Source organism: Streptomyces sp. NPDC050085, from assembly GCF_044460595.1.
Classification (GTDB): Bacteria; Actinomycetota; Actinomycetes; order Streptomycetales; family Streptomycetaceae; genus Streptomyces.
Map to the genome: position 1 here is coordinate 283132 of NZ_JBITJZ010000004.1, position 224711 is coordinate 507842.

A 224711-nucleotide genomic window follows, 5' to 3' on the forward strand; every position below is an offset into this window, starting at 1 on the left:
CGGTTCGCGCTGCTCGGGGTGACCGCCGCGGACGGGCGGCACCCCGGGGCGCGCGGACGTGTGCCCGGGCGCGGCCGCGGCCGTGCGGCGCCTGCGTCCCGTCCCCGGGCCCGGGTGCGCGGGTCCGGCGGCGACGGGTGCTACGGGTATGTCGGCGGTATCGCCGTTGTCTGCCGGTCCTCGGCGGCTGTGCCGTCCCACTGGCCGCCTCAGCTCCCCAGCTCGGTACTGCTCGGGGCACTCGCGTGCGTCGCCCCGAGATCGTTCTGTCCCTTCAACGTCGCGGTGTCGGCGAGGAGTTCCCGCACCGCCGTCGCGACCGTCTCCGGGTACTCCATCATCGCCACGTGCCCCGCGTCGGGCAGCGTGAGCAGGCGCGAGTCACGGAAGGTGCGCGCCGCACGCGCCGCCATCCGGTACGAGACCAGCAGATCGCGCCCTCCGTAGACGAGCAGCGTCGGCGCGAGCACCCGCTCGGCCTGCCGCCACAGTCCGTGCTGGCCGCCCAGCGTGTACGCGTTCACGACACCGCGCGCGGAGCGGGCCATCGCGTCCCAGAAGTACGGCAGCTGGAGGCGGCGCTCCATCTCCTCCACGGCCGCACCGAAGCCCTCGGGCGTGACCCGGCGCGGGTCCCCGTAGCAAAGGGCCGTGACGCCGCGCACCCGCTGTTCCGCCGTCCACTCCTTCGTCAGCCGCGTGAAGAGCGCGGCGACGCCGGGCACGGCGAGCAGTCCGGTGGGCAGTGCGGTGCGCTGCACCCGGATCTCGGGCAGCGCGGGCGAGACCAGCGTGAGCGTCCGGACGAGGTCGGGGCGCACGGCGGCGACGCGGGTGGTGACGGCACCGCCCAGCGAGTTCCCGACGAGATGGACGGGGCCGCGGCGCTGGGCGTCGAGGTAGCGGATGACGGCGCGGGCGTGGCCCGTCACCGAGTAGTCGCCGTCGTCCGGTGGCGGCGAGTCGCCGAAGCCGGGCAGGTCTAGGGCCTCGCCGTCCACACTGTCCTCGAGCAGCGGCATCAGCGCCGACCAGTTCTGCGAGGAGCCGCCGAGCCCGTGGACGTACAGGGCGGGCGGCAGCCCTTCGCGCGTGCCGGGGCGCGACCGGATCGTCAGGGTGAGGCCGGGCAGACCGACCGATCGCAGCCGCTCGCCCTCCGCGACCCGGACCGTCCCGGGCTTGGGCACCACGGAGGCAACGGCGGCGGGCACGCGCGGCGACTCGGTCGAAGACATGCCGCATATGTTACGAGACGATCACGCAGGGGATCGTGTGTTCGCCATCACAGACAGCACATAGCTCTACCCAAAGCTCGGCGGTCCCTACCGTCGGCCGCCGGATCCGCGACCGTCAGTGCCCGCATCGCGACCGTCGGTCCGTCCATCACGACCGTAGGTCCCCACATCACGCGTCCACATCACGCGTCTACAAAGAGATCGCATAGCGCCCCGATCGGGTGTCTCCTACGCTCGATATCAGGGCACCCGTGCTATCAGGGCGCCCGCCCCGCAGGAACAGGTGAGGAAGGGAGCCGTCGATGTCGGTCGACCCGAGCGACCCCGAGACCTTCACGGACCGCAGCACTCCGGAGTTCGACGTGGAAGCCCCGGAGGCGGACACCGCCGAGCAGCTCACGGAACTCGCCCCGGCACAGGACGACGTACCGGAGGAGTCCGCCGATCCGGACGGCGCGAACGAGGCGGACCGTGCCGAACAGGCACGCGTGGTCGCGCTCGACGAGGACGACTATCGGTGAGGACTTCGCAGAACGGCACGACAGTATGCGCCGCTTTGCGAGCGTAGGGGCGCTACGTGCGGCTTTCACAGCCGTCCGGTACGTGAAATTCTGCGCTCGCACCGCGCACATCCCGGTTACCCAAAAGTACGATGACGGCGCGGCGCACACCGCAGCACACGGACGATCTTGGGAGGCGGCGTGACAGCCATCGAGCAGACGGAGGCAGCGCGCCCCAAGGGCACGCGCCTGCCGCGCCGGGCCCGACGCAATCAACTCCTGGGCGCCGCCCAGGAAGTGTTTGTCGCGCAGGGGTACCACGCGGCCGCGATGGACGACATCGCCGAGCGCGCCGGCGTCAGCAAGCCGGTGCTCTACCAGCACTTCCCGGGCAAGCTCGAGCTCTACCTGGCCCTGCTCGACCAGCACTGCGAGTCCCTGCTCCAGTCGGTCCGCACGGCGCTCGCCTCCACGTCGGACAACAAGCAGCGCGTGCAGGCGACCATGGACGCCTACTTCGCGTACGTGCAGGACGAGGGCGGCGCGTTCCGCCTGGTCTTCGAGTCGGACCTGACGAACGAGCCGGCGGTGCGCGAGCGCGTCGACCGGGTCAGCCTGCAGTGCGCCGAGGCGATCTCGGACGTGATCGCCGAGGACACCGGGCTGTCCAAGGACGAGTCGATGCTGCTGGCCGTCGCCCTCGGCGGCGTCTCGCAGGTCGTGGCGCGCTACTGGCTGTCCAGCGAGAGCCCCGTACCCCGCGACAAGGCGGTACAGCTGCTCACCTCGCTGGCCTGGCGGGGCATCGCCGGATTCCCGCTGCACGGCGCGGACCAGCACTGAGTTGCACTGACCCCCTGCTGAGCCCCCTGCTGAGTCCACTGTTTTCACTTTGTTCCCGGCCGTTGTTCGCTCTTGGCGTGCAGCCGGGACGCCGGGAGCCTCGTCTCACCGGGCTAATCTGTGCTGCGTACGGCGCGCGGTCGTCCGCGCACATCACGGATCGTCGGAGGGACAAGGCCGTGGAGGTCAAGATCGGCGTGCTGCACACGCCCCGCGAGATCGTTCTGGAGAGCGGCCAGTCCGCCGAGGAGGTCGAGAGCGCGGTGTCCGAGGCGCTGTCCGGCAAGTCGCAGCTGCTCTCCCTGACGGACGAGAAGGGCCGCAAGGTCCTGGTCCCGGCCGAGCGCCTCGCTTACGTGGAGATCGGTGAGCCTGCGGTGCGCAAGGTGGGCTTCGGCCCGCTGTAGCAGCGCGCGAGCACCGCGAGAGAGAACGACGAGGACCTGACGGCACACTGCCGTCAGGTCCTCGTCGCTTTTCACAGCGCGAACACAGCCCACACCTACGAGGAGGGTTGCGTTCCGGGTGCCACGGGTAGACCGGCTACGACCGATTTGCCCCACTGGCCGCGCGGGAGGGACCCACACCATGCTTCTTGAAGCGCTCGGATCCGCACTGCTCGGTCTGGCCCTGGCGCTGGCCGCGGGCCACCGCCTGCCGCACCGTCTGCCGTCGCGCACGCTCGTGCTGCCGACCGGGATCGCGGGCGGCCTGTTCGGAGCGTTCGTCACGCACAGCGCGCTCGGACCCGGCCATGTGCTCGCCACCCTCGCGGGAGCGCTCGTGATGGCCGTGGCCCTGCTGTCGCTGCTGCTGCGCCCCACCCGGGGCAGAGCCCGTCAGCTGAGCCCCTACGCGTAGCGGCGGGGTCAGGCCGCGAGGCCCAGCGCCGCCATCCGCTTGGTGTGCGCCTCGGTGATCCGCGAGAACATCCGGCCGACCTCGGCCAGGTCGAAGCCGTCGGCGACGCCGCCGACCAGCATCGTGGAGAGCGCATCGCGGTCCGCGACCACCCGCTGCGACTGGGACAGGGCCTCGCCCATCAGGCGTCGCGCCCACAGCGCGAGCCGGCCGCCCACGCGCGGGTCGGCCTCGATGGCGGCCCGCACCTTCTCCACGGCGAACGACGCGTGGCCCGTGTCGTCGAGCACGCCGAGCACGAGGGACCGGGTGTCCGAGTCGAGCCGGGCCGCGACCTCGCGGTAGAAGTCGGACGCGATCGAGTCGCCGACGTACGCCTTGACCAGGCCCTCCAGCCAGTCCGACGGCGCGGTCTGCTTGTGGAAGCCGTCGAGGGCGGCGACGAAGGGGTCCATCGCATCGGTCGGCTCCGCACCGACCGCCGAGAGCCGGTCGCGCAGCTGCTCGAAGTGGTGGAACTCGGCGGAGGCCATCTTCGCCAGCTCCGCCTTGTCGGCCAGCGTCGGCGCCAGCTTGGCGTCCTCCGCGAGCCGTTCGAACGCCGCCAGCTCCCCGTACGCGAGCGCGCCGAGCAGGTCGACGACCGCGGCACGGTAGTTCGGGTCCTCGGACGCGGTGGCCCAGTCCTGGGCGGCGATTCCGGTCGCGGCGGGGGTCTCTTCGGCGGACGGCGTGGCGTTGTCAGGCGTCTCCATGAAGCGCACAATAGCCCGCTGGCCGCCGCCCGGAAGTCCCTGGTCAAGGAGTGTGACGACGGCTACGTGACCAATTCGGCCATCGCACATGCACGTTTCCGGGGTATGGTGGTAAAGAGCCCGCCGAGTGCAAGCCTGATTACTGGTGCTTGCGCGTACTAGCGACGGGCCTCACGAATGAGGATGCCCGGTCGGTGGCCCGATCGGCTCCGACCCGACAGCCCTCCGGCTCGTACGTCAGGCGACGTACGCACGAGGAGGGGCCCCCTCAGCGGCACGAGCGCTCGAGCGTCGGCAGTGGTCCCGCGCCACCCGGTCCCCCCGCAGCAGCGGATCGAGACCGGCGTACCAAAGGCACGGCACTGGCACGGTCAAGACCCCCGCGTTCGCCTCGCACCGCACCTCACAGAAGAGGCAACACCCTGACTACGCAACAGACTTCGACGTTCCGTCAGCTCGGGATCCTCCCCGAGACCGCCGAAGCCCTCGAGGCCGTCGGCATCATCACCCCCTTCCCGATCCAGGAGATGACCCTCCCCGTCGCCCTCTCCGGCACGGACGTCATCGGCCAGGCGAAGACCGGCACGGGCAAGACCCTCGGTTTCGGCCTGCCGCTCCTGGAGCGCGTCACCGTCCCCGCGGACGTCGAGGCGGGCCGGGCCAAGCCCGAGCAGCTGACCGACGCCCCGCAGGCCCTCGTCGTCGTCCCGACGCGCGAGCTGTGCCAGCAGGTGACCAATGACCTCCTGACCGCCGGCAAGGTGCGCAATGTGCGCGTCCTCGCCATATATGGCGGTCGCGCCTACGAGCCGCAGGTCGAGGCCCTCAAGAAGGGCGTCGACGTCATCGTCGGCACCCCGGGCCGCCTGCTCGACCTGGCCGGTCAGAAGAAGCTCAACCTCTCGCACGTGAAGGCGCTCGTCCTCGACGAGGCCGACGAGATGCTCGACCTGGGCTTCCTGCCCGACGTCGAGAAGATCATCAACATGCTTCCGGCGAAGCGCCAGACGATGCTGTTCTCGGCGACCATGCCGGGCGCCGTCATCGGCCTCGCCCGTCGCTACATGTCGCAGCCCACGCACATCCGCGCCACCGCGCCGGACGACGAGGGCGCGACCGTGGCGAACATCGCGCAGCACGTGTACCGCGCGCACAACATGGACAAGCCCGAGATGGTCTCGCGCATCCTGCAGGCCGACGGCCGCGGGCTCGCGATGATCTTCTGCCGCACCAAGCGCACGGCCGCGGACATCGCCGAGCAGCTGCACAAGCGCGGCTTCGCGTCCGGCGCGGTCCACGGCGACCTCGGCCAGGGTGCGCGCGAGCAGGCGCTGCGCGCGTTCCGCAACGGCAAGGTCGACGTGCTGGTGTGCACCGACGTCGCCGCGCGCGGCATCGACGTCGAGGGCGTCACGCACGTCATCAACTACCAGTCCCCCGAGGACGAGAAGACCTACCTGCACCGCATCGGCCGCACCGGCCGCGCGGGCAAGAAGGGCATCGCGATCACGCTGGTCGACTGGGACGACATCCCGCGCTGGCAGCTGATCAACAAGGCCCTCGAGCTGAACTTCAACGACCCGGTCGAGACGTACTCGTCCTCGCCGCACCTCTACGAAGAGCTCAGCATCCCGGCCGGCACCAAGGGTGTGCTGCCGCGTTCGGAGCGTACGCGCGCCGGGCTCGAGGCCGAGGAGATCGAGGACCTGGGCGAGACCGGTGGCCGTGGCGGCCGTTCCGAGCGCGGTGGCCGTGGCGGCCGCCCCTCGCACGACCGCGACCGCGGTCACGGTCGTGACCGTGACCGTGACAGCGAGCGTGGCCGTGACAGCGAGCGTGACAGCGAGCGGTCCGCTCGGACGCCGCGCCGCCGTCGCCGCACGCGCAACGGCGAGCCGGTGGCCGCCGCCCCGGAGGCGACCGCCACCCAGGCCGCTCCCGTCACGCCGGTCGCCGAGGACGCCTCGGAGCCGCGGACGCCGCGCCGTCGTCGCCGTACGCGCAATGGCGCGCAGGCCGCTCCCGCCGCCGAGGCCGTGGCCGTCGTCGAGACGGCCGAGACCGTGGTCGCGCCCGTCGTCGTCGAGACGGTCGAGGCCGAGGCCCCGGCCAAGCCCCGTCGTCGTACGCGCAAGAAGGCCGAGGCCGCCGTCGACACGGTCGAGGTCGTCGAGGCCGAGGTGCCCGCGCCCCGCCGTCGTACGCGCAAGAAGGCGGAGGCCGTCGTCGAGACGGTCGAGGCCGTCGCGCCCGTGGCGGAGGCCGTCGAGGCCGAGGCCCCGGTCGTCAAGCCGCGTCGTACGCGCAAGAAGGCGGAGCCGGTCGTCGAGGCCGCTGCCGAGGTCGTCGTCGAGGCGGCGCCGAAGAAGCGTGCCCCGCGCAAGAAGGCCGCCGAGGCCGTCGTCGACACGGTGGAGGCCGTCGAGGCGAAGCCGAAGCGGACCCGCAAGAAGGCGGAGCCGGTCGTGGACGCCGCTGCCGAGGTCGTCGTCGAGGCGGCGCCGAAGAAGCGTGCCCCGCGCAAGAAGGCCGCCGAGGCCGTCGTCGACACCGCCGAGGCCGTCGAGGCCGCGCCGAAGAAGCGCGCCCCGCGCAAGAAGGCCGCCGCCGCTCCGGTCGAGGCGCCCGCCGCCGAGGCCAAGCCGAAGCGGACGCGCAAGAAGGCCGTGGCCCCCGAGGCCTGACGGACGGCATCGAGAGCACTGCATGACGAAGGCCCGGGTCCCCGCCCCTGAGCGCGGGGCCCGGGCCTTCGTCATGGCCCGCTCGAGGCGCACGTCACCCGGGGCACGTAATCTCGCGGCATGAGCAGGCCGCCGACCTTCGTACCGCCGCCCCCCACCCGCGCGCACCTCCTGCGCACCGCCAGGGGCGACTTCGCCACGCTCGTCGGGGAGCCCGCGTCCGGGCCCGTACGGGGGACGGCGCTGCTGCTGCCGGGGTTCACCGGCAGCAAGGAGGACTTCATCGCGCTGCACGTCCCGCTCGGCGCGGCCGGTTATCGCACGGTCAGTGTCGACGGCCGCGGCCAGTACGAGTCGACGGGCCCCAAGGACGACGAACTCCCCTACGCTCAGGCCGAGTTGGCGCAGGACGTGCTCGCCCAGGCCGCCGCGCTCGAGACCCCGAAGGTGCATCTGCTGGGGCATTCGCTCGGCGGTCTCGTCGCCCGCGCCGCGGTGCTCGCCGACCCGGCGCCGTTCGCCTCGCTGACCCTGATGGCGTCCGGACCCGCCGCGGTCAGCGAGCCCCAGCAGCAGCGCGCGAAGCTGCTCGGGGACGCGCTCGCCGCGCTCGACATGGCGCAGGTCTGGGAGGCCATCCAGGCGCTGGAACCGCCCGAGGACCTCGCCGACGGACGCGACGACGGGGAGGACCTGCGGCGCCGCTGGATGAGCAACAGCCCGGCCCAACTCATCGCCACCGGACGGCAGTTGTGCTCCGAGCCGGACCGGGTCGACGAGCTGGCCGCGCTCGCGCTGCCGATGCACGTGCTGTCCGGGGAGCGGGACGAGGCCTGGCCGGTGCCGTGGCTCGACGAGATGGCGCTGCGCCTGAAGGCCGAGCGGACGGTGATCGCCGGGGCGGAGCACTCCCCCAACACCGACCGCCCGGTCGAGACGGCGGCCGCCCTGACCGCGTTCTGGGACCGCCACCCGGCCTGAGGCACGAGCCCCGGACGCCCTGGATCCCGTGGACCCTGCAGATCCTGTGGACCCTGCAGATCCCGTGGACCCTAGATCTGGAACTGCGTCTGCAGGTGCCCCCAGAACCCGTCCCGCAGCGCCCGCCGCAGATCCGACTGGCCGCGCAGCGAGTACTGGAGCATGCGCTCGGCCTCGACCAGCAGGTCCTGGTCGACCGGGCCCGGCAGGTAGGGGTGGCCGGGCAGCACCTCGGCGAGCGACTCGCGGCCGCGCTCCCCGAGCCACTGCGCCGCGATCCGCGCCCCGACGAAGCGGACCTGCTCGCGGGTGGGGCGCGGCGCGTCCGTGGTCTCGTACGACGACGCGACGGCGCTGCGGGACACGTACGGCTTGAAGAAGTCGAGGTCGAGGGTGCGCTGGCTGTCGACCTCCCACAGGAGCGGCTCGGCCTGGTTGCGGCCCTCGGGGGCCTCGATGCCCCACAGGTGGACGCGGGCGCCGTAGCCCTGGGCCGCCTCGACGGCGGAGACCAGGTCCTCGTCGCCGCCGAGCAGGGCCGCGTCGCTGATGGCGCGGTGCCGGGCGAGGGACTCCAGGTCGGTCCTGATCAGGGAGTCGACACCCTTCTGCTGGTTGTTGGCGTTGAGGTTGCCGAGGCGGACCTTGACGTCGGGCAGTTCGGCGATGGACTGCTGCTCGGTGGTGTGGATGCGACGGCGCGCACCGTCGTACCAGTAGACGCGCAGCAGCCGGCTGTCCGCGAAGATCGTGCGGGCCTTGTCGATCAGCGCGTCGATGAGTCCTTCGGCGTCCAGGTCGAAGGCGCGCCGGTCCTCGGTCCCCGCGACCAGGCGGCCCGCCGCCGCGTACAGATACCCCGCGTCCACGAAGATCGCGTGCGTCGACGGGGTCTTGGCGACCTCCGCGAGCATCCGTCTGAGCAGGTCGTTCGTGAGGTCGAGGCGGGTGGTGATGGCGTCCGGAGGGCTGTCGTCGTTCATTGCCGCCCATTGTCCCGGGCGTCACGCCACGTGCACAACCGATCGCGCTACTCGCGAGTAATTAGGTTCTCGAAAAATTTCTTTAGCGTAGGGAATGTTTGCCGGGGTCAACCCGTTGACCCATACAGAACGCGGGGCACTTTAGTCACGCAATCCACTCTTAACGGTCAGGCAACCGCCTGGTCGTACGGCGGGAGCAGACTCTGTATCCCGCACCAGTAGTTCTCCTTCAGGAGGATCACCAGACGAAGGGAGAAGCCCATGCGCTTCGAAATCATGCGACTCGACGACGTCGACGGCACCGCCGTGGACACCACCGTCGTGGACGCCGCCTCCGTCAACCGGATCGTTCAGCAGGCCGCCGCCATCGGGCAGCGCCTCTACATCCGCCCGGCAGAGTCGTCCGCCTCGTAACGGCGTCGTCGACTACACACTTCGAAGCCCCCGTACGCACACTGCGTACGGGGGCTTCGCGTGTCTGAGCGTGTCTGAGCGTGTCTGCGAGAAGCGATCTCAGTTGCTCTGGATCACCTGGGTCACGCCGTTGATGATCTGCTGCACGGCGATCGCCGAGAGCATCATGCCCGCGAGCCGGGTCACCAGGACCACACCGCCGTCCTTGATGATGCGGATGATCACCAGCGAGTAGCGCATCACCAGCCACAGGACCACGTGGATCGCGATGATCGCCGACCAGACCGAGACCTGCGTCGCGAACGAGTCCGCCTTCTGGACGGCGAGGATGACCGAGACGATCGCGCCGGGCCCGGCGAGCAGCGGCATGCCGAGCGGTACGAGGGCGACGTTCACGTCCTTCGTCTGCTTGGGCTCGTCGGTCTTGCCGGTGAGCAGGTCCAGCGCGATCAGCAGGAGCAGCAGACCGCCCGCGATCATCAGGGCGGGCACGGAGACGTGCAGGTAGTCGAGGATCTGGTGGCCCAGCAGACCGAAGACGGCGATGACACCGAAGGCGACGCAGACGGCCTGGAAGGCCATGCGCTTCTGGACCTTGGCGGGGCGGCCCGCGGTGAGGGCGAGGAAGATCGGGGTGATTCCGGGGGGATCCATAATCACAAAAAGCGTGAGAAAAAGGGATCCGAAGACGGCGACGTCGAACACAGTGGGGGCTTGCCTTGCAGAAGAGGGTGAGCGGAGAAGGGCGTACGGGTGTCAGGCGCGGTGTCCGCCGGCGCCCGGCACGGGGAAGGCTCCCGTGGCGCGGCGCGTGATCTCCCCGTAGACCTCGGGGTCGGTCGTGTACTCGCCGAGCACACAGGTCTTGCGGCTGCCGTGGTAGTCCGAGGAGCCGGTGGTGAGCAGGCCGACGTCGGCGGCGAGGCCGCGCAGGCGGTCCCGGGTCGCCGGGTCGTGGTCCATGTGGTCGACCTCGATGCCGTCGAGACCGGCCGCGGCCAGTTCGGCGATGGCCGACTCGGGGATGGTGCGGCCGCGCTTGGCGGCGGCCGGGTGTGCGAAGACGGTGACCCCGCCCGCGGCCTTGACCAGGCGGATCGCCTCGAAGGGGTCGGTCTCGTGCTTGGGGACGTACGCGCGGGCGCCGTCCGCCAGCCACTCCTGCGTGAAGGCGTCGGAGACCGTGGGCACGACGCCGAGCTCGACGAGCGCGGAGGCGATGTGCGGGCGGCCCACCGAGCCGTCACCGGCGATCCGGGCGACCTGGTCCCAGGTGACGGGGACCCCGAGGCCGTTCAGCCGGGCGATCATGCCCTTGGCGCGCGGGACCCGGTCGTCACGGACGAGCTCGCGCTCGGCGAGCAGGTCCGGCTCCTCCGGGTCGAAGAGGTAGGCCAGCAGGTGCATGCTGACGCCGTCGAGGCGGCAGGAGAGTTCGGCGCCGGTGACGAGGGTCAGGCCTTCGGGAAGCGCGGCGATCGCCTGGGCGTGCCCGCGCGTGGAGTCGTGGTCGGTGAGGGCCACGACGTCCAGACCGGCAGCGGCGGCATTGCGCACCAGCTCGGCCGGGCTGTCCGTGCCGTCGGAAGCGGTGGAGTGGGTGTGCAGGTCGATGCGCACGGCTGCGTACTCCAGGCTCGGACGGGCTGCCGACGGGTGGAAGCGGACCACCGACGGGCAGCTGCGGACTGCCGACGGGCAGCAGGGGACGCTCCAGGATAACGGGGATTCCGCGCGCCCCCGTCACCGGTGAACCGCTCCACGACCCCTTACCGTGACGCCGCCTACTGCAGGATCCGCGGCGACAGCGCCCCGCACGGCAGCAGATCGACCTCCGCGCCCGCGTCCCGCAGGTCGGTGAGCACCAGCTCGTCGTACATCAGCAGCCCGGACTGCTCCGGCCACACGATGGCCCAGAGCCACAGGCCGCGCGCCTCCCCCGCGAAGACGGCACGGTCGTCGGGGGCACCCGAGACGTGCCACAGCGGGGTGGGCCGCCCGGCCGCGAGCACCTTGGCATGGGGCGGGCCCGCGACGTCCATGTACGGGCCCGGGTCGGGTCCGTCGATGCCCGCGTAGCGCGCACCGAGTCCGACACCCAACTCCTCGGCGACGAGCACCAGTTCACCGATGCCGCCGAGCGGTCCCGGGCCCGAGCAGGCGACGGCGGTGGCGCGGCCGCCGTGCCGGTCGTCCCCGGCGTTGGCCACGCCCGTGAACAGCCAGCCGACGGGCAGCGGCCACGGCATCCACACGGGCACGTGCGCGCGGTGCACCACGACGCTGAGAGCCTCGACGCTGGGCGGGATCACGGGTTGCAGCGGATGCACGGTCCCGTGCACATCGCACTGCCAGGAGTCGGCAAAGAGGCCGGGAGCCCTGACCCGGCCACCACACTTCGGGCAACTGGGTTCGCCCCTCATAGGGCCCCACGGTCCTCCCCGTCCCGCGCCCCGTCAAGGACGATCACCCGTCCGGAGTGCGCCGCGCCCCGCGTCCGCCCCGGACCCGGCCCGGGTCCGACCTGGGAAAATAGATGTAGCTTGCATTATTTAGCCCAGCTAACTTAATATGTGCATACGCCAACGATCCAGCTCGACCAAGGAGCGCCCGGTATGAGCCACAGCAGTACAGGAGGTCCCGCCGAGGGAACCGCGGAAGGGGACACGTTCGACGCAGGTGCCGGCAGCATCCTGCGTCAGCCGAAGGCGGTCTGGGCGACCGCCGGGGCATCCGTCGTCGCCTTCATGGGCATCGGGCTCGTCGACCCGATCCTGCCCTCGATCGCCAAGGGCCTCGAGGCGACGCCCAGCCAGGTCTCCCTGCTCTTCACCTCGTACTTCCTGATCACCGCGATCGCGATGCTGGTGACCGGGTTCGTCTCCAGCCGCATCGGCGGCAAGAAGACGCTCCTCGTCGGGCTCGCGCTCGTCGTGGTCTTCGCCGCGCTCGCCGGCACCTCCGGGTCCGTCGGTGAGCTGGTCGGCTTCCGCGCGGGCTGGGGCCTCGGCAACGCGCTGTTCGTGTCGACCGCCCTCGCCGTCATCGTCGGCGCCGCGGCCGGTGGCAGCGCCGCCGCGATCCTGCTGTACGAGTCCGCGCTCGGCCTCGGCATGGCGTGCGGGCCGCTGGTCGGCGCCCTGCTCGGCAACGCCAGCTGGCGCTACCCGTTCTTCGGCACCGCGGCCCTGATGGCCATCGGGTTCCTCTGCATCACGGTGTTCCTGAAGGAGCAGCCGAAGCCCGCGCGGAAGACGTCGGTCCTCGACCCGATCAAGGCACTTGGGCACGGTGGGCTCGCGTCCGCCGCCGTCTCCGCCTTCTTCTACAACTACACGTTCTTCACGATCCTGGCCTTCACCCCGTTCGTGCTGAACATGACCCCGTACAAGTCGGGCGCCGTCTTCTTCGCCTGGGGTGTGCTGCTCGCGCTGTTCTCGGTGGTCGTGGCGCCGCGGATGCAGGCGCGGTTCGGCTCGCTGAAGGTGCTCGGCGGCTCGCTGGTCCTGCTCGCCGCGGACGTCCTCGTCCTCGGGTACGGCAGCCACACCGCGGCCATCGTCTGCACGATCCTGTCCGGCGCCTTCATCGGCGTGAACAACACGGTGTACACGGAGCTGGCGCTCGGCGTCTCCGACGCACCGCGGCCGGTGGCGAGCGCCGGGTACAACTTCGTGCGGTGGTTCGCCGCCGCGGCCGCCCCCTACTTCGCGCCGAAGATCGAGGAGTGGAGCAACATCCACATCCCGTTCGTGGTCGCCGCGGTGACGGCCGTGCTCGGCGCGGTCGTGGTGTGGGTCCGCAGGAACGCGCTCACCCACGAGGCCGAAGAGCTTCAGCCGCAGCACGCCACCGAGGACGGCGTCACCGTCTTCGCCAACTGAGAGCGACTGGAGCAACCGGAACTACTGCAGCCACCTGAGCCCCGGGCTCAGTCCAGGGACACGGACCTGCGCAGCGGATCGCGCAGGTCCGTTCCGCTGCCCAGCCACTTCTCCTGCAGCGCGGCCGCGCCGTGCACCCGCTTCCACGCCGCCTCGTTCTGCGTCATCGGCAGCAGCGGCAGGAAACGTACGGGGTCATAGGGCTCGTCGAGCTCCAGGTCCGCCACGAGCCCGCCCGGCTCCGCCACCAGTACGGAGGTGAACGGGGCGCCCGGCCACAGCACTTCACCGACGTCCAGCGAGGCACCGGGCGCGACGACGACGCCCTCGACCTGGGGGGACGCGGCCAGTACGGCCAGCGGGCGCAGCACCTTGTCGGTGTCGGCGAGGCCGGTGCGGACCGTCAGGACCAGCTCGGCGCGCGGGCCCTTGACCGGGTCGGCGAGCGCCGCGGTGGGGTCGGACATCGGGGACGCGGACATGCCGAGGGTCGCGTAACGGACCACTCCTTGGGAGGCGTCGCTGAAGCGCAGCACCTCGATGCGGTCCGTACCCAGGAACGTGACCGCCGCGCGCGCGTCCGGTTCACCGAGCGCCGTACGCAGTCGGGCCTCGACCAACGCTAGAACTTCTGCCATCCCGCGAGCATAGAACTCGCATGCAACGGGTAAAGACGGGGCTTGCCTCTTCAGTCGGCTGATAGTCTTGGCCGCTGGTCGGGATGGTACGCAGTGCGTATCCACCGAAGGCCCTCGAAGAGCCTTCGAAGAACCGACCCACTCACGTCCCCCACGGGGGACCGGCCGGAGGAGGTGGGGCTCATGGATCGAAGTCGACCGTGCAGTACCACCCGTTCTTCCGGCCTCTAGGCCCGCACTCCCTCAAGCAGTCAGCAGTCGTCTGCTTCTCGGGCTGCCCGCGTAATACCGGAAGAGCGCTTCGTTTCCGCCTGATCTTTCCGATCGTCCAGATCTGAATCAGCAAGCGAAGCCGCCCTCAGCGTCGGTGCGGTGCTCTCCGCTTTGTGGACGTGCAGCATGTCCCGGTTTCCGGTTGGCCAGGACGTCCTCATTCCGGGTAGTTCCGAAGTTCCGTTCGCCGCGGCGCGGCTCCCGCCCGCGAAGGAGCCTGCCCATGTCGATGATTCGCGACCTGCGAGCCGCCGTCCGTCCCTCCCTGCGCAAGAGCGTGGCCCCGTACGAGAACGAGGCCCGGGCGTCGTACGACGCGACCCGCGACCCCTCGGCCTGCTCGGCCGTCGTGGACTGCGCCGTCTACCGCGACGGAGCCCGCGCCGACTCCTCCGAGTGCCTCACGCCGCGCGAGGCGCGCCTCCAGGTGCGCCGCGACGGGGGGTTCGCCTGGATCGGCCTGCACGAGCCGACCGAGGCCGAATTCGCCGTGATCGCCGCCGAGTTCGGGCTGCACCCGCTCGCCGTCGAGGACGCGGTGCACGCGCACCAGCGGCCCAAGCTGGAGCGCTACGACGACACGCTGTTCACCGTCTTCAAGACCATCCACTACGTCGAGCACGCCGAACTCACCGCCACCAGCGAGGTCGTGGAGACCGGCGAGGTGATGTGCTTCACCGGGCGGGACTTCTTCATCACCGTCCGGCACGGCGGCCAGGGCTCGCTGCGGGCCCTCCGCCACCGCCTGCAGGACGACCCGGAGCTGCTCGCCAAGGGGCCCAGCGCCGTGCTGCACGCCATCGCGGACCACGTCGTCGACGGCTACCTGGCCGTGGCCGACGCGATGCAGGACGACATCGACGAGGTCGAGACCGATGTCTTCTCGCAGACCGGCAAGGGCGCCCCGCGCGGCTCCGACGCCGGCCGCATCTACCAACTCAAGCGCGAGGTCCTGGAGTTCAAGCGCGCCGTCGCCCCGCTGCGCCGCCCGCTGCAGCTGCTGAGCGAGCGGCCGATGCGGCTGATCGACCCGGACATCCAGAAGTACTTCCGTGACGTCGCCGACCACCTGGAGCGCGTCCAGGAGCAGGTCATCGGCTTCGACGAGCTCCTCAACTCGATCCTCCAGGCCAATCTCGCGCAGGCGTCCGTCGCCCAGAACGAGGACATGCGCAAGATCACCTCGTGGGCCGCGATCGTCGCCGTCCCGACCATGGTGTGCGGCGTCTACGGCATGAACTTCGACCACATGCCGGAGCTGCACTGGCGGTTCGGCTACCCGTTCGTCCTCGGCGTCACCGTCGTCGCCTGTTTCGCCATCCACCGCACCCTCAAGCGCAACGGATGGCTGTAGCTACGCTTGCCGCATGACGACTGCTGAACTGCTCGACGGCGCCCTCGTCGAGGAGGCCACGAAGAAGTCCGGGCTGATCTGGGTGCGGGGCGCCTGTGGCGTGGAGCGGGCCCTGTGGCACGTATGGCACGAGGGCGCCGCGCACGTGCTCGGCGACGGGCCCGGCGAGCAGCCCCTGCCGGGTCTCTCCGAGGGGGACACGGCCGTGGTCACCGTCCGCAGCAAGGACAAGGGCGGGCGGCTCGTCGGCTGGCAGGCGAAGGTCGTGGAGCTCGGCGCCGGTACGCAGGCCTGGGAGGCGGCGGTCGGCGAGCTGAAGGGGAAGCGGCTGAACGCGCCCGATGCGGAGAGCATGACGGAGCGGTGGGCCCGCGAGTGCCGGGTGCTCCGCCTGGAGCCGGTTCAGGGGCCGGGGCTCGTTGCCGCTTCGGGTGGGTCACTGGCCGCCGCGCCTGTGGCATCGCCGGCCACCACGCGCGGAGAGATTCCTGCGGGGCTGCCCCGTCTCTTGGCTCGGCGGAAGAAGCGCTGACGCCACGGGGCTTTGCCCCGGTACCCCAGTCCTCAATCGCCGGACGGGCTTGATCTGGCCGAAACGGGCTTGATTTGTTACGACGCCGGTAGTGCCTTGCCGTAGTCGACCGTGTCGTCCACGTCCGGCTCCTGCAAGGTGAACGTACGCCCCCAGTCCGTCAGTTGGAGCGTTCCCGCGCCGCCCGCGCGTTCCAGACGCATGGGGTACGGGGTGCCCTCCAGGGAGACGTCGAGCGTGCCGCCCGCCCCGTCGTCGCCGGTGAGGCCGATCGTGCGAACGCCGCCGGACGAGCCGTGGTCGCCCTTGTCGAGGCTGCCGTGCAGCGTGAGCAGGCCGTCGAGCAGGACGTCCTTGTCGGTGAACGTGCTGAGCCGCTGGTACGCCGGATCACCCGTCGGCACCTTCACGTACTTGCCGTCGAGCTTGTCCGCGGCCGCGCCGTCCCCGTGACCGCTCCCGCTCTTGGCCTCGTCCGAGTGCGTCCAGAAGTCGGCGTCCGCCTTGAGGTACAGGTGCGTGCCGACCCGCAGCAGCCGGAACGTGCTGCTGCCCGAGGTCACCGAGCCCGAGCCACCCTCGTCCTTGAGCCGCATGTCGAGCTTGTACGTCTTGCCGCCGCTGACCACGGTGCCCGCGACGTGCACCGCGTCCGCGCCCTGCGCCGCCTTGACCGTACGGCTCTGGATCCCCGCGGGGTCGAGCTTGCCGACCCCGTTCGTGCCCGCGTCCGGGTCGTCCGTGCCGCATCCCGCGAGCCCGGCCGCGAGCCCCGTGCACAGGGCGCCGGTCATGAGCGTGCGGCGGGTACGGCGGTCCAGGGGAAGTGCAGGCACCGGGGGGACTACCTCTCGTACGGCAGCTACGTCTACGTCGTCAGCAGTAGGGCAGCGTACCGCTGTCATCTGCGGGGACCCGTCCCCGGTCCCGGTGGCCGCAGCGCAAAGGCGTGTTCGACGGGGAACGGATAGCCTGATCCCCGGATTGCTCGTATTTCCGGATGGATCCGGACCAAAGGGAGACGGGAGAGGGCATGGCTGCAGTCGCACCGCGGGTCTTCGTCTCCCACCTCGCCGGTGTCGCGGTCTTCGATCCGAACGGGGACCAGGTCGGGCGCGTCCGCGACCTCGTCGCCATGCTGCGCGTGGGCCGGCGCCCGCCGCGGCTGCTCGGGCTCGTCGTCGAGCTGTCCACGCGCCGCCGCATCTTCCTGCCGATGACCCGGGTCACCGGCATCGAGTCGGGCCAGGTCATCACGACGGGCGTGCTCAACGTCCGGCGTTTCGAGCAGCGCCCCACCGAGCGCCTCGTCATCGGCGAGATGCTCGACCGGCGCGTGCGGCTCGTGGACGGCGGCGAGGAGGTCACCGTGCTCGACGTCTCCGTCCAGCAGCTGCCCGCCCGCCGCGACTGGGAGATCGACCGCGTCTTCGTACGGAAGGGCAAGGGCGGAGCCTTCCGGCGGAACAAGGGGGAGACGCTCACCGTCGACTGGTCGGCCGTCGACGGGTTCTCGCTCGAGGAACACGGGCAGGGCGCCGAGAACCTGCTCGCCACGTTCGAGCAGCTGCGCCCGGCCGACCTCGCGAACGTGCTGCACCACCTCTCCGCCAAGCGGCGGGCCGAGGTCGCGGCGGCCCTGACGAACGAGCGGCTCGCCGACGTCCTCGAGGAGCTGCCCGAGGACGACCAGATCGAGATCCTCGGCAAGCTGCAGGAGGAGCGCGCCGCCGACGTCCTGGAGGAGATGGACCCGGACGACGCCGCCGACCTGCTCAGCGAGCTGCCGGAGGAGGACAAGGAGCGCCTCCTCGCGCTGATGCAGCCGAGCGACGCGGCCGACGTGCGGCGCCTGATGGCGTACGAGGAGAAGACCGCGGGCGGGCTCATGACGACCGAGCCGATCGTGCTGCGGCCCGACGCGACGGTCGCCGACGCCCTGGCCCGCGTACGCAATCCCGACCTGTCGCCCGCGCTCGCCGCGCAGGTGTACGTGTGCCGGCCGCCGGACGAGACGCCGACCGGCAAGTACCTGGGCACCATCCACTTCCAGCGGCTGCTGCGCGATCCGCCGTACACGATGGTCAGCTCGATCCTCGACGAGGACCTGCAGGCGCTCGCCCCGGACGCCCAACTCCCGGAGATCGCCGGGTTCTTCGCGACGTACGACATGGTGGCCGCGCCCGTCGTCGACGAGTCCGGCTCGCTGCTCGGCGCCGTGACCGTGGACGACGTACTGGACCACATGCTCCCCGACGACTGGCGCGAGCAGGAGTTCCATCTGGGCGAGGCGGTGGGCCGTGCCGACTGACGAGACCCCGAGCCGGCCCCGCATCCGGCTCGACCAGCCGCGCGCGCCCCGCCGCAAGTTCCTGCCGGACTACGACCCCGAGGCGTTCGGACGGATGTCGGAGCGCATCGCGCGCTTCCTGGGCACCGGCCGGTTCATCGTCTGGATGACGGTGATCATCATCGCGTGGGTCGCCTGGAACGTGGCCGCGCCCGATCACCTGCGCTTCGACAACTACCCGTTCATCTTCCTGACCCTGATGCTGTCGCTGCAGGCGTCCTACGCCGCTCCGCTGATCCTGCTCGCGCAGAACCGGCAGGACGACCGCGACCGCGTCAACCTCGAGCAGGACCGCAAGCAGAACGAGCGGTCGATCGCCGACACCGAGTATCTGAGCCGGGAGGTGGCCGCCCTGCGGATCGGTCTCGGCGAGGTCGCCACCCGCGACTGGATCCGGTCCGAACTGCAGGACCTCCTCAAAGAGCTGGAGGAACAACAGCGGTCGGGCGGGTCCGGCGTATTCCCGGCCGAGCGCGAGCGCGGACGTGATGTAGACGACCGGTGACGGGGCTTTCCGAGCCCCGGTTACCGCGCCGTACTATCGGACCTATGGCTACGGAAGACGCGGTGCGCGAGGCGCTCGCGACAGTGAACGACCCCGAGATCCAGCGGCCCATCACCGAACTGGGGATGGTCAAATCGGTGGACATCGGTGCGGACGGCACCGTCGCGGTCACCGTGTACCTGACCGTCTCGGGCTGCCCGATGCGCTCGACGATCGAGAACAACGTGCGGGACGCGGTCCTGCGCGTCGACGGCGTGACCGACGTCCAGGTCACCCTCGACGTGATGAGCGACGAGCAGCGCAAGGAGCTGGCCGCGGCGCTGCGCGGTGGCACCGCCGAGCGCGAGGTCCCGTTCGCCAAGCCCGGCTCGCTGACCCGCGTGTACGCGGTCGCGTCCGGCAAGGGCGGCGTCGGCAAGTCCTCCGTGACCGTGAACCTGGCGGCGGCGCTCGCCGCCGACGGCCTGAAGGTCGGCGTCGTCGACGCGGACATCTACGGCCACTCGGTGCCGCGCATGCTGGGCGCCGACGGCAAGCCCACCCAGGTCGAGAACATGATCATGCCGCCGTCCGCGAACGGCGTGAAGGTCATCTCCATCGGCATGTTCACACCGGGCAACGCTCCGGTGGTGTGGCGCGGCCCGATGCTGCACCGCGCGCTGCAGCAGTTCCTGGCCGATGTCTTCTGGGGCGACCTCGACGTCCTGCTGCTCGACCTGCCGCCGGGGACCGGCGACATCGCCATCTCCGTCGCACAGCTCGTGCCGAACGCCGAGATCCTCGTCGTCACCACGCCGCAGCAGGCCGCGGCCGAGGTCGCCGAGCGGGCCGGTTCGATCGCCGTCCAGACCCACCAGAAGATCGTGGGCGTCGTCGAGAACATGTCCGGTCTGCCCTGCCCGCACTGCGGCGAGATGGTCGACGTGTTCGGCACCGGTGGCGGTCGGATGGTGGCCGAGGGGCTGACGAAGACGACGGGTGCGAACGTGCCGGTCCTCGGCTCGATCCCGATCGACGTCCGGCTGCGCGAGGGCGGCGACGAGGGCAAGCCGGTGGTGCTCACCGACCCCGACTCCCCCGCGGGCTCGGCCCTGCGCGCGATCGCGGGCAAGCTGGGCGGGCGCCAGCGCGGACTTTCGGGCATGTCGCTCGGCATCACCCCGCGCAACAAGTTCTGAGCACACGGAAGCGGGCCGCCCCGAAGGAGGGACGGCCCGCTTCGTCGTGCTTCAGGTGTACGCGGCTCAGGCGTACTCGGCTCAGGCGTACTCGGCGATGTCCTTCACCACGGAGAAGCCGAGCCCGTACGCGCTCATGCCCCGGCCGTACGCGCCCAGGTGCATCCCGGCCTGCGTGGACCCGGCGAGCACCCAGCCGAACTCGGACTCCCGGTAGTGGAACGGCGTCGGCACCCCGTCCACCGGCAGCGTCAGCGCCGCCCAGTCCGCGGAACCCAGGTCGTCCGCGAGGACCCACGCCGTCTCGGTCTGCTGGTCCAGCCAGTCGTCGCGCAGGGTGTGGTCCATCTGCCCGGGCCACGTGTACGAGAGCAGCCCGACCCCGGCGAGCCAGGCCGCCGAGGAGACGGACGTGGCGTCCAGGACGCCCGTGCCGTCCGCGCTGCGTCGTACGGGATTCGCGGCGACGGTCACCACGACCGCGAACCGCTCGGTGTCCTCGGTGCCTTCGCTGCGCACGGACGGCTCGTCACCGTGCCCGATCGAACCGTGCTCGACGGATCCGTCCGCCGTGGTGCCGACCTGCATCAGCCAACGCGGTCCCGTGAAGGCCTCGTCCAGGCCGTACCAGGGGAAGGGCGCCAGCAGGTAGCCGTCGACCGTGCGCCGGGCCGTGGGAACCTGACCGGCCCCCTCGGTGACCGGCGCCTGCGCGCCCACCCGACTCGTCGTCTCCATGTACCCGGCCGCCTCCTCGCTCAGTTACGAACCGGAGCGGCCCGCCCCCCTCGGGCGTTCTCGACGTCCGGTCCGCGCAACAACAAGGCAGGATGCCACACCGGGTCCACGGGGCCCGGTTTCGAGAGCGTCGGGTTCAGGTCGCGTCGGCGTCGAAGGGCGGCGGGTTGTCCCCGTCGGGCTTCTTCTCGAGCGAGGGCTTCTCGGGGCGCTTCTCCATGTCGACGCGGTTGCCGCCCGCGTCCGCGGAGGAGGCTGCCGAAGAGGAGTCGTCCAGCTCACCGACGGTGTGCGCCGCCTCGGTGACCTCGGCCATCTCCTTCTTCAGGTCGAAGCCGTTGCGGATCTCCTTGAGCCCCAGCTCGTCGCTGTCCAGCTGCTTGCGGATGAACGTCTTGGGGTTCAGGTCCTCGAACTCGAAGTCCTTGAACTCCGGGCCCAGTTCATTGCGGATGTCCTGCTTGGCACTGTCCGAGAACTCACGGATCTTGCGTATGGTGCGCGAGACGTCCTGGATGAGCTTCGGGAGCTTGTCGGGGCCGAAGACGAGTACGGCCAGCACGACGAGCGTCACGACCTCCAGTGGGCCAATGTCGTTGAACACCTTGCACTCCTAGCGTGTCCTCGGCCCGCGGCGGTCTTCAGTAGCAGGTCTTCGGCAGGGTCCGGCATCGGACCGGGTCCACGGTACCCGGCGATCCTGTCCGTTCGGTAGCCACTGGGCCACGTCCAGGATCACGGACGCCGGACTCTTACCTGCGGGGCGGGTCGGTGGCGGGGTCAGCTGCCGTCCGCCGAACCGAGGACCAGGGTCATCCTGCGTTCCTTTCCTCCCCGTTCGACCGTGAGGGCCAGTTCGTCCTGGGGGCGGTGGGCGCGGATCTTGACGATCAGCTCCTCGCCGGAGTGGACGCGCACGCCGTCGACCTCGGTGATGACGTCGCCCGGCTGGATCCCGGCCTTGGCACCGGCGCCGCCGGGGCTGACGGAGGAACCGCCGCTGTTGCCCTTCGTGCCCACGCGGGCGCCGTCGCCGCTGTAGTCCATGTCGAGGGTGACGCCGATCACCGGGTGGGTCGCCTTGCCGGTGTTGATCAGCTCCTCGGCGACGCGCTTGGCCTGGTTGATCGGGATCGCGAAGCCCAGGCCGATGGAGCCGGCCTGGCCGCCGTCGAGCTCGGAGCCGCTGTCGGCGGAGCGGATGGCGCTGTTGATGCCGATGACGCGGGCCTTGGAGTCGACGAGGGGGCCGCCGGAGTTGCCGGGGTTTATGGGTGCGTCGGTCTGCAGCGCGTCCACGTAGCTCACATCGCTGCCGTCGCCCTTCTCGCCGCCCGCCGTGATGGGCCGCTCCTTGGCGCTGATGATGCCGGAGGTGACCGTGTTGGCCAGGTCGAAGGGGGCACCGATGGCCACGACGGGGTCGCCGACCTGCACGTTCTCGGAGTTGCCCAGGGGCAGCGGCTTGAGTCCGCGCACGCCGGAGACCTTGATGACGGCCAGGTCGTACCCGCTGTCGTGGCCGACGACCTCGGCGTCGGCGCTCTCGCCGCCCGCGAACGTGACCGATATCGAACCGCCGGAGCCCGCCGGTTCGACCACGTGGTTGTTGGTGAGGATGTGGCCGCGCTTGTCGAGGACGAAGCCGGTGCCGGTGCCCTGCTCCGACGAGCCCTTGGTGTGGATGGTGACGACGCCGGGCAGCGCGCTGGCGGCGATGCCCGCGACGCTGCCGGGGGCGCGATGCGTGGACTCGGCCCCGGCCTGCGGGAGTTCGACGTCCGTCCCGCCGTTCCGCTCCAGGTACGAGCCGATGGCGCCGCCCACGACGCCGGAGACGAGGGCGATCAGCACGGCGCCGAGCGCCAGCGCCTTCCGCCCGCGCCGCGGCCTGCCTCCCACGGGCCCGACGCTCTGCGAGAGCGACACGGGCCCGGCCCAGGGGTCGTACTGCTGCCAGGGCCCACCAGGGGCGGGAGCGGGTGCGGGATACGACTGGGCCGGGGCAGGCGTGGGGGCGGGCTGCGGATAGGGCTGAGGCTCCGGCTGGGGCTGGGGCTGGGGCTGAGCGGGGGCGGGATGGGGCTGGGCCTGCGGCTGAGGTTGGGCCTGCGGCTGCGGCTCGTGCTGGACGGCCTGCGGGGTCGCCGTGCCGTGGGCCGGCGTCGTCGCCGGGTGCTGCACGGGCGGCGCGAGCGCCCACGGCCCGGGCTCACCGTACGGCGGTGTGCTGTACGGGTCGGGGTCGTGCAGCGGCCGGGGCGCATCCTCGACCGCGGCCGAACGGTACGCGTCCGGCAACACATCGACCGGCTCCGCGTCCACGCGCTCCCCACTGCCCGCAGCGGCGGCCACGGGGGCGGAGCCGACATCGGACCCGGCGTTCGCGGAAGGAGCGGCCACAGCCGGAACGGCCCGGACGTCACTGGCCGCGGCGTCAGCCGCAGGAGCTCCAGCGGCATCGGCGTCGGCGTCGGCGGCATGGGCATCGGCACCGGTGTCAGCCGCAGAGGCACCGGCGTCAGCGTCGGCCGCACCCTCCGGGCTCACCGTGGATTCGGCCCCGGCTCCCACCGCCGCCGGGCGCTCCCGATCCGCGTCCGACACATCTGGTACATCTGGCACATCTGACACAGATGGCATGTCCGACACACTCGCGACCCCGGGTGCACCCTCCACCGCTCCACCGCCGGAGGCAGGCGCGGGCAGGTGCCAGTCGCCGTCGTCCTCCGCGGAGGGCCCCGTGTTCGGTCGGGGGCGGCTCCACCACTTGGCCTTTGTGGGCTTGCCCTCGTCCATGTCCCGCCGCTCTCCCCACACCTGGCCCCCGGCACCACGCCACGGGCTCCCTACGCGCGTCCCGGGTCACCACCCGATGCCGCGGCCTCACCTGGATTCAACCAGGTTCGGTCGCCGGGGCGCAGGGAGAGTCAGCGCAGCGAGGACGACCGGGAGGACAGCATCGGTGCGGACGCGGGGGCAGCGGCGACCTCCGGTGATGCCGTGTCGAGCTCGGTCGCCTCGGGCGTCGTGTGCGGTTCGAGGGCCACTTCGACCAGGGGGGTCGCCGCGGCCGGACGTATCAGTGGCGACATCCGCGCGGCCGCCGACAGCATCGGGGTCGAGAACGGATAGGCCGCACTGTCCGCGTGGCCGCCACCGGGCAGCAGCGGCGCACTCGACCGGGTCGGCGAGACCGGCGCCGACAGCGCACCGCCGCCCTGGCCGAGCAGCGGGGTCAGCGACCTGCGCCGCTGACCGTCGGGCGTCGACGCGGCACCGGCCGCCTGGCTGCGCAGCGGTGTGGCATTGCTGCCGGAACCGCCAGCGCGCGCGTCCGAGCTGGTGTCGACCGGGGCGCCGGCGGTGACGCCGCCGAGTGCGATCGCGGCCAGCGAGACCGCACCGGCCGCGGCGAACGCGAATCGGCGTCCGCGCGAGGCCCGGTCGCTGTCGTGCCGCTCGGGCCGGCCCACTTCGTGGATGCGGAAACCGCGCTGGGCACTGGGGAGGACGGCGGCGTGCGCACCCGAGGGCGCGTAGCCGAACGGCTCGGGGTCTACCTCGAAGACCCCGCGTCCGAATCCGACTCCGGCTCCGCTGCCGAAGGCACGGCCGGTGCCGAAGCCTCCTCCCCCGAACGGTGGTGAGCCACCGTCGTCGGAACCACCCCCGGGCAACCCCTGGAGGCGGGCGAGGAAGCTCTCGGAGGGCGGCGGCGGGGCCGCCTCGGCGAAGACGCTCTTGAGGCGGCGCTGCGCGTCGGCCTCGGCCTTGCATTTGGCACAGGTCGCCAGGTGCGCGAGAACGCGCTCACGGGCATCGTGGTCAAGTTCGCCGTCGACCAGGGCGGCCAGCCGGTCCCCCAAGTGCTGCTCGGCCGCGGTCTGTTGGCGCTCGGCAGGATTGAGACGTGATCCACTCACGCGGTCGCGCCCCCTCCTCCAAGGACGGGGATCCCCCCCGTGGTCGCAAGCGTACGGCGCTCGGCGCGGGCCTCGGGCGAGCGGTGCTGCAGCGCCTTGCGCAGCTGCGAGCGGCCGCGGTGGATACGGCTGCGGACCGTGCCCAGCTTCACGCCCAGGGTCGCGGCGATCTCCTCGTACGAGAGCCCCTCGATGTCGCACAGGACGACGGCGGCGCGGAACTCGGGCGCGAGGGTGTCGAGCGCCTGCTGCACGTCGGCGTCGAAGTGCGCGTCGTTGAACACCTGCTGCGGTGACGGGTCACGGCTGGGCAGGCGCTCGGCCGCGTCGTCCCCGAGGGAGTCGAAGCGGATGCGCTGCTTGCGGCGGACCATGTCCAGGAACAGGTTCGTCGTGATGCGGTGCAGCCAACCCTCGAAGGTGCCCGGCGTGTACGTCGACAGCGAGCGGAAGACGCGGACGAAGACCTCCTGCGTGAGGTCCTCGGCGTCGTGCTGGTTGCCCGTCAGGCGGTAGGCGAGCCGGTAGACCCGGCCGCTGTGCGTGCTGACGATCTCCTCCCAGGTGGGCGGAGTCCACGCCTGCGAATCCGCGTCAGCGGCAAAGGTCGCGGTCTGCTGCGCGGAGTCAACGGTGCGGAATCGGTCAGCGGTGTTGGTCACGGATTTCGGCTCACCCGCCGACCTGAGAAAGCGCCGCAGCACTCCTCCCCGATCCACAGGCGCAGCCGCACCTCCCCTGTCGGCTCTGGTGGTGTCCAGTGGAGTCCCTACCATAGCCACCTCGCCCGTTAGCTCCGGATAAGCGTTTTTACTCAGATTTGCCGGTCGGTCCTTCGTCGCCGTCCCGGCCACCCGATTCGGCGCCGCTCTCGTCGCTGTCTCCATCGCGCTGTCCCCCGCTTCAGCCCGCTCTTTTCCCCTGCCCCTTCAAACGCCCGGTCCCATCTGCGAGTTCCCACCGCCAACGGATAAAGTCACGCGCAGGCAACCACGGGGACAGGAGAGGGCCATTACCGGCAACCGGCAGACGAGCTGGGCGTTCGCCGACGCCTTTGTCGCCGAGGACGACGCTGTGCGCTGGGCCCGCGACAGGGCCCGGGAGGCGGGGCTGCGCTCGGTGTCCCCCGGCGCGGGCGCCGCGCTGCGGATGCTCGCTGCCACGGTGGGGGCGAAGGCCGTCGCCGAGATCGGGACGGGCACCGGGGTGTCCGGAATCCATCTCCTCTACGGAATGCGGCCCGACGGCGTCCTCACGACGGTCGATCCCGAGCCGGAGCGGCAGCAGTTCGCACGGCAGGCGTTCCGCGCGGCCGGCTTCGCGAGCAACCGGGCCCGGTTCATCCCCGGGCGCGCCCTCGACGTACTGCCGCGCCTCGCGGACAGCGGCTACGACCTGGTCTTCTGCGACGGCGACCGGATGGAGTCGCTCGACTATCTCGCTGAATCGTTGCGGCTGCTGCGGCCCGGCGGCCTGGTGTGTTTCGAGGGTGTCTTCGCGGACGGGCGGACCGTGGACTCGGGTCCGCAGCCGGTGGAAGTGGTGCGCCTGCGCGAGTTGCTGCGGGCCGTCCGGGAGTCTCCCGAGCTCGTGACCTCGCTGCTGCCGGTCGGCGACGGACTGCTCTGCGCCGTGAAGCGGTAGAGAAGCGCCGGCCCCCACCAGAAACGCGGAAGAGCCGGCCCGCGAAGGGGCCGAACCCTAGGACGTACGACTGCCCCGGCACAAATGTGTGCCGGGGCAGTCGAAAAGGTATGGTCGCTTCCGCGTCAGCCGACGACCTTCTTCAGGGCGTCGCCGAGGGCATCGGCCTCGTCGGGCGTCAGCTCTACCACGAGCCGACCGCCGCCTTCGAGCGGAACGCGCATGACGATGCCCCGCCCCTCCTTGGTCACCTCGAGCGGGCCGTCACCCGTTCGCGGCTTCATGGCCGCCATGCTCGTTCCCCTTCCTGAAACCAGCTCATCGTCTAGCGCCGACGGCCCTCTGGACGGGCACTCATCACCGGCATCGAACACATTGCTTCCAGGCCATTATCCCGCATCGCAGGACCCGATGACCAACATCAGTCGGCATCGCTTGCGCAACGCGCTCGAGCAAAACCACTCAATTCGGCGATGTGACTGCGATACTGCGCCGCCCGGGCGCCTCCGGCGCACCCGAATTGTTTGACGCAGGTCACATGCCGAGGGTGCTCCACGGGGCGTGATCTCCGTCATGCTGAGCACGGACGACTAAGCAACCGCATAGTAGGAGGAGTGTCATGGCCGACACCGTGCTCTACGAGGTGAGCGACGGGCTCGCGACGATCACGCTGAACCGCCCCGAGGCGATGAACGCGATGAACACCGAGGCCAAGGTCGCCCTCCGCGACGCGGTGCAGGCGGCCGCGGCCGACGAGGCGGTGCGGGCCGTGCTGCTGACGGCGGCCGGTGACCGCGCCTTCTGTGTGGGACAGGACCTCAAGGAGCACGTCGGGCTGCTCATGGCCGACCGGGAGACCGGCTCGGGGCACACCATGAACACGGTGCGCGAGCACTACAACCCGATCGTGCGGGCGCTGACGCAGATGCCGAAGCCGGTCGTGGCCGCGGTGAACGGCGTGGCGGCCGGCGCCGGCTTCGGGTTCGCCCTGTGCGCGGACTACCGGATCGTGGCGGACACCGCGTCGTTCAACACGTCGTTCGCCGGTGTCGCGCTCACCGCGGACTCCGGTGTCTCGTGGACGCTGCCGCGGCTCGTCGGGCCGGGCCGGGCCACCGATCTGCTGCTGTTCCCGCGCAGCATCACGGCGCAGGAGGCCTTCGAGATCGGGGCCGTGAACAAGATCGTGCCCGCGGCCGAACTGGCCGACACCGCGCGCAAGTTGGCCCTCATGCTCGCCGCCGGGCCGACCGTCGCGTACGCCGCGCTCAAGGAGTCGGTCGCGTTCGCCGCGGACCACTCGCTGAGCGAGGCCCTCGACAAGGAGGACGAGCTGCAGACCCGGGCCGGCGCCTCCCAGGACCACACCATCGCCGTCCAGGCCTTCATCGCCAAGGAGAAGCCGGCGTACCTCGGCCGCTAACGCCCGGACCTCACGCGCGCGTGCGGGCCGTGCAGTCGGCCAAGTGGTCGTTCACGAGCCCGCACGCCTGCATCAGCGCGTACGCCGTCGTCGGTCCGACGAAGCGCAGGCCGCGCTTCTTGAGGTCCTTGGACAGGGCCTTCGACTCGTCCGTGATCGCCGGTACGTCGCTCAGCACCTTCGGGGCGGGGCGGCCCGCGGCGTCGGGCGCGAACGACCAGATCAGCTCGTCGAGTTCACCCGGCGCCCAGTCCGCGAGCACGCGCGCGTTGGCCAGTGTCGCGTCGACCTTCGCCCTGTTGCGGATGATGCCCGGGTCGGCGAGCAGGCGCTCGCGGTCGGCGTCCGTGAACGACGCCACCTCCGCGATCTTGAATCCGGCGAACGCCGACCTGAAGGTCTCGCGGCGGCGCAGGATCGTGATCCAGGAAAGACCCGACTGGAAGGCCTCCAGGGACACGCGCTCGAACAGTGCGTCGTCGCCGTGGACCGGGCGGCCCCACTCCTCGTCGTGGTACGCGACGTAGTCCGGGGTCAACAGGCCCCAGGGGCAGCGCAGCTTCCCGTCGGGACCCGCCACGGCAGCGCCGGTCGGCTCGCTCACTGGAAGCCCTCCCCCGCCTCGCCCTGATAGCCGCCGGGCGGCGCGAATCCGCCCGTGTCCCGGCCGCGGTCGACGGGCTGCCCGGCCTGCGCGTGAGCGGTGGCGAGGGCGGACTCCAGCTCGCTGATGCGCGCGTCGCGCTCGGCGAGCTCGGCGCCCAGCCGGTTCAGCGCGTCGTCGACCTCCGCCATGCGGTAGCCGCGCACGGCGGTGGGCAGGCGCAGCGCGTCCACGTCGGCGGGGCCGAGCGGACGGTCGGGCGGCAGCGGGTCCGCGTAGAACTGGGACGGCTCGTCGCGCAGCGTGCCGCCGTCGCCCCCGCCGAGGACCGCGAGCGTCACCGCCGCGACCACCACGACGAGCGCGGCGACCAGAAACAAGAACATGACCATCTCTGCTGCCCTCTGCTGTCCCCTGGCTCGACCGGGCTGGCCATCAACGCAGCCCGAAACCGTCAGGGTCCGATCGTGCCATGCCGCACTGACAGTTAAGGTCGCAGGCGACCGTTGATACGTGATTGCAGTGGGATCCAGAGGAGAGTCACAGGGATGCTCAGGCTCGGCCGGCACGAGTTCGACGCGCACGAGCCGGTGATCATGGCGATCGTGAACCGGACCCCGGACTCCTTCTACGACCAGGGCGCCACGTTCCAGGACGAGCCCGCGCTCGCACGCGTCGAGCAGGCGGTCGCCGAGGGCGCCGCGATCGTCGACATCGGCGGCGTGAAGGCCGGCCCCGGCGAGGAGGTCGACGCCGAGGAGGAGGCGCGGCGCACCGTCGGATTCGTCGCGGAGGTGCGGCGGCGTTTCCCCGACGTGGTCATCAGCGTCGACACCTGGCGGCACGAGGTCGGCGAGGCCGTGTGCGAGGCGGGGGCCGACGTGCTGAACGACGCGTGGGGCGGCGTCGACCCGAAGCTCGCGGAGGTGGCAGCCCGCTACGGGGTGGGCCTCGTGTGCACGCACGCCGGGGGCGCCGAGCCCCGTACGCGGCCGCATCGGGTCACCTACGACGACGTGATGGCGGACATCCTCGACGTGACGGTCGGTTACGCGGAGCGGGCCGTCGCGCTCGGCGTGCCGCGCGAGTCCGTGCTGATCGATCCCGGGCACGACTTCGGGAAGAACACGCGGCATTCTTTGGAGGCGACGCGACGGCTTCCGGAGATGGTCGCCACCGGCTGGCCGGTGCTCGTCTCGCTGTCCAACAAGGACTTCGTCGGGGAGACGCTCGACAAGCCCGTCAAGGAGCGGGTCGTCGGGACGCTGGCGACGACCGCGGTCTCGGCGTGGCTGGGTGCGCAGGTCTACCGGGTGCACGAGGTCGCGGAGACGCGGCAGGTGCTCGACATGGTGGCGTCGATCGCGGGCCACCGGCCCCCGGCGGTCGCCCGCCGGGGACTCGCGTAGCTACCGGGTCTCCTTGGTGACCAGCGCGATCGCCTCGTCCACGTCGTCCGTGACGTGGAACAGGAGCAGGTCCTTCTCGCTGGCCTTGCCCTGGGCGATCACGGTGTCCCGCAGCCAGTCGATCAGGCCGCTCCAGTACTGCGTACCGAAGAGGACGATCGGGAACCGGGTCACCTTCGTGGTCTGCACGAGCGTGAGCGCCTCGAAGAGCTCGTCCAGGGTGCCGAGGCCGCCGGGGAGCACGACGAACCCCTGTGCGTACTTCACGAACATCGTCTTCCGTACGAAGAAGTAGCGGAAGTTCAGGCCCAGGTCGACGTACTGGTTGAGGCCCTGCTCGAAGGGCAGCTCGATACCGAGGCCGACCGAGATGCCCTTGGCCTCCACGGCGCCCTGGTTCGCGGCCTGCATGGCGCCGGGGCCGCCGCCGGTGATGACGGCGAAACCGGCCTCCACCAGGGCCTTGCCGATGGCGACGCCCGCCGCGTACTCCGGTGAGTCCTCCGGGGTGCGGGCCGAGCCGAACACGCTGATCGCGGGCGGCAGTTCGGCCAGGGTGCCGAAGCCCTCGATGAACTCCGACTGGATGCGCAGGACCCGCCAGGGATCGGTGTGCACCCACTCGGAGGGGCCCTCGGTGTCGAGCAGACGCTGGTCGGTCGTGCCGGCCTGTACCTGGTCGCGGCGGCGGATCACCGGACCCGTCCGCTGCTCCTTGGGACGCCCCTTGCCCTCCGGGTTGCTCATGGTCCGCTCCCTTCCTGCGCAGTTGTCACGCCCTTACGTAGAGCAAGGGTAGGTCTACGCGGGTTACATGCGAGGGACCTCGGCGTATCAGGAAGCGGTGAGCCAGGAGGCGAGGACCTTCTCCGCCTCCAGGATGAGGGCGGTGTCGACCCTCTCGTCGATCTTGTGGGCGAAGATCGGGTTGCCGGGTCCGTAGTTGACCGCGGGCACGCCGAGGGCGCTGAAGCGGGAGACGTCGGTCCAGCCGAACTTGGGGCGCGGCTCGCCGCCCACGGCGGCCAGGAAGGCGGCGGCAGCGGGGTGGGTGAGGCCGGGCCTGGCGCCGCCCGTGTGGTCGTCGACGATGAATTCCTCGATCGGGCAGTCCGCGAAGAAGTCACGGACGAACTGCTCGGCGTCGGCCATGGAACGGTCGGGCGCGTAGCGGAAGTTGACGGTGACGGCGCACGCGTCGGGGATGACGTTCGTGGCGACGAAGCCCTCGATGCGGACCGCGTTCAGGCCCTCGTGGAACTCCAGGCCGTCGACGACCGGCTTGCGCGGCTCGTAGGCGGCGAGCTTCTCCAGGATCGGGGACGCCGCGTGAATGGCGTTGTTTCCCATCCACGCGCGCGCGGAGTGGGCACGTTCGCCCTTCACCTTCAGGATGACGCGCAGCGTGCCCTGGCAGCCGCCCTCGACCAGGCCCTCGGTGCCCTCCAGGAGGATCGCGAAATCGCCCTCCAGCCAGTCGGGGTGGGCATCGGCCACATGGCCGAGCCCGTTGAGGTGGGCGGCGACCTCTTCGTTGTCGTAGAAGACGAAGGTGAGGTCGCGGTTGGGCTCGGTGACCGTCTGGGCGATCCGCAGCTGGACGGCGACGCCCGACTTCATGTCGGTCGTGCCGCAGCCCCACAGGATGCCGTTCTCGTCGAGGCGCGAGGGCACGTTGTCCGCGATGGGGACCGTGTCGATGTGGCCCGCCAGGATGACGCGCTCGCCGCGGCCCAGGTTCGTGCGCGCCACCACGTTGTTCCCGTACCGGTCGACGGTCAGGTGCGGCAGGGCGCGCAGGGCCTCCTCCACGGCGTCGGCCAGCTCTTTCTCGCTGCCGCTCGGCGACGGGAAGTCGACCAGCTGGGCGGTGAGGAGGGCGGCGTCCTGGGTGAGGTCGAGCGAGGTGCGGTCCATGGCGTCGACCCTAACGCGCGCGGTGTGCGGCCCCGTCACCGCGCACAGCGGGCTCCAGTACCTTGGACGCGTGTCTGAGCCCCCCGTCCTCTTCCGGCGCGGCCGCCCCTTGCGTATCGGTGCGGCCGTCGTCGTACTGCTCGCCGTGGCCACCTATGTAGCCGTGCAGTACGCCACCGGGGGCCGCTCCACGCCGAGATGCGTCGTCGTCTCGGCGAACTCCGCGAAGGGCGCCGGTGCGCGGTACGAGTTCACGGCCGAGCAGGCGGTGAACGCGGCGTCGATCTCCGCGGTCGGCACCTCCCGCGGGATGCCCGAGCGGGCCGTCACGATCGCCCTCGCCACGGCGCTGCAGGAGTCGGGGCTGCGCAACATCGGCCACGGTGACCGGGACTCCCTCGGCCTGTTCCAGCAGCGCCCGTCGTCGGGCTGGGGCACCGAGCAGCAGATCATGGACCCGGTGTACGCGGCCGGGCGGTTCTACGAGTACCTGGACAAGATCCCCGGCTACTCGCGGCTGCCGCTGACCGTGGCCGCGCAGCGCGTGCAGCGCAGTGGCTATCCGCAGGCGTACGCGAAGCACGAGCCGGACGCCACGCTCCTCGCCGCCGCGCTGACCGGGCGGGCCGCGGCTTCGCTGACCTGTGAGGGCCGGCCGAGCGGTGCCGACAGTGCGCGGCCCGGCGATCCCGCGCGCGTGAAGGCCGCGCTCGTACGGGACTTCGGCAAGGACGTCGCACCCGCGGCCGGTGGCGACAAGCGCTCCGTGCAGGTGCCGGTGCCCGCGACGGTCGACTCCGCCGAGGGCGGGGAGCGGCAGCGCGGCTGGGAGCTGGCGCAGTGGGCCGTGGCCAACTCGTCCGCGTTGCGCATCGAACGCGTCTCCTACGCGGGCCGCGAGTGGGTTGCCGGGGATTCGGGGAATGAGTGGCACAAGGCGTCGGCGACGCGCGACGCGAAGGCCGCTTCGGGTGCCTCCTCGTCGGTCGGCGAGGTTCGAATCGTCACTGGGCAGTAGTGCGGACGATCACTCGATAGGTGCACGCGGACGCCTCGCGGTGGACGTGCGGCACGCCTTCTCGGGCGCACTGCCGCCCTGTGCCCAAATCCCTTGCCAGTAAAGGGATGCAAGGGTTCTTCGGCGCTACGGGACTGATGGCGTTTGCCCGTTTTTATCCGCAGCCGATAATGCGACGCATTGCCAACCCTTTACGTTGCCGACCCGCAACCTTCCTGGGCCTTGGGGCTGTTGTCACGGCGTCCGACCGCTGAACGGCAGCCGGACGACAAACGTTCTCTCCCGTCTAAGGAGCATCATGTCCCTCCCCCTGACCCGCCGGATCGCCCGTGTCGCGCTGCTCGTCGCGGCGGGAGCGGCGCCCGTGGTCGGTGCGGCCGGCTCCGCGAGTGCCGTCGACCTTCCGGCCGCCCCCGACCTGGGCGGTCTGACCGCCCTGGACGGTGCGGGCCTGGGTAACACCGTCGACGGTGCGGCGCAGAAGGTGAGCGGCGTCGCGGGCGACACCGGCAGCAAGGCCGTCAAGAAGGCCGTGCCCACCGCGGGCAAGGCCGTCGGCAAGGGCGCCAGCACCGCCACCCCGGCGGCGCAGAAGGCCGCGGGCGACCTGGCCGGCAGCGCCGGTGACGTGCTCGGTGAGACGGCCGGGGCCGCGACGGAGGGCGGCCTGCCCGTCGCCGGTGGCGGTCTGCCCACCGACTCGCTCACCAAGGGCGGTCTGCCGGTCGCGGGCGGCGGTCTGCCGACCGACTCGCTGCCGGTGAAGGGTCTGCCGCTCGGCTGATGTCCGCCGGACAGAAGAGAGGTGCGGGGAGCCGATCCGGCTCCCCGCACCTCTTTCTCGTATCTGGACCGGCGCTCGTACCAGGACGGGTCAGGACAGGCGGGAGACCGCTGCCGCGATGCGCTCGTCCGAAGCCGTCAGGGCCACGCGTACGAACTGGTCGCCCGCCTCTCCGTAGAAGTCGCCGGGGGCGACCAGGATGCCCAGTTCGGCCAGGTGCGCGACCGTGTCCCAGCAGGACTCGTCGCGGGTCGCCCACAGGTACAGGCTGGCCTCGCTGTGCTCGATGCGGAAGCCGTGGGCGAGCAGGGCGGCGCGCAGCTGCTCGCGGCGGGCCGCGTAGCGGGCGCGCTGCTCGCGGACGTGCTCGTCGTCGCCGAGAGCCGCGACGACCGCCGCCTGCGTCGGGGCCGAGGTCATCATGCCGCCGTGCTTGCGGAGCTGGAGCAGCGGGCCGAGGACCGCCGCGTCGCCCGCGATGAACGCCGCGCGGTAGCCCGCCAGGTTCGAGCGCTTGGACAGGGAGTGGACCGCGACCAGGCCCTCGTACGAGCCGCCGTTGACGTCCGGGTGCAGCACCGAGACCGGGTCGGCCTCCCAGCCCAGTTCGAGGTAGCACTCGTCGGAGAAGACCAGGATGTGGTGCGAGCGGGCCCACGCGACGATGCGGGTCAGGTCCTCCTTGGACAGGACCTTGCCCGTGGGGTTCGACGGGGAGTTCAGCCACAGGAGCCTGATGCCGGTGGGGTCGAGCTCCGTCGGATCGTCGTACGTGACGTAGTCGGCGCGGGCCAGGCGGGCACCGACCTCGTACGTGGGGTACGCGAGGCGCGGGTAGGCCACCTTGTCACCGGGGCCGAGGCCCAGCTGCGTCGGGAGCCAGGCCACCAGTTCCTTGGAGCCGACCACCGGCAGGACGTTCGCGTGGCCGAAGTCGCGGGCGCCGAGGCGGCGTTCGCACCAGGAGACCAGGGCGTCCCGCAGCTCGGGGGTGCCCCACACCGTCGGATAGCCCGGCGAGTCCGCGGCGTCGACCAGCGCCTTCTGGATCAGCTCGGGGACCGGGTCGACGGGCGTACCGACCGAGAGGTCGACGATGCCGTCCGGATGCGCCGCGGCCGTCTTCTTGTACGGCTCCAGCTTGTCCCAGGGGAACGTGGGGAGGCGGTCGATGGGGGCGGGACCTGCGGACACCCGGCTGCTCTTTTCTCTGGGTTCTCTGGGTTCTCTGGGGACGGACAAATGCCTCGGTCCCGTACGGCAGTTGAAGCCGTACGGGACCGGGGCAGCGCCTGTGCGTACCGCTGAAGCAGTTACTGGTTCTGCGGCGGAAGGGCGGCGATGAACGCGTGGTCCTTCTCGATCAGGCCCATCTTCGAGGCACCACCGGGCGAACCGAGCTCGTCGAAGAACTCGACGTTCGCCTTGTAGTAGTCCTTCCACTCCTCAGGAGTGTCGTCCTCGTAGAAGATCGCCTCGACCGGGCAGACCGGCTCGCAGGCACCACAGTCGACGCATTCGTCCGGGTGGATGTACAAGGACCTGGAGCCCTCGTAGATGCAGTCGACCGGACACTCCTCGATGCACGCCTTGTCCTTGACGTCGACACAAGGCTGCGCGATGACGTAGGTCACGCTGTCGTTCCTCCTCGATAGGGCGCTGGCGGGCCTCCACAGGCTCCGCCGCCTGGCGCGCGGGAGCGCGGCGTCGTCGATGCCCGCCCCTAGTATCTCCGTTCCTGGCCATGATCCGAACAGGAGGGGTGGACCGAGCTGTGGAATTCACTGCGGGCGGACGGCTCGAACTTCGCTTGACCCGCGCTGACGTGGGAAAACGCGTGTCAGTGCGACGGGTGAGCGAGGAGGGGACCGCGGGTCGGAAGTTCACCGACACCGTAGGAGTTCTCACATCGTGGAACGACGGTGTGCTGCTCATCACACGACGGAGTGGTGAGCGGGTCGCGATCGAGGAGTCGTCGCTGGTCGCGGGGAAGGTCGTCCCGGCGGAACCGGCGCGGCGCCGGGGGCCCTCCGCCACGTATCCCGAACTCGCCCGCGCCTCCTCGCGGGCCTGGCAGCCGCTGGAGAGCGAGCGGCTCGGCGACTGGCAACTGAGGGCGGCCGACGGCTTCACCCGGCGGGCCAATTCCGTGCTGCCCGTGGGTGATCCGGGCGTTCCGCTCGACGACGCGCTGCGCCACGTCCAGGACTGGTACGCCGCTCGTGACCTGCCCGCGTACGCGCAGACCGCGACCGGGGCCGAGGGGACGCAGGAGCTGCTGTGTGCCGAGTTGGAGGCGCGCGGGTGGGTGCGTGAGGTGAGTGCCGAGCTGCGGATCGCGGCGCTCGCGCCGATCGGGGACGCGCCGGACGACGCCCGGGTGGTGCTCGGCCGCGAACCCGGGGAGGCGTGGCTCGCGCGGTACCAGCGCAAGGGAGCGAGCGAGGTCGCGTCGAAGGTGCTGTGCGCCGGGCCCTCCGTGTGGTTCGCGACGGTGCCCGGCGAGGGCGACGTGCCCGCGGCGATCGGGCGGTGCGTGGTCGACGGGCGGTGGGCCGGATTCGCAGCCGTCGAGGTCGACCCCGCGTTCCGGCGGCAGGGGCTCGCCACGACCGTCATGACGGCGCTCGCCCGCCGGGCGCTCGACGAGGGCGCGTCGGCGGCCTGGCTCCAGGTCGAGGCGGACAACGACGGGGCGCGCGCGCTGTACGACCGCATGGGTTTCGCCACGCATCACGCCTACCACCACTACCGTGCTCCGGAGCGGAGCACCCGGTGACCCGCGTTCGATCGCTGTACCGATCGGCCTGAGAGGGCACGAGGCACGTATGTCCCCCCACTTGTCCCCCCGTTCCACGGAGCTCCGGCGCCGGTTCGCCGAGCAGGCGCGGGCCGAGCGGCCCGATCTGGCGCAGTTGTGTCTGCTGCTCGCCGCGCAGGCGGACGGCGCGCTCGACGAGGCCGGCATGGACGCCGTACAGATCGAACTCGACGATCTGGCCGGGCAGTTGCCGTTCCGGCCCGGCGGGCCCCGGTCCTGGGCGACGGCGCTCGCCGAGCTGCTCGGCACCCGGCTCGGCTTCCACGGGGTGCCGGGCGACTACCAGCGTCTGGAGTCGTCGCTGCTGCACGAGGTGCTGCGGCGGCGGCGCGGCCTGCCGATCCTGCTGTCGGTGGTGTGGATGGAGGTGGCGCGGCGGGCCGGGGCCCCGGTGTACGGGGTCGCGCTGCCCGGGCACTTCGTGGTCGGGTTCGGCGCACCGGAGGAGCAGGTGCTCGCCGATCCCTTCAACGGCGGGCGGGTGCTGACCGGGCCCGACGCGGAGCTGCTGGTGGCGGGGGCGACGGGGGCGCCGCTCGATCCGTCGATGCTGCGGCCGGCCGATCCGCTGGAGGTCGTGCTGCGGATCCTCAACAACATCCGGGCGTGGGCGGCGACGCGGCCCGAGCGCTCCGACGTGTCGCTGTGGGCCGTGGAGCTGTCGCTGCTGCTGCCGTCGCATCCGGCGCGGCTGCGCTACGAGCGGGCCCAACTCCTTGTACAGCGGGGGGACTTCGTCACCGGGGCCGTGGAGCTCGAGGCGTACGCGGAGGTGGTCGGGGCGGTGGACGCGGCCGCCGCGGAACAGGTGCTGGGGCAGGCGAGGGCGGCCCGGGCCATGCTGAACTGAAGCCCGGAAGCCCCTTGAAGCCCTGAACCCGGGAGCCCTTGAAGCCGGGGGCTACAGCCAGCCCTTCTCCCGCGCCCTGCTCACCGCCTCCGCCCGATTGCGTACGGCCAGCTTCTGGATCGCGACCGACAGGTAGTTGCGGACCGTGCCCTGGGACAGGTTCAGGGCGGCGGCCAGTTCCGCGTTGGTGCGGCCGTCGGCCGCCGCGCGGAGCACCTCGCGTTCGCGGTCGGTGAGCGGGTTCGCCCCCTCCGCGAGCGCGGCCGCGGCCAGCGTCGGGTCGATGACGCGATCGCCCCCGAGGACCTTGCGGACCGCAGCGGCGAGCTCGGCCGCGGGGGCGTCCTTGACCAGGAACGCGTGGGCGCCCGCCTCCATGGCGCTGCGCAGATAGCCCGGGCGGCCGAACGTCGTGAGCACGACGACCTTCAACTCGGGTAGTTCGGCGTGCAGTTGGGCCGCCGCCTCGATCCCCGTACAGCCGGGCATCTCGATGTCGAGCAGCGCCACGTCCACGGGGTGCGCACGGGCCGCCGCGAGGACCTCGTCGCCGCGGGCCACCTGGGCGACGACCTCGATGTCCGGCTCCAGGCCGAGCAGCGCCGCGAGCGCCTCCCGGACCATCGACTGGTCCTCGGCCAACAACAACCTGATCGTCATGCGGCGGATCCTACGGAGGAGGCCGGGACCCGGGCCACCAGGCGGAAGCCGCGCCGGTGCGCGGGCCCGGTCTCCAGGGCGCCGCCGACCACGGCCAGGCGTTCGGCGAGGCCGGTCAGTCCGTTGCCGGGCGGTGCGCCCGAGGGGCCCGTGCCGTCGTCCTCGACGGTCAGCTCGACGACCGGCCCGTCGAGGGTCTCGCGGCGGGCGACGGCGACCGTGCAGTGCCGGGCGCCGCTGTGCCGTACGACGTTGGTGACGGCCTCGCGCAGCGTCCAGGCGAGCGCCGCCTCCCGCACCTCGGACAGCTCGGGGGCCTCGGCGGGCACCTGGGCGGTGATGCCCGCGGCGGTCAACGCGACCTGGGCTCCGGCCAGTTCGGCGGCCAGGCGCGGGCGGCGGTAGCCGGTGACGGCCTCGCGCACGTCGACCAGCGCCTGGCGGCTGACCTTCTCGATGTCGGCGACCTGGTCGGCGGCCTTGCCGGGGTGGTCGGGGAGCATCCGGCCCGCCAGTTCGCTCTTGAGCGTGATCAGCGAGAGGGAGTGGCCGAGCAGGTCGTGCAGGTCGCGGGCGAGCCGCAACCGCTCCTCGTTCGCGGCCAGTTGGGCGACCTGTGCGCGAGCCTCCCGCAACTCCCTTGTCGTACGCACCAGTTCCCGTACGCCGATCATGGAGAAGCCGCCGAGGAGCGTGGGGACGAGGAGCCAGTACTCCGGGCTCGTGTCGACCAGCAGGCCGATCACGACCAGCCCCGCCGTCGAGCCGAGGATCGCGAGGCGGGTCCAGCGCAGCGGCAGGACCGCCCCGCAGGCCACGGAGACGTACACGAACAGGACCAGCCACTGGTCGCCCATCGTGAGGGAGAGCACGACCGCGAAGACGGGCAGCGCCACCAGCGAGCCGTGGGCCACCGTCCGCCCCAGCGGCCTGCCGGTCTGGCGCAGGACGAGGCCCACGTAGCAGCCGGCGAACGCCACGAGGCCGAGCCAGCCGAGGACCGTGGCCACCGGTGTGTGGTTGCCCGCCAGCAGGTCGGCGACCGGACTGCCGAGGAAGGCCAGCCACATGCCGATCCACAGCAGCTTGACGAAGAACTCCCGGCGGTTCTCCGGCGGTTGGCCGATCCGCGGGGTCGTGTCGACGCCGTCCGTCTGCGTGCTCATCCCCGTACTCACGCCTTCAACGTGTCCTTCCGGTACAGCCAGGCCGCACCGCCCGCGAAGAGGAGGAAGTAGGCCACGATCAGGGTGACGTCCTTGGCGTGCGGGGCGTTGCCCAGCTCGATGGCCTGGCCGAGGGCCGCGTAGGCGTGCGTGGGCAGCCACTTGGCGATCGACTGCAGCCAGTCGGGGAACGTCGTCGTCGGCATCCACAGTCCGCCCAGGATGGACAGGCCGAAGTAGACGATCATCACGATCGGGCGGACCGCGTCGCCGGAGGCGAGGTAGCCGATGGCCACCCCGAGCGCGGCGAAGCAGAGGCTGCCCGCCCAGATCGCGACGGTCAGCGCGAGCCACTGCCAGGCGTCGTAGCGGACGTCCTTGAAGACGGCGGCCACGACGAACACGATCACGATGGAGGGCAGGGAGACGACGGCGGCGCTCGCGGTCTTCGCGAGGACGTAGCCGCGCCCGGGCAGCGTGGTGAGCCTCAACTGCCGTACCCAGCCGCTCTCCCGCTCCTTGGCGATGCGCTCGCTGTTGCCCATGAGGACGGCGGTGAGCGCACCGAAGGAGGCCATGGAGACCATCATGAACGAGGCCAGGTTCAGGCCCGTGCCGTCGACCATGGTGGAGGTGTCGGACTGGCCCGCGATCAGCAGGAACAGGATCGACGGGTAAAGGACGGAGAAGAACAGGAACTTCTTGTTGCGCAGGGCGCGGGTGATCTCGAGCTTGATCAGGCTGTTCATGACGCCTTCGCCTCCTGGGCGGCTTCCTGGGCGGCTTCTTCAGCGGCTTCTTCGGCCGCGGTGATGGCGACGAAGGCCTGCTCCAGACCGAGGCCGGCGACTTCGAGGTTGCGGGGGTAGACGCCGAGCCCGTACAGCGCGTGCACGGTCGCGTCGGCGTCGGTGGACTGGATGCGGACGGTCTGACCGGACACGTCGACGGAGGTGAGGAACGGCAGGGCACGGACGGCCGCCTCGTCGATCTCGCCCTCCAGGTCGAAGGAGACCTTGCGGGCGCCCGCCTTCGCCTTGATCTCGGCGGCGGTGCCGTCGGCGAGGAGGCGGCCGCGGTGCAGCACGAGGACGCGGTCGGCGATCGCGTCCGCCTCCTCCAGGTAGTGCGTGGCGAACAGCACGGTGCGGCCCTGGTCGGCCTGCTCGCGCATGGTCGCCCAGAACGCCTGGCGCGCGGAGACGTCCATGCCGGTCGTCGGCTCGTCGAGGACGATCAGATCGCTGTCGCCGGCCGTGGCGAGCGCGAAGCGGACGCGCTGCTCCTGGCCGCCGGAGAGCTTGTTGACCTTGCGGTCGGCGATCTGGGTGATGCCGGCGCGGGTCAGCACGTCGTCGGTCTTGTACGGCTTGGGGTGCAGGGCCACGGCCAGCTGCACCAGCTCGCGCACGGTCACCTCGTCCATCAGGCCGCCGCTCTGCAGCATGGCGCCGACCCGGCCCTGCACGATCGCGTCGCGCGGGGCCCGGCCGAAGACCCGGACCTCGCCGGTGTCCGCGGGGCGCAGGCCGAGCAGCAGGTCGAGGGTGGTGGACTTGCCCGCGCCGTTCGGGCCGAGCAGGGCGACGGTCTCCCCCGGGTACAGGGTGAGGCTGAGGCCGTCGACGGCCTTGACGGCGCCGTAGGACTTCGTCACCCCGGTGAAGGTGACCGCTGCTTCTGTGTTCATGCGAGACATCGTCGCCGGTCGGCGGGTGCGTGCGGCAGTGTCACGCGTAGCGAGTCCCGCATGACATCTGTCATGCGGGACTCGGCTGCGGGGCGCTCTAGCTCGGGTTCGTGGGGATGTCCACGGTGCGCTCGGCCTTGGTCTTGCCGAGCAGCGCCTTCGCCATCGCCTGGGCCACGTCCGTCGGCTGGACCGGCGTCTTCTTGCCGGTGCCGCGGGTGATCAGGACGCCGTCGAAGGTGTTGCCGTAGAGCTTCTTGAGCGCTTCGAGGTCGTACGTCTCGACGAGCTTGCCGTTGACCGCCTTCATCCCGAGCACCTTCGGCAGCGAGATGTTCGGGCCGAAGTCGATCGGCTTGCCGCCCGCCGTGATCGTGATGTTGGCGGACATGGCGGGCTTGGCGAACTGCTGCATCTTCCGGTCGACCTCGGCGTCCGAGATCGACGGCTGCCGCTGCGTCGTCGCGACCTGGACCGGCGTGGGCGAGCCGGTCTCGACCTGCTGCTTGTACGCGGCCACGACGGCGGCGGCCGACTTGTCGACGTCGATGCCCTTGCCGGCCTTGCCGTAGACGGCGACGGCCTTGCCGGGGACGAACTTGATCGTGCCGTCACCGGAGGCGGACGCGCCGCCCGCCGCCTGCTCGAGGGCCGCGTGCAGCTTCTCCTCGTCGACGGGCATGTCGGGCTCCACGACCCGCTCGTTGCCGAACAGCGAGCCGATCACGGAGACCGGGTTGTAGTCGCTGCCCGCGGCGGCGGAGACCGTGGCGGCGCTGTCCAAGGACAGGCCCGCCTGCTCCGGCTTCAGCTCGACCGTCTTGCCGTCGACCTGGAGCTTGAGGGGCTCGGTGGTGCGCTTGCCGAGGGCGTCGTCGAGCTTGGTGGCCGCCTGGTCGCGGGTGCCGCCGCCGATGTCGACGCCGAGGACGGTGGTGCCCTTGGGCACGTCCGAGTGGTTCATCAACAGGCCCGCGCCGTACGCGACTCCGGCCACGCCGACGACGCCCGCACCGAGCAGGACCAGCTTGTTGCGGCCCTTCTTCTTCTTTGCGGGGGCCGCGGCCGGGGCGGTCTGCGCCGGTACCGGGTCGGGCAGCTTCGGCGGGGTGTGCGCGGTCGGCCCCTGGTTCTGCGGGGCGGGTGCGAACGGGGAGCCGGGGCCGCCCTGGCCGGACTGCGGGACGACCGGGATGCCGCTGGTGAGGGTGTCCCCCGAGACGTTCCCCACCGGGGCGCCGGGCTCCGGTGCGGGCTTCTGCGGGGTCAGGATCGCGGTGTCGTCGCTCATCCGGGGCGGGACGCGGCCGCCCGTCGCGGGCGGGACCGGCGGGTTCGGCGCGATCGGCGGGACCATCGGGCCGTCGCCGGTGACGGGGCCCGTCGTGGGGCCGGTGGGGCCGGGGTTGCCGCCCGGGGCACCCTGGCCGGGCTGGCCGGACTGGCCGGGCTGACTGGGCTGGGCGAAGTACGGCAGGTTGTCGCGGTCGCTCTGCGCGCGGGGCGCGGGACCGTTGCCATTGCCATTGCCGTTGCTGTTGCCGTTGCTGTTGCCGAGCGGCCCCGCGGCCACGGCGCCGCTGACGTCGAAGCCGCCGGAGGAGGCACCGGACGGCGGCGGGCCGGAGGGCGCGCCCGCGGACGGACCGGCACCCGACGGAACACCAGCACCGGCGCCGGATTCGGCGGCAGCCGTACCCCGACCGTTCGTGGCGCCCTTGCGCGGCGCGAACCAGTCGCTGGTCTTCTCCTCGCGGGACTCGCGAGGCTCGCGGGACTCACGGGGCGCTCCGGACTCGGCGGCCGGACCGCCCCGACCGGGCTCCGTCGCGTCGGCGGCGTACCCGGCGAGCGCCGAGGTGCGGCCCGCGCCGGTGTCCGGCTCGGCGGCCGCGGCCCCGGCCCCGGCGTCGGCGCCGTCCTGCGGTCCGCCGTCGGCGTCGCTCATCGGCGTACGCATCACGACCGGCGGGATCGGACGCGAGCCCGGAATGTTGATCCGGATCCGCGTCGTCAGCGTGGTCTCGGTCTTGGGCGCGTCCGGGTCGGCCGGGGGCGTCTGGCCCACGGGGACGGCATCGCCGGAGGCCGCGCCCTGCGCGGACGTCCCGTACGGAGGCGTGCCCGACGGGTACGCGGCGCCGCCGCGCCCCTGGGGCCCGGAGGACGAACTGTCAGTTTCACGACTCAAAGCAGGTTCTCCCGGTTGGCTCCGCCGCCCGTCTCGACCTCACGCGGGCTGCTCGGCGGCGCGCACCACCATACTGGCCGCGGCCGCACGTCACCGTGTGACGGATGGTGAATCCCCTACGGGGCACGGCGCGTGGTGGTAATAAGTGCGACGTCACTTCCCAAGTCGGGCGGCGGACGCGGGTGGTTGCTGCGAAATGCCAAGGGTGGCGCACATCACAGCCACAGCCATTCCTCCGAGGAGGAAGAGGTAGGAGCCGAGTCCCGCGCCGAACAGGAAGTCGCCCTCGGGCCGGCTCGCGGTGAGCAGGATGACCGCGACGAGCCAGCCCGCCGCGGGCGCCACGGCCCCGGATCTGCCGCGGGTCAGCCGGACCCCGCCGTGGAAGAGCCCGGCGGCGGCGAGGAGCGCGAGCAGCAAACCGCCCGGGAACCAGCCCCCTTGGACCAGTGCGCCCGCGGCGCCGGTGAGCGCGCCGAGCACGAAGAGGACGAGGAGCGCGGCAGCCCGTCCCGCCGAGAATCCACCGAAGGAGAACGGCAGGTCGACCTGTTGAGCAGGGGCCTTGCCGCCGCTCTTGTTGTTGCCCGTCACGCCTCGACTCCCTCGAACAGGTCTTCCTCGTACGCCGATCCGGGCTCGCCCCGCACCAACTCGTAGGCCTCGACCGGCAGCACCGGTTGCGCGAGCCCGTTCGAGAGCGCGAACACGTCGCCCCCTTCGGGGATGTCGATCTGGGTGGCGTGCGCGCGCATCGCCGCTTCCTTGCGCACCAGGTACGCCTTGGCGTCGATCGCGGCGGTGACGCGCTCGTCGTCGACGACGCCCGGCACGTCGGCGACCGTGGCGAGGGCGTCGAAGGGCGTGCGGTCGAGTGCGGATTCCAGGCGGCGGAAGAACTCCTCGACGACCGTACGGGGCACACGGTTCCAGTAGATCTTGGAGATCGTGTGCGGATCCCCGAGGTCGCGCCGGAAGGCCGGTTCGGCGGCGAGATCGGCGGCGCGCATGGCGACGCGGTGCGCCTTGATGTGGTCGGGGTGGCCGTAGCCGCCGTCCGGGTCGTACGTGATCAGGACCTGCGGGCGGATCTCGCGGACGACGGCGACGAGGTGGGCCGCGGCCTCGTCGAGGTCGGCGGACCAGAAGCTGCCGGGCCGCTCGTTCTGCTCGGCGCCCATCATTCCGGAGTCGCGGTAGCGGCCGGGGCCGCCGAGGAAGCGGTGGTCGTCGACGCCGATCTCCTTCATGGCGGCGGCCAGCTCGCCGATGCGGTGCGGCCCGAGGAGGTCCTCGCGATCCGGGGCGAGATGGGCGAGTTCGTCCGGAATGACCTCGCCCTCTTCGCCGAGGGTGCAGGTCACGAGCGTGACGTGGGCGCCCTCGGCCGCGTACTTGGCCATGGTGGCGCCGTTGTTGATCGACTCGTCGTCGGGGTGCGCGTGCACGAGGAGCAGACGCCGACCGGGCATTTCCGTCATGCCCACAGCCTAGAACGCCGACGACGGGCGGCCGGAACGCGAGACCGCTAGAACTTGATGCCGCCGATCATGCCCGCCACGTTCGTCGTCAGCTCCTTGATCGTGGGGGCCACGGAGGAGCTGGCCAGATAGAAGCCGAGGAGCATGCAGACCACGGCGTGCCCGGCCTTGAGGCCCGACTTCTTGATCAGGATGAAGACGATGATCGCGAACAGCACCACGGCCGAGATCGAGAGTGCCACAGCGGTCCCTCCTCCAAAGTGATCCGGTCGCCGACGAGTTCCTACCCACGCAGCGCGTACGAATGATAACTATCCGTGGCCGCGCATGAATCGCGACGAGGGGGCACGGGGGCGACGGGGAGCGCGCGGGGGCGCATGCCGAAGGCAAGTCACGGCCGCAACAGGGCAGTTCAGGCCTGGCAAGAGCCCCCACGCACCACGGTCAGTCCCGTCGGGTGACCTCGGTCAGCGCCGCGCACAGTGACGCCGACGCCGCGAGCCACTCGGGGCTCACCCCGGCGCACGCGAGCACGAGCACGAGCACGGCGATCGTCACGGTGATCACGAGCACGCGCCCCTCACGCCCGGCAGGCGCCGCGGCGGGCGGGTTCACGCACGGATTCACCGACAGGTACACAGACGGATTCGCACAAGGGCATACGTTCATCGGGCTCACCTTCCAGTTCCTCCGGGTGCACCGGCCTTCGGCGCGACGGCACCGACCGGTCGCCGAGCATCATCTCCGCCCGTCCGCCCGCATCAGCCGGAGCAAAGCAGCACAGGGGGGCGCACCACCCGCTTCCCGCCTAGGCTGCGGGGATGACCATCGAGACCGGAACCGGGGCGCACTCGCCCGAGCCGTCCTTTCCCCGCCAGCACGCGCGCACGCAGCGGTTCACGCTCGGCGCGCCCCGTGCCTTCACCGTGGCGCCCGACGGGGAGCGGGTCGCGTTCCTGCGGTCCTCCTCCGGTACCGATCGCGCGAACGCCCTGTGGGTCCTCGATGTGACGAGTGGTCAGGAGCGGCCGGCCGCCGACCCCGCGGTGCTGCTCGGCGGCGTCTCCGAGAAGCTGTCGGCCGAGGAGCGGGCCCGGCGCGAGCGCAGTCGTGAGGGCGGCGCCGGCATCGTGGGCTACGCGACGGACGCGCAGGCCGAGTTGGCGGTGTTCGCGCTCTCGGGCCGGCTGTTCGCGGCGGAGCTGCGCGCGGGCACCGCACGTGAACTGCCCGTCCCCGGCCCGGTGTTGGACCCGCGCCCGTCACCCGACGGGCGCCACGTCGCGTACGTGACGCAGGGCGCGCTCCGCGTCGTCGGTGCGCAGGGCGAGGACGACCGGGTGCTGGCCGCCCCCGAGTCGGACACGGTCACGTACGGGCTCGCGGAGTTCATCGCGGCCGAGGAGATGTCCCGGTACCGCGGTTTTTGGTGGTCGCCCGACTCGGACCGGTTGCTCGTGGCCCGGGCCGACGACGCGGACGTGCGGCGCTGGTGGATCGCGGACCCGGCCCACCCGGACCGCGAGCCGGCCCGCGTCGCCTACCCGGCGGCGGGGACGTCCAACGCGGAGGTGCGCCTGTTCGCGTACGGCCTCGACGGCACCCGCACCGAGATCAACTGGAACCGGACGGCGTACCCGTACCTGGCCCGCGTGCACTGGTCCGCCGACGGCGCCCCGCTGATCCTCGTGCAGGCCCGCGACCAGCTCAGCGCGCTGTACCTGGCGGTGGACCCGGCCGACGGCTCGACGCGGATGGTGCACGCCGACGAGGACGACCAGTGGCTCGAGCTGTTCCCCGGGGCGCCGTGCTGGTCGCCGAGCGGACAGCTCGTGCGGATCGCCGACGAGGGTGGCGCGCGGGTCCTCGCGGTGGGCGAACGGCCGCTGACAGGACCGCAGTTGCACGTACGGGCCGTGCTCGACGTCGGTGCGAGCGACGTGCTGGTCTCGGCCTCGGCGGGGGCCGACGCGGACTCCCCCGAGACCGGCGAGGTGCACGTCTACCGCGTCAACGAGCTGGGCGTACAGCGCGTCTCCGACACACCCGGCGTGCACTCGGCGGTCCGCTCCGGCGACGTCACCGTGCTCGTGTCATCCACCCTCTCCGAGCCCGGCGCGCGGGTCCGCGTGGAGCGCGACGGCAAGCACGTCGCCGAGATCGCCTCGCACGCCGAGCGCCCGCGGCTCACCCCGCGCGTGACGCTCACCGAGGCCGACGGCATCCCCTGCGCGGTGCTTCTCCCCTCGTCGTATGAGGAGGGGGACGGGCCGCTGCCGGTGCTGATGGACCCCTACGGCGGGCCGCACGGCCAGCGCGTGATGGCCGCGCACAACCCGTACCTCACCTCGCAGTGGTTCGCCGACCAGGGCTTCGCGGTGATCGTCGCCGACGGCCGTGGCACGCCCGGCATCTCACCGGGCCGCGAGAAGGCGGTCCGCGGCGACTTCACGCTGACCCTCGACGACCAGGTCACCGCGGTGCGGGCCCTCGCCGACCGGTTCCCGCTCGATCTGTCCAAGGTGGCGATGCGCGGCTGGAGTTACGGCGGCTACCTCTCCGCGCTCGCCGTGCTGAAGCGGCCCGACGTCTTCCACGCGGGGATCGCGGGCGCACCGGTGACGGACTGGCGGCTGTACGACACGCACTACACGGAGCGGTACCTGGGCGACCCGGCCGCGTCCCCCGACACGTACGCGAAGAGCTCGCTGGTGACGGACGACGGCCTTTCGGGGGCGGCGGAGCAGCACCGGCCGATGATGATCGTGCACGGGCTCGCCGACGACAACGTGGTGGTCGCGCACGCCCTGCGCCTCAGCTCCGCCCTGCTGGCGGACGGCCGGCCGCACGAGGTGCTGCCGCTGTCCGGGGTCACGCACATGACGCCGCAGGAACAGGTCGCCGAGAACCTTCTCCTGCTCCAAGTCGACTTCCTGAAGCGGTCGTTGGGCCTGTAGCAAGGCGACCGGGCCGGAGCGACATGGCGCGCTCCGGCCCGGTCTACGGCACCCGCACGGCCGTACGTCGTTCACCTTGACCCGTCCGTATATCGGAGCCGGGTCGGTCGAGTTGCCTGTGTGTAACGGGGGTTACTCCGACGGTACGACCTGCTTCTCTTCGGCGAAGTGGCAGGCCGACGGGTGTGCGGCCGGGGTCCCGACACCGCGGAAGGCCTCCGGCACGGCGAGCAGCGGCACCTCATCCGCGCACCGCTGCTGCGCCTTCCAGCAGCGGGTGCGGAAGCGGCAGCCCGAGGGCGGGTTCGCGGGCGAGGGCACGTCTCCGGAGAGGATGATGCGCTCGCGGTGCTCGCGCGCGTCCGGGTCGGGCACCGGCACGGCCGACAGCAGCGCCTGCGTGTAGGGGTGCGTCGGATGGTCGTAGATCTCGGCGTCGGAGCCGACCTCCACGATGCGGCCGAGGTACATGACGCCGACCCGGTCGGAGATGTGCCGCACGATCGACAGGTCGTGGGCGATGAAGACGTACGAGAGATTGAACTCGCTCTGGAGCCTGTCGAGCAGGTTCACCACCTGTGCCTGCACCGACACGTCGAGCGCGGAGACCGGCTCGTCGGCGACGATGATCTCGGGGCGCAGCGCCAACCCCCGGGCGATGCCGATGCGTTGGCGCTGGCCGCCGGAGAACTGGTGCGGGTAGCGGTTGATGTACTCCGGGTTTAGCCCGACCACGTCGAGGAGGTCCTGGACCTTCTTGCGCCGGTCGCCCTTCGGGGCCACCTCGGGGTGGATCTCGTACGGCTCCCCGATGATGTCGCCGACCGTCATGCGCGGGTTGAGCGAGGTGTACGGGTCCTGGAACACCATCTGGATGTTGCGGCGCACGGCCTTCAGGGCCCGGCCGGACAGCTGGGTGATGTCCTCGCCCTTGTACTTGATCACGCCCTCGGTGGGGCGCTCCAGGTTCACCAGCATCTTGGCGACGGTCGACTTGCCGCAGCCGGACTCGCCCACGATGCCGAGGGTCTCGCCCTGCGCGAGGTCGAAGTCCACGCCGTCGACGGCCTTGACCGCGCCGACCTGCTTCCTGAAGACGATGCCCTGGGTGAGGGGGTAGTGCTTGACCAGCCCCCGTACCTCCAGCAGCGGTTCACCGGACTGCGGCATCGAGCGTCTCCTTCCAGAAGTGGCAGGCGCTGCGGCGCTCCGGCGAGACCTCGGCGAGCGGCGGGACATCCGTGCGGCACACGTCCTGGGCCATCGGGCAGCGCGGGTTGAAGGCGCAGCCCGGCGGGATGTTCATCAGGTTCGGCGGCAGGCCCTTGATCGCGTACAGCTCCTGCCCCTTCTGGTCCAGGCGCGGGATCGACTCGAGCAGGCCCTTGGTGTACGGGTGGGCGGGTGCCTTGTAGATCTCGTGGACGGGGGCTTGTTCGACGATGCGGCCCGCGTACATGACGGCGATCTTGTCGGCGACGTCGGCGACGACGCCGAGGTCGTGGGTGATGAGGATGAGCCCCATGTTGAGCTCGCGCTGCAACTCGGCGAGCAGGTCCATGACCTGGGCCTGGACGGTGACGTCGAGGGCGGTGGTCGGCTCGTCCGCGATGATGAGCGACGGCTCGAGGGCGAGCGCCATCGCGATCATGATGCGCTGGCGCATGCCGCCGGAGAACTGGTGCGGGTACTGGCCGACGCGCTCCTTGGCGGCCGGGATGCGCACCCGGTCCATCAGCTCGACGGCCTTCGCCTTCGCGTCCTTCTTGCTCATCCCCTTGTGGACGACGAACATCTCGCCGAGCTGCTCCCCCACGCTGAGCACCGGGTTGAGGGAGCTCAGCGCGTCCTGGAAGATCATCGCCATCTCGGCGCCGCGGACCGTGCGCCGCTCGTCCTCCTTGAGCTTCAGCAGGTCGCGGCCCTTGAAGAGGATCTCGCCGCCCGCGATGCGGCCCGGCGGCATGTCGAGGATGCCCATGACGGCCTGGGCGGTGACGGACTTGCCGGAGCCGGACTCGCCGAGCACGGCGAGCGTCTCGCCCTCGTCGACGGTGTAGTTGACGCCGTTCACGGCCTTGGCGACGCCGTCCCGGGTCCTGAACTCGACGTGCAGATCACGTACTTCGAGCAAAGCCATGGGCGGGCCTACCTCAGCTTCGGGTCGAGGGCGTCGCGCACCGCGTCGCCGAGCATGATGAACGCGAGCACCGTGAGGGCCAGCGCCCCGGCCGGGTAAAGCAGCATGTGCGGGGCGTTGCGGATGTAGGGGGCCGCGTTGGAGATGTCGATGCCCCAGGACACCGCGGGCGGCTTGAGTCCGACGCCGAGGAAGGAGAGCGTGGCCTCCAGCGCGATGTACGTACCGAGCGCGATGGTCGCCACGACGATCACCGGGGCGACCGCGTTCGGCAGGATGTGCCGCAGCATGATGCGGGAGTTGGAGGCGCCCAGGGTGCGGGCGGCCTGCACGTAGTCGTTCTGTTTGACGGTAATCACCGAGCCGCGGGCGATGCGGGAGATCTGCGGCCAGCCGAGCAGCACGATGAAGCCGACGACGGGCCATACGGTCGTCGACGTCACCACCGAGAGCAGCACCAGACCGCCGAGGACGACGGGGATGCCGAAGAAGATGTCGGCGATGCGGGAGAGGACGGCGTCGCCCCAGCGCCCGTAGAAGCCGGCGAGTCCGCCGAGGATCCCGCCGAGCAGCGCCACTCCGGCCGTGGCGCAGACGCCGACGGTGACGGAGGCGCGGGCGCCGTGCACGACCCGCGTGTACACGTCGCAGCCCTGGGCGTCGTAGCCGAAGGGGTGTCCCGAGGTGGCGCTCTGCTGGCCGTGCGCGAGGTCGCAGTCGTTCGGGTCGCCGCTGGAGATGAGGCCCGGCCAGATCGCGATGAGGACGAGGAAGAGGATCACCAGCGCCGAGACGATGAAGACGGGGTTGCGGCGCAGGTCCTGCCACGCGTCCGACCACAGGGAGCGGGCGCCGTCGGCGTGGACCGCACCGCCCTCGGGGGGCGGGGTCTGGGCCTCGACGGTGAGCGGGGTGACGGGCTCAGGCATAGCGGATCCTCGGGTCAAGGACGGCGTAGAGCAGGTCGACGAGGAGGTTGGCGACCAGGAAGACGATGACGAGGACGGTCACGAACCCGACGACCGTCGGCGTCGACTGGCGCAGGATGCCCTGGTAGAGCTGGTAGCCGACGCCGCGGATGTTGAAGATGCGCTCCGTGACGATCGCGCCGCCCATCAGGGCGCCGATGTCGGTGCCGATGAACGTGACGACCGGGATCAGCGAGTTGCGCAGCAGGTGCCGCCAGACGATGCGGCGCCGCGGCAGGCCCTTGGCGACGGCGGTGCGGACGTAGTCGGCGCGCGCGTTCTCCGCGACCGAGGTGCGGGTCAGCCGGGTCACGTAGGCGAGCGAGACGGAGGCGAGGACGAGGCCCGGCAGGATCAGCTCGTTGATCGGGGCCTCGTACGCCACCGACGGTTTGACGATGCCCCACTCCATGCCGAACAGGAGCTGGGCGACCAGACCCGTCACGAACGTCGGTACGGAGATGACGACCAGCGTGAGGATGAGGACGCCGGTGTCGATGGGGCGGCCGCGGCGCAGACCCGTGATCACGCCGAGGCCGATGCCGATGATGATCTCGAAGACGATCGCCACGAAGGTGAGCTTGATGGTGACGGGGAAGGCCCGGCCCATCAGGGAAGTCACCGAGTCGCCGTTGAAGGCGGTGCCGAAGTCGCCCTGGAAGATGTTGCCGAGGTAGATCAGGTACTGCTGCCACAGCGGCTTGTCCAGGTTGAAGTCGGCGCGCAGCTGCGCCTGGGTCGCCGGGTCACAGGCCTTGTCGCCGCACAGGGCGGCGGTCGGGTCGCCCATGACGTTGACCATGAGGAAGATCAGCAGGGTGGTGCCGATGAACACCGGGATCATCTGCAGCAGCCGCCGGATCACATAGCGCCCCATGGCACCTCCCTCACGTAGCAGCGGACGGTCTTCTCAGTCATCGACGGTCATCTCCTCGAAGACCGGCACGCTGAAGGGGTTGAGCTTCACGTCGTGCACGCGGGTGCCGTAGACGGCGGTGCCGTTCTGGTACCAGAGCGGGACGGCGGGGAGTTGCTGGGCGAGGATCTTCTCGGCGCTCTGGAAGTCACCGATGGCGGTCTCCGGATCGGCCTCGGCGTTCGCCTTGTCGATCAGCGCGTCGAACTGCTTGTCGCTCCACTTGCCGTCGTTGGAGGGAGCGTTGGTGTAGTAGACCGGCTGCAGGAAGTTCTGGATCAGCGGGTAGTCCATCTGCCAGCCGCTACGGAAGGGCCCGTCGAACTTCTGGCTCTGGATCTGCGTCCGGAAGTCGGCGAACGTGCCGACCGGGTTGCCCACGCAGGCCCCGGACTTGCCGAGCGCCCGGTTCACGCTGTTGCAGATCGCGTCGACCCACTGCTTGTGGTTGCCGGTGTCGGCGTTGTAGCTGATCTTGAGCTTGCCGCCGGGGAAGCCGCCGCCCTCCTCGATCAGCTGCTTCGCCCTCACCGGGTCGTACGCGCAGCGCTCCCCGCAGATCGTGGGGTCGAAGCCGCCCTTCTCGCCGAGCACGGGCGAGGTCCAGTCCTTGGCGGGCTGGCGGGTGCCCTGGAAGATCTTGTCGGTGATCTGCTCGCGGTTGATGGCGAGCGAGATGCCCTGGCGGACCTTGAGCCCGTTCGCGTTGTTCCAGCCCTTGTCGTACATCGGGAACATCAGGGTCTGGATGATTCCGGCCGCGGTGTTGATGAAGCGGTTGCCGACGTCGGCGTGCAGGTTGCTGAGCTGCTCCGCGGGGACGGCGTCACTGACGTCGAGCTGGCCGGCCACCACGTCGGTGTACGCGGTGTTGTCGTCGGTGTAGACGATCAGGTCGACGCCCTTGTTCCTGGGCTTGGTGCCCTTGTACCGGTCGTTGACGCGCAGCTGCATGCGGCCGCCGCGGTCGTAGTTGGTGACCTGGTAGGGGCCGTTGCCGAAGGGCTTGGCGAGCCAGCCGTCGTGGTCGGTGTAGAACTTCTTCGGCAGCGGCGAGAAGGCGGCGTAGCCGAGCAGGTCCGCGAAGAGCGAGAACTTCTGGTTGAGCTTGATCGTGAAGTTCAGGTCGTCCTGCACCTGGAGCCCGGAGAGCGTCTTGGCCCGGGGTGCGCCCTCCGTCGGATGCACCTTCTCGTAGCCGTCGATGTAGTGGAAGAAGTCGGCGCTGATCTGCGCGTTCGGCAGGTACGAGGCGTAGTTCCAGGCGTCGACGAAGGAGTGCGCGGTGACCTTCTCGCCGTCCGCGAAGGTCCAGCCGTCCTTGAGCTTCACCTTGAAGTTCTGGGCGTCGTCGCTGGTGATGGACTCGGCGACGGCGTACTCGGGGACGGCGGTCTCGGGGTTGTAGACCTTGAGCCCCCGGAAGATCATGTCGAGGACCTTGCCGCCGTTGACCTCGTTGGTGTTGGCCGGCTCCAGCGGGTTCTGCGGGTCTCCCCACTTGGCCCGCACGACGCCCGGATCGGTGGCACTCGCCCCGCAGGAGGCGAGCCACGGCACGGCCAGGATCAGGGCGGTGACCGCGGCGCCGGTGCGCAGGGCATGGCGCATGGAGGTGCCTCCTCTAACCGATCTCTCGCTGCTCACGTGACATGGGTACGCCTAAATATCGACCCAAGTCGGGCAAAACGCTCGCTGTGATCGGCCATAGGAGACGTGTGTCGCGGCGGAGGCGGCGACGGGGGCCTGTTTTGTGTGCCGGTTCTAGGGGCCGGTTCTATGGGCCGGTTCTATGGGCCGGTTCTATGGGCCGGTTCTATGGGCCGGTTCTATGGGCCGGGCGGTGCCAGGAACTCCGTGACGTGGTGCAGGAACTGCTGCGGCGCCGCGCGGTGGATCAGATGGCCCACCGGGATCGTGATCGCGCGCCCCGACGGGAGGCGTTCGGCGAACTCCGCGATGCCCTCCTGGTCGACGTGGCTCGTGGGGCCTCCCGCCAGCAGCAGGGTCTCGGCCTCGATGAGCGGCAGGCGCTCCAGCCAGCGGGGGTCGGGGGTGTCGAGCTGGTGGCGGACCGCCAGGACCATCCCCCAGTCGAAGGGGAGCTCACCGGGTGGGCGGACCGGCGGGACAGGGTCGCGCGGGCGGGGCACGGGCACGTCCTCCAGGACCAGGCGGGCCACCCGGCCGGGGTGCTCCTGGGCCAGCAGATGGGCCACGACCCCGCCCATCGAGTGCCCGACGACGTCCGCGCGGTCCAGGGCCAGGTCGTCCATCAGGCCCGCCACGTCGGCGGCCATGGATTCCAGGGCGTAGTCGCCGGGCCAGGGGCTGCGGCCGTGGCCGCGCAGGTCGGGTGCGAGGACCCGGCGGTCCGCGGCGAGGGCGGGGGCGATGTCCGCCCAGTCGTCGGCGCTCTCGCCCAGGGCGTGCAGCAGCACCAGCGGCCGGCCCCCCTCGGGCCCCCACTCCTGGCGCGCGAGCCGGTGGCGGGTCATTCGGGCAGGGGGGCCGCGAGGGCCGGGTCCTGGCCGGACCGGCGCAGCGACTGGGCCACGAAGCCGGAAGCGATCAGCTCGGCCACCGTCGCCCGCAGGAACCGCACCGTCGACGCCCCGCGCCCCTTCGTCGTGCCCACGGCCTGCCGGATGGTCATGAACGCGGGCTCCACCAGGCGCAGTTCGGGATGCGCCGCGACGTGCGCGGTCAGCGGCTGGCGGATACCGGCCGCCACGTCGAGGCCCTCGGCGTGGAACGCGTCGGTGCCGTCGCTGCCGCGTACCACCGTGGCGCGGGCGAGGGTGCGGGTCAGGTAGAGGTCGTACGCGGAGCCCTTCTTCACCCCGATGCGGATCCCGTCAGCGTCCACGTCCTGCGGGGAGCGCAGCGCCGAATCGGCGGGCACCGCGTACACGCCCTCGATGTGGACGTACGGCGCGCTGAAGGCGACCTCCGCCTCGCGGGCCGGCTCGATCGCGAGGAAGCAGACGTCGGCACGGCCCTCGGCCATCGCAGCGTAGGACTTGCGGGCCGCGTCGAAGCAGACGAACTCGACGGGCAGGCCCAGGCGTTGGGCGATCTCGCGGGCCAGGTCGACGGTGATTCCGGTGGGGGCTTCGGGGGTGCCCTGGGCGAGGACCGGGTTGCCGAGGTTGATGGAGGCGCGCAGTACGCCCGTGGGGGCGAGGTCGCGGGCGAGGTCGGAGCCGGGGTGTGTCATGGGCCGAGTCTAGGAAGGACGCAAAGGGCGTACGCGCAGGCGTGGGCGGGGCGTTGTCAGTGGTGGCTGCGAGACTCATGCCCATGACGACCGATGCCGGTACGGATACCGAGGCCCATACCGAAGCCGAAGCCGACGCCGAGGCCGGCACCGAGGCTGGTGCCACTACCGATGCCGCCGCGGCCGGTACCGCTCAACTGCCCATCCGTCCCTGGGACCTTCGCGAGATCGACGCCGCTCTGCGTGCCTCCTGGGCCGCCGACACCACCGAGCCCGTCGGCGGGCACCGGTGGTCCCCCGGCAATCCCGCCTGGGGGCACTGCGACATCACGGCGCTGGTCGTGCACGACCTGTTCGGCGGGGAGTTGATCTGCGGCGAGGTGTACCTGACGGACGGCTCCCAGGAGGGCTTCCACTGGTGGAACCGGCTGCCGAGCGGGGTCGAACTGGACCTGACGCGCGAGCAGTTCGTCCTCGGCGAGACCATCACGGCGGCCCGCGTCGTGGAGCGCCCACCGGGTCCGCTCAAGCGGCGCTGGGCCGAGTACCTGGTGCTGCGCGAGCGGGTCGAGGGGCGGTTGGGCTCGGCCCTTCCCGAGCCGGTGTGACGCAAGAAGGGCCGGTTCGGAGAAACCCCCGCGCGGGAGTTTCTCCGAACCGGCCCTTCACCGGGAGCGACCACTCAGGCCGCGTGCACCACGTCCTTCTCCTCGGCGAAGTGGCACGCCGACTCGTGTGCGGCCGGGGTGTCCGCGCCCTTGAAACGCTCGGGGATCGCGAGAAGCGGAATCTCCTCGGCGCACTTGTCCTGCGCCTTCCAGCAGCGCGTGCGGAACCGGCAGCCCGAGGGCGGGTTGGCCGGGGAGGGCACGTCGCCGGAGAGGATGATCCGCTCGCGGCCCTCACGGGCGGACGGGTCCGGCACCGGGACGGCCGACAGCAGCGCCTGCGTGTAGGGGTGCGTCGGGTGGTCGTAGATCTGCGTGTCCGTGCCGATCTCGGCCATCTTGCCGAGGTACATGACCCCGACCCGGTCCGAGATGTGCCGGACGATCGACAGGTCGTGCGCGATGAAGAGGTAGGAGAGGTTGAACTCGTCCTGCAGCTTCTCCATCAGGTTGATGACCTGCGCCTGGACGGACACGTCCAGGGCCGACACCGGCTCGTCGCAGATGATGATCTCGGGGTTGAGGGCCAACCCCCGCGCGATGCCGATGCGCTGACGCTGACCGCCGGAGAACTGGTGCGGGTAGCGGTTGATGTACTCCGGGTTGAGACCGACGACGTCGAGCAGGTCCTGGACCTTGCGGCGACGGTCGCCCTTCGGGGCCACCTCGGGGTGGATCTCGAAGGGCTCCCCGATGATGTCGCCGACCGTCATGCGCGGGTTGAGCGACGTGTACGGGTCCTGGAACACCATCTGGATGTTCCGGCGCACGGCCTTCAGCGCACGGCCGGACAGCTTGGTGATGTCCTGGCCCTTGTAGAAGACCTCGCCGGCGGTGGCACTCTCCAGGGTCATCAGGAGCTTGGCGACCGTGGACTTGCCACAGCCGGACTCGCCCACGATGCCCAGCGTCTCGCCCTGGTACAGGTCGAAGGAGATCCCGTCGACCGCCTTGACGGCGCCGACCTGGCGCTTGATGACGACGCCCTGGGTCAGCGGGAAGTGCTTCACCAGGTTGCGGACCTGGAGGATGGGCTCGCCGCGGTCGACGGGCGCCTCGATGGCGGCGACGGCCGCGTCCTCCGTGGGGGCGTCGACGATCTCGACCTCCGCCACGTTCGGAGTGGCGTCCACAGCGTCCTTCGGGTTCTCAGCCATGGATCGTCTCCTTCCAGAAGTGGCACGCGCTGCCGCGGCCGGCCAGTGCGGTGCCGTCCTGCTCGGTCACCTCGGCCAGCAGCGGAACGTCCGTGCGGCAGATGTCCTGAGCCTTCGGGCAGCGCGGGTTGAAGGCGCAACCGCTCGGGATCTTCAGGAGGTTGGGCGGCAGACCCTTGATCGCGTAGAGGTCCTGGCCCTTCTGGTCCAGGCGCGGGATCGAGTCGAGCAGGCCACGGGTGTACGGGTGCGCCGGGCGCTTGTACAGCTCGTGGACCGGGGCCGTCTCGACGATCCGGCCCGCGTACATGACCGCGATCTTGTCCGCGACGTCGGCGACGACGCCGAGGTCGTGGGTGATCAGGATCAGGCCCATGTTGTACTCCTGCTGAAGCTCAGCGAGGAGGTCCATCACCTGGGCCTGCACGGTCACGTCGAGGGCCGTGGTCGGCTCGTCCGCGATGATCAGGTCGGGCTCGAGGGCGAGCGCCATCGCGATCATGATGCGCTGGCGCATACCGCCCGAGAACTGGTGGGGGTAGTCGTTGACCCGGGCCGCGGAGCCCGGGATCTTGACCTTGTCCATCAGCTCGATGGCCTTGGCCTTGGCCTGCTTGCGGCTGAGGCCCTCGTGCACCCGGAACATCTCGCCGAGCTGGTAGCCCACCGAGAGCACGGGGTTGAGGGACGACAGCGCGTCCTGGAAGATCATCGCGATCTTGCGGCCGCGGATCTTCCGGCGCTCCTCGTTGGACATCTTGAGCATGTCCTGGCCCTTGAAGAGGATCTCGCCCTGCGGGATCTTTCCAGGCGGCATGTCGAGGATGCCCATGATGGCCTGCGCCGTCACGGACTTGCCGGAGCCGGACTCGCCGAGCACGGCGAGGGTCTCGCCGGAGTCGACCGAGTAGTTGACGCCGTTGACGGCCTTGGCGATGCCGTCACGGGTGTGGAACTCGACGTGCAGGTCGCGCACTTCGAGCAGCTTTCCGCCTTCGTCCTCGCCCGAGCGGGGAACGGGGACGTTCGCGGGCACTTCGATGGTGGTCACGTACGCCTCCCTCAGCGCAGCTTCGGGTCGAGGGCTTCGCGCACGGCGTCACCCATCATGATGAACGCCAGAACGGTGATGCTCAGGGCGCCGGCCGGGAACAGCAGCACGTGCGGGAAGTTCCGGATGAACTGCGTGCCGTCCGAGATGTCGCCACCCCAGGAGACGGCGTTGTCGCCGAGGCCGAGGCCCAGGTACGACAGCGTCGACTCGGCCACGATGTACGAGCCGAGCGAGATGGTCGCCACGACGATCACCGGGGCGATCGCGTTCGGCAGGATGTGCTTGAACAGGATCCGCTTGGTGTCCGCGCCCAGGGCGCGGGCCGCCACCACGTAGTCCGCGTGCTTGGTCGTGATGACCGCGCCGCGCATGACGCGGGCGATCTGCGTCCAGCCCAGGAAGGCCAGGGCACCCATCACGACCCAGACGGTGCGGTCGGTGAACGAGTTGAGCACCACCATCGCGCCGAGCATGAACGGGATGCCGAAGAACACGTCGGTGAGACGCGAGATCAGGCTGTCCCAGAAGCCGCCGAAGTAGCCGGCGAGCATGCCCATCAGACCGCCGAAGACGGTGACGAGCACCGTCACGCCGATGCCGACGATGATCGAGTTCCGGGCGCCGTACAGGACACGCGCGTAGAGGCTGCGGCCCGTCCCGTCGTAGCCGAACCAGTCGTCCTGGAAGAAGTGCGTGAGGTTCGGCTTGCCCAGGAAGTGCTTGGCCGGGTCGCCGAGGGTCGGGCTGGCGCCGGTGAACAGGCCGGGGAAGGCCGACACGAACAGCAGCAGCAGGATCAGCAGCGCCGAGACCAGGAACAGCGGGTTGCGGCGCAGGTCCCGCCAGGCGTCGGCGCCGAGGCTGCGCGGCTTCTCGGGGGCCGGACCGGCCTCCAGGGTGACCGGGGTCCCCGCGACGACGGTGGCTGCTTCGTCGGCAGCCGAGGTCTTGGTGAGGTCAGGCATAACGGATCCTCGGGTCCAGGACCGCGTAAAGCAGGTCGACGAGCAGGCTGGCGAGGAGGTACACGAGCACCAGGACGGTCACGATGCCGACGATGACCGCGCCCTCACGACGCGCCAGCGCCTGGAAGAGCAGGTTGCCGACGCCCGTCACGTTGAAGATGCCCTCGGTGATGACCGCGCCGCCCATCAGGGAGCCGATGTCGGTGCCGAGGTAAGTGACCACCGGGATCAGCGAGTTGCGCAGCAGGTGCACCGTGACGATGCGCTTGCGGGGCAGGCCCTTGGCGACGGCGGTGCGCATGTAGTCGGCGGACCGGTTCTCCGCGATGGAGGTACGGGTCAGCCGGGCCACGTACGCGAGGCCGACCATGCCGAGCACGAACGCCGGAACCACCAACTGGCTCAGGTTCGTGGAGTCCTGGACGGTGGGTGTGATCCACCCCAGGCTGTTGCCGAAGTACAGCTGGAATCCGAGGCCGATCACGAAGATGGGGACGGAGATGACCAGCAGCGTGAACAGGGTCACGGCGGTGTCGACCACCTTGCCGCGCCTGATTCCCGCGATGACCCCGAGGGTGATTCCCACGACGAGCTCGAAGATCCACGCCATGGCGGCGAGGCGCATCGAGACGGGGAAGGCCTGCTTGATCTGGTCAAGCACCGGCCTGTTGCCGGCGATCGTGTTCCCGAAGTCGCCCTGGAGCAGGTTCCACATGTAGTGGAGGTACTGCTGCCACAGCGGCAGGTCGAGTCCACGGTCGTGCCGGATCTGCGCAACCTGCGCGGGGTCCGGCGGCTTGTCCCCCCACAGCGCCCGTACGGGGTCGCCGGGGAGCACGTTGACCATGAGAAAGATCAGCAGGGTTGTCCCGATGAAGACCGGGATCATCTGGAGCAGTCGCCTCGCGACGTAGCGCCCCATAGGTGCCTCCGTCCATTGCGGAGTCGCCCCCCAGCGGCGCCCGGGATCGCCGGGCGCCGCTGGGGGGACGGAAACTCCGTCAGCGACTTACTTCTTGTAGACCTCGACGTTCCACAGGATCGGGTCACCGGCCTGGTCGAACTCGATCTTCTTCACGTTGTTCGAGTAGGCCGAGTTGATCTTGTTGTAGAACGTGGGGATGCCGGGCATCGTGTTCTGCAGTTCCTTCTCGGCGTCCTGGTACAGCTTCGCCGACTCGTCGACCGTCTTGGCCTGGTCGGCCTTCTTGACGAGCGCGTCGAACTTCGGGTCCGAGAAGTCGCCCTTGTTGCCGTCGACTCCGGTGCCGTACAGGTCGGCGAGGAAGTTGCCGTTGAAGGGGTAGTCGAGGACCCAGCCGGAGCGGTAGATCGACTTGACCTTCTTCTGGTCACGGATCTCGGTGTCGGCCTGGAAGTCCGTCACCGGGTCGCCGACGCACTGCACGCCGGTCGACTTGGTGATGCTGTTGCAGACCGCGGTGACCCAACCCTTGTGCGGCTGGTCGGCGTTGTACTGGATCGAGATCTTGTTGCCCGGAACGCCGCCGCCGTCCTTGATGAACTGCTTGGCCTTGGTCGGGTTGAACTTGCAGTACTCACCGCACGCGTCGGCCTGGTAGCCCTTCACGCCCTTGGCGACCCAGCCGGTGGCCGGCTCACGGTTGCCGAAGAAGGTGGTCTTCGCGATGGTCGGACGGTCGATCGCCATCGACAGGCCCTGGATGACCTTGACGTCGATGTTCTTCCACTGCTTCGTGTAGAAGGCAGGGTTGATCGTGTTCAGCGCCGAGAACTCGGAGTTGATGACGCGGTCGCCGAAGTCCTGCTTGTAGTTGGCGAGCTCGCTGTCCGGCACCAGCGGCATGGTGTCGACGTTGTCGGAGCGCAGGTCGTTGTACGCGGCCTGCGGCGACGTGTACGCCTTGAAGTTGATGCCGCCGTTCTTGGCCTTGTTCGCACCCTTGTAGTCGGCCCAGGCGGAGACCTGGATCGACTTCTTGTGCTCCCAGCTCTTGAACGTGTACGGGCCGTTGCCGACCGGGTTCTCGCCGAACTTCTTCGGGTCCTTCAGCGCGCCCGAGGGCAGCGGGTAGAAGGACGAGTAGGCGAGCTTGTACGCGAAGTACGGGATCGGGTTCGACAGCTTGATCGTGAAGGTGGTGTCGTCGACGACCTTCAGACCCGACATGGTCTCGGCCTTGGCCTTCCCCTTCTCGGGGTGGACCTTGTCGTAGCCCTCGATGTCGCGGTACCAGGCGCTGTTCTGCTGGCCGTTGGCCGGGTTCGCGTCCCAGTTCCAGGTGTCGACGTACGACTTGGCGGTGACCTTCTCGCCGTTGTGGAACGTCCAGCCGTCCTTCAGCTTGACGGTCCACACGCTGTTGTCGGCGTTGGGCTTGACCGACTCGGCGTTCTCGTACGTGATGTTGCCCTGCTTGTCGTAGCCGACAAGGCCCGTGAAGAGGGAGTCGATGACGACGCTGCCGTACGCCTCCATGGTGTTGGCCGGCATCAGCGAGTTCTGCGGCTCACCGTTGGCGTAGCTCACGATCCCCTTGGGATCGATCTTCTTGTTGGCATTGTCGCTGCCGCTGTTACCGCCACCACCGCAGGCGGTGGCCGCCAGCGAAACGACGCCGGCTATGGCAACCCACTTGGCGCTCTTGGCACCACGCATGGGGCTCCTCCTCATGAGTCCACTTGTTCACTGCGAAAGGGCCCGCACCAATGTTGGCCGTCACCCCGACGGCGAAACAGGCGGTGCCCCAGTGTGCTCGTGAGTCGGCGCTCCCCACAGCGCGTGACCCATTGACCCGAGCTCTATGCGGTCAACTATCAGCCATGGGATACGGGGCGACCACACTCTTCGGGTCTCGGTTCGATCACAGCTGGTCCACACATCTTCCAAAATACGGACAAAACGATCCGAGATAGATGGCCGCGAAACGGACGCGTTACATACCTAACGGTCATCACGGTCCGACTATCGAACGCTCGTGAAGGGAAAATGAGTTGCGCGCCACGCGCTGTGGACAGAGTGTGGACCGGCCTCCGCCCCCCCCTTGTGTCACCCGTCACTTCTACTGCATCGCAAAGGACCCGGCACCCCTTTCGGGATACCGGGCCCTTCCGCGTCAGACGGTGTCGCGTCAGTTGTGCTTGGCGCGCGAGGCCGAGCGGCCGCGCTCCTTCTGGTCCAGGACGACCTTGCGGATGCGCACGGCCTCCGGGGTCACCTCGACGCACTCGTCGTCGCGGCAGAACTCCAGGGACTGCTCCAGGGACAGCTTGCGCGGCGGGACGATCGCCTCGAAGGAGTCGGCGGAGGCGGAGCGCATGTTGGTGAGCTTCTTCTCCTTGGTGATGTTCACGTCCATGTCGTCGGCGCGCGAGTTCTCGCCGACGATCATGCCCTCGTACACCTCGGTGCCGGGCTCGGTGAACAGCACGCCGCGCTCCTGGAGGTTCGTCATCGCGAACCCGGTGACGGCGCCGGCGCGGTCGGCGACCAGCGAGCCGTTGTTACGGGTCGTCAGCGTGCCGAACCACGGCTCGTGGCCCTCGTGGATGGAGTGGGCGATACCCGTGCCGCGGGTGTTCGTCAGGAACTCCGTACGGAAGCCGATGAGGCCGCGGGACGGGACGACGAACTCCATGCGGACCCAGCCGGAGCCGTGGTTCGACATGTTGTCCATACGGCCCTTGCGGACGCCCATGAGCTGCGTGACGGCGCCCATGTGCTCCTCGGGGACGTCGACCGTGAGGCGCTCGACGGGCTCGTGGACCTTGCCGTCGACCTCCTTGGTGACGACCTGCGGCTTGCCGATGGTCAGCTCGAAGCCCTCGCGGCGCATCTGCTCGACCAGGATGGCGAGCGCGAGCTCACCGCGGCCCTGGACCTCCCAGGCGTCGGGACGCTCGGTGTCGAGGACACGGAGGCTGACGTTACCGATCAGCTCGCGGTCCAGACGGTCCTTGACCTGGCGGGCGGTGACCTTGCGGTCCTTGACCGCGGACTTCGCCTGCGCACCCTTGCCAGTGCCACCGCGGCCGACGAGCGGCGAGGTGTTGGTACCGATGGTCATGGAGATGGCCGGCTGGTCGACCGTGATCAGCGGCAGCGCGATCGGGTTCTCCGGGTCGGCCAGCGTCTCGCCGATCATGATGTCGGGGATACCGGCGACGGCGCAGATGTCACCGGGGCCTGCGACCTCGGCGGGCTTGCGGGTGAGCGCCTCGGTCATGAGGAGCTCGGTGATGCGCACGTTCGAGATCGTGCCGTCCCGCTTGATCCAGGCGACCGTCTGGCCCTTGCGCAGCTCGCCCTGCTCGACGCGGAGCAGCGCGATGCGGCCGAGGAAGTTGTCGGCGTCCAGGTTGGTGACGTGCGCCTGGAGCGGGGCCGACTCGTCGAACGTCGGGGCCGGGACGTGCTCCAGGATCGTGGAGAAGAACGGCTCCAGGTTGTCGGAGTCCGCCGGGACCGTGCCGTCGGCCGGCTTGGTCAGCGACGCGACGCCGTCACGGCCGCACGCGTAGACGATCGGGAACTCGATCTGCTCCTCGTCGGCGTCCAGGTCGAGGAAGAGGTCGTACGTCTCGTTGACGACCTCGTCGATCCGGGAGTCCGGGCGGTCCGTCTTGTTGATGCACAGGATGACGGGCAGGCGCTGCTGGAGCGCCTTGCGCAGCACGAAGCGGGTCTGCGGAAGGGGACCCTCGGAGGCGTCCACGAGCAGGACCACCGCGTCGACCATCGACAGACCGCGCTCGACCTCGCCACCGAAGTCGGCGTGGCCCGGGGTGTCGATGATGTTGATCGTGATGACGTCGCCGCCATCCTTCGGGTGGTACTTGACCGCCGTGTTCTTGGCGAGGATCGTGATGCCCTTCTCACGCTCCAGGTCATTCGAGTCCATCATGCGATCGTCGAGGGACTCGGCAGCGTGAGCGGCGAACGAGCCGGCCTGCTTGAGCATGGCGTCGACGATGGTCGTCTTGCCGTGGTCGACGTGGGCGACGATGGCGACGTTTCGGATGTCGTGGCGCGTGGCCATATTGCGGCGTACTCCCGGAGTGAGTGGACGGCTGCGCGTACGTCATAGATACGCGCGCCCTGCCGGGCTGGACACGCCACGGCCTCACCCCATCGTACGTGGCTTGACGGGTGACGGCTCAGCCGGGCCTGTTGGGGAGGCCGCACGGCGCCGATCAGCTCAAGAAAAGTGCAGGTCAATGGGTACAACGAACCTTGCCCGCCGGGTGGACCGGCGGGCAAGGGAGTTGAGCTGGATCTGAGCTAAAGAATCTTGACCGCTGCTTTACGAACTCTTCGAGGGCGAGGCCGAGGGCTTGGCGCCCGCCTTCAGGTAGCCGATGTCCTCGTACTCCGGCTCCTGGAAGCCGAAGGCGCCGGCATTGGCCAGATTCGGTCGGGCCGCGACCAGCTCGGGGCGCTGGTAGAGCGGGATCGAGCCGGCCGCCGCCCAGATCTGGGCGTCCGCCTTCTTCACCAGGGCGCGCTCCTCGTCCTGGTCGAGCTCGCCGATGGCCTGGTCGAAGAGCTGGTCGATGTGGTCGGTGCCGACCCGGGTGTAGTTCTGTTCGACGGTGAGCGATCCGTCGGCGGCCGGGACCGGCTTGGCGTAGATGGGGCGGGCGTCGGTGGCCGGGTAGGCCGATGCGGGCCACGAGTAGAGCGCGAGGTCGTACTGGCCGGACGCGATGTGGTCCTTGAAGTAGCTCTCGTCGTCGACCTTCATGACGTCCGTGCGCACGCCGATCTTCTGCAGCATCTGCGTGATCTTGTCGGCGACCGCGCGCAGCTGCTCGGAGCCCGGGCCCGCGGGGAGCACGAAGCGCAGCGTGAGCGGCTTGCCGTCCTTGGCGAGGGGGCCCGCGACGGCGGCGGCCGGGGCGGCGGTGCCCTTGGGGGCGTAGGCGCCGGGGGCACCGCCCTGCTTGGCGAGGCGCTTGGCGTCGTTGTGCTTGTCGGCGTGGGCCGCGCTCTTGTGGGTCTTCTTGTGCGGGTGCTTCTTCTTCTCCTTGTCGGCCTCGCGCAGCTTGAGCGCGTCGGCCTGGTGCAGGAGCGCGGCGTACTGGGCGGCGGCGACGGGGGCCGGCAGGAGCAGCGGCGGCGCGTTGTCGGCCGGCTTGTTGTCCTCGCCGACGATGTACGTGTCCTCGCTGTCGTCCGCGGCGTCGCTGCCGGAGTCGGCCTTGCTGCCCGCCGTCTTCGGCTTGTCCTTCTTCTCCTTGAGCGGGCCGCCCGGCACCCAGCCCGCCTCGGCGAGCAGGGCCTGCGCCTCGGCCGTGTCCTGGCCGCCGAGCGCGTCGCTGTTGTCGGCGTACGCCCACTGGCCGGCCAGCGCCAGGTGGTTGTCGACGGTGACGGCCGGCAGGCCGAGCGGCTTGAGGGCGACCTCGGCGAGCTGGGTGCGGTCGAGGGCACGGGCCACGGCACGGCGCACGCGCTCGTCGGCGAGCGGCCCTTCGGCGCCGTTCAGGGCGAGCTGGGTGTAGGCCGGCTCGAGGGACCTGCGGACCTGGAAGCCGTGCAGGTTCGCCTGTTCCTTCGCGTACTTCTTGATGGCCTTGCGGGTCTTCTTGCGGGCGGCGATCTCCTCGTCCGCGGCCTCTTCGTCGTCGCCGTGCACGATCGCCCAGGAGCGCAGCGCCTTGCCCGGCGTGAGGGCGGCGCCCGGGCCGTGGGCGAGCGGGCCCGCGGTGCCCTTGTCACGGGCGGCGAACGCGATGCGGTCGGCGCCGCCGGTGTCGAGGTCGGCCAGGTCGAGCTTGTCGGCGGCGAGGGCCGCGGCCCGCTCGGAGCGCGGCACGGCGGCGAGCACCAGCTTGTCGAGCTTGGCGGGGCGGCCCCACCAGCGCGGGTTGCGCTTGAGGGCGACCTGCTTGGCGTCGCGGTCGATCTCGTCGATGGCGAACGGACCCGCGGTGACCTTGAGCTTGCGGCGCGCGCCCTCGTTGAAGTTGTCCGGGGTCCCCATGACGTCCTTGGGGTACAGCGGCGAGAACAGGGCCTGCCAGTCCGCGTACGGCTTGGAGAACGTGACCCGGACCTCCAGGTCGTTCGCCCCGCGCTCGATCTTCTCGATGCGGTCGTAGCCGGCGTTGTGGGCGGTCCAGTACGCGGAGTCCTTGCCGGACAGGGCGCGCCACTGGGCGGCGAAGTCGGGGGCGCCGATCTCACGGCCGTCGCTCCACACCGCCTGCTGGTTCAGCTTGTACAGGACGACCTGCTTCGGCTCGGTCTCGATGACCTCGGCCTTCTCCAGGTAGTCGGCGTCGCGCTGCGGGCGGCCCTGCGCGTCGATCCGGAACATCGACGGCAGGACGGCGCCGGCGATCCGGCTCGTGCCCGCGTCGGCGTCCGCCTGGAAGGAGTTGAGGGTCTGCGGCACGGCGTCGATCGCCCAGCGCAGGGTGCCGCCGTCCTTGATCTGGTCGCGGGCGGCAGGGGCGATGTCCTGCCCTGCGGACGGCGTGCCCGCCTCGTCGTCGGAGCCGCAGCCCGCGAGAGCGGTCACGGCGAGCGCGCCGCTCACGAGGAACGCGGCCGAGCGGGCGGCTGCGCCTGGGCGCCTAGGGGTTCGGTGCATCTCGGCGTGTACCTCCGGTGCGGGCCGGGTCTGTCTCGTTCGGCGGTATATGTCGCTGATCACATCTATCGGGTCACTGAACGGGACTCGGTGGCGCCGGGGGCGGCGACACGGCGGCGAGCCCCGGGAACCCCACTCGTGCGGCCCAATCGGCCCGCCGTCGCGCCGTGGCTCCGCCGGTTCACGGGCGGGTGCGGCCCGGTGGGGGCTGGTCGCCTTCGGGGGCGCGGGGAACTGCGCGAGAAGCCCCCACCGGCCGGCAGCCGGAAACGAAACCGAACCTCCAACGGCGATCAGCCAACCGAAAACCCCCGGGCGCACACCCACCCGCCCCCGACAATCCGTGCCGGTCCCTTCACAAACCGCAATGTGACGCGCGACACTCGCAGGCGCATGAGCATCTCCGCCGCACCAGCGGAAGTGAGGCCAAGTCATGTCCGTGCACGACGACTTGACGGTGATTCAGCGCTGCGTCGACGATCTCGCGCGCGCCGTGGGCCGCATCGGCCCCCGGCTCGACGGGCCCGATCTGCGACGCGTCTGCGCCGACACCGACCACCTGCGCGAAAGCGTGGCCCTGCTGCGCGCATCGGCCACCGCCCGGGCGCAGGACCGCCCGCTCCGCCCGGAGGGGCTCGACGGCATCGTCACGGTCCCCGACACCCCGTACGACAGCACCCTGTGGAGGGGCGCCGACGGCCTCGACGACGAGGGGCTCGGCGCCCGGCACAGGCACGCCCCCTGACCCTTCGAGCGGAGGCTTCGTTGGCCACCGGCACGGAACCCACCAGTACCGACACCGAACCCCATAGCAAGGGCGGCACCGGCGTCCGCGGCCGGACGCGTGCCGCGATCGCCGCGCCGCACCTGCGCACGGACCGCTGGTGGCTGGCCCCGGCCGCGACCGCCGCGGGCCTGTTCGCCTTCGTCGTCTACTCGACGTGGCGGGCCTTCGCGAACGCGGACTACTACGCGGCGCCGTACGTGTCGCCGTTCTACTCGCCGTGTCTGGCCGACAACTGCGCGCCGATGCGGCACGGCCCCAACTGGGAGCTCTTCGGGGGCTGGTGGGGCCTGTCCCCCGCCCTGCTCATCCTGATCTTCCCGCTGGGCTTCCGGTTGACCTGCTACTACTACCGCAAGGCCTACTATCGCGGCTTCTGGGCGTCGCCGCCGGCCTGCGCGGTGGCCGAGCCGCACAAGAAGTACTCCGGTGAGACGCGGTTCCCGCTGATCCTGCAGAACATCCACCGGTACTTCTTCTACGCGGCCGTGCTCGTCGCCTGCATCCTCACGTACGACACCGTGCTGTCCTTCCGCGACGAGCACTACCAGTGGGGCCACATGGGGCTCGGCACGCTCGTGTTCCTGCTCAACATCACGCTCATCTGGGCGTACACGATCTCCTGCCACTCGTGCCGGCACATCATCGGTGGCCGGCTCAAGCACTTCTCGAAGCATCCCGTGCGCTATCGCCTCTGGGGCTGGGTAGGGAAACTGAATGCCCGTCACATGCTCCTTGCCTGGGCCTCGTTGGTGAGTGTGGCGCTCGCCGACTTCTACGTGTACCTGGTCGCGTCCGGCGCCTTCGACGATCCGAGGTTGTTCTGATGTCTGTAGTGGAGCGGCAGCAGTGGGATGTTGTCGTGGTCGGTGCCGGTGGCGCCGGACTGAGGGCGGCGATCGAGGCCCGCGAGCGGGGTGCGCGTACCGCGGTGATCTGCAAGTCCCTGTTCGGCAAGGCCCATACGGTGATGGCCGAGGGCGGCATCGCGGCCGCCATGGGCAATGTGAACTCCGGGGACAACTGGCAGGTCCACTTCCGCGACACCATGCGTGGCGGCAAGTTCCTCAACCAGTGGCGGATGGCGGAGCTGCACGCGAAGGAAGCGCCCGACCGCGTATGGGAGTTGGAGACGTGGGGTGCCCTGTTCGACCGTACGAAGGACGGGCGGATCTCGCAGCGCAACTTCGGCGGGCACGAGTATCCGCGGCTCGCGCACGTCGGTGACCGTACGGGGCTCGAGCTCATCCGCACGCTGCAGCAGAAGATCGTCTCGCTGCAGCAGGAGGACTTCAGGGAGTCCGGGGACTACGAGTCGCGCCTGAAGGTCTTTCAGGAGTGCACCGTCACACGGGTGTTGAAGGACGACGAGGGCCGCGTCAGCGGGACCTTCTGCTACGAGCGCGAGAGCGGACGCTTCTTCGTCATCGAGGCGCCGAGCGTCGTCCTCGCGACGGGCGGCATCGGCAAGTCCTTCAAGGTGACGTCGAACTCGTGGGAGTACACGGGCGACGGGCACGCGCTGGCTCTGCTCGCCGGTGCGCCCCTGCTGAACATGGAGTTCGTGCAGTTCCACCCGACGGGGATGGTCTGGCCCCCGTCCGTGAAGGGGATCCTGGTCACGGAGTCGGTCCGCGGCGACGGCGGGGTGCTCAAGAACTCCGAGGGCAAGCGGTTCATGTTCGACTACATCCCCGACGTCTTCAAGGAGAAGTACGCGGAGTCGGAGGCCGAGGGCGACCGCTGGTACGAGGACCCGGACCACAACCGGCGTCCTCCCGAGCTCCTCCCCCGCGACGAGGTGGCGCGCGCCATCAACTCCGAGGTGAAGGCCGGGCGCGGATCGCCGCACGGCGGCGTCTTCCTCGACGTGTCGAGCCGGATGCCGGCGGAGGTGATCAGGCGCCGACTGCCGTCCATGTACCACCAGTTCAAGGAGCTGGCCGACGTCGACATCACCGCCGAGGCGATGGAGGTCGGGCCGACCTGTCACTACGTGATGGGCGGCATCGCCGTCGACTCGGACACGGCGGCCGCGCGCGGCGTGCCGGGGCTCTACGCGGCCGGTGAGGTGGCGGGCGGCATGCACGGCTCGAACCGGCTCGGCGGCAACTCGCTCTCCGACCTGCTGGTGTTCGGGCGGCGCGCGGGCCTGCACGCGGCCGAGTACGCGGCCGGTCTCGCCCGGCGGCCCGCGGTCGCGGACCTCCAGATCGACACGGCGGCCGCCGAGGCGCTGCGCCCCTTCTCGGCCGAGGGCCAGGAGGAGGGCACCGTCCCGGAGAACCCGTACACCCTGCACCAGGAACTCCAGCAGACGATGAACGACCTCGTCGGCATCATCCGCCGCGAGGGCGAGATGGCCCAGGCGCTGCGCAAGCTCGCCGATCTGCGGGTGCGGGCGCGGCGGGCCGGGGTCGAGGGCCACCGGCAGTTCAACCCCGGCTGGCACCTCTCGCTGGACCTGCGCAACATGCTGCTGGTCAGCGAGTGCATCGCACGGGCCGCCCTGGAGCGCACGGAGTCGCGCGGCGGCCACACCCGCGAGGACCACCCCACGATGGACCGGCAGTGGCGCCGGGCGAACCTGCTGTGCCAACTCCGCGATCCCACCGGTGGGTTGGCGGCCACCGATCCGGTGCGCGGCCAGATCAATCTCGTACGGGAAACCACCGAACCCATCCGCCCCGACCTGCTCGCCCTCTTCGAGAAGGAGGAGCTGGTCAAGTACCTGGCCGAAGAGGAGCTGTTCGAGTGAGCGCGACGACTTCCAGTGCGGACGCGTACGAGGCGCACTTCAGGGTGTGGCGGGGTGACGTCGACGGCGGCGGTCTCGAGGACTTCGAGATCGAGGTGAACGACGGCGAGGTCGTCCTCGACATCATCCACAGGCTGCAGGCAACTCAGGCGCCGGACCTGGCAGTTCGCTGGAACTGCAAGGCGGGCAAATGCGGTTCGTGCTCCGCCGAGGTCAATGGCCGGCCGCGGCTCATGTGCATGACGCGGATGTCGGTGTTCGGCCGGGACGACGTCATCACCGTGACACCGCTGCGCGCCTTCCCCGTCGTACGGGATCTCGTCACCGACGTCGGATTCAACTACGCGAAGGCGCGCGAGGTCCCGGCGTTCGTGCCGCCGCAGGACCTCGGCCCGGGCGAGTACCGGATGATGCAGGAGGACGTGGACCGCTCGCAGGAGTTCCGCAAGTGCATCGAGTGCTTCCTGTGCCAGGACACCTGCCACGTGGTGCGCGACCACGAGGAGAACAAGACCGCCTTCGCGGGCCCGCGCTTCCTGATGCGGGTCGCGGAACTCGACATGCACCCGCTCGACGCGGCGTCCGACTCCGGCCTGGACCGCAAGAGGACCGCCCAGGACGAACACGGCCTCGGCTACTGCAACATCACCAAGTGCTGCACGGAGGTCTGCCCCGAGGGCATCAAGATCACGGACAATGCGCTGATTCCCTTGAAGGAAAGGGCAGTTGACCGCAAGTACGATCCGGTGGTGTGGCTGGGGAACAAGATCCGGCGGAGGTCTTCGTCCTGACCCATATGCTGTGACCATGCCAGGAAGTCATGGCGGCCGGTTGACCCCGCGCGAGCTGCTCGGCACCGGCCGCACCGCCGACGTCTACGCCCTCGACGACGCCTGGGTGCTGCGGCGCTACCGCGACGGGCTCGACGCGCGGGCCGAGGGTGCGGTCATGACGTACGTACGCGATCACGGTTATCCGGCGCCGCGGGTGCGGCCGGATGCGACTCTGGCCGCGAGCGACCTGGTTCTGGAGCGGCTCGACGGGCCCACGCAGGCGGACGCCTGGCGGCGGGGCGAGGTCGATCCCGTGGACATAGGCCGTGAACTCGCCCATCTGCTGCGGGAGTTGCACGCCCTTCCGGCCCGGGCGGGCGGTCACGTCATCCACCTCGACCTGCACCCGGAGAACGTCATCCGCACCGCCCGCGGCCCCGTCGTCATCGACTGGGCGACCGCCGAGGAGGGCGCGCCCGCGCTCGACTGGGCGATGTCGGCGCTGATCCTGGCCGAGACCGCGGTCGCCCCGGAGTGGGCCGCGCACGCGGAGCTGCTGCGGGTGACGCTGGCCGCCCTGCTCGCCGACCCCGCGCCGAGGGTGACCGATGCGCTGGCGGAGGCCCGGGCTCGGCGTACAGGGAATCCGACGCTCGACAGGGCGGAGAAGCAACGACTGGGCGCGGCAGTGGAGTTGGTGCGGCGGGTGCTCGTCGAGACCCGCGGCTAGCCACCCTTGACGTACAGGGCGAGGAGTCGGTGGAACGCGAGCGCCGCCTCCGGGTCCGCGGGGACTGCGGCCCGCCTCAGCAGCCCCGTTCGGCCCAGGGAGACGCCCTCCCGGGCCAGGACGAAGACCAGCGCGAGGAACGCGGCACGGGCGTTGCCGTCGTCGAACGGGTGGAAGAAGCAAACGTCGAGGTGGGCGGTGAGCCCGGGCCGCGCGGACGGTCAGCGGCAGGCCGTCCGCGCTCTCGGCCAGGCAGGCGTCGAAGCGGGCCCGGGTGGTGGCGTCGATGCCGTAGCGCTCCCGACCCTCCTTGGCGAAGGCGGGCCGGGTGCGGAAGGGCGGTGGTCCGGAGGTGCCCAGCACGTGCTGCTGCCAGCCGCTCAGGAGGCCGAGGTCGAGTGCGGCGCCGCGGGCGGCGTCCGCGCGGACCCGCTCCAGGGCGGCGAGCAGTCCGGCGGCGCGGGCGGGGTCGACGGCGGCGTCGAAGGCGCGGAAGTCGTCCGCCGCGCCGTCGCGGGCCGGCGTCACCGGGGCCACCGGTTCCCGGGGCCAGGGCAGCGTCTCCCGTATCTCGAGCCAGCGTCGCAGGTGGTCGGGGACGGATGCCGGGGGTCGCGCCTCGTCGTCCGGGCCCAGCGTGCGAACGAGCCGCTCCGCCACCTCGTCCGCGACCACGATGTCCGGGCCGGTCCAGCTGTGGAAGCGGCCGCCGACCGCCTGCTCGACCAGTGCGACCGCGGTGTCCGGGGCGACACCCCAGCGGCTCAGGAACCAGCCGAGCACCTGCTTGCAGTGGCCGTACCAGGCGCTGCCGCCGCCCGTGCGGTCGGCGACCTGGAAGATCAGGTTGCGGGCCGAGCTCTCCCAGAGGGCCCGCTGGTCCGCCGCGTCAGCGAGGTCGAGAGGGTACGCCTCGAACCGGTCGGCGAGGCTCTCCAGCCAGTCGCGCCATTCGCACAGCCCGTCCACGACACGGGGCAGCGTCTCCTCCGGTGTGGTGACCGAGTCCCTCGCACAGCACCAGCTCCCGACCGGTCCCCCGTCGAAGTCACCCTCGTCGGTCGCCCAGCGCCAGCCCGCCGGGCAGGACCGAGCGCGTGTACCTCGCGAGCCGCCGCCGCACGGTCGAAGGGGTGTCGGGCAGGATCCACGTCGTCCCAGGTCAGATGGCGAGGGTTCAGCTCCAGTGCGAAGTCCACCGGGCAAATCTGCCCAGCGGGGCCGTCCCGCTTCAACCCGATTACGGAGGGGGCGCCCCCGGTCGCGGCACCTCGCATCCGGACATACGCTCCGAAATGTGCCCCCGTCCGAGAGCCGCCCTCGACCGATAGCCGCGCGGACGGCAGCGGCCGCGCTTCTCGCGCTGATCTGGCTGCTGCTGCCCGCCGCCTCCGCCCGCGCCGACGACCCCGTCACGCTGTCCCGCACCGGGCAGATCACCGACAAGGTGGACGCCCTCGGGGACCGCGAGGACGTCACCGCGAACGCGCTCACCAAGCTCGACGACCAGCGGGGCATCCAGCTGTTCGTGACGTACGTACGCGACTTCTCCGGGCGCTCGGCGCAGGACTGGGCCAACGCCACCGCCGACAGGAACGGGCTCGGGCTCAACGACGTACTCCTTGCCGTGGCCACGCACGACCGGCAGTACGCGTTCTCCGTCGACCAGGACTCGCGGATCAGCGACGCGCAGATCCAGGAGATCGCGGCCACCGCCGTCGAGCCCGCGCTGCGGCAGAACGACTGGGCCGGGGCCGGCATCGGCGCCGCCAACGGGATCAACGCCGTCGTGGCCGGGCAGCCCGTGCCCGCGCCCACCATCACGCCGGGCGCCGCCGACCCGGGCGCGAGCAGCGACAGCGGCGGGACCGGCACCGGCGACCTGGTGCTGCCCGTCATCGCCGTCGGCGGGGCGGGCGCCCTGGCCGCGTACTCGTACACCCGGCGCAAGAAGCGCATGGACACCCGCACCACCCCCGGCGGCGGCACCGGTCAGGGCGGCTGGGGCAAGCAGCAGCTCACTCCGCTGCCGGAACTCGACAAGCAGGCCCGGCACCTGCTCGTGGAGACCGATGACGCGGTACGCACCAGCACCGAGGAACTCGGCTTCGCCACCGCGCAGTTCGGCGAGGACGCGGTCAAGCCGTTCAACGAGGCGCTGGCGTACGCGCAGACGGAGCTGACGGCGGCGTTCAAGCTGCGCCAGCAGCTCGACGACGCGTTCCCCGAGGACGACGCGACGAAGCGGCGGATGCTCGACGAGATCATCAGCCGGTGCAGCGAGGCGGGGCGCAGGCTCGACACGGTGTCCGGGGACTTCGACCGGCTGCGGGCCCTGGAGCAGTCGGCGCCCGAGGCGCTCGCGACCGCCGAGCGGACCTTCCGCGAGCTGACCGCACACACCAGCCGCGTGCAGGAGACGCTGACGGCGCTCGGTACGCAGTACGCGCCGAGCGCGCTGCTGCCCGTTGCGGGCCACATCGAACAGGCCAAGGACCGGCTCGTGTTCGCCACCACCAACCTCAACCAGGCCCGCCAGTGCGTCGACGCGGGCGACAACGGCAAGGCCGCCGTCTTCCTGCGGGCGGCCGAGGGCGCCGTCGACCAGGCCGGCACGTTCACCGCCGCGATCGAGCGGCTCGCGGGTGAACTCGCCGAGGCCAAGGACAAGTTGCCCGCCGCGCTCACCGAGTCCGAGACCGACCTCGCCGACGCGCGCGGCCTCCTCGAAGGCACCGGGACGGGTGTGTCCACCGCCGATCTGCGCGGCCGCATCGCCCGCGCCGAGTCCGTGCTCGGTGACGTACGACGGGAGATGGGCGCGGGCCCCTACGACCCGATCGACGCGCTGCGGCGGGTGGAGGAGGCCGACACGGCGCTCGACGAGGCGCTCGCGGCGGCCCGGGAGCGCGAGGCCGGAACCACCCGGGCCCGCTCGCTCCTCGGGCAGGCCCTGCTCACGGCACGCAGCAGCACGGCCGCGGCCGCCGACTTCATCACGACGCACCGCGGCGCGGTCGGCAGCGAGGCCCGCACCCGGCTCGCGGAGGCACAGCGGCACCTGGCGAACGCGCAGGCGGGCGAGAACACCCGGGACGGCGAGAACACAGACCCGGCGGCCGCGCTCACCGAGGCGCAGCAGGCCGACGCGCTGGCCCGGCAGGCGCAGTCGCTCGCGGAACGGGACGTACGCGGATACGGCAATCCGTACGGGGGCGGCGGGCGCAGCAGCGGCGGCATGGGCGGCGCCGTGCTCGGCGGGATCATCCTGGGCGAGCTCCTCGGCGGCGTCGGCCGCGGCATGGGCGGCGGCGGACGCGGCGCATACGGCGGTGGGGGCGGCTTCGGCGGGGGCGGGCCCGGCAGCTTCGGCGGAGGGGGGACCCGCGGCCGCAGGGGCGGCGGCGGACGCTTCTGACCCACCCGTAGTCGCGCATTCCCCCACTCCCGCATTCCCTACGTGAACCCCCTTATCGCGCAAAGGACTTGACCATGACGAAGCAGACGATCTTCAGCCGGGTCGCCACCCTCGCGAAGGCGAACATCAACGCGCTCCTCGACAGCGCCGAGGATCCGCAGAAGATGCTCGACCAGCTGATCCGCGACTACACGAACAACATCCGCGAGGCCGAGGAGGCCGTGTCGACGACGATCGGCAATCTGCGTCTCCTTGAGCAGGACCACAAGGAGGACGTGGACGCGGCCGCCGAGTGGGGCGGCAAGGCGCTCGCCAGCAGCAAGAAGGCGGACGAGCTGCGCGGCGGCGGGAACACGGCGGAGGCCGACAAGTTCGACAACCTCGCCAAGGTCGCGCTCGGGCGGCAGCTGCAGTCCGAGAAGGAGGCCAAGGACGCCGAGCCGACGATCGCCGCGCAGACCGAGGTCGTCGACAAGCTGAAGTCCGGGCTCGACCAGATGAAGACGAAGCTGGTCGAACTGCAGTCGAAGCGGGACCAGTTGGTGGCCCGCGCGAAGACGGCGCAGGCGCAGAACCAGATGATGGACGCCGCCAAGAACATCAACGTCCTCGACCCGACGAGCGAGCTGAACCGCTTCGAGGAGAAGGTGCGCCGCGAGGAGGCCAAGGCGATGGGCAAGCAGGAGCTGGCCGACTCCTCGCTGGACGCGCAGTTCGAGCAGCTGGACTCGATGGGCGACGCGGCCGAGATCGAGGCGCGGCTTGCCGCCCTGAAGGGGGCCTGAGGCATCAGAACAGGCTGAGCAGCGCCTCCGTCGGGTCCACGAGGCCCGACTCGCCGTCGGGCAGCGGCAGTTCGAACCAGACCGTCTTGCCGCGCGGCGTACGGCGCGAGCCCCAGGCGGCGCTGAGCAGTCCGACGAGCTGGAGGCCGCGGCCGCCCTCGTCGGTGTCGCGGGCGCGGCGGCGGCGCGGCTGGACGAGGCCCGCGTCCCAGACCTCGCACACCAGGGTGCGGTCGAGGAGGAGGCGGAGTCTGATGTCGCCCTCGCCATAGCGCAGCGCGTTCGTCACGAGCTCGCTGACGAGCAACTCCGTGGTGTCGACGAGGGGTTCGAGGTCCCATGCGACCAGCTGGGCCCGGGCGAGTTCGCGGGCGCGGCCGACGGACTTGGGCTCGCGCGGCAGCGTCCAGTCGCCGACGTGCTCGCTCGGCAGGCCCTGGATGCGGGCCATGAGCAGGGCGATGTCGTCCTCGCCGTGGTGCGTGTCGAGGGTGTTGAGGACGTGGTCGCAGACGTCCTCGAGGGCCGGTGAGGGATCGTCGAGTGCGGCGCGGAACGCGGACAGGCCCTCGTCCAGGGGGTGGTCGCGGGACTCGACCAGGCCGTCCGTGTAGAGGGCGAGCAGGGAGCCCTCCGGGAGTTCGACCTCGACCTCCTCGAACGGTTCGCCGCCGACGCCGAGCGGCATCCCCGGCGGCACGTCGAGCATGAGCGCGCCCTCGCCGGGTTCGACGAGGACGGGCGGCAGGTGCCCGGCGTTGGCGAAGGTGCAGCGCCGGGTCACGGCGTCGTAGACCGCGTACACACAGGTGGCGAGGTAGACCTCGGACAGGTCGGCGTCGGACGGCTTGCTGCGGGCCGCGCGGGTGGCCTGCTGGACGCCGCCGGGGGTGCCGAGGCCGCGGGCGATCTCGTCCAACGCGCTGAGCACTTCGGCCGGTTCGAGATCGAGCAGGGCCAAGGTGCGTACGGCCGTACGGAGTTCACCCATGGCGACGGCGGCGCGCAGGCCGCGGCCCATGACGTCGCCGACGACCAACGCGGTTCGGTGGCCCGGGAGTTCGATGACGTCGAACCAGTCGCCGCCGACCTCCGTCGCCGCGTTGCCCGGCAGGTAGCGGCAGGCGATGTCGAGCCCCGACGCCTCGGGGTTGTCGGGCGGCAGCAGGGAGCGCTGCAGTATCAACGCGCGCTCGTGCTCGCGGCGGTACAGGCGCGCGTTGTCGATGCAGACCGCGGCGCGCGCGGCCAGCTCCACGGCGAGCGAGCGGTCCCGGTCGTTGAACGGCTCGCTGCCCTTCGTACGGGAGAACTGCACGAGCCCGACGACCGTGTCGTGCGCGACCATCGGCACCGCGAGCGTGGACTGGACGAGGTTGCCGGGCTCGGCGGGCAGCAACTGCGGGCGTGCGGTGCGCAGGGCGTCGGCCGATGCCGAGTTGAACGCGAAGCGGTGCACCGCCCCCACGCTGACCGGCTCTTCGCCGCCGAGGTCGAGGAACGGCACGTCGGCGACGGCGCTCGCGGCGGCGACCCGGCGCAGCTCGGCGCTGCCGTCGGCGAGGCGGTGGCGGGTGAGTGCCGTCTCGTCGCCCGCGAGGAGCCCCTGGTAGAGGTCGACGGAGGCGAGGTCGCAGAAGCCGGGGACGACGACGTCGAGGAGTTCGCGGGCGGTGGTCTCCAGGTCGAGCGAGTTGCCGATCCGCGCGCCCGCGTCGTTCAGGAGGGCCAGGTTGCGGCGGGCGTGTGCGGCCTCGCGGGCGGCGGCGTGCCGCCGGGTGACGTCGGTGGCGAGGCCCGCGATGCCGATGGGCCGGCCCGAACCGCTGTGCACGCGGTAGAGGTTGACCGCCCAGTGGCGCCGCTCCCCCGAGTCGGGGGCGGGCCCCACGAGCTGCATGTCGGTGACGGCCTCGCCGGACTCCAGGACGCGGCGCAGCGCGCCCTGCACCCGGTCGGCCTCGTGCCGCGGAAGGTAGTCGTGGACGGTGCGGCCGCGGTGGTCGTCGACCATGCCGCCGAAGACCGAGGTGAACGTGCGGTTGGCCCGCTGGACCTTCAGCTCGGTGTCGAACAGCAGGAAGCCGAAGGGAGATTGGCCGAAAATCGCCTGCGAGGCGGCGAGGTCGGTCTCGATGCGCCGCAGCGTCCGTACGTCGACGACGATGCAGACCGCGGCGTGCTCGCCGGACTCCGTGGCCGTCGGCATCACATAGACCTCGGCGAGCCCCTCTTCCGGCTCGGCGGACGGCTCGGCGGACCCCTGCGCCGACGCACCGGGCGGCACCCGGAAGGGCACGATGCCCGTCCATTCGCGGCCGTCCAGGATCTCCGCCATCTTGCGGTGCCCGCGCTCGCGCAGGTCGGCCGGGACGAACGCCTCGATCGGGTCCTTGCCCACGGCGTCCTCGGGCGCGATCCCGAAGATGCGCGCGGCCCGCCGGCTCCACTGGTCGATCAGCCCGTCGGGCCCGATCGAGAAGGAGGCGACCTTGATGTAGTCGTAGATCGAGCCGGGCGGGTTCGACTGCCAGAGGCCGGGGCCACTCGGCCCGTTACCGTCTTGCGGCGTCCGGTCCGCATCCCGCGCCGACACCGCGTCCGAGGAGGCAGTACTGCCCCCGGACACCTGGGCCTTCGCTGGTATCTCGCTCACGCGAACCGTCCCCTCCAGCTCACCACGTCCGGCACCGGTCACCGGGGCGGCTGCCCGCAGTATCCAGCACTACGGAGCCGCGCAACACGGTGTTCACGATCACACCACGCTCCCGACGCTTTTTGGCCCGTCGGACCGACTGTTTCCGTACCCACGGTGGAGGTGCGTCCACACACTGCGGGTCACATCCGACGCATGCTCATCCCTCGTCTAACCAGGCAGAGCCAGCTCGAACCACACTGTTTTGCCGCCGCTGGCGCCGCCGCCGGGTTTGGTGCCCCAGCGGCGGGAGGCGCAGGCGACCAGTTGCAGACCGCGGCCGCCCTCGTCGTCGGGGGCCGCGGCACGCGCGCGGGGCGGGTCGGGCAGCGGGTCGGAGACCTCCACGCGCAGGGCGTCGCGCTGCCCGGCCGTCCGGCACAGTCGAACGCCGATGGGTCCTGACGCGTACCGCATCGCATTGGTGACCAGCTCGCTGACCAGCAGCGTCGTGACGTCCCCGAGTTCTTCGAGCCCCCACTCGGCGAGCTGGGCGCGGACCGCCGCGCGGGCTTTGCGGACCGCTGTCGGGTCGGCGGGGAAGGCCCACTCGGCGTAGTCGCCTTCGGTGTGGAGCACGCCGATCACTTCCCTGGCCGCGCGAGGAACCCTGTCCGGTTTCAGAGGGTTAAACGGGATATACCCGGACAGGGTGGGGTGCTATCGCGTTGATGGGTGTGTGGTGGCACGGACGGCGTAGGGGCGCACCCCACCGGGGGCAGGATTACGCCGTTGCGCCGCCGCCCAGCACCTCTTTCACCGCGGGCACGTCCTGGTCCAGCCAGTCCACGTCCCAGATCTCCGCCGGCGTCAGCCAGCGCAGGGCGTCGTGGTCCTCCAGCGGCTCCGGGGTCCCGGCGACCAGGCGCGTGCGCCATACGCGCAGGACATAACCCGGTCTGGCGAGCGGCCATTCGCCGGGCACGCGCTCGACCGGTTCGGCCGTGACCCCCAGTTCCTCGCTCAGCTCCCGGGTCAGGGCGTGCTCCGGGGTCTCGCCCGGCTCGACCTTTCCGCCGGGGAGTTCCCAGCGACCGGCCAGCTCGGGGGGCGCGCTCCGGCGTGCGGCCAGGAGGCGGCCCGCTTCGTCGTACAGGGCGGCCGCGACCACGACCACGAGGGGTTCTGTCATGGGGCGGAGCCTACGGGTGGCGCCTACGCCTGCCTCAGCGCGGTGATCCGTTCTGCTGCCCCGGGCCCGGGCCCGGGGTCAGGCGCTCGACCCAGTAGAGCTGCTTGTGGCCGCGGTCATCGAGGCTGTCGGCGATGCGCTGGGCCTCAGCCCTGGTCGCGTACCTGCCGACGCGGTAGCGGTTGCCGTTGTCGTCCTGGCGTATGACGAGCCACGAGAGCGTGGTCGTGCCGTCGTTCATCGCACCCCGCCCCTCCCTGGCTCCCCCGATTCCGACTCCGACTCGCATCGCGTCCCGCCCCTTAATCCTGAGGAAACCGCAATCCGCATATGCCCGAGCCTACGCCTGACCTTTACGGAGCGGATACGCATTGGCACAAAGAGATACGTCAACCAGCCACGCGCGGAACGCGGTGAGGGGGCGCATCCGCATAGATGCGCCCCCTGTCCCCCGGTGGTGATGGTTCAGCTCGTGCGCACCGTCGGCATCGGCATCAGGACCGGCTCGCCCGTCGGCGCCTTGGTGCAGACGTCGCCGCACTCCGCGTCGAGCGAGCAGCACAGCGAGCAGATCGGTCCGGCCTGGACGGGGCAGTCGGCGACGTCGGGGAGTTCGTACGCCGTCTCGCAGACGCTGCAGGTGTGGGTGGCGGTGATGTCCTCCACCTCGACGTCCGGGCCGTTCACCGGATTGGGCCGGGCCAGGTAGTACTTGCCCTTGGTCGCCCAGGCGATGAGCGGGCACAGGACCAGCGCGAGGCCCGCGGCGATGAAGGTGGAGAAGGCCTCCGCGTACTCACCGAAGAGACCGAAGAAGGCCAGGATGGAGACGGTCGAGGCGATCACCATCGAGCCGAAGCCGGCCGGGTTCACCGCGTACAGGTACGCCCGCTTGAACTCGATGTACTTGGGGCTCCAGCCCACCCGCTTGTTGATGACGAGGTCGGCGGCGACGGCCGCGATCCACGCGATGCCCACGTTCGAGTAGAAGCCGAGCAGCTTGTTGAGCGCGGCGAACATGTTCATCTCCATCAGCGTCAGCGCGATGGCGAGGTTGAGGAAGATGTACCAGACGCGGCCCGGGTGGCGGTGGGTCACGCGGGAGAAGAAGTTCGACCAGGACAGCGAGCCGCTGTACGCGTTGGTGACGTTGATCTTGATCTGGGAGACGACGACGAACAGCGCGGCCGCGGGCAGCGCCACCGAGCCGAGCCACGGCTTGAGGGCCTCGACCTGAGGGGCGATGGGCTCGAGCGCGTGCGTCTTGCCGACCGCTTCGAGGGCCACGAAGGCGAGGAGCGCACCGCCGAGCTGCTTCGCGGCGCCGATGATCACCCAGCCGGGGCCCGCCGCGAGAACGGCCAGATTCCATCGCTTCCTGTTGGCTTCCGTCTTGGCCGGCATGAAGCGCAGATAGTCCGCCTGCTCACCGATCTGCGCGATGAGGGAGAGGGCGACGCCGGTGCCGAGCCCGAAGCCGAGCCAGTCGAAGCCGCTGCCCGCGCCCTCGGTGCCGCCGAAGTGCGTGAAGTCGCCGAAGGAGCCGGGCGAGTGGAAGGCCAGGACGACGAAGGGCAGGACCAGGCCGATCAGCCAGACCGGCTGCGTCCACGCCTGGACCTTGGCGAGCGCGCCCATGCCGCGGAAGACGATCGGGATGACGATGAGCGTCGTCAGCAAGTAGCCGACGGGCAGCGGCAGTCCGGTCAGCTCGTGCATGGCCTGCGCCATGATCGAGCCTTCGAGCGCGAAGAAGATGAAGGTGAACGAGGCGTAGATGAGCGACGTGAGCGTCGAGCCGAAGTAGCCGAAGCCCGCGCCGCGCGTGATGAGGTCCATGTCCAGGCCGTACTTGGCACAGGCCCGGGCGATCGGTATGCCCGTCAGGAAGATGATCGTCGCCGCGCACAGGATCGAGGCGAGACCGCTGGTGAATCCGTACGTGAAGACGATCGAGGCGCCGATCGCGAAGTCCGCGAGGTAGGCGATGCCGCCGAGCGCGGTGGAGGCGACCATCGTCGGCGACCAGCGGCGGTAGGAGTGCGGGGCGTAGCGCAGCGAGAAGTCCTCGCGGGACTCGTCGGCGGCCAGCTTGGCGTAACTGCGCTTGGGGAGCGCCCCGTTGGGCGGTTCGGGGGCCGCCGGATCGGCGGTGGGCAGAGCGGTCTCGGTCATCGTCGGCTTCCCGTTCGTCCATCAGTCAGCGGTATACCGGTACGGCCGGTACGCAGATGGAAGGTAGGAGCCGCGCATGACGGTTTGTTGCAGCGGCGGATTGCCTGTCTGTTACGGGAGTTCGGTCCGCGTTAACTCGCGATCACATGGTCCGGACGGGGCACCCCGGGTATCGGGCGGTGCCCTGCGCCCCGGGGGTCACTTCACCGGCAGGTGGTATGCGATGCGGTACCGGTCGGCCGGGACCACGACATCGGCCGTCTCCACGGGTCTGCCCGAGGCGAAGAAGGTGCGGTGGATGACCAGCACGACGTGTCCCGGCACACCGCCGAGCGCGCTCAACTCCTCGGCGAGGCCGGGGCGGGCGGCCACTTCCTCCGTCACGTTGTCCACGATCACGTCGATCGCCGCCATGCGCTCCACGACGCCGCAGCCGCCCAGCGGGCCCTCCTCGGGGAGCATCACCGGCGTGCGCCCCGTGACGGCGAGCGGCTCCCAGGACGTGGCCAGCATCACCGTCTCGCCCGCGTCCCGGTACACGTATCTCGTACACATCACGCGGTCGCCCGCACGGACGCCGAGCCGCTCCGCGACGCCGCCGTCGGCCTCGGTCTGCTCGCTGCGCGACTCCCAGGTGCCGCGCGCGGCCGGGTCGGACTGCTCCTGGCGGAACGGGGTGGAGCCGCCGCCCGAGCGGTATCCGGAGCGGGCGACGCGGCGGGGCACGGGGCGCTCGCGCACATAGGTGCCGGAGCCGGAGCGGCCCTCGACGAGCCCTTCCGCCATCAGCACCTTGCGGGCCTCCAGGGCGACCGTGTCCGAAACCCCGTACTCCTCGCGGATCTTGGCCTGGGAGGGGAGGCGGGTGTGCGGCGGCAGCGAGCCATTGACGATCTTCCTGCGCAGATCGCCCGCGACGCGCAGGTATGCCGGCTGCTCACCGAATGTCACTTGGCCGTTCCCCTCAGATCCCCGTTGAACCCCACAGAACCCCATGGGGTCCCCATGGATTGACAGACAGCAACAGCGTGGCAACCGTGGGTTGAGCCATGCAAGCAAAGGCCAAGGAATCACTCGAAGTGATGACATGCAGGCCCCGAGGGCTTTACGCAGCGACTCCTTCCAGGTAGAGGGCAGTTGCGGATGGCGTGATCACGAACCGGGCGGACACGGTGTGTGCCGTGAACCGGCCCGGCGCGCGATCGGCCTCCCGGCCCCGGGGCTCGTACGGGCGGCGGACCGGGCCGTGGAGCCGGAGCCGATTCGATGAACCGCGCGCCTACGCTGCCCTCATGACCGCCCTTCCCGACTGCTACTGCCCCCTCGACGGCACCCGCGTCCCCGCCGGATCGCTCACCTGGTGCTGTCCGGTCTGCCGAGGCCCGCTCGACCTCGACCTCTCCCCCACGCCCGCACCTCTCAAGTCCCTTGCCGGACGCGTCAGTTCGCTGTGGCGCTACGCCGAGTGCCTGCCGCTTCCGGTTCCCGACTGCACACTCGGCGAGGGCCGCACCCCGCTCGTCCCGCTCGCGGGCACCGTCTCGGCGAAGCTGGACTTCCTGATGCCGACGCTGTCGTTCAAGGACCGCGGCGCCGTCATGCTCGCCGCGCTCGCGACCCGCCTCGGCCCGGACCGCGTCATCGCCGACAGCAGCGGCAACGCCGGGACCGCCGTGGCCGCGTACTGCGCCCGCGCCGCCCTGCCGTGCACCGTGTACGTCCCCGACGGCACGTCCCCCAAGAAGCTGGAGCAGATCGGGGCGCACGGCGCGAAGCTCGAAGTGGTCCCCGGGGACCGGGAGGCGACGGCGCGGGCGGCCCGTGCGGTGGCCGACGAGGACGGTGTCTTCTACGCCAGCCACGTCCACAACCCCTACTTCCTGCACGGCACGAAGACGTACGTCCACGAGCTCTGGGAGGACCTGGGCGGCCGCCTCCCCGACGTGCTCGTCGTGCCCGTCGGCAACGGCACGCTGCTGCTCGGCGCCGCCCTCGCCGTCGCCGAGCTGCACACCGCGGGCCTGATCGACCGCCGTCCCGCGCTGCACGCCGTCCAGGCCGCGGCGGTCGCCCCGCTGGCCGAGGCGTGGCGGGCCGGAGCCGACGAGCTGGTGGGCACGACCCCGATGGCGCCGACGCTCGCCGAGGGCATCGCGATCACCGCCCCGCCGCGCGCCCGGCAGATCCTGCGGGCCGTGCGCGAATCGGGCGGCGCGTTCCACACGGTGACGGAGGATCAGATCCGGCACGCGCAGCTGGATCTGGCCTCGCGGGGCCTGTACGTCGAGTCGACGGGGGTGGCGTGCTGGGCGGCGACCCGGGACGGCGGGTCCCTCGGGCAGGTCCTGAACGGGCGCAGCGCGGTCGTGCCGCTGTGCGGGGCGGGTCTCAAGACGGGGCTCGCGGCGCCGCCCGCCTGACCCCGCCCGACCCCGCCTGATCGGCGGGGCTTGGTCCGCCCCGGCGGCGCGCATACCGCACCGTGAGCCCTTCGCGTCGCACCCTCGGATCCGTGACCACCAGGAACCGCCTCCTCGGCGCCCTCGCCCTCGCCCTCCCCTCCCTCGTCGGACCACTGCCCCCCGCCCCGGCCCAGGCCGCCGCTCCCCTCTGCGGGAACCCCGCCTGGACCCTGGCCACCCGCACCCCGGCCAAGCCCGACGACCCGTTCCACGCCTACGCCGGCAACGGCTACCTCGGGGTGCGCGTGCCGCCCCCGGGCGCCGGGTACGCCGCGCCCGGCGCCCCCGACGCGAAGACCGGCTGGCCGCTGTACACGCACCCGTACGACGGCTCCTTCGTCTCCGGCCTCTACGCGCGCGGGCCCGCCCACACCGCCCATCGCCAGGCCGTCGCCGCCCTGCCCTCGTGGACGGGTCTCGACGTGCGCGTCGGCGGCGAGACGTACGGGCCCGGCAGCCGCACCACGGGCTACCGGCAGAGCCTCGACCTGCGCTGCGGCATCGTGCGTACGTCCGTCACGTGGCTGCACGAGGACGGGCGGCGCACCGATCTGACGTACGAGGTGGTCGCGGACCGGGCGCGGGCGCACGTCGGCGCGGTGCGGCTGCGCGTCGTCCCGCACTGGAGCGGCGCCGTCACCGTCACCGACCGGATCGACGGCGCCGGCGCCCGCCGCATCGCCCCGACCGGCGCGGGCCCGCACGGCAAGCGCACCGCGGCCGTCGGCTTCCGGACGGACGGGACCGGGACGGACGGGGCCGTCGCGTCGACCCTGCGCGCGCCGGGGCGCACTCAATCCGCCCGCAGGTCAAGGGACTTGAGCGTGAGCCAGCGCGCGGACTTCGACGTCAGCAGCGGGTCGCGGTACGACGTCACCAAGTACGTCGGCGTGGACACGGCCCTCACCTCGCGCTCGCCCCGGGCCGCCGCGGCCTCCGCGTCGCAGCGCGCCGCCGCGGCCGGGTGGGACGCGCTGCTGCGTGAACACACCGCGGCCTGGCGGACGTTGTGGACCTCCGACATCGAGGTGCCCGGGCGGCCCGAGCTGCAGGCGCAGGTGCGCGCGGCCCAGTACGGGCTGCTCTCCTCGCTGCGGCCCGGCGCACGGAACAGCATCGCGCCGACCGGCCTGAGCAGCGACAACTATGCGGGCATGGTGTTCTGGGACGCGGAGACGTGGATGTTCCCCCCGCTGCTCGCGACCCGGCCCGAGCTGGCGGAGCCCGTGCTCGCCTACCGGTACCGGACCCGGGCGGCGGCCGCGGACAACGCGCGCAAGACGTCCGTCGGCGGGCTCATGTACCCCTGGACGAGCGCGGGTTCGGGCTCGTTGTGGGGCGAGTGCCAGAGCTGGTACCCGCCGCACTGCGTGATCCAGAACCACCTCCAGGGCGACATCGCGCTCGCGGCCTGGCAGTACTACCAGGCGACCGGCGACGAGAAGTGGCTGCGCGCGCAGGGCTGGCCGCTGCTCAAGGGCCTTGCCCAGTACTGGACTTCGCGGGTGACGAAGAACGAGGCGGACGGCTCCTACTCCGTCAAGGACGTCGCCGGGCCCGACGAGTACAGCAACGGCGTCGACGACGGCGTCTACACGAACGCGGTCGCCGCGACGTCCCTGCGCGCCGCGGCGAAGGCGGCACGGATCGTCGGGCAGCGCCCCGGCGCCGACTGGACGCGCATCGCCGACCGGCTCCGCATCCCGTACGACACCAGGCGCAAGGTCTTCCTCCAGTACGCCGGGTACGACATCGGGCACGCGTCGCCGATCAAGCAGGCCGACGCGGTGCTGCTGCTGTATCCGCTGGACTGGCGGCCCATGCCGAAGGGGGCGGCGGCCGCGACGCTCGACTACTACGCGGCGCACACCGATCGCGACGGCCCGGCGATGACGGACTCGGTGCACGCCGTCGCGGCGGCGGCGATCGGCGAGCCGGGCTGTTCGACGTACACCTTCCTGGAGCGGGCGTCGCGGCCGTTCTTCCGGGGGCCGTTCGGGACGTTCTCGGAGTCGCGCGGGTCGAAGGCCGGGGCCGGGGACGCGCTCGCGGGAGAGCCGGCGCAGGACTTCCTCACCGGCAAGGGCGGCTTCCTGCAGGTGTTCACGCACGGTCTGACGGGGCTCAGGCTGCGCGACGACGACGCCGTGCACCTGGACCCGATGCTGCCGCCGCAGTTGTCAACGGGCGTCACGGTCAAGGGACTTCAGTGGCGCGGCCGGACCTATGACGTGGCGATCGGGGCCGAGCGGACGACGGTCCGGCTGACGGCGGGGCGGCCGTTCACCGTGGACACCCCGGCCGGGCGGAAGACGGTGACCGCGGGCGGGCTCACGCTCCCGACGCGGCGTCCCGACCGCACGCCCACCTCCGACCTGGCCCGCTGCCGCCCGGCGACGGCGACGTCCGAGGACCCGGGGCAGTACGCGGGCGCGGCGGTGGACGGCAACCCGGCCACGACGTGGCTGCCCGCGCGTCCCGGCGGGGCGCTCACCGTGGACCTGGGCGCCGAGCGGGCCGTGCGCCGGGTGACGGTGGCGGGAGCGCGGGCCCGGCGGGTCGAGACGTCGGCGGACGGGCGGCGCTGGGTGCCGTTCGCGCCGGGCGGCGCGGCCCGGTTCGTACGCGTCACACAGACCGGTGAAGTCGCCGAGCCCGTCGGGGAGTTGACCGTCACGTGAGCGCGCCTGTCAGTTGAGCTTGGTGTCGCCCTGGGCCTCCAGCACCTTGCGCAGGCCCGAGGCGACCTGCTCGCACTCCTCGGGGGCCAGCGGGGCGAGGATCTCCTCGTAGTCCCGCAGATGGGCCGCCATCACCTCGTCGGTGAGGGCGCTGCCGCGCTCGGTGAGCCGGATCCGCACGGTGCGCCGGTCGGCGCCGTCCCGCACCCGCTCGACCAGGCCCTTGGCCTCCATGCGGTCGATCCGGTTGGTGATGGCGCCCGAGGTCACCATGGCGGCGCCGAGGAACGCGCCGGCGGTCAGCGTGTAGGGCGGGCCCGAGCGGCGCAGCGTGGTGAGCACGTCGAACTCGCCCACGCCCAGCCCGAATTGGGCGTGCAGCGTCTTGAAGTGGCGGTCCAGCACGCGCTGCATGCGCTGGATGCGCCCGAGGATCTCCACGGCCTTCAGGGCGTCGCCCAGTTCGGGCCGCTCCTTGCGCCACTGCTCGACGATCAGGTCCAGGGCGTCGGCCATGCCCGTCCTCCACTCTCGCGTGCGCTCCCGCGCTCCCACCATTTCTCTCAATCTTAAGAGGCTTGACGTTGAACAACCAAGCCTGCTTTTATCTCAACGTTAAGAGAGTCAACCTTAAGACGAACTCGGAGCCAGCCGCATGTCCCTGCCCCTGCACCTCGACCCCGCCGCCCAGGACCTCCTCTTCCGCGAGGCCCGCACCGCGAACACGTTCACCGCGGAGCCGGTCACCGACGGACAGCTGCAGGCGGTGTACGACCTGGTGAAGTTCGGCCCGACCGCCTACAACCAGTCGCCGCTGCGGGTCGTCCTGGTCCGCACGCCCGAGGCGCGCGAGCGGCTGCTGCCGCACCTGGCCGAGGGCAACCGGGCCAAGACCGCCACGGCCCCGCTGGTCGCGATCCTCGCCACGGACTACGAGTTCCACGAGGAACTGCCGCGGCTGCTGCCGTTCGCGCCCGGCGTGAAGGACTCGGTGTTCGGCGAGCGCCCGCTGCGCGAGCGGGACGCCGCGCTCAACGGGGCGTTGCAGGCCGCCTACTTCCTCATCGGCATCCGCGCCGCCGGGCTCGCCGCAGGACCGATGACCGGATACGACGCGGAGGGCCTGCGCAAGGAGTTCCTCGACGCCGACCACGCCCCGCTGATGGTGGTCAACATCGGCCGCCCGGGCCCCGACGCCTGGTTCCCGCGGCTGCCGCGCCTCGCGTACGACGAGGTCGTCACGGCGGTCTGAGCCGTACGCCCCGCCCTGCCCGTCCCTTTCTCGCACCGCAGTCCCCAGGGGGAGCCATGTCCGTCCTGCCCAAGACCGCCGCACCCGCCGCCGCCCGCAGCACGGCCCGCGCGGGCGGCGAAACGCGTCAAGTCCCTGTCCTGTGGCTGGCGTTGCTCGCCACACCGGTCGCCGCCGGGGCCAACGCGCCCGTGCTGATCCTCGGCGACATGGGCCGCTCACTCGGCGTTGCCACGACCGGCGCCGCCTGGCTCGTCACCACGTTCGCCTGGGCCATGTCCGTCGGGATGCCGCTCATGGCGACGCTGCTGCGGCGTCGCGGGACGCGGGCCGCGCTGTGGACCGGCGCCGCGCTCACCCTGGCCGGCACCGTCCTGGTCGCCGCCGCGCCGTGGCTGCCGCTCGCGCTGGTCGGGCGTGCGGGGCAGGCGGTGGGCGGCGCGGGCCTGATCGCGGTCGCGATGAGCCTCGCGGGCAACGCGCGGCGGATGGGCGTGATCAGCGCCGGGTTCGGCATGCTCGGCGCGGCCGGGCCGCTGCTCGGCGAGCGGCTCACGGGCGCGGTGTCCTGGCGGGCGGCGCTCGCCGTGTCGGTGGTCGCGCTGCTCGCGGTGCCCGCGGTGGGGCGGCACGCCAAGGAGGCCCCGCCCGCCGAGGGCCGCTTCGACCTCAGGGGCGCACTGGCCCTGACCGCCCTCGCCACCGGCCTGATCCTGCTGCCGACGTACCCGCTGCCCGCGGTCGCCGCGGCGCTGGTCGCGGCCGCGCTGCTCGCCGCGCACATCCGCCGCCGCCCCGAGGGCTTCGTCCCGGCGGGCGTGCTGCGCACCCCGGTGTTCCGTACGGCCACGCTGCTCGCGCTCGCGCTCTCCACCTCGTACTTCGTCCTGCTGTTCGCGGTGCCGCGGCTGATCGCCGACCGCACCGACTGGTCGAAGGGCTCGGTGGCGACGGGCCAGCTGATCGCCCTGCTCACGGGCTCGGCCCTGGCGCTCGGCTTCGCCGCGGTGTCGGCGCGGCTCGGCCGGACCCGGGTGCGCACGGCGCTGATCGCGGCCGGGGGCGCGGCCGCGGTGACGGCGGTGTTCGCCCAGTCGGCACCGGTGCTGCTGGCGGCGGCGGGCGCGGCGGTGTTCGGCGCGGCCGGTGCGAACGCCACCCAGTCGATGGACGCGGCCTCCGCCGTCCCGACCGCCCAACGCCCCACGGCCATCGGCCTGTTCACGCTCGGCTACCAGCTGGGCGGGGCGCTCGGCCCGGCGCTCGCGACGCTGCTGGTGCTCCGCTAGCCGTTCCCGGTCAGTCGCGGGTCGAGTCGAGAAGGGCGACGCAGCGGTCCAACAGGGCCGCGAGCGTCGCCCTTTCGTCGTCCGTGAACTCCTCGGCGAGCGCCCGCTCCACGCGCACGGCCCGGAGGTCCGCCGCCGCGGTCAGCGCCCGGCCCTCCTCGGTGAACGTGATCTCCAGGACGTTCTTGTGCCACTCGTGCGGGGTGCGCTCGACGAGGCCGCGCTCCTGGAGGTTCTTCAGGACGGTGTTCATGGTCGGCGGGGTGACCCCGCACAGCCGGGCGAGGGCCGCGGCCGAGATGCCGGGGTTCTCGTCGAGATAGAGGAGCGCCGCGTACTGGGCGACGGTCAGACCGGCCGGCTTCACGGCGGCGAGCTTGGCCGCGTTCAGCGCCTGTTCGGCGCGCTTGATGTGGGAGCCGAGGCGCTCCGAGACCGGCAGGGACGTCATGCCCGCATGCTACCGCGCACGTCATTAGCCCCTTGACGACCATTAGTCATCAGACGGCCGTGAGTCCACTGGCATCAATTAGCTTCTTGACGAGCATTAGAGTTCTAATCTACGTTCGTGAGCTAACAGCTAGCGACCAACAGCCAACGACTGACAGCGGCCGGGGCGCCCGAAGCGCCCGGCCCGATGGGGGTTCCTTCATGCGTCGCACCTTCGCCGCCGCCACCGCGCTCGCCGCCCTGGCCGTCGCGGCACCGCTCACCAGCACCGCGTACGCCCAGGACGGCGCGGGGCCGCACCGCACCCGGGTGACCACCGCCTTCACGCTCCCCGGCGAGCGCGTCTATCCCGAGGGCATCGCCACCGACCCGCGCGACGGCACGGCGTACGTCGGGTCGTTCGAGACGGGGGCCGTGTACCGCGCGACCCCCGGGCAGCGCACCGCCGAGGAGTTCCTGCCCGCGGGCGCCGACGGGCGGCACACCGCGAACGGCCTGCGGGTCGACCGGGCCGGACACCTCTGGGTGATCGACTCGTCCACCGGCGTCATGGTCTACGACCTGCACAGCCGCGAGCTGCTCGCCCGGTTCGACGCACCCGGCGACGGGCCGCGCCTGGTCAACGACCTGACCGTCACCCCGGACGGCACCGCCTATCTCACCGACTCCCTGCGCACCACCGTCTACCGCGTGACCCCCGAGCAGGTGGCGCGCGGCGGGCACGCCGACCTCACCCCGTGGGCGGACCTGAGCGGCCTGATCAACTCCGACTCGTACACCCTGAACGGCATCGTCGCCGACGCCTCCGGCCGCCACCTGTACGTCGTCGACATGGGCGCCGGTGACCTGTACCGGGTCAGTACGAAGGACGCCTCCGTACGCCACGTCGCCCTGCACGGGCCGCAGTTGACCAACGGGGACGGGCTCGAACTGCGCGGCGACACCCTGTGGGCCGCCCAGAACCTGGACAACACGATCACCCGCTGGCACCTGGACGGCGGCGGCGCGGCGGCCCACGTGGAGCGCTCGGTCACCGACCCCGCGCTCCAGGTCCCGACGACGCTGACGCACGACCGGGGGCGGCTGCTCGTCGTGCGCTCCCAGTTCGACCACGGCGGTCCGCTGGGCGGGGGCACGCCGCAGGGACCGTTCACGGTGGCGGCCGTCGACGGGATCTGACCAGCGACGACGCCGCCGGTCCCACCCCTTGGATCTTGTCTTACGGGCAGGGCGGCGGAATGTTAGCTTGCCCCCGGCCATTTCCAGGGGGGACTTCAGTGAGTCGTGAAGCCGCTGCTCAGCAGCTCCGTACCGCCACTGCGGCGATCATCGAGGCGTACCGTGCGGGCCTCGGACGGCTCGGCAGCCCGCTGGTGTCCCGCGAGGACATCTGGCGGCAGTGCCGGCACCAGGCGCAGAACATCGTGGCCGAGTGCGCACAGGCGCTGGAGGCCGGGAAGTACGCGGAGCCCCCGGGCGTCGGCGAGTACACGCGGCTGCTCGGGGCGCACCGCGTCGTCCAGCAGGTACCGGTCTCGGAGTCGGTGCGTGCCGTGGAGGTGCTCTGGCAGGCCATGCAGGGCGCGATCGGGCAGGCCGTCGCCGCCGTGCGGCCCGAGGAGCGGCTCGCGGCGACGCAGACGGTGGGCGCCGCGTTCCGGGCCTCGACGGGGAGCCGCCTGTACCAGGGGATACGTGGCTACGAGGAGGCCAGGCAGCCGCTCGGGCAGCCACTCGGGCAGCCACTCGCCGCCGAGACGGCGGAGCGCAGCGCCGAGGCGCCCGCGCACGAACAGGTCCTGGACCTGCTGACCCTGCGGGAGCGGCAGATCCTGGAGGCGGTGCGCGACGGGCTGACCAACCGGCTGATAGGGCGTCGGCTCGAGATCAGCGAGGCGACGGTGAAGCGGCATCTGCACAACGCGTACCGCAAGCTGGGGGCGAGTTCACGGGTGCAGGCGCTCAACAAGGCGTTTCCCGCCGGAATTTGAGCCTGGCGCCGCCCGCCGGGCTCACACGACGGCGAGCACCGCCACCAGCAGCAGGTTGGCCGCGTACTGCGTGACCATGAACGCCCGGTACGCGCCCCGCCGTTGCTGCCGGTCGGCGTTCGACCGGCGTGCGTCGCGCAGTACTTGGGCGACGACCCAGGCCGCCCCGGCCGCCACCGGCACCGTGCCCACCAGGGCGAGCGGGGCCCACCGGGCCGCCGCCACCGGACCGGCCACGCCCACCAGGACCGCGCCCAGCACCGCGAGGGCCCGCGCCGCCGCCATGCCGCGGACGACCGCGACCGTGCGCCGGCCGCCCGCCGCGTCACCGCCCGCGTCCCCCAAGTCCTTGACCAGGGCGCCGACCAGCGCCATCCAGGCCGACATCACGAGGCCGAAGACGACACCGGTGGCGGTCCAGCCCGACCCGGCCGCCGCGACACCGGCCGCGTACGAGGCCGCGCCCATGCCGAACACCACCAGTGCGCACCGCACGCTCGAGTCCTTGGCCCGCACCGGGCCGACCGAGTAGGCCCAGCCGAGCAGCAGGAATCCCACGACCCAGGCGAGCACTTCGCCGCCCGCGAGCGCGCCGAGCACCAGGGCGGCCGCGGCGAGCAGCGCCGTGACGACCGCCGCCGTACGGACCGGGAGGGCTCCCCTGGCGATGGGCCGCCGGGAGCCGTTGGCGCGGTCCTCGCGGACGTCCGTCACACCGTTGAGCAGGTACGCGCAGGACACCGCACACCACCAGGCCGCCATGCCGAGCACGGTGCGCGACAGGGCGCCCGGCGCCTGCACGGCGGACACCGCGCCCACCGCGAAGCGCAGCACGAACATCGTCTGCACCAGCGGACGCGCCTCTGACCAGCACAGACGCGCCGTCTCAGGCACGCTGCGCCACTGGACGTCCAGCGCGCGAGCCGGCCTTGAAACTCTCGGAATGACCCCGGAATCGCTCACGGCCGCAGCCTAAAAGCGGGCTCGGGTGCACCTCCATACAACCATCGGCGTACGGGGTGTACACCGGCGTACACCCTCCCTGGCCCGTTGGTCGCAAGGCACTGTGAGGCCCCGAATTCGTGGTGCACGATGAGTTCCGCCGCGGCCCGGAGAGGCGAACTCCCGGGCCGCACAGGCGAATTCGATGCACTCAGTCAGAGGGGCTTTTCACAGATGCGTACGCGGGTTTTCACATGACGGCTGACACACGGGCTGATGTACGGGCCGCCACCCGGTCCGAAGCCGCGAGGAGCATGGCGGCGATCGGCTGCAGCGGGCACTACGACGGAAAACTCGCCCTGTACGACATCACCGTCTCGCAGGCACACGTCGCGATGCTGCAGAAGCAGGACATCGTGCCGCCGGACGCGGCCGTCGAACTGCAGCGCGCCCTGGAGGAGTTGAAGCAGCGCATCCGGTCCGGGGACAGCGTGCTCGACCCCGAGGCCGAGGACGTGCACACCGCGATCGAGCAGTACCTGGAGACGCGGATCGGCGCGGACGCGGGCTGGCTCGGCACCGCCCGGGCCCGCAACGACCTCGCGGTGACCGCGCTGCGGCTGTGGATCCGCGACCAGGTGATCGCGCTGCGGTCGAAGATCCTGGCGCTGACGCAGGCGCTGCTCGAGCAGGGCGAGAGGCACGCGGCGACCGTCATGCCGGGTTTCTCGCACCTGCAGATCGCCCAGCCGATGACGTTCGGCCATGTCTGTCTCGCGTATGCCGAGACATTCCTCCGTGACGCCGAGCGGATTTCCTTCGTCCTCTCCCTGCAGGACGAATGCCCGATGGGCGCGGCGGCGCTGGCCGGCACCGGATTCCCGATCGACCGGCAGTCCGTCGCGGAAACGCTCGGATTCCGCCAGCCGACGGCGAATTCCCTCGACAGCGTCGGCGACCGGGGATTCGCGCTCGACTTCCTGAACGCCGGTGCGTCGGTGGCCCTGAACCTTTCGCGGTTCAGCGCGGAGCTCGTCTTCTGGTCGTCGCAGCCCGTCGGCCTCATCACGCTGCCCGACGAACTGATCAGCGCCTCCTCGGCCATGCCGCACAAGCGCAACCCCGACGCGGCGGAGCTGATCCGCGCCAAGAGCGGCCGGGTCCTCGGCAACCTCCACGCGCTGCAGACCGTGGTCAAGGGCCTGCCCCTGAGCTACTTCCGGGACCTGCAGGAGGACAAGGAGCCGCTGTTCGACACGGCGCAGACCCTGACCCTCTCCCTGGACGCCGCCGTCACGATCGCGACCCTGATGGAGCCGAACGCGGACGCGATGCGGGCGGCCCTCGACATCAACTTCGTCACCTCCGGCGACCTCGCCGACTGGCTGACCCGGGAGCGCGGCATCCCGTTCCGCACGGCCCATCACCTCGTCACGGACCTGGTGCGCCTGGCACAGCAACAGGGTTGCTCCCTGGGCGAGTTGTCCCAGGAGGACCGGCGCGGCGTCGACGAGCGCCTGGCCTTCGAGCCGTGGCCCGACCTCACCGTCGAGGCCTCGGTCGCCTCCCGTGCCAGCAGCGGCGGCACGGCCCCCGAGCGCGTCAGGGAGGCCGCCGCCCAACTCCGGGCCAGGCTCAACGAGTTCATCGAGTTCGAGAACGACTTTTCCGACCAGGAAATCATCACCCGCAGTACCACGCACGAAGGAGCGACCACGTCATGACCGCCACCCTGCTCGAGACGCCGGCACAGCAGCTGTCCGCCGACGCCCTGGACACGTACAAGAAGCAGTACTGGCAGGACGGTTACACCATTCTCCGCGGGCTCTACACGCCCGCCGAGATCCAGGCGTACCGCGACGAGGTCGAGCGGCTCTTCCACCTCGACGGCCTGGACGACGACCTCAACCTGCGCACCGAGTTCCGCCGCGGGCCCGACGGCCGCTACGCCTTCGACCGTCTCGACCCGGTCCTGGACATCTCGCCCGGGATGACGGACGCCGCCAAGCACCCGGCGCTGCTCGGCGCGCTGCGCACGATCCTCGACGGCTCGCCCGAGGTCCTCAAGTGCAAGCTGATCCGCAAGGAGCCGGGCACCAACGGCTACATCCCGCACCAGGACTTCCTGTACTGGCAGTGGCTGAACGAGAACCCGGACAAGCTGTGCACGGCGGTGATCAACCTGTACCCGAGCGACGCCCTCAACGGCGGACTCGGCTTCTACCGCGGCACGCACCACGAGCTGCTGCCGGGACCGGCGAGCGACCCGGGCGCGGACTGCGACCCGACCGCGCTGAACGCGTCGACCATCGACGTGCCCTCCCTGGAGGCCGGTGACGTCCTGGTCTTCCACTCGCTCGCCGTGCACTTCAGCGGCCGCAACGCGGGCTCGGTCCCGCGCACCGTGCTGCTGCCGTCGTACTGCGCGACCGAGGACACCGGCCTGTACCGCAAGTACTACCGACGCGAAGTCGTGCGCCGCTGCAAGGAGATGGTCGGCTTCGAGCGCTACTTCGAGCGCAACGCCGCCATCTGATCCCCCTCACATCCAAAGGTGCCTGACATGCAGCATGTCCTTCTGCTCCACCCGGTCTCCTCGTGGTCGCTGAACCGTGTCGCCGCGGTCTGCGACCGCGAGAAGTGGCGGCTGACGATCGTCACGATCGACAGCTCGACGGTCGGGGACGGGACCCCCGGCCTGCACGAGTGGATCAGAGTGCCGGAGCTGACGAACTCCCCGCAGGACCTGCTGGCGCAGATCGGGGCCCGCCGCTTCGACGCGGTGGTGGCGGGCAACGAGTTCGCGGTCATCGCGGCGGACGTGCTCGCACGGGAGCTGGGCCTGTACCACAACGACGTCACCGCGATCCGGGCCTCGCGGGACAAGGCGCTGATGCGGGAGGCCTTCGGGCAGTACGGCGTCCCGCAGCCGCAGGTGATCACCCGGCTCAACTCCCTGGAGGAGAGCCGGGAGTTCGACTGGCAGAGCGTCACGTTCCCGGTGATCGTGAAGCCGATCGACATGGCGATGAGCCTGTTCGTGCGCAAGTGCCACACGCAGGCCGAGGTCGAGGAGACCCTCGCGAAGATGCTGGACTTCAAGAAGTCGCGGCTGACCAACCTCGCCTACACGCAGGGCGCGCTCGTCGAGGAGTACGCGGACGGACCGGAGTTCAGCCTCGAGTGCGTCGTGCAGGACGAGAAGGTCGTCGCCCACGCACTGACGCAGAAGTTCCTGTCGGCGCCGCCGATCTGCCACGAGATCGGCCACATCTCGGGCAGCGACATCCCCGACCAGCACCGGGAGACGCTGCTCGGCGCCGCCGAACGCATCGCGAAGAGCTGGGGCATGCCGCAGGGCGTGATGCACATCGAGTTCAAGATGGACGACGAGCGGATCAGCGTGATCGAGGCCGCGGCCCGTCCCGTCGGCGGCCACGTACCGGAGATCGTCGAGCTGCAGCACGGACTGCACCTCGAAGAGGCCTTCCTGTACGCCCGGTTGGGCCTCGACTGGAAGGCGCCCGAGCCCGGCCCGCGCGGGACCTGGCACGGCATCCGCTTCCACTTCGCCGAACGCGCGGAGACGGCACGGCCGCAGAGCGTCGAGGTGGTGTACGACGTCCGCGACGACGGCAACACCGTGCCGGGCGCGGAGCACTTCTCCGTGAACCGGCGGCTCGGCCACGCGGTGCTGCGCGGCGACGCGCTGAGCGACCTCGACACGTACATCCGCACGCACTGATGAACCGGAACCGGAACTGGAACTGGAACTAGCCATGGAACCAAGGGACTTGAACGGGCCGAAGCAGGTCGTCGTGGTGGGCGGCGGCCCCGGCCTCTGCGACCGGCTGCGCGCGTCCGGCGCGGAGATCACGCTGGTCGACACACCGGCACGGTACGAGCAGGCGCTGGTCCGCACCGCGAAGCGCACGGTGCTGACCGAGTACGACGACCCGTCGCTGCTCCCGGCACTGCGGGCGATGCACGCCGAGGCCCCGTTCACCGCGGTGCTCTCTCTCACGGAGCAGGGCCTGCTCCCCGCGGCCCGCATCGCCGAGGCGCTCGGCGTGCCCGGCGTACCGCCGGCCGTCGTCGAACGGACGCGGGACAAGGCCGCCATGCGCACCTGGCTGCGGGACAAGGGCTTCTCCGCCGTCGCCTCCGCCGCCGTACAACACGCGGACGACATACGGGAGTTCGCGGCCGAGCACGGCTATCCGGTGATCGTGAAGCCCCGGCACGGCCAGGGCAGCGAGCACGTCGCCTGCTTCCGCCGGGCCGAGGACGTGGTCCTGCCGCCGGCGGGCGGGGACACGTACGTCGCCGAGCCGTTCCTGTCCGGCGCGGAGTACTCGGTGGAGGCGTTCAGCCGCGCCGGCGAACACCAAGTGGTCGCCATCACCGGCAAGTTCACGCACGACGAGGACCCGGCGAACCCGTTCGTGGAGGTCGGCCACGTCGTCCCGGCGCAGATCGACTCCGCCGCCGAGACGACGATCAAGGGGTACGTCGCCGAGTTCCTGGACGTCATGGGCATCACCGACGGCGTCAGCCACACCGAGCTGCGCCTGACGCCGACGGGCCCCGAGGTCATCGAGACGCACACCCGGGTCGGCGGCGACTCCATCGCCACGCTCGTCCGGCAGGCCACCGGGCACGACCTGCTCGACATGACCGTCCAATGGGCCCTCGACCGGACCACGCCGGCCCCGGCCACGACCGCGGTTCCTGGCGCGGCCGCCGTCCGGTTCTTCACTCCCCCGCCGGGCAGGGTCACCGCGGTCACCGGCGTCCAGCGGTGGCAGGGCCTGCCCGGCGTGCTCAAGCTGCACCTGCCCCTGAAGTCGGGCGACACCGTGCAGCCGGTCCGCAGCTCCGGCACCCGCTCCGGCTACGTACTCGCCGCGGCACCGACCGCCGCGCAGGCGATCGGCATCTGCCGCGACGTCACCGACGGCGTACGCATCGACATCACTCCCCCGGCGCGCACAGCATGACGACACCACAGGCACCGACGGCGCGCCTGACGACGTACCGCGAGATCTTCGCGATCCGGGAGTTCCGCGTCCTCTTCCTGGTCCGGCTGTTCACGATGACGGGCGTCGTCGTCTCCGGCCTCGCGCTCGGCACGGTGATGTACGACCAGACGGGCTCGCCGTTCCTCACCGCGCTCTCCCTCTTCGGCGGGCCCCTGGTCCAACTCCTCACCGCCCGCTACCTGTTGGCGACCTCCGACCTGCTGCGCCCGCGCACCGCCATGGTCCTCATGGCGGTCATCGCGACCCTGACCGCCACTCTTCAGTCACTGCCGGGCCTCGCCTGGTGGGCGCGGTTCCTGATCCTGGCCGGCGGATACGTGGCGATGGCCGCGACGTCGGGCACCGTCCTCGCCCTGCTGTCGGAGATCGTGCCGAAGGACGCGTACGTCCTCGCGCGGGCCACCATGAACATCACCGTCGGAGGCATGCAGGTCATCGGCAACGCCGTCGGCGCCCTGCTGCTCGCCCTGATGTCGCCGTCCTGGCTGTTCGCGCTCGCCGCGCTGGCCGGCGTCACCGCGGGCATCACCGCGCGCTGCGGCCTGACCGACCGCCCGCCGCGGGCGAAGGGAAAGGTGGTCGAGCGCAGCCGCCGCATCAACCGCGAACTGTTCACCTCGCCCACCGTCCGCCCCCTCCTGCTGATGATGTGGGTGCCCAACGGCCTGGTCGTCGGCTGCGAGGCCCTCTTCATCCCGTACGCCACCGGGCACGCGGGCTATCTCCTCGCGGCGGGCGCGATCGGCATGCTCCTCGGCGACATCGTCGTGGGCCGCTTCGTCCCGGAATCCGTGCGCGACCGCCTGGTCCTGCCGCTGCGGCTGCTGCTCGCGGCACCGTTCCTGGTGTTCCCCCTCTCCCTGCCGATCCCCATGGCGGCGACCCTCGTCGGCCTCTCCGCCTTCGGCTTCTCCGCGTCGCTCCCGCTGCAGGAACGGCTGGTGCGGCTGACCCGCGAGGACATCCGCGGCCAGGCGTTCGGCCTGTCGGGAACGGGCCTGATGGTGGGCCAGGCAGCAGGCGCCCTCCTGGCCGGCACCACCGCCCAACTCCTCGGCCCCGCACGGTCGGTGGGCTGGGCGATGGCCCTGATGGCGGTGCTGTCGCTGCTGGTCACGGGGGCACTGCGCAAGGGCTTGCGCGCCGGGCCGACAGAGGCCTAGCCGGTCATTGCATCCCGCCCCCCGGACCGGCCCCCAGGAACATCATCGTCGCCAACGCCTGGAGCACGGCGAGGAGTTGGGTCGCGTCCTCGCACACCACGGGACCCGCGAACGTCCGGAGCGTGATCGGCTGCTGCCCGAAGGGCCCCGCTCCGGGCGGCGGCGCGTCACCCGGAGTCGGTTCGGCGCCGAAGGCCCGGGGTCCCAGCAGGCCCGTACCGGTCGCGACCGGGACGGCCACGCGGGCGGCGGCCGCGGCCAGCGCGGCGACGGCGGCCGGGCCCGCGGCGGCCACGGCTCCGACGAGGACCACCGCGGCGATGATCGTGAAGACCGTCGCCGCCGAGAGCCCGATCTCTCCCGACGCCGGGGCCTGTGTGCCGCGCAGCCTGCGCAGTTCCTTGGCCAGTCGGCGCATCATCTCCAGGATCGCGACGGTCTGCATGTCCTTGACCGAGGGGAAGACGATGATGACGTAGCCGACGAGACCGGGCAGCTCCTTGATCTCGAAGGGGAACGCGAATCGCATCCGGCCGCCGCTGGACTGGGCGAGCCGGATGGGCCTAGTGACTGTCGGCGCCAGCGGCAGCGGCGCGGGGATGAGTCGTTCGGGCGCCCCCTGGGCCGCGGCCAGGCAGTTGTACGCGCACGAGTAGTAGAAGATCTGCACCACGCCCTGGGCAAGGCCCGGCATCGGTTTGACCTCCCACAGGTGCATGGCGCCGAGGTCGGCGAGGTCGAGGCGGAGCGAACCGCGGGTGAAGCGCGGGCTGCGCATCGCCAGCCACAGGCGGCGGTAGCGGGCGTTCTCGCCACGCGCCTTGGACAGGGTGATGGTCCCGGCGGCACGGTGGATGGTGCGCTCGATGAGGATCTCGCTGGGGTTCACCGCGGAGGGGCCGTAGTGCGTACGGAAGCGCGACTGGATGGCGTTGTGCACGCGGTTGCCGTCGCTGGTGGAGGCCTCGTCCACCATGGGGAGGACCTCCGCGGCCAGGGACGCGGCGCTGAACGCGGTGGCCCAGGCGAAGCGTTTGCGCCACGGCTCGATGTCGGCCTCACCGAGGCAGGCGTCGAGCCACTTGATCGCGTTGGCGAGGGTCCACGAGGCCCCCGGGACGGCGACCGGTGCGGCGATGCCCGCCTGCTGGAGGGCGGCACGGTCGTCCTTGTCGAGCGCCGCCTCGCCCGGGTCGCCGCCCTCCAGATCCTCCTCGGCGATCTCCACCAGCGTGCCCGCGTTCTCCCGTACCGCGAGCGCGAGGACCGCTCCCGCCGCCGACGCGAGGTCGGCGGCGGTCGGGAACTCCTGGGCAGAGAGGCCGAGGACGAGGCGGAGCGTCTCCTCGGGGGTCGCGCCGACCTTCGCCTGCACCATCAAGTCGACGACCAGGCCCAGGGATTGACCGAAGTAGTGGCCCAGGTCGCGGGTGAGGGTCTGGTCGGGGCCGTCGCCGGCGCCCGGGCTGAGCAGCGCGAACACCAGGGTGCGGCCGATGGCGTCGAAGTCGACGTCGCCTTCGGCGGGCGTACCGCCTGAGCCTGCGTCACTCATGGGACACCTCGGGCACCTCGGGCACCTCGGGCAGTTGGCCGAGCGCCAGGTGCGGGGTGGGCAGCCTGAACCGCCAGGTCTCCAGGAGCGTGCCCGTGCGCGGGCGGCCGATCTGCTCGCTGATCTCCAGGGCGATCGACACGTACAGCGGATCGTGGAAGTCCATCGGCGGGCGGGTGCCGTTCCAGACCTCGCCCTTCTGCAGATAATGCAGGGCGGCCAGGTCGAACTTCTCGCGCACCGGCACCATCACCCGTACCGCACCGGCCCGTTCGAACTCGGCGAGCATCGCGTCGGGCCCGTCCTCGAGCGCAAGGCGCTGCCACTCCTGCTGCCGCCCCCAGTAGTAGGGGTAGGGCACGTACTGGATGAGGCGCCAGTCGAAGGCCTGCTCCAGGAAGAGGATCCGCTCGCGCTCGGCGGCGTTGGTGGCGAGGCTCGGGGTGAGGAAGTCGCCGGTGAGGAGCTCCGTGCCGGTGGCGCGCGGGAAGTCCTTGCCGCCCGCGAGCATGTACAGGCAGATGCGCCGCAGCTCCGCCTCGACGATCCGGCGGGCCTCGCTGGAGCGCAGCCCCGCGGGCGGCGGGCCCGCCAGCGCCTCGGCCTCCTCGACCCGGGCGTCGTACTGCTCCTTGGCCAGGCGGTACGCGGCCCAGATGCGGGCGTGCACCGCGGCCCGCCAGCGGTCCATGGCCTCGGCGGTCGGTGTGCACACGATGCTGGCGAGGCCCACGAACCCGTACCCGGAGATCTGTTCCACGGCGACGGGCACCACGTCGGTGACGTTCTCCAGGGCCAGCGTCGCCACCGTGTTGAAGAACTCCTTGCCGCCCGTGAGCTTCTCCGTGGGATCGGAGTTGCCGACCGCGATGACGAGACGGGGCACCTCGTCGTTGCCGAACATGTTCCCGAACACGCCCATGACGACGACCTTGCACTCGATCGCCTCGTACCCCTCGGGCACGGCGAGCGTGTCGCTGGAGTCGAAGCGCGCCTCGTCGATCTCCCACTTGTCGGCGGGGGTCCGGGCGGACTTGACGGTCCGCGAGACGACCACGCGGGCGGCGGGCGGGGCGGGGACACCCGTCGTACGGTAAGTGCCCGCCAGCGCCGACCAGTTGTCGCGGGTGATGTCGGCCGGGGCCAGCGGCCTGCTGTCCGCGCCGATCAACGGCTCGGCCGGTTCGTCGACCTCGACGGTGACCGCGGGCCGGTCGGCGAGCACCTTCTTGATCCAGGCGGCGGGCTCGGGAACGACGAACTCGCAGAGCAGCCGCGGCGGATCGTGGCGGACACTGCGCGCCGTCCACACGGCGTCCAGGAAGCGGTAGACGCCGACGACGTTCTCGTCCGTCGCCTCGAAGCGGTGCCTGAAGCGCCGTTCGCGCTCCCTCCTCGTCATCGAGGAACGGCTCGACAGGGTGCGGTCCGTCACCGACTTGACCGTCCTGGTGGCGACCTCGTGGGCGATCTCCGACGTCGTACGATCCGTCTGCGACCGGCTGGAGTTGAGCTGAAGCCCGGTGTCCGCCGTCAGTTTCACGTACGGCGGGTACTGCGCCTCCAGGTTGAGGGACAGCTCGAAGCGGGAGTCGCTGCTGATGACCTGCTCGGCCTCGGAGCGCATCCGCGACTCCTCACGGGACTCGAACGAGTCGAGCTTCGTGGTCGTCCGCTCGCTCTCCTCCGTCTCGGTCTGCTCCGACAACTCCAGGTCCCGGTCGTCGTGCACCTTGGACTCACCCGCGAGCACGTTCTCGACGTCGGCCACTTCACCCGGCTCGTAGCCGGTCAACTCCCGCTCCACGACGACGACTTCACCAACAGCGGGCGGCCGGGCAAGAGCCATGTACGGCAGCCACTCACCCTCGCCCTCGCCCTCACCCTCGCCCTCACCACCGTCCCTGTCCGCGTCCCGGAGACTCCGACCGAGCGCGAAACGGGCCTCGTCGCCGCGGGGTTCCTCGGCGGCGGCCACGGGCGGCCCGTCCACGGTGACGAGGGCCGTCGCCAGCCAGTCGGCGACGGCCTGCGCATCGGGCAGCGCGGCCCGCTCCTGCGGTACGGCGAGCCGCTCGAACAGCCCGCAGACGAGCAGCAGCCGCACGGCCGCCTCGTCCGTCGTCACCCCGTCGACGAGGCGCTGCGCGATCGAAGCGCGGGCCGTACGGTACGACGGACTCGCCACCAGCGACCGCACCCCGCGAGCCTTCTTGGGATCGCCCAGCCTGAGCCGCTTCACCAGCCACTGGTCGATCTCCTCGAAGGCCCGCCGGTCCCCCGCCCCGGCCAGCCAGCGGTCGGCCTCCGCCAGCACCTCGACGGGCTCGACGATGTCGACAGGCGGCTCGTCGACCTTGGCATCGGGCCGGCTCGTCCGCACCTGAAGCCAGAGATCACGGGCCAACGGCAACGGGGCCCGAACCGCCAGAAAACGAAAGATCTCCTGTTCCATGACCTCTCACCCCCCATATCCCCTATGGGGAGAGTAGGGCTCGGCGAGAGAAAGACCAGGGGCCGGACCCGAAGGTCCGGCCCCTGCCTTGAAGTTGAGGTACTACACGTCGGGTTCAGGCACTACACGTTGAAGCGGAACTCCACCACAAGGCTGTGACCTGCGGAAATGCGGGCGCATCCCAGCACCGTCCCAGCACGGGATTCCCGGCAAAGTACAAGAGGGTTCAGGACCGCCAACGGTATACAGCAGATCCGGGTCAGCCGAACTGCACGGACCTCTTGGCGAGCCCCAGCCAGAATCCGTCGATCGCGGAGCGCTGGGTGTCCAGTTCGCCGGAGGCGTCGGCTGCGCCCAGCGTGACGAACAGCGGCGCGAAGTGCTCGGTTCGCGGGTGCGCGAGGGTTCCGGCCGGGGACTTGTGGGTGAAGTCGAGCAGGGCGTCCACGTCGCCGGCGTCCAGGGCCCGGTGCCCCCAGTCGTCGAACTCCGCCGACCAGGAGGGGATGCCGCCCTGGCGTAGCGCGGCGAGGTTGTGTGTGAAGAAGCCGGAGCCGACGATCAGGACGCCTTCGTCGCGCAGCGGTGCGAGCTTGCGGCCGATGTCCATGAGCCTCTGCGGGTCGAGCGTCGGCATGGAGACCTGGAGGACGGGGATGTCGGCGTCCGGGTACATCTCGACGAGCGGGACGTATGCGCCGTGGTCGAGGCCGCGGTCGGGGACGTCCTGCACCGGGATGCCGGGAGCTCGCAGCAACTTGCGTACGGAGTCGGCGAGTTCGGGTGCGCCGGGGGCTGCGTACGTCACCTGGTAGTAGTGCTCGGGGAAGCCCCAGAAGTCGTAGACGAGGGGCACGGTCCGGGTGGCACCGAGGGCGAGCGGGGCCTCTTCCCAGTGCGCGGAGACCATGAGGATCGCCTTGGGGCGGGGCAGGTCTGCGGACCAGGCGGCGAGCTGGCCGGGCCACAGGGCGTCGTCGGCCAGCGGCGGGGCGCCGTGGGAGAGGTAGAGCGCGGGCATGCGCTCAGGGGTGGGGGTGGAGGTGTTCACGACGGGTGCCTTTTCGTGCTGGTGGGCAAAGTGGTGAGGGCACCGAGGAGTTGACCGGCTCCGGCCGGGACGGGCAGTGCGCGCTCGGAGAGGTCCGCCGGGACCTCGGGGTGGGTGGGGTTGACGCGGATGAGGCGGGCGTGGGGAAAGGCGCGGGTGAGATGTTCTCCGGGCCACCGGATGACGCCGGGAGTGTTGAAGCCGGCGCCGAGCTCGAGGACCAGGAGCCGGGTGTCGGCGGGGGCGGTGTTCAGCCATTCCTGGAGGCGGTGGCCTGCGGGGAGGTAAGGGGTGTCGATGAACTCGGGGCCGATGCGGACGTTGATCTCCACGTTGCCGCCGCAGTTCGGGCAGGTGGGCAGGGTGACGGGGTCGGTGATCGCACCGCTGGCCGGATCGTACGAGGTAAGCAGCCGGTCGACGAGGGGCTTGCTGTCCCAGATGGTGGGGGTGCAGGGGGTGGTGCACTGGTAGCGGCCGTAGTCGCCTTGCGGGGTGAAGACCCGGTCCGGGTCGAAGCCGTTGCGGGCGAAGAGGGCGTCCACGTTGGAGGTCATCACCCAGTGGTCCTTCGTCCCGATCAGGGAACGGAGTTGCCGGTAGAGGGGGTTGGGGACCGGGCCGTAGCGGATGTCGTCGATGTGGACGGCCCAGTAGCCCCACAGCAGTTCGGGCGGCAGGGGCACGCCGACCAGGTAGCGGGAGCGCAGTCCGAGCCGGTGCAGGGCGGGGAAGAGTTCCCGGAAGCGGGCGGTGTCGGTGTAGTCGTATCCGGCGGCGGCGCTCAGTCCGGCTCCGGCGGTGACCAGGACACGGTCGGCCTCGTCGAGCCAGGCGCGGACGGTGGCGGCCGTGCGGTCCAGCTCCGGATCGACGGGCGGCGGGACGGTGGACGCGGCGGTGGGTGGGGTGTGGCGGTTCATGGGGCCGGGGTTCTTTCTGGGGTGGTCAGGGCGTCCGTGTACGCGGCGTGGTCGTCGTCGGCGTACACGTTGAAGATCACGCGCTGCAGGCGGTCGGGGTGCTGCTTGAGCCAGTCGGCGACGGCGTCCAGTGCGGTGCGGGCGGCCTGCTGCTTGGGGTAGCCGAAGACGCCGGTGCTCACCGAGCAGAACGCGACGGTTCGGATGGTGCCGGTCTCGGCGGCGAGGTCGAGGCAGGCGCGGTACGAGGCGGCCAGCGCCTCTTGGTGTGCGGGGCGCAGCGTGCCGTCGACGATGGGGCCGACGGTGTGCAGGACGTAGCGGGCGGGCAGCTGGTAGCCGCGGGTGATCTTGGCGGTGCCGGTGGGTTCGGGGCCGCCCTGCAGGGTCATGATCCGGTGGCAGTCGTCGCGCAGGCGGGGCCCGGCCGCTGTGTGGATGGCGTTGTCGATGCAGGGGTGCAGCGGGACGAAGCAGCCGAGCAGGGCGCTGTTGGCGGCGTTCACGATTGCGTCCGCGGCGAGGGTGGTGATGTCGCCTTGCCACAGTGCGGTGCGGTCGGCCGCCGGGTAGGTGGTGTGCGGGAACTGCTGCGCCAGGGTGGGCAGTTCGGCCGGGTCCGTGAGGGGTCGGGCTTGGCGTTCGCCGCCGAGGAGCGCGTCCAGGGCGCGGGCCGCGCCCGGCGGCAACGGGTGCGGGGGCCGCACGGTCAGAGCGGCGCGCAGCAGCTGCCGCGCCTGGGTGTCGGCGAGGCGGTCCAGGTCGTGCGGGTCTTCGGGCCACAGGCCGCCGGCAGTGACGGCCGGGTCTCTGCCGAGCAGGTGCAGCGCGACGCGCAGCAGGTGCGGCAGGGAGTCGGCGGGGGCCGCAGCGGCGGCGGGCCGGAACGGCTCGTCCAGGGCGATCGCGTCACGGTATGCGGCGAGCTGCAGCACGGTGTTCTCCAAGGGGGGCGGGCAAGGCGACCCCTCCCCCGCCCTCCTGACGTCGTCGTGCTGGACGGACGGGAGGGCGACGGACGTGGGTGGGCCGGTTCAGACCGGTTCGAGGGTTCCGGTATGGAGTTCGGCGGCGCGGCCGGCGCCGTCGTTCTCGTACGTCCAAAAGGCGTGGACGGTGAGGGTGTTGAGGTTCATGACGTGGGTGACGGTCATGCCGGACTTCTCGACCCAGCCGATCAGGAAGAGGCCGGGGGCGACCTCGGCGGCATGCAGCGCGACACTCTCGACCGCGCCCTTGGCGGGGCCTTCGAGGGTCTCGTAGCGCAGGCCCGTGCCGTCGGGCGAGTAGGTGTTGCGGAAGACGACTCCGTTGTCCACCCGGAAGACGAAGGTCCGGCCCGCGTAGGTGAGGGCACTCATGGTGCTTCTCCTGCCACTGGTACGTGGGTGCGGGTGGTCAGAACAGGCCGTTGGTGTGCGGCAGTTCGGCGGGGACGGGGGCGATGACGTCCCAGTGCTCGACGATCTTGCCGTCGGCGACGCGGAACAGGTCCCAGTAGGCGACCGGGACACCGAACTCGCCCTCGGACTGCAGCAGTACCAAGTCGCCCTCGGCGACGGCCTTGTGGACGGTCTTGTAGATGAGGTTCTTGCCCTGCTCGGCCCACTTCGCCGCTGCGGCGCCGAAGCCGTCCAGGCCGTCGGCGGCCTCCGGGTTGTGCTGCAGATACGTCTCGGTGGAGATGTAGTCGGTCAGCACCGAGTAGTCGGCGCCCTTGAGGACCTTCTCGGCGAAGTCGAGGACGAGCGCGCGGTTGGCCTCGGTCCGGTCCAGGTCGGCAGGCTCGGCGGCACCGTCGGTCTGGGTGCGGCCGGAGGCGGTGTCCGCCACGAGCGGGGTCAGCGCGTCCCAGTGCTCGGCGAGCTTGCCGTTCGCGTCGACCCTGAACAGGTCGAAGGCGACCAGCGGCTGCGGCCCGAAGCCGTGGTACGTCCCGTGCAGCGCCACCAGGTCACCGTCGGCGATCACCCGGGCGCCCTCGTAGCGGAAGTCCTCCGGCAGGGAGGAGACCAGGGTGCGCAGGGCCTCGGGGCCGTCGGCTGCGAGGGAGCTGTGCTGGATGTAGCCGGGGGCGACCCAGCGGTCCACGGCGGAGGGGTCCTTCTTCCCGAAGAGCTCGGCGGCGGCCTGCAGGACGATTTCCTTGTTGCTCATGACTGCTTCCTTTCACCGCGGCACCCTTCTGCACAGGCGCCCGCTTTGTCCCCTTCATCCTCGGCGTCAGGGCTCCGGAACGCGAGGTAGCATCCGGAAACGTCATGGTTGAAAGTGGACAAACAGCAGATACGCCCGAGATCGCAGCGGTGGGCTTCCAGAACCCCGACCGGCCGCGGCTCGGCCTGGAAGCGGCGCGATATTCCCTGCTGACCAGCAGATTGTCGGCCCAGATGCGCTCCCAGCCGCACCGACCCGACTTCCACACGCTCCTTCTGGTGACGAGTGGCCAGGCATCGGTCACGGTCGATTTCGTCGAGCACTGCTGCACGCCCGGCACACTGCTGCACATCCGTCCAGGGCAGGTGCACCGGCTCTTCCACCCATCCGCCTGCGCCCTGGAGGCGGACCTGGTGCTGTTCACCGCGGCCTTCCCGCCCCGCCTGGAACGCATCGCCCCGCTCCTGAGCCACCTGCCCGGACCGGTCGCCTGGCAGCTCACCGACGACGAGCACGCCGGCATCGGCCGGGCCATGGACGAGCTCGCCCCCGAATACCGCCGCGCCACCCGCGAGGCGGCGACGGCCGGCGCCACGGTCGATCTGCTGCGCCTCCTGCTCGGCGCCCTGCTCCTGCGCGTAACCCGCCTGGACCAGCCCCACAGCGACACCCCCACCGGCTCGGGAGCCACGGGCGACCTCTTCCGCCGCTTCAGGCACGAACTGGACCGCTCCTACGCCACCACCCGAAACGCCGCCGACTACGCGTCCCGCATCGGCTGCTCACTGCGCACCCTCAACCGCGCCTGCCAGGCCGCCACCGGCCACACCGCCAAGGCACTCATCGACGCCCACATCGCCCTGGAGGCCAAACGCCTCCTCGCCCACACCGACCTGCCCGTGGCAACCATCAGCCGACGCCTCGGCTTCAGTGAGCCCACCAACTTCGGCAAGTTCTTCACTCGTGAGACCGGCACCGCCCCCGGCGCGTTCCGCACCCAGGAACGGGGCTGAAGCTCCTACGCCCCCCCCCCCCCCCATGAGCGACCCCGAGAAGAACAAGGCCACGGCCAAGGCGTTCTACGACCTGATGTTCAACCAGTATCGGCCCGCCGAGGCCCTCGACCTCTACGTCGGCGACACCTACATCCAGCACACAACCCGCACGTCGGCGACGGCAAGCAGGCGTTCATCGACTACTTCGAGCGAATGCAGGCCGACTACCCAGGCAAACGCGTCGAGTTCAAACGCGCCTTCGCCGAGGGTGACCACTCCATCCTGCACTGCCACCAGATCTGGCCCGACGTCCTTCAGGCCATCCCGCCCACGTCCCAGAACGACAACACCATGTTCTGAACCTGGCACACCGCCACCGGCGCTCCGTACGAATTGCGTCGTCCCCACTGGCGGCCTCGGGACATCCCCGTTGGTCACCGTAAACACGCCTCCCCTTACGCCTCATTCGAACGAGGGTCCTTGACGGTTCTCCCGAATTCCCGTGAGAGCAGCGGGCATTGCTTCTGGGTCAGCACCCCCGGAGAACGGCGGGAGGTTACATGCGCCAGGCCCTGAATGAGCGGCAGCAGGCCGTGCTCGACTGGGTGGGCCAGGGCTGTCCCGACGGAGTCTGGCCGGACAGCACGTACAAGACCAGCGGACAGGCCCTGCAGAACCGAGGGCTCATCAAAATCACCAAACGCCGCGGGCATTGGAGCGCCCACCTCACCGAGAAGGGGCGGCAGCACCTCGCCGAACGCGGCATCCACCCCGTGGAGCAGAGCACCCCACCGCCGCAACGGCCCGCTCGAAAACCGGCACCGCCACGCCCCAGAGCCGTACCGAAGGCCCTTACGAACCACGCGGACCAGCTACTCGAAGAACTGGCCGCTGCGAACGACAGCAGTCTCATCAAGCCCATCGAATCCGGCCCGCACGCGGTGAATTGGGCGTCACGGGTCAACGCCGCCCGCAAGTCCGGCAAGATCCCACACACGCAGGAACTCCACGGATACCGCACCCACCGCGGCTACGAAATCAAGCTGGTCGACATCCCTGCCTGGCGCCTCGCGGAACTCACCCCGCTCCCTGTGCCGGCCAGACTCTCCAAACCCCATGCCGTCGTGAACGCCCTCCAAAAGCAGCCGCAGCCCATGGGCCTGACCAAACCCCTCCAGGGCCGAGCCCTGCGCATCATCCACACCCTCATCACCGCCACCGAAGCACAAGGCCATAAGGCAGCACTCGGAGCCACCCTCGTGCCGCTTGCGTTTCATACTCCGCGGCGGCAGCCCGCACCGTGCAAGCGAATGGGCGGATCTCCCCGACCGGCTTCTGGAAGAACAACTCGCCGAGATCGTGCAGGAGGTCGGCCTCCGTGGCGAAGCCGCGGAGCGCAAACGCCTCGCGGACCAGAAAGCCAGAGAGGCAGAGCGAAAGCGCTGGGAAGCCGCCATGCAGGAAGTCCACGCCGCCCACGCCCACGCCTACCGCGTCAAACACCTCGGAGAACAGGCAGACACCTGGCACCAGGACAGCCGACCGACCGAATACATCGCAGCAGTACGCAACCACGTCACATCACTGCCACCCGGGCAGGAGCGAACCGAGACCGAGGCGTGGCTGGCGTTCGCGGACGCGCACCTCCACATCCTCACCGAATCGGTCTCAGCGCCGAAACTGCCCACGCCACCAAAGCCCAGCGGCGACGACCTCAAGCCTTTCCTCGGCCAGTGGAGCCCCTACGGACCCCGCTCCTACTGAGCCGGACCAGGGGAAATCACACCGCCACAAGCCGGACCCGCTCGCCGCACAGCTTGGTCATGTCGTCAATATCGGAAGTCAGCATGACCACGGGGCGGCGCTGTCGCAGCGCGGCCTCGGCGACGGCCGCATCGATCGCGTACTTGTGTCCGTGCAACCCGGCATTCATCAGTAGCTTTGAGGCCGCCCTCGCCTCTTCGTCACCGACCGGGACGACCCGCAGCCCGGAAAGCACCCGGCTCAGGCGGGACTTGTTCGTACGGGCGTGGACGGCCTCGATGATGGTGAGCGCACTGATCACGACCTCCATGCCGCGCGAGCGCGCCTCAGCGATCAGAGCCACCACCTGCTCGTCATCGGTGAGCAGCTTCGAGAGCCCTTCGCTGTCCAGGACGAGCGTCCCCTCGTGACTCAGCCTGCGGCGGGCCACTCGGTCTCCTCGGCGAACACCTCGTCAAAGACCTGCCGCGCCCGCTGACGGGCCGGCTCGGAGACCGGCCCCTTGCGGCTCTCGTAGTCCGCCAGGTACTCGTCCAGGACCTGCCCGCGCAACTCACGCTCGACCGCCTCGGCGATGAACGCGGAGAACTCCCGCTTGCCCACCCGCGCCCGAATCGCCTCCGCCGTCCCCTCAGGCAGCGACAAGCTCACCCGCGTCGCCGGGCCTTCCCCGATGCTGTACGTCGTCTCACCCATCCTCCGATTGTGTCAAACGAGTAGGAAAAGTGCCGCGTCCGCACGACCTTCACACTCGGCCAGCGCCCCGCTCGCACAAATCCCAGCACGGGAAAAAACCAAGGGCCCGACCCCGAAGAGTCGGACCCTCCCTGACCTGCATGTTTGCCAGATCAGCGACGTGGCGATACGTCAGCGGCTACACATTGAAGCGGAACTCCACCACGTCCCCGTCCTGCATCACATACTCCTTGCCCTCCATGCGCGCCTTGCCCGCCGAGCGCGCGTCCGCGACCGAGCCCGTCTCGACCAGGTCCGCGAAGGAGATGACCTCGGCCTTGATGAAGCCCTTCTGGAAGTCGGTGTGGATCACGCCGGCCGCCTCGGGGGCCGTCGCGCCCTTCTTGATCGTCCAGGCGCGGGACTCCTTGGGGCCCGCCGTCAGGTACGTCTGCAGGCCCAGGGTGTTGAAGCCGACGCGGGCCAGCGTGGCGAGGCCGGGCTCTTCGGCGCCCACCGACTCCAGGAGTTCCATGGCGTCCTCCTCGTCGAGCTCGGCGAGGTCCGCCTCCAGCTTGGCGTTGAGGAAGATCGCCTCGGCCGGGGCGACCAGGGCGCGCTGCTCGGCCTTGAAGGTCTCGTCGGTCAGCTCGTCCTCGTCGACGTTGAAGACGTAGAGGAAGGGCTTGGTGGTGAGGAGGTGCAGGTCGTGGAGGAGCTCCTCGTTGCCGGAGCCCTGGACGATGCCCGCCGAGAAGAGCGTGTCGCCCTTTTCGAGGATTTCCTTCGCCGCCTCGACCGCCGCCACCTTGGGGGCCACGTCCTTCTTGATGCGCGACTCCTTCTGGAGGCGCGGCAGGACCTTCTCGATGGTCTGGAGGTCGGCGAGGATCAGCTCGGTGTTGATCGTCTCGATGTCGTCCTTGGGCGAGACCTTGCCGTCGACGTGCACGACGTTCTCGTCCTTGAAGGCGCGGATGACCTGGCAGATCGCGTCGGACTCACGGATGTTCGCCAGGAACTTGTTGCCCAGGCCCTCGCCCTCGGAGGCGCCGCGCACGATGCCCGCGATGTCGACGAAGTCGACGGTGGCCGGGAGCACCTTCTGGGAGCTGAAGATCTCCGCCAGCTTGGTGAGGCGCGCGTCGGGGACGCCGACCACGCCGACGTTCGGCTCGATCGTGGCGAACGGGTAGTTGGCCGCGAGCACGTCGTTCTTGGTCAGGGCGTTGAACAGGGTCGACTTGCCGACATTCGGCAGACCGACGATTCCGATCGTGAGCGACACGTTGCGACTTCCCGTACGAGAGATGGGGTGTGGGCGGTCCACCAGTCTACGGGCTCGACGCCACCCGCCAGGGGCTCCGTATCGAACGCTTGCCCAAGGTCGGCCAAAGCGCGTGTCCCGCGCCGTATTCCGCACATAAGCCCACCTATGTTGGGCGTGTGGAGCAACCCAGGACCCGTCCCCCGCAATCCCGCCCCCGCGGCACGGCCCCGCTACCGCCGCAGGCGCAGGGCGGTCGTGAGCGCGGCGGGGCCGGCACCGTGTACCGGGCGTCCCGGCCGGTGCCGCCGCTCGTGCTCGCGCTGCGCCGCTTCCCGAACCCGCGGCTGACCGGTCTGGGCAGCGGCCTGTTCTGCACGGGCACGATGCTGGTGACCGGCTTCCTCGACATGCTGCTCTTCGCTGCCTCGCCCGCCGTGTACGGGGTGTTCTTCCTGCTGGTCAGCGGGCTCACCTCGGTCTGGGTGCGCAAGGCGGACCTGGTGGTGGCGCCGATCGTGGCGCCGATCGCGTTCGCCCTCGGCGCGGTGTCCATCTCCGAGGGCAAGGGCGGCTTCGCGGAACAGGTGATGGGCGTCTTCACCGCGCTGGCCCTGAACGCGGGCTGGCTGTACGGCGGCACGCTCGTCGCCGGTCTCGTCGTGACCGTACGGAAGGTGCGCCTGATGGCCCGGCGTGCCGGTCAGCGACGGGCCGCCGCCGCGCAGGCCCCGGCGTCCAGGGCGCCCAGGCCGCGGCGCGCGTAGCTGCTACCCAACGGCTACGTGGCTGCTACGTACGGGACGCCGTCATCGCGGCACCCACGATCCCCGCGTTGTTCTGCAGCTGCGCCGGGACGATCTGGGCCCTGATCCCGCGGATCAGCGGCAGGAACTTGTGGGCCTTGCGGCTGACGCCGCCGCCGATGATGAACAGCTCCGGCGAGAACAGCATCTCGACGTGCACCAGGTACTTCTGGACGCGCTTGGCCCAGTGCTCCCAGCTCAGGTCGTGCTCCTCGCGGGCCTTGGTGGAGGCGCGGTGCTCCGCGTCGTGGCCGTCCAGCTCCAGATGGCCCAGCTCCGTGTTCGGCACGAGCACGCCGTCGCTGAACAGGGCGCTGCCGATCCCCGTGCCGAAGGTGAGCAGCAGCACCGTGCCCTTGCGGCCGCGGCCCGCGCCGAACTGCATCTCGGCGACGCCCGCCGCGTCCGCGTCGTTCAGGATCGTGACCGGGATGCCGCCGAGCTTCTCGCCGAGCAGCGCCCGGGCGTCGACGTCGATCCAGCTCTTGTCGACATTGGCGGCGGTGCGGATCGTGGAGCCGCCGGTGACGACGCCCGGGAACGTGATGCCGACCCGGTCGCACGCGCCGTCGAAGTGGTCGACGACCTGCTTGACCCCGTCGGCCACCGCGTCGGGCGTGGCCGGGTGCGGGGTCAGCACCTTGAACCGCTCCTGGGCCAGATCGCCGCGCTCCAGGTCGACCGGAGCGCCCTTGATTCCTGTTCCCCCGATGTCCACGCCGAAGATCTGCATGACTCCACGCTACGACGGACCACCGACGGTCACTTCTCGAGTCACTTCTCGGGAGCGGAATCCCCCATCAGCGCGGCGGCCTCGGCGCGCAGGTCGCGGCGGAGCTCCTTGGGCAGCGAGAACGTGATGGACTCCTCGGCCGCCTTGACGATCTCCACGTCCGCGTAGCCGCGCTGCGACAGGTACTCCAGGACCTCCTCGACGAGGACCTCGGGCACGGAGGCGCCGGAGGTGACGCCGACGGTGCTGACGCCGTCGAGCCAGGACTCGTCGATCTCGCTGGCGAAGTCCACGAGGTACGCGTCCTTCGCACCGGCCAGCTTGGCGACCTCGACGAGGCGCTTGGAGTTCGAGGAGTTGCGCGAGCCGACGACGATGACGAGGTCGGCCTCGGCACCCATCTGCTTCACGGCGAGCTGACGGTTCTGCGTGGCGTAGCAGATGTCGTCGCTGGGCGGCGAGACGAGCCCGGGGAACTTCACCTTCAGGGCGTCGACGGTCTCCATCGTCTCGTCCACGGACAGCGTCGTCTGGGACAGCCAGACGACCTTCTCCGGGTCGCGGACCTCGACCTTGGCGACGTCCTCGGGGCCGTCGACCAGCGTGATGTGGTCCGGGGCCTCACCGGACGTACCGATGACCTCCTCGTGCCCCTCGTGCCCGATCAGGAGGATGTCGAAGTCGTCGTTGGCGTAACGGATCGCTTCCTTGTGGACCTTGGTGACCAGCGGGCAGGTGGCGTCGATGGTGGCGAGCTTGCCGCGCTCGGCCTCCTGGTGGACGGTCGGCGCGACGCCGTGCGCGGAGAACATCACGATCGACCCCTCGGGGACCTCCTCCGTCTGCTCGACGAAGATGGCGCCCTTCCGCTCCAGGGTCTGCACGACGTACTTGTTGTGCACGATCTCGTGGCGGACGTAGATCGGGGAGCCGTACTGCTCCAGGGCTTTCTCGACGGCGATCACGGCACGGTCCACACCGGCGCAGTAGCCACGGGGGGCGGCGAGCAGAACACGGCGGGAGCCAGTGGTAGCAGTCATGTTCCCCATCGTAAGGCCGCGCCCAGGAGGCCAAAGATCCCCTGTGTGGGGAGACTGAAAGTCTTGTCACACACGGAGGCTCCCGGAGGCCCGATGTCCGCCGACACCACGCCAGAAGAGACGGCACTGCGCCGCAGTCTCGGCTTCCGGGACCTCGTCGTCTACGGGCTGCTGTTCATCGCCCCCATGGCGCCCGTCGGCGTCTTCGGCACCCTGGACGCGAAGTCGCACGGCGCCGTCGCCCTCGTCTACGTCGTCGCCACGATCGCGATGGCGTTCACCGCGTTCAGCTACGCGCAGATGGTGCGGGTCGCTCCGAAGGCGGGCTCCGTGTACGCCTACGCGCGCGTGGGGCTCGGAAACGGGCCCGGTTTCGTCGCGGGCTGGATGGCGATGCTGGACTATCTGCTGATCCCCGCGGTGGCGTACCTGTTCTCCGGGATCGCGATGAACGCGCTCGTGCCGTCGGTCTCCCGCTGGGTGTGGACGGCGCTGGCCGTCGTCATCACGACGGTGCTGAACCTGTGGGGCGTACGGGCCGCGGCCCGCGTCGGCTTCGCGGTGCTCGCCCTGGAGATCGTGGTGCTTGTGGTCTTCATCGTGTCCGCGGTCGTCGTGCTGATCCGCGACGGGGCCGAGCGCGGCTGGCTGTCGCCGCTGACGGGTGACGGCACGCAGGGCACGTTCGCGCTGTCGGCGGTGATCGGCGCGGTGTCGGTGGCGGTTCTGTCGTACCTGGGCTTCGACGCGATCGCCACGTTCGCCGAGGAGGTGACGGGTGGTTCGGCGAAGGTGGCGCGGGCCGTGCTGTTCTGTCTGGCGCTGACGGGTGTGCTGTTCGTCCTGCAGACGTACCTGGTGGCGCTCCTGGAACCGACGACATCGGCGCAGCTGGCCGCCGATCCGGGCAAGCAGGGCAGTGCGTTCTACGACGCCGTGGACACGTCGGTCGGCGGGTGGCTGCACGATCTGGTGGCGGTCAGCAAGGCGATCGGCGCGGCGTTCGCGGCACTGGCCGGGCAGGCGGCCGCGGGCCGGCTCGTGTTCGCGATGGCCCGCGACCGGCGCCTGCCGAAGGCGCTGTCGCGCACCGACTCGGGCGTGCCGCGGCGTGCGCTGCTCGTGGCCGCGGTGATCACGCTGGTCGCGGCGGTGTGGGCGGCCCGCCGCGACGACGGCCTCGACCACCTCACGTCGGTCGTCGACATCGGCGCCCTGAGCGCGTTCACGCTGCTGCACGCGAGCGTGGTCGGCTATTTCGTGGTGCAGCGCCGGGGCGGCGCGGTCAGCTGGTGGCGGCACGTCCTGATCCCGGTGCTCGGCGCGGCGATCGCGGTCGCGGTGATCGTGGAGGCGTCGGGCGCGGCGCAGGTGGTCGGCGCGATCTGGCTGGTCGTGGGGCTCGCGGTGCTGCTGGTCCAGCGCGGCCGGGACGTGGCCGGGCCGACGCCCTGATCGGGAGCGGGTCGGCGATGTCGGTGGCGGCGACTACCCTCGCGGCATGGCTGCCAATACGTCCCCGGATGCCCCGCTCCCCGTGGGTGAGGTCTCCCGGCTGATCGGCGGATGGATCGACCGGCTCGGTGCCGTGTGGGTGGAGGGGCAGATCACGCAGCTGTCCCGCAGGCCCGGTGCCGGGGTGGTGTTCCTGACGCTGCGCGATCCGTCGTACGACATCTCGGTGTCGGTCACCTGCTACCGGCAGGTGTTCGACGCGGTGGCGGACGTCGTGACCGAGGGCTCCCGGGTCGTCGTGCACGCGAAGCCGGAGTGGTACGCGCCGCGTGGGCAGCTCTCCCTGCGGGCCGCCGAGATCCGCCCGGTCGGTGTCGGTGAACTGCTCGCGCGCCTTGAGCAGTTGAAGAAGTCCCTCGCCCAGGAGGGCCTGTTCGCCGCCGAGCGGAAGAAGACGCTGCCGTTCCTGCCGCAGCTCATCGGGCTCGTCTGCGGACGCGCGTCGGCCGCGGAGCGGGACGTGCTGGAGAACGCGCGGCACCGCTGGCCCGCGGTCCGCTTCGAGGTGCGGAACGTACCGGTCCAGGGTGTGCACGCCGTGCCGCAGGTCGTGCAGGCGGTCAAGGAGCTGGACGCCCTGGAGGGCGTCGACGTGATCATCGTCGCGCGCGGCGGCGGCAGCGTGGAGGACCTCCTCCCGTTCTCCGACGAGCAGGTGGTGCGGGCCGTGGCCTCCTGTCGTACGCCCGTCGTCTCCGCGATCGGCCACGAGCCGGACAATCCCCTGCTCGACTACGTGGCGGACCTGCGCGCCTCCACGCCCACCGACGCGGCGAAGAAGGTCGTGCCGGACGTCGGCGAGGAGTACGAGCGGGTGCGCTGGCTGCGCGACCGGGCGCGGCGCAGCGTCGAGGCGTTCATCGAGCGCGAGGAGCGGGGCCTGGCGGCCGCGCTGGCCCGGCCCTCGATAGAGGACCCGCACCGCATGGTCGACGAGCGCGAGGAGCAGGTCGCGGCGCTGACCGAGCGGGCCCGCCGCACCCTCGGGCACCTCCTTGACCGGGCCGAGTCCGAGCTGACGCACACGCACGCGCGCGTGGTCGCCCTCTCTCCCGCGGCCACGCTCAAGCGGGGCTACGCGGTGCTGCAGAAGGCCGACGGGCACGTGGTGCGCGCTCCGGCCGAGGCACCGGCCGGTGAGGAGCTGCGGGCGCGGGTCGCCGAGGGCGAGTTCACCGTACGAGTCACAGAAGTACCCAGCACGGACGAGGCGTGAGGACGGACAGCAGCATGACCACGAAGACGGCCGAAGAGACGCTCGGCTACGAGCAGGCCCGGGACGAACTGATCGATGTCGTACGGCGGTTGGAGGCCGGCGGCACCTCGCTCGAGGAGTCCCTGGCGCTCTGGGAGCGCGGCGAGGAGCTGGCGAAGGTGTGCCGCCGCTGGCTGGACGGGGCGCGGGCGCGGCTCGACGCGGCGCTCGCGGAAGGGGACGACGGGGCCGACGGGGACGACGGGGACGACGGGGAGGACGGGTAGGACAGGGAGGACGGGTAGGACAGGGAGGACGAACAGGGTCACGAGTGAACAGGGTCACGAGAGGTTTTGTTGAAAGTTGAACCTCACTGGCGTACTGTCGTGGGTACCGGCTGATCCGGACGGATCGGATCACCCAGCCGCCACGTTCGTCGCAAGAAGGTTGATCGATGTCTCTCGTTCTTGACCCCGCCGCCCAGGACCTCCTCTTCCGCGAGGCCCGCACCGCGAACACGTTCACCGACGAGCCGGTGACCGACGAGCAGGTGCAGGCGATCTACGACCTGGTCAAGTTCGGCCCGACCGCCTTCAACCAGTCGCCGCTGCGCATCACCCTGGTCCGCTCCCCCGAGGCCCGCGAGCGCCTGGTCAAGCACATGGCCGAGGGCAACCAGCCGAAGACGGCCGCCGCCCCGCTGGTCGCGATCCTCTCCGCGGACAACGAGTTCCACGAGGAGCTGCCGGCGCTCTTCCCGCACTTCCCCGCCGCCAAGGACGCCTTCTTCTCGGAGCGCCCGGTCCGCGAGGGCGCCGCCGCGCTGAACGCGACGCTGCAGGCCGCGTACTTCATCATCGGCGTGCGCGCCGCCGGCCTGGCCGCGGGCCCGATGACCGGCCTCGACTTCGCCGGCGTCCAGAAGGAGTTCCTGGACGACGACCACACCCCGCTGATGGTCATCAACATCGGCAAGCCGGGCGAGGACGCCTGGTTCCCGCGCTCCCCGCGCCTTGAGCTCGACCAGGTCATCACGACCGTCTGAGCCGTCCGGCAGACACACGGAAAGAGCCCCCGGCACCAACGGGGGCTCTTTCCGCATACACACCCGGGACCGGCCGACACGCTTGTCCGGCTGGGGGTCCGGGGGTCGCCCCCCGGGAGAATGCAGTCCGCGCTCCCCGCGCCTCGAGCTCGACCAGGTCATCACGACCGTCTGAGTCCGAGCACCGCAGACACGCATACGGAAGGGCCCCGGCTGCTGCCGGGGCCCTTCCGTGTGTCTGCGTACGTGCGCGTTACGCGCTCTTGTCCTGCTTCATCTCCAGCGCCTCGGCCATCTTCGCCAGCTGGTCGAAGCCGGCCGTGCCGGTCACCATCGTCGTGGAGCCCTTCTCCTTCAGCACCAGGGCGTCGTACTTCGCACCCTTGTACTGCTGCCAGTCCTTGCCGTCGATGGACCGGGTGCCGCTCGTCTCCTTGGCGCCCAGGCTCTTGTCCCGGATGAAGCGGGACGGCTTGTCGATCGACTGCTCGACGGCGACGTACTGGCCCTCGGGGTCGAGGAAGCCCAGGTGCCAGAGCTGGTTCGGCTCGTCCGTGTAGCGCACGGACGTCGCCTTCCACTCCGTCGGCAGACCCGTGGGAGCGGCCACCGGGTACGACGCCGCGCGCCTGGCCGTCAGCAGCTCGACCCGGTAGTCCTTGCGCTCGACCGGCGACTTGGAGCCGTCGTGCGGGACGAACGCGTAGGCGATGCCGGCCGCGACGACGCAGACGCCGAGCGAGAGGACCAGGCTGCCGACCGTCTTCTTGCCATTTCTTCCTGCCACGCGCCCCATCGTCGCAGGTCCCCGGATGATCTCCGGCGGGAGGGGGTCCGAAATGCGTGACCTGACATGGTCAGGGCGACCACGCAGCCCGCTCATCCGTGGGGCCCCCTGCTCAGATTGTCGTACGGACGATAGAGTCGACCCCACAAACCCTCATCCGGCCGTCGTCGTATCCCGGTGAACAGCCCGAAAACGCCTGAAACGCCGGAACAGAAAGGTGCGTCTCGATGACCGAGCAATCCCACCAGCTGCCGTCCGAACTCGAAGTGCCCGCCGAGGCGCCCGACCGCAACCTCGCCCTGGAACTCGTCCGTGTCACCGAGGCCGCGGCGATGGCCGCCGGCCGCTGGGTCGGCCGCGGCGACAAGAACGGGGCGGACGGCGCGGCCGTGCGCGCCATGCGGACCCTCGTCTCCACCGTGTCGATGAACGGTGTCGTCGTCATCGGCGAGGGCGAGAAGGACGAAGCCCCGATGCTCTTCAACGGCGAGCGGATCGGGGACGGCTCGGGCCCCGAGTGCGACATCGCCGTCGACCCGATCGACGGCACGACGCTGACCGCGAAGGGCATGCCCAACGCAGTGGCCGTGCTGGCCGCCGCCGACCGCGGCACCATGTTCGACCCGTCCGCAGTCTTCTACATGGACAAGCTGGTCGCGGGTCCCGAGGCCGCCGACTACGTGGACATCAACGCCCCGGTCGCGGTGAACGTCCGCCGCGTCGCCAAGGCGAAGCGGGCCACCCCCGAGGACGTCACCGTCGTCATCCTCGACCGGCCGCGCCACGAGGGCATCATCAAGGAGGTCCGCGAGGCCGGCGCCCGCATCAAGCTGATCTCCGACGGCGACGTCGCGGGCTCGATCCTCGCCGTCCAGGAGGACAACGGCGTCGACCTGCTGCTCGGCATCGGCGGCACCCCCGAGGGCATCATCTCGGCCTGCGCGATCAAGTGCCTGGGCGGTGTCATCCAGGGCAAGCTGTGGCCCAAGGACGACGAGGAGCGGCAGCGGGCGCTCGACGCCGGGCACGACCTGGACCGCGTCCTGTCCACCGACGACCTGGTCTCCGGCGAGAACGTCTTCTTCGTCGCCACCGGCATCACCGACGGCGAGCTGCTGCCGGGCGTGCGCTACGGCTCCGAGCGGGCCCACACGTCGTCCCTGGTGATGCGCTCCAAGTCCGGCACGATCCGGCAGATCGACTCGACGCACCGGCTGAGCAAGCTGCGCGCGTACAGCGCGATCGACTTCGACCGCGCGAAGTAGAGGCGGAGTAGCGGCGAAGTAGTACCCGAGTCGTTCAAACGGCTTTCGTGGATACGTAGTTGGGGGCGCCCCTTGTGCGGAGGGGCGCCCCCGACTGCGTACACGCAAGGAACTAGCCGGCGGCCGCCACCGTCCGCGTCGTCTTCTTCAACTCGACCTCGCGCCGGCGCCTGCGGGCGAGGACCACGCGGCGCTCGGCCGCGGTGAGGCCGCCCCACACCCCGTACGGCTCCGGCTGGAGCAGGGCGTGCTCACGGCATTCGACCATCACGGGACAGCGGGCGCAGACCCGCTTGGCGGCTTCCTCGCGGGACAGGCGCGCGGCGGTGGGTTCCTTGGAAGGGGCGAAGAAGAGTCCGGCCTCGTCGCGCCTGCACACGGCCTCCGTGTGCCACGGTGCTTCCTGATCCCTCTCCCCCACTGGCCCGCGCTGCTGCGGAACGGCGGCGACCTGCAGGGACTGATGCGGCGGATGCAGCACGGTCTACTCCTGACGACGGCTTACGACGGCTTTCGCGAGCGAGAGGCGATCGGTAGACGATGCAGCAACCTCTACCCGCTGTGTCGGCGCCTATGCACTGAGTTCCGAAGGACGGAAGTTCCCGAGCGCATACGGGAGTTCGCGCGGCGGACCCGGGGCGTCCGCCCGCCGGGTCAGCCCAGGTACTTGCGCACGTACTTCTCGAGATCGCGCACGATGCGGCCGCGCTTCGGCTTGGCGTCGACGCTGCCGAGGACCGCGATGCCGTCGACGTACACGACCGGGGCGTCGGGGTCCGCACCGTCCATCGCGTCCACCTCGAAGCTGCCGAGGACGCCGCCGCCGCTGCCGCGCAGCGAGATGTTCTCGGGGACCCTCACCGACACGTTCCCGAACACCGAGACCGCCTTGATGTAGACCTCGCGGTGCTCGAAGATCGCCTCGCTGAGGTCGATCTCCACGTCGCCGAAGACGGCGTACGCGTGCGTGCGCCGGGCCGGGCGCCAGCGGCCCTTGCGGCTGGTGGAGCTGAACACCGCCACCAGGTTCTCCCCCGGGACGGCCGGGATCGTGCCGGGCGCCGGGCGGTCGGGGGCCACGCCCCTCGCGGCGGCCGCGGCGGGGCGCGCCTGGTGGGCGCCTGGCAAGTCCCTTACCAGCGGCTCCAGTTCACCCACGGTCTTGGCCCGGTACACGCCGTCGATCCGCTCGGCGTGCTCGTCCGCGTCGAGCCGCCCCTCGGCGAGCGCCTCGCGCAGGATGTCCGCGATGCGGTCGCGGTCGGCGTCGGAGGCGCGCAGATCGGCCGGCTCCGCCGCCGCGGGGGCGCTCTGCTGCTGGGGGCGCTTCTCAAGGTCCACGTCCCCAGCGTACCCAAACGCGATAGATCGCGACTAGGGGGCCGTCACCGATCCCGGGGTGCGAACTGAGCCTTACCTCACAGGACTCGCCGTCCCGCCAGGTTCTACGCTGGTTGGCGCTGCCAACGGATGCCAGCTAGCTGTCTGTCGAGTGAGGAATGGGCGAGATGCCTGAGTTCGCGTACACCGATCTGCTCCCCCAGGGCGAGGACACCACCCCGTACCGCCTGGTGACCTCGGAGGGCGTCTCCACCGCCGAGGGGCCGGACGGCCGTACGTTCCTGAAGGTCGAGCCGGAGGCGCTGCGCAAGCTCGCCGAGGAGGCCATCCACGACATCCAGCACTATCTGCGCCCGGCCCACCTCGCGCAGCTGCGCCGCATCGTGGACGACCCCGAGGCGTCGAACAACGACAAGTTCGTGGCGCTCGACCTGCTGAAGAACGCGAACATCGCGGCCGCGGGCGTGCTCCCCATGTGCCAGGACACCGGCACCGCCATCGTCATGGGCAAGCGCGGACAGAACGTCCTCACCGAAGGTGAGGACGAGAAGTCGCTCAGCAAGGGCATCTACGACGCCTACAAGAACCTCAACCTGCGCTACTCGCAGATGGCTCCGCTCACCATGTGGGAGGAGAAGAACACCGGCTCCAACCTCCCCGCGCAGATCGAGCTGTACGCGACCGACGGCGGCGCCTACAAGTTCCTCTTCATGGCGAAGGGCGGCGGCTCGGCCAACAAGTCGTTCCTGTACCAGGAGACGAAGGCCGTCCTGAACGAGGCCTCCATGATGAAGTTCCTGGAGGAGAAGATCCGGTCGCTCGGCACCGCCGCGTGCCCGCCGTACCACCTCGCGATCGTCGTCGGCGGCACGTCCGCCGAGTACGCGCTGAAGACCGCGAAGTACGCCTCCGCGCACTACCTGGACGAGATCCCGGCCGAGGGCTCCGAGCTCGGTCACGGCTTCCGCGACAAGGAGCTGGAGGAGAAGGTCTTCGAGCTGACGCAGAAGATCGGCATCGGCGCGCAGTTCGGCGGCAAGTACTTCTGCCACGACGTGCGCGTGGTGCGCCTGCCGCGGCACGGCGCCTCCTGCCCCGTCGCCATCGCCGTCTCCTGCTCGGCCGACCGCCAGGCCGTCGCGAAGATCACCGCCGAGGGCGTCTTCCTCGAGCAGCTGGAGACGGACCCGGCGCGGTTCCTGCCGGAGACGACGGACGAGCACCTCGACGAGTCGAGCGACGTCGTGAAGATCGACCTGAACCAGCCGATGGACGCGATCCTCGCCGAGCTCACCAAGTACCCGGTGAAGACCCGGCTCTCGCTCAACGGCCCGCTGGTCGTGGCCCGCGACATCGCGCACGCGAAGATCAAGGAGCGGCTCGACGCGGGCGAGGAGATGCCGCAGTACCTGAAGGACCACCCCGTGTACTACGCGGGTCCGGCCAAGACCCCCGAGGGTTACGCGTCCGGTTCCTTCGGGCCGACCACCGCCGGGCGCATGGACTCGTACGTGGAGCAGTTCCAGGCCGCGGGCGGCTCCAAGGTGATGCTCGCCAAGGGCAACCGCAGCAAGCAGGTCACCGACGCGTGCGACGCGCACGGCGGCTTCTACCTCGGCTCCATCGGCGGCCCCGCCGCACGTCTGGCCCAGGACTGCATCAAGAAGGTCGAGGTCGTCGAGTACGAGGAGCTCGGCATGGAGGCCGTCTGGAAGATCGAGGTCGAGGACTTCCCGGCGTTCATCGTCGTCGACGACAAGGGCAACGACTTCTTCCAGAACCCGGCGCCCGAGCCGACGTTCACGCACATCCCGGTGCGCCAAGGGTCGCAACTGGCCTAGCCTGCTTCGGCTGGCGGCCACCCGTGGCCGAGGATCGCAACACGCACATCCCGGTGCGCGGGCCCGGCCCGGCGTAAGCAGACCCTCCATTGGATCACCCTCCGCATCTGTGCGATTGCGGAGGGTGATCACATATTTGAGGGTGGGAGGGCACCGCGTGCCGCTTCCTCGGAAGGACCCCGCCCCATGTCCCCGTCCCGCCCCCGCTCCTCGCTGCGCCGGACCGTCTGGACCGTGCCTCTCTGCGCCGCGCTCGCCGGGGCCCTGACCCTGGTGCCCACCGCGGCGGCGGCTCCCGCCGGTCCGACGCCGCCGGCACCGGCCGTCTCCACTCCTTCCGCACCGCCCACGCTGCCGCCCCTGCCGACGCTCGACTCACCGAGCCCCACGGCTACGCCCACGTCGACGCCCACCCCCACCCCTACTCCCACTCCTACGCCTGCGCAGCCCCCCGGGCTCACCGCCAAGGAGGACCCGCACCGCGACCGGGAGCGGCTCGCGCAGAGCTGGCGGATGATCGGCAAGTTCGGCGGGGCGACCGGGTCGGCTGCCGATCTGGCCGGGCTCGCCCTGGGCGGCGAGAAGGACCCGGTCAAGCTCGACATCGCGGTCGCGGACGCGAACAAGGGCCTGGACAACCTGCTCGCGATCATCCCGGGCGGCTCGCTGAACCGGGCCCTGTCCAGGGGCTACGACATCAAGTCCACGGTCGACCTCCTCAAGGCCGACAACCGGGCGTTCGCGGAGGCCGGGGAGAAGGGCGACGTCGCGAAGATCATGTTCCAGGCGGCGTTCACGATGTTCCACCTCGGGCTGCTCGCCACCGACATCTTCTTCGGGATCGGCATGAGCATCGCCCAGACGTTCCTGCCGTTCCCGCTGCCGGAGTTCAAGTTCCCGACCGCCACGCCGACGCCTACGCCTACGCCGACCCCGACCCCGACCGCCACGCAGTCCCCGACGCCGAGCGCGTCCACCTCATGAAGCCCATGAAGCCCATGAAGCACATGAGGCACATGAAGCCCGGGAGCAGACGCGCCGTCTGGAGTCGCCGGATCGGCAAGATCAACCTGGCGCTCGTCGCCCTGTTCACCGTCACCACGGTCCTGACCGGGTTCCTCTACTTCGCCGACGGCAACATCCAGGCCGACCACACCGAGCGCTCCGGCTGGGCCCTGCTCCTCCTCAGCATCGTCCTGCTGTGCCTGGCGGTCGCCGCCGCGCTGATCAAGCCGTACCTGTTCACGGCACGGCGCTGCGCCCTGATGGCGACGGCGATGAGCGTCATCTTCGCGCTCGGCATCGGGGCGGTCTGGCAGATCGTGGCCCACGACAAGGCGACGGACACGATCGTCGGGCAGGACGTGGACACGCCGAAGGCCACCGACGCGTACATGAACAAGACGTTCCCGGGGGTGAAGCTGCGCTACATCCCCACCGGCGTCTTCATCCAGGGCGCCAAGTTCACGGAGCCGCAGGAGGTCGAGGTCAGCGGCTATGTGTGGCAGCGGTACTCGAAGGACGTACCGGAGTCGAGCATGGGCGTCGTCTTCCCGGAGGCGCCCGACGGCTACGGGGACTCGCAGACCGAGGCGTACGACACCACGAACACCGACGGCGAACGCCTCAAGGGCTGGCACTTCAACCTGACCCTGCGCCAGCACTTCAACTACTCGAAGTACCCGCTGGACAAGCAGAACATCTGGCTGCGGATGTGGACGGCGGCCACGTTCACCAACGACGTCCTCGTCCCGGACTACGCGTCGTACCCGCCCTGGATGAACGACAGCGCGATCGGTCTCGACGAGGAGATCGTGACGACGGGCTGGAACCCGTACTTCACGGCGTGGAGCTTCAAGCAGCACGGCGTCTCGTCGACGATGGGCGTGCAGGACTTCGACAAGCCCTTCAAGAACGCGCCGGAGCTGTACTTCAACCTCGGCATGGAGCGGAACTGGGCGGGCCCGCTGTTCGGCAAGCTGCTGCAGTCGCTGTTCATCGCCGCGATCATGTTCCTGGCGCTGTTCGTCTACACGAAGGACGACAACAAGAACCCGCGGTTCGGCTTCTCGACCTGGACCGCGATCTCGTTCGCCGTGTCCCTGCTGCTCGTCGTGGTGGTGGACCAGACCCAGATCCGGGAGATCGCGGGCGATACGTCGCTGACGTATCTGGAGTACTTCGCGATCGCCCAGTACATCGTGATCATGGGCATCTTCGCGAACGCCATCCTGCTCGGCTCCGACACCGAGATCCGGGTCCTGGAGTGGAAGGACAACCTGCTGCCGACGCTGCTGTACTGGCCGGTCCTGATCGGGCTGTTCTTCGTGTTCACGCTGCTCGTGTTCGCCGCTTGACCGCCTACCGCCTACCGCCCACCGCCTACCGGAGCGAGGCCGCCTTCTCGTACAGCCCCTTGGCCGTGTCGTTGAACATCGCGCCCCAGGCGACGTCCTCGAACCCGGCCTCCGAGGGGCGCGCGCTGGTCACGCCGACCTGGACGTCGACGCCCTTGCCGTCACGCGCGTACCAGGGGCCGCCGCTGGCGCCGTTGGTCATGCGGCACGGCTTCAGCTGTTCGCCGCCCGGCAGGCGGATGTCGAAGACGGGGGTGGTGGGGCCCGAGCAGTACTGGAGCGTCTCGCCGTCGTACGGCTTGACGTAGGGGTAGCCGAGCGCGGTCTTCTTGCCCGCGACGGGGGCGAAGGCGGCCGGGCGCGCTCCGGTGACGTTCTCGACCGAGCGGCCCTGCTCGTCGGGGCCGAGGGTGACGAAGGAGAAGTCGACCTTGTGGTCCTCGTCCTTCTGCCAGGCCTCGTCGACCTGGACCGCGGTGGCCACGTACGAGCCGTAGGGCTTGGCGCCCTTGTCGTACGCGGGCACGAACAGCAGCTTCTTCATGAAGCCGCCGACCTCCTTGAGGTGGACGCAGTGCCCGGCGGTGGCGATCACGCTGCGGTTGGCGGCCTGGACGACGGCGCCCGTGCAGGTGGCCTTGCGGCCGTCGGTCAGCTCCATGAACAGCCGGCCCACGTTGCGTACGGGCTCGGCGCCGGAGGTCCACGGGACGCCGTCGGGCGGCTCGGGTGCCGCGGAGTCCGCGATGGCCTCGGCCATGCGTTCCTGGGTCCAGAAGGCGCGGACCTCGTCGGGGGACTCGGCGGCGGGGGCGGGAACGGCCCCGGCGGCGGTGGTCGCGGTGAGTGCCAGCGCGACCACGGAGAGTATGGAGATCATGGATCGAACGTAAGGCCAACCCGATGGCCGGGCACCTCGGAAGCGGGTCCCGGAATACCGGAATAGCTGCCCGGTGATCAGTGCTGGCACGGACAGTGCCGGACAGGGCCACGAAGAGACGCGGAGGCGGACGACGATGTCGAACGAGTACCGGATCGAGCACGACTCCATGGGCGAGGTGCGGGTGCCCGCGCACGCCAAGTGGCGGGCGCAGACCCAGCGCGCCGTGGAGAACTTCCCGGTCTCGGGGCAGCGCCTGGAGCGCGCGCACATCGAGGCCCTCGCCCGCATCAAGGGCGCCGCGGCGACGGTGAACGCGGAGCTCGGCGTCCTCGACAAGGACATCGCCGGGGCCATCGCGGCCGCGGCCGCCGAGGTCGCCGAGGGCCGCTGGGACGACGAGTTCCCGGTGGACGTCTTCCAGACGGGCTCCGGCACGTCGTCCAACATGAACACGAACGAGGTCCTGGCCACGCTCGCCACCGAGCGCCTGGGCCGGGACGTGCACCCGAACGACCACGTGAACGCGTCGCAGTCGTCGAACGACGTCTTCCCGTCCTCGATCCACATCGCGGCCACGGCGGCCGTCACCCACGACCTGATCCCGGCCCTGGAGCACCTGGCCGCGTCCTTCGAGCGCAAGGCGGCCGAGTTCGCCGACGTCGTGAAGTCGGGCCGTACGCATCTGATGGACGCGACGCCGGTGACGCTCGGCCAGGAGTTCGGCGGCTACGCGGCGCAGGTGCGCTACGGCGTCGAGCGGCTCACCGCGTCCCTGCCCCGCCTGGCCGAACTCCCCTTGGGCGGCACGGCAGTCGGCACGGGCATCAATACTCCGCCCGGCTTCTCGGCCGCCGTCATCGCCGAGGTGGCGCGGGCCACCGGGCTGCCGCTGACCGAGGCCCGCGACCACTTCGAGGCGCAGGGCGCGCGCGACGGCATCGTGGAGACCAGCGGGCAGCTGCGCACCATCGCGGTCGGCCTGACGAAGATCGCGAACGATCTGCGGTGGGCGGCGTCCGGTCCGCGCACCGGGCTCGCGGAGATCAGCCTGCCCGATCTGCAGCCCGGCTCGTCGATCATGCCGGGCAAGGTGAATCCGGTCATTCCCGAGGCGACCCTGATGGTCGCCGCGCAGGTGATCGGCAACGACGCGACGGTGGCCACGGCCGGCGCGGCGGGCAACTTCGAGCTGAACGTGATGCTGCCGGTGATCGCCAAGAACGTACTGGAATCGATCCGCCTGCTCGCGAACGTCTCGCGCCTGCTCGCCGACCGCACCGTCGACGGCATCACCGCCAACCGCGAGCGGGCCCGCGAGTACGCCGAGTCGTCGCCGTCCGTCGTCACGCCGCTGAACAAGTACATCGGGTACGAGGAGGCCGCCAAGGTCGCCAAGAAGTCGCTCGCGGAGCGCCGGACGATCCGTGAGGTCGTGCTGGAGGGCGGCTATGTGGAGCGCGGCGACCTCACCGTCGAGCAGCTCGACGAAGCGCTGGATGTCCTGCGGATGACGCGCCCGTGACGTGCGATGGCCGAATGACGCAATCGTGGCGCAGGCCACGGCTGCGGTATGCCTCTGGCACCTAATATCTGTGCATGACAGACGACGACCGGATGAGCGAGGGGCGCTGGGCGCCCGGGGAGCGGATCCTGTGGCGCTACCGCGCCAACGCGGGAGATCCCGGTTCCGGGGACATCCACATCTGCCGTCCGGTCACCGTCGTCCAGGACACCGACGAGCTGCTCGCCGTGTGGCTGGCGCCCGGCACCGAGTGCGTGAAGCCGGTGCTCGCCGACGGCACTCCGGTGCACCGCGAGCCGCTGACCACCCGTTACACCAAGCCGCGCACCGTGCAGCGCGACCGCTGGTTCGGCACGGGCGTGCTCAAGCTGGCGCGGCCCGGCGAGCCCTGGTCGGTGTGGCTGTTCTGGGAGCCCGGCTGGGCCTTTCGCAACTGGTACGTGAACCTGGAGGAGCCGCGGGTACGGTGGGCCCGGGGCGTGGACTCCGAGGACCACTTCCTCGACCTGTCGGTGTACGAGGACCGCAGCTGGCGCTGGCACGACGAGGACGAGTTCGCGCAGGCGCTGTCGGTGGGTCTGATGAGCCCGGAGCAGGGTGCGGGCGTGCGGGCCGCGGGGCGCCGGGCGATCGAGGTCATCGAGCGCTGGGGGCACCCGTTCGCGGACGGCTGGCAGCACTGGCGGCCCGATCCCGCGTGGCCCGTCCCGGCACTGCCGAAGGACTGGGACCGTACGCCCGCGCACGTGTCCTCATGAGACCCTTGATGCGCCCCCATGGGGGAACCGTAGGATCGTCCTCCGCAAGTTCGGAGAGGGGCGCACGGAGGCGTACGCGGAGCATCGCGGGCAGCAACTCTTGGCGCACGCGGCAGGTCTGACACGATGTCAACGAGGTCATCGAGGGGCGGCGAGACCGTGAACATGGGTGGAGCGGACAGGACGGATCGGCCCGGACGGGGTCAACGACCGGGCCGCGTCGCGCAGTTGCCGCCGCGACTCGATGGCCGGATGGTGTCGTCGGTGGTCGGGTCCGGTCCGCGCGAAGCGCGAATTCCGTTCCCGGGGCACACATTGCGGGTATCGGATCTCCTGCGGGACGAACTGCGCAGCCCCACCCGAGCACCGGCTGTTCCCCCACTGCCGGCGCACTGGACAGTGCCACGGCGCGCAGCCCCGGACGGACGGATTCGACACGCGTGACGGAGCACTCAGCCTCTTACCAAGGCTCCCACGACGGCCGCCACCACGGCACGGCGGCCCACCCCGCCGATCCCCGCGGGGCCCTCAGGCGTACCCCGCAGGCGTCGGGGTCCCCGGTGGGCGACGGCTTACCGCAGCAGCCGCGGCACGCGGCCGCGGCCTCGGCCGCCGCGGAGGCGTCGGCGTCGGAGCACGCGCAGCCGCACTCCCCCTCGCCCGAGCCGGTGCGTCCCACGGGCGCGCCGGACGGCGGCGAGCGGCGGACCGGGCAGGTGCGCCCGCCGGGGCAGCCCGCGCCGATGCGCCGGGACGGCGACCGGCTGCGCTTCGTCGGCGCGGCGACGCGGCGGATCGCCCGGGGCATCGACCTCGACGAGATCGTGATGGGCCTGTGCCGGGCGACGGTGCCGACGTTCTCGGACGCGATCCTGGTGTACCTGCGCGAGCCGCTGCCCGTCGGTGACGAGCGGCCGACCGGTCCGATGGTGCTGCGCCTGCGCCGCACCGACCGGATTCCCGACGCCGTGGACGACCCGGACACGGAAGGCGGCACCCTGGCCGGGCGCTCCCCCTTGTCCGGTCCCGTCGTGCCGCAGCCCGAACTGGCGCCGGACAGCGCCGAGTTGTGCGAGGTGCGGCCGGGCGGCGCCCTGGCCGAGGTGCTGCGCGGCGTGCGTCCCGTCTTCGCGGACTCCCCCGCCGCGCTCGCCGCGCTGCCCGAACTGCTGGGCGGGGACCGGGCGTTGCCCACCGGGCGCCGGGCGATCCTGGCTCCGCTGCGCGGGCGCCGCCGGGTGATCGGCGCCGCGGTGTTCCTGCGCCGCCCGGACCGGCCCGCGTTCGACGGCGACGACCTGCTGGTAGCCGGGCAGTTGGCGACGCACTCCGCGCTCGGCATCGACAAGGCGGTGCTCTACGGGCGCGAGGCGTACATCGCCGACGAGCTGCAGCGCACCATGCTGCCGGAGACCCTGCCGCGCCCGACGGGCGTCCGGCTTGCCTCCCGCTACCTTCCGGCGGCGGAGACGGCGCGGGTCGGCGGCGACTGGTACGACGCGATCCCGCTGCCGGGCAGCCGGGTCGCCCTGGTCGTCGGCGACGTCATGGGGCACTCCATGACCTCGGCCGCGATCATGGGCCAACTCCGCACCACCGCACAGACGTTGGCCGGGCTCGACCTGCCGCCGCAGGAGGTCTTGCACCACCTCGACGAGCAGGCGCAGCGACTCGGCACGGACCGGATGGCGACGTGCCTGTACGCGGTCTACGACCCGGTCGCGCACCGCATCACCATCGCCAACGCGGGTCATCCGCCGCCGGTCCTGCTCCACCTGGGCGGCCGCGCCGAGGTGCTGCGCGTGCCGCCGGGTGCGCCGATCGGCGTCGGCGGGGTCGACTTCGAGGCGGTCGAGCTGGACGCGCCCGCGGGCGCCACGCTGCTCCTGTACACGGACGGCCTGGTGGAGTCCCGGCTGCGCGACGTGTGGACCGGCATAGAGCAGCTGAGGGAACGTCTCGCCGCGACCGCCCAGTTGACCGGCCCGGACCATCCGCCGCCGCTGGAGGCGCTCTGCGACGAGGTGCTCGACATGCTCGGCCCGGGCGACCGGGACGACGACATCGCGCTGCTCGCCGCCCGCTTCGACGGCATCGCGCCCAGCGACGTCGCGTACTGGTTCCTGGAGCCGGAGGACGCGGCGCCGGGGCGGGCCCGTCGGCTGGCCCGAAGTGCCTTGTCCCGCTGGGGACTCGAGGAGATGACCGACTCGGTCGAACTCCTGGTGAGCGAGGTCGTCACGAACGCGGTGCGCTACGCGTCGCGCCCGGTGACCCTGCGCCTGCTGCGCACCGACGTCCTGCGCTGCGAGGTCGGCGACGACGTCCCGCAGCTCCCGCGCCAGCGCCAGGCCCGCGCCACCGACGAGGGCGGCCGCGGCCTGTTCCTGGTGAACCGCCTCGCGCGGCGGTGGGGGGCGACGCGGCTGAGCACGGGCAAGGTGGTGTGGTTCGAACTGGCCCGGCCGGGCGGCGGCGCGGACGGGCCGTAGGGGCCGTAGAGGGCGTGGGCACGTACCTCCACCACCGGTTACGCGCGAAGGGCGCCCCGAACCTGATCGGTTCGGGGCGCCCTTCGCGCGTGTCCGGCTAGCCGCCGTCGTTGCCGTTGTTGTTGCCGTCACCCGGGTTCTCCGGGATGCCCCACGTCGGTGAGGTCGGATCGGTCGGCGTCGTCGGGGTGTCCGTCGGCTCGTCCGTCGGCGGCCCGGTGGTCGGCGTCTCGGTCGGCGTCGTCGGAGTGGTCGGCGGAGTCGTCGACGGGGTGGTCGGCGGAGTCGTCGACGGAGTGTTGGAAGGCTCGTTCGTCGGGGTCGTCGGCGGCTGGGTGGTGGGCTCGACCGCGGCGCCCATGTCGGTGTCGAGGTCGAACTCGGAGGAGGCGCTGGAGGAGTTGAAGGTGTACTGGGCCCAGATCTGGGCCGGGAAGCTGCCGCCGTCGACGCGCGGCCGGCCACCGGCACCCTTCATCGGGACCTGGTTGCCCGCTTCCGCGGTCTTCAGCGCACCCTCACCGAACAGGCCCACCGAGGTGACCAGGTTCGGCGTGTAGCCCGTGAACCAGGCCGACTTGTTGTCGTCGGACGTGCCGGTCTTGCCCGCCACCTGCTGGCCGTCGCGGGCCGGGTTGTCACTGACCGACGTCTTCGCCGTACCGTCGTCGACCACACCGGTCAGCACCGAGGTGACCGAGTCGGCGACGCCGCGGCTGATGACCTGGTCGCCGATCGCGTCCGGCAGCTCGACCGGCTGGCCGCCCTTGGACACCGACTTCACGATCTTCGGGGTGACCTGCTTGCCGTGGTTGTCGAGGGTCGCGTAGACCCCGGCCATCTCCAGCGGGCTCGCGCCCATCGTGCCGAGCGTCTGCGCGTAGTACGGCTTGAGGTCGGCGTCGTCCATGCCGAGCTTCTTGGCCGTCGCCATGACCTGGTCCATGCCGACGTCCGCGCCCATCTGCGCGAAGACGGAGTTGATGGACTTGTTCATCGCGGTCTGCACGTCGACCGGGCCGTAGCTGCGGTCGTCCTCGTTCGGCGGGGCGAAGCCGACCTTCTTGCCGTCCTCGACGACGGGCCGCTTGTTGGTGCCGTCGTAGATGGTGCTCGCCTCGATCGGCTGATCCCGCTGTGTCTTCGCCCGGTTCTCCAGGGCGGCCGCGAGAATGATCGGCTTGAAGGTGGAGGCAGGCTGGTAGTCGGTGCGCGTGGCGTTGTTGGTCCAGTGCTGGGAGAGTCCCGAACCGCCGTACATGGCAAGGATCTTGCCCGTCTTCGGGTCCACCGAGACCGCGCCCGCCTGGACCCGCGCGTCCGCCTTGCTGGTCTTCGGGTGCAGCTTGTCCGTCAGCTGCTCCTTGACCGACTTCTCCAGCTGCTTCTGCTTCTTGCGGTCGATGTTGAGCGTGATCGTGTAGCCGCCCGCGTCGAACTGCTCGTCGGTCAGGTTCAGGGTCTTCTGCACCTCGGCCTTGGCCGCCTGGTACAGATAGCCCTCCTGGCCCTGGAGCCCGGCGGCCGCCTTCGGCGCCTTCGGCACGGGGAACTTCATGCCCTGCCGCTCGCTCGCGCTCAGCTGGTGCATGTCGACCATGTTGTCGAGGACGTAGTTCCAGCGCGCCTTGGCCATCCGCTTGCCGGTGTCGGAGGCGATCGCCCAGTCGTACTGGTTCGGCGCCTGCAGCAGTGCGGCGAGGTACGCGCCCTGCTCCACGCTCAGGTCCTTGGCGTCGACGCCGTAGTAGGCCTGGGCCGCGGCCTGGATGCCCCAGGAACTGCGGCCGTAGAAGCTGGTGTTGATGTACCCGGCGAGGATGTCGTCCTTGGACATCTTGCGGTCCACCTTCAGCGAGATGACCAGTTCCTTCAGCTTGCGCGTGACGGTCTGGTCCTGCGTCAGGTAGTAGTTCTTCACGTACTGCTGGGTGATCGTCGAACCACCCTGCTTGCCCTTGCCGCTGAGCGTGTTCAGCACACCGCGGGCGGTGCCCTTGAAGTCGATGCCCGTGTCCTTGTAGAAGGACTTGTTCTCGGCGGCCACGAAGGTCTGCTGGACGCCCTTGGGCACGTCGGCCAGGTCCACGATCTCGCGGTTGACCTCGCCGGTGCGGGCCATGGTCGTGCCGTCGCTGTACTTGTAGACGTTGCTCTGCAGCTTGGCGTCGGGGTTGCCCTCGGGCACGTCGATCACCATGTACAGCACCACGAACGCGCCCATGCACAGCAGCACGAACCCGAAGAACGCGCCCAGGAGCTTCTTCCAGGTGAAGAAGCGGCGTATGCCCGACGGCCGCGCCGCGCGCTTGCGCGCCTTTCTCGCATCCGCTCGGCCCATGGCTCCAGGTTCTCCGCTTCTCGATACCAGTCGTTCGTGCTCGTTCGTGCTGAATCAGCTCATGAAGCTAACACCGCCACTTAAGGCAAAACCCTGCCGATCCGGTCATTTCCGGACGTGACAATCAGCACCTGCCCCAGTGGAACCGACGATCCAGGGGTGCCGATGGTTGCCGGGCGGAGTAAAGTGATATCACTTTGCTAGACCGGGTTCCGGCCGCACGGCCACGAACCAGCAGTTCAGAGAAGTCCAGAGGAACGGGGACTGTCATGACCGAGACGGACGCCACACCGGACGTACCGGACGTGCCCGAGATGCCGAAGGCGCACGTACGGGAATTCACAGCACAGAGCATCGGCGGCGGCCTCGCCCTGCTGCTCGGCCTGATCGGGCTCGCCGCCGGGATCGGCATCACCGTGATCGGGGCGACCCTGGGCTCCGGCGCCGCGGGCGGCGTGCTCGCGGTGGTCGGCATCGCCCTGGGGATCGGCTCGCTCTTCGCGATGGGCGGCCTGAACATGGTGGCGCCGGGCGAGGCCCGCGTCGTCCAGCTCTTCGGCCGCTACCGGGGCACGATCCGCGAGGACGGCCTGCGCTGGGTCAACCCGCTGACCTCGCGCACCAAGATCTCGACGCGCGTACGCAACCACGAGACGGCCGTGCTCAAGGTCAACGACGCGTACGGCAATCCGATCGAGCTCGCCGCGGTCGTCGTCTGGAAGGTCGAGGACACGGCGCAGGCCACGTTCGAGGTCGACGACTTCCTCGAGTTCGTCTCCACGCAGACCGAGGCGGCCGTCCGGCACATCGCCATCGAGTACCCCTACGACGCACACGACGAGGGCGGGCTCTCGCTGCGCGGCAACGCCGAGGAGATCACCGAGAAGCTCGCGCTCGAACTGCACGCACGGGTCGAGGCGGCCGGGGTCCAGATCATCGAGTCCCGCTTCACGCACCTCGCGTACGCGCCCGAGATCGCCTCGGCGATGCTGCAGCGGCAGCAGGCCGGTGCCGTGGTCGCGGCCCGGCGCCTCATCGTCGACGGCGCGGTCGGCATGGTCGAGGACGCGCTGGCCCGGATCACCGAGCAGGACTTCGTGGCCCTCGACGAGGAGCGCAAGGCGGCGATGGTCTCGAACCTGCTCGTCGTGCTCTGCGGCGACCGCGCGGCGCAGCCGGTGCTCAACACCGGGACGCTCTACCAGTGACCCCGCGCCCTCGTAAGCAGGTTCTGCTGCGGCTCGACCCGGCCGTGTACGACGCGCTCGCGCGCTGGGCCGGGGACGAGCTGCGCTCCGCGAACGCACAGATCGAGTTCCTGCTGCGCAGGGCCCTCGCCGAGTCGGGCCGGCTGCCCGGCTCGGCGGGGCCGATACCTCGTCGGGGGCGGCCGCCCAAGGCCCCCGACGAGCACGGCGAGCGCCCCTGAGCTGCACGTACTCCGGTTATACACGCGAGGTATACGCACTAGGTATACACGCCGTGTACAGTCCTCTCCATGTCCATCGGCCACACCCTTCTCGGGCTCCTGGAATCCGGGCCCCGCCACGGTTACGACCTGAAGCGCACCTTCGACGAGACCTTCGGGCACGACAAGCCCCTGCACTACGGGCAGGTCTACTCGACCATGTCCCGCCTCCTGAAGAACGGCCTCGTCGAGGTCGACGGGATAGAGGCGGGCGGCGGCCCCGAGCGCAAGCGGTACGCGATCACCGAAGCCGGCATCACGGACGTGCAGCAGTGGCTCGCGACCCCGGAGAAGCCTGAGCCGTACCTGCAGTCGACCCTCTACACGAAGGTCGTCCTCGCGCTGCTCACCGACCGCGACGCGAGCGAGCTCCTCGACACGCAGCGCGCCGAGCACCTGCGCCTGATGCGGATCCTCACCGACCGCAAGCGCAAGGGCGACCTCGCCGACCAGCTGATCTGCGACCACGCCCTGTTCCACCTGGAAGCCGACCTGCGCTGGCTGGAGCTCACCGCCGCGCGCCTCGACAAGCTCGCCGCGGAGGTGCGCCCCTCATGACTCCCGCCGGATCCCTCCTCACCGCCAAGGACCTGCACAAGGCGTACGGGCCGACCCCGGCCCTGGACGGCGCCGCGTTCACCATCCACCCCGGTGAGATCGTCGCCGTGATGGGCCCCTCGGGCTCGGGCAAGTCGACGCTGCTGCACTGCCTGGCCGGGATCGTCACCCCCGACTCGGGCTCGATCACGTACGACGGCCGCGAGCTGACCGCGATGTCGGACGCGGAGCGCAGCGCCCTGCGCCGCACCGAGTTCGGCTTCGTCTTCCAATTCGGCCAGCTGGTACCGGAGTTGACCTGCCTGGAGAACGTGGCGCTGCCGCTGCGGCTCACCGGCGCCAAGCGCAAGGAGGCCGAGCGCCGGGCGGCGTCCTGGCTGGAGCGCCTGGAGATCGACGACCTGGGCGGCAAGCGGCCCGGCGAGATATCGGGCGGTCAGGGTCAACGCGTCGCCGTGGCACGGTCGTTGGTGACCAACCCGCGCGTGCTGTTCGCCGACGAGCCGACCGGCGCCCTCGACTCCCTGAACGGCGAGCGCGTCATGGAGCTGCTGACGGAGGCGGCCCGCTCGACGAACGCGGCCGTCGTCCTCGTCACGCACGAGACCCGGGTCGCGGCCTACTCGGACCGCGAGATCGTCGTACGGGACGGCAAGTCCAGGGACATGGAGTTCACCCGATGACGCTCCTGGACGACCGCGAGCGCGCCGGGCACGCCACGGCACCCGCCGGCTCCCCCGGCCCGTCCGGCTGGCTGCGCGACCTCGGCCTCGGCATCCGGTTCGCCGCGTCCGGCGGCCGCGAGGGCTGGATCCGTACGCTGCTGACCGCGATCGGCGTCGGGCTCGGTGTGGCCCTGCTGCTCGGCGCCGCGTCCGTGCCGTCGTTCCTGCACGAGCGCGACGTGCGCGGCGACGCCCGCCAGCTCGGCGTCGGCACGAGCGGCCAACTCAAGCCGGGCGACCGGACGTTGCTCACCGCCGACGCGTCCTCCGACTTCCGGGACGAGTCCATCGGCGGCCACCTGGTGCGGCCCGAGGGCGCGCACCCGCCGCTGCCGCCCGGCGTCGACAAGCTGCCGGGCCCCGGCGAGATGGTGGTCTCGCCCGCCCTGAAGAAGCTGCTCGACTCCGCCGAGGGCAAGCTCCTCAAGGAGCGCTACGACTACCGCGTCATCGGCACGATCCACGACGCGGGCCTGACCGACCCCTTCGAGCTCTATCTGTACGTGGGCAGCGACGCGCTCAGCGCCGACCGCGGCGCCACGCGCATCGACCACTTCGGGATGACGTACCCGAGCGCGCCGTTGGACCCGATACTGATCGTGCTGATCGTGCTCGCCTGCCTCGTGCTGCTCGTCCCCGTCGGCATCTTCATCGCGACGGCCGTGCGGTTCGGCGGCGAGCGGCGCGACAAGCGGCTCGCCGCGCTGCGCCTGGTCGGCGCGGACGTGCGGATGACGCGGCGGATGGCGGCGGGCGAGGCCCTGTTCGGCACGCTCGTCGGGCTCGTGTTCGGGGTCGGGTTCTTCCTGGCCTCGCGGCAGCTGTTCGCCCACATCGAGATCTGGCGCCTGTCGGCGTTCCCGGCGGACTTCACGCCGGTGCCCGCACTCGCCGTGCTGATCCTGCTGGCCGTGCCGGTGGCCGCCGTCGCGGTCACGGTGTTCGCGCTGCGCTCGGTCGTGATCGAGCCGCTGGGCGTCGTGCGCAGCGGCCGCACCAGGGGCAGGCGCCTGTGGTGGCGGATCCCGGTGCCGGTCGTCGGCGCCCTGCTGCTGCTCGTGTCGGGGTCGTCCGATGCGAACTCGACCCGCGGCGTCGTCCAGATCTCGGCCGGCATCGGGCTCATCCTGATCGGTCTGGTCCTGGTGCTTCCGTGGCTGGTCGAGGCGACGGTGCAGCGCCTGCACGGCGGCAGCGTGCCCTGGCAACTGGCCGTGCGCAGGCTCCAGTTGAGCAGCACGAGCGCCTCTCGCGCGGTCGCCGGGATCACCATCGCGGTGGCGGGCGGCATCGCCCTGCAGATGTTCATGTCCGGCATCAACGACGACTTCACCAAGACGACGGGCGAGGACCCCCACCGGGCCCAGATCGCCGCGAGCGCCGGCTTCTCCAGCGGTGAGCTCGCCGAGCGGATGGTGAAGGAGTTCCAGGCGACCAAGGGCGTCCGTTCGGTGATCGGCACGGTCGACACCTGGGCGAGCCCGGCGGGTGCCAAGCCGGACGCCGACGGGTCGGTGGTCTCGGCGGAGGTCCGCGTCGGCTCCTGCACCTCGCTGCGCGAGATGGCGAACCTGCCGTCCTGCAAGGACGGCGACGTCTTCCGGGTCGTCGGGTCCGACTACGCCCCGGCGGACGAGGAGTTGGCGAAGGGGGCCAAGCCCGGCACCCTGCTCACCCTCGGCGATACGAAGTCGCGGAACTGGCGACTGCCGAAGGGCACCCGCACGGTGCAGTCCCGGCCCGACCCGGGCGGCACCCGCTTCGGCGGCATCCTCGCCACACCGGCCGCGCTCGACGTGCACCGCCTGGAGCACGCCTCGACCTCGGCGCAGATCCAGATCGACGAGAGCGTCCCGGACGCCGCCGACCACGTGCGCAACACCGCGTTCGGGATCGACCCGGCGATGCGGGTGTGGAACTACAGCGCGACCGAGAGCGACAAGGAGTACGCGAGCATCCGCCGGGGCCTGTTCACGGCGGCGGCCCTGACGATGACGCTGATCGCCGCGTCGATGCTGGTGTCCCAGATCGAGCAACTGCGCGACCGCAGGCGGCTGTTGTCGATCCTGGTCGCCTACGGCACGCGGCGGGCGACGCTCGCCTGGTCCGTCCTGTGGCAGACGGCGATCCCGGTCGTCCTCGGCCTGGCACTCGCCATCGGCGGCGGGCTCGGCCTCGGCCGGCTGATGCTCGGCATGGTCGACAGGAAGGTCACCGACTGGCTGGTGTTCCTGCCGCTGGCCGGGGTGGGCGCGGCGGCGATCGTGGTCGTGACCCTGCTCAGCATGCCGCCGCTGTGGCGGCTGATGCGGGCGGATGGGTTGAGGACGGAGTAGAGCCTCAGCCCTGAAGGACCCGAACGGGCAGTCCCTGCAAGGCAGTTCGCAGGGCGGCGGCCAGCTCCTCGTACTCCGCGGAGCGGGCCGCGCCCGTACGCATGGCGAGCGCGACCCGGCGGGTGGGCGCGGGTTCGGCGAAGTACCCGGTGAGCAACTCGCTGCTGCGGCTGGTCTCGACGGCCACCGCGGTCCGCGGCAGCAGCGTCACCCCGAGCCCGCCCGCGACGAGCTGCACCAGCGTGGACAGGCCCGCGGCGGTCGTGGTGACGGGGGCGTCCGCGCGGCCCGCCTCCCGGCAGATGTCCAGGGCCTGGTCGCGCAGGCAGTGCCCCTCGTCGAGGAGCAGCAGATTCAGCTCGCGCAGGGCGTCGCGCGGGATGCCCTCGCGTCCGCCGAGCTTGTGGTCGAGCGGCGTCACGAGCACGAAGTCCTCGTCGAACAACGGGAGTTCGGTGACGCCCGGCACACCGAGCGGCACGGCGAGCAGCAGCAGATCGAGCCGCCCGGCGGCCAGACCCTCGATCAGTGACGAGGTCTGCTCCTCGTGCACCTGCAGATCCAGGTCCGGGTACTTCTCGTGCACGAGCCGCAGCACGGTCGGCAGCAGGTACGGCGCGACCGTCGGGATCACCCCGAGCCGCAGCACCCCGGTGAACGGCGCGCGCACGGTCTCGGCCTCCTCCATGAGCGCCCCGACCTCGTCGAGCACGGCCCGGGCCCGCACCGCGATCCGCTCCCCGGCAGGCGAGAGCAGCACCTTCCTCGTCGTACGCTCCACGAGGCCCACCCCGAGCGTCTCCTCGAGGGCGGACACCGCGCCGGACAGCGCTGGCTGGCTCATCCCGATCGACGCGGCCGCGTCCCGGAAGTGCAGGTGCTCCGCGACCGCGGCGAACGCCCGCAGCTGCGCCAGGCTGGGCTGCCGCTTCCGCGCTCCCACGGGCTTTCCGTTCTGTACGGCCACTGATAGCCACCTCCGATCAACATGGCCGAGTCTAGCCATGTGACCAATCAGTGCCTCCGCGAGTCCACGCCGGACGCGTGCGCGGCGGGGGCGCGGGTACTCGGACGTGCACACCGCCCCACCCCACCCCGCCCCGCCCCGCCCCGCCCCCACCTCAAGGAGAACCCATGCTGATGGCGCACCCGGCCGTGCTGGCCGATCTCGTGGAGCAGTACGACACGCTGCGCATCCTGCACGCGGAGAAGGGTGCGCCGGACGTCCGGCGCAGGATGGACGACGTCGCCTACACCCTCTGCGTCAGCACGGGCACCCGCGACATCGACGCCGCGCTGATCGCGGCCCGGCTCCGGCTTCCCGGCGCCCGCACCGAGGACGACTCCCTGCTGACGTCATAGGAGGAGACATGGGACTGATCACCACGGGCGCGATCGTGCTGGACTGCGCCGACCCGGACGAACTGGCGCGGTTCTACATCGAGTTGCTCGATGCCGAGCGGTGCCCCGACGCCACGGTGAACCGCACCGACATCGAGACCTCCGGCGGGCTGCGCATGGGCTTCCGCCGCGATCTCAACGCCACCCCGGCCAGCTGGCCCCGCCCGGAGGACTCGCTCCAGACCCATCTCGACTTCCTGGCCGACGCCGACGACGTCGACGAGCTCGAGCGGCGCGTGGTGTCCCTGGGCGGTCTGCCGATCGAGGCCTCCGGGCGCGGCGGCCCCAGCGAGGCGCGCCTGTACGCGGACCCGGCCGGCCACACCTTCACCATCCGGGCCTCCCTGCGCCACGGGCCCAAGGTCGACTGAGCCCAAGGTCGACCGAGCCCGAGATCACTGATCGAGTTCTCCTATCGATATTCCGGGAACGATCGATTTCCTCGCATGATCCCCGATGTGGCAGGGTGACTTTCGTCCAACCCAGCACCATCGGAGGCATTTGTGCTTTCTGTCGGAGATCAGTTCCCGGAGTTCGACCTCACCGCCTGCGTCTCGCTCGAGACGGGCAAGGAGTTCGAGCGCATCGACGCGGAGTGGCTGAAGAAGAACCGCGAAGACAAGGGCTGGCTCGTGGTCTTCGCGTGGCCGAAGGACTTCACCTTCGTGTGCCCGACCGAGATCGCGGCCTTCGGCAAGCTGAACGACGAGTTCGCCGACCGCGACACCCAGATCCTCGGCTTCTCCGGCGACTCCGAGTTCGTGCACCACGCCTGGCGCAAGGACCACCCGGACCTGACCGACCTGCCCTTCCCGATGCTCGCCGACTCGAAGCACGAGCTCATGCGTGACCTCGGCATCGAGGGCGAGGACGGCTTCGCCCAGCGCGCCGTCTTCATCGTGGACCCGAACAACGAGATCCAGTTCACGATGGTGACCGCCGGTTCCGTCGGCCGTAACCCCAAGGAGGTCCTGCGGGTCCTCGACGCGCTCCAGACGGACGAGCTCTGCCCGTGCAACTGGAGCAAGGGCGAGGACACCCTGGACCCGGTCAAGCTGCTGGCCGGTGAGTGACCGTGGCCCTCGATGAGCTGAAGTCCGCGATACCGGACTACGCCAAGGACCTGAAGCTCAACCTGGGTTCGGTCATCGGCAACTCGGAGCTCCCCAAGCAGCAGCTGTGGGGCACCGTCCTGGCGTGCGCCATCGCCGCCCGCTCGCCGCGCGTGCTGCGCGAGCTGGCGCCCGAGGCGGAGGCGAACCTGTCGCCGGAGGCGTATCGGGCCGCCAAGTCGGCCGCCGCCATCATGTCGATGAACAACGTCTTCTACCGCACGCGTCACCTGCTCTCGGACGACGAGTACGGGACGATGCGCGCGGGCCTGCGGATGAACGTCATCGGCAACCCCGGTGTCGACAAGGTCGACTTCGAGCTGTGGTCCTTCGCGGTCTCCGCGATCAACGGCTGCGGCATGTGCCTCGACTCGCACGAGCAGGTGCTCCGCAAGGCGGGCGTCGACCGTGACGTCGTCCAGGAGGCGTTCAAGATCGCGTCGGTCGTCCAGGCCGTCGGGGTCACCCTCGACGCCGAGGAGATTCTGGCGTAAGCAAGCAATGAGCTGGGGCCCGTCGCATGTGCGACGGGCCCCAGCTCATTGCATTTAGGGGCGCAGGGCCGTGTCGAAATGCGGCTCCGCCGCGCGGGCGCGCCCAGCCCCCGCTAACGGCCGGACGACGGCTCAACGGGGGCCAGCTCCACGGCTGTCGCGCCGCGAGGCACCGGCGCCTGCTTGATCGCCGCCTCCCGCGACCAGGCCCGCAGATACACCACCACCGTGTTCGTCACGGCGACCAGCGGTACGGCCACCACGGCCCCGCCGATCCCGGACACCATCCCACCCGCGGCCACGGACAGCACCACGGCCAGCGGATGCACCCGCACCGCCCGCCCGAGGATGAACGGCTGCAGGATGTGGCCCTCGATCTGCTGCACCGCGAGGACGACCACGAGCACCATCACGGCGGTGAACACGCCCTGCGTGACGAGCGCGACGACCACCGCGAGCGCGCCCGAGACCACCGCGCCGACCAGCGGGATGAACGCGAACAGGAAGATGAACACGGCCAGCGGCACCGCCATCGGCACCCCGAGGAAGAAGATGCCGAGGCCGATGAAGATGGCGTCGATCAGAGCCACTATCACCGTCCCGCGCACGTACGCCGTCAGCGTCCGCCAGGCCCGCGGCCCCGCGCCCGCGATGCCCGGACGGGCCTGCGCCGGGACGAGCTTGAGCGTCCACTCCCAGATGCGCCGGCCGTCGTAGAGCAGGAACAGCGTCGAGAACATCGTCAGCAGGATGCCGGTCATCGCCTCGACGATGACGGTGACGCCCTCCAGGCCCGCCGACGTGATCGAGTCCGTGTTCGCGCCGATCGCGTCGCGCAGCGACTTGGCGATCTCGTTGATCTGGTTGTCGGTGACGTGGAACGGGCTGTTGAGGAGCCACTTGCGCAGCTCGTCGATGCCGTCCTGGACCTGGTTCGAGAGGTTGTCGATGTTCTCCTGGACCTGCCAGACGACGAACCAGCCGACGAGCCCCATGACGACGAAGCCGAGGATCGCGGTGAGCGCCGTCGCGAGACCCCTCGGGACCCCGTGCCGCCTGAGCCGGGCCACCGTCGGCTGCAGCAGCGCGGTGATGAGCAGGGCCGCGATGAACGCGAACACCACCAGCTGCACGGAGCTGATGACCTTCATCAGGACCCAGACCGTGCCGGCGAGCACCAGCAGGCGCCAGGCCGCCTCGGCGGCGACCCGCAGCCCCCACGGCACGGCGGCGACCGGCTCGGGCCTGGCCCCGACCGCCGGCGCGTAGGCGGGCGGCGCGGGGACCTGCTCCTGCGACGCCTCGGCCAACTCCGGTGCGCGTTCCGCTGCGGATTCCGCGCCGGGTGCGGCGGTTGGGGGTGCGGGCGAGGGGGTGGGCAGGTCGTCGCCCTCCGCCTCGCGCTCGGCCTCGGCACGGCGCTCGTCCAGGCGCTCGCCCACCTTGCTGATTCCGGCGCCGACCCGGCCGAGCCAGCCTGGAACTCGCGACATGATCCGTCCTCTGTAGTCCCCCGCAGGGGGTACCCCCGTGCGCACCGTCCACTCCCCCCGGAGTTTGTCGCACCGACCGTACATGGCCGGAGCCCCTCACCGTAGGACGGTGAGGGGCTCCAGGAGGTTGAACGCGGCTGCGCCCTAGTACCAGTTGTTGGCCTGCCAGAACGACCAGGCGTCACAGGGACTGCCGTAGCGGCTGTTCATGTAGTTCAGGCCCCACTTGATCTGGGTGGCCGGGTTGGTCTGCCAGTCGGCGCCCGCCGAGGAGTACTTGGAGGCGGGCAGTGCCTGGAAGAGACCGTAGGCGCCGGAGGAGGCGTTCGTCGCGCGGTAGTTCCAGCTCGACTCGTGGTTCACGATGTTGCTGAAGCACTGGAACTGGCCGGACGGCACCATCTGGCGTGCCATCGCCTGGATCTGCGAGATCGAGTACGACGACTGCGGGGCGAAGCTGGAGGCGTCGCGGCTCGCGGAGCGGCTGGCGATCTTCTCCGCCTCGCGCTCCTTGGCCTCCTTCTCCGCCTTCTCCTTCGCGGCCTGCGCATCCTGCTGCTTGGCGATCGCGTCCTCGGCGGCCTTCTTGCGGGCCGCTTCCTCCGCCGTCTTCTGTGCAGCGTTGTCGGCCGCGATGGCCTGCGTCTGCGCCTGCTGCTGCAGGGACGCGGTCTGCACCTGGGCCTGCTGACCCGCGGGTATGTCGGCGAGGAGGGTCGCGTCGCCTGCCGTGGCCTCTGCCTCGTTCGAGGGCTGAGCAGTGCTGCCCGAGGCAACACCCACGACGGCGCCGACTGTGGTGACCGCGGTGGCCGAAGCCACTGCGAATCCCCGGACCGAAATCCGGCTCACACGGTTTCCTTCCAGCATCGCCCGCTCTGGTGTGACCCCTCGCGGACGCAATCGTGCCCCTGGCGCTGGCCTCCCAACTGACGGGTCACGGGAGGCACGGGCCCGGTGGGCAACTCCCTTGCGGGGAGCGCCGCGTGGTGCTCGGGCGGCATACGACGACCGTTATGGAGTTCAAGGTGCAGCCGGGGCTGCTGTGGTGCGTCACCGCTGGGGGTACGCGAGTGTCGTATGCGGGGCCTGACAGGACCGTGACTCTGCCGTATCCGGACGCGGTGAGGCAATTCTGTGTTGCGTGGGAAACGTCACACCCCGTTTGCCCCACGGGTTTTGAGGAAACCCGCACACGCCAGGACGCCGCCCGGATAAGCTCTCAGGCTTCTCCGGACGGCGCCAAGGTGTGCCAACTGCCTTAAATCTGGCCGTCTTCCAGCATTTCGGTCACCAGGGCCGCGATCTGCGACCGCTCCGAGCGCGTCAGCGTGACGTGCGCGAACAGCGGGTGCCCCTTCAGCTTCTCGACGACCGCGACCACTCCGTCGTACCGCCCGACCCTGAGGTTGTCGCGCTGGGCGACGTCATGGGTCAGGACGACACGCGAGTTCGCCCCAATTCGGGACAGAACGGTCAACAGGACGTTCCGTTCCAGGGATTGGGCCTCGTCCACGATCACGAACGCGTCGTGCAGCGAGCGTCCACGGATGTGGGTGAGCGGCAGCACTTCGAGCATCCCGCGCGCGGTGACCTCCTCGATGACCTCGCGCGAGGTGACCGCCGAGAGGGTGTCGAAGACGGCCTGCGCCCACGGCCCCATCTTCTCGGCCTCGGAGCCGGGCAGATAGCCGAGCTCCTGCCCGCCCACCGCGTACAGCGGCCGGAAGACCATCACCTTCTGGTGCTGGCGCCGCTCCAACACGGCCTCCAGGCCCGCGCAGAGCGCGAGCGCGGACTTGCCGGTGCCGGCCCGGCCGCCCATCGAGATGATGCCGACGTCCGGGTCGAGCAGCAGATCGAGCGCGATCCGCTGTTCGGCACTGCGGCCCTTGAGCCCGAAGGCCTCCCGGTCGCCGCGCACCAGCCTGACGTTGCCCTCCGGCGTGACGCGGCCGAGGGCCTTGCCGCGCTCGGAGTGGATCGTCAGGCCCGTGTGCACCGGAAGGTCGGCGGCCTCGGGAACGTAGAGCGTGTCCTCCTCGAACAACAGGTCCACCTGCTCGGCAGGCAGGGTCAGTTCGGACATTCCTGTCCAACCGGACTCCGTGATGGCGAGTTCGGCACGGTACTCCTCGGCGAGGAGACCGACCGACGACGCCTTGATCCTGAGCGGCAGATCCTTCGACACGACCGTGACGTCGTATCCCTCGGCCTGCAGATTGCGCGCGACCGCGAGGATGCGCGAATCGTTGTCGCCCAGGCGGTAACCCGAGGGCAGGATGCCGGGGTCGGAGTGGTTGAGCTCGACGCGCAGCGTGCCGCCCAGTTCCCCGGTGGGGATCGGGGCGTCCAGACGTCCGTACCGGATGCGGTAGTCGTCGAGCAGACGCAGCGCCTGCCGGGCGAAGTACCCGAGCTCCGGATGTTGCCTCTTGGCCTCCAACTCCGTGACCACGACGACAGGAAGGACCACTTCGTGTTCGTCGAATCGGGTCATGGCGTTCGGATCGGCCAGCAGGACGCTGGTGTCGAGAACATAGGTGCGCCGGTCGGGCTTGTGGCGCTTGTTGCTGGTCACCACGGAAGGACGTACCCCCTCGGAAGAGGTCGGGGAGCGACGGAGGGAATCAGGACCGGTCATCGGCCCCTGCGCGCGGGCCGAGAACCGGCCCTCCAAGTCGTCATCCGTACTCGTCTGCGTACGGTCGTCCTGGTGCAAAGGGCCTCCCGGGCGGGCGGCCCCGTGCCGCCCGCTGAGATGCGGTGTCCTTGGTGCGGACACCGACCTGGAAGGCTTATTCCCTCGAACACGCGCAGCCATGCCAGGGCATATGACGGCGCGTGCGTTAACTCCCGATGACGTACGTAGTCGTACGTACCCGTGTGTTTCCGTGTGACGGGTGCTCAGCCGCCGTAGCGGCGGTGGCGCGCGGCGTAGTCGCGCATCGCGCGCAGGAAGTCCACCTTGCGGAAGGCCGGCCAGAAGACTTCACAGAAGTAGTACTCGGAGTGGGCCGTCTGCCAGAGCATGAAGCCCGAGAGGCGCTGCTCACCGCTGGTGCGGATGACGAGGTCCGGGTCGGGCTGCGCCTTGGTGTAGAGGTGCTTGCCGATGAGGTCGACGGAGACGGCGTCGGCCAGCTCGTCGAGCGACTGCCCCTTCTCGCCCGCGTCGAGGACCATCGAGCGCACGGCGTCGGCGATCTCCTGGCGGCCGCCGTAGCCGATCGCGACGTTGACCACTATTCCGTCGACGTGGGCGGTGGCCTCGGCCGCTTCCTTGAGTACGTTCTGCAGGCCCGACGGAAGGATGTCGGTGGCCCCGACGTGGTGCACGCGCCAGCGGCCGTCGGCGGCGAGCGAGCGGACGGTGTCCTCGATGATCCCGAGGAGCGGGACCAGTTCCTCCTGGGGCCGGTCGAAGTTGTCCGTCGACAGCAGCCACAACGTGACGACCTCGACGTCCGTCTCGCTGCACCAGCCGAGGAACTCCTCGATCTTGTCGGCCCCCGCCTGATGGCCCTGGGCGGTGGTGGACCCGGCGGCCTTCGCCCAGCGTCGGTTGCCATCCATGATGACCCCGATGTGCTTGGGCACCTGGGCGTGGTCCAGGTGGCCCTCCACCCGGCGTGCGTACAGCCCGACCAGCAGGCCGCGCAGCCTGTCCCGCAGGTTCACGGTCGTTCAGCCCCTCCGTGCAGACGGCAGTCCCCGAGCGCGAAAGCCTACCCCCGAAAAACCAGTGCGCTCTCTGGGGTGTCAGTGGGCTGACGTACTTTCGTATCCATGAACGACATCTCTCCTTACGTCGCTTCCGGTGACCGCTACGACTCCATGGAGTACCGGCGCACGGGCCGCAGCGGCCTGAAGCTGCCCGCGATCTCCCTCGGCCTGTGGCACAACTTCGGGGACGACCGCACCCTCGACTCCCAGCGCGCGATCCTGCGCCGCGCCTTCGACCTGGGCGTCACGCACTTCGACCTCGCGAACAACTACGGACCGCCCGCGGGCAGCGCCGAGTTGAACTTCGGCAAGATCTTCGCGCAGGACTTCGCCCGATACCGGGACGAGTTGGTCATCTCGACCAAGGCGGGCTATCTCATGCACCCCGGCCCGTACGGGGAGTGGGGCAGCCGCAAGTACCTGCTGTCGTCGCTCGACGCGTCGCTGAAGCGGATGGGCGTGGACTACGTCGACATCTTCTACTCGCACCGCTTCGACCCGGACACTCCGCTCGAGGAGACGATGGGAGCGCTCGCATCCGCGGTGCAGCAGGGCAAGGCGCTGTACGTGGGCGTGTCCTCGTACAACAGCGAGCAGACCGCCGAAGCCGCGCGCCTGCTCAAGGAGATGGGCGTGCCCGCCCTCATCCACCAGCCGTCGTACTCGATGATCAACCGCTGGACCGAGGACGACCGCCTGCTCGACACCCTGGAGTCGGCCGGCATGGGCTGCATCTCCTTCGTGCCGCTCGCCCAGGGCCTGCTGACGGGCAAGTACCTGAAGGGCATTCCGGAGGGCTCGCGCGCGACGCAGGGCAAGTCGCTCGACCCGGACCTGCTGAGCGACGAGGTGCTGCGCCGGCTGAACGGCCTGAACGACATCGCGCAGCGCCGCGGCCAGTCCCTCGCGCAGCTCGCGCTGAACTGGGTGCTGCGGGACGAGCGGATGACGTCGGCGCTGATCGGCGCCTCCAGCGTGCGGCAGTTGGAGGAGAACGTGGCGGCGCTCGCGGGCCCGAAGCTCACCGACGAGGAGCTGACCGAAATCGATTCGTTCGCCGTCTCGACGCCCGGCACGAACATCTGGGCCGGCCGGAGCTGACCCGGCTCCCCGCCCGCACCCCCCGCGACCGGGGGTTTGTACGGACAAAAAAACGGGCCGGTCCGTGGGGGGGAGACGGACCGGCCCGAGGGGGGGTTTCCACCATAACCCTTCGTAAGTGCTGCTGCGCGCATCGGCGTGCCACAACTACTCTCCGCAGTCACCCGGCGACGCGCGGAGGTAGCTTTCCGGCCGCCCCGGCACGGGCCCACAGCTGGCTCACAGCCGCCCCAGGGGCCTCTTTCACACGATTCTCACGGCGCGCCGCCGGGGGTTCGGCGTCCCCCTCCCGTGTCATGCGCGGGGTTGACGCGCGTACGGGCGCCGTGGGCGCCGCCGCAGATATGGCGCATTTGGCTCGCGCGACCCGAGATGGGTGGCAAACGGCACCGCGCAGCCCCCTCCACCGCGCGGTACCGCCGCGCAGCTTTGCTCACGCGAATTGCCGTTGGTCTGAACTTACGTGAGGTTTAGGTGAGGATCGAGTGCGTATCGATAACGATGCGGATTCGGTTGCCCGAGACGACGGTCTACGCCGCCGGTTCGCCCTCCTTCGCGGCCAGGATCGCCGCCATGTGCTCCTCGCCCCACAGGCCGAGCGGCACCAGCGCCTGGTTCAGCGACTCCCCCAGTGCGGTCAGCGAGTACTCGACGCGCGGCGGCACCTCCGGGTACACCTCGCGGTGCACGACGCCGTCGGCCTCCAGTTCGCGCAGCTGCTGCGCGAGCACCTTCTCCGTGACGGTGCCGAGGGCGCGGCGCAGTTCGCCGAAGCGCAGGGTCTTCGCGTCGTGCAGCGCCCACAGGATCATCGGCTTCCACTTGCCGCCGACGACGTCCACGGCGGCGTCGAGCCCACAGCTGTACGGTCCGTCGATCCCCTTGTGCCCCATGCGCCCGGTTCTCCCTCTCGTCGTCTCTCGTCGTCACTCGTGCCGGTCTCACCACCGCAACGCCGCCGGACTGCGGAAGATGCCCGCCCGGATCCTGCTTCGCGTTCGCTACGCGGCCGGCCTGCGGGCCTCGAAGAGATGGCGGGTGCTGTGGGCCACGAACGGGCCCTCCTTCTCGATCTGCTCGTGCAGCGCGCGGAGTTGGGGCTCGTACGCCTCGGCCGTGAAGCCCGGGACCATCCACACCACCTTGCGCAGGAAGTGGACGACGGCCCCGATGTCGTGGAACTCGATGCGCAGGCGCTCCGCGCGCAGGTCGACGACCTCGAGCCCCGCGGCCTCGGCCTCGGCCCTCTCCGCCTGCGGGTCACGGCCGCGGCGCACCTCCTCCGGCTGCGGCCCGAGGAAGTACTCGACGACCTCGAAGACGCTGCCCGGGCCCACGTGTTGGGCGAAGTACGTGCCGCCGGGGCGCAGTACGCGGGCGATCTCCGGGAACGGGGCCTTCACCGGGTGGCGGCTGGTGACCAGGTCGAACGCGGCGTCGGCGAACGGCAGCGGGGCGTCCGCCGCGGCCGCGACGACGACCACGCCGCGCGGCGCGAGCAGCCGGGTGGCCTTCGCCACGTTCGGCGGCCAGCCCTCCGTCGCGGCCATCGCGGGCGGCAGCTTCGGCGCCATGTTCAGCACCTCACCGCCGCCCGTGTCCAGGTCGAGCGCGGCCCGGACCTCGGGCAGGGCCAGGCGCTCCCCCATCAGCCGGGCGTACCCCCAGGACGGGCGCTCCTCGGTGGCACGCCCCTCGAACCAGGAGAAGTCCCACCCTTCCGTGGGCGCGGCGACGGCCTCCGCGACGAGGTCTTCGTACGAGCGGTTCTGCCGGCTCTGGGGGTTCATGCGGCTCTCGGGGTTCGGGGGTTCAGGGGGTTCACGGGGTCCATGAGCAGCATGATCGCAGGGGCCCCACATCCGTTTCATCTCCATTTCGCCGCTCACCGGCCGGACCACCGGGGACCGAGCGCCGCCGCGGTGGGGCCAGCCCCCGGCCGGTTCGGGGGCTGGCCCTCTTCCGCGGGACCCAGGAAACGCACGTACCCTTGGCGGACCCCCGCGACCGTCACCACCACGGCCCCACACGTACCCGCAGTCCCGTCCGTCCCCCCGCAGTGATGCGACCACCGCCGAGATGCGAGCAGATGTCCGTACGTTCCGCGATAGCGACCTGGCTGACCCGCCTCTACTTCTCCCGGCTCCGGAAGAAGGGGGGAAGCCTCGACCTGTCCGTCCTGTCGAAGCTGCCCGACGCCGCGCTGCTGCCGCTGCGCCGCGAGGGCCTCGACCCGGTGCCCGAGATCGGGGCGCTGCGCGACCGTGAACCGGTCAGCAAGCTGCCGATCCCCGGCATGACGGTGTGGCTGGTGTCCGGCTACGACGAGGCGAAGGAAGTCCTGGGCGACGCCAAGGCGTTCAGCAACGACTTCCGTCATCTGGTCGGGGTGGGCGGTGCGGGCGCGGACCAGAACCCGGGGGGCCTCGGCTTCTGCGACCCGCCGGACCACACGCGGCTGCGCCGGCTGCTCACCCCCGAGTTCACGATGCGCCGCCTGTCGCGCCTCACCCCGCGCATCCACACGATCGTCGAGGACCAGCTGGCCCATCTGGAGAAGGCGGCCCAGGCCTCGCCCGACGGCACGGCCGACTTCGTCGAGCACTTCGCGATGCCGGTGCCGGCGCTCGTCATCTGTGAGTTGCTGGGTGTCCCCTATGAAGAGCGCGACGCCTTCCAGCAGTTCTCGGTCGCCCGTTTCGACGTGCTCGGCGGCGCGGGCGCGTCCTTCGGCGCGGTCTCGCAGTCCCTGGACTATCTGCGCGGCGTCGTCGCCGAGCAGCGGCGCAACCCGGGCGACGGTCTGCTCGGCATGCTCGTGCGCGAACACGGCGAGAACATCACGGACGAGGAGCTCACCGGCCTGGCCGACGGCGTCCTGACGGGTGGCCTCGAGACCACCGCCAGCATGATCGCCCTCGGCACGCTGATCATGCTCCAGGACCGTACGCACTTCGACGCGATCCACGACGCCGCGGACCCGGCGACGGTCGCGGCCCCCTTCGTGGACGAGCTCCTGCGTCATCTCACGGTCGTCCAGACGGCGTTCCCCCGTTTCGCACGCGAGGACGTCACGATCGGCGGCATCCCCATCGCGGCGGGCGACATCGTGATCGTCTCCCTCAGCGCGGCGGACCGTGACCCCCGCCTCGGCGACGCCATGGACGCCTTCCTCCCGTCCCGGCCCCCGACCTCCTCGCACCTGGCGTTCGGGTACGGGATCCACCGCTGCATCGGCGCGGAACTCGGCAAGATGGAACTCCGGGCGGCGTTTCCTCAACTGGTCCGCAGGTTCCCGGAGTTGAGCCTTGCGGTACCGGCGTCCGAGCTGGAGTTCCGGAAGCTGTCGATTGTCTACGGGGTGGATCGCCTGCCGGTCCGGGTGTCGGGCTGACGGAGTCGCCGCGCGGGGCGTCATGGCTTGTGGCCCTTCCAGCGGGTTGCTCGGGCGGCCGGCGGATCGAAAAGGGAGCCGTGGTCGGCAAGTAGCCTCGGGACGGGTAAGCGGCAATCCACGCAATTCACCTGCACCGGAAGGCCGAGAAGCCCTGGAAGTCCCGGGGTCCCGGAGTCCCGGAGTCCCGGGGTCCCGGAGTCCCGGAGTCCTGGAGTCCTGGAGGAAATCTGTTGGCCCTCACTCGCCGTGCTGCCCTGACCGCACTGACCGGCCTCTCCGTCACCCCGCTCATCGGCTGCGGTTCCTCCGACGCCGGGACGGCCTCACCCTCCACGGAGTCCGCGAAGTCCACGCCCCCGGCGGCGAACGGCGCGTTCACCGCCCTGGAGAAGGAGTTCGGCGCCCGGCTCGGGGTCTACGCCGTCGACACCGGCAGCGGGGCGGTCGTCGCGCACCGGGCGGACGAACGGTTCGCGTACGCCTCCACGTACAAGGCGCTGGCGGCGGGCGCGGTACTGAGGAAGCACTCGGTCGACGACCTCGACCGGATCGTCGTCCGCTACACCCGCGACGACCTGGTCGCGCACTCCCCCGTCACGGAGAAGCACGTCGACACCGGCTTGAGCCTGCGCGCGGTGTGCGACGCCGCGATCCGCTACAGCGACAACACCGCGGGAAACCTCCTGTTCGACCAGCTCGACGGCCCCAAGGGATTCCAGGCGGCGCTGGCCGCCCTCGGCGACGACACCACGCGGGCCGACCGCCACGAGACCGCGCTGAACGAGGCGACCCCCGGCGACCTGCGCGACACCTCGACCCCGCGCGCGCTGGCCGCGGACCTGCGCGCGTACGCGGTGGACGACACCCTGGGCCCGGCGAAGCGGGCGCTCCTCGTCGACTGGCTCAAGCGCAACACGACGGGGGACGACGTGATCCGGGCCGGCGTCCCCGACACCTGGCAGGTCGGCGACAAGACCGGCACCGCCGAGTACGGCACCCGCAACGACATCGCGGTCGCCTGGCCGCCCAAGTCGGCCTCCCCGGTCGTCATCGTCGTCCTCTCCACCCATGCCGCCCAGGACGCGACCCCCGACGACCGGCTGGTCGCCCGCGCCGCGAAGGCGGTGGTCGCGGCTCTGGCCTAGTGCCCACGGCCCGGCCCACGCTGTACACATGACTGTCATGACAGCCACGGACCGACCGAGCCCGTTCATCGAATGCGGAGACCTCACGCTGCGGCGCTGGCGGGAGCGGAGCGACTTCCAGTCGGCCTTCACGTTGATCGGGGAGTCCGTGGACCACCTGCGTCCCTGGATGCCCTGGGTCGACGGCCACAGCGAGCGGAGCACCCGCGACTTCCTCGCCAACTCCGAGTCGAAATGGGCGAGCGGCGTCGTCTACAACTACGCCGTCGTCTCGGACGGAACGCCCCTCGGCATGTCCCAGAGCTACCGCGTGGGCGAGACGCGCGTATGGCGGCTCGGCTACTGGCTGCACCCGTCCGCGACCGGCCGCGGCCTCGCCACGCGAGCGACGGCGGCGCTGGCCACGGAGATGTTCACCCTGCCGTACGTCGACCGCCTGGAGATACTCCACGACCCGGCGAACCGGCCCAGCGCGGGCGTTCCGCGGCGGTTGGGGTTCGTCGAGGTGGGGCGGGAGGGTGCGAACGGGGACGGGGACGTGATCTGGCGGCTCGACCGTCCCGGGGTGCGGTGACCATGGCCGCCGCCGATCTGCGGGAGATGCTGCTGGTGGCCCGCGGGATCGTCGCCGAGGCGTTGGCCGATCCGGTGGCCAACAGACGTACGAACAGCCGGAGTTGCGGGTGGGACATCGACTTCGACGTCCTCCTGGACGAGGTACGCCACGTACTGGCCATCGCCCTGTTCGCGACCGCCCCTGACGACGCCACGGCCGATCCGGGTTCACCACAGCACCGGCACGCGGCTCTGCTGCTGTTGCAGAGCCGGGACCCGATTCCCGTGTTCGCGCCGCTGCCCGCGCGCCCTCCGGAGGAGCTGGCGCTTCCCCTGAAACAGCTCTGGCTCATGTCCGTGAGCGCGACGGACCGCTCGGGGCTCCACTGGGTCCGACTGCTCGTGACCGCGTCGGATCTCCTGTCCTTCACGGTCGCCGCGCCTTGAGGGCAAGGAGCAGATGGGACAGGGCAGTTGGGGTGGTGGCTATCCGACCGAGATCGAACCGGTCGAGCGGCGGGTGGACACCCTGATGCGGGTGGACACCGACGAGGGCAACTTCCTGTTCGCCTACGAGTCCCAGGGCAAGGCCGACTCCGGCCCCTGGTCATGGATGCGAGTGCCCTTCACGAGTGCACCTGCTCATGCGACGGCCAGCGTCGCCTGCCACGCGCCTGGGGACATCCCTGTCGCCTTCCGGAAGAACACCGAGAAGTTGGATGCGTCGGGGAAGCCGAGCACGTTGGCGCAGCGGGTCGCGGTGAGGCGGTCGTGCGCGAGGAGCCGTTTGGCTTCGAGGACGATCCGGTCGACGATGTACCCCTTTGCCGTGCGGCCTGTGACCTGCTGCACCGCTCGCGAGAGGGTGCGGGGCGCATATCCCAGCGCACGGGCGTAGTAGCCGGCGTCGTGATGTTCCCGAAAGTGCGCTTCGACGCTGGACCGGAACAGCCGAAACACCGGATGTGAGAACCGCGCTCCGGAGTGCGGTGGCCGAAGCCGGGCGATGAGCACGGAGAGCAGGATCTCGGGCAGCTCCGTCGCGAGGCCGGCGGACGAGGCGGACTCCTCGAGGAGGAGATGGTTGCGTGCGGCGTCGACGAACGGCCAGTCGGCGTCAGGAATGCTCCAGTGCGCGGCCGGCTCCGGGTACCCGACGAGTTCCCGGGAGGCACGGGTGACCGGAGCGGTCGGCACGAACAGCACGATGTGTCCCGCCACTTCGGTCATGTCGTCCCACTGGTGCACCGCGCCCGGCGGGATCCACACCGCGGACCGCTCCTCGAGCGGGTGTTGGCAAAAGTCCACCGTGAGCAAGCCGTGCCCGGCGTCGACGAGGGCGAGGACATGGAAGTCAGCACGCTGCGTGCCGCCGTCGTTCAGCTCGCGAAGGCGGTCGAACGTCATGGTCTCGACCGTGGCGGCGAGGCGCTCTGCGGGCCGGTAGGTCATCTGCCTGATCATGGTCACGTGTCCAGTTTCCACCATCAGTCGACCAGTCGCGCCAATGTCCCTCCTGGGTGAAGAAGCTTCAATGACCGCATAGGAAAAATCATCCCGAGCAGTCACCAGGAGAGCCACGATGTCTTCGACGCAGCCGATGCCACTGCCCGCTTACGACCATCGGCCGGGGACCGGACCGACCCTGGTGTTCCTGCACTACTGGGGTGGTTCGGCCCGCACCTGGGACCTAGTCGTCGACTGCCTCCCGGGCCGCGATGTGCTCACGGTCGACTTCCGCGGGTGGAGCCGGTCGAGCGGCCTGCCCGGCCCATACACGCTCGGTCAACTCGCCGACGACGTGCTCGCCGTACTCGCCGACTCGGACGTCAACGACTACGTCCTTGTCGGGCATTCGATGGGGGGCAAGGTCGCGCAACTGGTCGCGGCAACCCGGCCCGCCGGCCTGCGCGGACTCGTCCTCGTCGGCTCCGGCCCGGCGAAGCCCGCCGCGCAGATCACTCCCGACTACCAGGAAGCCCTGTCCCACGCCTACGACTCCGACGAGTCCGTGGCCGGGGCACGGGACCACATCCTCACCGCGACCCGACTGCCCGCGTCGGTCAAGTCACGGATCTCGACCGACTCGCGAGCCGGCGTCGACGCCTGTCGCACCGAGTGGCCGCTGCACGGCATCGCGGAGGACATCACTGAGCACACCCGCATGGTCAGCGTTCCCGCCCTGGTCATCGCCGGGGAGAACGACCAGGTCGAGCCCGTCGACGTACTCCGCGACAACCTTGTGCCCTACCTGTCCCAAGCCGAGTTCACGGTGATACCGGCCACGGGTCACCTGATCCCGCTGGAAGCTCCGGCCGACCTCGCCGACGCCATTACGGCCTTCGCACCAGCAGCCTGACCATCCGCGCGACCCGAGGGCTCAGCCGCCCGTCGGAAACGACACCTCCACCCGGCGGTTCATCTTGCGGCCCGGCCCCCAGGACCGTTTCAGCCCGTCGCGCGCAGCGCCTCGAGCAGGCCATCCGCCGCGTCGAAGGCGATCGCCCCGTCGAGGGGGTTGGCGTAGACGCGTGACCAGGTGATCAGCCCGTCCGTGACGCGGGCGTACATCACCATGTCGAAGGTGAACTGCCGCCCTGTGGAAGCGACTTGGCCATGGAGGCGGTAGTCGGCGATCACGAGTTCGGGGTCTTCCGTCTCGTGTACGTGGACGTGGTCCACGGCGTTGAACTTCTGCAGCTTCGCCCCTTCCCGCAGGTGGGCGCGGAAGGCCTCCCGTCCCGGTTCCTGCACGGGCGCGCCCGGCGGCAGGTAGGGCATCTCGAAGACGGCGTCCGTGGTGAACACGTCGGCCATCGCCTCGCTGGGGCCGTCGGCGGTGAGGCGGAGGAAGGCGTGGAGGACTTCGCGCGGTGTCGTGGTGGTGGCCATGGGACACTCCTCTCGATATAAACGGGGCGGTCACCCCGGTTACGTCATCGAATATACGGGGCGCACGCCCCGGTTAGCAATGCTCAAGTCCCCGTCCCTGGAGGAGAGTTGATGAGCGACCGACAGCAGCGGCCCCTGCGCGCCGACGCCCGCCGGAACCGAGAGCGCATCCTGCACACGGCCCGCGACGCCTTCGCCGCCGAAGGCATCGCGGTCCCGTTGGACGAGATCGCCCGCCGGGCCGGGGTCGGGGCGGGCACGGTGCATCGCCACTTCCCCACCAAGGAAGCCCTGTTCGAGGAGGTCGTGCGCGAGCACCTCGAGCAGTTGACGCGCGATGTGCGCGCCGCCCTGGACGTGGAGGCGGAGGCCGGGGCCGCGTTCTTCGGCTTCCTCGCCCGGATGACCGCAGAGGCCGACGCGAAGCAGGACCTGGCCGAAGCCATCACGGCGGCCGGGTCTCCCGTGGGTGCGCGCACCGAGGAACTGGCCGCGGAATTGCGGGAGTTGTTCGGGTCGCTCCTCCTCCGCGCCCAGCAGGCAGGCGCCGTACGCGATGACGTGGACGCCGCCGATGTGCAGGCCGTCGTCGTGGCCGCACTGACAGCGGGCCGCCGGCGCGACGCGGGCGACCGGTCCGGGCGGCTGGCTCGCGTCGTCTTCGACTGCCTGCTGCCCCGGCCCAGCGGCCCCGCCGGAAGCGGGGCTTGAATCCCTTCAGAGCAGTTCAGTAAGCAGTTCAGTTCCGTCGTTCAGTTCCGTCGTTCAGTTCGTCGTTCAGTTCAGGTGGGGCGGGGTCCAGGCGTGGTGGCGGAGGATCATGCTCGTCGCGGCCCTGGCCGGTGTCAGCCTCATCGCCGTGTTCCGCAGGGCGACCGCCAGCGGGTTCGCGAGTTGCTGGCCCATCCGCCCGGCCTGTCGGGCGGCCCTCGCGACGGCCTGACTGCGCGGTCGGCGCTCGGCGTCGTAGTGGGCGAGCGCGGTCTCGATCGCCGGAGCGGTGGCGAGCGCGGCGGCCAGGGTGACCGCGTCCTCCAGCGCCTGGCAGGCGCCCTGGCCGAGGTTGGGGGTCATCGCGTGCGCCGCGTCGCCGAGCAGCACGGTCCGGCCGGCCACGTACGAGGGGAGCGGCGTGCGGAGTTCGCGGACGTCGTGGTGGAGCACGGCGTCCGGCCGGGTCGCGTCGAGCAGGGCGGGGATCGGGTCGTGCCAGTCGTGGAAGCGGCTGCGCAGTTCCCGCAGCGGGTCGGCGAACCGGGTGCCCGCGGGCAGGCTGAGGACGGCGTGCCACTCGGCCCGGCCGTCCAGGAAGGCGATGTGCCCGAACTCGGCCCCGCGCCCCCAGGTCAGTTCGAAGTCGGTGTGCAGGTCGACCGGCCGATCGGTGAGGGCGCGCAGCACCGTCGAGCCACTGTGGACCGGACCCGGGTGCGCCGGGAAGAGCGAGTGGCGCACCGCGCTGCCGATGCCGTCGGCCGCCACCACCAGGTCCGCCGCCAAGACCCTTTCGCCACAGACCAGTTGGACCCTCGCCGGGCCGGTCTGCTCGACCGCGTTCACCTCGGATCCCGTCAGCAGCGCCTCCGCGGGCAGGGCGTCGCGCAGCAGCCGGTGCAGGGCGGAACGGGCGATGCCCATGATCGGCGCGCCCACCGCCTTCTCCAACGCGGCGCCGTCCATCCGGGTCAGCCAACCGCCCTTCGGCGTACGGGTTCCACCGCTGTACTGGCCGCGCGAGGCGCCGCGCACGGCCTCACCGACGCCGAGTTCGTCCAGTGCCCGCAGACCGTTGGCGGCCAAGGAGATGCCCGCGCCCTCGTCCTTGAGCACGGGTGCCCGCTCGACGACCGTCACGTCCCATCCGATGCGCCGCAGGCCGATCGCGGCGGCGAGCCCGCCGATGCCTCCTCCGACCACCACTGCCGTGCTGCCCATTCCGAAGCCCTCCCCCTCTTCACTTTCTACACCTGTAGAAGCCTGTGGAAGATCACCGTAGCCGAGTCTCTACAGGTGTAGAAAGGAGGCATGGTTTCGGATCGACGCACCCTCCTCGCCGACGCGGCTCTCGACGTACTCGCCGACGACGGGATCCGCGGTCTGACCCATCGAGCGGTCGACCGGAGAGCGTCCATGCCGCCGGGCACCACGTCGGCCTACTTCCGCACCCGCGCCGCGCTGCTCACCGCACTCGTCACGCGCCTGGTCCAACTCGACCAGGCGGAACTGCACATGACGGCCGAAGAGCTGCCGCCCCTGCGCACCGTCGACGAACTGGTCGACGGCATGGCGCTGCTCACCCGGCAGCGACTCACCGGTGAGGGCCGTCGCCGCTCGCTCGCGCGCCATGCCTGCGCCGTTGAGAGCGTGCGGGACCCGGAGTTGCGCGAGATCCTCGTACCCCGCGAGAACGCCGGACGCGAGGCCGTCCGGCTGTTCCTCGCCGAACGCGGCGTACCGAACGTCGACAGCCGTACGCACACCCTGCTGACCTGCATCGACGGGCTGATCCTCGACCGGCTGGTGAACGGCGGCGACGTACCGCGCGAGGCCCTCGAAGGCCTGGTCGTGGCCGCCCTTGCGGGATCTCGCGGCCCGCGGCGCAGAGCTTCGCGCTGACGCGTGCGAAGAATTCGATCCGGCCAACTCGCCCGCACCCCTGCCGAACCGATCACCCCTATTGGATACTGCCACTATCCAATCGACGGAGATGCTTCTCCAAGGGGGACTCGTGAAGCGAACCGGCTTGCACATACCCAGATACGTCACCGCCGCCTGTGCCACCGCCGCGGCGACCGTCTTGGCCACCACCACGTCCGCGGCAGCAGAAACCGGCCCCGAGCAGTACGACTTCTTCCCCGCCATGGTCCATTCGATCCTCCACCTGGACATCGACGCACCGGGCTCCAACGACTGGAACTGCCACCCCAGCGCCGCCCACCCGCGTCCGGTCGTCCTGGTCCACGGGACCTACGAGAACCGCTACAACAACTGGGCCCGGATGTCCCCCGAGTTGAAGGCCCAGGGCTTCTGCGTCTACGCCCTCGACTACGGCGACACCGACGACGCCGGAGTCGCCCTCGCTCCCACCGTCAAGGGTTACGGAGACATCAGGAAGTCCTCCAAGGAACTGGCCGCCTTCGTCGACAAGGTGCTCGCCGCCAGCGGCTCCCGCCAGGTGGACCTTGTCGGCCACTCCCAGGGCGGGACCCTGTCCCGCTGGTACCTCAAGGCCGACGGAGGCGCGAACCCGAGCGACCCCTCGAAGAACAAGGTCAAGAACGTCGTCCAGCTCGGCGCGACGAACCACGGCACCACCATGAGCGGCATCGAGACCCTCGCCGACATCCTCCACATGCTGGGCCCCGGGGAGGTGCCCTTGGGGAAGGCGGGCCCTCAGCAGTACGTGAAATCAGACTTCATCAAGGAGCTCAACGCCGACGGCGACACCGTTCCCGGGGTCGACTACACCGTGATCGGCACGAAGTACGACGAGATCACCACGCCCTGGCAGAGCACGTTCATGACGGCGGGCCCCGGAGCGACGGTGCACAACATCCCCTTGCAGCAGGGCTGTTCCATCGACCTTTCCGCCCATCTGAGCATGTCGTACAGCCCACGCGCGATCGGACTGGTCAAACAGGCCCTGGACCCCTCGGCCCCGGCAGCTCCCTGTGTGCCGAGGGCTCCCGGCTTCTGAGCCCGCAGCCGCTCCCAGTCGCTCTCAGTCGCTCTCAGTCGCTCTCAGTCGCTCTTCGGGAACGACACCTCCACCCGGCGGTTCTTCTTGCGGCCCTGCTCCGAGTTGTTGTCCGCGATCGGGTAGTCCTCGCTGTAGCCGCGGACCTGGAACGTGATGTTCCCGCCCTCCGCGCCCAGCGCCGCCGTCAGCTCGTCGTGCACGGCCTCGGCCCGCTTCTTGGAGAGCGTCAGGCCGTGCGCGTAAGAGCCCAGGTTGTCCGTGAACCCGAACACCCTTACCGCGCTTGCCTTTTGGGTGTTGATCTCGTCCGCGATGGCTTGAATGCGGGAACGGGCGTCCGGGTTCAGCTTGGCGCTGTCCTTGGGGAACAGGACCTCTGCCTGCAGCGCGAACGTCACGTCTTCGTTGGTGTCCGTGCGCCGTTCGTCGCCGGACATGTCCTCGACCACGGACTTGATGTCCAGCACCTTGGCGGGGGCGAGCGTGGCGCCGTCGGCGAGCTTGAGGCCGGGGCTGTTGGCGTCCACCTGCGGGGGTGGGGAGCTGGTGGTGCTGCCGGGTGGGGCGCCGGTGGGGGTGGGGTCGTCGGCCTGGGCCGTTGTTACGCCGGTTGCGGTGACCAGGAGGAGGAGGGTGGCTGTGGTTAGCGTTCGTCGTCGGGGCATCGTCATTCGCCCTCGGTGAGTTCGATGGGGGCGGGGGGCATGGCGCCGACCTGGAAGGTCACCTTGGTGGTGCCTGCGGGTGGGGCGGGGAATTGGGCGTACCAGGTCGCGCTGTCACCCGACCTCAGTCGCGTGAACTTCGTGCACAGGCAACGCCCTGTGGTGTCGCGGAGGACGAGGTACTTCTTCTTGCCCTGCTGATCCACCAGGCTGGCTCCCGACAACGAGCCGCCGTTGACCGCCAGTTCACGCTCATCGCTCTGCCAGTCCGCACCCATCCAGGAGCTGCTCCCGTCATTGCGGACCGTACCGGTCACGTTGACGAAGCCGCCTTCGTCGCGCGTAGCCGAGGTGATGGAGACGGTCACGTCCCCGTCCTTCGACTCCGCGAGTACCTTGTCGCTCGGGCTCGCGGACTCGGGCGCCTGCGCGCCACTGTCCTTGCCTGCCGATGTGGCCGTAGGGGTGCTCTTCGACTTCCCGTTGTCACCATCCCCGCCACAGCCGGCCACGGATAGGACCAGCCCCGTCGCGATCGCCACCGCGGTCAGTGCCCGGCGGGTCGTGGTCGTACGCCGAAGGTTCATCGCTGCGGCTTCCCTTTCTCGTCGTTCGCTCGTCAGTCGGCCAGGTGGACGGAGAACAAGGCTGACGCGTCAGGCAGGTCGGCGAGGTCGAAATCCTCGGGATCGATCTCGATGGACTGGCCGCCACAGGTGAGTTGGACCGCCTTCTTCTGGTCAGCGTCGACAGGCGCGTCGCAGCGGGGCTCGATCACCGCTGTCGCATGCGCCTTCGCCTTGTCGTTCTCAGTGCCGGGGATGATCGTGTCGCCGACCGTGTAACGCGTCTGCACTTCGACCCAGTACCCCGGGTTGCCATTCACCTCGGTGGCGTCAGGGCCGCCCACGACATCAGCGTCGTTCTCGGCTGCCAGGCGAGCTGCTGCGGCTGCGGCGTCGGTTCCTTCGAAGTCCTGTCCAGTCAGCCAACGAAGCCAGTCGTCCCCGCCTTCAAGGGCATCACCCAGGCCCACCATCAGCTCGTCCCGCGCGGACTGTGCAGCTCCCAACGCAGCTGCATCGGCGGCAGATTGAGCACCGTTGCGCGCCGAAGCCGCTTGCGCGAAGGCGAAGAAGGCGAACGCGGCGAAGAGAAGAATCCCCGTCAGCCAGATGTAGATGGGGAGAGTCGATCCCCGGTCACTGCGGAACGCCGCTGCTGTCAGCCGCCGATGACCCGATCGACCGCGTCGCCGATCGCGCCGGAGATCAACCCGTCCAACCCCAACTGGTCGATCAACGTGAAGATCCCCGCAATCAGAATCATCAACCCCGCATACTCCACGAACCCCGCCCCGGAATCCCGCCGCTCCCCACGAAGCCGCTCTCCCAGAGAACTCGTCCACGTCACCCACGCCCCGAGCACTCGGTCCTTGATCACGGGATCCCCCTTCCGCCACTTGCTCCACGGCAACCAGAACAACACACGCAACGTACGCGAACTGCGACCCTGCGCATGCGGTTTCACCCATTAACGGTCGCCGCTTGACCGGAAGTTGGCGCCTTGTTGTCGACCGCGTCATCCCGGACCCCCGTCCCCATCCCCGCCCTGACGCATTCGCGAATGCCAATCGCAGCCCGGACAACTGTAGCCACATGAGGGAAATCCCATAAGACCCGAGCGGGCGGCGGGCGGCACAACCGGCCGCCACCCGGCCCCGTGTCACGTCACGCCGCGAGTACCGGCACCGGCGGCGGCTCCGGAAGCCGCAGTTCGAACCAGAGCGACTTGCCGCCCCGGCTGTACGGGCCCTCCGCCGTCGCACACCCGCCCCACCGGTCCGCGACCGCATCCAGGATGAGCAGGCCGCGCCCACCCTCCGCGTACGGCTCCGCGCGCTGCGGCAGTTCGGGCAGGTCCGGGCTCATGTCCCACACGCTGCACCGCAGTACGGGGAACAGCCAATGCAGGCTCACCGACGCGGGCCCCTTCGTGTGCCGTACGGAGTTCGTGGCGAGCTCCGCCATCAACAGCTCTGCCCTGTCGGTGAGTTCGGCGAGGCCGTGGGCTTCCAGTACGGCGCGGAGCGTTACGCGGGCAATGCCCGGACCGCGCGGGTCGCAGGGGAAGTGCACCTCGTAGTTCCAGGGGGCCCGGAACGGGATCGGCGGCGGGTGCGGTGTTCCGGTGAGCGGGTCAAGTGCGGGGAGGAGGAAGGCGGTTGAAGGGGTGAAGGGGGGAGCTTCGGGGATCGGGGTCACGTTCGAGTTCGGGCTCGTTGCCTGGTCTTCGCTCACGGGCACCTCCTGGGGTGCGCTGTGGAGGGTCAACTGGTCGTGTGCCGCTTGGCGTTGGCGTCGGGATCGACCGGTGGCCTGCTGCCTCTGCCTGCCGTCCCGGGCGGGCAGGTGGAGGCGGTGCGCTTCCGGCTGGACCGGGCCGCGCCAGTGGCACGCGTCACACCATAGCGCCGTCGATTTAACCCGTGCCATCAGTATCACTAATACGGGTAAATTCCCGTGACCGAGTGGTCGTCCGCGGGCGATGTCGGCACACTGTGCGCGAGCAAGGAGGCTTTCGATGGCACCAGGCAGCACCCCCACCATCCGCCAGCGACGGTTCGGGCTTGAACTGCGGCGCTTGCGCGAGGCGGCGGGTCTGTCCGCACCGGCTGCGGCGACCGCGCTCGGTACGGATCGGACGAACATCTCGAACATCGAGGCCGGCCGGTACGGGATCAGCGAGGAGCGCGTACGCAGGCTCGCCAGCATCTACGAGTGCAATGACGCGGCGCTCGTCGACACGCTCGCCTCGATGACGGGGGGCCGTAAGCCCGGCTGGTGGGACGAGTATCGGGGCAAGGTGCCGCCGGGCCATTTGGACATCTCGGAGATCGAGCACTACGCGGTGCGTCTGCGCACCCTCCAGACGTCACATCTGCCGGGCCTGTTCCAGACCGAGGATCACGCCAGGGCCATCTACGAGTTGGTCGTACCCCGCCTTCCCCGCTTGGAAGTTGAGCTCCGCATCGCGCATCGCCTCGCTCGCCAGGGTGTGCTCGCGGGCGACGAGCCGACTCCGTACACCGGGATCATTCACGAAGCGGCCCTGCGCATGCAGTTCGGTGGCCGGGACGTGTCACGCGCTCAGCTCCGGCACCTACTGGCCGAGAACGAGCGCGAGAACGTGACACTTCTCGTCATTCCGTTCGCCAACGGCGCGTTCCCCATGGTGGGCGACTCCATCCTGTACGCCGAGGCGGACAACCAGCACTTCGATACCGCGCATATGGACTCACCGACCGGACCGTTCTTCTTCGACCTGCCGACCCAGTTGGAGAACTTCCGGCTACGGCTGGACTTGGTAGAGCAAGCAGCGTTGACTGCGAAGCAGTCTGCGGACTTCATCCGCGCCGTCGAGAGAGACCTGTAAGAGGAGCGTGCCTTGTCCGAGCTGCAGTGGCTCAAGTCGTCCTACTCCGGCGACGGCGGCAACAACTGCATCGAACTAGCCGCCACCCCCACCGGCGAACTGGCCCTCCGCGAAAGCGACGCCCCCCGCCAGATCCTGGTCGCCGCCCCGGCCTCGCTGAGCGCCCTCCTCGACACCATCAAGTCGGGCCGCCTCAACAACGGCTGACGCACATCGCCGATCCCCGAACAGGCGGTCAACTCGCCGGCCATGGAGGGGGTTTGGGTCCGTCGCTTCGCAACGGTGGGGTGGTGACCGTGGTTCGAAGTCGGCTGTCAGGCCGGTGGGCGCCTTCGATTGGATTACGTGGCTGGTGTCCGGTGGGTGGTTGAGCTACCTCCGATTGTCTCGTCGTCGACTGCCGCCCGCCTTCGGCTGGCTTTCGTCGGCTGATCTTTCGGGGTGGAAGGGCACACAGTCACCATCAACTCAAAGGCCCTTCGGCCGCACCCGCCGCACACGGTGACTGGTCGAGTGCCCGTATGTGGGGTGGCTTCGGTCGACCACAAAGACGCAGCAACAGGAAGGGCATTGGGGAGGCTGTCCGTTGTCTGCTGGTGCGTGGGTGGCTGATGTGACGACAGAGACACCCACCAGACGTCAGTGGGCACTTTGGGACACCCCCCGGACCGCCAGCCAGCCCTTGAGGTGTCCCAAAGCCTCCACTCACCGCACCAGAGAGACGGACGGCGTCACGTGTGACGCGTGTGACGACCGCAAGCACCCACCACGCGCACACGACCCACAAGCCCCACCATCGCCCTTCCCGCTGCTGCGTCTTTTGTCGGCCACCGCCACCACCCCACAAACGCGCACCCAACCAGCCACACCCAGTGGCGGGCACGACCGAAGGGCCTTTCCGGACATGAGTGACTCTCCCCCTTCCACCCCGAAAGATCAGCCGACGAAAGCCAGCCGTCGACGGCCGTTCGACGACTGCGAAACAAGCGGAGGTAGCTCAACCACCCACCGGAGACCAGCCACGTAATCCAATCGAAGGCGCCCACCGGCCCGGCAGCCGAATTCGAACCACCGTCACCACCCCACCGTTGCGAAGCGACGGACCCCCAACCCCGTCCGCCGAGCCGGCACCGGCTTCATCGCTGCGGCGAAGCCCTACGCCGCGGCACCGGTTTCGAAGGAGACCGAGTTTCCGGTCGGCGCGATGTGGAGGTCCACGGTGACGTCGAGTGCGACGGACAGTCGGATGAGGAGATCAGAGGTGACCGGAAGAACGCCACCGACCTCGATGTTCTCGACGTCGTCCGCACTGATGCCAAGGCGCTCGGCAAGGTCAGCCTCGCTGAGACCGAGCGCGCTACGCCGGTCGTAGACCATCTGCCCGAGAGCCATGGCCAGACGGATTTGCTCCCGCTCGGCGACGACGGTCGGCGCTTCGACGACACCTTGGAGGGTCTTCTTCTCGCGGGCCAGCTGCCGGCGTGCGTGGTTCACCGCTCCTCCAGGCCGGTGTCGCGACTTTGAAGTGCTCTCCTTCGTGAACGAAGGAGATTCCCTCCTACCTTGCGGTGGGGGGCTTGGCGCGTTTCCGCGTCTGACGACTGCACCTTCCGGCAGCCGGGGCGAGCGCGTGGCCCGCCCGGTAATCAGCGAGAACGTTGCGGGCGGCGTTGGTGTCGGCGTTGCCCGACCAGCCGCACGCTTCGTTCTTGCACACGAACGTGGCCTGGCTCTCCCGGCTGCCGGGGGTGATGGTCTTGCAGGCGTGGCAGCGCTGGGAGGTGCCGGGGGCGGGGACCTTGTGCAGGCTCCCGCCGTGGCGGCGGGTCTTGTACTCCAGGAAGCCAGTGGTGCGGCCCCACGCCTCGGCGTGGATGACCCGGTTGAGCCCGGATTTCTGTGCCACGCCGGTGCCGGGGTGGTCCACGGTGCCCTTGGCGGATTTGACCATGTTCGTGATCGGGAGTTGCTCCACGACGACCGTGCCGTACGTCTTGGCGATGGTCGTGGTGGTCTGGTGCTGCCAGTCGAGGTGTCGGCGCTTGGCTTTCGCGCGTAACCCGGCGATCTGGTCGTAGGTGTGCTGCAGTCGGCGGCTGGTGGGCTCGCCGGGCGTGCGGCAGGATTTTTGGTGTGCGGCCCTGCGCTCTAGCTCAAGGAGTCGGGCCTGTTCCTTCTCGGTGAGCCAGGGCTCGTGGTGGAAGTCGGTGCCGTCGGACAGGGCCAGGGGGATGGTGATGCCGGCGTCGATGCCGACCTCCGGCCCGGTGTGCGGGGCGGGGGCGGGCTCAAGGACGCTGATACGGAAGGCGATGTGCCAGCCGAGGGCATCCTTGACCAGGCGGGCACCGGTGATCCGGTTGTCCTTGTCGGCGCGCCTGCCGACCGGGAGGTCCTTCGTCCAGCGGAACTTGACCCGGCCCAGCTTGGGAATGTTGACCATGCCCCACCGGCGGTGGACACGCACCACCTGAAGGTCACGGCCCTGGGGGATGTCCAGGGCGAGGGGGGTGCGGAAGCGGGCCTTGAACTCGGGTGCTTCCGCGCGGCCCTCCCAGCAGTTCTTCCACGCCTGGAAGTAGGTCTTCAAGACCGCCTGGGCGGCCTGCGCGGGCAGCTGGCCCAGCCAGTCCATCTCTTTACGGGCCTGGCGGATGACGGCATCGGCGGCCGCCAGGGTGCGCTGGTCGCGGCGGCACAGCTGCCACCACTCGTGCAGCAGATTCCAGGCGGTCCGCGCGGTGTGGGCCTGCCCGTCCAGGACCGCTGCCTGGGCAGGGGACAGGGCGAGCCGGGCGCGATGCCCGAACTGCCGCTTGACCAGCCCTACTTGATCCATGGCCGTGACCGTAGCATTTGGTTTATGTCACCGCGCTGGGATCCAAATCCCGATGTCAGAACCGGTCGCCATGTGGTCTACAACCTTCATGTTCATTTGGTTTTTGTCACGAAGTACCGGCGTAACGCCATGACCGACGAGATCCTCACGCGCTGCGAGGAGATCATGCGGGAGGTCTGTACGGACTTCGAGGCCGAGCTGAAGCAGTTCAACGGGGAGCAGGACCACGTACACCTCCTGGTGCACTACCCGCCGAAGGTGCAGCTCTCCAAGCTGGTCAACTCCCTCAAAGGCGTCTCCTCCCGTTACCTGCGCCAGGAGTACGAGAGTCACATCCGCCGCTACCTGTGGGGCGGACACTTCTGGTCCGGTTCCTACTTCGCCGGATCCTGCGGAGGCTCCCCCCTGACCGTGGTCAAGCAGTACATCGACAACCAACAACGGCCCGTGTGAGCACCGCCCCGCTCCACCGGGTCCCGTCCGGATCGCTCCGCGACCACCCTTTTCGGCCTGCGGCCAAGCCACTGCGGCGCTCCGCGCCGCAAGGTCCAGGATGCACTTCACCTCCGCCCTGAAGGGCGGAGCACTGCGCAAGAGGAAAGGTAGATCTCGTGTGCGGCCGGGTGCGTGGCCTCACACAGTTGCTGGGCCTCTCTGGCCCTCTTGACCTCGGCGCCCTCTCGCATTTTCGTCTTGCGGAACACCGTGAGCAAGACGATACGGCGATCGGGTGCCAGCCAGTAACTCACGCGCAGCGCGTTCCCGCCGAGGCCGAACCGCAGCTCACGTACCCCGTCGCCAAGGTGGCGCGTATGCGGTTCACCCAACGTCGTGGGGAACTGCGCCAACAGTTCGGCCTTCTCCTCCACCTGCCTGTAGTACTGCGGCGACAGACTCGCCAGCCATGCTGCTTCTATCCGTGAACCTCGGCTGGATCAGTGCTCCGCGAACTGCACCCCGGTCGCCTGTGCCACGTTCGGCCGCACGGCGATTCCGTTGAGCGTCAGCCGCTGCCCGTAGATGTCCGTCAGGCGGATCTGCGCACCGCAACCGGTGCCGTTCTCGGAGAGGAAGTAGTTGTACTTGGCCCGTGGCAGGGACCGCCAGCCGCCTGACGTACGTACTTCCAGGCGGGCCAGGGGGTTGCGGTGGCCGATGGCCTGGATCGCGCACCAGTACTGGGTGGAGCCCGTCTTGTAGCGGATCGAGATCTTCTCGGTGGTGGGCGGGCTGAGCAGGGTCCAGGTGATCGGGATCTGGCCCTTGACGGGAGCCGCCAGTTTCGCGAACGCCTGGGGTGACAGGTCCAGTTGGCCGGGGGCGCAGGGGGCCGGGCACTCGTTCGTGATGCGGACCGTGATCGACGCGCCGGTCGCCGCTCGGACGCGTATGTACGCGCCGCACGCCTTGGACGTCTCGTAGTCGGTGGTGTTCATCGCCGCCGTCATGACCGTTCCGGCAGGGCCGTAGAGGCAGGCGCCGTCGCCGTCGCCCGCGTCGTAGAACGTGGCGATGCCGGTGTGCGTGGCGCCGGGGCGGATGCGGCCCGCCAGCGGGACCGTGCCGGACGAGGGTGTGGTCGAGTCGCTGGAGCGGTGGTCCTGCTGGGTGGTGGTCGAGGACGGGGAGGAGGGCCGCCCAGTACGGGGCTTCTTGGGGGCCGGGGACTTCGAGGGTGAGGAGGAGGGCGAGGGCTTGCCGCTCGGCGTCGCGGACGACTGGGTGGGCTTGTCGGCCGCAGCGGAGGACGACGCCTTCGTACGGACCGTCGAGGCGTCGGAGCCGTCGTCACCGAGCGCCAGTGCCAGCGTGGCCACCAGGGCGAGCACGGACACCACGACGAGTCCGACGAGCGGGTTGAGCCAGGACGGCGAGCGGCGCCGACGGTGGCGGGAAGGGGAGGCGGGGGCCACGGGGTGTCAGTCCTCACAGGGGCGGATGCGGCCCCGATGTCCGGGGCCTGTCAGTCCACTGTGGCCGCCGCGGGCGAAAAGGTTGCCGGACTTCGGAGATGTTCCAGCCCTGGTCACCGGCCCAGGATCGAGCCGAAGTTCGTGCCCGACCCGAGGAACATCCCCGTCGCGATCAGGATCATCGTCGCCGGAAGCATGAAGACCAGCGTGACCATCGTCGCCTTCGGGATCGTCTTCGCGGCCCGGCGGCGGGAGTTCTGGGCGTCCGTGCGGCGCATGTCCGTGGCCAGTTGGATGAGGGTCTCCGCGATGGGTGAGCCCAGTTCCTCGCCCTGTTGGAGCGCGGAGACGAACTGGGAGACCTGCTCCGACGCGTTGCGGCGGCGGAGTTCGTCGAAGGCCTGGCGGCGCGGGACGCCCATGTCCATCTGGCGCAGGGTGATGCGGAGTTCGTCCGCCCAGGGGCCCTCGTACTTCTCCGCGACGCGGTCCAGTGCCTGGCGGAAGCCCAGGCCTGCGGACACCACGACCGCCAGGACGTCGAGGAAGTCGGGGAGGGTGCGGTCGATGACCTCCTTGCGTTCGCGCACCGCCTGCCAGATCAGCGCGTCGGCGGCGAACGCCCCGAAGGCGAGTGTGAGGAGGGCGAGGAGCGGCTGGCCGTTCTTGAAGAAGACCAGGGCCATCACCAGGCCGAAGATCCCGTAGACCGCCCGGCGTGCCGCGTAGCGGTCGATCGTCAGGCCGCCCGGGTTCCCCGCCATGTCGATCTTGCGGCGCTTCGCCGAGACGCGGCGCGAGCCCATGAGGCGCAGTACCAGCGGCGCGAGACGCATGCCGAGTCGGTCGACCGCCGAGCCCGTCGTGGAGACCCGGGTCGCGCCGACCTCCAGGGCGAGCGCGAGGTCGCTGGGGACCTTGGCGTCGGCCCGGTACATGCGGATGCCCGTGAGGATGCCGAGGACCGCGACGCCGGCGAGGAGGGCGAGGAGGAGGCCCGCGAGGGACGTGGACATGGGGTCAGACCTCGATCTTTCCGAGGCGGCGGATCACGAAGAAGCCGATCCCGTACAGGCCGAGCGAGATGAGGATCAAAGTCTGGCCGAGGCCCGAACCGGTCACTCTGGCCAGCGCGCCTTCGTTCGACGAATTGATCAACAACAGCGATCCGAGACCCAGGAGCGGAACCGTGAACGCCGTCGCGTTGACCTCGGAGAGCATCGTGCGGATCTCGCGCCGCGTCTCCTTGCGGTCCTCGAGGGTCTGCGTGAGGTTGCGGAGGGAGGAGACCACCGAGCCGCCTGCCTTGTTGGCCAGGACCAAGGTCGTTACCAGGACGATCAGTTCGCGGGAGGGCAGGCGCGCCGCCAGTTCGTCCAGGGCGTCGTCGACCGAGCGGCCGAGCGCCAACTGGTCGGCCACACGCGAGAGTTCCTCTCCTGCGGGCGCTTCCAGTTCTTCCGCTGCCATCGCCAGTGACGTGCGCAGGGCCAGGCCCGCCGCCGTCGCGTTTGCCAAGAGGCGTGCCACGTCCGGGAGTTGGCCGATGAAGGCCTCGATGCGCTTCTGCCGCTGCCAGTTGAGGAAGATGACCGCCGCCCAGATCGCCACGGCCCCCGCGATCGGGCCGAAGAACGGGGCCAGCGTGGTCGCCGCCAGAATCCACAGCGCGACGACGACCGCGGCCACGTAGACCGAGAACTCCCCCGCTGTCAGGTCAAGGCCCGTCGCCGAGAGGCGGAGGTGGACGGCGCGGCCCAGGCGGGTGCGGCGCAGTCGACGGTCGAGCGTGACGAAGCGGCGGCCGCGGCCGGACACCCCTCCTGTGGAGCCGCCGCCCGGATAGCCGTCCAGGCGGTCGACGAGGGCCTGGCGCTGGGCGCGTCCGGATGCGTAGACGTGGATGCCCGCGATGGCGAGCGCGCAGGTCACCACGGTGGCGCCGAGGGCGATGAGGGCGGGCTGCGTCAGCGTCATGCCGCACCGCCCCGCAGGCCGGCAGCCGCACCGACCCGCAAACGGACAGAAGTCATCCCGTGGCCTCCCTCGTGTTGCGTACGTCGACGGACTCGACCACCCCGAACGCGGGCGGCACCGCCTCCCCCGCCACGTACAGCCGGTCGGCCACCCGGCGCGGCAGCGGCAGGTGCTCGTAGTAGCCGTGGACCCGGCGGTGCTGCTCGTCCGCGGCGCCCGAGACGTACGGCTGCGCGACGAAGCGGGTGACCGTCGCGATCGTGAACTGTTCGCGGCCGTGCGAGACGAGCAGCGCGATCTCGCTGACGCGGCGGGAGCCGTCCGCGTGCCGGGTGAGCTGGACGAGGACGTCGACCGCCGAGTTGATCTGGTCGCGCAGCGCCTCGAAGGGGACGTCCACCTCCGACATCGAGCCGAGCGTCTGGAGGCGGGTCAGGGCGTCCTCCGCCGTGTTCGCGTGGACCGTGGCGAGCGAGCCGTCGTGGCCCGTCGACATGGCCTGGAGCATGTCGAGCGTCTCGCCGCCGCGGACCTCGCCGACGATGATGCGGTCGGGGCGCATGCGCAGGCTGTTGCGGACGAGGTCGCGGATGGTGACCTGGCCCTTGCCCTCGACGTTCGGCGGGCGCGATTCGAGGCGGATCACGTGGTCCTGTTGGAGTTGCAACTCCGCCGAGTCCTCGATCGTGATGATGCGTTCGTCGGACGGGATCAGGGCCGAGAGGGCATTGAGGAGCGTCGTCTTGCCGGAGCCCGTGCCTCCGCTGACGATGATGTTGAAGCGGGCGCGCACGCAGGCCGCCAGCAGCATCAGCATGTGCTCGTCGAGCGAACCGAGTTCGAGGAGTTCGGTGAGGCTGTACGCGCGCGGGAAGCGGCGGATGGTGAGGGTCGCGCCGGTCAGGGCGAGCGGCGGGATGATCACGTTGACGCGCTCGCCGGTGGGCAGGCGGGCGTCGACCATGGGGTTCGATTCGTCGACGCGGCGGTTCACCGTGGAGACGATGCGCTCGATCGTCTGCATGAGCTGCTCGGCGGAGGCGAAGCGGAGCGGGAGTTGTTCGACGCGTCCCGCTCGTTCTACGAAGATCGCGTCCGGGCCGTTCACCATGATCTCGGTGATGGAGGCGTCCGCGAGGAGGGGTTCGAGGATGCCGAGGCCCAGGGCTTCGTCGACGACCCGGCGGATGAGCTGGGTGCGCTCGGTCGAGGAGAGGACCGGGCCCTCGCGGCTGATGATGTGGCCGAGTACGCGCTCGAGGCGGACGCGGCGGTCCGCGGCCTGGAGCGACGACATCTCGGCGAGGTCGATCTCTTCGAGGAGCTTGGCGCGGTAGACGGCGACCAGGCCCTCGTCGCGGTCCGGGGGCGTGCCGGGGGCTCCGGCGGCCTCTCGGGTCGCGACGACTCGGGATCGCAGGCTCATGTCCCGGTCACCTCCCGTCGTTCGCGTGGTCGTTGGGCATGGTCGCCGAGCGGTGGATGTCCCAGCCGTCGAACAGGGGGATGATCGCGGGGACGCGGACGGTGACGGTGCAGGTGATCGTCTCGTCGCCGCCGCAGCCGTCCGGGGTGGGGTTCAGCCAGCCGCTCGCGGCCGACCCTGCCGCCTCGCCGCCCGTGCCCGGGTTCAGGGACTCCGCGCGGGCCGCAGCCCGGGCCGCGCTGCCCGCCTGGTTGGCGCCGTAGCCGACGAGGCCGAGCTGGATCGCGGCCATGCCGATGACGAGGAGGAAGGGGAGGAACCCCGCGAACTCCAGCATGGAGACGCCCTTGTCGCCACGCCCTCGCGCCGGGCGCTTCATCGGCCCTGCACCTCTTCCGACGCCGCCCCCGCCTCACCGGTGACCCTCCAGCCCGGGTTCACGCCCGGGAAGAACAGCGGGACGTCGACCTCGACCGTGGCCTTCATGACGACCCCGTCGTCCGTGCAGCCGATGTCCGCGCCCTGCCAGGCGGAGGGCAGGTGCGACTTGCCCGCCGCGTTGCAGGCCCCGGCCACATCCCCTTGCGCGGCGGCAGCCGATGTCGCAGCCCGGGCCGCCTCGTCCGCCGCGTTCCCCGCGAGGGAGTACGTGTAGCCGTACAGCACGCACTGCCACATCAGCGCCATGACGACGAGGACCAGCGGGAACATCGCCGCGAACTCCAGCGTGACCGCGCCCTTGTCGCCGCGGCGGCGGGCGCGGCGGCCCGCCGCGTCGGGGGCGGGGGCGGCGACCAGGCCGAGTTCGCCGGCCAGGGCCCACAGGGACTGCTTGACCGTCGAGCGGTTGTCGAGGTCCTGGATGCGGCCCGCGTCGACCGCCGCCTGGAGCTCCTTGTACGCGGCCGGGACGGCGGTCCTGGCGATCCTCGTGCCCGTCACGCGCTCGATCAGAGTTGGCTGGATTTCGGCGGTGCGGGCGTGGCGGTTGACGACCGTGAGGGTCTCCTCGGCCTTGCGGATCTGGAGGCGGTCCCAGAGGCGGACCATGCGTTTGGCGGCGCGCACCGCGACGACGTCGGGGGTGACCAACAGGGCTGCCTGGTCGGCGAGTTCGATCGCCGCCGCGTTGGCCGCGCCCATCTGCGTACCGCAGTCGACGACCACGACCTCGTAGCGGGCGCGCAGGGCGTGCACGACCTGGCGGGCCACGCGGTCGGTGACCTCTTCGCCGCGTTCGCCGTCGGCGGGGGCGAGCAGGAGGTCGATGCCGGTCTCGTGGGTGAAGACGGCGTCCTGGAGGACGCGCGGGGTGATGTCGCGGATCGCGGCGAGGTCGGCGACGGAGCGGCGGAACTGGACGTCGAGGTAGGAGGCGATGTCGCCGGACTGGAGGTCGAGGTCGAGAAGTGCCACGGAGCGGCCCGATGCCCGTGCGGCGAGGGCGAGTTGGACGGCGGCGAGGGTGGTGCCCACGCCGCCCTTCGCGCCTGTCACCGCCACGACGCGGCCGCCCCCGCCCGCAGGCATCAGCTCCGTGCCGGTGCTGCCCGCGAGGTGGCGGCGCATGCCCGCGGACCAGGAGGCGGCGGCCTGGACCCGCTCGGCGAGGGCGTCGTAGCCGAGCGGGAACGCGACGATGCCGCGCGCTCCGCTGTCCATCGCGGCGGTGAGCAGGGCCGGGCTGGTGTCGGCGGTGGCGAGGACGACGCCGACCGCGGGGAAGCGCAGGACGAGTTCGCGGATCAGGTCCAACGCCGGTACGGGGCCGATGCGTTCGTGTACGAGGACGACCTCGGGGAGTTCGTCCAGGGACTCGGCGGCGAGCCGCGCCAGGGTGTCGAGCAGGGCGGTGGAGTCCGCGACGGGCGGGGCGGGTTCCGTGTCGGGGAGTTGGGAGAGGAGGGTGATGAGGGCTCGGGCGGCTTCCGGGTCGCCCGCGGCCGGGAGGATACGAGTGGTCATCGGCGGTCTCCCTCCAAGGGGGTCGGCGCGCAGGCCATCACTTGTCCTCGTCCAAGGTGTACGACCGGTCGCCCGGCGCGATGGTCCCGTCGTCCCCCGGGGCCACGAGCGCCAGCCGGACATGCGTCGCGAACGACTCTGCGTACGCGACCCGTTGGGCATCGGCGGCATCGAGCGCGAACGTGATCGGCACCGCCTCGCCCTTCCTGCGCGCGCTGCTGTTGCCGGAGGAGTTCGCGCCCTGCTGGTCGATCGGGGTGAGCTTGCCGACGTCGATGACCTCGGCGTTCTCCACGATGACCTTGGACTGGTCGCGCTGCTTGTCGTTCTCGGCCTTGAAGGTGGCGTAGATGTTGACCTTCGAGCCGGGGTCGATCTTTCCGGCGACGCCCGTCTCCGCGTCGATCATGATGGCGATCTCCTGCTGCCCCGCCTTCAGCCGGGGCCTGGCGACGATCATGTCGGTCTGCAGCAGGGAGCCCTTCTTGAGCTGTGTGACGGCGATCTTGCCGCGGATCTCGCGCAGGCTGCGGACGGCGGTGGAGGACAGCCACCGCTTGGGCATCTTCACCTGGTCGAACTGGTCGTCCGTGAGCTCCTTGTAGGGGCTGACGTCCTTGCTCAGGCGGTACGCGGTCACTTCGTCACCCACCTTGGAGTTCACGTCCCGGATCACCGACAGCACACCGGCGAACGCGCCGACGGCGCACAGGACCGAGACGACCAGCAGGATGACGCCGCGGCGCTGACGTGAATTCATGGACGGGGCAACCTCGTTGGTAGGCGGGCGGGGTCAGTGGTGAGGGGTGGCGCGGGGCAGCGCCGCCCGGCCCGCGCCGACGGCGGGGGCGAGGGCGGAGCGGGCGGCGCCCGCACGCTCGGGCGGCGCGTCGGCCGCGAGCGGGGCGGCGCAGAACCCGCAGCGGTCGCCGATGAGTTCGAGCCCGCACCAGTGGCACTCCTCGCGGCGTACGGAGGACACGAGCTGGTAGAGGACGGAGATGTCGGGGATGGCGGCGGCGAACTCGACGATCCGGCCGGGGTGTCCGCCCTTGCCCGTCGCCCACCAGCGCGGCGACTCGGCGGGCAGCCGCGCCTCGATCACGCCCTGCACGCGCCAGGCCGGGGCGAGCGTCCCGGTGACCCAGTCGGGGGACTGCTGCCCCACGGCGTAGAACATCCGCGTACCGAAGGAGGGCCCGCTCGGGGTCTCGGTCCCGGTGACGCGCAGGAGTTGGGGCTGCGGTGAGGCGACGACGGCGAACTGGGCGCCCGGGGACCAGGACTTGGCGTGCGCCTTGAGCGAGACGGGGACGCGGTCGAGCTTGGCGACGGAGCCGAGGACGGCGCCCGCGTGGACGTAGTGCGCGAGCAGCCGGCCCGCGGAGGCGAGCACGCCGGGGCTGAAGTCGCAGACGGACAACTGCCGCAGCTGCAGGGCGAGCACGGCGAGTCCGAGCGGTGGGAGTTCGGGTCGCAGGATGGCGATGCGGTCGCTTTCGAGCACGGAACGGATCGCGTAGAGGCGGTGCACGATCGCGTCCGGCACGGACTGCGGGCACAGCACGATCACATAGCCGTGCTGTTCGATCAGCGTGTGGACGTCGACGATCGCGCGATCCAGCGGATACACGTCCTGGGGCTCACCCACGGGCAGCACGGCGGCACTTGGGGTGTGCCGGTCGGGCGAGTCGAGGACCAGGTCGGGGTCGGTCACGGCTATGGCGGTCGGCACGCGTGAAACCCCCGGTCGTCGCTCTGCGTTCCTCCGGCAACTGCAGGCGTCCCTGTCCGCAGCCGCGGCCGGTTCCTGCCTGAGCAGCACCATATCCACGCGGGCGCCCGGCAACACCCCACTTCGCACTGTTCACGAAGTGGTCGGTCGCGGGTTGGCGAGGAAGCATCGCCGCGGCATCGGCGCAAAGCCTTGACATCCCCATTGGTCTGGACCAGTTTGTACGCCCAGCAGCTGCTTCCCCACTCCCCCCACCCGGAGGCAGAAATGAACTCCCCCCACCGCAGACGCCCCCGACTCCGCGCCCTCATAGGCGTGTTCACGGCCGCCGCCGCGCTGGCCGTCACCGGACTGCTCACCGCGAGCAGCACCGCATCGGCCGCCGCGGTCCCCGCCCACGCGGTCACCGGCTACTGGCAGAACTTCAACAACGGCGCCACGGTCCAGGAGCTCTCCGACGTCCCCGCCGACTACGACATCATCGCGGTCGCCTTCGCCGACGCGACCACGACGCCGGGCGCGGTCGGCTTCACGCTCGACTCGGCGGGCCTCGGCGGCTATACGGAGGACGCGTTCAAGGCCGACATCAAGGCCAAGCAGGCGGCCGGCACGTCGGTGGTCATCTCGATCGGCGGCCAGAACGGCACGGTGTCGGTCAACGACTCCGCCTCCGCGACGAACTTCGCGGACTCGGTGTACTCCCTCATGCAGGAGTACGGCTTCGACGGCGTCGACATCGACCTCGAGAACGGCCTCAACTCCACTTACATGTCACAGGCGTTGAAGTCCCTGGCCGCGAAGGCGGGCAGCGGCTTCGTCCTCACCATGGCCCCGCAGACGATCGACATGCAGTCCACGTCCGGCGAGTACTTCAAGACGGCCCTGGCGGTGAAGGACATCCTCACCGTCGTCAACATGCAGTACTACAACAGCGGTTCGATGCTCGGCTGCGACGGCCAGGTCTACAGCCAGGGCTCGGTCGACTTCCTCACGGCCCTCGCCTGCATCCAGCTGGAGGGCGGCCTCGACCCGTCACAGGTCGGCCTCGGGGTGCCCGCCTCGACGAGCGCGGCGGGCAGCGGCTACGTCTCCCCGTCCGTGGTCGACGACGCCCTCGACTGCCTGGCCAAGGGCACGAACTGCGGCTCCTTCAAGCCCTCGAAGACCTACCCGGGCATCCGGGGCGCGATGACCTGGTCCACGAACTGGGACGCGGCGTCCGGCAACGCCTGGTCCTCGTCGGTGGGCCCACACGTGCACGGCCTGTAACCCCCCACCCCCTGTGCGGGCAGCGCCGCCGCTCCCCCGGCGGCGCTGCCCCTGCCCTCCTTGTGTCCTCTTGCCCGTCGACCTTGGTCAACTCCGCGTAAATCCGGCCCCGAGTGGCGGGCCACACGCGTTCGAGGCTGGTACGAAGGCTCCCGAGCGGCGGCACCGCACGGCGCCGACAGCATCGAAACCGGGGGAACACCATGGCCTACCTGCGCAGCTTTCTGCCTTGGATCGCCGTCAGCGTCCTGATCGGGACGGTCGACGTCCGGTACGCGCTGCTCGTCGGGCTCGTCCTCGCCGTCGTCCTCGCGGTGAACCAGCGCCGGGCCGGCCGGGCCTGGGACGCGCTCGTCATCGAGGTGAGCGCCGCCGCCTTCTTCGCGGTGAGCACCGCGGTCGCCTTCGCCGCCCCCGACTCGGACTTCGTCGAGCACTACGCCTCGGCCGGGTCGTCCCTGTGGCTGGCGCTCGTCGCCTGGGCCTCGATCGTCGTCGGGCGGCCGTTCACGCTCGGGATCGCCAGGACGCAGGTGCCCGAGGAGCTGTGGGACAGCCCGGTCTTCCTGAAGGTGAACGTGGCCATCAGCGCCGTGTGGGCCGCCTCGTTCACCGTCAGCGGCGGCGGGTCCGCGTGGCTGCGGCACGCGCAGCCCGACAGCAGCACGGGCAGGACCGCGCTGACCGTCGTCTGCATCGTCGTGCCGATCCTGTTCACGGTCCGCTACCCGGAGATCGCCCGCTCCCGCGCCGTCGCCGGGCAGCAGCCCTCAGAAGAAGTCTGACCAGGGCTGGTCCCAGACCTGCTTCACGCACAGGACGACGAAGAGCAGGCCCGCCACCGTCAGCATGCCGTTGCTCAGCCAGCCGTTGCGCCAACTGGTCGGCGTTCGCGACGAGTTGAGCAGCCAGACCAGGGTCAGCGCCAGGAACGGCATGAAGGCCGCGCCCAGCACCCCGTACAGGATCACCAGGCGGAACGGCTGGCCCTGGAAGAGCAGGACGATGGGCGGGAACGTCAGCCAGAGCAGGTACGCGCGGAACGGCCGGCTCTTCTCGCGGTCGCCGCGCGCCACCTCCTCGCCGGTGACGGCCCGCGCACCGCGGTAGCGCTCCACGAAGTCCGCGAACATCAGGCTCACTCCGTGCCAGACGCCGATGAGGGACGTGAAGGACGTGGCGAAGAACCCGATCAGGAAGAGCTTCGCCGTCGCCGTGCCGTACTCGGCCTCGAGGATCGCCGTCAGGTCCAGAAGTCCCTTGTCCCCGGAGGCGATCGAGGTGTGCGACGCGTGGAGGAGCTCCGCTCCGACGAAGAGCATCGCCACCACGAAGATGCCCGTCGTGACGTACGCGACGCGGTTGTCGAGGCGCATCACCTTCATCCAGGACGCGTTCGTCCAGCCCTTCGCGTTGACCCAATAGCCGTACGCGGCAAGGGTGATGGTGCCGCCGACGCCGCCGATCAGGCCGAGGGTGTTGAGGACCGAGTCCTTCTCGTCGGGCAGGACCGGCAGCAGGCCGGCGAAGGCGTCGCCGAGGTTCGGGGTGACGCGGACCGCGAGATAGACCGTGACGACGAACATGACGCCCACCAGGACCGTCATGACCTTCTCGAAGACCTCGTACTTGTTGAACCAGACGAAGACGAGACCGACCAGGCCGCAGATGATCGCCCACGGCTTGATCGACCAGTCGGCCGGGAAGACGTCGGGCCACAGCGCCTGGAGCGGGAGCGCGCTCGACGACATCGCCGCGGCGCCGTAGACGAAGCCCCAGATGACCACGTAGGCCACGAAGAAGTACGTCGTCCAGCGGCCCAGGCTCGCCCAGCCGTCGAAGAGCGTGCGGCCCGTGGCCAGGTGCCAGCGGCCCGCCGCCTCGGCGAGGCTGATCTTCACCACGCAGCCGATGACCGCGGCCCACAGCAGCGTGTAGCCGAAGTTGCTGCCCGCGATGAGCGTCGCGACGAGGTCGCCCGCGCCGACGCCCGTCGCGGCGACGACGATGCCGGGGCCGATGTACTTCCAGCTGGACTTGCGGGGTTGGGAGTCGGAGGAGGAGGTGGTGGTACCGGTTCCTGAGGTGCCCGTGGTGTCCGCCATGAGTACCAAGGGTGCGTAAAGACACCCCGCTGGCAAGAGGGCCGTCAGGAACCGGTGCCGCTCTCCGGCCCGGTCCTACTCCTCGAAGTACGCGTCCAGCGCCTTGTCGAGCTGCTCGGTCCACTCGGTGAGGCGCGACTTGTCGGACGCCTCCACGTCGTTCGGGTACCAGCGGCTGTTGGGCGTGTGGACCGTCACCGTGAGGCGCTTGCGGGACGTGCCGTACTCGACCGCGCTGATCTCGTCCCAGGCGAAGTCGGCCTCCTGGTCGTCGAGCGTGAAGCGGACGCCGGTCGCGTCGACGGTGATCGAGCCGCGGCGGTCCTTGGCCTCGAGCACCGGCCCGTCGCCCTCGTCGTCGGCCTTCGCCTTCTCGAGCACGGCCTTCTTCGGCGCTTCGGCCTCGGGCGCGCTCTCCGGCTCGTCCTGCGCAGTCACCTCCTCCGGCACGTCGGCGGAATCCGTGACCGTGTCCTCGACGTCCTTGGCAGCCGCCTCCGCTCCGGGAGACGTCAGGCCGGGAACGTACGCCGGGTCGAAACCGGCACCGGTGACGGGCGTGACCTTCTGACTCTCCATACGCTGCTCCACGGGCCGAAGTATGGCGGACGAGGCTGTGCGGCGCCTCCCCCGGCCCCTCACGACCTGGTCACGGTCCGTCCGGCAGGGCGCGCCTGCGGCGTACCGGGGAGAGGAACACGGGCAGGAAGGCGGTCGCCATGAACGCGCCACCCACCCACAGCACCGTCCGCACCGACGTCGCCTCGGCCAGGACGCCCGAGACCGCGGCGCCGATCGCGAGCGCACCCATGAAGAGGAACCGGAACGTGGCGTTCATGCGGCCGAGCATCGCGTCCGGCGTCAGGCGCTGGCGCAGGGTCACGCCGAGCACGTTGTCGACGCCGGTCTTGAACGACATCGCGAGCCCGCCGAACCCGGCGATGAGCAGCAGCCACCACTCCCGGCCCACCAGCGGCAGGAGCAGCCCGGCCGGGGCCAGGCAGGCGCCCGCGAGGCCGAGGGTGCGGCCGTAGCCGAAGCGGCCCGCGATCCGCCGGGCGTTGCGGGCGCCGAGCAGCATGCCGACCCCGCCCGCGGACCAGTACAGGCCCAACACCGCCGCGGACAGGCCGAGTTCGCGGACGAAGAGCAGCGGCAGCATGGTGTTCATCAGCTGGTTGCCGAAGTTGAGCAGGGCGCCGGTCACGGCGAGGGCGCGCAGTTCGGCGTGGCCGAGGACATGGCGCAGGCCCTCGCCGATCTGGGTACGGAGCGGGACGCGCGGGGTGGTGGCGGACGCGGCCCGGGGCGGCGCGGGGGCCGCCTTGACGCGGGTGAGCGTGAGCGCGGAGGCGAGATATCCGGCGGCCGCGGCGAGGACGGCGTAGGGCAGGGTGAGGAGCTGGACGAGGCCGCCGCCCGCGCTGCGGCCCGCGATGCCGCCGAGGCCCATGAGGCTGACGAGGGCGGCGTTCGCGGGGACGAGTTCGTCGCGGCGCACGAGTTGGGGCACGACGGTCTGCGAGGCCACGTCGAAGAAGACCGTGGCGCAGCCGGCGAGGAAGACGACCGCGTAGAGCTGGGCGAGACTCAGCACGTCGAGCCACCAGGCCACCGGCACGGAGGCGAACAGGAGGCCGCGGCCCAGGTCCGCGACGATCATCAGCCGCCGCTGCCGCATCCGGTCCACCCAGGCCCCGGCGGGCAGCCCGATGAGCAGGAACGCGAGGGTGCTGAGGGTGGACAGGGCGCCGATCTGCGCGGGGCTCGCGTCGAGCGCGGAGACGGCGACGAGGGGCACCGCCAGGTAGCAGACGTTCGAGCCGAGTTGGCTGAGGGCGGTGCCGGTGAACAGGGTGCGGAAGTCGGGGTTGCGCCAGGGGGAGGCCGGCGCGGCCGCCTCGGTGGCCGCGTGCCCCGCTTGCTGCGCCCGTGTCCGTGTTCGTGCCATGTGTCCCCCGTGCCGTACCGCCCGACCGTGCCGGCCGCCACCGTGCCGTGAACCAGCCCACAGGACAAGTGAATTGTTCTCCGCCCCTCGCACAGCAACACTTAACTGTGTGACCGCTCACCTCTCCCGGCGCCCCGGCGCCCTTCTCGTGCCCGGCCTGCTGGCCGTCTCGGCCGCGCTGCTGGTCGCGCGTCTCGCCTTCGACGGCGACACCTTCCGGGACTGCCACTACCTCGGCCCGTCCGGGCGGATGTACGTCACCTCGTGGGCCGGGCTCGCCTGCACCCTGGGCGCCCTGCTCGGGTACGCGGTCCTGCGGCGCGGCGCACGCGGTCCCGGGCGGCTCGCGACCGCGGCCGCGGTCGTGGCACCGCTGGTCCTGCTCGCCCAACTGGCCACCGTGTACTGGCTGTACGCGGCGGATCCGTCCGGCGGCAACGACTGCTCGGGGCTGGCCGCGCTGCTGCGCTGACCAGCCCCGGGCACGTACGAGCACGTACAGGCACGTACAGGCACGTACAGGTGCTTATACGAACAGGCTGACCACCGCGGCGACCGCGAACCCGGCCACCGACAGGACCGACTCGAGGACCGTCCACGTACGCAGCGTGTCCCGCTCGGAGATGCCGAAGTACTTGGCGACCATCCAGAACCCGCCGTCGTTGACGTGCGAGGCGAAGATGGAGCCCGCGGAGATCGCCATGATGACGAGGGCGACGAAGGCCTGGGAGTGGTGGCCCTCCGACAGGAGCGGGGCGACGATGCCCGCCGTCGTCACGATCGCGACCGTGGCCGAGCCCTGGGCGACGCGCAGCACGAGCGAGATCAGGTAGGCCAGGACGATGAGCGGCAGGCCGACGTCGTTGAAGGTGTCGGCGAGTGCCTTGGCGATGCCGCTGCCCTTGAGGACCGCGCCGAAGACGCCGCCCGCACCGACCACGAGCAGGATGTTGCCGACGGGCTTGAGCGAGGCCGTCGACACCTTCTCCAGGGACTTGCGGGACCAGCCGCGGCGGATGCCGAGCAGGTAGTACGCGAGGAGCAGGGCGATCGTCAGGGCCACGAAGGGGTGGCCGAAGAACTCGATGACCGAGCGGCCCGTGGAAGGGTCGAAGGCGATCGAGGAGAACGTCGCGAGGAGGATCAGGACCAGCGGCGTACCGATGATCGCGAAGACGATGCCGAGCGGGACCGGCTTCTCGGTGGGGGTGACACCGGCGGCGCGCTGCTCCTCGGCGAGCGCGGCCTTGGCCTCCTCGGCGGCCTCGACCATGTCCTGCGGGACGGGCACGAAGATCCGCTTGCCGATCCAGGCGGCCCAGCCCCAGGCGGCGAGCACGGCCGGGATGCCGCAGACGATGCCCATGAGGATGACCCAGCCGAGGTCGACCTTCAACAGGCCGGCGGCGGCGACGGGACCCGGGTGCGGGGGCAGGAACGCGTGGGTCATGGACAGACCCGCGAGCAGCGGCATGCAGTAGAGGACGATCGACTTGCCGCCGCGCTTGGCGGCCGCGTAGACGATCGGCGCGAGGACGAAGATGCCGACGTCGAAGAAGACCGGGATGCCGAAGATCAGGCCGGTGAGGCCCATGGCGAGGGGGGCGCGCTTCTCGCCGAACAGGTTGAGCAGGCGGGACGCCAACACCTCGGCGCCGCCGGAGACTTCGAGGACCGCGCCGAGCATGGTCCCGAGGCCGATGATGATCGCCACGTGTCCGAGGGTGCCGCCCATGCCGGACTCGATGGTCGAGACGGCGTCGGACTTCTGGACGGTGCCGAAGAGTTCGGTGACCGAGAGACCGGCGGCGAGGCCGACGGCTATGGAGACCGCGAGCAGCGCCACGAAGGGCTGCAGGCGCACCTTGATGATCAGGAAGAGCAACAGCGCGATGCCGAGGGCGGCGACGGTCAGCAGACCGGTGGTGCCGCCGATGATCGGGAGGATGCCGCCTGTGTGAGGTGGCGTCGGCGCCGCGGGGGCGGCCGCGAGCGGAGCGGCAAGGGCGAACGGGGACATCGTTGACCTCGTAAGTGCATGGTGCTTTCGGGCAGGGGGGATCGCGGCACGGCGCATCGTGGTGATGCGCCGTGCCGTGACGACGTACGGCTGGCTGGTGGTGCAGAACGCTCAGCTCAGAACGGCGAGCGCGTCGATCTCGATGAGCAGACCGGCCGGCAGACCGACGTAGACGGTCGTGCGGGCGGAGGCGGGAGCCGTCAGGCCCTGCTCCTCGAAGTACTCGTTGTAGATGGCGTTCATCTCGGCGAAGTGGTCCACGTCCGTGAGGTAGACGCGCATCATCATCACGTCGTCCCAGGTGGCGCCGCCCTCTTCGAGGATCGCCTTGACGTTGGCGAACGTCTGGAGGGTCTGCTCGCGCAGGGTCGGGCCCGCCGGGGTCGGGGCCTGGCCCTCGACGGCCGGGAGGAAGCCGACCTGTCCTGCGACCTGAAGGATGTTGCCCTTCTTGACGCCGTGCGAGAACTTCGCGGGCGGGGTGGTGTGGGTGGCGGGCGTGAGCGCGATCTTCTCGGTGCTGGAGGTCATGATCCTGAACTGGCTTCCTTCGGTGAGGGGTTGCCGGAGTAGTCCCGGCTGATGGCCTCCGCGGTGCGGCGCACCAGCGGGAGCAGGGAGAGGAGTTCCTCGGCGGTCACGACGACGTTCGGCGCGGACACCGACATGGCGGCGACGACCCTGCCGTCCGCGCCGCGGATGGGGGCGCCGATGCAGTTGATGGACTCCTCGTGACCACCGAGGTCGGTGGCCCAGCCCTGTTCGCCCACCTTCTCCAACTCCCGCAGGAATGCGGGGGCGTTGGGGGTCGAACGGGACGTGTACATGGGGTAGTCGAGCTTGTCCGCGAGGGCGCGGCGCTCGGGTTCGGACAGATCGGCGAGCAGCAGTTTCGCCACGGCCGCGACGGTGATGGCGACGGGCTTGCCGATCCGCGAGTACATGCGGACCGGGTAGCGGCTCTCGACCTTGTCGATGTAGAGGACCTCGTTCTCCTCGTACACGGCGAGGTGGATCGTGTGCCCGACCTTCTCGTTCAGCGCGACGAGGTGGGGGTGGGCGATCTCGCGGACGTCGAGGTTCTCCACGGCTTCCTGGGCGAGCGCGAAGAGGCGGGCGCCGAGGCGGTAGCGCTGGTCGGACTGGCGGTGGACGAGGCCGTGTTCGTGCAGGGTGCGCAGCAGGCGCAGCGCCGTGGACTTGTGGACGCCGAGCCGGTCGGCGACCTGGCCCAGGTCGGCGGGTCCCTCGGCGAGCAGCGGCAGGATGCTCAGCGCGCGGTCGACGGTCTGGCTCATGGCGTACGTACCTCCTCGGCGGCCTCCGATACGGCTGCGACGGTCCAGCCGGGGCCGAGGTGAAGTGTCTCCCACGCGCGCGCGTCGAGGGCGACCAGGCGGTCGGCGTGGGCGCGGCTCGGAGGGGCGGCGAGGTCGCCGGGGACGGTGAGGGCGGCCGCGGCCCACAGGTGGCCGTGGCGAAGCCGGTCGGCGACGGGCAGTTCGCGCAGGGTCGCGGAGAGGAATCCGGCGGCGAAGGCGTCCCCGGCCCCGACGGCGGCGACGACGTCGACGCGGGGGGCGGCCTCTTCGTGGCGGGCGCCCGCGGCGTCGTAGGCGACGGCACCGTCGGCGCCGCGCTTGACGACGAGGAGGGACGGCTCGGGCAGCGCGGCGCGCACGGCGTCGGGGCCGCCGGTGATGCCGAACGCCTCCTCGGCCTCGTCCTCGCCGACGAAGACGAGGTCCGCGGCGCGGGCGAGGTCGAGCAGCACGCGCGCGTCCTGCGGGGTGCGCCACAGGCCCGGGCGGTGGTTGACGTCGAAGGACACGACCGGGACGGTCCCCATGAGCGTACGCAGGAGGGACAGGCAGTCGGCCGAGAGTGCGGCGGTGATGCCGGACAGGTGCAGGACGCGGCCCGCGCGCAGGGCGTCCAGGTCCGTGTTGGCCGCGGACATGGCGGAGGCGGCGCTGCCTGCCCGGTAGTAGGCGACCTCGTGGGCGTCGGTGGCGCGGTCGCCCGCGGTGCGGAAGTAGATGCCGGTGGGGCGGGCAGGGTCACGGCGGACGCCGGAGACGTCGACGCCGTACGCGCCGATGGCCTCGACCAGGTGGTCGCCGAAGCCGTCGGCGCCGACCCGGCTGACCCAGCGGGCGCGGTGCCCGGCGGCGGCGAGCTGGCAGGCGAGGTTGGACTCGGCGCCGCCGATGCCGCGCTCGAAGGAGGGCACGTCGGCGAGGCGCCCCGGCACGGAGGGGACGAACGTGACCATGGACTCGCCGAGCGCGACGACGTCAGCAGGCAGTGTGGTCACGGTGGGCGGCGCTCCTCCGGTCGGGGAGGGCCAACGACTTCGTTGACCCGGCGTTGGCTCGGATGTTAGACAGCAGTAAGCGACATACGCAATGACCGTTGCAGATATTGCAACGGTCAGCCTGGAGGAGGGTCCATGACCGCCAACCGCCCGGACGAGCTCGCGCAGGAGCGGGTGGACTTCCGCTTCAAGGGCCTGCCGCCCGCGGCCGACGGCCTCACCGTCGCCGAGCTCGCGGACCGCCGCCTGAACCTCTTCACGGACGGCTTCACCACCCCGGTCCTCGCCCTGTCCGCCGAGCGCCTGGAGCACAACCTCGCGCTCATGGAGGCGTACTCGGCGCGGCACGGTCTCGCGTTCGCCCCGCACGGCAAGACCTCGATGGCGCCCCGGCTGTTCCACCGCCAGATCGAGCACGGGGCGTGGGGCATCACGCTCGCCGTGCCCCACCAGGTGCGCGTGGCACGGCAGTTCGGCATCGACCGCATCTTCCTGGCGAACGAACTCGTCGACGCGGCGGCCCTGCGCTGGCTCGCGTCCGAACTCGACGCCCACGACGACTTCCGCTTCGTCTGCTACGTGGATTCCGTACGCGGCGTCGAGCTGATGCAGGCCGCCCTGACCGAAGCGGGCGCCACCCGCCCCGTCGACGTGGTGGTCGAGCTGGGCGCGGGCGAGGGTGCGCGCACGGGTGCCCGTACGGAGGCCGAGTGCGCGGCGGTGGCCGACGCCGTGGCCGGTGCCCCGGCGCTGCGGCTCGTCGGGGTCGCCGGGTACGAGGGCGAGGTGCCGGACGCCGACGGCGACGGGGTGCGGGCGTGGCTGCGCCGCCTGGTCGCGCTCACGGCGGACTTCGACAAGGCGGGTCGCTTCGCGGGCCTGGACGAGATCGTGCTCAGCGCGGGCGGCTCCGCGTGGTTCGACGCGGTGGCGGACGTCTTCGCGGAGGTGCCCGAACTCTCCGTCCCCGTACTGAAGTTGCTCCGCTCCGGCGCGTACGTCTCGCACGACGACGGCCACTACCGCCATCTGACCCCGTTCAACCGGGTCCCGGAGGAGGGTGCGCTGCACCCCGCGTTCCGGCTGTGGGCGCAGGTCGTCTCGCGCCCGGCGCCGGACCAGGCGTTCACGAACGCGGGCAAGCGGGACGCGGCGTACGACCTCGACCTGCCCGAGGTCCAGGTCGTACGGGACGCGCGCGGCGGTGCGGTGCGCGAGGCCACCGGGATCTCGGTGACGGGCCTGTCGGACCAGCACGGGTGGCTCCGCCTGGGGCCGGATGCGGATGTCGAGGTGGGTGACTGGCTGGGCATGGGTCTTTCGCACCCCTGCACGTCGTTCGACAAGTGGCAGCTGATTCCGGTGGTGGAGGAAGACGGGACCGTTGTGGAGTACGTCCGGACGTTCTTCTGACCGTCCGGTGGGGCTTCTCGCGCAGTTCCCCGCGCCCCTGATGGCCGCAGGCCATCCAGGGGCGCGGGGAACTGCGCGACCAGCCACGACGAGAGCCGCACCTGGCAACGAACCCACAACCCGGCAGACGAGAGGCCGCACCCCCATGGACCTGGTCATCAAGAACACCCGCGTGATCGACGGCACCGGCGGCGCCTCCTACCGCGCCGACGTGGCGGTCGAGGACGGCCGGATCGCCGAGATCCGGCGCCCGGGCGAGGGCCCCCGGCCGACAGGAACCCGGGTCCTGGACGGCGAGGGCCTCGCCGTGTCCCCCGGGTTCATCGACATGCACGCCCACAGCGACCTGGCCCTGCTTCGCGACCCGGACCACAGCGCCAAGGCCGCGCAGGGCGTGACCCTGGAGGTCCTGGGCCAGGACGGCCTGTCGTACGCGCCCGTCGACGACCGCACCCTGGCCCAGGTCCGCCAGGTGATCACCGGCTGGAACGGCGGCGGCCCCGACGACACCTCCGTCGACTTCGACTGGCGCACGGTCGGCGAGTACCTGGACCGCCTCGACCGCGGCGTCGCCGTGAACGCCGCCTACCTCATCCCCCAGGGCACGGTGCGGATGTACGCCGTCGGCTGGGACGACCGCGACGCGACCGAGGCCGAGCTCGACCACATGAAGCGGCTCGTGGCGCAGGGCATGGAGCAGGGCGCCGTCGGCATGTCGTCGGGCCTGACCTACACGCCGGGCATGTACGCCAAGGACGCCGAACTCACCGAACTGTGCCGGGTGGTGGCCTCGTACGACGGCTACTACTGCCCGCACCACCGCAGTTACGGGGCCGGGGCCCTGGACGCGTACCGGGAGATGGTCGACCTCACCCGCACCGCGGACTGCGCCCTCCACCTCGCGCACGCCACCATGAACTTCGGCGTGAACAAGGGCAAGGGCGTCGATCTGCTCGCCCTCCTGGACGAGGCGATCGCGGGCGGCGCGGACATCAGCCTGGACACGTATCCGTACACGCCGGGGGCGACAACTCTCGTGGCGATGCTGCCGAGTTGGGCCAACGAGGGCGGCCCCGACGCCACGCTCGCGCGGCTGAAGGACGACGGGACGGCCGAGCGCATCCGCCACCACGTCGAGGAGATCGGCGCCGACGGCTGTCACGGCGTGCCGATCGAGTGGGACAAGATCGAGGTGTCGGGCGTCGCCGACCCCGGCCTCGCCTCCTGTGTCGGCAAGACGATCGCGCAGGCCGCCGCCGAGCGCGGCGAGGCCCCCTGGGTCACGGCCCGCCGCCTGCTGATCGCCGACAACCTCGGCTCGTCGATCCTCCAGCACGTCGGCCACGAGGACAACGTCCGCGCGATCATGCAGCACCCGGTGCACACCGGCGGCAGCGACGGCATCCTGCAGGGCTTCAAGCCGCACCCGCGCGCGTACGGCACGTTCCCGCACTACCTCGGGCACTACGCCCGCGACCTCGGCGTCATGTCCCTGGAGGAGACGGTCGCGCACCTGACGTCGCGTCCCGCGGCCCGGCTCCGGCTGCCCGACCGCGGGCTCGTCCGCGAGGGCTACCGCGCCGACCTGGTCGTGTTCGACCCGGAGACGGTGGCGGCGGGCTCGACGTTCGAGGCGCCGCGCACGCTGCCCGTGGGCATCCCGCACGTACTGATCGACGGCCGGTTCGTGATCGAGGACGGCCGCCGCACGGACGTGCTCGCGGGCAGGTCCGTCCGGCGCACCACGCGCTGAACCCGTCGAGCGGTCAGTCCGCGTCCGGGACGGGCGTGATCCGGACGCGGTGCGATCCCGGCCCCGAACTCACCACCAGCACACGGGACTTGGCGTCCCACGACACCACCTCACCTCCCGAGACCCGCCCGCCCTTGGGGAAGTCCCGGGCGGGAAGGTACACCTCGGTCCCGCCCGAACCCTCTGTGCCGCCACTCCAACTCACGCTCAAGGTCCGCGACTTGGCGTCCCACCCGTACGACTGCGGCGTCCCGGCGACGGCGAGCGGCGTGGGCCGGTCGAGGACGGGCAGCAGCTTCGTCGGCGTGAGGCGGCCGCTCTTCGTGCGCTCCCAGGGCGCCCAGGTGCCGGGGTCACTGGACCAGTAGGCCGTGCCCGCGCCCATCTCGTCGGCGATGCGCCGCACTTCGCGTACGTAGTCCAGGGCGCCCGGCAGGGTCGCGTCGAGGCCGTACTCGCCGATGAGGACGGGGGCGTCGAGGCGGCGGGCGGTCCGCTCGGTCTGCGCCCGCCACGAGCCGAGCGTCCGCTTCACCCAGGCCCTGGTGTCGCCGGTGTAGCCGCCGCCGAGATCCATGGGCAGCGGGTAGACGTGCGGCGCGTAGGCGATCCGTGCCTCGTCGCCGCTGCCGCGCGGGTCCTTCAGGTACGGGAGTCCGCTGGGCAGGCCCCAGTTGGAGCTCACGGCCTCGGGCTCGACGAAGATCCAGGAGTCGCGGTCGACGGCCCGGACGGCCCGGATGGTGCGCCGGTACAGGGCGGCGAGCGGGCCCGCCTCGAAGGCCGGGCCCTGGACGGAGCCGCCCCAGGGCTCGTTCATCAGGTCGTAGCCGATGACGGCGGGGTCGTCGCGGAACCGTGCGGCGACGTGCGCCCAGGCCGCCGCGTACCGGGCCCGCAGGTTCCGGCTCGCCTCCTTGGTGCCCCAGAAGTGGTCGAAGGCGCGCAGGGTGCCGGGTTCGATGTACTTGAGCTCCCACTGCTCCTGCTCGGCGACGCCGAGGCCGTCGGTCTCGGTGGCCCAGGCGGGCGCGCCGTTGCCCTTGGTCCTCGGGCCGTAGACGTCCTGGTGCATGTCGAGCATGACGTGGTAGCCGCGCTCGCCGTACCAGCGCACGCGCTCGGCGACCCGGTCGAGGTACGCCTCGTCGTACGCGCCCGGCCGGGGCTCGACGTTGCGCCACTGGATGAGGAACCGCACGAAGTTCGTGCCGAGTCGGCTCTTCTCGCGCGCGACGTCGGCCTCCTTCACCCACGGCATGCCGTCCGGCTCGGACTTGGCGCTGGAGGCGGTGTTGAGGCCGTTGAGGACGAGGGCGCGCCCCTGGTCGTCGGTGATCCAGCGGCGCCCGGCGCCGTCGGCGCTGTCCGGCCCCACGGCGACGAGCAGCGCGGCGGCGACCGCGACGGCCGCCGAACACGCCGTCCACGTACGCCACTTGACTCGCATCCCGGCGATCAGAGCTGAGGCCATGGCGCGGATCGTAAGCACGGAAGCGGCCCCCGCAACAGACCTGAGCATTGTTCAACTTTTCCGCTCCCGCCCTCTGTCGCACGACCCCGCCGGCCGCCTACAGTGACGCGCCATGCAGCCCACGCCCCCTCGCTGGACCCGCTGGACCGCGACCACGTCCGTACTCTGCGGCTGCCTGCTGCTCGTCCTCGCGGGCGGCTTCGGGCCACTGCTGACGTACGTCACCGCGCACGCGGGCATGACCGTCGTGCCGAGCGCGCTCGGCGTGCCCCTGGGCCTGCCCGGGCTGCGCGCGGTGCCGCTCGGCGACACCACGTGGCCGTGGCAACTGGCCGAGGACTTCGGTGCGTTGACGCTGCTCGCGGTGGCGGTGCTGCGGATGCGGCGGCACGTGCGGCTGCGGCCGGAGGGCGGACGCGGGCGCCGTCTGCTCGCCGGCTGGACCGCGCTGATCGCGGGCGCGGCCGTCGCCGGAGCGTGGCGCGGCCTCGTCGCGGCGCGGATGGTGGAGGCGAGCGTCCCGGGCTGGCTCGGGTACGCGGTGGCCGGCGCCCTGTTCGGCGCGCTGTGGGGTGCGGTGCTCGGCTGGATCCCGGGCGCGGGAGCCGCGTTCAGCGCACCCCGTGCGGCCGGAACTGCACACTGATCCGGGGTCCTGCGGCCCGCGCCGACTTGGGCACGGCGTGCTCCCAGGTCCGCTGGCACGAGCCGCCCATCACGATCAGGTCCCCGTGCCCGAGCGCCCGCCGCACGCTCGGCCCGCCGCCGACGGGCCTCAGCAGCAGATCCCGGGGCGCCCCGACGGACACGATGGCAACCATGGTGTCCTCACGGGCCCCGCGCCCGATCCGGTCCCCGTGCCAGGCGACGCTGTCCCGCCCGTCGCGGTAGAAGCACAGGCCCGCCGTGGTGAACGGCTCCCCGAGCTCATCGGCGTAGTACGCGGACAGGGCGTCGCGCGCCTCGTCGAGCACGGGGTGCGGCAGCTCCTGCCGGGGCCCGTAGAACTTGAGCAGCCTCGGCACCTCCACGACCCGCTCGTACATCTGCCGCCGCTCTGCCTGCCACGGCACCCGGCCGGCAAGGTGCCCGAACAACGCATCGGCCCCGTGCAACCACCCCGGCAACACATCGATCCAGGCCCCGCCCCCGAGCACGCTCCGCCGCATCCCGGCGAGATCCCCGAGCGCGGTCTCCTCGGCCTGATCGAAGAGCGATCCCTGAAGCATGGGACCCAGCTTAGCGAATGAATAGAACATGCGCTCGAATTGCCGTGCCGCCGGCACACGAACCGCCCGAGTGGCCCATCTCACCCAGCACCCCGGCCCGCCCCATCCAAGCCGCTCCCCCACGCGCACCCCGCATTCCGGAGGCGACCGGCACGCAGTGCCACCGCTTCGCAGAGTGGGGTGTGCGGGGTCCGCTCGCGCGGGCGTAAACAGAGCGCGCGGGCCCGAAACACGGTCGTAAAGTCTGACCATGCAGCTCATCCAGTCGACCAAGCTCGCCAACGTCTGCTACGAGATCCGGGGTCCGGTGCTCGAGGAGGCGATGCGGCTCGAAGCGGCAGGTCACCGGATCCTGAAGCTGAACACGGGCAACCCGGCGGCGTTCGGCTTCGAGTGCCCGCCCGAGATCCTCGAGGACATGCTCCGCAACCTCGGCGACGCCCACGGCTACGGCGACGCCAAGGGCCTCCTCGCAGCCCGCCGCGCGGTGATGATGCACTACCAGACCCTCGGCGTGGAGACCGACGTCGAGCACGTCTTCATCGGCAACGGCGTCTCCGAGCTCATCGTGATGGCGATGCAGGGACTCCTCGACGACGGGGACGAAGTGCTGGTCCCCGCGCCGGACTACCCGCTGTGGACCGCCGCCGTCTCGCTCTCCGGCGGCACCGCCGTGCACTACCGCTGCGACGAGCAGTCCGACTGGATGCCGGACCTGGCCGACGTGGAGCGGAAGGTCACCGACCGCACCAAGGCCATCGTCATCATCAACCCCAACAACCCCACCGGCGCCGTATACAGCGACGAGATGCTGCGCGGCCTCACCGACATCGCGCGCCGCCACAACCTCCTCGTCTGCTCCGACGAGATCTACGACAAGATCCTCTACGACGACGCGACGCACACCCCGACCGCCGCCATCGCCCCCGACGTGCTCACCCTCACCTTCAACGGCATGTCGAAGGCGTACCGCGTGGCCGGTTACCGGGTGGGCTGGATGGCGATCTCCGGCCCCCGCTCGCGCGCACAGTCGTACATCGAGGGGCTCACCATCCTGGCGAACATGCGCCTGTGCGCGAACATGCCGGGCCAGCACGGAGTCGTCGCCGCACTCAGCGGACGCCAGACGATCCAGGACCTGGTGCTGCCGGGCGGGCGGCTGAAGGAACAGCGCGACGTCGCGTACGAGCTGCTCACGCAGATCCCCGGCGTCAGCTGCGTGAAGCCGAAGGGCGCCCTGTACCTCTTCCCGCGCCTGGACCCGAAGGTCTTCAAGGTGAAGGACGACCGGCAGATGGTGCTCGACCTGCTGCGCGCCGAGAAGATCATGGTCGTCCACGGCACCGGCTTCAACTGGCCGGAGCCCGACCACTTCCGCGTCGTGACCCTGCCCACCGCCGGGCAGCTGCGCGAGGCGGTGACCCGGATCGGGACCTTCCTCGACGGGTACAGCCAGCCCTGACGACGCCCCCACTGCGGGCCGCGCCCAACTTTGGACAGGTTCTAAGTTAGACAGAATCTAATGTACGATGGAGGCCAAGCTGCCCCGCCTTGCCCTGGAGGCCTCCATGTACGAGCCGATCCGCACCAAGTCGGTCCACACGATGGTGGCCGACGACACCACGGGCGACTTCCCGCACCGCTCCCGCGAGGAGGAGCTGGACATCCAGCTCGCCGGTCACCTCGCGGCGCTGCTCGCCGTCACCGACGAGCTGCGCGCGCTCGCGCCGAGCGGCGACCTGGACGAGGCGGCCGACGCGCTCGCCGCCCAGGTCGCCCGCCTCAGGGGCGGCCGCACCCCGGTGCGTTCCGCGGTGGCCGCCGCGATCCACGAACCGGCGCTGGCCGCGCTGCACCAGCGCGCGCACGCCCTCGCCGGGCGGGCCCTGGTCGTCGCCGCGTCGCGCGCCGACACCGCCGCGGCGATCCTCGCGGCCCAGCGGATGGACGCCCACACGCTGGTCGCCGCGTAGGCGAGTTCCCGCAGGAGTCCCTCAGGAGTCCTCTCAGGAGTTCTCCCAGGAGTCCCTCAGGAGTCCCTCAGAACGCGATCGAGCCCCCCGCACGCCGTTGTGCGGGGGGCTCGGTCAGGTCCGGGCTAGCCGAGGCGGTCCACCAGCTTGCGGTACTCGGCCCACAACTCCTCCGGCGTGTGATCGCCGAACGTGTTCAGGTGGTCCGGGACCAGCGCGGCCTCCTCGCGCCAGACCTCCTTGTCGACGGTGAGCAGGAAGTCCAGGTCCGCGTCGGCCATCGCGAGGCCGTCCGTGTCCAGGGACTCCTTGGTCGGGAGGATGCCGATCGGGGTCTCGACACCTTCCGCCCGGCCGTCGAGGCGGTCGACGATCCACTTCAGGACGCGGGAGTTCTCACCGAACCCGGGCCACACGAAGCGCCCGTTCGCGTCCTTGCGGAACCAGTTGACGTAGTAGATCTTCGGGAGCTTGGCGGCGTCCTTGCCCTTGGCGACGTCGACCCAGTGCCCCATGTAGTCGCCCATGTTGTAGCCGCAGAACGGCAGCATCGCGAACGGGTCGCGGCGCAGCTCGCCGACCTTGCCCTCGGCCGCGGCCGTCTTCTCGGACGCCACGTTCGCGCCGAGGAAGACGCCGTGGTTCCAGTCGAAGGACTCGGTCACCAGCGGCACGGCCGACGCGCGCCGCCCGCCGAACAGGATCGCCGAGATCGGCACGCCCTTCGGGTCCTCCCACTCGGGCGCGATGATCGGGCACTGCGAGGCGGGGACGGTGAAGCGGGCGTTGGGGTGGGCCGCCGGGGTGCCGGACTCCGGGGTCCAGTCGTTGCCCTTCCAGTCCGTCAGGTGGGCCGGAGTCTCCTCCGTCATGCCCTCCCACCAGATGTCGTTGTCGTCGGTCAGCGCGACGTTCGTGAAGACCGAGTTGCCCCACAGCGTCTTCATCGCGTTGGCGTTGGTGTGCTCGCCGGTGCCGGGCGCGACACCGAAGAAACCGGCCTCGGGGTTGATCGCGTAGAGCCGGCCGTCCTCGCCGAACCGCATCCAGGCGATGTCGTCACCGATCGTCTCGACGGTCCAGCCGGAGATCGTGGGCTCCAGCATCGCGAGGTTCGTCTTGCCGCAGGCCGACGGGAACGCGGCGGCCACGTACTTCGACTCCCCCTGCGGCGGGGTGAGCTTGAGGATCAGCATGTGCTCGGCGAGCCAGCCCTCGTCGCGCGCCATGACGGACGCGATGCGCAGCGCGTAGCACTTCTTGCCCAGCAGGGCGTTGCCGCCGTAGCCCGAGCCGTACGACCAGATCTCGCGGGACTCCGGGAAGTGCGAGATGTACTTCGTGGAGTTGCACGGCCACGGCACGTCCTGCTCGCCCTCGGCCAGCGGAGCGCCCAGCGTGTGCACGGCGCGCACGAAGAAGCCGTCGGAGCCGAGCTCGTCCAGGACCGCCTGGCCCATGCGGGTCATGGTGCGCATGGAGACGGCGACGTACGCCGAGTCGGTGATCTCGACGCCGATCGCGGACAGCGGCGAGCCGAGCGGGCCCATGCAGAACGGGACGACGTACATCGTCCGGCCCTTCATCGAACCGCGGAAGAGCCCCCCGTTCCCCTCGTTCCCCTGGAAGATCTCCCGCATCTCGGACGGGGCCTTCCAGTGGTTGGTCGGGCCCGCGTCCACCTCCTGTTCGGAGCAGATGAACGTCCGGTCCTCGACCCGCGCGACATCGGTCGGGTCGGAGGCGGCGTAGTACGAGTTGGGGCGCTTGATCGGGTCGAGCTTCTTGAACGTCCCCTTGGCGACGAGCTCGTCGGCGAGCCGCTCGTACTCGGCCTCGGAGCCGTCGCACCAGACCACACTGTCCGGCTGAGTGAGTTCCGCGATCTCGTTGACCCACGAGATCAGTTCCTTGTGGTCGGTCGGGAGGGTGAGGGGAGCCGCGATGTCGCGCGCCACGATCGCTCCTAAATGAGGGCTTGTTGAGTTGGTTGCCCCGTGGGGGCCGCGACCCGGACGCCGCGCCTCCCGTTCCACTGGATCCCAGTGAGCGCTCATCCGGTGCCGACCGCACTCATTTGATCATCCGACCGATTCGCCCATCTGTCCAGGGGGCCTCACAGGTGAGCGGAGTGAGCATTGCCACTCCATTGAGGGCGCACGGGAACGCGTAGGGATCAAGACGTGGGGTTAACCCCAGGTGAGAACTGGCGCTCGCCCTATCGGCCACCTACGGTCGCGTAGGTACGATGCCTGGATGAGCGTCGCCGCAGAGCAGCCCGAAGTGCCCGTCGCAGAGCCGTCCTTGTTGAAGCCGAGACTGCGCGGGTGGCTCCACGCGGGCATGTTCCCGGCCGTCCTCATCGCCGGCATCTTCCTCACGGCCCTGGCCGACTCGACGCGCGGCCGCATCGCCTGCGGCATCTTCGTCACGACGGCCTGCCTGCTGTTCGGCGTGAGCGCGCTCTACCACCGGGGGAACTGGGGGCCGCGCGCCGACGGCATCCTGCGCCGCCTCGACCACGCGAACATCTTCCTGATCATCGCGGGCACCTACACGCCGCTGACGATGCTGCTGCTCCCCGACAGCAAGGGCGACGCACTGCTGTGGGGCATCTGGGCGGCGGCCGGCGCCGGCATCGCCTTCCGCGTCTTCTGGGTCGGCGCCCCGCGCTGGCTCTACACCCCGTGCTACATCGCGATGGGCTGGGCCGCGGTCTTCTTCCTGCCGGACTTCATGCGCACCGGCGGCATCGCGGTACTCGTGCTGGTCGTCGTCGGCGGGCTGCTCTACAGCGCGGGCGGCGTCATCTACGGCATCAAGCGCCCGAACCCCTCGCCCCGCTGGTTCGGCTTCCACGAGGTCTTCCACTCGCTGACCCTCGCGGCGTTCGTCGTCCACTACGTCGGCATCTCGCTGGTGGCCTACCAGCACTCCTGACCGTTCCGGGGCGCCTTCAGGGCGCCCCTTCCCCATGGCCGCGGCTCACCAGCCGCGGCCATTTTGCATGCTCGGCCCTCACTTTCGGGAGAGACTCTGTATTGACAGACACTAGGAACTGAGAGCTACTCTCATTTCATGGTTACTGTCACTCAGCAAGTGGAGTCGCGCCCGGATCCCCGGCGCTGGTGGGCCCTCGGGGCCCTGGTCGCGAGCATGCTCGTGCTCGGTTTCGACATGACGATCCTCAACGTGGCGCTGCCGACGATCTCCGCGGACCTCGGCGCCACCACCGGTCAGCAGCAGTGGATGGCGGACGCGTACATCGTGGTGTTCGCCGCCCTGATGCTCCCGGCCGGACTGCTCGGCGACCGGTTCGGCCGGCGCCGGATGCTCATCGGTGGACTCGGCATCTTCCTCGCCGCCTCCCTCGTGGGCGCCTTCGCGAGCGACGTCACCTGGGTCATCGTGGCCCGCGCCCTGATGGGCGTCGGCGGCGCGCTCGTGATGCCGCTCGCCATGTCCGTCCTGCCCTCGCTGTTCCCGCGCGAGGAGCAGACCACGGCCCTCGGCATGATCTCCGCGGCCTCCGCGCTCGGCATGCCGCTCGGCCCGATCATCGGCGGCTGGCTGCTCAACCACTTCTGGTGGGGCTCGGTGTTCGTCCTGAACGTGCCGATGGTCGCGATCGGCATCACCGCCTGCCTGCTCCTGCTCCCCGAGAGCAAGGACCCGGCCGCGCCCAGGGTCGACATCGTCTCCACCGTGCTCACCGCGCTCGGCCTCGGCAGCCTCATCTACGCGATCATCGAGGGCCCCGCGAAGGGGTGGAGCGCGGCCCTCGTCATCGGCGGATTCGCCGCGGCAGTCGTCCTGCTCGGCGCACTCGTGCTGCGCGAGCGGCGCAGCGAGCGCCCCATGCTCGACCTCTCGCTCCTGTCGCACCGCGGCTTCCTGAGCAACACCGTCGCGGCGACGCTCGGCATGTTCGTCCTGTCGGGCGTGATGTTCCTGCTGCCGCAGTACCTGCAGGCCGTGCTCGGCATCGACTCGTTCGGCACCGGCGTCCGGATGGTCCCGCTGATGGGCGGCATGCTCGTCGCGGCGAAGCTGGCGCAGCCGCTGGTCGTCAGGTTCGGGGCGCGGTCGGTGATCGTCGTGGCGCTGGTGGTGCTGGCCTTCGCCGCGTTCCTCGGGGCGCGCACCACGGCCGACTCCGGGTACGGCTTCACGGCGCTGTGGCTGTCGATCGCCGGGGTCGGCATCGCCTTCGCGATGATCCCCGCGATGGGCGGCGCCCTCGGCGCGCTCGCCAAGGACCAGGCGGGCCGCGGCTCCGGACTGCTCAGCACGGTGCGCCAGACCGGCAGTGCGCTCGGTGTCGCCCTGCTCGGCGCCCTGGTCGCCGGCGCGTACGCGGACCGGCTCGGCACGGACGGCCTGTCCGGCCCGGCGGCCGACGCCGCCCGCGACTCGGTGGTCGGCGCCCATGTGGTGGCGGGCAAGCTCGGCGACCAGGCACTCGCGGCCTCGGCGAACAGCGCGTACCTGCATGGCATGGACCTCGCCCTGGTCGTCATCGGCATCGTCGCCCTGGCCGCGGCCCTGCTCTCGGCCGCCTTGATGCCCGGTCGCGCGCGGCCCGCGGAGACGACGGCGGCCGGCACGGAGGTGGCCCCGGTCAGCGCGGATGCCGGACAATGAGCGCCATGGCCGCCTCAGCACAGAGCGCCGCGGAGCCCAAGATCGGGCTCCGCGAGCGCAAGAAGATCAAGACCCGGACGGCGATCCGGGACGCGACGTACCGCCTGATCAGGGACCAGGGGTACGACGCGACGACGGTCGAGCAGATCGCCGAGGCCGCCGAGGTGTCGCCGTCCACCGTCTTCCGCTACTTCCCGACCAAGGAAGACATCGTCCTCACCGACGAGTTCGACCCGATCCTCGAGCAGGAGCTGCGGGCCCGGCCCGCCGACGAGTCGATCGTCGACTCCCTGCGGCACGTCATCGACCGCAGCCTCGACCTCGCACAGGGCGGCGAGGACCCGGAGGTCTCCAAGCTTCGGATGCGGCTCCAGGTCGAGGTGCCCGCGGTGCGCTCCCGGATGATGGAGTCGATGTCGGTCACGGGCCAGATGATGTGCCGCGTACTGGCCGAGCGCACCGGGCGCGACGCGGGCGACCTCGAGATCAGGGCGTACGCGATGGCACTGGTCGGCGCGCTGATGGAGGCCGCGCGGTACTGGGCCGAGCACGGCTACGAGGGCGAACTCCACGGGTACGTCATGCGTGCCCTCGGCGCCGTGCAGAGGGGCCTGTAGGTCCTGCCTTCAGGCTCCTGCCTTCAGGCGCGCCCGAGGTCGTCGAACCCCTCCGGCTTGAGCGAGTAGAAGCTCCACGTCGAGCCCTTCGCCCAGCCACCCACCCGGATGTCCTCCGTACCGGAGGCGGCCGACGACCAGCGGATCCGGAACGTGTGCGCCGTCCGGCACCGGTTCCGGTAGTAGACGGTCGTCGTGAAGATGCCGCCGTCCTTCCAGGACCAGGTGAAGCAACCGGTCGCTCCGCGGTGCACCGTGTCCGCGGGCGCCGCCAGCAAGGTACCGGTGAGCACGGCGGCTACCAGGGCTTGGATCATGCGGTACGTATGTCAGCGCGACGGGTCCTGGAAACCTTGCGGGCCCCCGGGTGCCCCGTCAGGGGCGCGGGGCCGTGTCACCAGCGGCTCCGCCGCGGGGCGCGAGAAGCCCCACCGGGCGGCACCCGGCGACGAACCGTCACCCCGCAGACGTGTCCCCCCGCCCGCAAGCAACCCCGTCCCCGTTCCGATCCAGCCGCAACGGATCGTCCCGCCCGTTCACCTTCAAGCGCCCGTACTTCTGCTCCGCCAGCCACGCACACCGCCCCGCCGCGGTGGCCGGCTCACCCGGGAACACCGTGGGCACGCACACATTGGCGGAGCCGTAGTGCCGGTCGCAGCCCGAGATGGTGGGGCTGACCGGGGCAAAGGCGCGCCGGGCCCGCTCGGACTTCGGCGCGGCTGGCAGGTCGGAGGCGAAGGCGTGGACGTGGGCCTCGGGGGCGGCCGTCCCCGTCGGGCCGGTCAGGTGCACCCACTGGGCGACCGACGGCACCCCGTTCGCGTCGACCGCGAAGAGCATGTACCAGCCGGGCGGCGCCAGGTTCGGGTTCGACGTGACGTTCAGGTCGACGTTGTTCCCGTCCACCGACAGCGGCAGGTCCACGTAGCGCTGGTTCGGGTCCGACGAATGCGTGACCGCCGCCGGGCGGATCAACTCGGCCTTGGCGACGGGCCGGTCGACCGTGATGCGCTGCGTGTCGCCGTACTTCCACTCCTTGTCGATGACCGAAGTGATCGACGGGCGCGCGCCCTTGAGGAGGTACGGCGGGGTGTAGATCGACACGTTGTGGTTCCAGGAGCCGTTGCCCGGGTTGTCGCCCGTCGTCATGACGCGGCCGTCGGGGAGCAGGAACGCCGAGGAGTGGTAGCCGCGCGCCTCCGGGTCGGGCGCGACCGGGTCGAACGTCGTCGTCTCCGGGTCGAAGACCGAGGACTCGTACACCGGGTTGGCCCGGTTGTGCAGGGCGCCGCCCGTCTCCAGGACCTTGCCGTCCGGGAGCAGGACCGCGGAGACGTACATCTTGCCCTGGTTGCCGGTCTCGGCCTGTTTGCCGTTCCCCAGATCGACCGTCCCCTGCGGGAGTTGGGGCCCGGCCACGTACGCCGGGGCGGCCGCCTTCAGATCGATGATGTCGACGAGGCGGCCCGCCTCCGGGTTGGAGTCGATGTTGCCGCCGCCCATCGTGAGGACCTTCTGGTCCTGGGCCGGAGGCAGCAGCACGCTCGCCGACTGGTCGCGCTCGTCCTTGCTCCGCAGGCCCGGCACGTCGGTGACGGTGTTCTTGTCGTAGTCGTAGACCGAGGAGCCGGTGCCGGGCGTGCCGTTGCCGAAGACGTGGCTGCCCGAGTAGAAGAGGCGGCCGTCCTGCATCAGGATCATCGACGGGTACAGGCCCCAGTACGACCAGGTCTGGTTGACCTGCGACAGGGGCAGCCACTGACCCTTCGCCGCGTCGAACCGCTCGGCGGTGACCGACCCCGAGGAGTCCTCGCGCAGGCCGCCGAACGACATCACGTCACCGTTGCCCATGACGGTCGCCGACGGGTACCAGTGGCCGTCGTTCATGTCGTTGGTCCTGCTGTACGTCTCGGTCGCCGGGTCGAAGACGTAGGAGTCCTTGAAGCCCTCGTAGCCGTGGGAGCCGTCCTTCGCCGGGTACGCCTGGTTGCCGCTCATGACCAGGACGCGGCCGTCGGCGAGCTGGACGTGGCCCGCGCAGAACATGTCCTTCGGGGTGGGGATCGTCTTGTACGTGCCCTTCTGCGGGTCGTAGAGCGCCGAGGTGAAGGTGCCCGCCTCGAACATCTCCTCGCTGTTGCCCGAGCCTGCGATCAGCAGGATCTTGCCGTTGTTGAGGACCACGGAGTGCATGGAACGGACCGGGTTCTGGGTGGGCAGGACGTCCCACTTGCCGTCCTTGCACTGCTCGGCGGTGCCCGTGCAGTCGGCGGGCGGCAGCGTGTCCGCGACCTGTTCCATCGTGTAGTCGTCGGTCGTGGCCGAGCCCGTGCCGTAGACGGAGACGCCCCAGCTGATCCGGTCGGTGCCCGTGGGCACTTCGGGCGTACGCACGCTCGCCTGCGCCCAACTCGCGCTCATGTCCAGGGTCTTGAGGTCGGTCCAGTACTGCCAGCCCGCCGTCCTGTCGTGCCGGAACAGGGTGAGGGAGGCGTCGGGCGTGGTCGTCTTGTACCAGAGCCCGAGGTCGTACTGTTTGCCGACGGAGACGGGCGGCGCGCAGTCGTCGGACTCGGCGATCAGCGCTTTGCGGTCGCCGTCGACGCGGCGGGTCAGCTCGACCTTCATGGCCTTGGCGCCGGTGTGCGCGTCGCCGGTAGCGGTGAACGCGAAGTCGTTGTCGCCCCAGCCGGACTTCTCCCAGCAGGAGGGCATGTCCCCCGCTCCGGCCGTCTCGAAGCCGGGGTTCTTGATGAGGTTGGCGGCGGAGGCGGGCTGCGGCACGGCGAGCAGCAGGCCCGCCGCCAGCGTCGTCACGCCCAGCAGGGCGGTTCGGCGGGTCGTTCTCACGCGGCAACCCCCTTGGCGCTCTTCTTCGTGCTCTTCTCCGTGCTCTTCTTCGTGCTCTTCTTCGTGCTCTTCTTCGTGCTCTTCTTCGCGTACACGAGCGCCTCGGTCCCCGCGAAGCGCAGGACGAACGTGGTGACGAGCGCGAGGGCCGTCGCGGGCAGCACGGACACCCCCAACTCCCCTACGAACAGGGCGATCAGCGGAATCCGCAGCACCAGGTCCGCGTTGGCGAGCAGCGCGAAGCGGGCCGTGCGGTCGGCCCAGTGGCGGTGGCCGCGCCGGTCGCGGAAGAGGAGGCCCTCGATGAGCAGGAAGTTCCAGGCGACGCCCGCCTGGTTGGCGAGGATCTCGGCGGGCAGGTAGTGCACGCCCGCATGGGTGAGGGCCCACAGGGCGGCGAGGTTCGGGACGAAGCCGGTCAGGCCGATCAGCCCGAAGACGAGCATCCGCGCGACCGGTGACGCCGTGCGCAGCTCGACCAGGTGCCGGAGGTAGCGCAGGCCCTCCTTGATGCCGGACTTGGACTCGCCCGCGTACCGCTCCTGGAAGACGAACGGCGCCTCCGTCACCGTCAACCGCTCGCCGCGCAGGGCGAGTTCGAGCAGGATCTTGTATCCGTCGGGCTTGAGCACGTCCGGGTGGACGGCGGCGCGGCGGATCGCGAAGAAGCCGCTCATCGGGTCGCTGATGCCGCGCAGGCCGCGCGGGAACAGGCCTTTGGCGAGCCAGGTCGAGGCGCGGGAGACGGCGACGCGGTAGCCGCCGGACAGTCCGGCGCGGCTGCCGCCCTTCACGTACCGGCTGGCGACGACGAGTTGTGCGCCGTCCGCCTCGCCTCTTGCCACCAACTCCGGTACCAGGGACGGCGGATGCTGCAGGTCGCCGTCCATCACCACGACCCAGTCGGACGTGGCGGCCCTGATGCCCTCGACGACGGCGCCGCCGAGGCCGCCGACCGGTTCGTCGCGGTGGATGACCGTGACCGGGAAGGGGCAGTCGGCGGCGATCTCCCGGACGACGCGGGGCGTGTCGTCGGTGGAGTCGTCGACGAAGACCACCTCGCAGGGCAGCCGCGCGGGCACCGCCTCGGTGATGCGGTGCAGCAACTCCCCCACGTTGTCGACCTCGTTGAAGGTCGGTACGACGATGGTGACGGCGCCGGGTTCGGCGACCTCGGCCGCGTCGAGCTGCGCTTCTGTTCCGTACTCGGGGTGCACCGTCATCGGTCCCCGCCTTCCTGGCTGTGGCGGATGCGACGAATCTCGATCCGGTCCTCGCCGGTGCCGAACGTGGCGACCGGCGTCGAGTGCGTGAGTGCGGCCCTGACGTTGGGCAGGTCCACGGCGTCACGGCGCACCGTCGGCGACGCCACGACGTAGTCGAGGTCGCGCCAGCCGCGCGGGATGGTCCTGGTGACGGCCGGGTCGAGGTCGGCCTTGTAGAACCAGATGGCGCCGAGCCCCGGCTCGTATCCGGCGTGGACGAGGTCGAGCCAGAGCGCGTCGTCGACGAGGACGCGGGTGTGGGCCGGGTCGGGGACCTCGTGCGCCATCCAGGCCGCCGCCGAGCGGTAGGGCGCGTTCGCGTCGACGGTCATGGCCGTGCGGTCGCCCTCGTACCAGCGGGGCACGACGAGGGAGGCGGCGCAGGCGGCGAGCAGCGCAACAGCCGTGAGTCGTATGCCACTTGGCACGCGCGCCGGGCCGCGCAGGCGCAGGGCGTGCACGACGCTCGCCGCCGCCCCGGCGAGCACGAGCGCCAGGAACGGCAGGGCCTGGACGACGTACATCGCGGGGAGATAGCCCGAGGGCCGCAGCGCGACGAGGCCGAGGACGGCGACCGCGAGCGCCGGTCCCGCGAGGGCCCGTGCCGAGACCGACCAGCGCAGCACGGCCAGCAGGAACAGGGCCGCCGCGAGCCCGCCGAGCGGCAGCACCTTGTCGTAGTACAGCCAGGAGTGCAGCACTCCGTGCGAGCCGGAGCCGGTGTCGAGGATGAAGCCGGATCCGGGCCTGCTCATCTGGTACGAAATGCCGTCCCACAGCGAGACGTGCCCGCCGCCGGGGAACAACTCGCCCTTCAGCAGGGCGAAGAGCGGGTAGGACAGGCCGACGAGCGCGCACGCGGTGATCGCGCCCGTGAGGGCGAACTTGCGGGTCGCCGGATGCCCGTGCCGCCACATCGTGACAAGCAGCGCGGGCAGCAGCACGAGCATCGTCTCCTTGGAGAGCACGCCCGTCGCGGCCGCGATCCCCGCGGCGAAGTGGTGCCACAGGTGCCGGCTCGGGGACGCCGCCAGGCAGAACGCGAGCAGCATCCACATCACGGCGATGTTGTCGAGGAAGATCTCCCGCTGGAGCACCACCGACAGCGGCGAGAGCCCGAACAGGGCCATGGCCAGGCCCGCCGCCCACATCGGCAGCCGCAGGCGGCGCGCGAGCACGTACAGCAGGACGGCGCTCACGGCGCTGACGCCCAGCATCAGCAGCCGCATCGTGCCGACCGTCATCGCCGACGGATCGGCGAGCGAAGGGAGCCAGCCGGCGGCGGCCAACTGCAGCCAGCCCAGCGGCGGATGGTCGTACCAGTACGTGTAGTGGGCGAGGCCGTGGCCCTGCTGCACGGCCCAGGCCTGGGCGAGGTAGGTGCCCTCGTCGTCGCTGAAGTTCGGGTAGCCCGCGATGTTCCAGCCCTGCACGAGGACGATCGCCGCGAGCAGGACGGCGCACAGGGCGAGGTCGGCCGGGGAGCGGCGGAAGCGGACGGCCCGCTGCGGGGTGCGCAGCCGTACGGGCACAGGTGTGGTCTGCGCGGCGGGCTTGTTGCTGCTCGCCGCGGGGAGGGTGGCGGTCACGCCGTGACGTCCTCTCGGGCCGGTACGGTCACGCGGGGCTCACGGGGCTCACGGCTCTCGCGGGGCCCGTCGAGGTGGGCGCCCGTGTGGCTGGTCAACTCCCAGTCGCTGCGCCCGCGTTGCTCGCGCCACACCGCGCGGATCGCGGCCCCGGCGAGCAGTACCTGGTAGAACGGCCCGCCCACGACGAGCTTCAGGTAGTGCACGAGGCGCACCCGAAGGCCGTACTGCCTGCCGAAGTCGTGCAGTCCGACGACCTCGAAGACGAAGGTCACGAACGCGGTGACGGCGGGCAGGAAGGTGATGAAGGCGATGCCGACGGGCACGTCCATGAGCAGGGCGACGGCCGCGTTCAGCGGGATGATCAGCCCGGTGAAGGCCTGCATGAACGGGGTCATGAGGGTGTAGCGGGCGAGCAACCGCTGCCGGAACGTGGGCAGTTGCTTCCAGTCCTTCTTCCGGTAGACCTGGAGGAAGCCCTGGTTCCAGCGGGTGCGCTGCTTGAGCAGGGACAGCAGCGTGCCCGGCGTCTCCTCGCGGGTGACCATGTCCGAGTCGTACGCGACGACGACCTTCTTGCCGACGCTGGACAGGCGCACCCCCAGGTCGCAGTCCTCGGCGAGGCAGTCGGGGTCCCAGCCGCCCGCCTCGCGCAGCACGTCGGTGCGGACGAAGACGGTGTTGCCGCCGAGCGGGATGAATCCCTTCTGCGCGTGCAGGTGCAGCCGGGAGCGGAACCAGAAGAAGTACTCCAGGCAGTTGCGCAGCGCGTACCAGCTGGAGTGGAAGTTGATCAGCTGGACGCCGCCCTGCACCACGTCGGCGCCGGTCGACCTGAAGGCGTGGTCGACGTGCGCGAGCAGGTCGTGGTGCACCTGGTCCTCGGCGTCGAAGACCCCGACGACGTCGCCGCGGCAGTGCGGCAGCGCGGTGTTGAGCGCCTTGGGCTTGTTCTTCTTCGCGTGGTGGTCGACGACGACGCGCACCCGCGGATCGCGGGCGGCGGCCCGCTCGGCCACCTCGGCGGTCTCCGGGTCGTCGTGCCCGACGATGACGACGATCTCGAAGTCGCGGTGGCCCGACTCGAGCAGCCGCTGGATCGTGTGGTCCAGGACGGCCTGCTCGTGCCGGGCGGGCAGCAACAGCGAGAAGGAGAGAGCCCCGTGATCGTCGGGGCTCCCGAAGCGGGTGGACTCCAGCACCTCCGGCGTGCGCCAGGCGTGCATCTGCCACCACAGTGTGAAAGCGGCCATCCAGAACAAGGCCAGAGAAATGGCCGCAATGAGCGCAGCGCTGAGCGCAGCGCCGACATCGGTCGCCAGCAAGCAGATCCCCCCAGATCCAAATCCCCCCAGGCGTGACCAGCGGCCACGCCCGCCCCACCGATGTAGTTGAGGATAGGAGGAATCTGTGAAAGGCGGGAGAGTGTTGGGATAAATCCCGTGCTACGACTGTTAATCCTGTGTTTCAGCCAAGATCCGGCTCAGTCGGTCGACGTCCGTCACCGGCGCATCACAGACGAAGTGGCGGCACACATAGGCGGTTTCGAGCCCGTCGACCCGCAACCGGTCGGCGAGCAGGGGCAGTTCGTCACTCCCTTCCGCCCCGGCCGCGACCACGGCCCCCGGCGCGGTCCCGGTCAGCGCGGCGTGGTGCATCCGCCCGCCGACCTCGCCCACGACGGCGATCTCCCGGGGCCCGTCGAGCAGGGCCTCCGCGACGGCGAGCCCGTTGCCGATGAACCGGGGCGCCCGCGGGCCGAGCGCCTTCACCACGCCGAGGGCCCGCTCGGCGGCGCTGCGGTGCGGCTCGGACCCGGTGTGCGCGGCGTACGACAGCAGGGCCCCGGCCGCGGCGGTCCACCCGGAGGGCGCCGCGTTGTCGGTCGGGTCCTGCGGCCGCCGGATGAGCTGCTCGGCGTCCACCGCGGTGTCGTACAGGGCGCCGCTGTCCCGGTCCACGAAGCGGTCCAGGACGTGGTCGAGGAGGAACCCGGCGAACTCCAGCCAGACGCCCTCACCGGTCACGGAAGCAAGCGCGAGGAACCCCTCGGCGACATCCGCGTAGTCCTCCAACACCCCGCTGTTGGCGCCGACTTGACCGTCCTTGCTGGTCCGCGAGATCCGGGCGAGGGGGTCCATGTGCAGCCGCACCAGCAGGTCCCCGGCGCACACGGCGGCGTCGACGAGGTCCTGGCGCCCGAAGTAGGCGCCGGTCTCGGCGAGCGCGGCGATCGCGAGCCCGTTCCAGGCGGCGACGACCTTGTCGTCACGGCCGGGCGCGGGCCGCTGCGCGCGGGCGGCGCCGAGCCGCTGCCTGATGCTGTCGACCTTCGCCGCGTCGAACACCTCCTCGTTCTGCGGCAGTTGGAGGACGGAGGCCCCTTCCTCGAAGGTCCCCTCGTCCGTGACGCCGAAGTACCGGGCGGCGAGCGCCCCGTCCTCCTCGCCGAGCACCTCGGTCAACTGCTGTGGCGTCCATACGTAGTAGGCGCCCTCGACGTGCTTCCCGCTCGCCGGGTCGGTGAAGTCGAGGCTGTCGGCGTCGAGCGCGGACGCGAACCCGCCCTCGTTCGTCCGCAGTTCACGCACCATGAAGTCGGCGGTCTCCAGGGCGATGCGCTGCGCGAGCCCGGATCCGGTGGAGCGCCACAGATGCGCGTACGCACGGCACAGCAGCGCGTTGTCGTACAGCATCTTCTCGAAGTGCGGCACGGTGAACTCGCGGTCCACGGAGTACCGGGCGAAGCCGCCGCCGAGCTGGTCGTAGATCCCGCCGCGCGCCATCCGCTCGCAGGTGTCGGCGGCCATCTGCAAAGCGCCCTCGGCCCCGGTCCTCGCGTGGTGGCGCAGCAGGAACTCGATGACCATGGACGGCGGGAACTTGGGCGCGCCGCCGAACCCGCCGTGCGTCGCGTCGTACTCGCGCACGAGCCCGAGCAGCGCCTGCCCGAGCTCCTCCGCGCCGGGCACCTGCGTCTCGCCGTACGGCAGTTCGCGCTTGGCGAGATCGGCCGTGATCTTCGCGGCGACCTCGGTGACCTCGCCGCGCCGGTCCGTCCACGCGTCCCGTACGCCCTGCAGGACCTGGGTGAAGGACGGCATGCCGTGCCGGGGCTCGGGCGGGAAGTACGTGCCGAAGTAGAACGGCTCGGCGTCCGGGGTCAGGAAGACGGTCATCGGCCAGCCGCCCTGGCCGGTGGCGGCCTGGACGGCCTCCATGTAGACGGCGTCGACGTCGGGGCGCTCCTCGCGGTCGACCTTGATGTTCACGAAGTGGTCGTTCATGACGGCGGCGGTGGCGGCGTCCTCGAAGGACTCGTGCGCCATGACGTGGCACCAGTGGCAGCTCGAATACCCGACGCTGAGCAGCACCGGCACGCCACGCCGCCGCGCCTCCTCGAAGGCCTCGGCCGACCAGGGCCACCAGTCCACCGGGTTGTCGGCGTGCTGGAGGAGGTAGGGGGACGTCTCATGGGCCAGTCGGTTCGGCATGTCCCCATCCTTGCGCATGACGGTCACGGTCCTGTCTTTGATCGCAGGGACCCTCGCGCCTTCACTCCATACGCAGGACACTTGACGCGGAACTGTCGCAACCGGAGGGGGACCGAAGATGCGAGACAGCCATCGGGCGGAGGCCGAGCGGCTGTTGGCCCGGGCCGTGGAGGAGGAGGTGCGGCGCTCCGGCGGGCGGACCGACGGGAGCGTGCTGCTCACGCGGGCCCGGGGCGCGCTTGACGCCATGGGGCAGGCCGCGGCCGAGGAGTACGCCGCGTACACGCGGGCCCTGGACGAGGCCGAGGCGGGGCAGATGTCGTTCGGGGAGCGGTTCGCCAAGGAGGGCGGCTCGACTCCCCTGATGGTGGCCGGAGTCGGCGCCGTCACCGCCGTGGTGGCGGACATCGCGCTCGGCGCCGGGACCGGAGTCGCCGTGGGCGCCGGGGCGGCGGTGGCCGTGCTCGGGGCGGCCGCGACGGTCGCCAAGGTGACCGCGTCGCACCTGCCCGCGGCGAGCCGCAGCGCGGGCGCGCGCAGCCAGCCGGGCGGGCCCGAGCAGCTGCGGCTGCAGTGGCTGACGGCGCTCGAGGTGCGGGGCATCCGGCCGTTCCTGGATCAGCAGCGGGTGCTTGCCGCGAGTACGGGCACGACGAAGAAGTCGGCGACGCCGGGCCTGCGGCGGACCGACAAGAGCGCGGCCGCGCGGCGCAGGAGCGTACTGGAGCAGTCCTTCGGTCAACTCCCCGAGCCCGAGGGGCCGTTCGCGGGGCGGCGGGCCGCGATGTCGCGGATCGCGCAGTGGGTGCACGCGGCGCGGGCCAGTACGCAGACGCGGCCGACGGTCGTCGTGCTGCACGGGTCGCCGGGCGCGGGGCGCACCACGCTGGCGGTGCGGGCGGCGCACGAGCTGCGGGACCAGTTCCGCGGGGCGTGCGTGGTGGATCTGCGCGGGGACCGGGCGGACGCGGCGCCGCTGTCGACGCGGGACGCGCTGCTGCATCTGCTGAATCGTCTTGGCGCGCCGCGCGAGCAGCTCCTGTTCCGGGAGCGTTCGTCGCAGGAGCAGCAGGTCAAGCGGCTCAGCGAGCTGTACCACCAGCATCTGACCGGGCTGCCGGTGACGATCGTGCTCGACGACGCCGAGGATGCCCAGCAGGTGCGGACGCTGATCCCGGAGCGCTCGGACAGCCTGGTCATCGTCACCGCCCGCAAGCCGCTCGACCTCGGCGAGGACACCCCCGCGTGGGTGCACCAGCTGCCGGTGGAGGCGCTGGACGCAGCGGGCGCGGAGGAGCTGCTGCGCGACGCCGCGGAGGACGCGAGCGGCCCCTACGATGCCGAATCGTCCGATGCCGTACGGGAGTTGTGCGGCGGGCTGCCGCTCGCGCTGCGGATCGCGGGGTCCGCGATCGGGCCACGGACCACGCGGCAGCTGGCCGCGGACCTGAGCGCGTACGGGCCGGTGGAGCCGGTCGAGCGCGTGCTGTGGCTGCGCTACACCGACCAGTCGGAAGCGGCCCGGCGTCTCCTTCGCCGGCTCGCGCTCGCCGGGCGGGCCTCGCTCGGCGCGGCGGCCGCCGCCGCCCTGCTGGCCACGGCCGAGCCGGAGGCCACCCGGCATCTGGCGGCGCTGTCCCGCGCGGGCCTGATCGACCACGTCCGCGGCAGCCGCTACCGGCTGCACGACCTGGTCCGCGCCTTCGCGCAGGCCCGCCTCGCCGACGAGGAGGAGCCGGCCGAGCGCACGGCGGCGCAGGAGCGCCTGATCCAGAACTACGCGGAGTTGGCCGACGCGGTGATCCGCATGGTCGACGGGAACATGTCGACGCGGGCCGGGCAGCCGGGCCCGCACGGCTTCACGTCCCTGGACGCGGCGCTGCGCTGGCTGGACGACGAGTCGAGCTTCATCACGGCGGCGCTGCGGCACGCGGAGGGCGTCAACCAGACCGCGGTGCTCGGCCTGCTCGGCGCCCTGTGCGACTACTGCCTGCTGCGGGGCGACCTCTACCGCCTGGGCGAGATCAGCGAGTTGACGCAGGCCATCGACCAGGGCCTGCTCGTGCGCTCGGTCCAGTGGCGCACGGGCATCGCGGCCCGCCAGCTCGGCGAGCTCGACAAGGCGCGCACGACGCTCTCCTCGGTGGTCGACCTGTACCGCGAGGCCCACCACCAGGCGGGCGAGGCCCGCGCCCTGTGCTCGCTCGGCATCACGCTGCACCACCAGGGTCAACTCACCGAGGGTGCCGCCAAGTTGAGGGAGGCCCTCGACCTCCAGACGACCCCGGAGACGAAGGGCGACCGCGGCTGGACGCTGCACGCGCTCGCGGCGGTGGAGCGCGACCGCGCGCACGTACGCGAGTCCCTCGACCTGCTCACCGACGCGCTCGCCCTGCACCGGGAGAACGAGTCGCTGCACGGCGAGGCCTGGGCCCACTTCCAGCTCGGCCAGCTCTGCCTGCGGATGGGTGAAGTGCCGGGCGCGGAAGAGGAGTTGAGGGCCGCCCTCGACCTGTACGGGCGTACGCGCGACGGGCGCGGCGAGGCCTGGGCGCTGACCCAGCTGGCGCGGGCCCGGCTGGTGGACGGCGACGCGTCGGCGGCGGTCGACGGGCTGCGCCAGGCGGCGTCGCGCCACCGCGAGAACGAGGACGCGCGCGGCGAGGCCTGGACGTACTACTACCTGGGCCAGGCCCTGGAGGAGAACGGCAAGCTCGACCAGGCGGTCCGCGAACTGGAGCGGTCCCGCACGATGTTCTCCCGGATGCGCGACGTGTACGGCCTGGCGTGCGCCCGGCACCACTCGGCGCGGGTGACGCGGGACCAGCGGGCGGCGCAGACGGGGTCGCTGCGCAACTCCGGCTTCGCCCGTCAGCTCCTGGTGGACGCCCGCGCCGACTTCCAGCGCATCGGCGTCGCGCACGGCGAGGCGTGGACGTGCCTGGAGCTGGCGGTCGTCGACGCGGGCAACGCCCGCCTCCAGCAGGCGCTCGCCCTGTGCGAGGAAGCGGCGGCGCTGTTCTCCTCGTACGGCGACCGCAGGGGCGAGGACTGGGCGGCGTTCCTGCGCTGCACGCTCCTGCCGTACGCCTCACCGGGCGGTTCGGAGATCGGCACGGCCGTCGCCCAGGAGGAGCTGGCCCAGCTGTCCCGCACCGCGAACCCGACGCGCGACGGCAAGCTCGACGACTACGTGGAGGCGTACGGGCTGCTGCTGGAGCGGGGTGTCGACCTGGACGCGGGCTGGCAGGCGTGGCGGCTCGGGATGGTGCCGAACCGGCATGCGCGGGACGTGATGGGGGTGGTGGTGGAGCGGACGCGGCCGTGACGGGCGGAGCTGGAGGCTACGGAGCTACGGCTTGCGCACCCGGTACTGCAGGTGCAGCACCCGCTCCCCCTGGATGACCACGTGCGGGTCCTCCAGGAGCTGCTGGGCGTCGGCCGGGCCGAAGTAGCGCTTGCCGGAGCCGAAGAAGACCGGGGCGACGTCCATGGCCACGATGTCGACGAGGCCGAGCGCGAAGGCCTGGCCGCCGATGTCGCCCGCGGTGATCGCGACGGCACGGCCGCCCGCGAGGTCCTTGGCGCGGGCGACGGCCTCGGCCACGTCGGTGGCGAAGTGGTAGTGCGACGCTTCGGGGTGCCAGTCGGCGGGCCGGGGCCGGTGCGACACGACGACGACGTGCTCACCGGCGGGCGGCTGCGCGTCCCAGCCGTTCGTGAGGTCGAACAGACGCCGGCCCATGATCGTCACGCCGAGGCTGTCCCACATCGGCCTCGTGTACGCGGCGGACGCCTTGGAGACGCGGAAACCGCCGCCGTCGGACAGCGGCTGGTCCCCGTTCCCGTACCAGTCGAACAGCGGGCCGACCTGGTCCTCGGCATCGGCGATGAATCCGTCGACGGAGACGACTGCGTGCATCAGTACAGGGCTCATACCTGTACGACCGCACGCAGTCGCGAAACTCATCGCACCCCGGCGGTCAGGCCGAGCTGCGGGCGTCGTCGCCGGGGACCGCCGCGGCCTGCGCGTCGGGCTTCTCCTTGAAGTCGACCTTGCGCATGTGCTTGTTCATCGACTTCATCAGACCCCAGACGGCCAGCGCCATCACCGCGAAGACGATGAAGCCGAGGACACCCGGAGTCACCTTGTTCTCGTCGACCTCCTGGGCGGCCAGGGGGACGAGATGGGTCAATGCCAGATTCGAAGTCACATCAGGCATTCTGGCGCACGCCCGCGAAGAGGTCGTCCTCGGGGAGGGAGGTATCGACGAGCGACTTCGCCAGCTCGTACTCCTCCGTCGGCCACACGGCCTTCTGGATCTCCATCGGGACGCGGAACCAGCCGCCGTCGGGGTCGATCTGCGTGGCGTGCGCGATGAGCGCCTTGTCGCGGATCTCGAAGAACTCGGCGCACGGCACGTGCGTGGTCAGCGTGCGCTCGACGCGCTCGAACTCGTCCCAGCGCTTGAGCCAGTCCCCGTACGGGGACTCCAGGCCACGGTCGAGCATCGCCTGGTGCAGGGCCTCGGTGCGCGGGCGGTTGAAGCCCTGGTTGTAGTAGAGCTTCTGCGGCTGGAAGACCGGGCCGAACTCGGCCTCGGGGTACTTCTCGGCGTCGGCCGCGCCGTCGAAGGCCACCATCGTGATCTTGTGGGTCATGATGTGGTCGGGGTGCGGGTAGCCGCCGTTCTCGTCGTAGGTCGTGATGACCTGCGGACGGAAGGAACGGATCTGCTTCACCAGGCGCCCGGCCGCGTAGTCCACGTCCTGGAGGGCGAAGCAGCCCTCGGGCAGCGGCGGCAGCGGGTCGCCCTCGGGCAGGCCGGAGTCGACGAAGCCGAGCCAGTCCTGCTTGACGCCGAGGATCTCCCGGGCCTCGTCCATCTCCTTCCTGCGGACCTCGTGGATGTGCTCCTCGATGTACTTGTCACCCTGGAGCTTCGGGTTGAGGATGGAGCCGCGCTCGCCTCCCGTGCAGGTCACGACATGCACGTCCACCCCCTCGGACACGTACTTGGCCATGGTGGCCGCACCCTTCGACGACTCGTCGTCGGGGTGCGCGTGAACGGCCATCAGTCGCAGCTGCTCAGTCAAGACAAGATCCTCATGAGATAAGGCGCCCTCGGTCATCCGGCGCAATGTGCGGCTTCTATAGTGACCGAACCGGGGGGCGGAAAATTCCGGCGCCCGGATGGTGCCGGGCGGATCGAGAGGAACTGGCTGATGAGCGCCGTGCAGCAGCGGCCCGAGGGCCGTTACGGATCGTCGCGCTCCGCCGATGCCCGCGCCGACCGCAAGCTCAAGATCGCCGCGATCGTGCTCGGCACCCTCTTCGCCGCGCTGATGTGCTGGTTCGGCTGGTACTACGTCGCGGGCAACAAGTTCAGCGGCGAGGTCATCGCCTTCAAGGCCTACGACGACAACGTCAAGGTCCACCTCGAGATCCGCAAGGACTCCGGCACCAGCGGCTACTGCACGATCCGCTCGCAGGACGCGGACGGCGCCGAGGTCGGCCGCGCCGACTTCCGCTTCACCGAGCACAAGGACCGCATCGACAAGGTCGTCACGCTGCGCACCACGGGCGGCAAGGGCACCACCGCCGAGCTGGTCGGCTGTCACGCCGACTGATACCTCGTGGCTGACCTGCGTTGACGTAAAACTGATGCCTTATGTCCTCCCCCTCAGGTCGGGGAATTGTTAGGCTCGTGGTTTCGCCCACCCGTGAGGGAACATCCTTCTGGGTAGGGCGATGCTTTGTATTCCCAGTACCTACGAGGAGCGACCTGTGACCCAGACCAGCGAAGACGTCACCTGGCTGACGCAGGAGGCGTACACCAAGCTCAAGGACGAGCTGGCGTACCTGTCTGGTCCCGCGCGCGAGGAAGTCACGCAGAAGATCGCGGCGGCGCGCGAGGAGGGGGACCTGCGGGAGAACGGCGGGTACCACGCGGCCAAGGAGGAGCAGGGCAAGCAGGAGCTCCGCATCCGCCAGCTGACCCAGCTCCTGGAGAAGGCCAAGGTCGGTGAGGCCCCGGCCGCCACCGGCGTGGTCGCCCCCGGCATGGTCGTCACGATCGCTTTCGACGGTGACGAGGACGACACGCTGGACTTCCTGCTCGCCTCCCGCGAATACGCGAGCTCCGACATCGAGACGTACTCGCCGCAGTCGCCGCTCGGCTCGGGTGTCAACGGCCAGAAGGTCGGCGAGGACGCCCAGTACGAACTGCCGAACGGAAAGCTGGCCTCGGTCCGCATCCTCAAGGCGGTGCCGTACAACGGCTGACGCACCGCGCGTCGTACGTGACGACGAGGCCCCCGCAGCGACACACGCTGCGGGGGCCTCGTCGTGTGCTCAGGCCGCCCTGCGGTACTTGCGCACCGCGAGCGTCCGGAACACCACGATGATGATCACCGACCAGATCAGCGAGGCCCAGACCGGGTGCTCCATCGGCCAGGCGCCGGTCACCGACTTGGGCACGCCCTCGATCGTGTTGCCGAACAGCTCGCGGGCCGCCGCCACCGTGGCACTGAAGGGGTTCCATTCGGCTACGTACTGAAGGAACCTCGGCATGCCGTTGACCGGGACGAACGCGTTCGAGATGAACGTCAGCGGGAACAGCCAGATCAGGCCGCCCGACGTCGCCGCCTCCGGGGTGCGCACGGACAGGCCGATCAGGGCGCCGATCCAGGTGAACGCGTACCCGAGCAGCAGGAGCAGGCCGAAGCCGGCCAGCACCTTGCCGATGTTCTCGTGGGTGCGCCAGCCGACGAGCAGGGCCACGACGGCGAGCACCGCCAGCGTCACGGCCGTCTGCACGAGGTCGGCGAGCGTGCGGCCGGTCAGGACCGCGCCGCGCGCCATGGGCAGCGAGCGGAACCGGTCGATCAGGCCCTTGTGCATGTCGTCCGCGATGCCCGCGCCCGCACCGGCGGTGGCGAACGTGACGGTCTGCGCGAAGATGCCCGCCATCAGGAATTCCTTGTAGGCACCGGCGCTGACGCCGGCGCCCGGAATGGCGATCGAGCCGCCGAAGACGTACGTGAACAGCACCACGAACATCACCGGCTGGATGATCCCGAAGAGGATCATCTCGGGGATCCGGGTCATCCGGATCAGGTTGCGCTTGGCGACGACCAGCGAGTCCCGGACGGACTGGCCGATGCCGCCCGCCGCTCGGGGCGCCCGCACGGTCTCGGTGACGGCGCTCATGTGCCGGCCTCCTGCTCGTCCTGGTCGGCTTCCTCGGCCACGTGGCCGGTGAGGGAGATGAACACGTCGTCGAGGGTCGGGCGGCGCAGGCCGATGTCGTCGATCTCGACGCCGCGCGTGTCCAGCTCGCGGATCACCTCGGCGAGCAGCTTGGCGCCGCCGCTGACCGGGACCGTCAGCCTGCGGGTGTGCTCGTCGACGGTGTGGCCGCTGTCGGACTTGGCGAAGCCGCGCAGCACTTCCCGGGCGACCGCGATCCGCTCGGCGTCGTGCACGACGACCTCGACGCGCTCGCCGCCGGTCTGCGCCTTGAGCTGGTCGGAGGTGCCGCGGGCGATGACGCGGCCGTGGTCCACGACGCAGATGTCGTGCGCGAGGTGGTCGGCCTCTTCCAGGTACTGGGTGGTCAGCAGCAGGGTCGTGCCGCCGTCGACCAGCTCCTTGATGACCTCCCACAGCGCCTGCCGGTTCACCGGGTCGAGGCCGGTGGTCGGCTCGTCCATGAACATCACCGGCGGGGAGACGACGAGTGCGGCCGCGAGGTCGAGGCGGCGGCGCATGCCGCCGGAGTACGTCTTGGAGGGGCGGTCGGCGGCGTCCGCCAGGTTGAACCGCTCGAGCAGCTCGACCGCCCGGGCCTTCGCCGCCTTGGCCTTCATCTGGTAGAGCTGGCCGACCATCTGCAGGTTCTCGCGACCCGTCAGGTATTCGTCGACGGCGGCGAACTGGCCGGACAGGCCGATCGAGCGCCGCACCTCGTTCGGATGCTTCAGTACGTCGATGCCCGCGACGACCGCCTTGCCGCTGTCCGGCGTGAGCAGGGTCGTCAGGCAGCGCACGGCCGTGGTCTTGCCCGCGCCGTTCGGCCCGAGCAGTCCCAGGACGGTGCCCTCTGGAACGTCCAGATCGACGCCGTCCAGAGCCCTTACGTCGCCGAAGGTCTTCACCAGGCCTTCGGCGTAGATGGCACCTGGCATGTCGCTCCCCCATGGGGTGATGAGTCTGCTTCGTGGGACTTGTGCACTTGTGGGACTTACGTCAGGAAAGTCTAGGTTCGCCGAGGTGACGCCGCCCAGCGAACGAGTGACACGCGACACACGCTAACGCGATGTATCGCGTATCTTCAATCGCTTTTCTCAAGTCGAATTCGGCTGATGCCCGAGAGTCAGCCGATGACCGTGTAGCCCGCCTCGCGCAGCGCGTCGCCGACCTGCGCGCAGTGCGCGGGACCCTTGGTCTCCAGGTGCAGGTCCACCTCCACCTCCGTGAGCCCGAGCCGGGGATCGGTCCGCACGTGGCCCACGTCGAGGACGTTGGCGTCGGCCACGGACAACACCCCGAGGAGCGTGGCCAGGGCGCCGGGGCGGTCGGTCAGGCGCAGCCGCAGCGAGAGGTAGCGGCCGGCCGCGGCCATGCCGTGGGTGAGGACGCGCTGCATCAGGAGCGGGTCCACGTTGCCGCCGGACAGCAGCGCGACCACCGGGCCCTCGAAGGTCTCCGGCTCGCTCAGCAGCGCCGCGACGGGGCTCGCGCCCGCCGGTTCGACGACCAGCTTGGCTCGCTCCAGGCACAGCAACAGGGCGCTGGACAGGGCGTTCTCCGACACCGTACGGACCTCGTCGACCAGGTCGCGGACCAGCGTGAAGGGGACGTCTCCCGGGCGGCCCACCTTGATGCCGTCGGCCATCGTCGCCGGGGCCGCGATCGCGACCGGGTGCCCGGCGGCCAGCGAGGGCGGGTACGCGGCCGCGCCCGCCGCCTGTACGCCGATCACCTTCACGTCGGGCCGCAGCGCCTTGACCGCGACCGCGATGCCCGCCGCGAGGCCGCCGCCGCCGACGCCGAGGACGATGGTGCGCACCTCCGGGCACTGCTCGAGGATCTCCAGGCCGAGCGTGCCCTGGCCCGCGACGATGTCCGGGTGGTCGAAGGGGTGGATGAAGACGGCACCGGTGCGCTCCGCGTACTCCTGGGCGGCGGCAAGCGTCTCGTCCACCACCTGCCCGTGCAGCCGCACTTCCGCGCCGTAGTCCCGGGTCGCGGCGACCTTCGGCAGGGGCGCGCCGACGGGCATGAACACCGTGGAGCGCACGCCGAGGAGCGAGGAGGCGAGGGCCACGCCCTGCGCGTGGTTGCCCGCGCTGGCTGCCACCACCCCGGCCGCGCGCTCCTCCGGCAGCAGCCCGGCGATCCGTACGTACGCACCGCGCAGCTTGAAGGAACCGGTCCGCTGCAGGTTCTCGCACTTGAGGTGGACCGGGGTGCCGAGCAGCTGAGAGAGGTGGTGGCTGTGCGCCATGGCCGTCGTCCGTGCCACCCCGGAGAGCATCTTCTGGGCGCCGCGCACATCGTCCAGAGTGACGGCGGGCAAGGAGTCAGATGCGCTGTAGCTCATGACCGAAGTCTCGCAGCTCACGCCGCAGGTGACTCGGCAAGTTCACGCTGCGAGACCGGATTGCGCAGCGCAGGTACAGCCAGCGCTTTCGCCGCGTACCCTGTGCCCCAATCCAGTGCAATCCACCACCCACGCATGAAGTGAGCCCCCGGCCATGCCCACACCGCAGGAAACGATGGACATGACGACCGCCGGCGACACCGGCCTCCTCGAAACGCTGCAGCACGAGGTGGCGGTCTTCGCCCGTCGCGCCGAACAGACCCGGCTCGGCGGGGTCGGGCAGGTGCGCAATTCGATGGACCGAGCCGCGTATCTGCTGCTCAACCGTCTCGACAAGGAAGGCCCGATGGGCGTCAAGGCGCTCGCGTCGAGCATGGGGATCGACTCCTCGACGGTGACCCGTCAGGTCGCCCCGCTCGTCGACACCGGCCTCGTCAAGCGCACCTCGCACCCGGAGGACGGCCGTGCCGTGGTGCTGCAGCTGTCGCCGCGCGGTCTGTCGCGCCTCGACGAGGTGCGCTCGTCCCGGCGGGAGCTGATGGCACAGTTGACGCAGGACTGGGAGCCGCAGGAGCGCGAGCAGTTCTGTGCGCTCCTGACGCGCTTCAACACCGCCCTGTCCGCACGTCAGGCGGGCCAGCCCGCGCCCCCCGCCGATTCCTGACACTCCCGACGCCCGTCCGCGCGTATGCAGCGCCGCGGCTCCCACCTCTTGACCAGGGGACCGCGGCGGGCCTCATATGAAGCGTGCACGAACGGCAGGCGGCCAAGGACGCCCGTCGGGCCCGCGAGTTCGAGGCGTTCGTCGCGGGCGCGGGCGGGCGGTTGCTGCATGCCGCGACACTGCTGACGGCCGAGCCGCACGACGACAATCCACGGGCACGGAAGCTGCTCACGGCCGCCCTCGCCCGAACGTATGCCTCCTGGGACCGTCTTCGGGGTGAGGATCCCTACGACTGCGCCCGGCAGGAACTGGCCGTCCGGTTCGCGCGCGGCGCCTGGCACCAACACCGCGGGCACGGCGGCGTGTTGGGGCACCTGTCGCCGCAGGAGCGGCTGATCCTCGTCCTCCGGCTCTTCGAGGGCGTCGGCGAGGAACAGGTGGCGGCGCTGCTCGGGCTGCCGATGGAGCGCGTACGTGCGGTACAGGCGCGCGCGATCTCCCTCGTCCTGCATCCGCCGCGGGGCCCCGCGCCCGCCGAACTCCCGGGACCGGCAACGGCATGAGCTCTCAGGAACGCAAGGAAGCGACCGTGCGGGCCGCGCTCGATGCGGCGCCGCCGCCCGTGGTGCCCACCGAGCTGTACGCGGAGGCGGTGCGCCGGGGCACTCGTGCGCTGCGGCGGCAGCGGGCCGTGCGGCGGGTGATGTGGACGGTGCTGTTCGCGGCGGCGGTGGCGTTCGTGGTGTGGGCGACGATGGCGCGCCCGTGGGTGGAGCCGCCCTCGAAGACGACTCCACCCCTGACCGGTTGGTGAACTTCCCTGCGGACAGCGGCCGCTACTTGCCGCCGAGCGCCTGCTGGAGGTCGGCCAGCAGGTCGTCGGCCGACTCGATGCCGACCGAGATGCGCACGAGGTCGGCGGGCACCTCGAGGGCCGAGCCCGCGACGGACGCGTGCGTCATGCGGCCCGGGTGCTCGATGAGGGACTCGACGCCGCCGAGGGACTCGCCGAGCGTGAAGAGCTTGGCCCGGTTGCAGACCTCGACGGCCGCTTCCTCGCCGCCCTCGACCTGGAAGGAGACCATGCCGCCGAACGCCTTCATCTGCTTGGCGGCGATCTCGTGGCCCGGGTGCTCGGGCAGGCCCGGGTAGAGGACCTTCGTCACGCGCGGGTGGCGGGTGAGCATGTCGGCGACGCGCGTGGCGTTCTCGCTGTGCCGGTCCATGCGCACGGACAGCGTCTTGATGCCGCGCAGCACGAGCCAGGAGTCGAAAGGCCCGGCGACCGCGCCCATCGCGTTCTGGTGGTACGCCAACTCGTCACCCAGGGAAGGGTCGTTGACGACGAGCGCGCCGCCGACGACGTCCGAGTGGCCGCCCATGTACTTGGTCATGGAGTGCACGACGACGTCCGCGCCGAGCGCGAGCGGCTGCTGCAGGTAGGGGCTGGCGAAGGTGTTGTCGACGACGAGGCGGGCCCCGGCCTCGCGGGCCACCTGGGCGACGGCGGCGATGTCGGTGATGCCGAGCAGCGGGTTCGAGGGCGTCTCGACCCAGACGGCCTTCGTCTTCGGGGTGAGTGCGGCGCGTACGGACTCGACGTCGCTCGTGTCGGCGACGGACCACTCGACGCCCCACCGCGAGACGACCTTGTCGAAGAGGCGGAACGTGCCGCCGTACGCGTCGTTCGGGATGACCACGTGGTCGCCCGGGCTCAGCACCGTGCGCAGCAGGCAGTCCTCGGCGGCCAGGCCCGAGGCGAAGGCGAGGCCGCGGCGGCCGCCCTCGATCGCGGCGAGGTTCTCCTCCAGGGCGGTGCGGGTCGGGTTGGCGCTGCGGCTGTACTCGTAGCCTCCGCGCAGGCCGCCGACGCCGTCCTGCTTGTACGTGGAGACCTGGTAGATCGGCGGGACGACGGCGCCGGTGACGGGGTCTGCCGTGTTCCCGGCGTGGATGGCGGTCGTCTCGAACCCTCGTGGGGCGCTGTGGCTGTGCGTGTCGCTCATGTGGCCCGAGAGTAGTGCTCCGCGGCGGGTGGGCGTCCTCGGTTAGCTTGTAGGTATGGGAATTCTCTGGGTCCTGATGGCCGTGCTGATGATCGCCTGGGTGGTGATGCTGCGGCGGCGCGGCGGGGGCGGGATCCGTCAGGTGGCCCCGGGTTCCCCGGATGCCGCCGATCCTGCGGACTACGGCTTCGTACGGCAGGAGGACCTGGACGTCCGGCTGCCGGGCCCCGACCAGGACCTCCTGGACGTGATGGCCGTCGTACAGCGCAATCAGGATTTCACGGCGGCTTCGCAATTGCTGGCCGGGACCGGCAGGGAGACCGAGGCGCGCTGGGAGCGGGTGCAGGCGATCGCCGGGGCCGCCGCCATCGAGCTGCAGCAGACGCCGCGGCTGGGTGCCGGGTGGCTGCACGCGTGGCGCTCGCAGCAGCCCAAGGACGCGGGCGGGGCGCAGGTCTTCGCCGAGTTCCTGGTGCAGCAGGCCTGGCGGGGCGGTGGGACGGCGGACGAGCAGCGGATCATCCTGGAGGAGGCGCGCGGCGCCTGTGAGCAGGCGGCGCTCCTCGCACCCGGCGACCCGGTCCCGCACATCACGCAGCTCGCGGTCGCGCGCGGGCTCGGCTACGCGCAGCCCGAGTTCGAGCAGCTGTGGCTGAAGATCCTGGACACCGCGCCCGGCCACATGGGCGCGCACCTGGCGGGGCTGCGCTACTGGACGGAGAAGTGGCACGGCTCGCGCGAGGAGGCGTTCGCGTTCGCCGAGGCGGCCGCGGCGCGCGCCCCGCGCGGTTCGCTGCTGGCCGCGCTCCCCCTGTTCGCGCTGTACGAGCACATGCCCGATCTGAATCTGGTGCGCGGCTTCTACGAGAGCGAGGTCGTCAGCAAGGCCCTGCACGGCGCGCTGTTCGCGGTGCACGCGGCACGCCCCGACGACCCGATGCTCGCCCACGTACGTCATCTGCTGGTCTTCTTCCTTGTGCGCAGCGGGCGTTGGGCCGAGGCGATGCAGCAGGTGGTGCACGTGGACGGGTACGTGGGGGCGATCCCGTGGACGTCGGAGTCGGATCCGGCGGGCGCGTACGCGCAGTACCGGGCGCTTGCGGTGGCGGGGTTCGAGGCGAACGGCGGAAGCCCGGCGTCGCTGCGGCACTGACCTTGGGCTGACCTGGGCCGACCTGGGCCGACGCGGCCCGGCCCTGCTGTGTCATACTCCCGTTCCCCCCACACGTATCTGCTGCTGCCTGCCTTCTGCCTGCCTTCCTGAGGTCTGCTGATTTCCCGTGGGGGGAACCGCCCGATGGGCTCAACTCTGCGCGCCGTGCGCGCTCTCGTGCTGCTGCTCGGCTTCTATCTCGTCGGACTCGTGCTGCTCGGCGCCCTGGGGGCGGCCGACTGGTGGCTGATCGCGGACAGCGGGCACGGGATCGCCGCGCTCAAGGTCGTCTTCCTCAGCCTGGTCGTCGGCGTGCCGATCCTGCAGGGCATGTTCGCGGTGCGCGGCCCGCGCTTCGAGCCGCCGGCCGACGGGGTGCGGGTCGACGAGGCCCAGGACCCGCGGCTGTGGGCGGCCGTCCGGCGGCTCGCCGAGCAGACCGGCACCCGCGGCCCGGACGAGATCTATCTGGTGCCGGCCGTGAACGCCGCCGTCTACGAGAAGTCGCGGCTGCTCGGCCTGTTCCCCGGGCGGCGCGTGCTGCTGATCGGCGCCCCGCTGCTGAGCGGGCTCGACGAGGCGCAGCTGATCTCCGTACTGGCCCACGAGTTCGGCCACTACTCGCACTCCGACACCCGGCTCGGCGCGATCAACCGGCGCGGCTTCGAGCAGATCTCCCGCACCGTCACCACACTGCTGGCGCGTTCGGCGGCCCGGGTCGAGGACGAGCGGTCGAAGGCGGAGGAGAAAGAGGCGCGTCGCGTCGCCAAGGGCAAGTCGGCGCGGGCGGTCAACACCGGCTCCGCGGGCCTGAGTTTCCGTCTCGCCGCCAAGCCCTTCATCTGGTACGGAAAGTTCTACGTGCGGGTGATGCGGGGCACGATGCGCCGCCAGGAGTACGCCGCCGACCTCGCCGCCGCGCGGATCGCGGGCCGCACCGCGACGGCCTCCGCACTGCGCGAAATCCCGGTCCTGGACGCCGCGTTCGGCTTCTACATGCAGTCGTACGCGAGCCTCGGCGCGGGCGCGGGCCTGCTGCCGCCGCAGGGCGAGGTGTACGGCGGGCTGCACCACCTGCTCCAGGCGCGCTCGACCGAACTGGACGAGATGCGGGGGAAGTTGCCGCAGGAGGAGCTCTCCGTGTACGACACGCACCCGCCGATGGCCGACCGGGTGGCCCGCATCGAGGAGCTCCCCGACGACGGGCGCGAGCCGGGCGCGGCCGGCTCCGCGATCGGGCTGCTCACGGATCCGGTGGCCGCGTTCACGGCCCTGGAGCAGGCGTCGCTCACCCCGAAGGCGCTCGGGATGCGCCGCACCGCCGACTGGGAGCAGCTCGTCCACGAGTCGATGACGGCGTACGCCGCCGAGGCCGCGCGGCCGCTGCGGAAGGCGGTGGGCGAGGTGACCGGCGGGGACGGTTCGTTCGACTCGGTGCTCGCGGCGATCGAGTCCGGAGCGCTGTGGCAGGTCGCGGACCGGCTGCCCAGGTCCGCGCAGGCGGCGGCAGCGAAGGGCCGTGCGGCACGCGAGTTCGCCCGACCCCAACTGCACGGCATGCTGCGGAACTTGACCGTCGCCGAGCTGGTCGGGCGCGGCGCCGCGCACTTCGAACTGTCCTGGTCGGACTCGGCGTTGCTGCGGCTGCACGACGCCTCCGAGGAGCAGCTCGCGGGGGCGCTGGACGCGGCGGTGGCGGACGTGCCGGACACGACCGGCCTGCGGGAGCTGCTGGCCCCGGCGGGCAGCACACGAGCGCAGGAGGCGATCTGATGGGCTTCTTCCGGAACCGGCGCGGGGCGGGCCCGAACCGCGTCGGCTCGTTCAGCGACAAGCAACTCGCCGCTGCTGCACGGCAGTTCGCTCTCACGCCGGTCGAAGAGATCTCTGCCGACGAGGCGATGGCCCCGGACCCGCTGAGCGAGCAGGCCAAGTCGGCGGTACGGGCAGGGAATTGGCAGGCCGGGGCCGCGTATCTGGCCGACGCGGGCCGCGACTGGGCGGAGCGCAACCGCCGCGCCAACGCCCTCGCCGCGGAGGCCGTCGAGGACGACGCCTGGCTGCTCGCCTGGCGCACCGCGCGGCGCGACGATCCCGGGGCGGCGCTCGTCAACGCCCGGTCGCTGGTCGACCTGGCGTGGACGATCCGCGGCGGCGGGCTTGCGGGGGCCACGACCCGGGAGCAGTTCGACGGCTTCCACCGGATCCTCGCGCAGGCCCGCGAGGCGTTCGACGCGGCGCAAGCGCTGGCGGGCGACGACCCGTGCCCGTTCATCGCCGAGCTGCCGCTGGCGATGGGGCTCGGCGATCCGCACGAGAGGTTCGAGGCGATCTGGGCCGAGGTGGACAAGCGCGATCCGCACCACGTGGCCGCGCACCGCACGGCGCTGCAGTACTGGTGCGCGAAGTGGCGGGGTTCGCACGAGGCGGCGGAGGCGTTCGGCAGGGCGGCCGCGGCGAAGGGCCGACCCGGGCAGTTGCTCTCCACGGTCGTCCTGGACGCGTACTTCGAGTACGAGATCACGGACGAGACGCTCAACCCGGGCACGTACTACCAGCAGCCGCACATCGTCGCGGCGACGGACGCGGCGCTCACCGACGTGGCCGCGGCGCACGCGGCGAACCCCCACGACCGGCTCCTCCCACCGGCCCGCCACATGCTCGGCTACTTCCTGTACTGGCAGAACCGGTACGAGGAGGCCCTGGAACAGTTCCGCGCGGTCGACGGGTACGCGGGCACGACGCCGTGGTCGTACTACGGGGACACGGCAGAGCGGTACGCGAAGGTGCGGGACTATTGCGCGGCGCAGGTGGTGGCGCTCCGGGCGGGGGCCGGTTCCTGACGGGCGGGTACTTCTGGTGGCGGCACACGACCAGTGCTGTGACCGGGATGGTTCACCGCGTTCGGGAGACGGCCCACGGGACGAGCGTGGTCCGCAGGGCGACTGGTATTACTGGTGCATGCATGAAGAGACCGCGCGGGCCGCGATCGACACATTCATCTCCGCGTTCAACGCCTCGGACGACAGCTATGTGACCGCGCTGCTCTCCCAGGCCCTCACCTCGGACGTGGTCTTCTGGGGGCCGTTGGGCCGCAGCGAGGGGATCGAGGCGGTCGAGCGGTTCGTGCTGGACATCCGGCGCCACCCCGCGGGGACCGGCACGATGGTGCGCTGTTCGGCGGTGGACATGCCGGACGAGTGGGCCCGGTACCAGTGGGTCTTCACCACGCCGGACGGAGGCCCCCGCCTGGCGGGAACGGACGTCGTCCATCTGCGACGGAGCCTCATCGACCAGGTCATCGTCTTCGCCGGGGAGATCGAGCCGTCCGCCTCCTGAGCCGTTCCGGCGCCACCGGAATGCCACCCGTGGGGCCGCGCACGCGCCCGCCCGCCCCGCTGTATCGAAATCCAGATGCCGCGGGACCCCGCTCCTGGCTAGCGTCCACCCCATGACGCCTTCGCTTGAACGCCCGCCCCTGCAGCCCGACGAGCGCACCTCCCTGGTCGGCTGGCTCGATCTGCAGCGGCAGATCCTCCGCTGGAAGTGCGAGGGGCTGAGCGAGGAGGACGCGCAGCGCGCCGTACTCCCGTCCTCGCCGCTGACCACGATGGCCGGGCTGATCACGCACATGAGGTGGACGGAACACACCTGGTTCGAGGTGCTGTTCCTCGGCGGCGACCAGTCCGCGAACCCCGCGTTCGACGAGAAGAACGAGGACGCCGACTGGGATACTCAGGGCAAGACGCTCGCCGAGCTGCTCGCGGCGTACGAGGCGCAGTGCGCCCGGAGCAACGAGATCGTCGCCGCCGCGTCGCTCGACGACGTGGGCCGGCACCCGGACTACCGCTCCGGCGCCGCGAACCTCCGCTGGATGCTGACCCACATGGTCGAGGAAACGGCCCGGCACGCCGGGCACGCGGACATCGTCCGTGAGCTGCTCGACGGGTCGAAGGGCTACTACTGAGCGGCTGGTGCACATGAAGTCACAACCCCGGCACGAGATCCGGGCGCGCTACACCCCGTCCACGGTCACCGTCTACCAGGCCTACCG

The 224711-nt window shown here is 70.7% G+C and carries 217 protein-coding genes and 2 pseudogenes (2 of these 219 only partly in view); 99 read left to right on the top strand and 120 right to left on the bottom strand.

Annotated features, from left to right (window positions below; translation table 11 throughout):
• Together ACIBUY_RS17370 and ACIBUY_RS17375 are read right to left on the bottom strand one after the other, a co-directional pair.
• A protein-coding gene (locus ACIBUY_RS17370; RefSeq protein WP_399152961.1) for a DUF3152 domain-containing protein crosses the window boundary here: on the bottom strand, window positions 1-201 show its beginning. The gene continues 1098 nt to the left of window position 1, outside the view; the window shows 201 of its 1299 coding nt (coding positions 1-201); its start codon is at window positions 199-201; its stop codon lies beyond the left edge, outside the window.
• An 8-nt stretch (window positions 202-209) separates the two neighbouring features.
• Window positions 210-1238 carry an alpha/beta hydrolase gene (locus ACIBUY_RS17375; RefSeq protein WP_365568742.1) on the bottom strand — a complete coding sequence of 343 codons (1029 nt, stop codon included), beginning with the start codon at window positions 1236-1238 and terminating at the stop codon, window positions 210-212.
• Window positions 1239-1540: 302 nt separating this feature from the next.
• On the opposite strand from ACIBUY_RS17375, the gene ACIBUY_RS17380 reads away from it, so the two are divergent.
• The 4 genes from ACIBUY_RS17380 (at window position 1541) to ACIBUY_RS17395 (ending at window position 3442) form a co-directional block, all read left to right on the top strand.
• Entirely contained in the window at window positions 1541-1759 is a 219-nt protein-coding gene (locus ACIBUY_RS17380) for a hypothetical protein (RefSeq protein ID WP_365568744.1), read from the top strand.
• A 180-nt stretch (window positions 1760-1939) separates the two neighbouring features.
• A complete protein-coding gene (locus tag ACIBUY_RS17385; RefSeq protein WP_365568747.1) occupies window positions 1940-2581 on the top strand; it encodes a TetR/AcrR family transcriptional regulator in 642 nt (213 codons plus the stop codon).
• 179 nt (window positions 2582-2760) lie between these two features.
• Window positions 2761-2988: a DUF3107 domain-containing protein gene (locus tag ACIBUY_RS17390; protein ID WP_365568750.1), complete on the top strand. Its 228-nt coding sequence runs from the start codon at window positions 2761-2763 to the stop codon at window positions 2986-2988.
• A gap of 181 nt (window positions 2989-3169) precedes the next feature.
• A complete protein-coding gene (locus ACIBUY_RS17395) occupies window positions 3170-3442 on the top strand; it encodes a hypothetical protein (protein ID WP_365568753.1) in 273 nt (90 codons plus the stop codon).
• Window positions 3443-3450: 8 nt separating this feature from the next.
• On the opposite strand, the gene ACIBUY_RS17400 is transcribed toward ACIBUY_RS17395, so the two are convergent.
• The gene (locus ACIBUY_RS17400; RefSeq protein ID WP_365568756.1) at window positions 3451-4197 is read right to left on the bottom strand and encodes a ferritin-like fold-containing protein; all 747 of its coding nucleotides are present in this window, start codon (window positions 4195-4197) and stop codon (window positions 3451-3453) included.
• 376 nt (window positions 4198-4573) lie between these two features.
• Between ACIBUY_RS17400 and ACIBUY_RS17405 the strand changes: the two are divergent.
• Window positions 4574-6872: pseudogene (locus ACIBUY_RS17405) on the top strand (DEAD/DEAH box helicase); the annotation flags it as partial.
• A gap of 129 nt (window positions 6873-7001) precedes the next feature.
• Window positions 7002-7862, top strand: coding sequence for an alpha/beta fold hydrolase (locus tag ACIBUY_RS17410; RefSeq protein ID WP_399152962.1), 861 nt, complete (start codon window positions 7002-7004; stop codon window positions 7860-7862).
• 71 nt (window positions 7863-7933) lie between these two features.
• On the opposite strand, the gene ACIBUY_RS17415 is transcribed toward ACIBUY_RS17410, so the two are convergent.
• Window positions 7934-8845, bottom strand: coding sequence for an NYN domain-containing protein (locus tag ACIBUY_RS17415; protein WP_399152963.1), 912 nt, complete (start codon window positions 8843-8845; stop codon window positions 7934-7936).
• A gap of 261 nt (window positions 8846-9106) precedes the next feature.
• Here ACIBUY_RS17415 and ACIBUY_RS17420 point away from each other — a divergent pair, with 261 nt between their 5' ends.
• Window positions 9107-9259, top strand: a complete 153-nt coding sequence (locus ACIBUY_RS17420; protein ID WP_181512666.1) for a hypothetical protein — start codon at window positions 9107-9109, stop codon at window positions 9257-9259.
• Between the two features lie 99 nt (window positions 9260-9358).
• Here the strand turns inward: ACIBUY_RS17420 and ACIBUY_RS17425 are convergent, their stop codons facing one another.
• From ACIBUY_RS17425 to ACIBUY_RS17435, 3 genes are all read right to left on the bottom strand, one after another.
• The gene (locus ACIBUY_RS17425) at window positions 9359-9964 is read right to left on the bottom strand and encodes a MarC family protein (RefSeq protein WP_365568768.1); all 606 of its coding nucleotides are present in this window, start codon (window positions 9962-9964) and stop codon (window positions 9359-9361) included.
• 51 nt (window positions 9965-10015) lie between these two features.
• Window positions 10016-10879 (bottom strand): PHP domain-containing protein, encoded by an 864-nt coding sequence (locus tag ACIBUY_RS17430; RefSeq protein ID WP_365568771.1) that lies wholly within the window; start codon window positions 10877-10879, stop codon window positions 10016-10018.
• Window positions 10880-11043: 164 nt separating this feature from the next.
• Entirely contained in the window at window positions 11044-11682 is a 639-nt protein-coding gene (locus ACIBUY_RS17435) for a DUF6758 family protein (protein ID WP_365568774.1), read from the bottom strand.
• Window positions 11683-11874: 192 nt separating this feature from the next.
• Between ACIBUY_RS17435 and ACIBUY_RS17440 the strand changes: the two genes are divergently transcribed.
• A complete protein-coding gene (locus ACIBUY_RS17440; RefSeq protein WP_365568777.1) occupies window positions 11875-13143 on the top strand; it encodes an MFS transporter in 1269 nt (422 codons plus the stop codon).
• Between the two features lie 47 nt (window positions 13144-13190).
• Here the strand turns inward: ACIBUY_RS17440 and ACIBUY_RS17445 are convergent, their stop codons facing one another.
• On the bottom strand, window positions 13191-13781 hold the full coding sequence (locus ACIBUY_RS17445) for a suppressor of fused domain protein (protein WP_365568780.1): 591 nt from the start codon (window positions 13779-13781) through the stop codon (window positions 13191-13193).
• A 496-nt stretch (window positions 13782-14277) separates the two neighbouring features.
• Here ACIBUY_RS17445 and ACIBUY_RS17450 point away from each other — a divergent pair, with 496 nt between their 5' ends.
• Window positions 14278-15408, top strand: coding sequence for a magnesium and cobalt transport protein CorA (locus tag ACIBUY_RS17450; RefSeq protein WP_365568783.1), 1131 nt, complete (start codon window positions 14278-14280; stop codon window positions 15406-15408).
• 13 nt (window positions 15409-15421) lie between these two features.
• A complete protein-coding gene (locus ACIBUY_RS17455) occupies window positions 15422-15940 on the top strand; it encodes a hypothetical protein (RefSeq protein ID WP_399152964.1) in 519 nt (172 codons plus the stop codon).
• Between the two features lie 77 nt (window positions 15941-16017).
• Here ACIBUY_RS17455 and ACIBUY_RS17460 read toward each other — a convergent pair whose 3' ends face one another.
• Entirely contained in the window at window positions 16018-16734 is a 717-nt protein-coding gene (locus ACIBUY_RS17460) for a hypothetical protein (RefSeq protein WP_365569087.1), read from the bottom strand.
• 239 nt (window positions 16735-16973) lie between these two features.
• Here ACIBUY_RS17460 and ACIBUY_RS17465 point away from each other — a divergent pair, with 239 nt between their 5' ends.
• The 3 genes from ACIBUY_RS17465 to ACIBUY_RS17475 are packed head-to-tail and all read left to right on the top strand — an operon-like array spanning window position 16974 to window position 19973.
• A complete protein-coding gene (locus tag ACIBUY_RS17465; RefSeq protein WP_399152965.1) occupies window positions 16974-18251 on the top strand; it encodes a magnesium transporter MgtE N-terminal domain-containing protein in 1278 nt (425 codons plus the stop codon).
• Window positions 18241-18795: a DUF1003 domain-containing protein gene (locus ACIBUY_RS17470; protein ID WP_365568792.1), complete on the top strand. Its 555-nt coding sequence runs from the start codon at window positions 18241-18243 to the stop codon at window positions 18793-18795. The genes ACIBUY_RS17465 and ACIBUY_RS17470 overlap by 11 nt, the downstream gene beginning before the upstream one ends.
• A 44-nt stretch (window positions 18796-18839) precedes the next feature.
• The gene (locus ACIBUY_RS17475; RefSeq protein ID WP_365568795.1) at window positions 18840-19973 is read left to right on the top strand and encodes an Mrp/NBP35 family ATP-binding protein; all 1134 of its coding nucleotides are present in this window, start codon (window positions 18840-18842) and stop codon (window positions 19971-19973) included.
• 81 nt (window positions 19974-20054) lie between these two features.
• Here the strand turns inward: ACIBUY_RS17475 and ACIBUY_RS17480 are convergent, their stop codons facing one another.
• The 5 genes from ACIBUY_RS17480 to sigE all read right to left on the bottom strand — a co-directional run bounded on the left by ACIBUY_RS17480 (window position 20055) and on the right by sigE (window position 25341).
• Window positions 20055-20711: a hypothetical protein gene (locus tag ACIBUY_RS17480; RefSeq protein ID WP_399152966.1), complete on the bottom strand. Its 657-nt coding sequence runs from the start codon at window positions 20709-20711 to the stop codon at window positions 20055-20057.
• A gap of 136 nt (window positions 20712-20847) precedes the next feature.
• Window positions 20848-21315 (bottom strand): sec-independent translocase, encoded by a 468-nt coding sequence (locus ACIBUY_RS17485; protein ID WP_365568801.1) that lies wholly within the window; start codon window positions 21313-21315, stop codon window positions 20848-20850.
• A 176-nt stretch (window positions 21316-21491) separates the two neighbouring features.
• The gene (locus ACIBUY_RS17490) at window positions 21492-23354 is read right to left on the bottom strand and encodes a S1C family serine protease (RefSeq protein WP_399152967.1); all 1863 of its coding nucleotides are present in this window, start codon (window positions 23352-23354) and stop codon (window positions 21492-21494) included.
• 287 nt (window positions 23355-23641) lie between these two features.
• Window positions 23642-24637, bottom strand: coding sequence for a zf-HC2 domain-containing protein (locus tag ACIBUY_RS17495; protein ID WP_365568807.1), 996 nt, complete (start codon window positions 24635-24637; stop codon window positions 23642-23644).
• A complete protein-coding gene (gene sigE / locus ACIBUY_RS17500) occupies window positions 24634-25341 on the bottom strand; it encodes an RNA polymerase sigma factor SigE (RefSeq protein WP_365569090.1) in 708 nt (235 codons plus the stop codon). The genes ACIBUY_RS17495 and sigE overlap by 4 nt, the downstream gene beginning before the upstream one ends.
• Before the next feature lie 241 nt (window positions 25342-25582).
• On the opposite strand from sigE, the gene ACIBUY_RS17505 reads away from it, so the two are divergent.
• Window positions 25583-26281 (top strand): O-methyltransferase, encoded by a 699-nt coding sequence (locus tag ACIBUY_RS17505; protein WP_365569093.1) that lies wholly within the window; start codon window positions 25583-25585, stop codon window positions 26279-26281.
• Between the two features lie 125 nt (window positions 26282-26406).
• Here the strand turns inward: ACIBUY_RS17505 and ACIBUY_RS17510 are convergent, their stop codons facing one another.
• Complete coding sequence (locus ACIBUY_RS17510; RefSeq protein ID WP_003966491.1) at window positions 26407-26574, bottom strand: DUF3117 domain-containing protein; 168 nt, start codon at window positions 26572-26574, stop codon at window positions 26407-26409.
• A 326-nt stretch (window positions 26575-26900) separates the two neighbouring features.
• On the opposite strand from ACIBUY_RS17510, the gene ACIBUY_RS17515 reads away from it, so the two are divergent.
• On the top strand, window positions 26901-27704 hold the full coding sequence (locus ACIBUY_RS17515) for an enoyl-CoA hydratase-related protein (RefSeq protein WP_365568810.1): 804 nt from the start codon (window positions 26901-26903) through the stop codon (window positions 27702-27704).
• Between the two features lie 10 nt (window positions 27705-27714).
• On the opposite strand, the gene ACIBUY_RS17520 is transcribed toward ACIBUY_RS17515, so the two are convergent.
• Complete coding sequence (locus ACIBUY_RS17520) at window positions 27715-28308, bottom strand: DNA-3-methyladenine glycosylase I (RefSeq protein WP_399152968.1); 594 nt, start codon at window positions 28306-28308, stop codon at window positions 27715-27717.
• Complete coding sequence (locus tag ACIBUY_RS17525) at window positions 28305-28700, bottom strand: DivIVA domain-containing protein (RefSeq protein ID WP_399152969.1); 396 nt, start codon at window positions 28698-28700, stop codon at window positions 28305-28307. The genes ACIBUY_RS17520 and ACIBUY_RS17525 overlap by 4 nt, the downstream gene beginning before the upstream one ends.
• A gap of 156 nt (window positions 28701-28856) precedes the next feature.
• Here ACIBUY_RS17525 and folP point away from each other — a divergent pair, with 156 nt between their 5' ends.
• Window positions 28857-29717, top strand: coding sequence for a dihydropteroate synthase (folP, locus tag ACIBUY_RS17530; RefSeq protein WP_399152970.1), 861 nt, complete (start codon window positions 28857-28859; stop codon window positions 29715-29717).
• On the opposite strand, the gene ACIBUY_RS17535 is transcribed toward folP, so the two are convergent.
• Together ACIBUY_RS17535 and dapE are read right to left on the bottom strand one after the other, a co-directional pair.
• Complete coding sequence (locus tag ACIBUY_RS17535; protein WP_365568822.1) at window positions 29718-30464, bottom strand: TIGR00730 family Rossman fold protein; 747 nt, start codon at window positions 30462-30464, stop codon at window positions 29718-29720.
• Between the two features lie 87 nt (window positions 30465-30551).
• Window positions 30552-31634: a succinyl-diaminopimelate desuccinylase gene (gene dapE, locus ACIBUY_RS17540; protein ID WP_365568825.1), complete on the bottom strand. Its 1083-nt coding sequence runs from the start codon at window positions 31632-31634 to the stop codon at window positions 30552-30554.
• A 70-nt stretch (window positions 31635-31704) separates the two neighbouring features.
• Between dapE and ACIBUY_RS17545 the strand changes: the two genes are divergently transcribed.
• Both ACIBUY_RS17545 and ACIBUY_RS17550 read left to right on the top strand, forming a co-directional pair.
• Window positions 31705-32652 carry a heavy metal transporter gene (locus ACIBUY_RS17545; protein WP_365568828.1) on the top strand — a complete coding sequence of 316 codons (948 nt, stop codon included), beginning with the start codon at window positions 31705-31707 and terminating at the stop codon, window positions 32650-32652.
• Window positions 32653-32950: 298 nt separating this feature from the next.
• Window positions 32951-33436, top strand: coding sequence for an ATP-binding protein (locus ACIBUY_RS17550; RefSeq protein ID WP_365568831.1), 486 nt, complete (start codon window positions 32951-32953; stop codon window positions 33434-33436).
• Window positions 33437-33526: 90 nt separating this feature from the next.
• Here the strand turns inward: ACIBUY_RS17550 and ACIBUY_RS17555 are convergent, their stop codons facing one another.
• Both ACIBUY_RS17555 and fdxA read right to left on the bottom strand, forming a co-directional pair.
• Window positions 33527-34630, bottom strand: a complete 1104-nt coding sequence (locus ACIBUY_RS17555) for a bifunctional succinyldiaminopimelate transaminase/glutamate-prephenate aminotransferase (RefSeq protein ID WP_399152971.1) — start codon at window positions 34628-34630, stop codon at window positions 33527-33529.
• Between the two features lie 119 nt (window positions 34631-34749).
• Window positions 34750-35070 carry a ferredoxin gene (gene fdxA / locus ACIBUY_RS17560; protein ID WP_018532659.1) on the bottom strand — a complete coding sequence of 107 codons (321 nt, stop codon included), beginning with the start codon at window positions 35068-35070 and terminating at the stop codon, window positions 34750-34752.
• A 140-nt stretch (window positions 35071-35210) separates the two neighbouring features.
• Between fdxA and ACIBUY_RS17565 the strand changes: the two genes are divergently transcribed.
• Together ACIBUY_RS17565 and ACIBUY_RS17570 are read left to right on the top strand one after the other, a co-directional pair.
• Window positions 35211-36215: a GNAT family N-acetyltransferase gene (locus tag ACIBUY_RS17565; RefSeq protein WP_399152972.1), complete on the top strand. Its 1005-nt coding sequence runs from the start codon at window positions 35211-35213 to the stop codon at window positions 36213-36215.
• Window positions 36216-36264: 49 nt separating this feature from the next.
• Complete coding sequence (locus ACIBUY_RS17570; RefSeq protein WP_399152973.1) at window positions 36265-37107, top strand: transglutaminase-like domain-containing protein; 843 nt, start codon at window positions 36265-36267, stop codon at window positions 37105-37107.
• 51 nt (window positions 37108-37158) lie between these two features.
• Here ACIBUY_RS17570 and ACIBUY_RS17575 read toward each other — a convergent pair whose 3' ends face one another.
• The 9 genes from ACIBUY_RS17575 to ACIBUY_RS17615 form a co-directional block, all read right to left on the bottom strand.
• Entirely contained in the window at window positions 37159-37767 is a 609-nt protein-coding gene (locus ACIBUY_RS17575) for a response regulator transcription factor (RefSeq protein ID WP_365568844.1), read from the bottom strand.
• Window positions 37764-38933 carry a sensor histidine kinase gene (locus ACIBUY_RS17580; RefSeq protein ID WP_399152974.1) on the bottom strand — a complete coding sequence of 390 codons (1170 nt, stop codon included), beginning with the start codon at window positions 38931-38933 and terminating at the stop codon, window positions 37764-37766. Before ACIBUY_RS17580 ends, ACIBUY_RS17575 begins: the two co-directional genes overlap by 4 nt.
• Window positions 38934-38941: 8 nt before the next feature.
• On the bottom strand, window positions 38942-39682 hold the full coding sequence (locus tag ACIBUY_RS17585; RefSeq protein WP_365568850.1) for an ABC transporter permease: 741 nt from the start codon (window positions 39680-39682) through the stop codon (window positions 38942-38944).
• On the bottom strand, window positions 39679-40623 hold the full coding sequence (locus tag ACIBUY_RS17590) for an ABC transporter ATP-binding protein (protein WP_365568853.1): 945 nt from the start codon (window positions 40621-40623) through the stop codon (window positions 39679-39681). The genes ACIBUY_RS17585 and ACIBUY_RS17590 overlap by 4 nt, the downstream gene beginning before the upstream one ends.
• 97 nt (window positions 40624-40720) lie before the next feature.
• Window positions 40721-42814, bottom strand: coding sequence for a hypothetical protein (locus tag ACIBUY_RS17595; protein ID WP_399152975.1), 2094 nt, complete (start codon window positions 42812-42814; stop codon window positions 40721-40723).
• A 153-nt stretch (window positions 42815-42967) separates the two neighbouring features.
• Window positions 42968-43408, bottom strand: coding sequence for a DUF6113 family protein (locus tag ACIBUY_RS17600; protein ID WP_399152976.1), 441 nt, complete (start codon window positions 43406-43408; stop codon window positions 42968-42970).
• On the bottom strand, window positions 43405-44295 hold the full coding sequence (mshB, locus tag ACIBUY_RS17605; RefSeq protein WP_399152977.1) for an N-acetyl-1-D-myo-inositol-2-amino-2-deoxy-alpha-D-glucopyranoside deacetylase: 891 nt from the start codon (window positions 44293-44295) through the stop codon (window positions 43405-43407). The genes ACIBUY_RS17600 and mshB overlap by 4 nt, the downstream gene beginning before the upstream one ends.
• 47 nt (window positions 44296-44342) lie before the next feature.
• Window positions 44343-44537, bottom strand: coding sequence for a hypothetical protein (locus ACIBUY_RS17610; protein WP_365568862.1), 195 nt, complete (start codon window positions 44535-44537; stop codon window positions 44343-44345).
• A gap of 202 nt (window positions 44538-44739) precedes the next feature.
• Window positions 44740-44910, bottom strand: coding sequence for a hypothetical protein (locus tag ACIBUY_RS17615; RefSeq protein WP_365568865.1), 171 nt, complete (start codon window positions 44908-44910; stop codon window positions 44740-44742).
• Between the two features lie 206 nt (window positions 44911-45116).
• Here ACIBUY_RS17615 and ACIBUY_RS17620 point away from each other — a divergent pair, with 206 nt between their 5' ends.
• Window positions 45117-47252, top strand: a complete 2136-nt coding sequence (locus tag ACIBUY_RS17620; protein WP_399152978.1) for a prolyl oligopeptidase family serine peptidase — start codon at window positions 45117-45119, stop codon at window positions 47250-47252.
• A gap of 132 nt (window positions 47253-47384) precedes the next feature.
• Here ACIBUY_RS17620 and ACIBUY_RS17625 read toward each other — a convergent pair whose 3' ends face one another.
• The 7 genes from ACIBUY_RS17625 to ACIBUY_RS17655 form a co-directional block, all read right to left on the bottom strand.
• Window positions 47385-48422 carry an ABC transporter ATP-binding protein gene (locus ACIBUY_RS17625; RefSeq protein ID WP_399152979.1) on the bottom strand — a complete coding sequence of 346 codons (1038 nt, stop codon included), beginning with the start codon at window positions 48420-48422 and terminating at the stop codon, window positions 47385-47387.
• A complete protein-coding gene (locus ACIBUY_RS17630) occupies window positions 48406-49392 on the bottom strand; it encodes an ABC transporter ATP-binding protein (RefSeq protein ID WP_399152980.1) in 987 nt (328 codons plus the stop codon). The genes ACIBUY_RS17625 and ACIBUY_RS17630 overlap by 17 nt, the downstream gene beginning before the upstream one ends.
• 8 nt (window positions 49393-49400) lie before the next feature.
• The gene (locus ACIBUY_RS17635) at window positions 49401-50321 is read right to left on the bottom strand and encodes an ABC transporter permease (RefSeq protein WP_365568877.1); all 921 of its coding nucleotides are present in this window, start codon (window positions 50319-50321) and stop codon (window positions 49401-49403) included.
• On the bottom strand, window positions 50314-51237 hold the full coding sequence (locus tag ACIBUY_RS17640) for an ABC transporter permease (RefSeq protein WP_365568880.1): 924 nt from the start codon (window positions 51235-51237) through the stop codon (window positions 50314-50316). The genes ACIBUY_RS17635 and ACIBUY_RS17640 overlap by 8 nt, the downstream gene beginning before the upstream one ends.
• 33 nt (window positions 51238-51270) lie before the next feature.
• A complete protein-coding gene (locus ACIBUY_RS17645) occupies window positions 51271-52887 on the bottom strand; it encodes an ABC transporter substrate-binding protein (RefSeq protein WP_399152981.1) in 1617 nt (538 codons plus the stop codon).
• A 218-nt stretch (window positions 52888-53105) separates the two neighbouring features.
• On the bottom strand, window positions 53106-53774 hold the full coding sequence (locus ACIBUY_RS17650) for an alpha/beta fold hydrolase (protein WP_399152982.1): 669 nt from the start codon (window positions 53772-53774) through the stop codon (window positions 53106-53108).
• On the bottom strand, window positions 53771-54496 hold the full coding sequence (locus ACIBUY_RS17655; protein WP_365568889.1) for a transporter substrate-binding domain-containing protein: 726 nt from the start codon (window positions 54494-54496) through the stop codon (window positions 53771-53773). The genes ACIBUY_RS17650 and ACIBUY_RS17655 overlap by 4 nt, the downstream gene beginning before the upstream one ends.
• 203 nt (window positions 54497-54699) lie before the next feature.
• Here ACIBUY_RS17655 and ACIBUY_RS17660 point away from each other — a divergent pair, with 203 nt between their 5' ends.
• Window positions 54700-55104, top strand: a complete 405-nt coding sequence (locus ACIBUY_RS17660; RefSeq protein WP_365569099.1) for a hypothetical protein — start codon at window positions 54700-54702, stop codon at window positions 55102-55104.
• 74 nt (window positions 55105-55178) lie between these two features.
• Here ACIBUY_RS17660 and ACIBUY_RS17665 read toward each other — a convergent pair whose 3' ends face one another.
• From ACIBUY_RS17665 to ACIBUY_RS17695, 7 genes are all read right to left on the bottom strand, one after another.
• A complete protein-coding gene (locus ACIBUY_RS17665) occupies window positions 55179-56321 on the bottom strand; it encodes a dipeptide ABC transporter ATP-binding protein (protein ID WP_365568892.1) in 1143 nt (380 codons plus the stop codon).
• Window positions 56314-57372, bottom strand: a complete 1059-nt coding sequence (locus tag ACIBUY_RS17670) for an ABC transporter ATP-binding protein (protein ID WP_365568895.1) — start codon at window positions 57370-57372, stop codon at window positions 56314-56316. The genes ACIBUY_RS17665 and ACIBUY_RS17670 overlap by 8 nt, the downstream gene beginning before the upstream one ends.
• 11 nt (window positions 57373-57383) lie before the next feature.
• A complete protein-coding gene (locus tag ACIBUY_RS17675; protein WP_365568898.1) occupies window positions 57384-58340 on the bottom strand; it encodes an ABC transporter permease in 957 nt (318 codons plus the stop codon).
• The gene (locus ACIBUY_RS17680; protein WP_365568901.1) at window positions 58333-59262 is read right to left on the bottom strand and encodes an ABC transporter permease; all 930 of its coding nucleotides are present in this window, start codon (window positions 59260-59262) and stop codon (window positions 58333-58335) included. The genes ACIBUY_RS17675 and ACIBUY_RS17680 overlap by 8 nt, the downstream gene beginning before the upstream one ends.
• A gap of 87 nt (window positions 59263-59349) precedes the next feature.
• Window positions 59350-60981 (bottom strand): ABC transporter substrate-binding protein, encoded by a 1632-nt coding sequence (locus ACIBUY_RS17685; protein ID WP_365568904.1) that lies wholly within the window; start codon window positions 60979-60981, stop codon window positions 59350-59352.
• 472 nt (window positions 60982-61453) lie between these two features.
• Window positions 61454-63361: a translational GTPase TypA gene (typA, locus tag ACIBUY_RS17690; RefSeq protein ID WP_365568907.1), complete on the bottom strand. Its 1908-nt coding sequence runs from the start codon at window positions 63359-63361 to the stop codon at window positions 61454-61456.
• A 264-nt stretch (window positions 63362-63625) separates the two neighbouring features.
• Window positions 63626-65920: an ABC transporter family substrate-binding protein gene (locus ACIBUY_RS17695; RefSeq protein ID WP_365568910.1), complete on the bottom strand. Its 2295-nt coding sequence runs from the start codon at window positions 65918-65920 to the stop codon at window positions 63626-63628.
• A 433-nt stretch (window positions 65921-66353) separates the two neighbouring features.
• Between ACIBUY_RS17695 and ACIBUY_RS17700 the strand changes: the two genes are divergently transcribed.
• The 7 genes from ACIBUY_RS17700 (at window position 66354) to ACIBUY_RS17730 (ending at window position 75168) form a co-directional block, all read left to right on the top strand.
• Window positions 66354-66665, top strand: coding sequence for a hypothetical protein (locus ACIBUY_RS17700; RefSeq protein ID WP_365568913.1), 312 nt, complete (start codon window positions 66354-66356; stop codon window positions 66663-66665).
• Window positions 66666-66685: 20 nt separating this feature from the next.
• Window positions 66686-67531, top strand: coding sequence for a hypothetical protein (locus ACIBUY_RS17705; RefSeq protein ID WP_365568916.1), 846 nt, complete (start codon window positions 66686-66688; stop codon window positions 67529-67531).
• A complete protein-coding gene (locus ACIBUY_RS17710; RefSeq protein ID WP_399152983.1) occupies window positions 67531-69462 on the top strand; it encodes a fumarate reductase/succinate dehydrogenase flavoprotein subunit in 1932 nt (643 codons plus the stop codon). Before ACIBUY_RS17705 ends, ACIBUY_RS17710 begins: the two co-directional genes overlap by 1 nt.
• The gene (locus ACIBUY_RS17715) at window positions 69459-70253 is read left to right on the top strand and encodes a succinate dehydrogenase/fumarate reductase iron-sulfur subunit (protein WP_365568922.1); all 795 of its coding nucleotides are present in this window, start codon (window positions 69459-69461) and stop codon (window positions 70251-70253) included. The genes ACIBUY_RS17710 and ACIBUY_RS17715 overlap by 4 nt, the downstream gene beginning before the upstream one ends.
• 16 nt (window positions 70254-70269) lie before the next feature.
• Window positions 70270-70965, top strand: a complete 696-nt coding sequence (locus ACIBUY_RS17720) for a phosphotransferase (RefSeq protein ID WP_399152984.1) — start codon at window positions 70270-70272, stop codon at window positions 70963-70965.
• 1297 nt (window positions 70966-72262) lie between these two features.
• Entirely contained in the window at window positions 72263-74383 is a 2121-nt protein-coding gene (locus ACIBUY_RS17725; protein ID WP_399152985.1) for a TPM domain-containing protein, read from the top strand.
• Between the two features lie 74 nt (window positions 74384-74457).
• On the top strand, window positions 74458-75168 hold the full coding sequence (locus ACIBUY_RS17730) for a PspA/IM30 family protein (protein ID WP_365568931.1): 711 nt from the start codon (window positions 74458-74460) through the stop codon (window positions 75166-75168).
• Between the two features lie 4 nt (window positions 75169-75172).
• Here the strand turns inward: ACIBUY_RS17730 and ACIBUY_RS17735 are convergent, their stop codons facing one another.
• The 6 genes from ACIBUY_RS17735 to ACIBUY_RS17760 form a co-directional block, all read right to left on the bottom strand.
• Window positions 75173-77866 (bottom strand): SpoIIE family protein phosphatase, encoded by a 2694-nt coding sequence (locus ACIBUY_RS17735; protein WP_399152986.1) that lies wholly within the window; start codon window positions 77864-77866, stop codon window positions 75173-75175.
• A 168-nt stretch (window positions 77867-78034) separates the two neighbouring features.
• Window positions 78035-78442 (bottom strand): ATP-binding protein, encoded by a 408-nt coding sequence (locus tag ACIBUY_RS17740; protein WP_399152987.1) that lies wholly within the window; start codon window positions 78440-78442, stop codon window positions 78035-78037.
• 145 nt (window positions 78443-78587) lie between these two features.
• The gene (locus tag ACIBUY_RS17745; RefSeq protein ID WP_399152988.1) at window positions 78588-78995 is read right to left on the bottom strand and encodes a (deoxy)nucleoside triphosphate pyrophosphohydrolase; all 408 of its coding nucleotides are present in this window, start codon (window positions 78993-78995) and stop codon (window positions 78588-78590) included.
• 34 nt (window positions 78996-79029) lie between these two features.
• Window positions 79030-79236, bottom strand: coding sequence for an SPOR domain-containing protein (locus ACIBUY_RS17750; protein WP_399152989.1), 207 nt, complete (start codon window positions 79234-79236; stop codon window positions 79030-79032).
• Window positions 79237-79460: 224 nt separating this feature from the next.
• The gene (locus ACIBUY_RS17755; RefSeq protein WP_365568943.1) at window positions 79461-81170 is read right to left on the bottom strand and encodes a hypothetical protein; all 1710 of its coding nucleotides are present in this window, start codon (window positions 81168-81170) and stop codon (window positions 79461-79463) included.
• A gap of 198 nt (window positions 81171-81368) precedes the next feature.
• On the bottom strand, window positions 81369-82121 hold the full coding sequence (locus ACIBUY_RS17760; protein ID WP_365568945.1) for a GntR family transcriptional regulator: 753 nt from the start codon (window positions 82119-82121) through the stop codon (window positions 81369-81371).
• Between the two features lie 341 nt (window positions 82122-82462).
• On the opposite strand from ACIBUY_RS17760, the gene ACIBUY_RS17765 reads away from it, so the two are divergent.
• Together ACIBUY_RS17765 and ACIBUY_RS17770 are read left to right on the top strand one after the other, a co-directional pair.
• Window positions 82463-83590 carry a pyridoxal-phosphate dependent enzyme gene (locus ACIBUY_RS17765; RefSeq protein WP_365568948.1) on the top strand — a complete coding sequence of 376 codons (1128 nt, stop codon included), beginning with the start codon at window positions 82463-82465 and terminating at the stop codon, window positions 83588-83590.
• Window positions 83591-83682: 92 nt separating this feature from the next.
• The gene (locus ACIBUY_RS17770; protein ID WP_399152990.1) at window positions 83683-86313 is read left to right on the top strand and encodes a glycosyl hydrolase family 65 protein; all 2631 of its coding nucleotides are present in this window, start codon (window positions 83683-83685) and stop codon (window positions 86311-86313) included.
• A gap of 9 nt (window positions 86314-86322) precedes the next feature.
• Here the strand turns inward: ACIBUY_RS17770 and ACIBUY_RS17775 are convergent, their stop codons facing one another.
• Window positions 86323-86829 (bottom strand): MarR family transcriptional regulator, encoded by a 507-nt coding sequence (locus ACIBUY_RS17775; RefSeq protein ID WP_365568951.1) that lies wholly within the window; start codon window positions 86827-86829, stop codon window positions 86323-86325.
• Window positions 86830-86974: 145 nt separating this feature from the next.
• Between ACIBUY_RS17775 and ACIBUY_RS17780 the strand changes: the two genes are divergently transcribed.
• Both ACIBUY_RS17780 and ACIBUY_RS17785 read left to right on the top strand, forming a co-directional pair.
• Complete coding sequence (locus tag ACIBUY_RS17780; protein WP_365569105.1) at window positions 86975-87565, top strand: malonic semialdehyde reductase; 591 nt, start codon at window positions 86975-86977, stop codon at window positions 87563-87565.
• 56 nt (window positions 87566-87621) lie between these two features.
• Window positions 87622-88854: an MFS transporter gene (locus ACIBUY_RS17785; protein ID WP_399152991.1), complete on the top strand. Its 1233-nt coding sequence runs from the start codon at window positions 87622-87624 to the stop codon at window positions 88852-88854.
• A gap of 10 nt (window positions 88855-88864) precedes the next feature.
• Here the strand turns inward: ACIBUY_RS17785 and ACIBUY_RS17790 are convergent, their stop codons facing one another.
• Complete coding sequence (locus tag ACIBUY_RS17790; RefSeq protein WP_399152992.1) at window positions 88865-89305, bottom strand: MarR family winged helix-turn-helix transcriptional regulator; 441 nt, start codon at window positions 89303-89305, stop codon at window positions 88865-88867.
• A 200-nt stretch (window positions 89306-89505) separates the two neighbouring features.
• Here ACIBUY_RS17790 and ACIBUY_RS17795 point away from each other — a divergent pair, with 200 nt between their 5' ends.
• Together ACIBUY_RS17795 and ACIBUY_RS17800 are read left to right on the top strand one after the other, a co-directional pair.
• Window positions 89506-90483, top strand: coding sequence for an SMP-30/gluconolactonase/LRE family protein (locus tag ACIBUY_RS17795; protein ID WP_399152993.1), 978 nt, complete (start codon window positions 89506-89508; stop codon window positions 90481-90483).
• A gap of 98 nt (window positions 90484-90581) precedes the next feature.
• The gene (locus ACIBUY_RS17800; protein ID WP_399152994.1) at window positions 90582-91295 is read left to right on the top strand and encodes a LuxR C-terminal-related transcriptional regulator; all 714 of its coding nucleotides are present in this window, start codon (window positions 90582-90584) and stop codon (window positions 91293-91295) included.
• 21 nt (window positions 91296-91316) lie between these two features.
• On the opposite strand, the gene ACIBUY_RS17805 is transcribed toward ACIBUY_RS17800, so the two are convergent.
• A complete protein-coding gene (locus ACIBUY_RS17805) occupies window positions 91317-92189 on the bottom strand; it encodes a UbiA family prenyltransferase (RefSeq protein WP_399152995.1) in 873 nt (290 codons plus the stop codon).
• A 302-nt stretch (window positions 92190-92491) separates the two neighbouring features.
• Between ACIBUY_RS17805 and argH the strand changes: the two genes are divergently transcribed.
• The 5 genes from argH to ACIBUY_RS17830 are packed head-to-tail and all read left to right on the top strand — an operon-like array spanning window position 92492 to window position 98442.
• Window positions 92492-93961, top strand: a complete 1470-nt coding sequence (gene argH, locus ACIBUY_RS17810) for an argininosuccinate lyase (RefSeq protein ID WP_365568969.1) — start codon at window positions 92492-92494, stop codon at window positions 93959-93961.
• Window positions 93958-94773 carry a phytanoyl-CoA dioxygenase family protein gene (locus ACIBUY_RS17815; RefSeq protein ID WP_365568972.1) on the top strand — a complete coding sequence of 272 codons (816 nt, stop codon included), beginning with the start codon at window positions 93958-93960 and terminating at the stop codon, window positions 94771-94773. The genes argH and ACIBUY_RS17815 overlap by 4 nt, the downstream gene beginning before the upstream one ends.
• A gap of 27 nt (window positions 94774-94800) precedes the next feature.
• Window positions 94801-95982, top strand: a complete 1182-nt coding sequence (locus ACIBUY_RS17820; protein ID WP_399152996.1) for an acetyl-CoA carboxylase biotin carboxylase subunit family protein — start codon at window positions 94801-94803, stop codon at window positions 95980-95982.
• A 34-nt stretch (window positions 95983-96016) separates the two neighbouring features.
• Complete coding sequence (locus tag ACIBUY_RS17825) at window positions 96017-97237, top strand: ATP-grasp domain-containing protein (RefSeq protein ID WP_399152997.1); 1221 nt, start codon at window positions 96017-96019, stop codon at window positions 97235-97237.
• A complete protein-coding gene (locus tag ACIBUY_RS17830) occupies window positions 97234-98442 on the top strand; it encodes an MFS transporter (RefSeq protein WP_399152998.1) in 1209 nt (402 codons plus the stop codon). The genes ACIBUY_RS17825 and ACIBUY_RS17830 overlap by 4 nt, the downstream gene beginning before the upstream one ends.
• 4 nt (window positions 98443-98446) lie before the next feature.
• Here the strand turns inward: ACIBUY_RS17830 and ACIBUY_RS17835 are convergent, their stop codons facing one another.
• The 7 genes from ACIBUY_RS17835 to ACIBUY_RS17865 all read right to left on the bottom strand — a co-directional run bounded on the left by ACIBUY_RS17835 (window position 98447) and on the right by ACIBUY_RS17865 (window position 106583).
• Window positions 98447-99997 carry a hypothetical protein gene (locus ACIBUY_RS17835; protein ID WP_399152999.1) on the bottom strand — a complete coding sequence of 517 codons (1551 nt, stop codon included), beginning with the start codon at window positions 99995-99997 and terminating at the stop codon, window positions 98447-98449.
• Window positions 99990-102452: a hypothetical protein gene (locus ACIBUY_RS17840; protein ID WP_399153000.1), complete on the bottom strand. Its 2463-nt coding sequence runs from the start codon at window positions 102450-102452 to the stop codon at window positions 99990-99992. The genes ACIBUY_RS17835 and ACIBUY_RS17840 overlap by 8 nt, the downstream gene beginning before the upstream one ends.
• A gap of 259 nt (window positions 102453-102711) precedes the next feature.
• Complete coding sequence (locus ACIBUY_RS17845; protein WP_365569108.1) at window positions 102712-103473, bottom strand: class III extradiol ring-cleavage dioxygenase; 762 nt, start codon at window positions 103471-103473, stop codon at window positions 102712-102714.
• 26 nt (window positions 103474-103499) lie between these two features.
• Entirely contained in the window at window positions 103500-104426 is a 927-nt protein-coding gene (locus ACIBUY_RS17850; protein WP_399153001.1) for an NAD-dependent protein deacetylase of SIR2 family, read from the bottom strand.
• Window positions 104423-105361 (bottom strand): protein-ADP-ribose hydrolase, encoded by a 939-nt coding sequence (locus ACIBUY_RS17855; RefSeq protein WP_399153002.1) that lies wholly within the window; start codon window positions 105359-105361, stop codon window positions 104423-104425. The genes ACIBUY_RS17850 and ACIBUY_RS17855 overlap by 4 nt, the downstream gene beginning before the upstream one ends.
• A gap of 99 nt (window positions 105362-105460) precedes the next feature.
• Entirely contained in the window at window positions 105461-105787 is a 327-nt protein-coding gene (locus ACIBUY_RS17860; RefSeq protein WP_399153003.1) for a MoaF-related domain-containing protein, read from the bottom strand.
• 37 nt (window positions 105788-105824) lie between these two features.
• Entirely contained in the window at window positions 105825-106583 is a 759-nt protein-coding gene (locus ACIBUY_RS17865; RefSeq protein ID WP_399153004.1) for a nuclear transport factor 2 family protein, read from the bottom strand.
• 104 nt (window positions 106584-106687) lie between these two features.
• Between ACIBUY_RS17865 and ACIBUY_RS17870 the strand changes: the two genes are divergently transcribed.
• On the top strand, window positions 106688-107596 hold the full coding sequence (locus ACIBUY_RS17870; protein ID WP_399153005.1) for an AraC family transcriptional regulator: 909 nt from the start codon (window positions 106688-106690) through the stop codon (window positions 107594-107596).
• Window positions 107597-107791: 195 nt separating this feature from the next.
• Complete coding sequence (locus tag ACIBUY_RS17875; RefSeq protein WP_399153006.1) at window positions 107792-107938, top strand: hypothetical protein; 147 nt, start codon at window positions 107792-107794, stop codon at window positions 107936-107938.
• A gap of 593 nt (window positions 107939-108531) precedes the next feature.
• On the opposite strand, the gene ACIBUY_RS17880 is transcribed toward ACIBUY_RS17875, so the two are convergent.
• A complete protein-coding gene (locus ACIBUY_RS17880) occupies window positions 108532-108780 on the bottom strand; it encodes a hypothetical protein (RefSeq protein ID WP_365569006.1) in 249 nt (82 codons plus the stop codon).
• Between the two features lie 64 nt (window positions 108781-108844).
• On the opposite strand from ACIBUY_RS17880, the gene ACIBUY_RS17885 reads away from it, so the two are divergent.
• Window positions 108845-109342, top strand: coding sequence for a hypothetical protein (locus tag ACIBUY_RS17885; RefSeq protein ID WP_399153007.1), 498 nt, complete (start codon window positions 108845-108847; stop codon window positions 109340-109342).
• 16 nt (window positions 109343-109358) lie between these two features.
• Here the strand turns inward: ACIBUY_RS17885 and ACIBUY_RS17890 are convergent, their stop codons facing one another.
• The 3 genes from ACIBUY_RS17890 to ychF all read right to left on the bottom strand — a co-directional run bounded on the left by ACIBUY_RS17890 (window position 109359) and on the right by ychF (window position 111305).
• Window positions 109359-109772 carry a PIN domain-containing protein gene (locus ACIBUY_RS17890; RefSeq protein WP_399153008.1) on the bottom strand — a complete coding sequence of 138 codons (414 nt, stop codon included), beginning with the start codon at window positions 109770-109772 and terminating at the stop codon, window positions 109359-109361.
• A complete protein-coding gene (locus tag ACIBUY_RS17895) occupies window positions 109754-110038 on the bottom strand; it encodes a hypothetical protein (protein WP_399153009.1) in 285 nt (94 codons plus the stop codon). The genes ACIBUY_RS17890 and ACIBUY_RS17895 overlap by 19 nt, the downstream gene beginning before the upstream one ends.
• Before the next feature lie 178 nt (window positions 110039-110216).
• Window positions 110217-111305, bottom strand: coding sequence for a redox-regulated ATPase YchF (gene ychF / locus ACIBUY_RS17900; protein WP_365569013.1), 1089 nt, complete (start codon window positions 111303-111305; stop codon window positions 110217-110219).
• A gap of 158 nt (window positions 111306-111463) precedes the next feature.
• On the opposite strand from ychF, the gene ACIBUY_RS17905 reads away from it, so the two are divergent.
• Window positions 111464-112051: a DUF6542 domain-containing protein gene (locus ACIBUY_RS17905; RefSeq protein WP_365569016.1), complete on the top strand. Its 588-nt coding sequence runs from the start codon at window positions 111464-111466 to the stop codon at window positions 112049-112051.
• Window positions 112052-112076: 25 nt separating this feature from the next.
• Here ACIBUY_RS17905 and ppgK read toward each other — a convergent pair whose 3' ends face one another.
• Complete coding sequence (gene ppgK / locus ACIBUY_RS17910; protein ID WP_399153010.1) at window positions 112077-112823, bottom strand: polyphosphate--glucose phosphotransferase; 747 nt, start codon at window positions 112821-112823, stop codon at window positions 112077-112079.
• A gap of 41 nt (window positions 112824-112864) precedes the next feature.
• Entirely contained in the window at window positions 112865-113872 is a 1008-nt protein-coding gene (locus ACIBUY_RS17915) for a 4-hydroxy-3-methylbut-2-enyl diphosphate reductase (RefSeq protein ID WP_365569022.1), read from the bottom strand.
• 84 nt (window positions 113873-113956) lie between these two features.
• Here ACIBUY_RS17915 and ACIBUY_RS17920 point away from each other — a divergent pair, with 84 nt between their 5' ends.
• The 4 genes from ACIBUY_RS17920 (at window position 113957) to ACIBUY_RS17935 (ending at window position 117618) form a co-directional block, all read left to right on the top strand.
• Window positions 113957-115318 (top strand): APC family permease, encoded by a 1362-nt coding sequence (locus ACIBUY_RS17920; RefSeq protein ID WP_365569025.1) that lies wholly within the window; start codon window positions 113957-113959, stop codon window positions 115316-115318.
• Window positions 115319-115364: 46 nt separating this feature from the next.
• Window positions 115365-116594, top strand: a complete 1230-nt coding sequence (gene xseA, locus ACIBUY_RS17925; RefSeq protein WP_365569028.1) for an exodeoxyribonuclease VII large subunit — start codon at window positions 115365-115367, stop codon at window positions 116592-116594.
• Window positions 116595-116608: 14 nt separating this feature from the next.
• Window positions 116609-116860 (top strand): exodeoxyribonuclease VII small subunit, encoded by a 252-nt coding sequence (locus tag ACIBUY_RS17930; protein WP_399153011.1) that lies wholly within the window; start codon window positions 116609-116611, stop codon window positions 116858-116860.
• A 167-nt stretch (window positions 116861-117027) separates the two neighbouring features.
• A complete protein-coding gene (locus ACIBUY_RS17935; RefSeq protein WP_365569034.1) occupies window positions 117028-117618 on the top strand; it encodes a malonic semialdehyde reductase in 591 nt (196 codons plus the stop codon).
• A 253-nt stretch (window positions 117619-117871) separates the two neighbouring features.
• On the opposite strand, the gene ACIBUY_RS17940 is transcribed toward ACIBUY_RS17935, so the two are convergent.
• Entirely contained in the window at window positions 117872-118405 is a 534-nt protein-coding gene (locus ACIBUY_RS17940) for a DUF4245 domain-containing protein (RefSeq protein WP_365569037.1), read from the bottom strand.
• 227 nt (window positions 118406-118632) lie between these two features.
• Between ACIBUY_RS17940 and glpX the strand changes: the two genes are divergently transcribed.
• Window positions 118633-119670, top strand: coding sequence for a class II fructose-bisphosphatase (glpX, locus tag ACIBUY_RS17945; RefSeq protein ID WP_365569039.1), 1038 nt, complete (start codon window positions 118633-118635; stop codon window positions 119668-119670).
• A 112-nt stretch (window positions 119671-119782) separates the two neighbouring features.
• Here glpX and ACIBUY_RS17950 read toward each other — a convergent pair whose 3' ends face one another.
• Together ACIBUY_RS17950 and ACIBUY_RS17955 are read right to left on the bottom strand one after the other, a co-directional pair.
• The gene (locus tag ACIBUY_RS17950) at window positions 119783-120151 is read right to left on the bottom strand and encodes a WhiB family transcriptional regulator (RefSeq protein ID WP_365569042.1); all 369 of its coding nucleotides are present in this window, start codon (window positions 120149-120151) and stop codon (window positions 119783-119785) included.
• Between the two features lie 173 nt (window positions 120152-120324).
• Window positions 120325-121011 carry a DUF1707 domain-containing protein gene (locus ACIBUY_RS17955; protein WP_399153012.1) on the bottom strand — a complete coding sequence of 229 codons (687 nt, stop codon included), beginning with the start codon at window positions 121009-121011 and terminating at the stop codon, window positions 120325-120327.
• A 167-nt stretch (window positions 121012-121178) separates the two neighbouring features.
• Here ACIBUY_RS17955 and ACIBUY_RS17960 point away from each other — a divergent pair, with 167 nt between their 5' ends.
• The 3 genes from ACIBUY_RS17960 to ACIBUY_RS17970 all read left to right on the top strand — a co-directional run bounded on the left by ACIBUY_RS17960 (window position 121179) and on the right by ACIBUY_RS17970 (window position 125209).
• Complete coding sequence (locus tag ACIBUY_RS17960) at window positions 121179-122852, top strand: fumarate hydratase (protein WP_399153013.1); 1674 nt, start codon at window positions 121179-121181, stop codon at window positions 122850-122852.
• A gap of 186 nt (window positions 122853-123038) precedes the next feature.
• Window positions 123039-123836 carry a hypothetical protein gene (locus ACIBUY_RS17965; RefSeq protein ID WP_399153014.1) on the top strand — a complete coding sequence of 266 codons (798 nt, stop codon included), beginning with the start codon at window positions 123039-123041 and terminating at the stop codon, window positions 123834-123836.
• Window positions 123837-123850: 14 nt separating this feature from the next.
• The gene (locus ACIBUY_RS17970) at window positions 123851-125209 is read left to right on the top strand and encodes a hypothetical protein (protein WP_399153015.1); all 1359 of its coding nucleotides are present in this window, start codon (window positions 123851-123853) and stop codon (window positions 125207-125209) included.
• Window positions 125210-125234: 25 nt separating this feature from the next.
• Here ACIBUY_RS17970 and ACIBUY_RS17975 read toward each other — a convergent pair whose 3' ends face one another.
• Window positions 125235-126089: a trypsin-like serine protease gene (locus tag ACIBUY_RS17975; RefSeq protein ID WP_365569075.1), complete on the bottom strand. Its 855-nt coding sequence runs from the start codon at window positions 126087-126089 to the stop codon at window positions 125235-125237.
• Window positions 126090-126225: 136 nt separating this feature from the next.
• Here ACIBUY_RS17975 and ACIBUY_RS17980 point away from each other — a divergent pair, with 136 nt between their 5' ends.
• The 3 genes from ACIBUY_RS17980 (at window position 126226) to ACIBUY_RS17990 (ending at window position 130864) form a co-directional block, all read left to right on the top strand.
• Window positions 126226-127614, top strand: coding sequence for a class II fumarate hydratase (locus tag ACIBUY_RS17980; RefSeq protein WP_399153016.1), 1389 nt, complete (start codon window positions 126226-126228; stop codon window positions 127612-127614).
• Window positions 127615-127688: 74 nt separating this feature from the next.
• Window positions 127689-128372: a DUF402 domain-containing protein gene (locus ACIBUY_RS17985; protein ID WP_365569081.1), complete on the top strand. Its 684-nt coding sequence runs from the start codon at window positions 127689-127691 to the stop codon at window positions 128370-128372.
• Between the two features lie 440 nt (window positions 128373-128812).
• Window positions 128813-130864, top strand: a complete 2052-nt coding sequence (locus ACIBUY_RS17990) for a SpoIIE family protein phosphatase (RefSeq protein ID WP_365569084.1) — start codon at window positions 128813-128815, stop codon at window positions 130862-130864.
• A gap of 97 nt (window positions 130865-130961) precedes the next feature.
• On the opposite strand, the gene ACIBUY_RS17995 is transcribed toward ACIBUY_RS17990, so the two are convergent.
• A complete protein-coding gene (locus ACIBUY_RS17995) occupies window positions 130962-133205 on the bottom strand; it encodes a transglycosylase domain-containing protein (protein WP_399153017.1) in 2244 nt (747 codons plus the stop codon).
• Window positions 133206-133474: 269 nt separating this feature from the next.
• Between ACIBUY_RS17995 and ACIBUY_RS18000 the strand changes: the two genes are divergently transcribed.
• The 5 genes from ACIBUY_RS18000 (at window position 133475) to ACIBUY_RS18020 (ending at window position 138292) form a co-directional block, all read left to right on the top strand.
• Window positions 133475-134413: an SPFH domain-containing protein gene (locus ACIBUY_RS18000; RefSeq protein ID WP_365580060.1), complete on the top strand. Its 939-nt coding sequence runs from the start codon at window positions 133475-133477 to the stop codon at window positions 134411-134413.
• Window positions 134359-134634, top strand: coding sequence for a hypothetical protein (locus tag ACIBUY_RS18005; protein WP_399153172.1), 276 nt, complete (start codon window positions 134359-134361; stop codon window positions 134632-134634). The genes ACIBUY_RS18000 and ACIBUY_RS18005 overlap by 55 nt, the downstream gene beginning before the upstream one ends.
• A gap of 69 nt (window positions 134635-134703) precedes the next feature.
• Complete coding sequence (locus tag ACIBUY_RS18010) at window positions 134704-135231, top strand: PadR family transcriptional regulator (protein ID WP_365580065.1); 528 nt, start codon at window positions 134704-134706, stop codon at window positions 135229-135231.
• Window positions 135228-135914: an ABC transporter ATP-binding protein gene (locus tag ACIBUY_RS18015; RefSeq protein WP_365580068.1), complete on the top strand. Its 687-nt coding sequence runs from the start codon at window positions 135228-135230 to the stop codon at window positions 135912-135914. Before ACIBUY_RS18010 ends, ACIBUY_RS18015 begins: the two co-directional genes overlap by 4 nt.
• Entirely contained in the window at window positions 135911-138292 is a 2382-nt protein-coding gene (locus ACIBUY_RS18020) for an ABC transporter permease (protein ID WP_365580070.1), read from the top strand. Before ACIBUY_RS18015 ends, ACIBUY_RS18020 begins: the two co-directional genes overlap by 4 nt.
• 4 nt (window positions 138293-138296) lie before the next feature.
• On the opposite strand, the gene ACIBUY_RS18025 is transcribed toward ACIBUY_RS18020, so the two are convergent.
• Complete coding sequence (locus tag ACIBUY_RS18025; protein ID WP_399153018.1) at window positions 138297-139235, bottom strand: hydrogen peroxide-inducible genes activator; 939 nt, start codon at window positions 139233-139235, stop codon at window positions 138297-138299.
• 191 nt (window positions 139236-139426) lie between these two features.
• On the opposite strand from ACIBUY_RS18025, the gene ACIBUY_RS18030 reads away from it, so the two are divergent.
• The 4 genes from ACIBUY_RS18030 (at window position 139427) to ACIBUY_RS18045 (ending at window position 141299) form a co-directional block, all read left to right on the top strand.
• A complete protein-coding gene (locus ACIBUY_RS18030; RefSeq protein ID WP_399153019.1) occupies window positions 139427-139654 on the top strand; it encodes a DUF5133 domain-containing protein in 228 nt (75 codons plus the stop codon).
• Window positions 139655-139662: 8 nt separating this feature from the next.
• Complete coding sequence (locus ACIBUY_RS18035) at window positions 139663-140064, top strand: VOC family protein (protein WP_399153020.1); 402 nt, start codon at window positions 139663-139665, stop codon at window positions 140062-140064.
• Window positions 140065-140196: 132 nt separating this feature from the next.
• A complete protein-coding gene (locus ACIBUY_RS18040) occupies window positions 140197-140766 on the top strand; it encodes a peroxiredoxin (protein ID WP_365580077.1) in 570 nt (189 codons plus the stop codon).
• Between the two features lie 2 nt (window positions 140767-140768).
• Entirely contained in the window at window positions 140769-141299 is a 531-nt protein-coding gene (locus tag ACIBUY_RS18045) for an alkyl hydroperoxide reductase (RefSeq protein WP_365580080.1), read from the top strand.
• Between the two features lie 113 nt (window positions 141300-141412).
• Here the strand turns inward: ACIBUY_RS18045 and ACIBUY_RS18050 are convergent, their stop codons facing one another.
• The 4 genes from ACIBUY_RS18050 to ACIBUY_RS18065 form a co-directional block, all read right to left on the bottom strand.
• Window positions 141413-142792: an AI-2E family transporter gene (locus ACIBUY_RS18050; RefSeq protein ID WP_399153021.1), complete on the bottom strand. Its 1380-nt coding sequence runs from the start codon at window positions 142790-142792 to the stop codon at window positions 141413-141415.
• 144 nt (window positions 142793-142936) lie between these two features.
• On the bottom strand, window positions 142937-143662 hold the full coding sequence (locus tag ACIBUY_RS18055; protein ID WP_365580086.1) for a lytic transglycosylase domain-containing protein: 726 nt from the start codon (window positions 143660-143662) through the stop codon (window positions 142937-142939).
• A gap of 391 nt (window positions 143663-144053) precedes the next feature.
• Window positions 144054-145376, bottom strand: coding sequence for a PhoH family protein (locus tag ACIBUY_RS18060; protein WP_365580089.1), 1323 nt, complete (start codon window positions 145374-145376; stop codon window positions 144054-144056).
• Between the two features lie 323 nt (window positions 145377-145699).
• Entirely contained in the window at window positions 145700-146473 is a 774-nt protein-coding gene (locus ACIBUY_RS18065; RefSeq protein WP_365580091.1) for an isoprenyl transferase, read from the bottom strand.
• Between the two features lie 108 nt (window positions 146474-146581).
• Between ACIBUY_RS18065 and mgrA the strand changes: the two genes are divergently transcribed.
• On the top strand, window positions 146582-147619 hold the full coding sequence (gene mgrA, locus ACIBUY_RS18070; RefSeq protein WP_365580093.1) for an L-glyceraldehyde 3-phosphate reductase: 1038 nt from the start codon (window positions 146582-146584) through the stop codon (window positions 147617-147619).
• Window positions 147620-148149: 530 nt separating this feature from the next.
• Here the strand turns inward: mgrA and ACIBUY_RS18075 are convergent.
• Both ACIBUY_RS18075 and ACIBUY_RS18080 read right to left on the bottom strand, forming a co-directional pair.
• Window positions 148150-148512: a helix-turn-helix domain-containing protein gene (locus ACIBUY_RS18075; RefSeq protein ID WP_365580095.1), complete on the bottom strand. Its 363-nt coding sequence runs from the start codon at window positions 148510-148512 to the stop codon at window positions 148150-148152.
• Between the two features lie 108 nt (window positions 148513-148620).
• Window positions 148621-149409: a methyltransferase domain-containing protein gene (locus ACIBUY_RS18080; protein WP_365580097.1), complete on the bottom strand. Its 789-nt coding sequence runs from the start codon at window positions 149407-149409 to the stop codon at window positions 148621-148623.
• Between the two features lie 299 nt (window positions 149410-149708).
• Between ACIBUY_RS18080 and ACIBUY_RS18085 the strand changes: the two genes are divergently transcribed.
• The 4 genes from ACIBUY_RS18085 (at window position 149709) to ACIBUY_RS18100 (ending at window position 153163) form a co-directional block, all read left to right on the top strand.
• The gene (locus ACIBUY_RS18085; protein WP_399153022.1) at window positions 149709-151013 is read left to right on the top strand and encodes a cytochrome P450; all 1305 of its coding nucleotides are present in this window, start codon (window positions 149709-149711) and stop codon (window positions 151011-151013) included.
• Window positions 151014-151243: 230 nt separating this feature from the next.
• Window positions 151244-152161, top strand: coding sequence for a class A beta-lactamase (gene bla / locus ACIBUY_RS18090; RefSeq protein WP_399153173.1), 918 nt, complete (start codon window positions 151244-151246; stop codon window positions 152159-152161).
• A gap of 28 nt (window positions 152162-152189) precedes the next feature.
• Window positions 152190-152735, top strand: coding sequence for a GNAT family N-acetyltransferase (locus ACIBUY_RS18095; RefSeq protein WP_365579266.1), 546 nt, complete (start codon window positions 152190-152192; stop codon window positions 152733-152735).
• A 2-nt stretch (window positions 152736-152737) separates the two neighbouring features.
• A complete protein-coding gene (locus ACIBUY_RS18100; protein WP_399153023.1) occupies window positions 152738-153163 on the top strand; it encodes a hypothetical protein in 426 nt (141 codons plus the stop codon).
• Window positions 153164-153358: 195 nt separating this feature from the next.
• On the opposite strand, the gene ACIBUY_RS18105 is transcribed toward ACIBUY_RS18100, so the two are convergent.
• The gene (locus ACIBUY_RS18105; protein WP_399153174.1) at window positions 153359-154204 is read right to left on the bottom strand and encodes an AraC family transcriptional regulator; all 846 of its coding nucleotides are present in this window, start codon (window positions 154202-154204) and stop codon (window positions 153359-153361) included.
• A gap of 94 nt (window positions 154205-154298) precedes the next feature.
• On the opposite strand from ACIBUY_RS18105, the gene ACIBUY_RS18110 reads away from it, so the two are divergent.
• Window positions 154299-155075: an alpha/beta fold hydrolase gene (locus tag ACIBUY_RS18110; protein ID WP_399153024.1), complete on the top strand. Its 777-nt coding sequence runs from the start codon at window positions 154299-154301 to the stop codon at window positions 155073-155075.
• 89 nt (window positions 155076-155164) lie between these two features.
• Here ACIBUY_RS18110 and ACIBUY_RS18115 read toward each other — a convergent pair whose 3' ends face one another.
• A complete protein-coding gene (locus ACIBUY_RS18115) occupies window positions 155165-155608 on the bottom strand; it encodes a nuclear transport factor 2 family protein (RefSeq protein WP_399153025.1) in 444 nt (147 codons plus the stop codon).
• Between the two features lie 111 nt (window positions 155609-155719).
• Between ACIBUY_RS18115 and ACIBUY_RS18120 the strand changes: the two genes are divergently transcribed.
• Window positions 155720-156319: a TetR/AcrR family transcriptional regulator gene (locus ACIBUY_RS18120; RefSeq protein WP_399153026.1), complete on the top strand. Its 600-nt coding sequence runs from the start codon at window positions 155720-155722 to the stop codon at window positions 156317-156319.
• A gap of 66 nt (window positions 156320-156385) precedes the next feature.
• Here the strand turns inward: ACIBUY_RS18120 and ACIBUY_RS18125 are convergent, their stop codons facing one another.
• Entirely contained in the window at window positions 156386-157543 is a 1158-nt protein-coding gene (locus tag ACIBUY_RS18125) for an FAD-dependent monooxygenase (protein ID WP_399153027.1), read from the bottom strand.
• Window positions 157544-157633: 90 nt separating this feature from the next.
• Between ACIBUY_RS18125 and ACIBUY_RS18130 the strand changes: the two genes are divergently transcribed.
• Window positions 157634-158224, top strand: coding sequence for a TetR/AcrR family transcriptional regulator (locus tag ACIBUY_RS18130; protein ID WP_399153028.1), 591 nt, complete (start codon window positions 157634-157636; stop codon window positions 158222-158224).
• Window positions 158225-158351: 127 nt separating this feature from the next.
• On the top strand, window positions 158352-159305 hold the full coding sequence (locus ACIBUY_RS18135) for an esterase/lipase family protein (protein WP_399153029.1): 954 nt from the start codon (window positions 158352-158354) through the stop codon (window positions 159303-159305).
• Between the two features lie 44 nt (window positions 159306-159349).
• Here ACIBUY_RS18135 and ACIBUY_RS18140 read toward each other — a convergent pair whose 3' ends face one another.
• The 5 genes from ACIBUY_RS18140 to ACIBUY_RS18160 all read right to left on the bottom strand — a co-directional run bounded on the left by ACIBUY_RS18140 (window position 159350) and on the right by ACIBUY_RS18160 (window position 162273).
• Window positions 159350-159979, bottom strand: a complete 630-nt coding sequence (locus tag ACIBUY_RS18140) for an OmpA family protein (RefSeq protein WP_365579286.1) — start codon at window positions 159977-159979, stop codon at window positions 159350-159352.
• Window positions 159976-160560 carry a hypothetical protein gene (locus tag ACIBUY_RS18145; protein ID WP_399153030.1) on the bottom strand — a complete coding sequence of 195 codons (585 nt, stop codon included), beginning with the start codon at window positions 160558-160560 and terminating at the stop codon, window positions 159976-159978. The genes ACIBUY_RS18140 and ACIBUY_RS18145 overlap by 4 nt, the downstream gene beginning before the upstream one ends.
• 32 nt (window positions 160561-160592) lie before the next feature.
• Window positions 160593-161201, bottom strand: coding sequence for a pilus assembly protein TadG-related protein (locus ACIBUY_RS18150; protein ID WP_399153175.1), 609 nt, complete (start codon window positions 161199-161201; stop codon window positions 160593-160595).
• On the bottom strand, window positions 161198-161386 hold the full coding sequence (locus ACIBUY_RS18155) for a hypothetical protein (protein WP_399153176.1): 189 nt from the start codon (window positions 161384-161386) through the stop codon (window positions 161198-161200). The genes ACIBUY_RS18150 and ACIBUY_RS18155 overlap by 4 nt, the downstream gene beginning before the upstream one ends.
• A gap of 317 nt (window positions 161387-161703) precedes the next feature.
• Window positions 161704-162273: an ATP-binding protein gene (locus tag ACIBUY_RS18160; RefSeq protein ID WP_399153031.1), complete on the bottom strand. Its 570-nt coding sequence runs from the start codon at window positions 162271-162273 to the stop codon at window positions 161704-161706.
• Window positions 162274-162556: 283 nt separating this feature from the next.
• On the opposite strand from ACIBUY_RS18160, the gene ACIBUY_RS18165 reads away from it, so the two are divergent.
• Both ACIBUY_RS18165 and ACIBUY_RS18170 read left to right on the top strand, forming a co-directional pair.
• The gene (locus tag ACIBUY_RS18165) at window positions 162557-163408 is read left to right on the top strand and encodes a helix-turn-helix domain-containing protein (RefSeq protein WP_399153032.1); all 852 of its coding nucleotides are present in this window, start codon (window positions 162557-162559) and stop codon (window positions 163406-163408) included.
• A gap of 12 nt (window positions 163409-163420) precedes the next feature.
• Window positions 163421-163615, top strand: coding sequence for a DUF397 domain-containing protein (locus tag ACIBUY_RS18170; protein ID WP_399153033.1), 195 nt, complete (start codon window positions 163421-163423; stop codon window positions 163613-163615).
• A gap of 948 nt (window positions 163616-164563) precedes the next feature.
• On the opposite strand, the gene ACIBUY_RS18175 is transcribed toward ACIBUY_RS18170, so the two are convergent.
• Both ACIBUY_RS18175 and ACIBUY_RS18180 read right to left on the bottom strand, forming a co-directional pair.
• A complete protein-coding gene (locus tag ACIBUY_RS18175) occupies window positions 164564-164902 on the bottom strand; it encodes a helix-turn-helix domain-containing protein (protein WP_399153034.1) in 339 nt (112 codons plus the stop codon).
• A gap of 64 nt (window positions 164903-164966) precedes the next feature.
• Window positions 164967-166247, bottom strand: a complete 1281-nt coding sequence (locus tag ACIBUY_RS18180) for an RNA-guided endonuclease InsQ/TnpB family protein (protein WP_399153035.1) — start codon at window positions 166245-166247, stop codon at window positions 164967-164969.
• Between the two features lie 24 nt (window positions 166248-166271).
• Here ACIBUY_RS18180 and tnpA point away from each other — a divergent pair, with 24 nt between their 5' ends.
• A complete protein-coding gene (gene tnpA, locus ACIBUY_RS18185; RefSeq protein WP_399153036.1) occupies window positions 166272-166700 on the top strand; it encodes an IS200/IS605 family transposase in 429 nt (142 codons plus the stop codon).
• Between the two features lie 107 nt (window positions 166701-166807).
• Here the strand turns inward: tnpA and ACIBUY_RS18190 are convergent, their stop codons facing one another.
• The 9 genes from ACIBUY_RS18190 to ACIBUY_RS18230 all read right to left on the bottom strand — a co-directional run bounded on the left by ACIBUY_RS18190 (window position 166808) and on the right by ACIBUY_RS18230 (window position 175263).
• A complete protein-coding gene (locus ACIBUY_RS18190; protein WP_399153177.1) occupies window positions 166808-167149 on the bottom strand; it encodes a type II toxin-antitoxin system RelE/ParE family toxin in 342 nt (113 codons plus the stop codon).
• A gap of 33 nt (window positions 167150-167182) precedes the next feature.
• Window positions 167183-168160, bottom strand: coding sequence for an expansin EXLX1 family cellulose-binding protein (locus tag ACIBUY_RS18195; RefSeq protein WP_399153037.1), 978 nt, complete (start codon window positions 168158-168160; stop codon window positions 167183-167185).
• Between the two features lie 113 nt (window positions 168161-168273).
• Window positions 168274-169176, bottom strand: coding sequence for a DUF5936 domain-containing protein (locus ACIBUY_RS18200; protein WP_399153038.1), 903 nt, complete (start codon window positions 169174-169176; stop codon window positions 168274-168276).
• Window positions 169177-169180: 4 nt separating this feature from the next.
• On the bottom strand, window positions 169181-170137 hold the full coding sequence (locus ACIBUY_RS18205; RefSeq protein ID WP_365579300.1) for a type II secretion system F family protein: 957 nt from the start codon (window positions 170135-170137) through the stop codon (window positions 169181-169183).
• 52 nt (window positions 170138-170189) lie between these two features.
• Window positions 170190-171563 (bottom strand): CpaF family protein, encoded by a 1374-nt coding sequence (locus tag ACIBUY_RS18210; protein WP_399153039.1) that lies wholly within the window; start codon window positions 171561-171563, stop codon window positions 170190-170192.
• Between the two features lie 7 nt (window positions 171564-171570).
• The gene (locus tag ACIBUY_RS18215) at window positions 171571-171942 is read right to left on the bottom strand and encodes a TadE/TadG family type IV pilus assembly protein (protein ID WP_365579304.1); all 372 of its coding nucleotides are present in this window, start codon (window positions 171940-171942) and stop codon (window positions 171571-171573) included.
• A complete protein-coding gene (locus ACIBUY_RS18220) occupies window positions 171939-173528 on the bottom strand; it encodes a CpaE family protein (protein ID WP_399153040.1) in 1590 nt (529 codons plus the stop codon). The genes ACIBUY_RS18215 and ACIBUY_RS18220 overlap by 4 nt, the downstream gene beginning before the upstream one ends.
• 37 nt (window positions 173529-173565) lie before the next feature.
• Entirely contained in the window at window positions 173566-174288 is a 723-nt protein-coding gene (cpaB, locus tag ACIBUY_RS18225) for a Flp pilus assembly protein CpaB (RefSeq protein ID WP_365579308.1), read from the bottom strand.
• Between the two features lie 33 nt (window positions 174289-174321).
• On the bottom strand, window positions 174322-175263 hold the full coding sequence (locus ACIBUY_RS18230) for a hypothetical protein (protein WP_399153041.1): 942 nt from the start codon (window positions 175261-175263) through the stop codon (window positions 174322-174324).
• 267 nt (window positions 175264-175530) lie between these two features.
• Between ACIBUY_RS18230 and ACIBUY_RS18235 the strand changes: the two genes are divergently transcribed.
• Together ACIBUY_RS18235 and ACIBUY_RS18240 are read left to right on the top strand one after the other, a co-directional pair.
• Window positions 175531-176532: a chitinase gene (locus tag ACIBUY_RS18235; RefSeq protein WP_365579312.1), complete on the top strand. Its 1002-nt coding sequence runs from the start codon at window positions 175531-175533 to the stop codon at window positions 176530-176532.
• Window positions 176533-176735: 203 nt separating this feature from the next.
• Window positions 176736-177317 (top strand): hypothetical protein, encoded by a 582-nt coding sequence (locus tag ACIBUY_RS18240; protein ID WP_399153042.1) that lies wholly within the window; start codon window positions 176736-176738, stop codon window positions 177315-177317.
• On the opposite strand, the gene ACIBUY_RS18245 is transcribed toward ACIBUY_RS18240, so the two are convergent.
• The 3 genes from ACIBUY_RS18245 to ACIBUY_RS18255 form a co-directional block, all read right to left on the bottom strand.
• Window positions 177303-178637: an Nramp family divalent metal transporter gene (locus ACIBUY_RS18245; RefSeq protein WP_399153043.1), complete on the bottom strand. Its 1335-nt coding sequence runs from the start codon at window positions 178635-178637 to the stop codon at window positions 177303-177305. The two genes, ACIBUY_RS18240 and ACIBUY_RS18245, sit on opposite strands and share 15 nt — an antisense overlap.
• 75 nt (window positions 178638-178712) lie before the next feature.
• A complete protein-coding gene (locus ACIBUY_RS18250; protein ID WP_399153044.1) occupies window positions 178713-179228 on the bottom strand; it encodes a hypothetical protein in 516 nt (171 codons plus the stop codon).
• 58 nt (window positions 179229-179286) lie between these two features.
• A complete protein-coding gene (locus tag ACIBUY_RS18255; RefSeq protein WP_399153045.1) occupies window positions 179287-180588 on the bottom strand; it encodes an MFS transporter in 1302 nt (433 codons plus the stop codon).
• A 109-nt stretch (window positions 180589-180697) separates the two neighbouring features.
• Here ACIBUY_RS18255 and ACIBUY_RS18260 point away from each other — a divergent pair, with 109 nt between their 5' ends.
• Entirely contained in the window at window positions 180698-181060 is a 363-nt protein-coding gene (locus tag ACIBUY_RS18260) for a hypothetical protein (protein ID WP_399153046.1), read from the top strand.
• 54 nt (window positions 181061-181114) lie between these two features.
• Here the strand turns inward: ACIBUY_RS18260 and ACIBUY_RS18265 are convergent, their stop codons facing one another.
• The 4 genes from ACIBUY_RS18265 to ACIBUY_RS18280 all read right to left on the bottom strand — a co-directional run bounded on the left by ACIBUY_RS18265 (window position 181115) and on the right by ACIBUY_RS18280 (window position 184883).
• A complete protein-coding gene (locus ACIBUY_RS18265; protein ID WP_399153047.1) occupies window positions 181115-182608 on the bottom strand; it encodes a GntP family permease in 1494 nt (497 codons plus the stop codon).
• Window positions 182609-182719: 111 nt separating this feature from the next.
• Window positions 182720-183139 carry a RidA family protein gene (locus ACIBUY_RS18270; RefSeq protein WP_365579326.1) on the bottom strand — a complete coding sequence of 140 codons (420 nt, stop codon included), beginning with the start codon at window positions 183137-183139 and terminating at the stop codon, window positions 182720-182722.
• The gene (locus ACIBUY_RS18275) at window positions 183136-183906 is read right to left on the bottom strand and encodes an IclR family transcriptional regulator (RefSeq protein WP_365579328.1); all 771 of its coding nucleotides are present in this window, start codon (window positions 183904-183906) and stop codon (window positions 183136-183138) included. Before ACIBUY_RS18275 ends, ACIBUY_RS18270 begins: the two co-directional genes overlap by 4 nt.
• A complete protein-coding gene (locus ACIBUY_RS18280; RefSeq protein ID WP_399153178.1) occupies window positions 183903-184883 on the bottom strand; it encodes a sugar kinase in 981 nt (326 codons plus the stop codon). The genes ACIBUY_RS18275 and ACIBUY_RS18280 overlap by 4 nt, the downstream gene beginning before the upstream one ends.
• 177 nt (window positions 184884-185060) lie before the next feature.
• Here ACIBUY_RS18280 and ACIBUY_RS18285 point away from each other — a divergent pair, with 177 nt between their 5' ends.
• A complete protein-coding gene (locus ACIBUY_RS18285) occupies window positions 185061-186338 on the top strand; it encodes an amino acid deaminase (protein WP_399153048.1) in 1278 nt (425 codons plus the stop codon).
• A gap of 145 nt (window positions 186339-186483) precedes the next feature.
• Window positions 186484-188091 (top strand): amidohydrolase family protein, encoded by a 1608-nt coding sequence (locus ACIBUY_RS18290; protein ID WP_399153049.1) that lies wholly within the window; start codon window positions 186484-186486, stop codon window positions 188089-188091.
• 13 nt (window positions 188092-188104) lie between these two features.
• On the opposite strand, the gene ACIBUY_RS18295 is transcribed toward ACIBUY_RS18290, so the two are convergent.
• Complete coding sequence (locus ACIBUY_RS18295) at window positions 188105-189565, bottom strand: cellulase family glycosylhydrolase (protein ID WP_365579535.1); 1461 nt, start codon at window positions 189563-189565, stop codon at window positions 188105-188107.
• 112 nt (window positions 189566-189677) lie between these two features.
• On the opposite strand from ACIBUY_RS18295, the gene ACIBUY_RS18300 reads away from it, so the two are divergent.
• The gene (locus ACIBUY_RS18300; protein ID WP_399153050.1) at window positions 189678-190211 is read left to right on the top strand and encodes a hypothetical protein; all 534 of its coding nucleotides are present in this window, start codon (window positions 189678-189680) and stop codon (window positions 190209-190211) included.
• Here ACIBUY_RS18300 and ACIBUY_RS18305 read toward each other — a convergent pair.
• Window positions 190177-190794: an alpha-ketoglutarate-dependent dioxygenase AlkB gene (locus ACIBUY_RS18305; protein WP_399153051.1), complete on the bottom strand. Its 618-nt coding sequence runs from the start codon at window positions 190792-190794 to the stop codon at window positions 190177-190179. The genes ACIBUY_RS18300 and ACIBUY_RS18305 overlap by 35 nt on opposite strands.
• A 250-nt stretch (window positions 190795-191044) precedes the next feature.
• Here ACIBUY_RS18305 and ACIBUY_RS18310 point away from each other — a divergent pair, with 250 nt between their 5' ends.
• Complete coding sequence (locus tag ACIBUY_RS18310) at window positions 191045-192256, top strand: pyridoxal phosphate-dependent aminotransferase (protein WP_365579532.1); 1212 nt, start codon at window positions 191045-191047, stop codon at window positions 192254-192256.
• A gap of 106 nt (window positions 192257-192362) precedes the next feature.
• Window positions 192363-192767, top strand: a complete 405-nt coding sequence (locus tag ACIBUY_RS18315; protein ID WP_365579538.1) for a hypothetical protein — start codon at window positions 192363-192365, stop codon at window positions 192765-192767.
• 125 nt (window positions 192768-192892) lie between these two features.
• Here the strand turns inward: ACIBUY_RS18315 and ACIBUY_RS18320 are convergent, their stop codons facing one another.
• Window positions 192893-194725 (bottom strand): phosphoenolpyruvate carboxykinase (GTP), encoded by a 1833-nt coding sequence (locus tag ACIBUY_RS18320; protein ID WP_365579530.1) that lies wholly within the window; start codon window positions 194723-194725, stop codon window positions 192893-192895.
• Between the two features lie 298 nt (window positions 194726-195023).
• On the opposite strand from ACIBUY_RS18320, the gene ACIBUY_RS18325 reads away from it, so the two are divergent.
• The 3 genes from ACIBUY_RS18325 to ACIBUY_RS18335 all read left to right on the top strand — a co-directional run bounded on the left by ACIBUY_RS18325 (window position 195024) and on the right by ACIBUY_RS18335 (window position 198028).
• Entirely contained in the window at window positions 195024-195707 is a 684-nt protein-coding gene (locus ACIBUY_RS18325) for a hemolysin III family protein (protein WP_399153052.1), read from the top strand.
• A 138-nt stretch (window positions 195708-195845) separates the two neighbouring features.
• The gene (locus ACIBUY_RS18330) at window positions 195846-197411 is read left to right on the top strand and encodes a DHA2 family efflux MFS transporter permease subunit (protein ID WP_399153053.1); all 1566 of its coding nucleotides are present in this window, start codon (window positions 195846-195848) and stop codon (window positions 197409-197411) included.
• A 5-nt stretch (window positions 197412-197416) separates the two neighbouring features.
• Window positions 197417-198028 (top strand): TetR/AcrR family transcriptional regulator, encoded by a 612-nt coding sequence (locus ACIBUY_RS18335; RefSeq protein WP_399153054.1) that lies wholly within the window; start codon window positions 197417-197419, stop codon window positions 198026-198028.
• A 23-nt stretch (window positions 198029-198051) separates the two neighbouring features.
• Here ACIBUY_RS18335 and ACIBUY_RS18340 read toward each other — a convergent pair whose 3' ends face one another.
• The 6 genes from ACIBUY_RS18340 to ACIBUY_RS18365 all read right to left on the bottom strand — a co-directional run bounded on the left by ACIBUY_RS18340 (window position 198052) and on the right by ACIBUY_RS18365 (window position 207226).
• The gene (locus ACIBUY_RS18340) at window positions 198052-198345 is read right to left on the bottom strand and encodes a hypothetical protein (protein WP_365579522.1); all 294 of its coding nucleotides are present in this window, start codon (window positions 198343-198345) and stop codon (window positions 198052-198054) included.
• A 139-nt stretch (window positions 198346-198484) separates the two neighbouring features.
• Entirely contained in the window at window positions 198485-200878 is a 2394-nt protein-coding gene (locus ACIBUY_RS18345; protein WP_399153055.1) for a galactose oxidase-like domain-containing protein, read from the bottom strand.
• Window positions 200875-202101: a glycosyltransferase gene (locus tag ACIBUY_RS18350; RefSeq protein ID WP_399153056.1), complete on the bottom strand. Its 1227-nt coding sequence runs from the start codon at window positions 202099-202101 to the stop codon at window positions 200875-200877. The genes ACIBUY_RS18345 and ACIBUY_RS18350 overlap by 4 nt, the downstream gene beginning before the upstream one ends.
• On the bottom strand, window positions 202098-203732 hold the full coding sequence (locus ACIBUY_RS18355; protein WP_365579516.1) for a phospholipid carrier-dependent glycosyltransferase: 1635 nt from the start codon (window positions 203730-203732) through the stop codon (window positions 202098-202100). Before ACIBUY_RS18355 ends, ACIBUY_RS18350 begins: the two co-directional genes overlap by 4 nt.
• Window positions 203729-204985, bottom strand: a complete 1257-nt coding sequence (locus ACIBUY_RS18360) for a glycosyltransferase (RefSeq protein WP_399153057.1) — start codon at window positions 204983-204985, stop codon at window positions 203729-203731. Before ACIBUY_RS18360 ends, ACIBUY_RS18355 begins: the two co-directional genes overlap by 4 nt.
• 201 nt (window positions 204986-205186) lie before the next feature.
• Window positions 205187-207226 (bottom strand): thioredoxin domain-containing protein, encoded by a 2040-nt coding sequence (locus ACIBUY_RS18365; RefSeq protein ID WP_399153058.1) that lies wholly within the window; start codon window positions 207224-207226, stop codon window positions 205187-205189.
• A 118-nt stretch (window positions 207227-207344) separates the two neighbouring features.
• On the opposite strand from ACIBUY_RS18365, the gene ACIBUY_RS18370 reads away from it, so the two are divergent.
• A complete protein-coding gene (locus ACIBUY_RS18370; RefSeq protein WP_365579510.1) occupies window positions 207345-210554 on the top strand; it encodes a tetratricopeptide repeat protein in 3210 nt (1069 codons plus the stop codon).
• Window positions 210555-210578: 24 nt separating this feature from the next.
• On the opposite strand, the gene ACIBUY_RS18375 is transcribed toward ACIBUY_RS18370, so the two are convergent.
• From ACIBUY_RS18375 to mca, 3 genes are read right to left on the bottom strand one after another with little or no spacing between them, the layout of a single operon-like run.
• On the bottom strand, window positions 210579-211163 hold the full coding sequence (locus tag ACIBUY_RS18375; protein ID WP_365579508.1) for a dihydrofolate reductase: 585 nt from the start codon (window positions 211161-211163) through the stop codon (window positions 210579-210581).
• 46 nt (window positions 211164-211209) lie between these two features.
• On the bottom strand, window positions 211210-211449 hold the full coding sequence (locus tag ACIBUY_RS18380) for a hypothetical protein (protein WP_365579506.1): 240 nt from the start codon (window positions 211447-211449) through the stop codon (window positions 211210-211212).
• Window positions 211442-212323 (bottom strand): mycothiol conjugate amidase Mca, encoded by an 882-nt coding sequence (mca, locus tag ACIBUY_RS18385; RefSeq protein ID WP_365579504.1) that lies wholly within the window; start codon window positions 212321-212323, stop codon window positions 211442-211444. Before mca ends, ACIBUY_RS18380 begins: the two co-directional genes overlap by 8 nt.
• Before the next feature lie 126 nt (window positions 212324-212449).
• On the opposite strand from mca, the gene ACIBUY_RS18390 reads away from it, so the two are divergent.
• Window positions 212450-212857, top strand: coding sequence for a DUF4307 domain-containing protein (locus ACIBUY_RS18390; protein WP_365579537.1), 408 nt, complete (start codon window positions 212450-212452; stop codon window positions 212855-212857).
• Between the two features lie 157 nt (window positions 212858-213014).
• Window positions 213015-213512 carry a transcription elongation factor GreA gene (gene greA, locus ACIBUY_RS18395; RefSeq protein ID WP_365579502.1) on the top strand — a complete coding sequence of 166 codons (498 nt, stop codon included), beginning with the start codon at window positions 213015-213017 and terminating at the stop codon, window positions 213510-213512.
• 69 nt (window positions 213513-213581) lie between these two features.
• Here greA and ACIBUY_RS18400 read toward each other — a convergent pair whose 3' ends face one another.
• The 3 genes from ACIBUY_RS18400 to ilvA all read right to left on the bottom strand — a co-directional run bounded on the left by ACIBUY_RS18400 (window position 213582) and on the right by ilvA (window position 216834).
• The gene (locus ACIBUY_RS18400) at window positions 213582-214439 is read right to left on the bottom strand and encodes an ABC transporter permease (protein ID WP_399153059.1); all 858 of its coding nucleotides are present in this window, start codon (window positions 214437-214439) and stop codon (window positions 213582-213584) included.
• Window positions 214436-215416: an ATP-binding cassette domain-containing protein gene (locus ACIBUY_RS18405; protein WP_365579190.1), complete on the bottom strand. Its 981-nt coding sequence runs from the start codon at window positions 215414-215416 to the stop codon at window positions 214436-214438. The genes ACIBUY_RS18400 and ACIBUY_RS18405 overlap by 4 nt, the downstream gene beginning before the upstream one ends.
• A gap of 188 nt (window positions 215417-215604) precedes the next feature.
• Window positions 215605-216834: a threonine ammonia-lyase gene (gene ilvA, locus ACIBUY_RS18410; RefSeq protein WP_399153060.1), complete on the bottom strand. Its 1230-nt coding sequence runs from the start codon at window positions 216832-216834 to the stop codon at window positions 215605-215607.
• Between the two features lie 175 nt (window positions 216835-217009).
• Here ilvA and ACIBUY_RS18415 point away from each other — a divergent pair, with 175 nt between their 5' ends.
• The 3 genes from ACIBUY_RS18415 (at window position 217010) to ACIBUY_RS18425 (ending at window position 218312) form a co-directional block, all read left to right on the top strand.
• Window positions 217010-217498 (top strand): MarR family transcriptional regulator, encoded by a 489-nt coding sequence (locus tag ACIBUY_RS18415; RefSeq protein ID WP_365579196.1) that lies wholly within the window; start codon window positions 217010-217012, stop codon window positions 217496-217498.
• A gap of 83 nt (window positions 217499-217581) precedes the next feature.
• Window positions 217582-218061 carry a sigma factor-like helix-turn-helix DNA-binding protein gene (locus ACIBUY_RS18420; RefSeq protein ID WP_365579186.1) on the top strand — a complete coding sequence of 160 codons (480 nt, stop codon included), beginning with the start codon at window positions 217582-217584 and terminating at the stop codon, window positions 218059-218061.
• A complete protein-coding gene (locus ACIBUY_RS18425) occupies window positions 218058-218312 on the top strand; it encodes a hypothetical protein (RefSeq protein ID WP_365579184.1) in 255 nt (84 codons plus the stop codon). Before ACIBUY_RS18420 ends, ACIBUY_RS18425 begins: the two co-directional genes overlap by 4 nt.
• 22 nt (window positions 218313-218334) lie before the next feature.
• Here ACIBUY_RS18425 and ACIBUY_RS18430 read toward each other — a convergent pair whose 3' ends face one another.
• A complete protein-coding gene (locus tag ACIBUY_RS18430; RefSeq protein WP_399153061.1) occupies window positions 218335-219504 on the bottom strand; it encodes a cystathionine gamma-synthase in 1170 nt (389 codons plus the stop codon).
• A 55-nt stretch (window positions 219505-219559) separates the two neighbouring features.
• Here ACIBUY_RS18430 and ACIBUY_RS18435 point away from each other — a divergent pair, with 55 nt between their 5' ends.
• The 6 genes and pseudogenes from ACIBUY_RS18435 to ACIBUY_RS18460 form a co-directional block, all read left to right on the top strand.
• Complete coding sequence (locus tag ACIBUY_RS18435) at window positions 219560-220657, top strand: hypothetical protein (RefSeq protein WP_365579180.1); 1098 nt, start codon at window positions 219560-219562, stop codon at window positions 220655-220657.
• A 165-nt stretch (window positions 220658-220822) separates the two neighbouring features.
• Window positions 220823-222430 carry a M48 family metalloprotease gene (locus tag ACIBUY_RS18440; protein ID WP_399153062.1) on the top strand — a complete coding sequence of 536 codons (1608 nt, stop codon included), beginning with the start codon at window positions 220823-220825 and terminating at the stop codon, window positions 222428-222430.
• Entirely contained in the window at window positions 222430-223500 is a 1071-nt protein-coding gene (locus ACIBUY_RS18445) for a hypothetical protein (RefSeq protein WP_365579176.1), read from the top strand. The genes ACIBUY_RS18440 and ACIBUY_RS18445 overlap by 1 nt, the downstream gene beginning before the upstream one ends.
• 118 nt (window positions 223501-223618) lie before the next feature.
• Complete coding sequence (locus tag ACIBUY_RS18450) at window positions 223619-223996, top strand: nuclear transport factor 2 family protein (protein ID WP_365579174.1); 378 nt, start codon at window positions 223619-223621, stop codon at window positions 223994-223996.
• 112 nt (window positions 223997-224108) lie between these two features.
• Window positions 224109-224624, top strand: coding sequence for a DinB family protein (locus ACIBUY_RS18455; RefSeq protein WP_399153063.1), 516 nt, complete (start codon window positions 224109-224111; stop codon window positions 224622-224624).
• A 13-nt stretch (window positions 224625-224637) separates the two neighbouring features.
• Window positions 224638-224711 (top strand): annotated as a pseudogene (locus ACIBUY_RS18460) (DUF4291 family protein); its annotated part runs 226 nt beyond the window's last position; the annotation flags it as partial.

Coding starts and splice junctions, on each gene's coding strand:
- ACIBUY_RS17965 (WP_399153014.1), top strand. CDS start 123,039: ATGTCCCCGTCCCGCCCCCGCTCCTCGCTGCGCCGGACCGTCTGGACC.
- ACIBUY_RS18165 (WP_399153032.1), top strand. CDS start 162,557: ATGGCACCAGGCAGCACCCCCACCATCCGCCAGCGACGGTTCGGGCTT.
- ilvA (WP_399153060.1), bottom strand. CDS start 216,834: ATGAGCTACAGCGCATCTGACTCCTTGCCCGCCGTCACTCTGGACGAT.
- ACIBUY_RS18105 (WP_399153174.1), bottom strand. CDS start 154,204: ATGGTGGAAACTGGACACGTGACCATGATCAGGCAGATGACCTACCGG.
- ACIBUY_RS18050 (WP_399153021.1), bottom strand. CDS start 142,792: ATGTCGCGAGTTCCAGGCTGGCTCGGCCGGGTCGGCGCCGGAATCAGC.
- ACIBUY_RS17820 (WP_399152996.1), top strand. CDS start 94,801: ATGCAGCATGTCCTTCTGCTCCACCCGGTCTCCTCGTGGTCGCTGAAC.
- ACIBUY_RS17395 (WP_365568753.1), top strand. CDS start 3,170: ATGCTTCTTGAAGCGCTCGGATCCGCACTGCTCGGTCTGGCCCTGGCG.
- ACIBUY_RS17585 (WP_365568850.1), bottom strand. CDS start 39,682: ATGAACAGCCTGATCAAGCTCGAGATCACCCGCGCCCTGCGCAACAAG.
- ACIBUY_RS18380 (WP_365579506.1), bottom strand. CDS start 211,449: ATGCCTGATGTGACTTCGAATCTGGCATTGACCCATCTCGTCCCCCTG.
- ACIBUY_RS17590 (WP_365568853.1), bottom strand. CDS start 40,623: ATGAACACAGAAGCAGCGGTCACCTTCACCGGGGTGACGAAGTCCTAC.
- glpX (WP_365569039.1), top strand. CDS start 118,633: ATGACCGAGCAATCCCACCAGCTGCCGTCCGAACTCGAAGTGCCCGCC.
- ACIBUY_RS17515 (WP_365568810.1), top strand. CDS start 26,901: ATGGCCGACACCGTGCTCTACGAGGTGAGCGACGGGCTCGCGACGATC.
- ACIBUY_RS17825 (WP_399152997.1), top strand. CDS start 96,017: ATGGAACCAAGGGACTTGAACGGGCCGAAGCAGGTCGTCGTGGTGGGC.
- mshB (WP_399152977.1), bottom strand. CDS start 44,295: ATGACGGAAATGCCCGGTCGGCGTCTGCTCCTCGTGCACGCGCACCCC.
- ACIBUY_RS17790 (WP_399152992.1), bottom strand. CDS start 89,305: ATGACGTCCCTGCCGGTCTCGGAGCGCCTCGGCTCCCACATCAAGCGC.
- ACIBUY_RS18310 (WP_365579532.1), top strand. CDS start 191,045: ATGCAGCTCATCCAGTCGACCAAGCTCGCCAACGTCTGCTACGAGATC.
- ACIBUY_RS17570 (WP_399152973.1), top strand. CDS start 36,265: ATGTCCCCCCACTTGTCCCCCCGTTCCACGGAGCTCCGGCGCCGGTTC.
- ACIBUY_RS17440 (WP_365568777.1), top strand. CDS start 11,875: ATGAGCCACAGCAGTACAGGAGGTCCCGCCGAGGGAACCGCGGAAGGG.
- ACIBUY_RS18330 (WP_399153053.1), top strand. CDS start 195,846: ATGGTTACTGTCACTCAGCAAGTGGAGTCGCGCCCGGATCCCCGGCGC.
- ACIBUY_RS18055 (WP_365580086.1), bottom strand. CDS start 143,662: ATGCTGGAAGGAAACCGTGTGAGCCGGATTTCGGTCCGGGGATTCGCA.
- ACIBUY_RS17480 (WP_399152966.1), bottom strand. CDS start 20,711: ATGGAGACGACGAGTCGGGTGGGCGCGCAGGCGCCGGTCACCGAGGGG.
- ACIBUY_RS18245 (WP_399153043.1), bottom strand. CDS start 178,637: ATGGCGGACACCACGGGCACCTCAGGAACCGGTACCACCACCTCCTCC.
- ACIBUY_RS17870 (WP_399153005.1), top strand. CDS start 106,688: ATGGTTGAAAGTGGACAAACAGCAGATACGCCCGAGATCGCAGCGGTG.
- ACIBUY_RS18075 (WP_365580095.1), bottom strand. CDS start 148,512: ATGGGGCACAAGGGGATCGACGGACCGTACAGCTGTGGGCTCGACGCC.
- ACIBUY_RS17490 (WP_399152967.1), bottom strand. CDS start 23,354: ATGCCATCTGTGTCAGATGTGCCAGATGTACCAGATGTGTCGGACGCG.
- ACIBUY_RS17580 (WP_399152974.1), bottom strand. CDS start 38,933: ATGAGCACGCAGACGGACGGCGTCGACACGACCCCGCGGATCGGCCAA.
- ACIBUY_RS17970 (WP_399153015.1), top strand. CDS start 123,851: ATGAAGCACATGAGGCACATGAAGCCCGGGAGCAGACGCGCCGTCTGG.
- ACIBUY_RS17630 (WP_399152980.1), bottom strand. CDS start 49,392: ATGGCTTTGCTCGAAGTACGTGATCTGCACGTCGAGTTCAGGACCCGG.
- ACIBUY_RS18455 (WP_399153063.1), top strand. CDS start 224,109: ATGACGCCTTCGCTTGAACGCCCGCCCCTGCAGCCCGACGAGCGCACC.
- ACIBUY_RS17620 (WP_399152978.1), top strand. CDS start 45,117: ATGACCATCGAGACCGGAACCGGGGCGCACTCGCCCGAGCCGTCCTTT.
- ACIBUY_RS18450 (WP_365579174.1), top strand. CDS start 223,619: ATGCATGAAGAGACCGCGCGGGCCGCGATCGACACATTCATCTCCGCG.
- ACIBUY_RS17695 (WP_365568910.1), bottom strand. CDS start 65,920: ATGCACCGAACCCCTAGGCGCCCAGGCGCAGCCGCCCGCTCGGCCGCG.
- ACIBUY_RS18145 (WP_399153030.1), bottom strand. CDS start 160,560: ATGAACCTTCGGCGTACGACCACGACCCGCCGGGCACTGACCGCGGTG.
- ACIBUY_RS18080 (WP_365580097.1), bottom strand. CDS start 149,409: ATGAACCCCCAGAGCCGGCAGAACCGCTCGTACGAAGACCTCGTCGCG.
- ACIBUY_RS17930 (WP_399153011.1), top strand. CDS start 116,609: ATGACCACGAAGACGGCCGAAGAGACGCTCGGCTACGAGCAGGCCCGG.
- ACIBUY_RS17375 (WP_365568742.1), bottom strand. CDS start 1,238: ATGTCTTCGACCGAGTCGCCGCGCGTGCCCGCCGCCGTTGCCTCCGTG.
- ACIBUY_RS18255 (WP_399153045.1), bottom strand. CDS start 180,588: ATGGCACGAACACGGACACGGGCGCAGCAAGCGGGGCACGCGGCCACC.
- ACIBUY_RS17475 (WP_365568795.1), top strand. CDS start 18,840: ATGGCTACGGAAGACGCGGTGCGCGAGGCGCTCGCGACAGTGAACGAC.
- ACIBUY_RS17700 (WP_365568913.1), top strand. CDS start 66,354: ATGTCCGTGCACGACGACTTGACGGTGATTCAGCGCTGCGTCGACGAT.
- ACIBUY_RS17680 (WP_365568901.1), bottom strand. CDS start 59,262: ATGGGGCGCTACGTCGCGAGGCGACTGCTCCAGATGATCCCGGTCTTC.
- ACIBUY_RS17985 (WP_365569081.1), top strand. CDS start 127,689: ATGACAGACGACGACCGGATGAGCGAGGGGCGCTGGGCGCCCGGGGAG.
- ACIBUY_RS17450 (WP_365568783.1), top strand. CDS start 14,278: ATGTCGATGATTCGCGACCTGCGAGCCGCCGTCCGTCCCTCCCTGCGC.
- ACIBUY_RS17915 (WP_365569022.1), bottom strand. CDS start 113,872: ATGGGGAACATGACTGCTACCACTGGCTCCCGCCGTGTTCTGCTCGCC.
- ACIBUY_RS17655 (WP_365568889.1), bottom strand. CDS start 54,496: ATGACACACCCCGGCTCCGACCTCGCCCGCGACCTCGCCCCCACGGGC.
- ACIBUY_RS18300 (WP_399153050.1), top strand. CDS start 189,678: ATGCAGCCCACGCCCCCTCGCTGGACCCGCTGGACCGCGACCACGTCC.
- ACIBUY_RS18120 (WP_399153026.1), top strand. CDS start 155,720: ATGAGCGACCGACAGCAGCGGCCCCTGCGCGCCGACGCCCGCCGGAAC.
- ACIBUY_RS17830 (WP_399152998.1), top strand. CDS start 97,234: ATGACGACACCACAGGCACCGACGGCGCGCCTGACGACGTACCGCGAG.
- ACIBUY_RS18085 (WP_399153022.1), top strand. CDS start 149,709: ATGTCCGTACGTTCCGCGATAGCGACCTGGCTGACCCGCCTCTACTTC.
- ACIBUY_RS18435 (WP_365579180.1), top strand. CDS start 219,560: ATGGGAATTCTCTGGGTCCTGATGGCCGTGCTGATGATCGCCTGGGTG.
- ACIBUY_RS17775 (WP_365568951.1), bottom strand. CDS start 86,829: ATGGCCGACGCCCTGGACCTGATCGTCGAGCAGTGGCGCAAGGAGCGG.
- ACIBUY_RS17575 (WP_365568844.1), bottom strand. CDS start 37,767: ATGACGATCAGGTTGTTGTTGGCCGAGGACCAGTCGATGGTCCGGGAG.
- cpaB (WP_365579308.1), bottom strand. CDS start 174,288: ATGAATTCACGTCAGCGCCGCGGCGTCATCCTGCTGGTCGTCTCGGTC.
- ACIBUY_RS17380 (WP_365568744.1), top strand. CDS start 1,541: ATGTCGGTCGACCCGAGCGACCCCGAGACCTTCACGGACCGCAGCACT.
- ACIBUY_RS18275 (WP_365579328.1), bottom strand. CDS start 183,906: ATGAGCCAGACCGTCGACCGCGCGCTGAGCATCCTGCCGCTGCTCGCC.
- ACIBUY_RS18335 (WP_399153054.1), top strand. CDS start 197,417: ATGGCCGCCTCAGCACAGAGCGCCGCGGAGCCCAAGATCGGGCTCCGC.
- ACIBUY_RS18340 (WP_365579522.1), bottom strand. CDS start 198,345: ATGATCCAAGCCCTGGTAGCCGCCGTGCTCACCGGTACCTTGCTGGCG.
- ACIBUY_RS17685 (WP_365568904.1), bottom strand. CDS start 60,981: ATGCGTGGTGCCAAGAGCGCCAAGTGGGTTGCCATAGCCGGCGTCGTT.
- xseA (WP_365569028.1), top strand. CDS start 115,365: ATGGCTGCCAATACGTCCCCGGATGCCCCGCTCCCCGTGGGTGAGGTC.
- argH (WP_365568969.1), top strand. CDS start 92,492: ATGACGGCTGACACACGGGCTGATGTACGGGCCGCCACCCGGTCCGAA.
- ACIBUY_RS17935 (WP_365569034.1), top strand. CDS start 117,028: ATGTCTCTCGTTCTTGACCCCGCCGCCCAGGACCTCCTCTTCCGCGAG.
- ACIBUY_RS17745 (WP_399152988.1), bottom strand. CDS start 78,995: ATGACAGAACCCCTCGTGGTCGTGGTCGCGGCCGCCCTGTACGACGAA.
- mgrA (WP_365580093.1), top strand. CDS start 146,582: ATGAACGACATCTCTCCTTACGTCGCTTCCGGTGACCGCTACGACTCC.
- ACIBUY_RS17730 (WP_365568931.1), top strand. CDS start 74,458: ATGACGAAGCAGACGATCTTCAGCCGGGTCGCCACCCTCGCGAAGGCG.
- ACIBUY_RS17750 (WP_399152989.1), bottom strand. CDS start 79,236: ATGAACGACGGCACGACCACGCTCTCGTGGCTCGTCATACGCCAGGAC.
- ACIBUY_RS18205 (WP_365579300.1), bottom strand. CDS start 170,137: ATGACGCTGACGCAGCCCGCCCTCATCGCCCTCGGCGCCACCGTGGTG.
- ACIBUY_RS18270 (WP_365579326.1), bottom strand. CDS start 183,139: ATGACCTCCAGCACCGAGAAGATCGCGCTCACGCCCGCCACCCACACC.
- ACIBUY_RS18360 (WP_399153057.1), bottom strand. CDS start 204,985: ATGGCCGCTTTCACACTGTGGTGGCAGATGCACGCCTGGCGCACGCCG.
- ACIBUY_RS18110 (WP_399153024.1), top strand. CDS start 154,299: ATGTCTTCGACGCAGCCGATGCCACTGCCCGCTTACGACCATCGGCCG.
- ACIBUY_RS17460 (WP_365569087.1), bottom strand. CDS start 16,734: ATGACCGGCGCCCTGTGCACGGGGCTCGCGGCCGGGCTCGCGGGATGC.
- ACIBUY_RS18350 (WP_399153056.1), bottom strand. CDS start 202,101: ATGACGGTGCACCCCGAGTACGGAACAGAAGCGCAGCTCGACGCGGCC.
- ACIBUY_RS18445 (WP_365579176.1), top strand. CDS start 222,430: ATGGGCTTCTTCCGGAACCGGCGCGGGGCGGGCCCGAACCGCGTCGGC.
- ACIBUY_RS17875 (WP_399153006.1), top strand. CDS start 107,792: ATGCAGGCCGACTACCCAGGCAAACGCGTCGAGTTCAAACGCGCCTTC.
- ACIBUY_RS17755 (WP_365568943.1), bottom strand. CDS start 81,170: ATGACCGAGACCGCTCTGCCCACCGCCGATCCGGCGGCCCCCGAACCG.
- ACIBUY_RS18235 (WP_365579312.1), top strand. CDS start 175,531: ATGAACTCCCCCCACCGCAGACGCCCCCGACTCCGCGCCCTCATAGGC.
- ACIBUY_RS17920 (WP_365569025.1), top strand. CDS start 113,957: ATGTCCGCCGACACCACGCCAGAAGAGACGGCACTGCGCCGCAGTCTC.
- ACIBUY_RS17510 (WP_003966491.1), bottom strand. CDS start 26,574: ATGGCGGCCATGAAGCCGCGAACGGGTGACGGCCCGCTCGAGGTGACC.
- folP (WP_399152970.1), top strand. CDS start 28,857: ATGCTCAGGCTCGGCCGGCACGAGTTCGACGCGCACGAGCCGGTGATC.
- ACIBUY_RS18100 (WP_399153023.1), top strand. CDS start 152,738: ATGGCCGCCGCCGATCTGCGGGAGATGCTGCTGGTGGCCCGCGGGATC.
- ACIBUY_RS18000 (WP_365580060.1), top strand. CDS start 133,475: ATGACCGAGACGGACGCCACACCGGACGTACCGGACGTGCCCGAGATG.
- ACIBUY_RS17420 (WP_181512666.1), top strand. CDS start 9,107: ATGCGCTTCGAAATCATGCGACTCGACGACGTCGACGGCACCGCCGTG.
- ACIBUY_RS18115 (WP_399153025.1), bottom strand. CDS start 155,608: ATGGCCACCACCACGACACCGCGCGAAGTCCTCCACGCCTTCCTCCGC.
- dapE (WP_365568825.1), bottom strand. CDS start 31,634: ATGGACCGCACCTCGCTCGACCTCACCCAGGACGCCGCCCTCCTCACC.
- ACIBUY_RS17720 (WP_399152984.1), top strand. CDS start 70,270: ATGCCAGGAAGTCATGGCGGCCGGTTGACCCCGCGCGAGCTGCTCGGC.
- ACIBUY_RS18265 (WP_399153047.1), bottom strand. CDS start 182,608: ATGTCCCCGTTCGCCCTTGCCGCTCCGCTCGCGGCCGCCCCCGCGGCG.
- ACIBUY_RS18130 (WP_399153028.1), top strand. CDS start 157,634: ATGGTTTCGGATCGACGCACCCTCCTCGCCGACGCGGCTCTCGACGTA.
- ACIBUY_RS17960 (WP_399153013.1), top strand. CDS start 121,179: ATGCCTGAGTTCGCGTACACCGATCTGCTCCCCCAGGGCGAGGACACC.
- ACIBUY_RS17850 (WP_399153001.1), bottom strand. CDS start 104,426: ATGAACCGCCACACCCCACCCACCGCCGCGTCCACCGTCCCGCCGCCC.
- ACIBUY_RS18365 (WP_399153058.1), bottom strand. CDS start 207,226: ATGCCGAACCGACTGGCCCATGAGACGTCCCCCTACCTCCTCCAGCAC.
- ACIBUY_RS17865 (WP_399153004.1), bottom strand. CDS start 106,583: ATGAGCAACAAGGAAATCGTCCTGCAGGCCGCCGCCGAGCTCTTCGGG.
- ACIBUY_RS18325 (WP_399153052.1), top strand. CDS start 195,024: ATGAGCGTCGCCGCAGAGCAGCCCGAAGTGCCCGTCGCAGAGCCGTCC.
- ACIBUY_RS17860 (WP_399153003.1), bottom strand. CDS start 105,787: ATGAGTGCCCTCACCTACGCGGGCCGGACCTTCGTCTTCCGGGTGGAC.
- ACIBUY_RS17665 (WP_365568892.1), bottom strand. CDS start 56,321: ATGGCTGAGAACCCGAAGGACGCTGTGGACGCCACTCCGAACGTGGCG.
- ACIBUY_RS18290 (WP_399153049.1), top strand. CDS start 186,484: ATGGACCTGGTCATCAAGAACACCCGCGTGATCGACGGCACCGGCGGC.
- ACIBUY_RS17795 (WP_399152993.1), top strand. CDS start 89,506: ATGCGTCGCACCTTCGCCGCCGCCACCGCGCTCGCCGCCCTGGCCGTC.
- ACIBUY_RS17840 (WP_399153000.1), bottom strand. CDS start 102,452: ATGGAACAGGAGATCTTTCGTTTTCTGGCGGTTCGGGCCCCGTTGCCG.
- ACIBUY_RS18285 (WP_399153048.1), top strand. CDS start 185,061: ATGACCGCCAACCGCCCGGACGAGCTCGCGCAGGAGCGGGTGGACTTC.
- ACIBUY_RS18370 (WP_365579510.1), top strand. CDS start 207,345: ATGCGAGACAGCCATCGGGCGGAGGCCGAGCGGCTGTTGGCCCGGGCC.
- tnpA (WP_399153036.1), top strand. CDS start 166,272: ATGTCACCGCGCTGGGATCCAAATCCCGATGTCAGAACCGGTCGCCAT.
- ACIBUY_RS17640 (WP_365568880.1), bottom strand. CDS start 51,237: ATGGGGCGCTATGTGATCCGGCGGCTGCTGCAGATGATCCCGGTGTTC.
- ACIBUY_RS17625 (WP_399152979.1), bottom strand. CDS start 48,422: ATGCCGCAGTCCGGTGAACCGCTGCTGGAGGTACGGGGGCTGGTCAAG.
- ACIBUY_RS17635 (WP_365568877.1), bottom strand. CDS start 50,321: ATGCCTGAGCCCGTCACCCCGCTCACCGTCGAGGCCCAGACCCCGCCC.
- ACIBUY_RS18210 (WP_399153039.1), bottom strand. CDS start 171,563: ATGAGCCTGCGATCCCGAGTCGTCGCGACCCGAGAGGCCGCCGGAGCC.
- ACIBUY_RS18200 (WP_399153038.1), bottom strand. CDS start 169,176: ATGTCCACGTCCCTCGCGGGCCTCCTCCTCGCCCTCCTCGCCGGCGTC.
- ACIBUY_RS18375 (WP_365579508.1), bottom strand. CDS start 211,163: ATGAGCCCTGTACTGATGCACGCAGTCGTCTCCGTCGACGGATTCATC.
- ACIBUY_RS17415 (WP_399152963.1), bottom strand. CDS start 8,845: ATGAACGACGACAGCCCTCCGGACGCCATCACCACCCGCCTCGACCTC.
- ACIBUY_RS17465 (WP_399152965.1), top strand. CDS start 16,974: ATGGCTGCAGTCGCACCGCGGGTCTTCGTCTCCCACCTCGCCGGTGTC.
- ACIBUY_RS17835 (WP_399152999.1), bottom strand. CDS start 99,997: ATGAGTGACGCAGGCTCAGGCGGTACGCCCGCCGAAGGCGACGTCGAC.
- typA (WP_365568907.1), bottom strand. CDS start 63,361: ATGGCCACGCGCCACGACATCCGAAACGTCGCCATCGTCGCCCACGTC.
- ACIBUY_RS17815 (WP_365568972.1), top strand. CDS start 93,958: ATGACCGCCACCCTGCTCGAGACGCCGGCACAGCAGCTGTCCGCCGAC.
- ACIBUY_RS18425 (WP_365579184.1), top strand. CDS start 218,058: ATGAGCTCTCAGGAACGCAAGGAAGCGACCGTGCGGGCCGCGCTCGAT.
- ACIBUY_RS18020 (WP_365580070.1), top strand. CDS start 135,911: ATGACGCTCCTGGACGACCGCGAGCGCGCCGGGCACGCCACGGCACCC.
- ACIBUY_RS18010 (WP_365580065.1), top strand. CDS start 134,704: ATGTCCATCGGCCACACCCTTCTCGGGCTCCTGGAATCCGGGCCCCGC.
- ppgK (WP_399153010.1), bottom strand. CDS start 112,823: ATGCAGATCTTCGGCGTGGACATCGGGGGAACAGGAATCAAGGGCGCT.
- ACIBUY_RS17650 (WP_399152982.1), bottom strand. CDS start 53,774: ATGACCCGCCACCGGCTCGCGCGCCAGGAGTGGGGGCCCGAGGGGGGC.
- ACIBUY_RS18095 (WP_365579266.1), top strand. CDS start 152,190: ATGACTGTCATGACAGCCACGGACCGACCGAGCCCGTTCATCGAATGC.
- ACIBUY_RS18405 (WP_365579190.1), bottom strand. CDS start 215,416: ATGCCAGGTGCCATCTACGCCGAAGGCCTGGTGAAGACCTTCGGCGAC.
- ACIBUY_RS18125 (WP_399153027.1), bottom strand. CDS start 157,543: ATGGGCAGCACGGCAGTGGTGGTCGGAGGAGGCATCGGCGGGCTCGCC.
- ACIBUY_RS17975 (WP_365569075.1), bottom strand. CDS start 126,089: ATGATCTCCATACTCTCCGTGGTCGCGCTGGCACTCACCGCGACCACC.
- ACIBUY_RS17410 (WP_399152962.1), top strand. CDS start 7,002: ATGAGCAGGCCGCCGACCTTCGTACCGCCGCCCCCCACCCGCGCGCAC.
- ACIBUY_RS17455 (WP_399152964.1), top strand. CDS start 15,422: ATGACGACTGCTGAACTGCTCGACGGCGCCCTCGTCGAGGAGGCCACG.
- ACIBUY_RS17710 (WP_399152983.1), top strand. CDS start 67,531: ATGTCTGTAGTGGAGCGGCAGCAGTGGGATGTTGTCGTGGTCGGTGCC.
- ACIBUY_RS18030 (WP_399153019.1), top strand. CDS start 139,427: ATGCTGATGGCGCACCCGGCCGTGCTGGCCGATCTCGTGGAGCAGTAC.
- ACIBUY_RS18220 (WP_399153040.1), bottom strand. CDS start 173,528: ATGACCACTCGTATCCTCCCGGCCGCGGGCGACCCGGAAGCCGCCCGA.
- ACIBUY_RS18215 (WP_365579304.1), bottom strand. CDS start 171,942: ATGAAGCGCCCGGCGCGAGGGCGTGGCGACAAGGGCGTCTCCATGCTG.
- ACIBUY_RS17645 (WP_399152981.1), bottom strand. CDS start 52,887: ATGCGCCATGCCCTGCGCACCGGCGCCGCGGTCACCGCCCTGATCCTG.
- ACIBUY_RS18305 (WP_399153051.1), bottom strand. CDS start 190,794: ATGCTTCAGGGATCGCTCTTCGATCAGGCCGAGGAGACCGCGCTCGGG.
- ACIBUY_RS17845 (WP_365569108.1), bottom strand. CDS start 103,473: ATGCCCGCGCTCTACCTCTCCCACGGCGCCCCGCCGCTGGCCGACGAC.
- ACIBUY_RS17675 (WP_365568898.1), bottom strand. CDS start 58,340: ATGCCTGACCTCACCAAGACCTCGGCTGCCGACGAAGCAGCCACCGTC.
- ACIBUY_RS17535 (WP_365568822.1), bottom strand. CDS start 30,464: ATGAGCAACCCGGAGGGCAAGGGGCGTCCCAAGGAGCAGCGGACGGGT.
- ACIBUY_RS18035 (WP_399153020.1), top strand. CDS start 139,663: ATGGGACTGATCACCACGGGCGCGATCGTGCTGGACTGCGCCGACCCG.
- ACIBUY_RS18280 (WP_399153178.1), bottom strand. CDS start 184,883: ATGGTCACGTTCGTCCCCTCCGTGCCGGGGCGCCTCGCCGACGTGCCC.
- ACIBUY_RS18430 (WP_399153061.1), bottom strand. CDS start 219,504: ATGAGCGACACGCACAGCCACAGCGCCCCACGAGGGTTCGAGACGACC.
- ACIBUY_RS18315 (WP_365579538.1), top strand. CDS start 192,363: ATGTACGAGCCGATCCGCACCAAGTCGGTCCACACGATGGTGGCCGAC.
- ACIBUY_RS18180 (WP_399153035.1), bottom strand. CDS start 166,247: ATGGATCAAGTAGGGCTGGTCAAGCGGCAGTTCGGGCATCGCGCCCGG.
- ACIBUY_RS18015 (WP_365580068.1), top strand. CDS start 135,228: ATGACTCCCGCCGGATCCCTCCTCACCGCCAAGGACCTGCACAAGGCG.
- ACIBUY_RS17435 (WP_365568774.1), bottom strand. CDS start 11,682: ATGAGGGGCGAACCCAGTTGCCCGAAGTGTGGTGGCCGGGTCAGGGCT.
- ACIBUY_RS17785 (WP_399152991.1), top strand. CDS start 87,622: ATGTCCGTCCTGCCCAAGACCGCCGCACCCGCCGCCGCCCGCAGCACG.
- ACIBUY_RS17895 (WP_399153009.1), bottom strand. CDS start 110,038: ATGGGTGAGACGACGTACAGCATCGGGGAAGGCCCGGCGACGCGGGTG.
- ACIBUY_RS18140 (WP_365579286.1), bottom strand. CDS start 159,979: ATGACGATGCCCCGACGACGAACGCTAACCACAGCCACCCTCCTCCTC.
- ACIBUY_RS17550 (WP_365568831.1), top strand. CDS start 32,951: ATGTCCCTCCCCCTGACCCGCCGGATCGCCCGTGTCGCGCTGCTCGTC.
- ACIBUY_RS18240 (WP_399153042.1), top strand. CDS start 176,736: ATGGCCTACCTGCGCAGCTTTCTGCCTTGGATCGCCGTCAGCGTCCTG.
- ACIBUY_RS17980 (WP_399153016.1), top strand. CDS start 126,226: ATGTCGAACGAGTACCGGATCGAGCACGACTCCATGGGCGAGGTGCGG.
- ACIBUY_RS17525 (WP_399152969.1), bottom strand. CDS start 28,700: ATGGTCATGTTCTTGTTTCTGGTCGCCGCGCTCGTCGTGGTGGTCGCG.
- ACIBUY_RS17765 (WP_365568948.1), top strand. CDS start 82,463: ATGACCGCCCTTCCCGACTGCTACTGCCCCCTCGACGGCACCCGCGTC.
- ACIBUY_RS18400 (WP_399153059.1), bottom strand. CDS start 214,439: ATGAGCGCCGTCACCGAGACCGTGCGGGCGCCCCGAGCGGCGGGCGGC.
- ACIBUY_RS18415 (WP_365579196.1), top strand. CDS start 217,010: ATGGACATGACGACCGCCGGCGACACCGGCCTCCTCGAAACGCTGCAG.
- ACIBUY_RS17445 (WP_365568780.1), bottom strand. CDS start 13,781: ATGGCAGAAGTTCTAGCGTTGGTCGAGGCCCGACTGCGTACGGCGCTC.
- ACIBUY_RS17400 (WP_365568756.1), bottom strand. CDS start 4,197: ATGGAGACGCCTGACAACGCCACGCCGTCCGCCGAAGAGACCCCCGCC.
- ACIBUY_RS18295 (WP_365579535.1), bottom strand. CDS start 189,565: ATGGCCTCAGCTCTGATCGCCGGGATGCGAGTCAAGTGGCGTACGTGG.
- ACIBUY_RS17995 (WP_399153017.1), bottom strand. CDS start 133,205: ATGGGCCGAGCGGATGCGAGAAAGGCGCGCAAGCGCGCGGCGCGGCCG.